Genomic DNA, 230,686 nt, shown 5'->3' on the forward strand with positions numbered 1-230,686 from the left:
GGTCGGTGAGCAGCCACCAGTGGTTGTACGAGTTCCCCACGCGCACCTCGTCGCCCGACTTCTTGCACAGGACGTAGTTGGTGCCCTTGAACAGCTTGCCCTGCACCGCGCAACGGGGGCTGGTGTCGCCGACGCAGTCGACCGCCGCGTAGCCGGGGGCGTCGGCGAAGGTGTCCACCCAGAACCGCTCCGGAGCGGGGGTGCCGCCGCAGGCGTTGGTGCTGGTGACTCGGGGGAACGGCCCGGAGGGGGAGAGCCGGTACTCGGTGCCCTGGAGCACCGGGTGCACCATCTCCTCCGTCTCGCCGTCGTTGTCGCCGTCGGTGTCGTACAGCTGCTCGTAGTGCAGGTGCGCCGAGGTGGTCCCGACCAGACCGAGCCTGCCGAGCGGCGCGCCCGAGGAAACCTGCTGCCCCAGACGCACGTCGATGCGGTCCATGTGCAGGTACACCGAGAACCAGCCGCCGCCGTGATTGATCTCCAGGCCTCCGGGTTCGAAGAACTCGGTGACCGTGCCGGCGGCCGAGGCGACGACCGAAGCGCCGAGGGTCTGCCCCCCGACGCGGTACATGTCGAGTTTCTTGTCGTCGGGAGCGTGGCCCTGGTAGGTCTGCAACTGCCAGGTCTCGCCGCAGGCGAAGGGCAGCCGGAAGTCGGGCCGGGCGCCTGCGGCCACCTGCGTGGGCGTGGCGGCCGCCGGGGCCGCCCCGGAAGCCGCCCCGGAAGCCGCCCACAACCCGAACACCGCGAGGACGGCCGCGACGACGAGGACGAACGGCCTGGGCAGCGGCGACCCGAAGGCGCGTCTGCTGCGGGAAGTGCGCATGGAATCCCTCCTTGCCCGCCCGGCTCGGTGCCGGGCGGTCGTTTCGTACGGTCGCGTCGCCCTTGAGGTGGATGCCGCTGCCGCAGCCGACTCCACCCGCGTTCAAAGGCAGTTAGATCCACTTGTCGTTCGGGCATCCCTCGGCCGTGACCGCCTGACCGGTCGTCCAACAGCTCGCCGGACAGCGCCCCCTCTCTCCTCGCGCCACTCGGTCCAGTTGTCGGGTTGGTCACTGCCGCGCAGTTCGCCCGACAGACCTGAATCTGGCGGGACTTCGGCCTCCGTCTGCACGATGAAGGTGCTCAGCACGCGCCCGAGGCTTCTGGCCGGGCATGGTCGACTCCGTTGCTGATGAGCCGATAAGACGGCGCATCAGGTCACTGCGGTCGAGGTCGGCCCCACCGGGGCGTGCGTCCCGGTGGGGCCGACGGCCGCCGTGTCAGCAGCGCCGCAGGCCGTACCTGCTCGGGTCGGCGTCGAACCAGCTGGGAGTGAACACCCAGTCGGCCGGCACATAGCCCTCCCGCCCGTCGCTGCTCCAGTCGGGCACGGTGCGGTACCAGGTCGTGTTGCCGCCGCCGTGCAGTCCGCCCGGCGACCAGCAGGTGAAGTAGCTGAACGTCGACTGCAGCAGACCGGTGATGGGACTTTCGTGGAACGGTTCCGCCCGGGTCGGCGCCGATCCACTGTTCCCGCACCACAGCCGACCGTCGTGAGCGCGCACGCCGCACTCGGCCGCCGCTGCTGCGGCTGGTGCCGCTGGTGCCGCTGGTGCCGACGTCGCGGCCTGAGCCGAGGGAGCGGCCAGGATTCCGGCCATCGCGGCGGCCACCGTGACGGATGCCGCGGTCGCCTTGACGTGTTTCACGATCATAATTTCTCCTTCGTCGTCTACGGGCGCCTTCCGGGGCAGGGCTGTGGCCGGACAGGTTCCGGCCGCGTTCGCGCGCCATGAGATCGCCGTCACCGGGTCCTCGCCACCGTGGCCGGGACCGGTGCCTGGAAGGTATCCGTGGCACCACAGGGAGCGGCATCCGGAAGATTCCGGAGTGACACACCGCCGGTGACAGGCCGTCAGCCTCGCCCCGGCGTGGCGGCGAGCTGTCGCCGCACCTCCACGGCGGGTGTCGGCGACGGCTGAAAAGTGGACCAGGGGCGGCGCTTGAAAGTTGACCCCCTCCAGGTGGCCTCGCCACCCCCGCGACCCGCGTCAGCAGGGGGGATGACGACCGTCATGCCAGTCCCCCTGCAGGCCTGGGCCGACCTCTCGATCTCCCAGTCGTGGGTGTCGAGGCCGGAGACCGCCTCCCTCGTTCCCTCCGACCGCCCGACGGCGTGCCCTAGGTCGGGGGGAGGTGCGTGGAGTGACCGTCATGAGCAGCTGCGCGCAGCGCGGCGATGACAGCCGTGGTCGTGGGATTCGCCATGTCGGTGTGGCGCGTCGCGGCGAACAGCAGGCGGTGGATCGGGTGATCCTCGATGAGCGAGGTGCGGATTCCCGCTGCCGTCGGGATGAAGCGACCAGCGCCATGGGCCTGTCCGCCGGATTCCCCCCCGGGGCGCGGCTTCTACTGCCGTGGCCGCTTCGGGGTGCTCGGTGAGGTGCCGGTCCCGGTGATCCAGGCGGTCCAAGGTTTCCTCGGCCCCGGCCTCATCTCCGCAGGCTGGTCGGCCGGGCGGGACGTGATGTCGGCAGAGGCTGCCACCGCCTGCTACGCCCGGGCCATCTGGCAGTGGGGGCACACTCACATCCCCGGCAGCGTCGACGTAGAGCGCTTCAACCGGCTGGCACAGCAGCTGATCGACGCTGCCGACGCGGACGCACTGCCTCTGTTCGCCGGCTGGCGTGCACAGCCGTACCCCGACGAAGACCCGGTCGGTGCGGCCATGCAGCGCATACATGTGCTGCGTGAGCACCGCGGCGCCTGCCACCTGGCCGCGGTGCGCCTGTGTGGGCTGACCGCCCAGGCGGCCATGGTCATCAACCTCGGCGTCGAGCAGGCGGCCCACTACGGGTGGGCACAACCAGACCCCGCGGCCGCAATTTTGCTCCCCCAGTGGCAGCGCGCCGAGCGACTCACCAACGAGCTTCAGGCACCGCTCTATGCCACCCTGACCACCCAGCAGCGCACCGAATTCGGTCAACTCGTCAGCGAGTTGACCACCCCTCCGCTGTCCCTGCAGGAGAACGACCTGGCTGACTACACGTACGTCGAGTGCTGAGGTGGCCGGTGCCGTCACCGGCGGGGTTTCCTCCGTCGGAGGACTGCGCCGCAGTCGCCAGGGCTTCCGCCAGCGGGGAGAGAAGCACACGCGGGCCCTGGCATCTGCGCCGTTCGGTGCGCGTGGTCCACGCGCACCGGGGGCGGCCACCGCGCAACGGCCCGCGCTATACGACGCCCTGGGCCGTCATCGCTTCCGCCACTCGCAGGAAGCCCGCGATGTTGGCGCCCAGGACGTAGTCGTCGGGGGTGCCTCCGTACCTCTCGGCGGTGGTGCGGCACTGGTCGTGGACACCCCGCATGACGGCTGCCAGACGGGTCTCGGTCTGCTCGAAGGTCCACACGTCGCGGGAGGCGTTCTGCTGCATCTCCAGCGCGGAGGTGGCCACGCCGCCCGCGTTGGCGGCCTTGCCGGGACCGAACAGGACGCCCGCCTCACGGAAGATCTCGATCGCCTCCGGGGTGCACGGCATGTTGGCGCCCTCGGCGACGGCCAGAACGCCGTTCTTCACCAGCACCCCCGCTTCCTGTCCGCCCAGTTCGTTCTGCGTGGCACACGGCAGCGCGATGTCGCAGGGCACCTCGAAGACCGATCCCCGGTCGGAGAACCGCGCCGCGGGCTTGGCCTCCGCGTAGGCCGACAGGCGCGCCCGCCGTACCTCCTTTACCGTCTTCAGCAGCTCCAGGTCGATGCCGTCCGCGTCGACCAGATAGCCGGAGGAGTCCGAACAGGCCACTACGGACCCGCCCAGCGCGTGCACCTTTTCGATCGCGTAGACCGCCACGTTCCCCGACCCGGAGACCACGGCCTTGCGGCCGTCGAGACCCTGTCCACGCGTGGCCAGCATCTCCTGCGCGAAGTACACCGCACCGTAGCCGGTGGCCTCGGTCCGAGCCTGGGAGCCGCCCCAGGTGACGCCCTTGCCGGTCAGGACTCCCGCCTCGAAGCGGTTGGTGATCCGCTTGTACTGGCCGAAGAGGTAGCCGATCTCGCGCCCGCCCACCCCGATGTCCCCGGCGGGGACGTCGGTGTGCTCGCCCAGGTGCCGGTACAGCTCGGTCATGAACGCCTGGCAGAAACGCATGACCTCGTGGTCGCTGCGACCCTTGGGATCAAAGTCCGAGCCGCCCTTGCCGCCGCCGATCGCCAGCCCGGTCAGCGCGTTCTTGAAAATCTGCTCGAAGCCCAGGAATTTCACGATGCCGAGGTTCACGCTCGGATGGAAGCGAAGGCCGCCCTTGTAGGGGCCGAGGGCGCTGCTGAACTCCACCCGGATGCCGCGGTTGACCTGTACCCGCCCGGCGTCGTCCACCCACGGCACCCGGAAGATCAGCTGTCGCTCGGGCTCGCACAGCCGCTCGGGGATCAACGCGTCGACGTACTCCGGATGCGCCTGCAAGGCCGGCGCCAGCGTGTGCAGCACCTCTCCCACCGCCTGGTGAAACTCGGTCTCACCGGCGTTGCGCCGGCAGACCTGTGCGTAGACGGCCTCGATGTGAGCACTGGGGTTCATGCGCGCCTGCTCTCCTGTGTTCCGCCAGGCACTCACCTTCGTCCAGCGTGCCTGGCCGCTGTCCTGTCAACGAATACGGACGACAGGAGTCTCTGTGTCAGCGAAGAAGGTCACCGATATGTGTTCCGGCGGCCGCGTTTCTCGCCGCGGTCTCAAGGAGACTGGGCTTGTCACGCAAATGACGATCACTCAGACGCTGGGCGGTTCAGCGTCAGCCGTGCCCGGTCCCTCGGCGTGAGGAGAGGGAAACCACCGTGGTGTGGATGAGGCAGCCCATGACTGCGCCGACCGCGTACCAGAGCAGGTCGATTGCATTGAAGGTGGAACCGAGCACGAGGCGGGCAACGGTGCTTCTCTGCGCGAGTTCTGCCGGCACCTGGCTGAGCTGCAGGAACTCGACTGCGCAACTGACGGCCAGCGCGCCTCCAGCGGCCTTCAGTCGCGTGACCCGCGGCGCCGCCAGAACGACAAGGGTGAGAAGCAGGAGGGTGTACAGCGCGTCTCCACCGTACTTGGCCACGTTCCCTGACACCCCCGCCCTGAGTCCCAGCCCCGCGACGATGGTCACCATCGCGGCGCCGAACGCCACCAGACGGGTCCGTACCTGGTCGGCGGCGCCGTGATGGGTTTCGGAGATGCGAGCCACAAGGTCATACTGCCTCAACGCCGGTGCTCGCGGTGGAGCCCACCGCAGCCGCGCAGGTCGTCGTCCGCTCCCTTGCCGGGAATCCTCCGACCTGCGCGGGCGTGGCGCTCAGCTCGCGCGCGGTGGTCATGGCGCGGTGGTGATGACAGTGGGCTCGTCGGTCACCTTCGGTATCCCGTCGAAGGAGAGGGACGCGTCGCCGCGGAGGTTCCGCCGATGAGTTTCCGGCGGTTGTGCCGTCTACCCATCGACGAAGGGAGCGCACCATGCGCAAGATCATCGTTTGCACGTTCCTGACGCTGGACGGCGTCATGCAGGCGCCGGGCGGCCCGGACGAGGACGCCGAGAGCGGCTTCGAGCACGGCGGCTGGCAGAAGCCGGTGACCGACGACGAGGTCGGCGCGGCCATCGCCGGTTGGTACGAGCACTCCGACGCGATGCTGCTCGGACGCAAGACGTACGACATCTTCGCGTCGTACTGGCCGACCGCCGATCCCGACAACCCGTTCACTCATCGGATGAACAGCATGCACAAGTACGTGGCGTCCCGGACCCTGACGTCCGTCGAGTGGCAGAACTCCACGCTGTTGGAGGGCGACATCGTCGATGCCGTACGCACGCTGAAGGCGTCCGACGGCGGCAACCTCAATGTCGTCGGCAGCGGCGACCTCGCCCAGACCCTCATGCGGCACGGCCTCGTCGACGAGTACCGGCTGACCATCCATCCGGTGATCATCGGCACCGGCAAGCGACTGTTCGCCGACGGAGCGATCCCCGCTGCGCTGGAGCCGGTCAGCGTCTCGACGACGAAGGGCGGCACCATCGTCGCCGTCTACCGGCCGAACGGTAAGCCCAGCTACGACAGCTACTAGGACCTGTCCGGGCGATCGCTGGTCCCATTACCGTGGTCGACGACGAGGCACCGACGGGGCTCGTCGGCTGCTCGCCCACGACGATCCCGCCCGGGCTCCGATCGTCGCGGTGCAGGGCTCCGCCTGGCACGCCAGGTTCGATGTCACCCACAATGCCTACGACCTGCGCGAGGCCGTCCGGGCCATCGAACAGGCCCTGGCCACCGGGAGCGGCCCGGCGACAGATCGGCTGCGATTGCGGTGGCTGGCCAACCTGGCCCAGGCATATCGGGATCTCCACGACAGGGCCGCGGGCGAGGTGCACCACGGCCGGGTGGCTGCCCTGGCCGAGCAATGGCGGTCCGGGCAGCCGGGCGAACCGGCCGAGCGGATCTACGCAGGATTCGCCCTCGGCTCCCTCACCCACGCCATGGGTGACCATGACATCGCGATAGAACTGCTCGACGCGGCAGTCGCCCTGCTGCCCACCACCACTCCCCGGGCCAACGGCTGGTACGACAACGAACCGCGGCTCCGCAACCACTTCGGCCTCACCGAGGAAGCCGTCGCGGCCCACCTCACCGGATCGGATCCCCGGGGCGCCGTCGAGATCGCCGAGGCCGGCCGGGGTGTACTGCTCTCGTCGGCGCTCGACACCAGGTCCGACCTGACCGACCTCGCCGCGGCTCAACCCGGCCTGGCCCGCGCGTTCGACCGAAGTCGGCGGCAGTTCGACGCCGTCGGCGCAGCGAGCCGGCCGGGAACGTGGGCCGGCCATCAGCGGCTGCTGGAACAGATCCGGACGACGGCGGGATTCGAGCGTTTCCTGCAACCGCCCCGCTTCACCGACCTGCGATCATCCGTGCCTGCTGGAGCCGCGGTCCTGGTCAACTCGGGGAAGCACCGCAGCGATGCCATCATCATCACCGGCGACGCCGAGCCGATCGTCGTCGCCCTGCCCGGCCTGCGCAACGACGGCATACTGTTTTGGGTCGCCTCACTCCTCGGCGTGGTCAGCGACCCGCCGTCGCTCGCCAGCACACTGCGCCAGCGCCGGGTCCTGAGCGACCTCCTCGCCTGGCTGTGGACCACCACGGCCGAACGGGTCTTCGACGCCCTCGGCCCGCCCGGCCCCGAAGCCCACCGGGTGTGGTGGGTGCCCACCGGCCTGCTAGGTCTCTTCCCCTGGCACGCCGCAGGCCTACCCGGCCAGCCGGGCAGCCTCGACCTCGCAGTCTCGTCGTACGCGCCGACCTTGCGGGTACTCGCCCACGCCCACAGCCGACCTGTCGCGAGCACCCGACGGCAGCTCACCGTCGCGCTGGAACACACACCGGGTCTGCCCCGGCTCCCGGGCACTGCGGCCGAGGCAGCGCACCTGCACGCCTCCCGGCCTGGCCCGCACATGCTCGTCGACTCCGCCGCCACCGTCGCTGCCGTACGCGCCGCGCTGCCTGCAACCACCTGGGCACACTTCGCCTGCCGTGCAGTATCCGATTTCAACGCGCCGACCGGCGGCGCAATCCACCTTGAAGACGGCGTGATCACCGTCACCGACATCAGCCGCCTCCGGCTCCAGAGCGCCGAACTCGCCTACCTCTCCGCCTGCTCGACAGCAGATCGAGGACTGGGTGCCAACGAATCGATCAATCTCGCCTCCGCGTTCCATCTGGCCGGCTTCCGGCACGTCATCGCCACCCTCTGGCCCCTCTACGACACCATCGCCGCCGGAGCTGCGCGCACCTTCTACCAGCATCTTCCCGACGGCACGACCGCCGATGACGCCGCCCTGGCCCTGCACCGCGTGATCCGCAAGCTGCGTGCCGAGCATCCCAACCGCCCCGACTTGTGGACTGGCCTCATGCACAGCGGGCCGTGACCTCGCTGAAGTCGCGCAGCGCGTTGAAGTACTTCCACAGGCACTCCCGCGGACCGCCGACGATGTGGTCGGCCCCATGGCCGATCAGAGAGCAGACCTCGCGCTCGTCGGCCGGCCGGGCGGCCAGGAGGGCAGGCATGGTCGATCTGGTCGAGCAGTTCGGAATCACGGGCCACTTGGGCGCGGGACAGAGCAGTTGAGGGCGGCGCGAAGGGACCGACTGCGTGCGGGTGCGTACTGAGGAAACTCAGGTCGCCGACGCGACCTGACGGGCATCCCGCTCCTGCTGCGCCTGGTCGGCCATTCCGTCCGGGCGGCCGAAGGGCGGGAGGGAGCAGCCGTACATCTAGTTCCGGCCGCGATCTATGCCACTGGCTGGTTTGTGGTGCATGGTGAGGTGCGGGTTCCGCCTCCCCCGGGGCAAGGATCCCTTTGCTGGGCCCTGCCGTCTGCTACGGATGGCAGGGCTCGCCGCGCCTCCCGGCTCCCCACGGGAGGCATGCGGCTGCCCCGGCGTGGATACGGAGAGCCTCCGCCCGGCCGCCACCGGGATCTGCGACCGGTTCGATCCGGCGATCTCGAGCCGTCGCGCGATCAGCAACACCGATTCGGCGCCGCGGATTTGAGTGAAAAGTACTCGCTGCCGTCTCCCGCTCCCCGGCCCGCACGCTCAGCCCAGCCCTGCTCGACCTCGACCTCGACCTCGACCTCGACTTCGACCTCGACCTCGACCTCGACCTCGACCTCGACCTCGACCTGCCGATCGCACGCGCCCCTCCCCGGGGTCGTCAAACAGCCGGCACCCGGGCCAGGTTCGGGAGCGCGATGGCGGTGGCCGCCCTGTGGGTGCAGCACCGTCATCCCCTCGACGGGAGGGGCACCGAAAAGCGCACCTTGCCCATATCGTCACTCAGACGATAATCTCGGATCATGAACAAGGCGCCGTCACAACTCACCGCTCAGGCCTGCGAGATGACCGACGAGGAACTGGCCCAGCAAGCAGCGCAAGTGGCCGCGGGCTGGGTATCCGCCGACACTCCCCTGTCCCAGGACCAGGGATGGCATCTGGTCGGTCTGCAATACGCCGGGTCCGCGCAGGGCGAGATGCACACCTGGGACGGCGTCCGAGCGTGGCAGCAGCAACTGGTCCAGGCGCTCAAGGCCGCCGACGGCTCCGCGGACAGTGCCGGCCGTATCGCCACGGCGAGGAGCGAAGCGGTCGCGCAGATGCGCGACAAGTTTCTCGCCGGCATTCGCTCGGCCGAACAGCTCAACAAGACCTGGATCAGCTCCACCGACCCCCGAGCCGCGCTGTGCGCCTTCATCAGCCGGTTCCAGTAGTCCGGCGGACGGCACAAGGATCCTGGCGACACCACCGAAGAGTTTCAACGAAGGAGTGTCCATGGGCTACGACTGGCTCGTCCGGGGAACCATCGAACTGCGCCCGCCAGTCCCGCTCGCACAGCTGACAGACCTGCTGGACCAGGCCGCCTTCCGGGGGAAGTGCCAGGTCGCGCCCCCAGGACTGGACGAACCGGAGTTGGCCGAACTGGTCACGCGAGCCCGCTGGGTGCTCGTTCCGGACGCCGCGGCGGGCACTGACAACGAAGGCAGGCCGCAGGCCATCGGGTATCTGCGTGTGAACGATCCCGGGATCGAGTCGCCCGAGGTCGACGCGCGGCTTGAGGGTCTGTCGGCAGTGATGGGCGCGGACCATGTCTTCGTCGGCCGGCTCGGCTACTGGGGTGACATGGGGGGCGAGGACGGCGAGATCGTGCCCCCTGCGAACGGCGAGTCGCCGTCGTGGATCCAGATCGGCGGCCGTTTCTGGTGACGACGCCCCGCAGGGGTGCGCAGCCCTGACGAACAGCCCGGCGCCCCGCCCATGCGCGCGTCACGTCGGCGAGCCCGGCCTCGACGGGCCCGAGACGACACACGGGCTCCCGGAATCTGCGAGCGGGCGGCGCGGCCCGCCGGGCAGCCGCGACTGTCACGGCTTCAGTAGGTCGGGGCCCTCTTTACGCACCATCAGGACGGCCGGCCTTTCGCCAGGCGGACGAGTGCAGGTCGCCCTCCGGGCATGGCCGAAAGACGTATGCCCGGCGGGTCTCAGGTGAGTGGCCAGTTGCGGAGGAGGGCGTCGGCCATCTCCTGGAGTTCGTCGCGGCAGACACCGCTCGCGGCCTGCACGGCGAGGCCGTAGGCGAAGGTGGTGAGGCAGCGGGCCAGTAGTCCCGGATCGGTCTGCGGAGGCAGGTCGCCGTCGTCGACGGCACGCTGGAACCGCTCCCGGACGCAGGAGTAGCCGGTGGTGCGCCAGGCGACCAGGAGGTCATGGACTTCCTGCCCGGAGTCGCTGGTCACCAAGGCGCTCTGGACGCCCAGGCATCCGTGGGGCTGGGCCGGGCGGGTGGTGGTTCGAACGGTGCCGGCCAGGATCGCGGTGGCGACGCCGAGGGCGGTCGGCTCCTCCAAGGCTCGGGCCAGGTATGCGCTCGGGCCTTCGGTGTAGCGCTCCAGGACCTTGCGGAACAGCTTCTCCTTGTTGCCGAAGGCCGCGTACATGCTGGTGGTGGAGATGCCCATCGCGTTCGTCAGGCCGGCCGTGCTGGCCCCCTCGTAGCCGTGCTTCCAGAAAACCAGCATGGCGCGCTCTAGAGCTTCGTCGGCGTCGAATCCTCGCGGCCGGCCGACAGGGCCGCTCTGTTTCGTCTCCACCTCCGCAGCCTACCTTTCCGCAGCGATCGCTGCAGAAGTGCTACCGTTCGACTTCCGCAGCGATCGCTGCAGAAATCGAAGGGGCTACTCACGTGGGATTACTTGAGGGAAAGACCGCTCTCGTCACCGGGGGCAGCGCCGGAATCGGCCTGGCCAGTGCCATCAGGCTGGCGGCCGAGGGCGCGCACGTGTTCATCACCGGCCGACGCAAGACCGAACTCGACGCGGCTGTCGAAGTGATCGGTCCAGCGGCCACCGCGGTGACCGGCGACATCTCGAACCTGGCCGACCTGGACCGGCTCTACGAGACGATCCGCAACCGGGGACGAGGTCTGGACGTACTGTTCGCGAATGCTTCCGTCGCCTCGCTCGTGCCGCTGGAGCAGGTCACCGAGGAGCACTTCGACACCCTTTTCGGCATCAACGTCCGGGGCACGCTGTTCACCGTTCAGAAGGCGCTGCCCCTGCTCAACGACGGCGCTTCGGTCATCCTGAACGGCTCTACCAACGTGGACGTCGGCGATGAGGCACTCGGCGTGTACGCGGCGACCAAGGCCGCCACCCGATCGTTCTCCCGGACCTGGGCCAACGAGCTGAAGGGACGCGGCATCCGCGTCAACACCATCACACCCGGCCCGACCGACACCCCTGCGCTGTCGGGGCTCACTCCCACCCCGGAGCAGTTCAAGCAGCACCTGGCGACGCGCGTGCCGCTGGGCCGGGTCGGGCGCCCGGAGGAGATCGCCGCCGCCGTGGCCTTCCTCGCCTCCGAGCAGAGCAGCTTCATCACCGGTTCGAGCCTGTACGTCGACGGCGGTCTCAACCAGATCTGAGAGGCGCAGCACGTACGACAACCAGCGGGATCATCGGCGCGGGCGAAGTCGGCAGCCAGATCGCCCGTGCGGCACTGGTCAACGGATACGAAGTCGTCATCGCCAACTCACGGGGCCCCGAGACCCTCGACGCCCTTGTCGCTGAACTCGGCCCGTCAGCGCGCGCCGCGCACGCTGCGGATGTCGGGGACCACCCTGAACGGTGAGCCGGCCAGCCGGGACGACCTCCTCGCCGTTCAACAGCACGACGTGGACGCGGTTCCGGATCTCCACTGGGAACCCAAGGAACTGCTCTTCGACGATGACCGTCTGGCCGCGCGCCTGGTCAACACGGGTACCCCGGTGAAGACATGGCTCGGCGTGGCTCCCACCGGCGCCTCGTTCGAGATCGTCGAGTACGCCATCTACCAGGTCCGCAACGGACGGTTCGTGCACATGACCGCCCTGCACGACGCCGGCGAAGTGCACCGGCAGCTGACCGGCTGACCGCCTGACCGGCTGACCTACGGGTTCAGCGTCTTCAACTTCTTCAACGTCAGCGAATCAAAGAACAGTCCGAACATCAGCAACGGCCCATTCCAGCCACACAACTCGTGAGGATACGCAATGCCCATCACACTGATCACCGGGGCCAACAAGGGCATCGGCTTCGAGACAGCCAGACAGCTTCTGGAGTTGGGACACATTGTCTACATCGGCGCGCGGGATCTCGAGCGAGGCGAGAAGGCAGCGGCGGAGCTCGGCGCCCGGTTCGTACAGCTCGACGTGACCGACGACTCATCGGTGAGCAACGCGCTGGCGACGATCGACTCGGCCGAGGGCCGGCTCGACGTCCTGGTGAACAACGCGGGCATCCTGGGGCACGGGGTCACCGACGGCCCCACGGCACTCCGGGCCTTCGACACCAACGCGGTGGGAATCGTGCGCGTCACGGAGGCGGCGCTTCCGCTGCTGCGCAAGTCCTCGAACCCCACCGTGGTCACGGTTTCCAGCAGTGCCGGGTCCTTCTGGGCCGTCACCAATCCGGACCGGCCGGAGTTCAACCTGCCGTTGGCGCTCTACTCCGCGTCGAAGTCCGCGGCCACCATGCTCACGGTCCAGTACGCCAAGTCCCAGCCTGACATCAAGTTCAACGCGGTCGAGCCCGGCACCACCGCGACCGACCTGACCGCGGCATTCGGAGTCGGAAGGACGCCTGAGGAGAGTGCCAGGGTCGTCGTGCGGCTCGCAACGCTCGACGCGGACGGTCCGACGGGAACGTTCCAGGACGAGAACGGGGAAGTTCCCTGGTAGTCGCATGGGAAACGGTCGGGGGCGGCCCAGGTGGGCTGCCCCCGACCGTTCCCCCAGCCCTGACGATCCTGAGTCCGCTCTTGGTGATGCACGCGGTCAAGCGTGGCCGCCGGGTTCATGGCGAGGCGCGGAGCACCGGTCGTGCAGGCCAGGCTCGACGAGGCGGCCTCGGCCTTCACAGACAGCAGAGCGTTGCGGTGAAGCGACGGTCTCTTCACGGTCGTCGGGTGCGCGCCGTGTGGGTGCGGAAACGGCCGGAAGGCGAACCGCCACCCGCGGCAGGAAGCAACCGACGAGGGGCCCCATGCACAGTGCGATCAGCACGGTGCCGACCCCGACCGTCCCACCCAGAAGCCAGCCGGCGCAGGCAACAGCGACTTCGATGCCGGTGCGAACAAGGGCGACGGGTAGGCGGGTGAGCCGAACGAGTCCGGTCATGATGCCGTCGCGTGGTCCCGACCCGAACTGCGCGCCGAGGTAGAGCGCGTCGAAGAATGCCAGAGCGACAAGGCCGAGCGCGAGATAGCCGATCTCGGCGAGTGGCCCCTGTGGGTTGGGGAGCACAGTCGCGGTGGCATCCGCGGCGAAGCCGACGATCGCGACGTTGAGGAGCGTGCCCAGCCCGGGCAGTTCTCGCAGCGGGATCCATGCGACAAGCACAACCAGCGAGATCAGGTTCGTCGCCCAACCGAACGAGATGTCGAGGGATCTGGCGGTGCCCTCTGTGAGCACGTTCCAGCTGGCCGCGCCAAGCCCGGACTGGACAAGCAGCATGACGGCGGCTCCGTATCCCGTCAGGCCGAGCAGGAGCTGTGGGATCCGACGTGCCTTTCGGGCCGCCCGGACCTGGGCGAATGCGTTCATGCGCGGGAGCACGGGTGGGTCGTGACGAGCCGGGACGGAGGTGTGTGCCGTGGAGGGACGAGGTGCCATAGGGCGAGTCTCCGGGCGATCTGGCACTCGATTCCATAGCCAGATTGGTTAGGCTGGTCGGGTGAAAATCAGCTCACACGCGGTGGCCCGGATGTTGGGGACCTGGCAGGAGGGGCCGGGGCCGGCGCATCAACGTCTCTCCGACAGGCTGCGTCTGCTCATCCTGGACGGCCGCCTCTCCCTCGGTGTTGCCCTGCCGAGCGAGCGTGACCTGGCTGTCGCGCTCGACACCAGCAGAACCACCGTCGGTACCGCGTTTCGCACGCTGGCCGAGCACGGATACCTCGCCACACAGCCGCGTACCAGGGCGACGGTACGGCTTCCTGACAGCACCACGTCCGAGCACCCGGTCGGCACGGACACGGAGACCCTCGACCTGTCCTTTGCCGCGCCGGCCGCTCCCGTAGAAATCCTCCACGCCGCATTCGCGAGCGCTCTCGAACAACTGCCACGACACTTCGAGCGGCACGGCTACGACCGGTACGGCACCGCGGAGCTGCGCGAAGCAGTCGCCCACTGGTATGCGCGGAGAGGACTGCCCACCCGGCCCGATCACGTACTGATCACCAACGGCGCACAGCACGCGCTCGCTCTTCTGACGCGCATACTCCTGTCGCCACGCGACAGAGTCCTCATCGACCATCCGACCTACCCGCACGCGATCACGACATTCACTCAAGCGCGTGCCCGACTTCTCCCCGTCGCCGTGACGTCTTCCGGCTGGGACACCGAGCAACTCCACGCAGCAGGGCAAATCGCGAACCTGGCGTACCTGATACCCGACTTTCACAACCCGACCGGGATGTGCATGCCCACTGACGTGCGCGAACGCCTCAGTCTCGCGTGTCCCACGGTCGTCGACGAGACCATGGCCGATCTGGCTCTGGACGTTCCGAGCCCCGAGCCCCTCGCGCTGCACATGTCGGCCGCCATCAGCATCGGCTCCGTGTCCAAGAGCGTCTGGGGCGGCCTACGCATAGGCTGGATCCGCGCTCTGCCCTCGCTCCTGGAACGCGTCGAAAAGGCCCGTCCCACGACAGATCTCGGCACCCCCGTCGTCGAACAGCTCGCCACAGCCGTCCTCCTGAACGAGCAACAGACCCAGCGGCCGGACACGCTCCAGCAACTCAGGTCGCAGCGTGACGCCCTGCGCCAAGCACTCACCGAGCACCTACCGAACGTCCACGCCCTGCCGGCGGCCGGCGGTGTGACGCTGTGGGCAACCTTCCCCGAGCCCGTCAGCTCACGGCTGGCAGCCATCGCGCCTGACCACGGAGTGACCATCGCGGCCGGGCCTCGATTCGGGATCGGGGGTGCGTTCGAGCGCAACATCCGACTGCCGTACACGCTTCCTTCGGGTCAACTGGTCCCGGCAATCCGCAGACTCGCACAGGCAGAACAGGCACTCGCACGAGGCGCCACCGGAAGGCACACCCCAGCACCCATCGCGTGAGCGTGGCGCGGGACGGAGGCGACGCGGGTCTGCCGGACCTGCGCGCGCCCGCCCAACCACTGCCCCGGACAAGGCAATCGGGCCCATCCCCTCACCGCGTCAGCCGCTGGAACCGGCCGTGAGCACGATCTTGCCCCGGATGTGCCCTCGGGCGGCGCGCTCGTGTGCTGCTCGGGCATCCGCGAGCGCGAACGTGCTGTCGATCGCGACGCGGACTCTGCCCGCGTCGAGCAGGCGCCCCAGTTCCGCAAGCTGTGCGCCGTTCGAGCGAACCTGTGCGCTCGAGACCGTGACGCCCAGCTTCGCGGTCTCGTCTTCGTCGAAATCCCCGGGGAGCACGGGGAACTGGGCGCCACCGCGCTTCAGCGTACGCAGGAATCGCTTGCTGTCGGGCCCGCCGACGGTGTCGAGAACGAGGTCGACGCCGTGCACGAGTTCCTCAGGACGACTCTTGGTGTAGTCGATGAACCGGTCGACGCCGAGCTCGCTCAGGAACGATTCATGCGCGCCCGATGCCACCGCTATGACGTGTGCGCCCTTCCACTTCGCCAGCTGTAGCGCGAAATGCCCCACTCCGCCCGCGGCACCGTTGATGAGCACCGTCGTGTCGGCGTCGAGCGCAGTCGGGCGATGCGGCGCCGCCTGGAACGGCGAGGGGTGACCGTGTCCGACCTCGATCAGGAACTGCCATGCCGTCAGCCCGGCCATGGGGGCCCCGGCGGCCTGCACGTGGTCGATGCCGGCCGGCTTGCGTGCGAGGTCCGCCGCAGGCGCGGCCACGTACTCGGCGTATGCGCTGCCGTCGAAGCTGGGAAATCGCAGAAGGCCGAAGACCTCATCACCTACGGCGAGGCCGTCTACGTCCGAGGCAATGGCCTCGACGACGCCCGACACGTCCGTCCCCGGAATCACCGGCAGTCTGACCGTCGATGCCGTCTCCCCAGGCATCCTGGTCAGCCCGCCGCGCAGGTACCAGTCCGGAGGATTGACGCCGACCGCGTGAACGCGAACGAGCACCTCACCCGGCCCCGGCTCGGGAATCGGCACCTCGTCGTAGCGCAGAACTTCCGGGCCTCCGTGCTCATGCAGCCGGACCGCCCTCATCGTGTGTATCGGCATCATTTTCTCCTGCCCGCGCAGCGGGATAGGCTTATCCGGATCAGCGCTCCACATAAGTGGACCACTGATCCGAATATATGGACCACTGATCCGGATAGTCAAGAGGGACAGATGCGGGCCGACGCCAGGAAGAACCGCGACCACGTGCTCGCAGTCGCGGGAACCGCCATCACCGAGCACGGCTCGGACGTCTCCATGCGCGACATCGCGCGCAGGGCCGACGTCGGACTCGCGACGCTGCTGCGTCACTTCCCGACGCGCGAGGCGCTGCTCGAAGCCTTGCTCCGCACGAGCTTCAACGGGCTGACGGCAAAGGCAGGCGAGCTCGAGACATCGAGCTCTCCCGAGGATGCTCTCGTTTCGTGGCTGCGCGACTGCGTCGCATGGACGACCGAGTACCAGGGAGTGACCGCGCTGATGACAGCAGCCATCGAGGACACCGACTCCGCGCTCCACGCTTCGTGCGTCACGTTGCGCGCGGCCGGTGCCCGGCTCCTTGCCCGTGCCCAGGCGTCGGGCGCGGCGCGGACCGACATTGACGGCACCGATCTGTTCGCGTTGGTGGCAGGGCTCGCATGGCTCAGCGATCAACCCTCCCTCGCCCCACGCGCCGACCACCTCTTCGACGTTGTCGCGAGCGCGATCCTGACGAATCCAGCGAGCACCGATCCCGGGACAACGCCGCCCCCGGGCCGTAACTGAAATCGAGCGAGTGAGGGGAATGAAGCAGGTCGGCATCGGCATCGGCTCAGTCACCCACTCGCCCTGCGGTCGCGGCTTCATCGACTGCTGGTGGTGTGCGCGGCGGCAGCCTTCCCGCGCTGCGGTTGATCGCTGGCGTGGGCGTGCGACTGCACCTGCTGTCCAACCGGTCGGCGTTGCGGTGCGCCCAGTGCAGCACCAGCCACGACTTGCCCACCCCGCCGACACCGGCAATGGCGGAGACGACCACCGTGCCCGCCGTGCCCGAACCCGCCCGCACCGAGGCATCCAGTCGGCCCAGCTCGTCCTCGCGGCCCACGAACGGCCTGGGCGGGGCGGGGCGGGGCGGGCAACTGACGCGGTACCGGAACCGCCGAGGGCTCCAACGTGCCCGCCGCCGCAGCCAGCAACTCATCGAGTTCGGCCGGCCGAAGATCCAGTGCCGCCGCCAGCTGACGCACTGACGCGAGCTGCGGACTACGGCGCCTACCGGTCTCCACGCCGCGGATCGTGCTCACCGAAACACCCGAAAGCTCCGCCAGAGCCTCCTGCGTCAGCCCCGCACGTCACCGCAACCGCCGTACCGCTCCCGCGAGATGATCCCCATAGGAACTTCCTCCCAGGACCACCCACCACACGGCGAGCGTGACCTGTTCGGCGCGAGCCGAAGGACGACCTGCGCCAGCGGCAGTCGACTGAAGATCCTTGTGGCCGTCCCGGACCGACGAGAACCTCCCAGCTCCCCCGTGGGCCGGCTTCTGGCTTCTGTCGGCCACTGGAACGCATGTCAGCCCCGTTGGAAGAACGCGAGTATCTTCTGGCTGGCGTCCGGCGACGCCAGGATTTCCTGGACGTGCGCGGACAGCCGACCGGCGGCACTGGTGCGCTCGAACATCTCGCGTTCGTATTCCTTGATGGCGGCCGGAAAGTCGTCCGGGTGCGCGGTCAGCGCGAGGCCGAGCAGCGCGCCGTCGAGCAGCGCCATGTTGGCGCCCTGCCCCACCGGCGGCATCAGGTGCGCGGCATCGCCGAGCAGCGTGACGTCCGGCATCGACGGCCAGGTCAGGCCGACCGGGAGGGTGGTGATCGACCGCGGCAGGACCGTGTCGTCGCAGGCGGCGATCAGTGCGGTGAACCGTGGGTCCCAGCCCGTGAACAGGTCGATCAGCCGCTCCCGAGCGGCGGCTGGGTCGTCGAAAGGGATCCCGCTGGTGGCGAACCAGTCCTCGGCGGTGTGGAAGCTGAGGCCGATGCATACGCGGCCGTTGCCGTTGCGCTGCGCCGACAGGGACTGTCCGTTGCCGAGCACCCAGTAGTTGCCGCGCCCGACCATCGCCGCGAGGTCGGGGTGGGTGCGGTCGATGTCGGGAATGCCGAGTTCAACGACGTTCTGGCCGGTGTGGGCCGGTCGGGCGTCGGTGAGCAGCGCGCGGACCCGGGAGTTCGCGCCGTCGGCGCCGACCAGCAGGTCGTACGTCGCACTGCTGCCGTCGGCGAAGTGCAGCACGCCACGGTCGACGGACTCCACCGTGTGCCCCCAGCGCACCGCGTGTTCGGGGAGGGAGTCCAGCAGCAGGTTGCGCAGATCGGCGCGGTCGACCTCGGGTCGCTCGAGCGGGGCGTCGTCGGGCGTATCCTCCTGCAGCAGCAGGGTTCCGTCCGGCTCGAGAAGGCGCAGGTCCTGGCCTTCACGACGGGCAATCGCGTGGAACCCGTCGATCAGACCGGCCTCGCGTAACGCCCGCTGCCCGGTCCCGGAGTGCAGATCGAGCATGCCGCCCTGACCGCGCGCGCGGCGCGACGATTCCCGTTCGTACACGACGGCGTCGATGCCGTTCACGTGCAACACACGGGCAAGGGCCAGGCCCCCCAAGCCTGCTCCGACGATGGCGATGGTGCTGGTGCTGGTGCTGGTCATGGTTGCCTCCTATTCACGGCATTGACTACTCGCGAGAGTGCGACCCGTGCGCCTGGGCCACTCCCGGCGGGGCGTCGAACGCGGTCCCTGACTCGCCGATCGCCCCGGCCGGAATTGTGGTCAGCCGGCCGGCCTGGGACGGCTCGGCGAGGCGCGCCTGCCGGCGCGTGCCGGCCGACGGCGACGACCTGACAGGCGTCGCTCTGCGCCTCGATGAGCCCGGCGAACGCGCCTGTGAACGACCTCCTGGTCGCCGGCGAGAACGGTGCCGGCGCGTCGTCGCTCACCACGCCCCCGTCCTCGCCTGTCCCACCGACAGGTCCCGGCCCGCTGTTCGGCCGGTTCACCGGCGGAGCCGGGGCGCGAGGACCGTGCGCACGACTTTGGCCACGTTGTTCGCGGCGGATCCGTCCTCTTCTCCGGGCTCCGGTTCCAGCACACGCCGGATCTGCAGCAACAGCTGGTTGGTCGACCGCCAGAGCGGGACGAACATGCCGGCCACCGGCCCGACGCCCTGGATCGGGCCGTTGGACAGCTCGGTGACCGTCTTGGCGATCGTGACCGTTGCCGGGTCCCGCAGGATCACGTGCACCTCGTCGCCGACCAGCCGGATTTCCATCTTGCGCGCGGCGGCCTCCTCCGGGTTCGCGTCGGTGGTCGTCTCGGGATCCAGTTCGTCGATCTTGGCGGCGACCGCGTCCGGGTCGACCCCGAGTTCGCGCAGCACCTTGGCCGCCATGCTGTTCTCCGCCCGCAGCATCGCCTCCAGCAGGTGATGGCTGCCGACCGGTGCGCCACCGGCCAGCGCGCTGGCGGCGGACACGGTGTCCTCGGTGGCTGCTGTGCCCGCTGGCCATGGGCCCGCCGCGACGTCCTGCGATCCCTCCGATGACGCCAGCACCGCGGCACGGATCTTGCTGATCGGATTGATCCGCTCGGCAAGTACCTTCGCGCCGACGCCCTCACCTTCCGTGACCAGGGCAAGCAGGATGTGTTCCGTACCGATGGAGGTGTGGTGCAGTTGCAGCGCCTCGCGCAGGGCGAGGTCCAGCGTCTTCTTCGCGCGCGGGGCGAACGGGATATGGCCGCTCAGCTGCTGCGTGCCGGGCTTGACCACCGCTGCGATATCGACCTGCGCCGTCTCCTTGTCGTACCCGAGCTGGTGCAGAACCTTCGCCGCCGTGCTGTCGGGCGCGTCGAGCAGCCCCAACAGGATGTGCTCCGTGCCGATGTAGTTGTGCTTGAGCAGCCTCGCCTCCTCCTGAGCCGTGACGACCACCTTGCGGGCTTCCACCGTGAACCTTTCAAATGACATGGTTTTATGGTCCCAACCCTGTCAATACACTGCTATTGATAGGGTCACCATGCTGAAGGGAGGGTGTGATGGAGACACCGTCGGACTGGGAGGGCCGGCTCGCGCGTTGGCAGAACGAGCTGGAACTGTTCGAGCAGCTGGACGAGAAACCCTGGGTCACACTGGCCAAGGCGGAAGCGGAGACCGGCGTCTCCCGCTCCGCCCTGCGGTCCTGGTATCGCAATGGCGAGATCCGGTCCCGGCTGGTGGACGGCCCGAACGGGCCGCAGCGTCTGGTCCAGTTGGACGCGGTGATCGAGCGCGCCGCCGCGTCACCGCGCATTCAGCGCAGGGCGGAGCGAGAAGTCAGTCTGGAAGCCCAGGTCACCCTGCTACGGCACCGGGTTGACCAACTTGAACTGCGGCTGGCCGCTCTGGAACGGAAGTGACCGGCGCGAGCAGCGCCAGGTCATCGGCCCGGACCGGTGCCATCGTCGCCGGACCCGCCCGCCTCATCGGCGACCAGGGCGTACGGCCGGTCCAGCGGCGCCCGTAGGGGAACGCGGCGGCAACGGGCTGGAGCGCTCGGCCGGGACCACCGCGGTCCCTGCCACGTGCACCATCACGTGTTTCCGCCGCGTCTGCTCCAGCAGGCGCTGACTGAGTCGCCGCAGGTGACTGTCCCCAAGTGCATTGCGTAAACGGTCGGTTCGGCGGCGAGGCCGGCCGGGCTGCCCGGGACGGGAAGGGCAGCGCGGACGCGGTCATCCCGGCGATATTCGGCTGAAGCGGTGTGTAGGCGTAGAGCACGGCGGCGTCGAAGCCCTGCGGAACTCGGCCCCATATCCTCGCAGCCGTCGCCTGAACCTGCCGAGTTCCGTCCATAGACCGTTTGGACTCAGCCACCGCTCTTTATGGACTCAGCCACCGCTCTTTCGACGGAACGACCGCTGACTCGCGGCCGGGCCGTGCGCGCCGTGGATCTTCGACGTGTCGGTGTTCGCGGCGAGGTCGGCGGCGTCCGCCTGCTTGCCCCGCTTGCGCTCCAAGGCCTCCCGGAACTTGCGCTTCAAGTCGTACTGACCGTCGTCATCGGGCGAGAGGGCACGGCTCTCGCCGTCAACCGGCTCCGAGCCCTCGGGCAATGCGGACTCTGCGGCCATGGTGACCTCCTGGGACTGGGCAGTGGAAAGCACAGCTTGTCATGGCGAGCACCGCTCGAGGCACCACCCCTGGAGCTCCCCGCCCCAGCTCTGTTCTCCGACAGGGCCGGAAAACCCGGGCGCGGCGGGCTGCCGTGCCATGTGATGATCCTGCCGGTGCGCCGGGGCTGTCGGCGCATCAGTCGCTTGACCACACCCTTGGGGGGTAGCAATGAGACTGTTCGCTGCTGGACGCCCGTTACGCCTGAGATCCGGCGCCGCCGTGGCGGTGGCGGTCGGCCTGTTGACTGCCGGCCTTGCCACGCCCGTGTTCGCTGACGACGACCCGCCGCAGACCGACCAGTTGTCGATCGACGAGCCGTACGAGCAGACACTGCCGCTCGGCATCGACGGCGGTCAGCCGCAGTCCCGCCCCCTCGGCGTCGGCATCTACCACGACAACGCGAACTTCACGGTGACCGACGGCAGGCTCACCGTCGACGTCTCCGAACTCACCGGGGTCGCCGAGGTGACCTGGCCTGACAACTGCACGCCGAGCGGCACGAGCGCGGTGTGCGACGTACCCGTGGTGCCCGTGATCGACGGCGATTACGAGAACCAGGTGCTCCTGACGGTGCGCGCGGCCGACGGCGCCGCAGTCGGCGCACAGGGCAGGATCACCTACGAGGCGACGGCCACCGGCGGCCCCGACGGCACGCTCACCGCGCCGCACGAGAGCTCCGAAACCACGCTCACCGTCGGCACCGGGCCCGACCTCACCATCGATCCCATCGCCGACATCGAGGGCGGTCAGCCCGGCGACGAGCGGACGATCCCGCTCAAGATCACCAACAACGGCAACGAGAGCGCGAACGGGTTCACCGTCCAGTTGTACGCCTCGTACGGCCTGACGGATCTGACCCGGTACGACGCCTGCACCTACACCGTGACGGACGGCAGCGACTACTCACCGTCGAGCATGGTGATCTGCACGTTCGACCAGGTGCTGGCGCCGGGCGACTCCTTCGAGCTGCCCGAGCCGCTGACGGTGCGACTCGCACCGCGCGCGCTGAACGAGCGGCTCGACATCGACGTCGAACCGGGCGGCGGCGCCCAGGACATCAACTCCGGGAACGACTACGTGGCCCTCCAGATCGGCGTGGAGAACACCGCGGACTTCTCCGTGACCGGTGACTCCATCTCCGGTGCGGCGGGCGAGACGGCCACGGCCGAGCTCACGTTCAAGAACAACGGGCCGGCCTGGTTCGCACACCTCGGCTCCGGCGACCCGGTCGCCAAGGTCCGGCTGATCGTGCCCGAGGGCACCAAGGTCACCGGCGTCCCGTCCGGCTGCTCCCCGCGCACCCTCGCCGGCGGCTACTACCCGAAGCAGACGGGCGCCCCGCGCTACGACTGCAACCTGCGGTACTGGGTGCTGGAGGACACGCAGCGCACGTTCGCGTTCTCCGTGCGCGTCGACACCGTGGTGCCCGGTGCGACCGGTGCCGTGAGCATCCACCCCTCGTTCGGCGAGTTCGGCCAGTCCCCCTTCGACTTCGACCCGGACCTCACGAACAACACGGCGGTCCTGACCGTCAACTGACCGGCCCGGCGGGTTCGGAGCAGCCCTTTGAACAGCTGCTCCGAACCCGCGCAGAGCATCCTTCAGGCCTTGCCGGCCGAGCGCGGTGTGAGCATCGTCCAGGCGACAACGCCCCGCGAAGTCTGTGAAGTCGTTCCGCAAATAGAGTCGGACGGCTTCAGCCGGATCTGCTGACGTCCTCTGGCTCCAGATGGCGCGCATCTTCCCGCTGTACCGTTTCGACTCACGCAACCGCCGGGACAGCTACCAAGCCGGAGGGCGGGGGTCGGCCCCGTGCCGCTCGCCTCCGCGTCATGGCTGCTCCGCGTTCGCGACTGCCGTACGGTCTGCAGGCTGCGGCCTCGACTGAGCGGGGAGGGGAAGGTGGCGGTCCGGTGTGTCGACGGTGTAGGCGTCGGCGTCGAAATGGCTCAGGCTGCGCACGAGTTGTCCGGTGGACCACGGCCAGGCGAAGGTGTTGTGCCCGGTGGAGGTGAAGTAGTAGCTGGTGCAGCCGCCCGTGTTGTAGACCGTGGTCGCGAGCGCCTCCTGGACGGCGTTGTTGTGCGCGGCCTGTGCGGCCGGCCTGACGTTCAGGGCGCGAGGCCCTCCCCGGTCGAGGTGGGCCAGGGCAGCGACCAGGTACGTCAGTTGCGCCTCAAGGATCGTGATCGCGGACGTGGAGCCGCCGAGCAGGTTGGGCCCCAGCAGCAGGAAGAGGTTGGGGAAGCCGCTCACGGTGGTGCCCAGGTACGCCTGCGGTTCGTCGCCCCATGCTTCGTCGAGTGTCCGACCGTTCATGCCGTACAGCGTCGTGGCCAGCGGCAGCTCGCCGACGCGGAAACCCGTGGCCTCGATGAGCACGTCGGTGTGGACGGTGGTGCCGTCGGCGCCGACGACCTCGTTGCCGCGTACGGCGCTCACGGCGGTCGGATGCAGACGCACGTGCGGCTGGGACAGGGCCGGGTAGAAGGTGCTCGACGTCAGCAGGCGCTTGCAGCCCAGCCGGTAGTCAGGCGTCAGGTGCCGCCGCAGCTGCCGGTCACGGACGGCGAGGCGCAGGTGTGCGCGGGCCCCCGCCTCGAGGAGCCGGGCGGCCTGCGGGTGACGGAAGGCATAGCCGAAGCCCTCCTGCAGGGCGTACTGACCGGCGCGCAGGACACCGCGAGCGCCGGGGACGCCGTCCACAAGCCGGTTGAAGGCGGCGGGTAACGGCAGATCGGGCTTGGGCAGCACCCACTGGGGTGTGCGCTGGATGAGGTTGACGGTCGCGGCCCGGGCTTCGATGGCCGGGACGATCTGGACGGCGGAGGCGCCGCCGCCCACGACGGTCACCCGTCGCCCGGTCAGGTCGACGCTGTGATCCCACCGGGCGCTGTGGAACACGGGACCGTCGAAGTCCTCGATGCCGGGCACCTCCAGGCGGCGCGGGACGTGCCACGGGCCGGTGGCCAGGACCAGTACCGCCGCGCTGTAGGGCCCGTCGCTGGTCTCCAGCAGCCAGCGGCCGGCCGCCCCGTCCCATCGTGCCCCCAGCACCTCGACGCCGCAGCGCAGCACGTCACCGAGCCGGTACCGCTCGGCCGTCGCCCGCAGATAGGCGAGGATCTCCCGCTGTCCGGCGAAGACCCTGCTCCAGGCGGCATCCGGCGTGAAGGAGTAGCTGTAGAGCGTTGAGGGCACATCGCAGGCGCAGCCCGGGTAGGTGTTCTCCCTCCAGGTGCCGCCGAGGTGTGTCCCTTTCTCCAGGACGAGGACGTCGTCACATCCTGCCTCGCGAAGCCGGACGGCGGCCCCGATCCCGGAGAACCCAGCTCCGACGACGACGGCCCGCACGTCCCTCACAATCCGCTCACTCTGCGCCGGAATCACAGCAACGCTCCAGCCGTGCGGCCTGCGCACAGGCCATCGCCCGCGCGGAGCCCCCGCGGGGCCGTCGGGCGGGCTGGCCCTCGCAGTCGGGCCCGTCGGGCAGCGGTCTGAGCGGCAGCGCGGGGCAGAGGAACCGTCGGGGCCGTACCCCGCTCGCATGGTGTGATCACGCACCGACAACGACCCTGACGCCCGCGGCGTCACCCCCCGCCGCCCGGGCTTGGGCGAGCATCGATGCGGCCGGCGATGTCAGGACCATGCGGTCACCTCTACGGGGCCATGCCGCACTGCCGCACTGCCGCACTGCCGCTCTGGCGCTCTGGCGCTCTGGCGCTCTGGCGCTCTGGCGCTCTACGGAGCCCTTGCTCGGGCGGCCGCGGTCGACTCGGGGAAGTTTCGACTGCGGCCGCCCGGACGCTGGAGCGAGGGGAGCACTCCACACTTACCAGCGCATCGTCCGGCTTCCCCGCGGTGCCGACCGCATACTGCTCCGTACGGGTGGCGCTCTCCGTCGCGAAGACCGATTTCGTGACGATGCTCTTCTCCATGGCCAAGGACTGCGGAAGAGCCGACAGACCGGCCGAGGAAACGTGCAGGACCAGGCATGGAAGCCGAGCTGAGATCGGGCCACTGCCGGACTTGGGCTGCAAGGAGTACAGGCCTGCCGGTCGGACGGACATGGGCTCGGCGACATGCGGAAGGGGCCCGGCAATGCCGGGCCCCTTCCTTTCGTAGCGGGGACAGGATTTGAACCTGCGACCTCTGGGTTATGAGCCCAGCGAGCTACCGAGCTGCTCCACCCCGCGTCGGTAATGCCACCCTACACGTGATCCACGGGTCGCTGCGTCGGGCGGCTCCCGGTAGCCATTGCCGGAGACTTTGGAGCAGTGGGCGAAAACGTCCGGTGCGCCGCCGTCCTGGGCGATAAACCCGGGGGCAATGGCCGCGGAGAGCTACGCCCCCGCCGGCGCGGGTGTGGCGATGGTCACGAGAGGGGGCCTGCCGCTCGGGCGGTTCCGGGGCGGCCAGCTGTTCTCAGCCCGCGTGGACGCCGCCTTCGGTGCGGGAGGCGCCCTCGGTCGCCGCCATGTCCTGCGTGCCGATGACGCGGAGCAGCTCGAGCTGAGCGGCGCCCTCGGTACCGGGCGGGGCCGTGAACCACAGGAGGCGCTGGCGGCCGTCCTCGCTGAACAGGCTGTGGCAGTCCAACTCGATGACGCCCAGCGTGGGGTGCACGATGCGCTTGTGATCGGTGCGGCGCAGGCCTACGTCGTGGGTGTCCCACAGGGCGGCGAACTCCGCGCTCCGCCGCCGCAGGGCGGCCGTCATTCCGACGACTGCGGTGTCGCGGCTCCGGCGGGCGGCGACTGCCTGCAGGTCGGCGACGAAGACCCGTGAGTGGTGCGGATGGTCCTCGGGCGGGTAGATCGCGCGGGCAGCCGGATCGGTGAACCAGCGGTACGCGAAGCCGGTGGCGGGGCCACGCGGTTCCGGCGCCCGGCCGAGCAGCGCCACGGCCAGCTCGTTCTGGACGAGGGTCTCGTGCAGGTCGGTGATGACCTGGGCCGGGGTGGTGGCCAGCCTGTCCAGCAACCCGAGCAGGGCGGGCTGGACGTACCGCGCGCTCGCGCCGTGCGCCGACGCGGGCAGCGGCCGGTCGGCGAGATGGAACAGGTGATCACGCTGGTCGCCGTCCAGCCGCAGCGCCCGGGCGAGGGCGGCCAGTGTCTGGGACGACGGCTGGGCGCCGCGTCCGCGCTCCAGCTCGGTGTAGTAGTCGGCCGACGGGCCCGCCAGTTGCGCAACCTCCTCGCGCCGCAGGCCGGGCACCCGGCGTCGGGGCCCGACGGGCAGCCCGACGTCGGCCGGCCGGATCCGATCACGCCGGGACCTGAGGAACGCCGCAAGCTCGGGAAGGTTCACGCGCTCATCGTCGCCTCTGCGACGGGGTCCGAGCCAGGGGCTGGTGACCCCTGGGTGGGCTCAGCCCTGGCCGGAGCTGGTGACTCGGGCACATGGTTGCCCCCTCAGGGTCCGCCTCCTGCTCATGGTGAGCAGCTCCGGCGCCCCCGTACGAAGAGAGAGCACCATGCCATTCGCGAACTTCAAGGTCCCCGCCGGCGCCCTCACCGCAGAGCAGAAGGAGCAGATCATCACGCGCACCACCGACCTGTACGCCGAGATCTTCGGCGACCGCGCCCGAGCCACCACCCTCGTACTGGTCGAAGAGGTCGCCGACGCCGGCTGGGGCATCGGCGGCGATGTCCTCACGCTTGCCAAAATCCAGCAGACGCCGCAGGAGTGACGGCCCGGCCGGTCGATGACGGCCCGGTCGTCGAAACGGTAACCCTTGGCCCCGGTGTGCGGCCCCGGCCCCGGCCGACAGCTCCTCGAACGGCTCCTGCCGGCGGGCCGGATCTACGCTGGCACCTGCGGCCAGTCCACCAATCAGATCAATCGCGCTCTACGGCTGGACTGTGAGGTCACGCTGATACCAAGTGCCCGGCTTGCCACCGAGGTCGGCCGGGCCGGCCGGGCCGACCGGGACGAAGCCGGCCTTGGTCAGCACCTTCTGGGACGCGACATTCTCGCGGGAGGTGCCCGCCCGCAGTGTGCGCAGCCCGTGTCGCGCCGCCGCCAGCCGGCACAGCTCCCGGACGGTCGCGGTCGCCACGCCGCGGCCGGCGACGTGCTGCGCAACCCGGTAGCCGAGCTCTGCGGTGCCGTCCTTCAAGTCGTACAGGTTGAACCGGCCCAGAACCGAGCCGTCCTCGCCGACGAGCACGTAGAAGGCGCAGATGCCCGCCTCCTGCTCAGCCAGCAAGGCGCTGTACCGGTCGGTGAACCGGTCGTAGAACTCGTCGCCGCGGTCGGAGACCGAGGCGGCGAAGTAGGCGCGGTTCGCCAGCTCGAAGGCCAGGACCGCCGGGGCGTGGCCGGCATGCAGCCGTTTCAACTCGGGCACCGCCCGACCCTACCCGGGTGGCGCGCTGAGGCCACCTGAGTTTCCGCCCAGCGCGGACAGACCCCAAGGTCACGGCATATGACGATCTACGACCGGAGTACCAGGTGTCACATATATGCCTGGATATCGAGCTGCACGTTCTCGAAGTTTCCTTCGGCCAGGTCCCGGGGGTGGATCAACCAGGATGCGGCGCAGTTGAGAGGGGTGTCCACGAACTCGTAGTCCGCGTGTGCCAGCAAGATGAACGCTTCGTCGTCGGTGACGGGCCAGGGGGCCGGGTCGTGATGTATCACGCTTGAGTACCCGCCCAGGGTGAGTTCGCCGTTCATGGTCTCGTCCAGGTAATCCTGCAGGTAAGGGTGGATGAGACGCACGGTTTCCTGGTCGGCGGTGTCATTGTTGGTATCGGGCATGAACCGGTCGAGCCGGCCTCGGAGGGGGTACGACTCGAACGTGTAGGACGCGTCCTCTTCACAGGGGACCCGTTCCGTCGTTGCCGTTCCGGCCGGGACGTACACCACCCGGCCTTCCTTCGTGGGCCCCGGGACGTAGCTCGGCTCGCTGTTGTTGGCGAAGAACAGCAGATGCCCGTCCTCCGGCAGCGGTATGTCCAGGTCGCCGACCGGAACCGCGGCACAGTCGACCGAAGCGATAAAGGCGGGGAAGCCGGACCATTCAACGTCCGGGGGAAGCTGGGGATGGCCTCCGTACTGTCCGACGACAGGAGCATCGGAGTCGTCCATCGACCGCAGCTCCAAGCGCGGACGGGCGAGCCGGAGCGCCCTGTCGAGGAGATGCTCGGGCACGTCTCGTTTGCGAGCCGCCACGCGATATTCGTCAAGCGCGTTCATGGGCCGACAGTCTGCCTCAGCGGTCTGACACAGCCCCCGCTTGCCTCTTCGGACTCTCCGGAGCAAAAGGGCAGTCCATTGATGCGCGTTCGTGGGCTAGTTGGAAGCCGGATCATTCGGCCTCCTGGGCTCGGAGCACGACACACAGCTGGTGGTGGACGACATCCAGATGGGCTGCGGGCGTACCGGACCGTTCTTCTCCTTCGAACCGGCCGGAATAGTCCCCGACATCGTCTGCCTGTCCAAGTCCATCAGCGGGTACGGGATGCCCATGGCCCTCACGCTGATGCGTCCCGAGTACGACGTGTGGAAGCCCGGCGAGCACAACGGCACCTTCCGTGGTTACAACCCGGCGTTCGTCACCGCCGCCCGGGCACGGGGGCGGTCTGGTGCTGGAGACGGCCGGGCCGGGCGACGAGGTGGCCATGGTCCTGCCGCCGCTCACCGTGACGGACGAGCAGTGGGAACGGGGCCTTGGGATGCTCGACGAGTCCGTCGCCTCGACAGTCGGCAGGCGGACTCTCGCGGCCTGACCGGACCCGGGCACCCACCTCTTGGACGAACGACCCTCGCGCGGCGAACCGGCCACGGGGCCAACGAAAGGGAGAACGGATGTCGGTCGACCTCGTCGGCTTCCTCGGCGTAGTACTGGTGGCGTACGTGGTCCCCGGCCCGGACTTCCTCGTGGTGGTGAGGTCGGCCACCGAGCATCCCGCCAAAGGGCGGGCCGCGGCGCTGGGCGCCCAGGCCGGACTGTGCGTGCACATGCTCGCCGCCGCGGTCGGACTGTCGCTGATCGCCGCCCGCTCACCGGCGGTCTACGACACCATCAAGCTGCTGGGCGCGGCCTACCTCGTCTACCTGGGAGTCCGGGCCGTGCTGGCCGCGCGACGGGCCGCCCGCGAGCGGGCCGCCGGGCGAGAGGCGGCCGGGGGCCTGGCGGACGGCGCCGACCCGCGAACTCCGGCGGAGGACGGACCGGTCCACGGCCGGTGGCGGTCCGGCTTCACCCAGGGCTTCCTCACCAATGTGCTGAACCCCAAGGCCGCGCTGTTCTTCCTCAGCATCCTGCCGCAGTTCGTCGACGGCGGCGGCTCGGCATCGCGGCAGATCTTCTTCCTGGGCACCCTGGACATCATCATCGGTGTCGCCTACTGGTTCGCCCTGGTCGCCGTAGCCGCGCGGCTACGGGCGTTCCTCGCCCGCCCGAAGGTCCGCCGCCGCTGGGAGCTGACGACCGGCTGGCTGTTCATCGCCATCGGCATCGGCGTCGCCGCGGCAGCCTGAAAGCACTGCTCCGGGATTCGGACGGGGCGGGTCTCAGGTGGCGGTGCCGGGGGCGGGGGCCTGGCCGACGCGGTAGATGCGGTTGCGCAGTTCCGTCTCCGCCCAGTCCAGGTCGGCTCGTAGGTCGAGCCAGACCTGGTCCTTGCGCGCGCCGGGCTGGTCGAGTCTGACGGCGACCCAGGAGAACGCGCCCTGGAGGATCTCCCGTCTGCCTCCGGGGCTGGTCACGGAGAGCGCGAAGGGCAGGGCGAGGCCGGCCCGGGTGACGATCATGTTGCTCTCGTCGTCCGGTTGGGGGCGGCCTCCGGTGAGGTAGCGCGGCACGTCGAGGACCTTGATCCACTCCAGGACCGCTCCAGGGACCTGTTCGTCCAGGATCCCCGCGATGGAGTCGCGCACGGCAACGGGCGGCTGTTCACCGAGCCAGCCCAGCCAGTGCTCGGAATCCGTGAGCTTGGCGAAGTCGTCCTTGGGCGGGCCGTAGTTCGGATTCTCCACGAACTCGCCGGTGAGCTTCCCGTCCTCGCCGACCCGCCAGACACCCTGGACGGCTTCCCCCGGGACGTATCCGTCGGGGTCGCCGATGAGGTCAGGGTCGATCACCGCGACCGACCCGCCCGGGTTCGCGGCCGCCTCCGCGACCAGCTCGGGCGGAGGCGACTGCAGGATGCGACGTCGCTCGGCCGATATGTCCCCCACGTGAGCACCCCTTCGACTGGTTCGTACGAGGCAGTCGGCACCGCCCCGCCTGAGGCATGTTTCCATGAGCGCCGCTGACCGAAGCAGCAGGGGCTGGATCGAAGGCGGCTCTCGCGGTCGGGGCCGGGCGCTGCCCTGGAGCCCGGCCGGGCAGCCGGTGCCGCCCTGCGGGCGTGGCCTGCTTGACCTGCCTGGCCGCCGCCTGCAAAGTCGGGATGCGGCACCGCAGCACCACCGCCTCACTCTGCCGACCGGTCCGCCCGTCCCCAGGTGGCAGGCGGCCCTGACACCCGGGAGCGGCTGATCCGATGGTCCTCGACCTGGTTGTGATCGGTACGGCCATCAGCCTGGGGCCTTTGCACAACAGCGCCTTCATCCTGCTGCTCTCGTCACGGCGTGGCGTTCGCCAGGGTCTGGCGTTCCTGTTGTCGTGGCTTGCCAACCTGGTGGTGGTGATCGCCTGTGTGGTGCTGCTGACCGGCGGTCAGCCACCGGCCCGTCACAGCGCGCCCTCGACTGCCGTGATCGCTGTGAAGCTCGCGATCGGCCTGGCACTGGTGCTGTACGGGGCATACCGGCACCGCCGACCGCCCCGCCCGCACGGCCCGCCACGCTGGACCGCCCGGATCGACAACGCCTCCCCGGTCACGGCAGCCGGCCTGGCATGGCTGTTGCAGCCCTGGGCACTGGTCGGCGCCGGCGCCGCGACCGCCGTCGACGCGAACCTCTCCACCGTCACCGACTGGCTCGCACTGACCGGCTACTGTCTGCTGGCCTCACTCAGCCTCATCGTCATGGAGTTGTACGTGGTCTGGGCGCCCGCGGTCGCGAACGCCCGGTTGAACGCCCTGCGGACCTGGCTGGAGCAGCACCAGGAGCAGCTGATCGTCACGCTCTCCCTGCTCCTCGGCCTGGGGCTGACGGCCCGAAGCATCGCCGAGCTCGTCGCCTGACACGCCCTCCACAGGCGTCCCGAGAGGGCCACCGAGGACGAGAAGCCAAAGCCGTGCCGTTCCACCCGGACCGTCGACCGGACAGGGCCACACGGGTCGGCTCCAGCAACCGGTGGGTCAGGTCTGGTTCTCGCCGCCGTCGACGTACAGGTTGGCTCCGAGGATGAAGCTGCTCTGCTCGGAAGCGAGGAAAGCCACCACCGCGGCGACCTCGTCCGGGCGTCCGATCCGGCCCAGTGGGACACCTGCGGCGAACTGCGACTTGGTCAGGGGCGTGTCTCCCGCGGCCACGGCGTCGAGTCCAGGAGTGTCGATCGTGCCCGGGGAGATCGCGTTGACCCGGATGCCGCGGTCCTTGAGCTCGTTGGCCCAGGTCCGGGCGAAGGACCGTATCGCCGCCTTCGAGGCCGCGTACGCGCCGAACGCCGCGACACCGTCATCGGCGCGCACCGAGGAGTTCAGGATCACCGACGCGCCGTCGTTGAGCAGCGGCAGCGCCTTCTGCACCGTGAACAACGTGCCCCGGACGTTGACGCCGAAGGTCTCCTCGAAGTGCTCCTCGGTGACCTGCTCCAGCGTCGCGAACGACGCGGTGCCGGCATTGGCGAACAGCACGTCCAGGCCCCGGCCCCCGGCGCGGACCGTGTCGTAGAGCCGGTCCAGGTCGGCCAGGTCGGAGATGTCACCCACCACCGCGGTGGCCCCCGCCGGGCCGATGGTCTCGACGGCCGCGTCCAGCACGGCCTTGCGCCGGCCGGTGATGAACACGTGCGCGCCCTCGGCCGCGAGTCGCTTCGCGGTCGCCAGGCCGATCCCGGTGCCGCCGCCGGTGACGACGGCGGTCTTGCCTTCAAGCTGTCCCATGCCGATGACCTCCACAAACCTTCAGTACCGATCGGTACTGAAATGGACCGTAGCACATCCGCACCGATCAGTACGGAAGAGGTACGATGGGCCGCATGGAGACGCGGCAGAAGGCATCGATCGGCCGGCCGAGAGGTTTCGACGCCGACGAGGCGCTCGAACAGGCCATGCGGGTCTTCTGGGAACAGGGCTACGAAGGCGCCGGCCTCACCGACCTGACCAACGCCATGGGCATCACCCGCACCAGCATGTACGCGGCCTTCGGCAATAAGGAGGCCCTGTTCCGCAAGGCCCTGGAGCGCTACACCGAAGGCCCCGCCTCGTACGGGGCGCGGGCCCTGGAAGAACCGACCGCCCGGCAGGTGGCCACCGCGTTCCTCAACGGCTCCGTCCGCGCCACCACCCGCCCCGACTGCCCCACCGGGTGCCTCGGCGTCCAAGGATCCCTCGCCGCCGGCGCCCCGGGAACCCATGCCCGCGACGCCCTCGTCACCTGGCGCAACGAGCACACCTCCCTGCTCCGCGACCGGTTCCGGCAAGCCGTCGACGACGGCGACGTCCTGCCCCCCGGCAGCGATCCCGAGCTACTCGCCCGCTACCTCATGACCGTGGCAAACGGCATCGCCGTCCAGGCCGCGAGCGGCACCAGCCGCGACCAACTCCAGCAGGTGGCCGACATGGCCCTGCAGAGCTGGCCACCTGCCTAGCGACCGCCGTGCGTCCCTCTACGCGACGACGAAAGAGCGTGAACGCGCCGAATTCCCTTGGGTGGGCCAGTTCCGGCTCCTCCGCCGCAGCCCGGTTCTCGTCCCCGGCGGCACCCGACGGGTGGGATGACGCGGTGCGCCGTTGAACCCGTGTTGTTGAGGTTCGAGCTTCTCGCGTTCTTGGCCGATCCGTTTGACGTGTCGTTCGACCGGTGGCATGCCAGGGCACCGCGAACCACGCGACGGGCGCTGCCGGCGGAGGGGTGCGGTCACTAACTCGCCCGGTAGTTCATGAACCAGTGGGTGTCGAAGTAGTGAGCCATCGTGAACGGGTGGTGCGGGTCGAGGAGGATGCGGCACACGAACTCCGCGACCGAGCAGTCGAAGGGCACGACCTTGCCGTCGAAGGTCTGGACGGCGACGTGCCAGCGGTCGGGGTCGCCGTCGTCCATCCGCCAGCAGTACAGGTCCTCGTGCTCGGTGCCCGCCCAGACGAGCAGACCGTCCTCCCTGAGGTCGGTCCAGGGCTCCTGGTTCAGCGCGAGGTATGCGTCGAAGGCGCCCTCACCGAACGTCTCCACCATGCGTTTGTAGTCGCCGGGCAGACGCGTGCCCAGGCGCGCCTCGGTCTGCCCCCAGTCGACGTCCGGCCGCTGAGGGGGCAGGGTCCAGCCGGTGATGCCGATGAGCCGCTCGACCCAGTCCTCGTCCCCGCCTCCGGGCATCACCACGAGTGCCTCCGCCCTTGGCGCCTTCGTCCGCCGTGGCGCGGTCGCCAGCACCGGCCGGACGACGCCTTCCGCGTCCCGCGCGGTCCCGGCGCCGATCCACTGATCCCCGTACGCCCATGCCCGTATCGTCACGCCTCGGCCTTCGAGAAGGTCGAGGAGAACCGCGCCGCAGGAATCGTCCACCGTCGGGTCCGTGAAGCCCTCCAGGACGAGGGTGCGTGGGGCCCCGTGACGGTCGGCCAGCGACTCCACGAGCGTATGCGGGTCGATGTCAGGAGGCAGGTACAGAGACCCGCTCGGGGCGGTGAGCCGGTTCAGCAGGTCGTTGAGCATCCATTGGGTGAGCAGCATGACGGACAGTGAAGCGCGCGGCACTGACAAGGGGCGCACCGGGCCTGGCCCACCGCAGCCTCACCGCAGCCTCGGGCCCGCTCCGGCTTCTCGCCGGCCCCACCCGCCGCCGGCCCGCAGCCGTGACGGACCGGTCCCACCCGCCCCACCCAGTCCCACGAGTCAGGAAGGCCGGCGGATTTCGTTGCCGGGCGACGTGTGGGCGAACCAGGTACGCGTCTCGTCCGCGGTCAGGACGCGGGTCAGTTCGGCCGAGCCGGGAAGATGCGGGAAGAACCGGTCGGCGTTCCAACTGCGCTGGTACATCGGTTCGTCGAGCACGAGCAGGCGGCGTCCCTCCACCACGGGGATGTCGTCGGGCAGCCCCTCGTTCCAGATCCGCTCTCCGTTCGGCGCGAGGAGTTCGAAGGCACCGGTCGCGATGGTCGGGGTGCGTCCCTGGGCGGGCTCGGGGTCCGTGGCCAGGCGGACGCTCTCCGCCGACGGGGCGGTGCCGGGTACGTGGCCGCCGCCGACGAGGACGTGGGCAAGCAGCGTGTGCAACTGGAAGTTGTCCCCGATGCCGCCGATGCGTACCTCGAAACCGGCCCCGGTGGGCCTGTGCAGCACGACAAGGTGCTCTTCCAGAACCGCCAGCGCGTAGGCCAGGCACTTGAGGTCGTGCCGCTCCAGGGCCGCCAGGTCACGGCAGGCGGGGAGGATCGCCGAGGCGTGCCTGCGGCGCACCTCGGCGCTGCGGCACAGCACGGCCAGCGCGGGCGGCTGCCACTCCTCGATCGAGCACCAGGCCAGCGCCAGCCGCGTGGCCTCGTACACCTCGCCGCCGAGGCGGGCCGTCAGTGCGTCGTCGATGATCTTCTCGTCCGGCTCCGGCAGTTCGTCCTCGGCCGCGCCGGTGGCGGTCCAACGGCGGGCGAACTCCAGGGCGTCGAGCAGGTCCTGCTGGACACCGCCGAGGATCGGCTCGGCGCAGGCCACCGGATCGGCCCCGCGCTCGACGCAGAAGCCGGCCGCCATCGCCAGCATCGGCCGCGGGCCGGTGGGCGGGAAGGCCGGGAGCAGCGCCGCCAACCGGGGCCCTGCCAGGCGGCATTCGGCGTCCGACGCCGACTGCACACCGTGCATCACGGCGGTGAAGGCAGGCCCGGTGCGGTCGCCGTCGCGAGCGGCCACCGCTCCCTCCAGCTCGGTCACGATGGCGGTGAAGCTCGTAGCCTCCCGCTTCCTCTTGAAGATCACCGGCACACCTTAGGCCCCAGGTCGGCGCGGCGTCACCGGACCAAGACCTCCACCGGCGGGAAGGGGTTGTCCCGGCCGTACGCCGGTCCCCTCCGGTCAGTGGTCCTCGACGGACCGGGCGGCTTGTCAGGCGACCGTCGTCGGGGTGTCTCGCAGGGTGACGCTGGCGTGGCTCTCCTGGAAGCTCTGGTCGGAGACGAGCGTCAGCCGCGCCGTGGACCGGAACTCCGGCAGGGTGGCGGAACCACAGGAGACCATCGTGGTCCTGAGCTTGGCGACGGTCAGGGCGAGCCCTTCGTCGAGGTCGCCCGCGTAGGGGACGTAGCCGTCCACGCCTTCCTCGAAGACCAGCCCCTGGCCGCCCTGACCGTAGCGCTGCCAGTTACGGGCCCGGTTCGAGCCCTCACCCCAGTACTCCTTCACGAAGCCGTCGCGGGTGGGCAGTTTCGCGCCGGCCGCTTGATCGAAGCGCGCGAAGTAGCGCCCCATCATGACGAAGTCGGCCCCCATCGCCAGCGCCAGCGCCACGTGGTAGTCGTGGACCAGACCGCCGTCGGAGCAGATCGGCACATACTCGCCGGTGCGCTCGCGGAAGGCGTCTCGGGCCCTCGCGACGTCCAGCACAGCGCTGGCCTGACCGCGGCCGATGCCCTTCTGGTCGCGAGTGATGCAGATGGAACCGCCGCCCACACCGACCTTGACGAAGTCCGCCCCCGCCTCGGCGAGGAAGGTGAACGCCTCACCGTCGACCACGTTGCCGCCGCCGACGGGGATCTCGGGATAGTGCTTCTTCACCCAGGTCAGGGCCTGTGCCTGCCAGTCGCTGTAGCCGTCGGACGAGTCGAAGCACAACGCGTCCGCGCCCGCCTCCACCAGGGCCGGGATGCGCTCCTGGTAGTCGTGCGTGTTGACGCCCGCGCCGACGCGCAGGCGCTTGGCGGCGTCCACGACCTGGTTCGGGAACCGCTTGTTGTCGGTGTAGTCGGACCGGAACACCAGGTACTGCAGGTTGCCCTCGCCGTCCAGCACGGGGAGGCAGTCCAGCCGTTCGTCCCACAGCCGGGCGTTGGCCTCGGAAAGCGTGGCGTCAGGCCCGGCGTGGGGCAAGTCGCCGATGGCGGTCATCCGCTCGCTGACCGGTTCGGCCAGGTCGTGGCGTTGCGGGTGGAAGTCGCGGGAGGTCACCAGGCCGAGCAGGCGTCCGGTCGCGGTCCCGTCGTGGGTGACCGCGGCGGTGCTGTGACCTGTGCGGCGCATGACGTCGACCAGGAGACCCAGGCTGTCGTCGGGCCGCACGTTCGTATCGCTGGTGACGAATCCGGCCTTGAAGTTCTTCACCTGACGGACCGCCGCGACCTGGTCCTGGATCGACTGGTTGTGGTGCAGGAAGCTCAGACCGCCGTTGCGAGCGAGCGCGATCGCGAGTTCCGGTGTGCTGACGGCCTGCATGATCGCGGACGTGAACGGGGCGTGCAGCTCGATCGCCGACCGCTCGCCCACGATGTGCCGCACGAGGGCCGTGCGCAGCTCGACCGTCGCGGGCGAGCAGTCCGTTCGGGTCCGGTTGGGCAGGAGCAGAAACTCGTTGAACGTCCGTGAGACCTCGGCGATGATTTGTGCCACTCGTTCCTCCTGACCCGTCGGCCGGGGCCCGGCTGCCCCGCCGTGAAGATCGCCCCCGCGTTCCAGGGCCCGGGCAGGCAGGGGTCGGCAAGGCAGCCGTGGAGGTGCCACGGACCGCGGCAGAGCCCTGACCGGCCCGTGGATCGAACGGGTGCGGTCGTGACCTGGCACCCTATCGATCGGCCGGCCTCGGCACGAATCGTGTCCGAGCCGCACAGGACACCGCTCCGCTTCGCCCGGGTGAGTGCCGCTGCGACCCGGCCGTGGCCACGGCGGTCGCAGCGCAGACGACGGTCGGGCTCACTGCCGGGGGTTTCCGTAGCCGTCAACCCTGACGATCGTCAGGGGCCGCTGTTGCCGTTCGGCTCGGGTTCCTGGCTGTCCCCGCTTCTACGTTCGGGCCCCATGGAACAGGAACCACAAGAGAAGATCACAGCTGGTCGGCTGCTCGGTGCCACGGGCGTCCTGGGTGTGGGGGCGGGAGCGGTCGTCTGGCTTTCCCCGGGTGGGCTGGGCGAAGCCGGTGCCGTCCAGGTCACCGGAGGAGCGTCGGCGTCCGCGTACCGGTCGGTGACCCGGACGGTGGCGGCTGCGCCGTCGTGGCTGGGCTCGCTGCTGGAAGTGGCCACCGAGGGCACTCTGGTGGTTCTCGCCGTGATGCTGGCCTGGACGTGGTGGACAGCAGTCCGCCGCAAAGACCTGCGAGGGGTCGTCGAGTCCGTGTTGACCGGTCTCGGCACCGTCGCGGCCTACGCGGTGAGCGAAGCGGTGAAGCTGGTGGTGGACGAGGAGCGGCCTTGCCGCGCGCTGCGCACGGGGGCCACCGACCTCGTCGCGGAGTGCCCCGGCGCGGGCGACTGGTCCTTCCCGAGCAACCACGCCACCCTCGCCGCCGGGATGGCCGTCGGCCTGGCCGTGCTGCGGCCGCGCCTTGCCGCAGTCACGCTGCCGCTGGCCGGGGCCACCGCGCTGCTGCGCGTGTCGACAGGGGTGCACTACCCGCACGATGTGCTCGCCGGCGCGATCCTCGGCGCCACGATGGTGGTGGCCGTGCTGCTCACGTTCGCGCCGCCGGCTCAGCGGCTGGTATCACGACCGGGAGGGCGGAGGAACGATCCCGGCCTCGTGGGCGACGACCGCGGCAGCGGCCCGGTTGTCCACGCCGAGCCTCGCCAGGATGGAACTCACATGGGCCTTCACCGTCCCTTCCACCACATGCAACCGCCGGGCGATCTGCCCGTTGGACAACCCCCCGCCGAGGAAGGCCAGTACCTCCCGTTCCCGGGTGGTGAGGGAGTCGACTCGGGCGCGGGCCACGGAGCGCCGACCGGCCAGAGCGCCCGCGCCGGTAGCGGCGAGGTGCGCGACGACGCGGGCCGCGACCTTCGGTGACAGGTAGGCGGCGCCGTCGGCCACCGCCCGGACCCCCGTGATCAGTTCCTCGGGTTCGCCCGACTTGATCAGGAAGCCGGCCGCGCCACCACCGAGTGCCCGCAGGATGTAGTCGTCCTCGCCGAACGTCGTCAGCATGACGACGCCCGTGCCGGGCGCGGTGCCGCGGATCTCCGCTGCCGCGTCGATACCGTTCATCCCCGGCATACGGATGTCCAGCACAGCCACCGTGGGGCGGTGACGCCGGACCAGTTCCACGGCCTCGCGCCCGTCACAGGCCTCGGCGACGACCTCGATACCCGGATCCGAGGCGAGAACGGCGCGTACTCCCGCCCGGATCATCGGCTCGTCGTCGGCGATCAGCACCCGGATCATCGGGTCTTCACGGGGTGAGCGTGTCGCGGGGCACCAGCGTTCACGGGGTGAGCGTGTCGCGGGACACCAGGATGCCGTCCCGGAAGCAGAGCCGGTACGCGTCGCCGGACCGGTCGTCGAACCGGTCGGCCGTTATCGCGTAGTACTCGCACGTTGTGCCTCCTGTCGGCTCGGGCGTCAGCGGTCGGTGGTTCGTCTGCCGGTCCGGCAGGAAACGCTCCACCTCGGAACGATCTTGCCCCACTCGCAGGCGGGCGAAGTCACCAGGTTCCAGGACCGCTCGGGACGCCGACAGCATCTCCCACCCCATGAGCGCTCCGCTCAGCGCCGCTCCGGTCACCAGGGGCACCATGACCGCAGCCACCAGGGCCCGGCCGACGCGGCGCCGAGCACGGCGATGTTCTGGCGGCAACTCGTCGCCTGCCCGGGAGGCCACGGGCGCGAGGAGCCGTGACGGCGGTGCCGAAGGCGCGTGCGGGATGCGTGCGGTGACCGCGAAGCCCCCGTCGCGCGGACCATGGTCGAACGAACCCCCGGCCAACCGCACGCGTTCTTCGAGACCGCTGAGGCCATGCCCCCCGCTCCGGGGCCGGGGCGGCAGGTTGAGCGCGGGCAGGGGCGGGCCGTTCTCCACGAGGACTTCCGACTCCGTTGCCACATGCCTCACTTGGACGGTCGCCGTCGCGCCGGGCGCGTGCTTGGCCACGTTGGTCAGCGCTTCCTGCACGACCCGATGAACCGCCCGCTCGACCACCGGTGGCAGGTCGTCGGCCTTGCCGTCGGCGCGGAACTCCACGGCGAGCCCGGCCACGGAGGCCTGCGCGATCAGGCCCGCAAGTCCGGCGCCGTCAGGGTCCGTCGGCGCCTCACCGAACTCCTCGCGCAGGACACCGATCACCTCGCCGAGGCGCTCCACCGCGGCCGCCGCCCTGGCCCTGATGTCACCCGCGGCCCTTCGATGATGCTCCGCAAGGTCCGGTGCGAGCTTCAGGGCGCCCGCCGACAGGGCGATCAGGCTGAGGTCATGGCCCAGTACGTCATGCATGTCCTGCGCGATGCGCGCCCGCTCGCGCAGCCTGGCCTGCTCGGCGACCAGCTCCTGCTCGCGTTGCAGTTGCCCGGCGCGCTCCCAACCGGCCTGGACGAGCTGCTGAGAGTGGCACCAGAACCGGCCCGCGAACCAGGGCACCATCGTGGCGACCACCACGACTGCCACGAACCGGCCGGCCAGCGGCAGCCAGGCAGGCACGACGGACAGTGCCACCACGCCGGCCGAGAGCAGCCCGACCAGAGCGAGCGCGGTCGGCGCCGTCCGTCCAGGCCGCCGTCCGGCCAGGAACGCGGCGACGACAGCCGGGACAACCCACCAGAGGTTCACCATGCTCAGCCCGGCGGCCGTCAGCGCGCCCGCTGTCAGAAGACCCCCTGGATCAAGAGCCCGCCGGCGATCGGCCGTCCCGGTCGCAGTCGCAGTCGTAGTCGCAGTCGGAGTTCCACTGTTGATCACCATGCTGTCCACGGAAGGGACGGTACGGACATCGGGAGCCGTCCGACACTGCCGAAAGTCCCGTCTGCGCCGGTGGCCGACGCCCGGAAGACCGCTTGTGCGAACGGCCTTCGGTCATCCCGTCGGCTTGCTGGACGACGGCCTGCTGGACGACGGCCTGCTATACGACGGCCTCAGGAGCCGAGCCCGGCCGGTCTACCTGCCCTCGACGTGGGATTCCTCCGGGTGGCTGCGTTGGGCCGGTGTCACGGTACGGGGTTCCCGGGCGTCGGCGCTCGGTTCCTCGTCGGCCGCCGGGCGCAGGCATTCGATGAGGTAGTCGCCGGTGTCGGGGTCGAGAGTCACGCCGTGGGTCTCGCTGCGGAATCCGGGGAAACGGCGGTCGAAGGATTCGAGGGCGGAGAGGTATCGCAGCAGCGGGCCGTCGGGTGCGCCGACGTTCTCGCCGGGCATCAGGACGGGAATGCCGGGCGGAGTGACGGTGATCATGGCGGCGGCCACCTGGCCCGGCGCCTCCGTCAACCGTACGCGGTGGGTGCCGCCACGGATCAGGCGCTGATAGCACAACTGTGGTGGAGCGACCGGTTCCGGCAACTGCTGGAAGGCAGCGTCCAGCAGCTCGACGAGACGGACAGAGCGCAGGTGGTCGTGCATGTCCTGGCACAGCTCGCGCAGGGTACGGCCGGCGTATCGCCTGGGATGCTCGGCGACCAGTGCGGGCAGGGCCCGGTCGAGGGAGGCGTCCTGGTCGTAGAGGGCCTTGAAGTCCATCAGGGCGTCGAGGAGAGTGCCCCACTTGCCCTTGGTGATGCCCATGGAGAACAGGACGAGCGTCGTATAGCTGTCCGTCTTCTCCACGACGATGTGACGGGTGGCCAGATACGCGGTGAGCACGCGTGCCGGGATGCCCCACTCGCCGGTCGTACCGGTCGCGTCGATGCCCGGGCAGGTCAGGGTGACCTTGATCGGGTCGAGCATGCAGTAGCCGTCGGCCAGCCCCGGGAAACCGTGCCAGGCGGCTCCGGGTTCGAGGTGCCAGCAGGCCGGCTCCGTGCGCAGCAATTCGGCCGGAGCCTCCTCGAACGGCACCCGGGTGCCGGTACTCGGGTCGGTGACCGTCTCGGGTTGCCATACGCCGAAGAACCATGGGGGTCGGTCGCCGGCCTCCTCGATACGGCGCCCGATGCGGACCATCTCCTGGCGGAACCGGACCGCCTCGGTCACGGCCTCGTCGATCAGCCAGCGGCCCTGCGGCCCGTCCATCATCGCCGTCGCGACGTCGAGCGAGGCGATCATCGGATAGAGCGGGGAGGTGGTGCCGTGCATCATCAGCGCCTCGTTGAACCGGTCGTGCCCGACGGGCGCCCGGGGGGCGGGCTTGACGTGGATCATGGCGCTCTGCGAGAGCGCGGCCAGCAGTTTGTGGGTGGACTGGGTGGCGAAAACCGTCGGCCGGTCCGGACCGGGAAAGGTGACCTCGTCCACCGACATGCCGTACCGGCCCGCGTAGAGCGGGTGGAAGCGGGCGTACGCGAACCATGCCTCGTCGAAGTGCAGCCGGGGCGTACTCGTGGCGAGCGCCTGCGCCGCCGCCGGGGCGTCGTAACACAGGCCGTCGTAGGTGGAGTTGGTGAAGACGGCGTACTGGGGGTGGGGCGAGACCGCGTCCCGGGTCAGCGGGTTCGCGGCGATCCGGGCCGCGACGGAGTCCGCCGCGAGTTCCGCCGGGGGCAGCGGCCCCGCCAGGCCGTAACCGTTGCGGGTGGGGATCAGGTAGACGGGACGGGCGCCGGAGACGACCAGCCCGTGCAGCACCGACTTGTGGCAGTTGCGGTCCACCAGCGCGATCTCGTCGCGGGTGACGCTGAAGTGGCCGACCACGCGGTTGCAGGTGGAATCGCCGTGCAGCACGAAGTACGTGAGGCCGGCGCCGAAGACCCGGGCGGCGTTGCGCTCCGCCTCGCCGATCGGGCCGGTGTGCTCGAAGAGCGAGCCGAGTTCCCCCACGGAGATCGACAGGTCACTGCGCAACAGGCGTTCCCCGAAGTAGTCGTGGAAGGCCCGGCCCGCGGGCGACTTCAGCAACGCGACACCGCCGGAGTGGGCCGGGGTGTGCCAGGAGTACTCGTGCGCGTCGTCGAAGCGGCGCAGCGCCCGGAAGAAGGGCGGCAGAACGGCGTCCTGGTAGGTGCGCGCGGCGGTGGTGATCCGGCCCGCGATGAACCCGGGCGTGTCCTCCAGCGGCCACACGTAGCCGACGACCGACTCCGACACCCACAGCGGCAGGTCCCGTACACCGTCGTCGGCCATGACCAGGAACACCGGAAGGTCCTGGAAGCGGCGCCCGATGGAGCGCAGCACGGCGGCGCCGCCGGGCTCGCCGTCCGCGCTCCCGCCGCCCGGTAGTTCCCAGGCGACGAGTGCCGCGGTAAGCCCCGCCTCCGTCCGCAGCACCGCCTCGGCGTCCGCGACGCCTGCCGCCCATCGGAGGTCGAATCCCCGCGACTCGATGGCCTCACCGATGCGCGCCAACTGCTCGGCGCCGGCGCCCTCGTCCCGTGGACGTTCCCGTACCGCGACCAAGATCCTGCTGTCCGCCATGAGACCCCTTCCGGCGGCCAGTGCCGCGTTCCGGGCCAGTTTCCGAGGGGACCGGGCGAGGCCGCAGCCGCACAGCCGTAAACCGCCCGCAGGACGGAACCGGTGGGCTCGGGCTTTACCCTCCGGCCGTGGATCGCTCCGGTGCGTGCGACTGAGGAGGATTGCCCGGCCAGTAAGCGCTATCTAAGCTGACGGGCGTGGATCAAGAAGGCGGCGTCGAGGACTCCTATTTCGACTACTGTCCCTGGGACTTCGTACCCAGGGCCTCTTCCGCGCAGCGAGCGGCTCAGGCCACGCACCAGGAGACGCTGGTCGAAGCCGGGGCGAGTCTTGGACCCCGATGTTTTGTCTCCTCGGCCGCCGCCGTGTTCGCTGATGTTCTGTGTCTGGGCGCCGATTCCTACATCGCGGGGTACGCCTATGTCACGGGTGAGGTGCGGGCCGGGCGGGACTGCTCGGTCAACCCGTACGCGACGGTGCGGGGGCGCGTGACGCTCGGGGACGGGGTGCGTGTCGGCGCGCACGCTTCCCTGCTCGGCTTCAACCACGGTTTCGCGCCGGACCGGCCCGTGCACCGGCAGCCGCTGACGAGCGAGGGTGTCGTCATCGGGGATGACGTGTGGATCGGCTCGCATGTCGTCGTCCTGGACGGGGTGACGATCGGCGACCACTGTGTGGTGGGGGCGGGGGCCGTCGTCACCAGGGATTTGGCGCCGTGGACGATCGCCGCCGGCAACCCGGCCCGGCCGCTGCGTGATCGCCGCGGGCACGGCGGACCGGGAGCCGTCCCGCCGGAGGCCGGCCTGGGCGATGCCGTGGCCGAGTTCGCCGAGCGGGCCCGGGCGCAGACCGCCGATGTCCTGGCCCGTTGCTGGAACGACAACACCGGCCGCTACAGCGACCGACCGGGCGTTTCACCGACGGTGCGGGCGCACTGTGACGCTGTGGAGATCGCCGATCTGCTGCTGGGCGCACCCCCCGGGCAGATGGCCGCGGCCGAGCACGCCGAGCGGCTGCGTGTGCTGCAGGATCCGGTGAGCGGGCTGGTGCCCGAGCTCGCTCCTGGAGGCGGGCCCGGAGCGCTCCCCGCACCGGCCCGCGACGGGTGGATCGAGGACGGCGCGGCCGAGTACCACGTGCTCTCGGTGGGCTGTGCGCTGGAGTTGCTGGGCTCCCGGTTCGCCCACCCGGTGCATGTCGTCGACCGCATGACGGCCGGTCAACTGGTGGCCCGGCTGGAGGCGTTGCCGTGGCGGACTCGGGCCTGGTCGGCGGGCGCGTGGGTGGACTGCTGGGCGACCGGCGCATATCGCAATCATGAGTCGCGGGGTGAGGCGTGCGGTGAACCGGGCGCGCTGGAGGCGCTGTTCGGCTGGCTGGGGACGCGGGTGGATCCGTGGACGGGAATGTGGGGTGCGGCACCGTCGCCGGCCGACGGCCGACTCCAACTGGTCAACGGCTACTACCGGCTGACCCGTGGCTCGTTCGCCCAGTTCGGGCTTCCTGTGCCGTACGCGGAGCGGGTGGTGGACACCGTGCTGGCTCATGCGCGCGATCCGCGCTGGTTCGCGGCGGGCCGTCAGAACGCGTGCAACGTCCTGGACGTGGCACATCCGCTGTGGCTCGCGGGACGCCAGAGCCGCCAACGAGACGACGAGGTGCGGGCGTGGGCCGAGGAGCAGTTGATGCAGGCGCTGGGGCATTGGCGTGACGGGGCGGGTTTCGGCTTCGGTCCGGCGGGAGAGGGCGGCTCGGGTCCCGGCCGGGAGCCGGGGCTGCAAGGCACCGAGATGTGGTTGGCCATCATCTGGCTGCTGGCCGATCTGGTGGGGTTGGCGGATCGGCTGGGATACCGGCCGCGGGGTGTGCACCGCCCCGAGCCGGCCCGCTCCCCCATGTTCACGACGCCCCACCACGGCCTGTCGTGAGGGTCAGTTCCCCGCGGGCGCTCTGTACGTGAGGGTCCGTTCCCCGCGTGCGCGCTGTAAGGGCGGCCCACGGTCCTCGCCTGAACGTCACGCCGGGCGACACCGGCCTCAGCACGTACCGCGCGACGCGCTCCGAAAGGGTCGGTTCCCACAGGCGCCGGCCAGCGGCGGCACCCGGGTCAGCACGTGACGTGGAACTCGTTTCCGCCGGCGTCGGGGAACTCGCCGGGTTCCCCGTCGCGTCGGGTGACCTCCGGGCGCAGCCTGTTCCGCCCCGTCTTCGGCGCCGCGGGAGGCCCCATGACCAGCGAGACCGTGCTGGTGGGCTCCCGGCGCAGCCGGACGCCCCAGTGGTGGGACTCGACCGCACGCCAGTCCGCCCGGGCCTCCCAGAAGGCCCGCTGGGCGTGGCGGTCCTCCTCGGCGACGTCGAGGCAGATCGCGACGAGGCCGGAGTCGGCGAGCACTCCGGGGTGACCGGGACGCAGCACGCAGAACTCGTTGCCCTCCGGATCGGCCAGCACGTCCCACGGGACGTCACCCTGTCCGATGTCGACCCGCGTCGCACCGAGGGCGAGCAGGCGCGCCACCTCGACCTCCCAGTCCGGCCCCCCGGCCAGGTCGAGGTGGAGTCGGTTCTTCTGCGCCGCTTTCGGCTGCGCGGTCGGCACGAACCGCAGCCGCAGGCCGCCGGTACGGCCCTGCGTCGCGTCCCGCCAGAAGCCGTCCATACGCCCGGCATCCAGCGCGTCGATCACGATCCCGGTCAGCATCCCGCTCCCCCAAGCCGTCGAAAACCCGTCGCGGCTCATCATGGTCGCCATCGCTCTCGGCGTCGGCGCCGGGGCCCCGGGTCGGAACCGCCGACCGGTCCCACCGGGTCACCGGCTGACCAGGGAGCTGTCGGTCGCTCGTCGGCCGCCCTGCCGGGGCACCGTGACGGTCTTCCGGTCTGCGACCGCGACGCGACGGCGCTCCCCGCAGGCGGGCCGACGTGCGGTCAGCCGGACGTGCAATGCGGGGCCGGTGTGCCCGCCGTGCCGTTCGCGGTGAAGCCGAACGAGGTGGTGGCGCCGGGGAGCAGGGAGCCGTTGAAGGCCGCGTTGCGCACGGTGGCCCGGTCCTGAGCGGTGGTCAGCAAACCGTTCCACAGGCTGGTGACGGTCGAGCCCGCCGGATCCCAGGCCACCGACCAGCCCGTCAGCGCGGCAGAGCCGGTGTTCTTGACCGTGACCTCCGCCTGGTAGCCGCCCTGCCAGGAGGAAACGGTACGGAACTGCGCGGTGCACGCGCCCTGCGTCGGGGTCGGTGTGGGCTCCGGGTCGGGGTCCGGATCCCTGGCGTCGTACGTCAGCCCGTACCCGTACGGGAAGAGCGCGGCCTTGCCGTCGCCCTCGTTGATGGGCTGCTGCGAGGCGCTCTTCATCCAGGTCACCGGCAGCTTGCCGGTGGGGGCGTAGTCGCCGAACAGGACGTCGGAGACTCCGGCGCCCTCGGTGCCGGGCAACCAGGAGGCGAGAAGCGCCTTCCAGTCGGGCAACTGGGCGGAGATGTCGAGCGGCCGGCCGGAGACCAGCACCACCACGACCGGCACCCCGCTCGCCTTCAGCCGGGCGAGGGTCTGCAGATCCTCCTGGTCCAGCCCCATGCCGTTCGGCCGGTCGCCCTTGCCTTCGGCGTACGGTGTCTCGCCGACGACGGCGACAGCGGCGCCGTAGCTCGCGTCGATGCCGTTGCCATAGCGGTCGTAGGTGACCCGGGACGCGTCGGTGGCGGCGGCGCGGATGCCCCGCAGGACGGTGGTGCCGTCGGTGACGGGGCCGCTGCCGCCCTGCCAGCCCACGGTCCAGCCCCCGCTCTGGTTGCCGATGTCGTCGGCGGACTTGCCGGCGACGAAGAGCTTCGCGGACTTGGCCAACGGCAGGATCCCGCCGTCGTTCTTCACCAGCACCTGGGACTCGCGTACCGCCTGCCGGGCCAGGTCCCGGTGCGCGACCGAGCCGACCGTGGCGGTGTACGACCGGTCCGTGAACGGCCTTTCGAAGAGGCCGAGTTGGAACTTCTTCGTCAGGACGCGGCGGTTGGCGTCGTCGATCCGGGACTGCGCGACGCGGCCCGCGGTGACCTCACCGCGCAGCAGGATGAGGAACTTCTTGTAGTCGTGCGGGACCATCACCATGTCGATGCCCGCGTTGACGGCCGTGCTGATCTCGGCGCCGGTGAAGCCGCTCTGCGCGTCCAGCTGGTCGACGGCTGCCCAGTCGGAGACGACGAACCCGGTGAATCCCAGCTCCCCCTTGAGGACATCGGTCACCAGGTGCCTGTTCGCATGGGACCTGACGCCGTTCCAGCTGCTGTACGACAGCATCACCGACCCCACGCCGCGGCGCACGGCCTCCTTGAACGGCGGCAGGTGGATCGCCCGCAGCTCGGCCTCGGACAGCTCGGTGTTGCCCTGGTCCACGCCGCCGGTGGTGCCGCCGTCGCCGAGGTAGTGCTTGGCGGTGGCGAGCACCGAGGCGGGGCCGGCCCCCAGGGTGTCGCCCTGGAGTCCGCTGACGAACGTCGTCATCGCGGAGGGCAGTTCCGCTGTCTCGCCGTACGACTCGTACGTACGGCCCCAGCGGTCGTTGCGGGCCACGCACAGGCAGGGGGCGAAGTCCCAGTCGATGCCGGTGCCGGACACCTCCTCGGCGACCGCGTGTCCGACGCGCTGGACGAGGGCCGGGTCACGGGTGGCGCCCAGTCCGATGTTGTGCGGGAAGAGGGTGGATCCGCGCACCGCGTTGTGGCCGTGCACGGCGTCGATCCCGTAGATCATCGGAATGCCGAGCGGGGTGGTCAGAGCGGTGCGCTGGATGCTGTCGTAGGTGTCTGCCCAGGTCTGCGCATTGTTGGGACTGACCGTGGAGTCGCCTCCGGACAGCACGGACCCGATGCGGTAGGTGGCGAGGTCGGACTGCGGGACGAGGGCGTCCTTCTCGATCTGCGTCATCTGGCCGAGCTTGTCGTCCAGCGTCATACGTGACATCAGGTCGGCGACGCGGTCGGCGACCGGTAGGGAGGCGTCCTGGTAGGGAAGGCCGGCGGCGGACGCGCGGGGTGCGGGTTCCGGGACGGCGGCGGCCGGTCCGACGAGGGTCAGGGCGGCGACGCACAGGGCCAGGGCGGCCGTCGCCGGACCGCGACAGTCGGTCAGCAGGCGCATGGTGGGGCCTTTCCGGTGGGGGCCGGGAGGGTGGGGGCGGCGCGGTGCGTGGGCCGGGGCCCGCCCGCTCCACGGCGAGGGCCGGTGGGCGGGCGGGTCCCGGAATGAGCGCGGGTGTCAGGCGGTGGTGCAGGAGGTGCCGTTGAGGCTGAAGCCCGAGGGCTTGGTGAAGGAGCCGCCGTAGGTGCCCTGGAAGCCGAAGGACACCTGGCCGCCGGGCGCGATCTGCGCGTTGTAGGCCAGGCTGCTCGCCGTGACCGCTCCGGACGACGGGGAGACGCCGGCGCTCCAACTGCTGGTGATCTGCTGTCCGGCGGGCAGGGTGAACCCGAGCTTCCAGCCGTTGACCGGGGAGGTGGCGGTGTTGGTGACGGTGACGTCGGCGGTGAAACCGCCCTGCCAGACGTTCGTCGTGTAGGCCACCTTGCAGGCGGTGGAGCCACCGGGCGTGCCGGGGTCACCGGAGCCGCCGCCGGTGTTGACCGTGGAGGAGAACGAGGTCACGGCGAGGCCGGCGCCGTTCTGCCAGGGCTCGAAGCCCGCCTGGACGCTGGTCAGGTACCAGTTGTTCTGGGCCAGTCCGCGGGAGACGGCCTGCCGGGCGAAGTCCATGACGTCGAAGTTCCAGCTGCTGATCGCCGACGGTGCGACGAAGGACAGCACGTCGTTGGAGCCGTTGTTGCCGGACCACACCTGCCACTGGCGCCCGGCCACGGTGGCCGTGCCGACCGCGGAGCCCACGGGCTGCACGGATCCGACCCTGTCGAACCAGATCATGATCTCGGTCCGGTTGACGCCGTCGGTGCGGGGCGTGGGGTCGAGCCAGATGTCGTAGGCGGCGTCGTACGCCGCGTTGCCGACGTAGCTGTAGGAGATAGCGGTGGGCGCGCTGGAGATGGTGCTGAGCTGGGCGGGAAGGTTGGTTCCGGGTGAGCAGTTGGTGTAGTGGCAGCCGTTGTAGACGGACGGGTAGGACTTCGGGGCGCCGTTCGTGGGGACCGAGCCGTCGGCCTGGGTGATCCGGAATCCCGAGTCGCTCACGCTGATGCACTGTGTCTCGCTGGTGCCCCAGCGGTTGTTCTGGACGACGTAGCGGCCCTGGATAGTGGTCGACCCGAACTGCTCACAGATGGTGGTGTCGGCCTGCGCCGCCGAAGCGGTGGTCAGCAGCGCGGCCAGCGAGACGAGCGAGGTGAGCAGGGCGCCGAACAGGCCACGCGCCCTGCGGGCATGGTGCGGTGACGGTCGCATGCGGATCCTCTCCGAAGGGAGTGGGGGAAGTAGGTGCGGGGAGCGCTCCCACGACTACGACAATGGGAGCGCTCCCATTCCCTCGGTTCGGCAGGGACTCTAGGGAGGCTCCATGTTCCTGACAAGCCTGTGGGCAGCAACCCGTCGAAAGTCTTCGAGGATGCCTGGCCGGAGTTTCCGAGGATGCCAGGTCGGAGGGGGCGTGCGGTCTGTCGTCACGCGCCTGTTGGGAGCGCTCCCGAGGTGCCCGCGGCCGGGAGCGTCCTCCTGGGCGGGTGCTTCCGGGTCGACCGGCCGTGGGCAGGACGACCGTCCGCCGTGGGCAGAATGCACGGCTCGCGGTGGTCAGGACGACCGGCCGGGGGCGGTCAGGACACGACCGAGTAGGGGCGATCAGGACGACTCGCGGACCACCAGTTCCGTGCGGAGGATGACGTGGCGCCAGGCGACGGCGGGCTCGTCCATCTCCTCCAGGAGCAGCCGGATCATGGCCCGACCGATCTCCTCCAGCGGCTGACGGACCGTGGTCAACCGCGGCTCGGTCTGCTCGGCCAGCGGAAAGTCGTCGAAACCGATCACGGCGACGTCCTCGGGCACTCGCCGTCCCGCCGCGCGCAGCGCCTGCAGAGCACCCACCGCCGTGGTGTCGGACGCGGCGAGGACCCCGTCGATCTCCGGATGCCGTTCGAGGAGTTCGGCCATGGCACGGCGCCCGCTCTCCTGGGTGAAGTCGCTCTCCGCGACCCAGGACCGCTCGCCCCCCTGGCCGGCCGTGGCCATGGCCTCCCGATAGCCGCGCAATCGGCACTGGGCGACGTACATGTCGAGCGGCCCGGTAATGGTGGCGATCTCTCTGCGGCCCCGTTTCAGCAGGTGGGCGACGGCGCTGCGGGCACCGCCGACGTTGTCCGCGTCGACGTAGCTGACGTGCTCGTCGCCCGAACGGCGTCCCAGCATCACCGTCGGCAACCGCGCCTCGGCGAGCATGTCCGGCAACGGGTCCCCGGCATGCACGGACACCAGCAGCGCCCCGTCGACCCGGCCGCCCCGCGCGTACTCCAGGAAACGCTGCCGCTCCGCATCCGAACGGACCAGGGTCAGCAGCAACTGCATCCCGGTGTCCGCCAGCGCATCCCCCAGCGAGCGGACGATCTCGGAGAAGAACGGCTCCGCGAACTGCCTCCAGTCCGGCTCCGTCAGGACCAGGGCCACGGCATCGGCCCGTCGCCCTGCCAGAGACCGCGCGGCGAGATTGGGCACGTACCCGAGCTCCTCGACAGCACGCTGCACGGCCCGGCGCGTCGACGCCTTCACACCGGCCGCGTTGTTGATGACGCGAGACACCGTGCCCCGCCCCACCCCCGCGCGGACGGCCACCTCCTCCAGCGTCGGCCCCCCAGGACGTCGCCTGCCCATGACCACCTCCCCCACGAGATCACCAAATCCTACGGCCCGACCCAACCCGGCACACAGACTTCCCCGGCGGCATGGCCGAACCACGGGCAACCGGACGCCGCGAGGCGTGGCGGACCACGGGAGAGGGGGATCCGTGTACGCCCCGCGCGGTGTCCTCGATGAAATCGCGGAGGTCAAGCACGGTGCGCGAGGCGAGGCACGGGTTCGCAACCCGGCTGGTCCGAGGCCTACGAACCCGTGTGCGGCCGCCGTCGGCGTCTTCCGAGCGCAACACCCAGCCGTGGCATGAGCGTTGCGAGGAGCGCCACGCGGTGCTGGGGAGGTGTTTCGGCCGGTGCCGACCGTGTCGGTGGCGGTGTCGGCGGCGGCGGTGGCCGTGGCCGGGACCAGCCGACCGGGCGGTGTAAGAAGCCGACCGAGTGGGCGCAGGTTTGGGTGGGGAGGGCCTGCCTGGTGATCCGGTGACGAGACGAGCGCCACCGGCCCGGAGGCCGCGGCCGAGGCAGGATCCGGACCACGAAGCGCGTGGAACGGGCGACCCGCCGGGGCGGCTACCTGCCAATCCGTCGGCAGGCAGCCGCCCCGGCGGGTCCACTCATCCGACTACGACAGGGGCGGGTAGGCGTTCTGCATCAGCTGCTGGAACTGGGCGGAGAACCAGTGCCCGGCCAGCGGCGAGTTCGACAGAGCACCGGTGGGGTTGTTGCCGTTACGGGCGTTGCCGCCGTAGGTGGGGTCGCACATCCGGTCGAAGCCCTTGCCCTCGTCGTTGGAGACGGCCGAGCTGGACCCGTCCGACTCCCCCGGGGGCTTCACCCACACGTAGGCGTCGATTCCGGCCGCCGGGGCCGCGGTGGGCCGTTCGCCGATTCCGGCTCCGCTCTGGTTGCACCAGTTGCCGGCGTGGATGCGCCGGTCGACGCGGCTGCCGTCGACATAGCCGTCGACGGAGGTCTGCGCACCCGGCCCGGCGGGCCGGGCCGAGCCGCCCCAGCCGTTGCGGGAGGTGTCGATCAGCATGCCGATGCCGGACCTGAAGCCGGCCGCGACCAGCTTGTCGCGCAGCGCCTGGGCGTAGGACTGCTCGTCCACGTACTGGTTCCAGTCCAGCCACTTGGACTGGCGCACCGTCTGCCCGTTGACGCTGTCGGTGACCTTGAGGTAAGGCTCCTTGACGGGGCTGTAGTTGGCGGTGTTGACGATGAAGCCGGCCACGTCGTCCACGCTCGCGCCGTTGGTGGTGGCCACTTTGGCGAACTCCTGCGCGGCCGGGCCGAGGTTGCTGTCCCAGCCGAGCCAGCCGTGGTGGGCGGCGTCGATGTAGTTGTAGACGTTCGGGACGGCACCGAGCTTGTCCAGGGCGTAGCCGACGCCCTTCTCGTAGTTGCCGTTGCCCTTCATGGTCACGCAGGCATCGGTGGTGGTGTTGGTGCCGCCGGCGTTGGTGACCAGGTTGGGCAGTGAGTCGGGCTCGATGACGGTGGCGATCCTGAGGCCCGCGTACTTCGCCTCGGAGAGGATCGAGGCGATCGGGTCGATGTACTGGGACTTGTACTTGTCGAGGTCGTTCGGGCCGAGTTCGCCGTTGGAGGCGAGGGCGGCGCAGTCGCGGCCGGGCAGGTCGTAGATGACCAGCTGGACGACGAGCTCGCCGGAGCCCTTCTGCTTCAGCGCCTCGTCCAGGTGGGCACGCAGTCCCATGCCGCCGCTCACGCCGTTGATGGCGGCGATGCGGTCGAGCCAGACGGCGGTGGGCTGGTTGGCGATGCGGCTGCCACCCGGTTCGGCGGCGGCCTTCGCCGACCACTCCGGGTTGACGTACGCCTTGGCGCCGACGTACGGGTTCTCGACCCGGCTGCCGTTGCCGCCGCCGTTGTCACCGCCACCGCCATCGCCGCCACCGCTGCCGCCGTCGACGTTGCAGGTGACGCCGTCGAGCGTGAACGTGGCGGGTAGGGCGTTGGTCCCGCTGTAGGAGGCGTTGAAGCCGAAGCTCACGGAACCGCCGTTCGCCAGCGCGCCGTTGTAGCTCTCGTTGGCGGCGGTGACAGCTGTGCCGCTCTGACTGATCTTCGCGCTCCAGCCGTTGGTGATCTGCTGGTTGCCGGCGTACGACCACTTCACCGACCAACTCGACTTCGCGGCGGCGTTGTTGGTGATGGTCGCGGTGGCGGTGAAGCCGGTGTCCCAGTGGCTCTGCACCTTGTAGTCGACGGTGCAGGGGGTGGCCGTCACCGCGGCACCCGCCGATTGGATGCCGAGTGCGGTTCCGGAGGCCCCGGCGACCAGCGCCAGGGCAGCGAGCAGCGAGCAGCGATGTTCGAGTGCGACTCATCTGTGGTGGTTTCCTTTGTTGCCGTGGGGTTTACGGGTTGACGGCGCGCGCGTGTGATCGCGCGGCCCGATGCCGTGCGTGGGCGTGTCCCGTCGTCCGCGGAGGTCAGCGCGCCGTTCGCAGGAGTGGCCGGGGGGGGACCGGTCGCCGGAGCAGCCGAGGGCGGATCGGTCGCCGGAGCAGCCGAGGGCGGACCGGTCCTGGTTGGCGACGGTCGGTGCGGGGTGGGCGGCAGGCCCGGGAGGCGGGCGATCAGGCACGGACGCTCGAGCCGGAACCGCGCCCGCCGTTCCCACCCTCGTCGGCGGCGGTCGCGGTGGCGCCGGGCTCGGAGCACCGGCTGTCCCAGCCCCGGGTGACCTCTTGGTCGCCCGGTAGGCCGAAGTACAGCTCCCACACGCCAAGTTGCACCTGGCTGTTGCGTTCCTCGGCCGCCACTGCGGGCACGGCCACCCCGCCGAAAAGGCGCGACGGCGCCGGCGACGGTGCGTGTGATGAACATGGGGGGTGTCGCATGAGCGACTCCTTACAGCTTGGCGCGCCGTGACAGGCGCGTCGACTGAATGGAACCGCTCCCACTGGTGGGCAGGAAGATAGCGGCAACTCGCCCCAATGCCCAGTCCCACGTCAGGAGTTGAACTCAACGACACCCACAAACCATTTCGGTCCTTCAAACACCTTGACCGCTCACAGGATCGCCCCCATTAATGGGAGCGCTCCCACTGGTTCAAGAACTGACTTCTCGCTCGAGAGCCGTCTCGCGGGCGGAGCCGCGCCCGTGTTCACGTAGCACCGCTTCTGGGCCCAGGCGGACATCGCCTTGGCCATGGGCTCGTACGCGGAGCTCCTCGTACAGTCCCCGCCTGCGCTCCGCGTGCGCGGTCCTGACACCTGACGTCGGGGCCGACCTGCCGGGCGGCCCCACCAGCACACGGGGCCGCCCGGTCCTCCCGTACGTTGCCCGACACCGACAAGCCGGCAAGGCGGCGAGGCGGCGCACCGAGATGCAACCCTTCAGTTGCACCTTGAGAGTCGATGTGCAACCCTGGAGTTGCATTAGACGGTGACGATGAAGGAGTCCCTCATGAGCGAGGACCGGATCGAACGCGAAACCCTGATCGCAGCACCCCTGGAGCGGGTCTGGTCGCTGGTGGCCCAGCCCGGTTTCTGGGTGGCCGACAAGGCGAGCCTGCCCGGCACCGTGGCCAGGGAGGGCGAGTCGATGGTGGCGAAGAACCCCGAGCACGGCGACTTCCCGGTGCGTGTGGAGAAGGTCGAGCCGCCGACCTACCTGTCGTATCGCTGGACCAGCGCCTTCCCCGGGGAGGAGCTGCGCGAGGACAACAGCACCCTCGTGGAGTTCACGTTGACCCAGGAGGGCGACCAGACCCGACTCCGCGTCGTCGAGAGCGGGTTCGCCGCGCTGGCGGGTTCCGAGGAGCTGCGCGGTCAGAACCTCAAGGACCACAGCGCGGGCTGGCCTCTGGAGCTCGACGCGCTCAAGGCACGTGCCGAACAGTCGGCCACGTGACGGAGGAACGTCCCGGAGCCGCCGAGGTCGTCGACAGCGTCCTCGGCGCGCTGGCCGACCCGACGCGACGCCAACTGCTCGACCTCCTCGCCGCACAGGGCGAGGCCACGGCCACGACCCTCGCCGAACGACTGCCCGTCTCGCGCCAGGCGGTGGTCAAACACCTCGCCGTCCTGGACGCCGCCGGACTGGTCTCCGGCGGCCGGGTCGGACGCGAGGTGCGCTACGCGGTGCGGCCCGCGGCACTGGACACGACGGCGCGGTGGATGGCCTCGCTCGCGGCCGACTGGGACCGGCGGTTGGCCGACATCAAACGCGTCGCCGAGGCGGCGGAACGCGATCCGGGTTCGGCACACCCCGACTGAACGGCTCGATGCTGCGACCGCCTCCTGCCCGATCTTCTCCATCTTCTCCATCTTCTCGATCTTCTCGATCTTCTCGATCTTCTCGATCTTCTCGATCTTCTCGATCTTCTCGATCTCGAAGTCGGTGGTGTCCTTGAAGGGGAGGCCGCTGCTGCCCATGTCTCGCTCCGTTCGACGAAGGCTCTCGGGGTTTGCCACGGCGAAGGGGATCCGGTCATGGGTGCCGCGAGCCCGGGCGTCACGGCGTTGCGCCCGCTTCGAGAGCCTGCCCCCGGTCTACGCTCGGCCCGTGGGGCAGCCTGAGCAGCGCGCCGAGGGCGCGGGACCGTTCACCACCCGGCTCACCTGGCGCCTTCCCGGCGGCGGCACCGCGGTGTGGGATTCACGGCTCGCGCGCCGGCGCGGACTGCTCGCCGTCCGTCCTCCGGGCGCGGCGTCCGCTCGGCACACCCGTGCGGACGCCGTGGGCATCGCCAGGCTGCGCAGACTCAACGCCGTCGCGGCGGTCGCCTTCGTTGTCGGCGGGGCACTCTTCGCGACCGGCGCCGCCTTCGCGCAGTTCGGCTCCGGCAACGCCACGCAGTGCGCCTCGATCTACTTCGCAGGCGGCCTCTTCTTCAACACCGGAGGCTACGTCTCACTGCTCCAGGTGATCAACGCACCTCGCCACGTCGTCGGCGGCGAAGGTCCGCTGGTCACCCACTCCTGGCGGTGGTGGAGCTACGAGCCGATGCGAGTGGACTGGCTGAGCGCCTTCGTCCTCTTCGCGGGCACGCTCGTCTTCGCGGTCGACCTGCTGGACTCCTTCCTCCAGGGCCTGAACGTCCACCAGGTCAACCGGCTGATCTGGGCGCCCGACGTGATCGGCTGCCTGCTCTTCCTGGTCTCCGGGCATCTGGGCTTCGTCGAGATCTGCCACGGACAGCCCTGCGTGCGCCCGCGCAGTCTCGGCTGGTGGATCGTCGCCGTGAACCAACTCGGGTCCGTCCTGTTCATGGTCTCGGCGCTCGCCGCCTACACCCGCCCCGCCACGGGCAGCCTGGTCAACGCCGACATCGCCAACGGGAGCACCCTCGCCGGCGCCCTGTGCTTCTCCGTCGCCGGGCTCCTGCAACTTCGCGAACACCCGTAGGGCTCCACCCAGCGCATCTGCCCTGCCCGGTCACGCCGAAGGGAGAGTGAGAGGCTCGCCCGGCGGTGGTCCGGGCGAGTCGGCAGAGGTGGCCTCACCCATTCCGGGAGGCGTCATGCACCATCCGACCGACCCGACGAACGACTGCCGCTCCGTGCAGGAGCCCGAAGTGCTGCGACGCACGCTGTCCATCCGGGTGCTCCTCAGCGCCGACGAGGCCGTTCAGCTCAGGGTCTGCTTCGTCCACGATCCCGCCGATCCGCTCGCCGTGCGCATGGACTTCCCCGGCTCACCCGACGACATCGTGCCCTGGACATTCTCGCGAGATCTGCTGTACGCCGGTCTGCGCGTGCCGTCCGGTGAGGGTGACGTCCGGGTCTGGCCGCCCTGCCCCTGCCACGGCCTGGGCAGCGTCCGGATCCTGTTGCGGAGCAGTTTCGCCGCGGCGGTGCTCTTCGTGCCGGCCGACGAGCTTCGTGACTGGCTGGACGAGACGTTCGCGTCGGTGCCTGCGGGGCAGGAATCCGCCCGCATGAGCTGGGAGGGGCCCCTGGAGCGTCTGCTGCATCCCGGGTGACCGCGGTGCGGTCGACAGCCGACACGGTGACCCGGGAACGTCGTGCATCCGTGGGCCCTCCGACCACGGAAACAGACGGTGACGCGACCCGTCAGCGCCACCGGTTCAGCGAGCGAAGAGAGGCAATCGTGGTCGAAGTCGAGCGTGTCCTGACCGTCCGCCATCCGTTGGGCGAGGTCGTGCGGTACCTCGCGGACTTCTCGCACGCCGAGATGTGGGACCCGGGCACTGTCACCTGTGAACGGCTGGGCGGCGGCACGGTGTCCGTGGGGACGGAGTGGCGGAACGTGTCGGAGTTCCGCGGGCGTCGCACGGAGCTGCGGTACCGGCTCGTCCGGTGGGAGCCGGACCGCCTCACCTTCGTGGGGCGGAACAAGACGGCCACCTCCACCGACGACATGCGCTTCGAGGAACACGCGGGAGTCACGCAGCTGACCTATCGGGCGCATGTCGACTTCCACGGCCTGGCTCGACTGGCCGGTCCCCTGCTGAAGCGCGAGTTCGAACGGCTCGGCGACCAAGTGTCCGAGCGTCTGCCGCGGGCGGTCGACCACGCTCTGGGCACTCCGCCCTCGCAAGGCGACCGGCAACTCTGAGCCACGTCCGCCACCCGGCCGGCGAGGGGCTGGAAGGGCGGCGATCTGCTCGCGAGTCCGCCGGGGCCGGCCGCCCGTCATGAGCTGGGCTGCCGCCTCCGCCGGACCTCGGCATCGCGGCCCACCCGAGTGGCGTTCGGCCCGCAGCCTTGCGGAACACGGTTCAGATGAGTTCGGGCTGCGGTTCCGATTGCCGGGCCGGTGCGGTCTTCGTTTCCCACAGCGCGGTGGTCCGTGCGTAGCCGTAGATCACCGAGGTCATCGCCAGCAGGAGAAGCGGTCCGGACACCCACGGATGCTCCGCCATCTGCAGCGGCAGGTAGCGGTATGAGACCAAGAGGGCAACGAAGACCGTGGTGCCGTAGGCGACCAGTTGGATTCCCGCTCGGTCCCAGCCGCGGTCGAGCGAGCGCAGACCTGCCTCGATCGTGAGCGCGAACACCACGCCGGCAATGAGATCCACTCCGTAGTGGTAGCCGAATCCCAGCGTTGCGGCGAGTGTGGCAACCAGCCAGAACGTGCCGGCGAAACGCAGGAATCGCGGGCCCTTCCGGGAATGGATGAAGATCGTGGTAGCCCACGCCGTGTGCAGGCTGGGCATGCAGTTGCGTGGGGTGATCTCGTCGAACGGCATGTGGCGCGGGTCGGCGATCGGCGACGGAGTCACCGGCCACAGGTCGGCCACCGCCCACTGCTCGCTGGGCGGCGTGTGCGCCCACAGGCTGACCGACGCCCAGTGCTCGGCGCCCGTGCCGTAGGCGAAGACCGGTCCGACGACCGGGAAGATCATGTAGATGGCCGGTCCGAGGAGGCCGATCATCAGAAAGGTGCGCACCAGATGGTGCCCCGGGAAGCGACGCTCGACCGCCACGTTGCGCAGTTGGTACAGCGCGACGACGACCGCGGCCACCGCGAGCTGGCCGTAGACGATGTCGAGGAAGTTGAAGCCGATCGAGCCGGTGGCGGTGATGATCCGGCCTGCCAGCCACGACGGTTCGCCCAGCGCGTGGTCGGCGGTCGCCACGTACTGGTCGAGCACCATGGGGCGGGTCTTCGAGGTGATGATCAGCCAGATGTCGCCGGTCTTCCGGCCGGCCACCAGCAGCAGGCCCAGCCCGACGCCCTTCAGCAGCAGGGCGCGTTCCTGGCCGGTGCGGCGCGTGACCGCGATGACCGCGCAGCCCAGCATCACCCACAGCGCGCCGTTGCCGAAGGGGTGGCCTTCGGGCACCTTGGCGTCGACCGCCCGCCGGACCAGGAAGAAGACGGCGTCGATGCCGATCGCGGCACCGGTCGCGATGAACCGTTGCCGCCAGGTGAGAACCACCATCATCAACGCCAGACTGGCGTACAGCAGGAAACCCGATTTGGGAGGGAATATCAGCTCCCCCACCTGGTTGCTGATCGGCCCCGGCAGGCCGCAACGACGCGCCGCGACTTCCAGCGCGATGAGGAATCCGAGGGCGACCACACCTACCGCGGCCCACAGTATCGCCCGGGGATGACGCCCCACGGAACGGGCAGTTCTACCTTTTATTCGCGAAAACGCCCGCAATGCTATGTATATCAATTACTTAACCAATTTGCTCGATTTTGACTGACCACGTTGCTCAGCACACCGAATGGCGCGCTTTCCTGGCGAAGGACGGGCATGGGGGGCGTTCATCGCGAGTTCGAACATGTTAACGGAGTGGTGCGGGTGGGTTACGGCGAAATGTGCATCGGCAAAGGTGGGCCACAGGAAGTGAGAGTGACGTGCCAGAGCTCTCCCCCCATCGCCCCCCCCATCGCCTACCGCCGCTTCGGCCGACGTGACGCCCTGTGCGGGACCTGTGGAGGGCGCTCCCGCGTTCAGTCGGTGGAGCGGGAGTGCACGCTGACGGCGTAGCCGCCGTCCGGGACGTACGGATCGCCGTCCCAGGTGGCGAAGCGCCGCCGCAGGGTCAGTCCGGCCTGCGTGCACCAGTGGTCGAACTCCGTCAGTGTCACTGTCGGTTCCGGCAGCGGCAGGTGTTCCGCGTCCAGTCCCATGCCGGTGACCAGCAGTCCGCCGACGCGCAGTACGGCGGCCAGCTGCCGGACCACGGCCGGTCCGGTACCGGGGGCCAGCAAGGGGATGACGTTTCCGGCGGCGAGCGCCAGGTCGAAGCCGGGTTCCAGACCGAGAGCGTCCAGGCGGGCCAGGTCACCGTGGAGCCATTCCAGGTCGGGGGCGGTGCGGCGCGCGACGGCGAGCATGGAGCGGTCGAGGTCCACGCCCGTGCAGAGGTGGCCCAGCGTGGCGAGCCGGATCGCGATCCGCCCGGTGCCGCAGCCGGCGTCGAGCACCCGCCCGGCGGGTTTCAGCAGCGCGTCGCAGAAGGTGGCCTCGCCGTGGATGTCGTGGCCCGATGCCGCGAGCCGCGCGAACCGCAGGGCGTACTCCTCGCCGGCCTGTCCGCCTGTCAGTTCCGCCCAGCGGTCGCGTTGGCTGCTCATGGTCTGCGTTCCACCCGGTGGTCAGGGGCGAGGACCGATGCCATCGCGCGTTCTTCCTATCGTAGGTACAGACCTCGCGACCGCTCAGGGATGCGGAGCGTCCGCCCGGCCGCCACGGGGATCCGTGGCCTGCTCGACGCCCGTGACCACCGGACTCCGTGACCGGCTCGACGTCGGTGACCACCGGACTCCGTGACCGGCTCGACGCCGGTGATCTCCAGCCCCCTGTCCAAGGCTGCCCGCCCGCCACGCAGCCTTGGTCAGGGCGAGTCGGCCTGGGACGGGGACGGGGCCGGCTCCGGGACCGCTTCCCCCGCGGGTCCTGGAACGCCTCCGGTGCCTCCGGTGGAGGTGCGTGCCTTCCGCCATGGCAGGAGGAGCGCGCTCGCCACACACAGCACACCGGCGATGAGCAGCGTGCCGCGGACGCCTGCCGCATCGGCGAGGAGGCCGCCGACGATCATGAAGACTGCCTGGCACGTCTTCGAGCTGACCGACCAGGAAACGCCGACACGGGACATGAACGCGTCCTGTGTGGCCTCCATGCGGTAGGTGGTGAAGGACGGGTTGAAGACGCCGGCGGCGAAGAGCAGGCCGAAGTCGACGGCCACGATGATGAACACCCCGAGGGCACCGGCAGGCGCCAGCGGCAGCAGGATCGTCCAGAGTGTGCGCGCGACACCGGACAGCAGCAGGATCCGGCGCTGCCCGAACCGCCGGGTCAGCGGCGGGGCCAGGCGTGAACCCAGCACTCCGCCCAGACACGGCAGCCCCAGAGCGAGGCCGTACTGCCACGGCGCGAGGCCGAGGTCACGCAGCATCAGGACGGCCATCAGCGGCGACGCCATCATGATGGAGCCGCCGAAGAGCAGGGAGTTGTAGAACAGCGGGCGCAGTCCCGGATGCCGCAGGAGGTACTGCCAGCCGGCGACGATGTCGTGGACCGGCCGAGCGGCGGCGCCGGGTGTCGGTGGCGCGGGTTCGGGCCGCCGGATGCGGCGGACACCGGCGGCGGAGCCGAGGAAGGACGCGGCGTCGACCGCCATCGTGGCGGTGGGGCCCAGGACACCGACCAGGAGCCCGCCGACCGGCGGCCCGGCGCTGACGCTGATCCAGTTGGTGGTCTCGAACAGGCTGTTGGCCCGGAGGCGGTGCTCGGGCAGGACCAGGGCCTTGAGGTGCGCGCCGCTCGCCGCGTCGAACGCGACGGACGCTGCCGTCTGGAGGATGCCCACGACACACAGCTGAGCGAAGGTGAGCACACCGAAAGCCGCCGCGACCGGCACGCTCACCAGCACCGCGCAGCGGGCCAGATCTGCGGTGATCATGACGGGCCGCTTGTACCGGTGCTCGATACGGACACCGAGCGGCAGGGCGATCACCGCACTGGCGACGGCGGACAGAGCGGTGAGCAGGGAGACCTGGAACGCCGAGGAATGCAGCACCAGAAGGGCGACCAGCGGTAGGGCCCCCATCGCGACGGCGCTGCCCGCAGCACTGACCCCGTAGGCGCCCCACAACCGCCGGAAGTCCTCCCCGAGTGGGATCTGCCTCCCCAATGAACCCTCCCCCGCGTGAAGGCACTCAGCGTAGTGGCCGGGGGGCCGTGGCCGGCCGACGGAGCCTCGGCACGCATCGCTCGGTACCGGGCCGGAGCGTCCGCTGCGTCAGACCGCGGGCGGCGGTGTCGCTGCCAGGGGGTCGAGCAGGGTGATGCGGGCCGTGATGCGTTTGCCGACCGGCCTCTGCTCGATGAAGAGGTCCTCGGTGACGGCCTTGACGATCTCCAGGCCGTGCTGGCCGATTCTGTCGGGATCGGCGGGCCGGGCCGCGGGAACAAGGGGGTCGCTGTCCCACACGACGACGTCAACGGCGCGGGTGGTGATGCGCAGTTCCATCAGGACGGGCCCGGGGGCGTATTTGCGGGCGTTGGTGACCAGCTCGCTGACCACCAGCTGGGTCAGGTCCTTGACCCGCGCGGATACGGGCAGGTCGTGGTCGACGCCGGCTTGATCGAGGAAGGCGGCGGCGTGGTGACGGGCGTCGGCGATACAGCCGTCGTCTCCGCCCAGTGCGTGGCCGACGCGCATCAGATGTTCATCCGGCGCCGTACAACCGTCACCATCGGCATGGGATCCCACTGGCCTCGCCCTCATTCCCCGTTTTACGCGCGCTACCCCCGATTCCGTCATACATGTCAGAGGCATGTTGTTCGGCACAGCCGCCCGAGTGTATTTGGCCCGGGCGGTGGGGCAGAATCGTCCGTGCACGCCGTGAATCGGGACAGGGCCAAGCACAGTCGAGGAGACGGTGACCGACATCGAACAAGCGGGCCGGCCAGGCAGGCTCTCCGTCGAGCATCGCATGGTGGACGGCGTCCGTGTCGTGACGGTTCAGGGCGAGATCGACCACGACGTCAAGAACGTCCTCGGTCATGCCCTGCTGATCGGGGACGGCGCGGCGACACCGTCGCGCATCGTGGTGGACCTCAGCGGCGTGACGTTCATGGACTCCAGCGGTATCAACGTCTTCGTCGCCGCCCACCAGGCGGTCAGTGCCACCGAGGGGTGGCTGCGTATCGCCGCCGCTCAGGAACCCGTGCTGCACGTCCTGCGACTGGTCGGCATTGACGCCCTCATTCCCTGTCACCCGACCATCGAGCAGGCCCTGAACGGCTAGAAGGCTCTTCGCCGTCCATGGCCGGCGAAGAGCCCGAGAGGCTGTCTTCCCAACCCCTCCGCTGCCGAGTCGCCCTCACATCCACGCTCACACCAGTTCCGTGACGATCCGGCGGCCGAGAGAGCAGTGAACAGGCCGCGGACGAGGCCGGGTTCACCAGCCTCCTGGTGACAGCCGCGGGCATGATGTCGTCCCCGGTGCTGATGGCTCTGCCCCCGCCGGCTCGTCTCGGACGGGAGCTTCCTCCCCTCCCCCCGGAGGTGCTCACGGTCGCGTCGAAGGCGGCCGTCCTCCGTTCAACATGCGGATTCCCAACGGGAGATGAGCGACAGATTCCCCCTGCTATGGTGCGCCGATGTCATCGATCAAGCAGTTCCAGGTCACCTTCGACTGCGCGGAACCCGAGCGCGTCGCTCGTTTCTGGTGCGAGGTGCTGGGGTACGTAGTTCCGCCGCCCCCTCAGGGGTTCGCGACTTGGGGCGATTTCGACCGCTCCCTGCCTCCGGAGGAGCAGGGTGCATGGTTCGCCTGCGTTGATCCTTCAGGTGTGGGGCCGCGACTGTACTTCCAGCGCGTTCCGGAGGGCAGGGTCGTCAAGAATCGGGTGCACCTCGACGTGCGGGTCGGCACCGGACTCGTGGGTGCGGAGCGCCTGGCCACCCTGGAGGCCGAATGCGCACGACTGGTCGCGCTCGGCGCGGTACGCGTGCAACTGCTGCTTGCCGATGACAAGAACGAGTCCTGCATCGCGATGCAGGACATCGAGGGCAACGAGTTCTGTCTCGACTGAGCGTCCTCCGGGACGGCGAGGCGGGAAGCCGTCGCGCTGGGGCCTCCCGCGAGGGAATCGCGATGTCCGACGCATCGCTGCCTGATCGCATCTCGGCCACCGCGCGCACCTGGGTGGCCTCGATGGTTTCCGCGCCGCCGATGCGTACCGTCCCTCGGCCTTCCCCGGACCGAGGGAGCCTTCTCCCACGGTGAGTGCGGCTCCGAGCAGGACGAGCCGACGTTCATCCGCTCCCACCGTTGGGCAGTTCCTGCTCGGCCCAGATGATCTTGCCGTCGGCGGTCTGGCGGGTGCCCCAGCCCTGGGTGAGCTGGGCGACCAGGAGCAGCCCGCGACCTCCCTCGTCGAAGGTGCGAGCCCGACGCAAGTGGGGGGCGTTGCTGCTGCCGTCGGAGACTTCGCAGACAAGGGTGCGGTCGTGGATCAGTCTGAGCTCGATGGGGGGCCGGGCGTGCCGGATGGCGTTGGTGACCAGTTCGCTGACGACCAGCTCGGTGACGAACGCGGCCTCGTCCAGGCCCCACTCGGACAGTTGGCGGGAGGCGTTCTTCCGCGCTTCGGCAACCATGGCGGGGTCGGGCGGTACCTGCCAGGTGGCCACGTGGGAGGCGTCGAGGGCGTGGGTGCGGGCGACGAGCAGCGCGACGTCGTCGGAAGGGTGGTCCGTGAGCATGGTCCGCAGCAGGGCGTCGCAGATCGCCTCCAGATCCCCGGTCGGCCGGCGCAGCACTTCGCTCAGCGTGTCGATGCCCTCGTCGATGTCGCGACCGCGGGCCTCGATGAGCCCGTTCGTGTAGAGGACGAGCAGGCTGCCCTCTGCCAACTCCAGCTCGGTCGACTCGAAGGGCAGGCCGCCGAGGCCCAGCGGAGGGCCCGCCGGAACGTCCAGGAACTCGACCCCGCCGCCCGGCGTCACCAGGGCAGGCACGGGGTGGCCCGCGCGGGCGACGGTGCAGTGCCGGGAGACGGGATCGTAGACGGCGTACAGACAGGTGGCGCCGATGTCACCGGCGGTCGCGGCCGCGCTGTCGGCCCCGGCGGCGAGACGGTTGACCAGGTCGTCGAGGTGGGTCAGCAGCTCGTCGGGGGGCAGGTCGACGTCGGCGAGGGTGCGTACGGCGGTGCGGAGCCGTCCCATGGTGGCCGAAGCCTGGATGCCGTGGCCGACGACGTCTCCGACGACCAGTGCCACCCGGGCGCCGGACAGCGGAATGACGTCGAACCAGTCTCCGCCGACTCCGGCCCGGCTGCCGGCGGGCAGATAGCGGGAGGCGACGTCCAGGGCTGCCTGCTCGGGGAGTTCCTGGGGCAGCAGACTGCTCTGCAGCGTGAGGGAGATGGAACGCTCGCGGGTGTAGCGGCGGGCGTTGTCGATACAGACGGCGGCGCGGGCGGTGATCTCCTCCCCCAGCAGCAGATCGTCCTGTTCGAAGAGCTTGGGCTGCAGGTGTCGGGAGAACGTGGCCACACCCAGGGTGAGCCCACGGGCCCGCATCGGCACCGCGAGCACCGAGCGGAATCCGAATCTCCGCATGCGTTCGGCGCGCTGCGGGGTGTGCCGCGCCACCGCGTCCAAGGCTTCGGGTGTCACGTGCTCGATGAGCGGCCGGCCTGCGGCCAGGCACTCGGCGGCGGTCGACCCGGCCGGATACGCGGCAACTGCCCCGAGCCGCACCACGGCTTCGGGACAGCCGTCCAGGACCGACTGGCAGGCCACCCGGCGCAGCATGACCGGACCGTGCGGCGGCCCCTGCGGGGGATCCTCACCGCCCTCGATCGCCGGCAGGAGATCGACGGTGACGAAGTCCGCGAACCACGGGACGGCGACGTCGGCCAGTTCCTGAGCCGTACGCGCCAGGTCCAGGGTGCTGCCGATGCGCACGCTGGCATCGTTCAGCAGGACCAACCGCCGCCGCGCCAAGTGCTGTTCCGTCACGTCGTGTGCCGTGAGCAGGACCCCCTCCATCCGCCCCTCGGCGTCCCGCACGGGGGCGAAGGACATCGACCACACGCTCTGGCGCTCCTGGCCGACGAGGTGCAGCGCGGCCGCGATCTCCTGCCGCCGACCGGTCTCCAGTACCCGCCTCATACCCGCTTCGGTCCGTTCGCTCTCCGGATCGCGGACGAGCTCCGTCACCCGCAGCCCGCGCATCGCCTCCTCGGACAGGCCCATCACACGCTCCATGTCCGCGTTCGCCCGGCGCAGCCGCAGTCCGGTGTCGTACAGGGCCATGGTGCAGGGGGCCTGGGTGAAACTCCGGCGGACGAACGCGTCGTCCTCGGGCAGCGGCGCCGGGCGGTTCACCGGTGACACCAGGAGCCACCCGTCGCCGTCGCTCTCCCGGCGGTGAGCCAGCAGACCGACCGTGAGCGGACGGCCGTCACGGTGCAGCAGCGTCACCGTCCCGCTCCATCTGCGCAGGTCCGTGGCGGATCGTGGCAGCTCGGTGGGAGCCGGGTCCGGGAGGAGCGCGGCCACGCTCCGGCCGGTGACCTCGGCGGCCCGGTAGCCGAGCAGTCGTCGTGCGCCCTCGCTCCAGGCAGTGACGATGCCGTGCCCGTCCACGGTGGCACTCGCCGTGGACGCCTCGTCGACGATCTCCTGCGACGAAGCGCCGCGGCCCTCGTCCCCGGCGGACGCGGTTCCGGTCATGACTTCATCTCGCCTCCCGTACGCCTGGGGGCCGGCCGCCCGGAATCGATCCGGGCCCAGGTGCGCCACACCTGCATTTATCACGACACTAGACAACAACAGTGACAGATGCCCGTGAATCGGTCTTCGCGGCAGGACGGCAACACCGACCCCGGACGGAGGGCGGCATCCATGGCTGTCATCGGCGAGGAGGCGTGGCCGGCTCCGGCCGGGTGGGCCGGGAAGATCTACAGCGGGGGCTGGCGCGACTCCGAGGGCGGTACACAACGGGTGATCGAACCGGCCACGGGGCGAACCCTGGCCGAAGTAGGCGTGGCATGCCCCGCGGACGTCGCACGGGCCGGTGCGAGGGCAGCGTACGCGGCCGGGGACTGGGCCGCGGCGACTCCTTCCCGGCGGATCGAGATCCTGCTGCGCGTGTCCGCCGCCCTGCGGGGGCACAGTGCGACGGTCCGCGACTGGATCGTCCGCGAATCGGCCGGCGTCCCGGCCAAGGGTGACTACGAGATCGCCGCCGCCCTCGCCCAGCTGACGCACGCCGTCGCACTCGCGTCCCTGCCCCAGGGCGAGGTCCTGGCACCGCAGGTCTCCGGCGGCGGGAGTCTGGCGTGGCGGGTGCCGCTGGGGGTCGTCGGCGTGATCACCCCCTGGAATGCTCCCCTGCTCTTCGCGATGCGCGCGCTGGCGCCCGCCCTCGCGCTGGGCAATGCCGTACTGCTCAAGCCCGACCCGCACACGCCCGTGTCCGGGGGCATTCTCGTCGCACAACTATTCGAGGAGGCCGGGCTGCCGGACGGGGTGCTGCACGTCCTTCCCGGCGGTGCCGAGGCGGGGCAGGCGGTCGCGGCCGATCCCCACCTCGCCATGGTCTCCTTCACCGGCTCCACCGAGGCCGGCCGTGCGGTGGCCCGCGTGGCGGGCGAAGGACTGAAGCGGGTCTCCCTCGAACTCGGCGGAAAGAACTCGATCATCGTGCTCGAGGACGCGGACGTCGAGGCTGCCGCCACGGCCGGAGCCGCCAGCTCGTTCGGCTACCAGGGTCAGGCCTGCGTCGCCGCCGGCCGCCACCTCGTCCACGCCGACCTGGCCGAGGCCTACACCGCCGCACTGGTCGGGCACGCGAAGGCCATGCGCGTCGGCGACCCCCGCACGGAGGGCGTCACGATCGGTCCCGTCATCAGCGAACGGCAGGCCGCACGGATCGAGCGCATCGTCGACGAGAGCCTGGCCGCCGGGGCACGGCTGCTCACCGGCGGCCGACGTGATGGGCTCTTCTACCCGCCCACCGTCCTGGACCGCGTGAAACGCACCGCGCCGGCCTTCACCGAGGAGATCTTCGGGCCCGTGGCCCCGGTCGTCCCCTTCCACAGCGAGGCAGAAGCGATCGAACTCGCCAATGACACCGCCTACGGCCTGACGGCCGCCGTGCACTCCCACTCCGTACCCCGAGCGACCGCCGTCGCCGAGCAACTGCGCACCGGCATGGCCCACATCAACGACGTCACCGCCAAGGACGCCGCGAACGCTCCCTTCGGGGGCATGGGCATCTCCGGAAACGGATCCCGCATCGGCGGCACCGCCAGCCTCGAACTGTTCACCCAGTGGCGCTGGATGACCATGCCCGGACGGACCTGATGCACTCCTCGACGGAAGCCGCGCCCGGGGGCCTGGCCGGCAACCGGAACGCGCGGTGGCGCAAAGCATTCGTAGGTGGTCACCGATCGATGGATCAAGTCCCAAAGCTTGAACACAAATTACACACACCCTCTCTTCAACCCGGCCCGGATGGTCTAGATTGACCGTGCTTCAGCGGTTCGGACATGAGGCGACCCGTAATCATCTATAGGTCCGGCGCTACGTAGAGCCAGCAGTCGCGTCCCCCGGCGCCCGACGTCGGGGTGATCGATTCGTAGAGCCCGAGAGGGCCTTGGGTGCGGGGAGCACCCGAGGTTTCGACAGGTTTGCGCGCACCTCGCCAGTCCGGCAGGACACTCAAGTCCACTGCCGCCAGGGCCGGTTGTTCACGTACTTCTGAAACAGCCGGGACGTCATGCCCGGAGGCGGGGGCCGTTCGGAGGGGAGGAACAGCGCGGGAGGCGGGGGCTTCCCGGGGGGAGCAACAGTGCGGGGGGCGGGGGCCTCCCGAGGGGAGGAACAGTACGGGGGGCGGGGGCCTCCCGGGGGGAGGAACAGTGTTAGGCGAACACGTCGAACCACTGGGGACCTTGGGGGGTTCTGTGCGGCAAGGGGGATTAGTCAGCCCGTTTCCGTCGACGGACGGGCGTCTGCCGAACGGCATGATCAGACAGCCCGCGACCGACTGGGAGCAGCGCTACCGCCGTTCCGTGATCACCAGCGACACCGTGGCCACCGCCTTCGTGGTGGCGGCGATCGGCAACTTCTTCGGGGCCCGGGACGCGGCCAACTGGCACGAGAAATGGGGGATCCTGGCATTCGGCACCGAGCTGCTGGTGCTGGGGGCGCTCGCGGTGAGCCGGTCGTGGGCGCCGGCCGTGCTCGGCCAGGGCGCCGAGGAATTCCGCCGGCTCGGCCGCTCGCTGTTCACGGCGACCGTCGTACTGGCCCTCGGCGGGATCGCTCTCACCTCGCGCAACATCAAGCTCTGGATCTTCGTCGCGATCCCCGCGATCGCGCTCGTGACCATGACCGCGCGGTATCTGCTGCGCCTCTGGCTGCACAAACAGCGCAAGGAAGGCCAGTGCCTGCGCCCGGTGCTCGCCGCCGGCAGCCCGGCCACCGTGCGCGACCTGATCACCCGAACCCGCAAGTTCCCGCACCTCGGCTGGCGGGTGGACGGGGTGTGCACGACGGACGGTCTCGGGCTCGACGGTGACGAACTGGACGGAGTGCCGGTCGTCGGCCGGCTGGCGGACGTCGCGGGCCACGTCCAGCGTGACGGCTACCGTGTCGTCGCGGTCACCCCGGACCCGCACTGGTCACCGGACCGGCTGCAGCGGCTGGCCTGGAACCTCGAAGGCAGCGACGCCGAGATGGTCGTGGCCCCGGTGCTCATGGAGGTGGCCGGCCCGCGGCTGCACATCGACGCGGTGCTCGGGATCCCGCTGCTGCGGGTCAGCATGCCGACCTTCACCGGGGGCCGCCGGGCGGTGAAAGGAGTCGTCGACCGGGTAGGCGCAACGATTCTGCTGATGCTGTTCGCACCGCTGATGGTGTTCGTCGGGCTGCTCGTGCTGCTGGACAGCCGGGGCGGGGCGCTCTACCGCCAGCGCAGGGTCGGCAAGGACGGCCGCGAGTTCACCATTCTCAAGTTCCGCACCATGGTCGTCGGGGCCGACGGGGCGCGTGCCGAGCTGGCCGGCCTCAACGAGGGCGCCGGCCTGCTGTTCAAGCTCCGCCGGGATCCGCGGGTGACCCGGGTGGGAGCAGTGCTGCGCCGGTACTCGATCGACGAGCTCCCACAGCTCTTCAACGTGCTCACCGGATCCATGTCGCTCGTCGGTCCGCGGCCACCGTTGCCGGAGGAGTCCGCCGCGTACGGCCCGGACATCCGGCGGCGGCTGCTGGTCAAGCCCGGACTCACCGGCCTGTGGCAGATCAGCGGACGCAGCGACCTGTCGTGGGAGGAGGCGGTCCGGCTGGACCTGCGGTACGTGGAGGACTGGTCGCTCGCCCTGGACACAGTGATCTTGTGGAAGACGCTGCGTGCGGTGCTCTACGGGCAGGGGGCCTACTGATGCGCGGGAGTCGGCAACTCGACGGTCCCGCCGGCGCGCGGACCGCAGGCCGCAAGGGCCTGCCTGGGGGGAGGAACAGGACATGAAGGTCAGCGTTTTCGGGCTCGGCTACGTGGGCTGCGTGTCGGCCGCGTGCCTGGCCAGCATGGGTCACGAGGTCATCGGCGTGGACGTGAACCAGGTGAAGGTCGACCTGGTCAACGACGGCAAGGCCCCGGTGGTCGAGGAACGGATCGGCGAACTCATCGCCGACGTCGTACGGACCGGGGCATTACGCGCCACCGACGACGTCCGCGAGGCGATCATGGACAGCGAGATATCGCTGGTCTGTGTGGGCACACCTTCGGAGCCCAACGGCAGCCTGTGCACCACGTACTTGGAGCGGGTCACCGAGCAGATCGGCGCCGCGCTGGCCGAACGGGGTGGGCGGCACACCGTCGTGTTCCGCAGCACCATGCTCCCGGGCACCTGCCTGAACCTGCTGGTCCCGATCCTGGAGAAGTACGTCGGCGGCACGGCCGGGGTGGACATCGGGGTCGCGGTCAACCCGGAGTTCCTGCGCGAGGGTACGAGCGTGCGGGACTTCTTCGACCCGCCCAAGACCGTCATCGGCGAGCTCGACCCGGCAAGCGGCGACGCGGTGCTGGCGCTGTACGACGGCTTGCCCGGCGAGGTGTTCCGGGTGCCGGTGCCGACAGCCGAGGCGATCAAGTACGCGGACAACGCGTTCCACGGCCTCAAGATCGGCTTCGCGAACGAACTGGGCGCGGTGTACCGGGCGCTCGGGGTGGACTCGCACCAGGTGATGGACGTGTTCCTGGCCGACCGCAAACTGAACATCAGCCCCGCCTACCTGCGGCCCGGCTTCGCCTTCGGTGGCTCCTGCCTGCCCAAGGACCTGCGCAGCCTGGTCCACGCGGCGCAGCGGGCCGACGTCTCGGTGCCCATCCTCTCCCATGTGCTGCCCTCCAACTCCGACCATCTGCAGCGCGCGGTGGAGCTGGTCGAGCGCACCGGCAAGCGCCGGGCGGGCCTGTTCGGGCTGTCCTTCAAACCCGGCACCGACGACCTCCGTGAGAGCCCGCTCGTCGAGCTGGCGGAGAGACTCTTCGGCAAGGGGTACGACCTGAAGATCTACGACGCCAACGTGAGCCTCTCCCGGCTGCTCGGCGCGAACCGCGAGTACATCGAGACCCGGCTGCCGCACCTCGCGCAGCTGCTCGCGGATTCCGTCGAGGAGGTGCTCGAGCACGCCGAGGTGTGCCTGGTCGGGACCAGGGATCCGGCGGTACTGGCGGCGCTGCCCCATGGCGACGGCACGGTGATCGTCGACCTCATCCACCTTCCCGACGCCGATGCGCGCCGGGCCGAACCGGGGTACGTGGGCCTTGCTTGGTGACAGATCGTTCGGTGACAGAGCCGACGACGAACGGCCGGACCGGCGCGCGCTGATCCTGGTGGAGAACCTGTCGGTGCCGTTCGACCGGCGAGTGTGGCAGGAGTGCACGACGCTGCGCGACGCGGGCTGGAAGGTGCACGTCATCTGTCCGCAGGGAAGCAAGCGGGACACGGAGCCGGAGGTGGAGATCGACGGGGTGCGGATCCATCGCTACCCGTTGCGCGCGGCCACCGGAGGACCGGCCGGCTACCTGCGGGAGTACGGATCGGCGTTGTGGCACACGGTCCGGCTGGCCCGCAAGGTCGGCCCGGTCGACGTGGTCCACGCCTGCAATCCGCCCGACCTGCTGTTCCTGCCGGCGCTGTGGCTGAAGCGGCGCGGCGCGCGGTTCGTCTTCGACCAGCACGACCTGGTCCCCGAGCTGTACCTCTCCCGGTTCGACCGCGGCGAGGATCTGCTCTACCGCGCCGTGTGCGCGCTGGAACGACGGACCTACCGGGCCGCGGACATCGTGCTCGCCACGAACGAGAGCTACCGGGACGTCGCGGTGAGCCGTGGCGGCAAGCGGCCGGCGGACGTGTTCGTGGTGCGCAGCGCCCCGCAGATCGACCGGTTCCAACCGGTGCCGCCGGAGCCCGAGTTGAAGCGTGGCAAGCCTCATCTGCTGTGCTATCTGGGCGTCATGGGCCCGCAGGACGGCGTCGACTACGCGCTGCGGGCCCTTGCGAAGCTGCGCGACGAGGTCGGACGGACGGACTGGCATGCGGTGTTCGTCGGTGCGGGCGACGCCTTCGACGCGATGGTGGAGCTGTCCGGGCAGCTCGGGCTCTCCGAACAGGTGCAGTTCACCGGGCGCATTCCGGACGCCGACCTGGTGCGCTACCTGTCCACCGCGGACGTGTGCCTCTCCCCCGACCCGCGCAATCCGCTCAACGACGTGTCGACCATGAACAAGGTCCTGGAGTACATGGCGATGGGCCGACCGATCGTCTCGTTCGACCTCCGGGAGGCGCGAGTCTCCGCCGGTGACGCCGCCGTATACGCGCCCGCGAACGACGAGGCCGAGTTCGCCAAGCTCATCACGCTGCTGCTGGACGATCCGGAGACGCGGGACCGGATGGGCAAGATCGGCCAGGAGCGGATCAGCGGGCCGCTGTCCTGGCGGAACTCGCAGCGATCGCTGCTGGCCGCCTACGCCGCCGCCTGCCGTGACCACGCCCCGCTGTCGGCGGGCGAACCGCACCGGGCATGGAAGAGGCCGCGCCGTTGAGCGATGACACCATACGCCTGGTCACGATCGGGCGGATCATCCGTCGGCGCCGACGGCTTCTCACCATCCTCGTCGTGGTGGGCGCGCTCGTCGGCTACGGCACCTCTTTGCTGTTCCCGCCGCGATACACGACGTCGGCGTCGGTGCTGCTGCCGGGGGCGTGGGAGGAGCGCGAGCTGGTGACCCAGGCGCAGATCGCGACCAGTTCGGTCGTGATCGACCGCGTGGCCGCCACGCTCGACTGGACCGGGGTCAGCGGCAGCGAACTGCGGGACCGGGTGAGCGCCAAGGCCGCCGACGGGAACATCATCGAGATCTCGGGCACCGCCGACACCCCCGAGCGCGCACAGCGACTCTCCGACCAGGTGGCCCAGCAGTTCGTCACCTTCGCCGCGCAGATCGCGGGCGACAGCACCGACCCCGAAGCGGCGGCGCCCGAGGCACTGCGGCAGATGGTGGTGCAGACCAGCCGCCGCATCACCGAGCTGGCCGACGAGGCCGGTCCGGGGCAGACCGTGGAGAGCGTGCAGACGCGCACCGAGCTCTCGAAGCTGCGCACCGCGCTGCAGGAAGCCATCAACAAGCTGGACCAGACCGATCCGGCCGCCACCCAGGCCAACATGGTCGTCATGGGCCCGGCCGCCCGGCCGGCCGGCGAGGCACCGCCGACGAGGATCCAGCTCGTCGTCGCCGGGGCGCTGCTGTTCTTCCTGCTCGCGGTCATCGGTCATCTCACCGCCGCACGGATGAGCCGCCGGCTGCGCACCGAACCGGAGATCGCCGCGGCGCTGGGCTCGGCGCTGCTGGGTACCGTCGACGTACCCGGTGAACGGCCCGCGCACCGGCCGGAGAGCCATGGCTCGCGGGCCCGGATCCGCCGGCTGCTGGGCGCCGACGTCCGGTGGGACGTACCCGCCCCGCAGACGTCCGGCGACGAGGCCAGCAGGCAGCTCCGCTACCGGCGGGTGTGCGCCCGCGTCCGGGACCAACTGCCCGCCCCCAGAAGGCTGCTGGTGGTCGTCCCGGACGGCGACGAGATCGCCCGCCGGGCCGCCGGGCAGCTCGTCGCCGAGGCCGAGAGCGATCCGCTGCTGCGGGTGGTGGAGGTCTCGGTGTCCCAGCCGATGGTGCCGGACCGCGACAACGAGTCCGGTGCCCTGGTCGTGCTCAGCGCGGGCAGCTGGACCGCGGGGGAGCTCGCCGGCATCGCCGATGCGTGTGCGGACGCCAAGCACGAGGTCGTCGGAATCATCCTCGCCGGCACGGTCTGGGCGCGTCCGACGCGCTCTGCCGGCCATCCCCGCCATGCCTCCACGCCGGCGCTCGCGGCCGGCGACAACGCGACAGGAGGTTCACAGTGACGACGCATACGACTTCGGAGTCGTCGGCCGCCGCTCCGCTGCTGGACCTGCAGGCGCTGGTGGTGTCGGTGCGCAGGCGGCGCCGCTTCTGGTGCTCCCTGGCGCTGCTGGGGCTGCTCGTCGGCGTGGCGGTGGCGGTCCTGATGCCGCCGCCGCCGACCGCGGTGACCAAGGTGCTGGTCGCGCATCAGGAGGACCAGCCGAACGACCCCGGAACGCTGATCCGCACCGACGTCGCGCTGCTGCAGACCACGCGGATCGCCGATATGGCCCTGCGGTCCCTCGAGTCCCCGGAGAAACCTGAGGACTTCATGCAGGACTACGGGGGTATCGGCTTGACCAACAACCTGCTGCAGATCAATGTGACAGGTGACAGCGACGCGGAAGCGGTGGCCCGCGCCGAGGCGCTGGCCGACGCGTTCGTCTCGGACCATGTGAGGCGGATCCAGCAGGCCGCGAACGCCGAGGCCAAGGCCCTGCTCGACCAGCGTGACCGGATACGGGACGAACTCGCCCAGGTCAACAAGGAGATCGGCGAGGCATCACCGGACAGCGGGCCGAAGGCGGCCGCGAACCTGGAGTCGCTCTTCGCTCGCCGGGCCGAACTCACCTCGCGGATCTCCGATTTCGACCAGCGCGCCGCGGAGGCACGCATCGGCACCCCCCAGCTCATCGACGGCACACAGATCGTGGACGCCCCTCGCGCGGTGCGGCACTCCCTGCCCAGGAGCGCTGCCACCAACGGCGCGGTCGGGCTCGTCCTCGGACTCGCCCTCGGGCTCGCGGTGGCCGCGGTCCGCACCGTGGTGGCGGACCGCCCCGTGCTGCGCCGGGACATCGCGGCGAACCTCGGCGCCTCGGTCATCGCGGAACTGCCCTACCGGTCGGCCAAGTTGTGGCAGCGCCGACGGATCCGGGCGGCACGCGAACGGCTCACCACGTCCCTGGCCCGCACCGTGCGCGGCTCCGCGGAACCGGTGTCACTGCTGGAACTGGGCTGTGCGCGCGGTACGAGCGCGCTCGCCCTGGACCTCGCCGGGGCACTGGCGGCGGAGGGCCCCGTGGTCGTCGTCGACGGCCTGCCCGGCCTGCGGCTCGCAGGCCGGCGCTCGAAGCCGGGAGACCCGACCGTGGTCAGCGGCGAGCGGGCCGCGACCCTCTCGCCTCAGGAGCGCCGGCTCGGCGTCGGCTCGGTGGCGCCCGGCACGGCGTGGACCGACCTCCAGTACCTCGGCACCCGGACCGTGCTCGTCGTGCGTGCCGGGCACGGCAGCACCGCATGGCTCCACACCGTGGCGCGGCAACTCGCCGACCAGCGCATTCCGGTGATCGGTGTGGTGCTGATCGACCCCGATCCGCGCGACCGGACCGACGGCACGCTGTGGGACGGGCCGCACACCGCGCTGCGCGGCCAGAACGAACTGCCGGCCCGACAGAACGGTGGAGGTACCTCCCAAGCCGTTCAGGCAGTGGGGGAAGGCCCGCGGCGGACCGAACGACAACCGATGTGGGCGGCACGCGTCCCGGACAGCGACCAGGAGGCGCGCTAGACATGTGCGGCATCGCAGGAACGTACCGATGGCCGGACGGGAAGATCGTGACCGACCGGCTCACCGAAACCCTCGCCCACCGCGGCCCGGACGGGGCGGGCCGGTACGGCCACCCCGTCGGTGACGGCGAAGTGCACCTAGGGCACCGCCGACTGGCCATCGTCGACCTGTCCGAGACCGGCGCCCAGCCGATGGTCTCGGGCGGCCTCGTCCTGACGTACAACGGCGAGCTGTACAACGCGCCCGAACTGCGGGCCGAGCTGGCAGCCGCCGGGGTGCGCTTCCGCGGTACCTCCGACACCGAGGTGCTGCTGGAGGCCTGGCGGCGCTGGGGCACGGACTGCCTGCCCCGGCTGCGCGGCATGTTCGCGTTCGGGATCTTCGACGAGCGAACCGGTGAGCTGGTGCTCGCCCGCGACCAGCTCGGCATCAAGCCGCTGTTCCTGCTCCGGCGCGGCGAGGGGCTGATGTTCGCCTCCGAGCTGAAGGCGCTCGCCGCCGCGACCGGCGGGTCGCTGGAGGTGGACCGTGCGGCGCTGGTGGCCTCGCTGTTGTACTACTGGGTGCCGGACTCGCGGTGCGCGTTCCGCGAAGCGGAGAAGCTGCCGCCGGGGAGCTGGCTCCGGTGCCGGCCTGACGGCCGGGTGGAGCGCGGCCGGTTCTGGCACCTGAAGGACGTCGCCGCCGAGGGGCAGGAGCGGGCCCGCAGCGGCGAACAGCCGGATCTGGCTGCCGTCGTCGAGGAGTCGACGCGCCGCCACCTGCTCTCCGACGTGCCCGTGGCGACCTTCCTCTCCGGCGGGCTGGACTCCAGCTATCTGACCGCTCTCGCGGCCCGCGACCGACCCGGGATCTCCGCTTACACGATCGGGTTCCGTGCCGAGGACGCCAGGTTCGAGGCGATGCCGGACGACCTGCGGTATGCCCGGCAGGTGGCCGAGCGGTTCGGTGTCGACCTGCACGAGATCGAGATCGCTCCGAACGTGCTCGACCTGCTGCCGCAGATGACGTACGCCCTGGACGAACCGATCGGCGACCCCGCCGCGATCAACACGTTCCTCATCTGCTCGGCCGCCCGGGAGGCCGGGGTCAAGGTGATGCTCTCGGGGATGGGGGCCGACGAGCTGTTCGCCGGATACCGCAAGCACCTGGCCAACCTGCTCGCGCTGCGCTACCAGCGCGTCCCGCGGCCTCTGCGGCGCGGCCTGTCCCGGGCCGTGGACCGGCTGCCGGTCGCCACGGCCCGCCGGGGGTACCGGTCGGTGCGCTTCGCGAAGCGGTTCCTCTCCTTCGCCGATCTGCCGGAGGAGACCGCGTTCCGGCGCAGCTACACCATGTACGACCAGGACGAGCTGCTCGCCCTGGTCGATCCCGACCTGGCCGGGACGGTCGACGACGTGCTGACCGAGCATGCGGACATCTACCAGGACAACGAGCTCGACGACTTCGTCAACCGCATGTGCCTGGGCGACGCCCGGATGTTCCTGCCGGGTCTGAACCTCGCCTACACCGACCGGTCGAGCATGGCCGCCTCGACCGAGGTGCGGGTGCCGTACGTGGACGTGGAGGTGGTCAAGGCGGCCTTCGCCTTCCCCGGCGATCGCAAGATCGCCGGACGGCAGGGCAAGGCCGTCCTCAAGGAGGCGGCCGCCTCGGTCCTGCCCCGGGAGATCGTGTACCGGCCCAAGGGCCTGTTCAGTGCCCCGCTGCGCGCCTGGATGAGCCGGGATCTGGCGCCGCTGGTGCGCGAGGTGGTGAACGACGGTGTGCTCGTCTCCTCCGGGCTCCTGCGCCGCGACGCGCTGGCGCGCATGGTCGCCGAGGACGCCGCCGGGCAGCGGGACTTCTCCAAGCATCTGTGGCATGTGCTGACCCTCGAGTACTGGTATCGCGACGCGACCTCACGGGCCGGCCAGAACTCTCACTGACGGCGTAGAGACAGTAGAGACAGAGGACTTCGGGTGAAACAGGTTGTTCAGAACTACAAAAGCGGCGAGCTTGCGGTGCTCGACGTGCCGGTGCCGGGATGCAAGCCGGGCGGGGTGCTGGTCCGCAGCGCCTACTCGCTGATATCCACCGGGACCGAGCTCATGAAGGTGTCCGAGGCCGGCATGTCAATGCTCGGCAAGGCCCGCTCCCGGCCGGACCAGGTCGCCAAGGTCGTGCAGAGCGTGGCCACCAACGGGGTGCCCGCCACCTACCGCAAGGTGATGGGCAAGCTGGACTCCTACACGCCGCTGGGCTACTCGCTGTGCGGGGTGGTCGAGCAGGTCGGCAGCGGGATCGACGATGTGAAGGTCGGCGACCTCGTGGCCTGCGCCGGCAACGAGCACGCGTTGCACGCCGAGCTGAACTGGGTGCCGAAGAACCTCTACGCCCCGGTGCCGGACGGCCTCGCGCCGCGGCACGCGGCCTTCGGCACCGTGGGGTCGATCGCGATGCAGGGCGTTCGCCGCGGCGAGCCACAACTCGGCGAGGTGGCGCTGGTCATCGGTCTCGGGCTGATCGGGCAGCTGGTGGTGCAGTTGCTGGCCGCCTCGGGAGTCCGCGTCGTCGGGGTCGACCCCGACCCGGTGCGCTGCGAACTCGCCGAGCGCCTGGGGGCCGCGGCCTGCGGGGATCCCGCGTCCGCGGCCGTGGAGGCCGCCGTCGCCGAACTCACCGGCGGGCACGGCGTGGATCAGGTGTACCTGGCCGCCGGCGGCGGCAGCAACCAGCCCGTCGAGCTGGCCGCCCGGCTCTGCCGGGACCGCGGCCGGGTCGTCGACATCGGCAAGTGCCGCCTGGACCTGCCGTGGAACGCGTACTACGAGAAGGAACTCGACGTCCGGTTCTCGCGCAGTTACGGCCCCGGGCGCTACGACCCGGAGTACGAGCTCGAGGGGCGGGACTACCCGATCGGCTACGTGCGCTGGACCGAGCGCCGCAACCTGGCGTGCTTCCTCGATCTCGTGGCCCGCGGCAGCGTCGACGTGGAGCCCCTGGTCTCCCACATCGCCGACTTCGACGACGCCGTCGAGACGTACCAGCGCCTGAAGGACGGCGATCTGAAGGCCGTGGCGGTGCTGTTCCGGTACCCCGAGCAGAAGGAGGAGGCGGGCGAAGCGGAGGCCCCCGCGGTGACGGTGCCCGCGGTGCCGCGCAGCGGCAGAGCGTCCGCCCCGGCCCGAGCCGCCAAGGCGCCGGTGCGGCTGGCGTTCGTCGGCGCGGGGAACTACGCGACGTCGATGCTGCTGCCGCACCTGGCACAGCGTGAGGGCGTCGCGTTGTCGACCGTCGTCACCACGACGGCGCTGTCCGCGGCCAACGCGCAGCGGAAGTTCGGCTTCGCCGAGGCGACCACCGATCTCGACGCCGTGCTCGGCGACAAGTCCATCGACGCGGTGTTCGTGGTCACCCGGCACAGCTCGCACGCCGAACTGACCCGAAGGGCACTGCTGGCCGGCAAGGCGGTGTTCGTCGAGAAGCCCCTGGCCCTCACCGAGGACGAGCTGGCCGGTGTGCTCGCGGCGGTGGAGGAGTCCGGCAACGACCGGCTGCAGGTGGGGTTCAACCGCCGGTTCGCGCCGCTGTTGCAGGAGGCCGGCAAGCGGTTCGGCACCCGGACCGGCCCGGCGAGCCTTCGCTACCTGGTCAATGCGGGCCGGCTGCAGCACGGCAGCTGGTACCTCCAACAGGGCACCGAGGGCTCGCGGTTCGCCGGTGAGGGCGGACACTTCATCGACACGGCGAGCTGGCTGCTCCAGGCCGACCCGGTCTCGGTGTACGCGGTCGCCGCCGCCGGCAACGAGGACCTGCAGGTCGTGCTGCGCTACCCGGACGGGTCCACCGCCACCATCAGCTACGTCACCACCGGCTCCCCCGGCTTCCCCAAGGAGACGCTGGACCTGGTCGCGGACGGCAAGGTGCTGCGGCTCGACGACTTCGTCCGTGCCGCCGTCTACGACAGCAGCCGCAAGCGGTGGGTCAGCTCGCGACTGCCGAAGGCCCGGGACAAGGGCCAGAACGCCGAGCTGGCCGCGTTCGTCAAGGCCGTGCGGACCGGCGGGCCGATGCCGGTCCCGCTGGAGTCGCTGGTCGCCACCACGGCGGCCACCCTCGCCGTGCAGGCCGGCCTGGCCGGCGGCGCGCCGGTGACGTTGGCGAGAGCGCGATGACCGTGAACTCGGGGAGTCCGGGCTGGTACCTGCGGCGGCTGTCCCGGATGGGGCCGCGGGAGGTCGGCGGCCGGGCGGGCGACGCGGTGCGCAGGCGCCGGTGGCGGTCGGCGCGGCCGGACAGCCCGCGCGTGACCGGCGCCCGGTTCACCGCGGTACTGCCCGCGGGGACGATCGCCGCGGTGCCACCGGACGCCGCGAAACGTCTCGTCGCCGAGGCGGACCGGCTGATGGCCGGTCACGCCGAGTACTTCGGGGTGGACCGCGACGACCTGGCCGACCCGGACTGGTGGTACGACCCGAAGACCGGGCGCCGGGCCCCATGGGGCTACGCCTTCGACGTGCCGTACCGGAACGAGGACGCGGTCGGGGACATCAAGCAGATCTGGGAGCTGTCCCGGCATCAGTACCTCACGGTGCTCGCCGCCGCCTACGCGGTCACCGGCAACGAGCGGTACGCCGAGCGGGTGGCCGAGCACCTGCGGTCGTGGTGGGCGGGCAACGCGCCGCTGCGCGGGGTGCACTGGACCAGCGGCATCGAGCTGGGGATCCGGCTGCTGTCCTGGGTGTGGATCCGCCGGCTGCTCGACGGCTGGCCGGGCGCGGCCGCGCTGTTCGAGGACAACCCGGTGGCGCTGAACCAGATCTGGCACCACCAGCGCTGGCTGGCCGCCTTCCCCAGCCGGGGGTCTTCGGCGAACAACCACGTCATCGCAGAGGCCGCCGGGCAGTTCGCCGCGGCCTGCGCGTTCGGGTGGTTCCCCTCCTCGACGCGTTGGCGAGCCGACGCGCTGCGGTCGCTGGAGGTGCAGCTGCGCAACAACACCTTCGACTCCGGCCTCAACCGCGAGCTGGCCACCGAGTACCACGGACTGGTGCTGGAGCTCGGCCTGGCCGCGGTGGCCGAGGCGGATGCCGCCGGTGTGCCGGTGCCCGCGCCGATCCGGCGGGTACTGCTGCGGATGACCGACGCGCTCGCGGCCGTCGTGGACAACCGGCTACGGCCGCCGCGCCAGGGGGACGCGGACGACGGGCACGGTCTGGTCGTGGACGGCGAGGGCACCGACCGCTGGGCCTCGCTGCTGGCCACCGGGGACGCCGTGTTCGGTCGGCTCGCCTGGTGGCCGGCGGTGACCGGCACCGATGTGCGCACCCCGCTGCTGGCCGCGCTCATCCGGCCGTACGCGGAGAACGGAACCGCTCCGGCCGTGTCCCGCCCGGAAAGCAGGCCGGCTCATTTCGCCGACGCGGGCATGACCATCCTGCGTGGTCCGGGGGAGATCTGGTGCCGCTGCGACGGTGGTCCGCACGGATTCCTGTCCATCGCCGCGCATGCCCACGCGGACGCGCTGTCCGTGGAGGTCCGGCACGACGGGGTCGACGTGCTCGCCGACCCGGGGACGTACTGCTACCACGGGCAGCCCGAGTGGCGGCAGTACTTCCGCTCGACCCTCGGCCACAACACCCTGCAACTGGACGGCGGTGACCAGTCCGTCTCCGGCGGCCCGTTCCTGTGGACGCGGCATGCCCGCAGCCGCGTCCTGACCGTGGACACTTCCGACGCCTCCGTCACCTCCGACACCTCCGACGCCTCCGACGGGGGGACGGCCCGCTGGTGCGCCGAGCACGACGGTTACCAGCCCTCCGTGCACCGCCGCCGGGTGGAACTGACCGCCGTGAGCCAGGAGTTGAGGGTGGTCGACGAGGTGCGGGGCGGCCCGCGCCGCGCCGTCCGGCTGGCGTTCCACCTCGGCCCGGCGATCGCCGCGGACCTCGTGGGGAACCGGGCCCAGCTCACCTGGACCCGGGACGGCGAGGACCGCTCCGCGACGCTCGACCTGCCCGGGCAGCTGAGCTGGCGGGCGCATCGCGGCGAGAGCGGCCCGCCGCTGGGCTGGTACTCCCCCGGCTTCGGGCGCAAGGAACCCACCACCACGCTGGTCGGCACCGGCTTCGCCGACGGCGCGGCGGGGTTCACCACCGTGCTCAGGTTCCGCGGCTAGGGGGGCGCGTGGGGATCAAGAGGCGGCACTGGGCGTTGGCGGCGGCACCGCTGGCGCTGGCCCTGCTGGCGGCGACCGGCTGTGAGAGCACGTCGGGCGCGCGGCCGAAGCCGACCTCAGCGCCGGCCACGTCCGTGGCCCGGGTGTGTGCCGAGCCCGCGGCCGGGCCGACGAAGGCGCCGGCGGGCGCGGTCACGGTCGACCCCGCGGTGGCCGGTGACCTGGCCGCGAAGACCAAGAGCAGCCCCCCGAACACCACGTTCTGGCTGCGACCGGGCACGCACAGGCTCGAGCCGGACCGCTACGCCCAGGTCATCCCCAAGAAGGGGGACAGCTACCTCGGCGCGCCGGGCGCGGTGCTCGACGGCCGCAAGACCAACCAGTACGCGTTCGGCGGCACCGCTCCCGACGTCACCATCCGCTACCTGACCGTGCAGGGTTTCGTCGCGCCGCACGACGAGGGCGTGGTGAACCACGACTCGGCCGACGGGTGGGTGATCGAGCACGCGACGATCCAGAACAACTCCGGCGCCGGGCTGATGGCCGGTGCCCGCCAGCGGGTCGGCGCCAGCTGCCTGCGCGGCAACGGTCAGTACGGCATGAACGCGTACAAGGCCTCCGGACGTATCAGCGGCCTGGTGGTCGAGGGCAACGAGATCGTGGGCAACAACAGGGACGACTGGGAGCGGCGGCGGCCGGGCTGCGGCTGTACCGGAGGCGTCAAGTTCTGGGCCGTCGACGGCGCCGACATACGCGGCAACTGGGTGCACGACAACCGCGGAGCCGGGTTGTGGGCGGACACCAACAACAACGACTTCCTCGTCGAGGACAACGTGATCGAGGCCAACGACGGTGCCGCGCTGATCTACGAGACCAGCTACAACGCGGTCATCCGGAAGAACACGATCCGGCGGAACAACTGGGTCGAGGGCCGCAGGTACGCCGACCGGGGCGACAACTTCCCGTTCGCGACGATCTACCTGTCGGAGTCCGGCGGCGAACCACGGATCCGAGCCCGCACGGACAAGATCGAGATCTACCGGAACGTGCTGGAGAACAACTGGTCCGGGATCACCCTGTGGGAAAACGCCGACCGGTTCTGCAACAGCCCGGCCAACACCTCATCCGGTGACTGCACGTTGCTGGTGAAGAGCACCGACCGCTGCGCACAGCCGGCGATCGCCACCGCACCGCTCTACGCCGACTGCCGGTGGAAGACCCAGCGGGTGGACATCCACGGCAACCGCTTCGTCCTGGACAAGTCCGTCGTGGACTGCACGGTGAAGTGCGACCGCATGGCGGTGCTGGCCAACTACGGCACCTATCCGGACTGGTCGCCGTACCAGGGCGAGCGGGTGGCCGAGGCGATCACCCGCGAGCAGCACAACCGCTGGCACGACAACGTCTACCTCGGGCCATGGAAGTTCGTCGCCCACGACCCGAGCCGGATACTCGACTCGGTGCAGTGGCAGGGCACGCCGTACCAGCAGGACGTGGGCAGCACCTTCCGCGCGCGGGACGGTGGTTGAGATGAGCCCGGACCATACGGACCATACGGACCACACGTCGAAGATCGTCGGGACGGTCTGGGGGCTGCTGATCCTCAACACGCTCGGCTCCGCCGGGGCGAAGACCATCGTCCCGCTGCCCCGCTCGCTCATCCAGATGGTCACCATGGGCGCGCTCGTCGCCGCGTTCACGCTGGCGCTCGCGGTCAATCTCCGGCTGCGCATCCGAGCCAGTGCCTTCGGGTTCCTGCTCACCCTGCTGCTGGTACCGAGCGTGATCTCCAGCGCGGACCTCGAGTCCGGGTTCGGCGCGCTGTTCCGCTGCGCCCGGCTGGCCCTCTTCGTCGGCACGCTGTGGCTGCTCAGCCGTTGGTGGGACGGCGGCCTGACGTTCGTCCGGCACCACATCAGGATGTACTTCGTGGTCCTCGGGTCGGTGGCCGCCGGTGCGATCATCTCGCCGGGCGCCGCCATGCCCGAGCTCTACGGCGGGCGGCTGGTGGGCGCGCTGTGGCCGCTCACCCCGCCGCAGATCGGACAGTACGCCGCGGTGATCATCGGGCTCAGCGTGCTGCTCGTTCTGGGCCGCCGGACCGACAGGACCAGCGCGGCCGTGGTCATCGTGCCGGCACTCGTCCTGCTCGCGCTGACCCACACCCGGACGGCCACGCTCGGCCTGCTCATCGGCTTGGCGTTGGCGATCGCCTCGCTCGTCCTGACCAGCGCCGCCGCCCGCCGGTTCTTCGCCTGGGCGGTGCTGTGCGCCACCGTGGCCGCGGTGGGGTTCGGCTCCGCGCTGCAGGCGTGGTTCCTGCGCGGGCAGAGCCAGGAGAACTTCACGAGCCTCACCGGCCGGGCCAAGGTCTGGCACGCCCTGCTGGCGGCACCCCGCTCGACCTCGGAGTACCTGTTCGGCGCGGGCCTGGGCGACAAGTCGTTCGGCGGGCTGCCGATCGACAACAGCTGGCTGGCCGTCTACCACGAGCAGGGCATGACCGGCGTCGCCCTGGTGGCGGCGATCATCATCGTGCTGGGCGGCGTCGCGTTGCTGCAGCCACCGTCGCTGTCGAGGGCCTGCGCGATCTTCCTGATCAGCTACTGCGCTATCGCGTCGTACACCGAAGCCGGGCTGGGCGACGCCTCGCCGTATCTGCTGCATCTGGCCGTGGCCGCCTCGCTGCTGGCGGCGCCTGCCGCGGCCACTCCCCTCACGACGCCCGAAGTCCCCGGACGACGCATCCCGCAAGGGGCCCGAAGATCGGAGGTGACCTGAGCATGCACGTCCTCGTGGTGCACAACCGTTACGCCTCGGCGCAGCCGAGCGGGGAGAACAAGGTCGTCGACCAGGAGGTGGCGCTGCTGCGCGGGGCCGGCCACCGGGTCGAGATGTTCGAGCGGCGCAGCGACGACATCGCCGCCCGGTCCCTGCTGGGCAAGGCTGCGATACCGCTCCTCGTGCCGTGGAACCCGGCGGTCCGCGCGGAGCTCGCCGCCCGGCTTCGCACCGAACGGCCGGACGTGGTGCACGTCCACAACGTCTTTCCGCTCCTGTCGCCGGCGGTGCTGGCCGCCTGCGCCGACGCGGGCGTGCCCGCCGTCGCCACGCTGCACAACTACACCCAGGTCTGCCCGCCCGGCACGCTGCAGCGGGACGGCCGGCCGTGCACCGAGTGCGTCGGGTCCTCGCCGCTGCCCGCCGTCCGGCACGGCTGCTACCGCGGCTCCCGGCTGGCGACGGTCCCGCTCGCGGTCAGCCTGTCGGTCAACCGGCGACGGTGGTGGTCCGGTGTGGAGCGGTTCTTCTGCATCTCCGCGGCACAACGCGACGTCCTGGTGCGGTCCGGTCTGCCCGCCGAACGGCTGGCGGTGAAGCACAACTTCGTACCCGACCCGGACGCCCGCCGGACGGACACCGGCGAGCATCTGCTCTATCTCGGCCGGCTCGCGGAGGCCAAGGGCGTGCGGCTGCTCATGGCCGCGTGGGACGAGATCGCCGCCGGCGGCGGTGTGGGCGTGCCGCTCGTGATCGCCGGCACGGGGCCACTGGAGACAGAGGTGGCCGCCTGGGCGGCGGACCGGGACGACGTGCGGTACGTGGGCCTCTATGACACGGCGGAGTGCCAGAAGGCCATCGCGCGCTCGGTGGCCGTGGTGGCGCCCTCCACGTGGCTGGAGGCGTTCGGCCTGGTGGTCGTGGAGGCGATGGCGGCGGGGGTACCGGTCGTCGCCGCCGGTCACGGCGCCTTCGTCGAACTCGTCGAGGACGGGGTGACCGGGCTGTTGCACCGGCCGGGCGAGTCCGCGTCGCTCGCGTCCTGCATACGCCGGATCGCGGCCGGACAGGACCGCAACCGGGAGATGGGCCGGGCTGCCCGGCGCCGTTACGAGCAGGGGTTCAGCCCGGCCGTCGGCCTCGAGCGCCTGGTGGAGGGGTACCGCTCCGCGATCGCGGGTCGGTCCGGCGGCGGGGACAGCCCGCCGCCGTCAGGGGAAAAGATCACTGGCTCGCGGTGGGATCACCCGCGCGAGCGGGATGGGGGCAGTAGATGACACGATGCCGACTCTGCGGCTCGGCGGCGCTGGAGAGCGTCGTCGATCTCGGGGCGACTCCGCCGTGCGAGAGCTTTCTCGCCGCGGACCAACTGGACCGGCCGGAGCCGGCGTACCCGCTGCACCTGCGGGTCTGCACCGACTGCTGGCTCGCGCAGATACCTCCGCTGATCACGCCGGAGGAGACCTTCACGCAGTACGCGTACTTCTCCTCCTACTCGACCTCCTGGGTGGAGCACGCGCGCACGTTCGTCACCGACACCGTGCGGCGGCTGGGTCTGGGCACCGACGCCTTCGTGGTCGAGGTCGCGAGCAACGACGGGTACCTGCTGAGGCATGTGGTGGACCGCGGGATCCGCTGCCTCGGCATCGAGCCCTCGGTGAACGTCGGGGCGGCGGCGCGGGACGCGGGTGTGCCCACGCGCACGGACTTCCTGGACCCGGCCACCGGCGCCGACGTCCGCGCCGAGCACGGCCCGGCGGACCTGGTCGTGGCCAACAACGTGTACGCGCACATCCCCGACGTCGTCGGGTTCACCCAGGGGCTGCGCGCCCTGGTCGCCGACGACGGCTGGGTCTCCATCGAGGTGCAGCACCTGCTGACCCTGATCGAGGAGAACCAGTACGACACGATCTACCACGAGCACTTCCAGTACTACACGGTCGCGTCCGCGGCCCGGGCGCTGGCGAGTGGCGGACTCACGCTCGTGGACGTCGAGTTGCTGCCCACGCACGGCGGCTCCATCCGGCTGTGGGCCCGGCCGGCCGAGGTGGCCGGCGAGCCGACCGGGCGGGTGGCCGACGTGCTGGCCCGGGAGAAGGCCGCCGGGCTGAAGGAGCTGTCCGGGTACACCGAGTTCTCCGCCCGGGTGGCCAAGGTGCGCCGGGATCTGCTGCGGTTCCTCATCGAGGCGGTCGAGCGCGGCGAGACGGTCGTCGGCTACGGCGCCCCGGGCAAGGGCAACACCCTGCTCAACCACTGCGGCATCCGGCCCGACCTGCTCCCGTACACGGTCGACCGCAACCCCTACAAGCACGGCAGGTTCACCCCGGGCACCCGCATCCCGATCCTGTCGCCCGAGCAGATCGCCGCCGACCAGCCGGACTACGTCCTCGTCCTGCCGTGGAACCTGCGGGCCGAGCTGGTCGAGCAGCTGTCCTTCGTGCACGACTGGGGCGGCCGACTGGTCTTTCCCATACCGGAACTGAGCATTGTCGAGGTCAAGGCATGAAGGTCGTTCTGTTCTGCGGCGGCTACGGGATGCGGATGCGCAACGGTGCCTCCGACGACGTGCCCAAGCCGATGGCGATGGTCGGCCCGCGACCGCTGATCTGGCATGTCATGCGCTACTACGCGCACTTCGGGCACACGGAGTTCATCCTGTGCCTCGGGTACGGGGCTCACCACATCAAGAACTTCTTCCTCAACTACGAGGAGACGACGTCCAACGACTTCGTGCTGCGCAAGGGGCAGACCGAGTTGCTGTCCACCGACATCGCCTCCTGGACGATCACGTTCGCGCAGACCGGCATCGAGTCACCGATCGGGGAGCGGCTGCGCCGGGTGCGGCACCACCTGGACGGCGACGAGATGTTCCTCGCCAACTACGCCGACGTGCTCACCGATGCCCCGCTGCCGGAGATGATCGACCGGTTCGCCCGGCGCGACGCCGGTGCGTCGATGATGGTGGTGCCGCCGCAGTCCTCGTTCCACTGCGTGGACCTGGGCGAGGACGGCCTGGTGGGGGGCATCACCGCGGTGAGCGAACTGCCGCTGTGGGAGAACGGCGGCTACTTCGTGCTCCGCCAGGAGATCTTCGACCACATCCCGGAGGACGGGGACCTGGTCGCCGACGGATGCGGCCAACTGGCCAAGCGCGGGCGGCTGGTGGCGCACCAGCACCGCGGCTTCTGGAAGCCGACCGACACCGTGAAGGAGCGGGCCGCGCTCGACGACGCCTACGCCCGGGGCGACCGCCCGTGGGCCGTGTGGGAACGGGACGGCGCGGCGGCGAGCGCGACCGGCGGCCGTGGCGGCTCCGGAGCGAGGGCGTGATCCGGCTCGGGGCCGGGCGCCTGGACCGGATCGTCGCGGTGGGCGCGCACTGCGACGACATCGCCATCGGGGCCGGCGGCACGCTGCTGACGCTGTGCCTCGCGCACCCGGGTGTCCGGGTCGACGCGTTGGTGCTCTCCGGCGGTGGCGGTGAGCGCGAGCAGGAGGAGCAGGCCGCGCTCACCGCCTTCTGCCCGGGCGCCGACCTGCGGCTGACCGTGCACAAGCTGCCGGACGGCCGGCTGCCCGCGCACTGGGAGGAGGCCAAGGCGGCGGTCGAGGAACTGCGCGGGCAGACCGAGCCGGATCTCGTCCTGGCCCCGCGCACCGATGACGCGCACCAGGATCACCGCGGTCTGGCGCAGCTGATACCCACCGCGTTCCGTGACCACCTCGTGCTCGGCTACGAGATCGTCAAGTGGGACGGCGATCTCGGCCGTCCGACGGCATACCAGCCGCTGTCGCCGGAGATCGCCGAACAGAAGGTGCGGCTGCTGCAGGAGCACTACCCCTCGCAGCGGCACCGGCCCTGGTACGACCGGGAGGCCTTCCTCGGTCTGGCCCGGATCCGCGGTATCGAATGCCACGCGCGCTACGCCGAGGCGTTCGCCGTCCACAAACTCACTCTCGACCTGGGGGAATGAACCTTGCGCGTACTGCTGACCGGACATCAGGGCTACCTGGGCACCGTGATGGCCCCGGTCCTCGCGGCCGCCGGGCACGAGGTCGTCGGTCTTGACGCCGGCCTGTTCGCCGACTGTGTCCTCGGCCCGCCGCCCGCGGACCCGCAGGGGCATCGGGTGGACCTGCGCGACGTCACGGCCGAGCACGTGGCCGGGGTGGACGCCGTGATCCACCTGGCCGCGCTGTCCAACGACCCGCTGGGATCGCTGGCGCCGGACCTCACCTACGACATCAACCATCACGCCTCCGTACGGCTGGCCCGGCTGGCCCGCGAGGCCGGCGTGCGGCGCTTCCTCTACGCGTCGACCTGCTCCGTCTACGGCGCCGCCGGCGGCGGCGGCTTGGTGACGGAGGACGCTCCGCTGCGCCCGGTGACGCCGTACGCGGAGTCCAAGGTGCGGGTGGAGGACGACCTGCACGCGCTGTCCGACGGCGACTTCAGCCCGGTGTTCATGCGCAACGCCACCGCCTTCGGCTACTCGCCCCGGCTGCGAGCCGACATCGTCCTCAACAACCTGGTGGGCCACGCGCTGCTGTCCGGCGAGGTCCTGGTGCTCTCCGACGGCACCCCCTGGCGCCCGCTGGTGCACGCCGCCGACATCGCGCGTGCCTTCACGGCCGCGCTGAGCGCGCCGCGCGAGGCGGTGCACGACCGGGCGTTCAACATCGGCAGCGAGATCAACAACGTCACGGTCGCGGAGATCGCCGACCAGGTCGCCGAGGCGGTGTCCGGCGCGAAGGTGGTGATCACCGGGGAGAACGGTGCCGATCCGCGCTCGTACCGGGTGGACTTCTCCCGGTTCCGCGCCGCGGTGCCCGGCTTCGACTGCGAGTGGACGGTGAAGCAGGGCGCGCTCGAACTCGCCGACGCCTACCGCGAGCACGGGCTGACCCGGGGGGACTTCGAGCAACGCTTCACCCGGCTGGCCGTGCTGCGCGCGGCGTCCGACGCCGGCGCCGTCGACGACACCCTGCGGTGGCGCCGATGACCGCGGCCGGCGAGCAGATGTACGCGCTGGTGGAGCGGCTGTACCCGCTGTGCCGGAGCATCACGGGCGACGGTGTGCGCGCCACCCTGGAGATCGTCGACGAGTACGTCCCGCTGCAGGTGCACGAGGTGCCGACCGGGACTCAGGTGCTCGACTGGACGGTGCCGCAGGAGTGGAACATCCGCGACGCCTACGTCGCCGACACCGCAGGCCACCGGGTCGTCGACTTCGCCGCGTCCAGCCTGCACGTGCTGGGCTACAGCGTGCCGGTGTCGGCGACCATGCCGCTGGCCGAGCTGCGTGGACATCTGCACACCCTGCCGGACCACCCGGGTTGGGTGCCGTACCGCACCAGCTACTACAAGCCGGAATGGGGGTTCTGCCTGGCCCAGGAGACCTTGGACGCGATGCCGGACGGCGACTACGAGGTGCGCATCGACTCCACCCTCGCGGACGGCTACCTCACGTACGCCGAGCACGTGGTCCCCGGCCAGGTCCCCGACGAGGTGATCGTCTCCAGCCACGTCTGCCACCCGTCGCTGGCCAACGACAACCTGGCGGGCATCGCGGTGGCGGCTTTCCTGGCCCGGGCGCTGGCCGAGCAGACGCCGTACTACACCTACCGGTTCATCTTCGCGCCCGGCACCATCGGGGCGATCACCTGGCTCGCCCGCAACGCGGAGCGGGTGGAGCGGGTCAAGCACGGTCTGGTGCTGGCCTGCGCCGGCGACCCGGGCCGGCTGACGTACAAGCAGAGCAGGCGCGGCGACGCGGAGATCGACCGGGTGATGCGACACGTACTGCCCGCCTCCGAACGCCCGCACCACATCACCGAGTTCACTCCGTACGGCTACGACGAGCGGCAGTACTGCTCCCCCGGGTTCGATCTCGGCGTGGGCTCGCTCAGCCGGACCCCGTACGCCGGCTACCCCGAGTACCACACCTCGGCGGACAACCTGGACCTCGTCTCCCCGGAGGCGATGGCGGACACGCTCGCGCTCTGCCGCGAGGCATTCGCCGTCCTCGACCGCAACCGGCGGTACGTCAATCTCAGCCCCTACGGCGAGCCGCAGTTGGGCCGGCGCGGGCTGTACGACGCGCTCGGCGGCCGCAGCGACACCCAGCAGGCCCAGCTGGCCATGCTCTGGGTGCTCAACCTCTCCGACGGCGAGCACAGTCTGCTGGACGTCGCCGAGCGGTCCGGGCTGCCGTTCGGCGCCGTCGCCGCCGCGGCCGACGCCCTGCACGGCGCCGGGCTGATCAAGGCATGACGCCGATGACCACCGAGGGGGAGAAACCGACGGCCCCGGCCGGATCCGCCAGGCGGGCCCTCGTCGGTCGGCTGTCCTGGGGACTGGCCGACCAGGCGGCCTCCAGCGTGAGCAACTTCGCCGTGGGCATCTACGTGGCCCGCTCGCTGGGCGTGACCGCGTTCGGTGTGTTCAGCCTCGCCTGGGTGACCTATGGCGTGGTGCTCAACGTCTCCCGCGGGCTGGCCACCGACCCGCTCGTGGTCCGCTTCAGCGGCGTGCCGAAGGCCTCGTGGCGCGGGGCGGTGGCCCGGTCGACGGGTACCGCACTCGGCGTCGGTACGGCCATCGGCGCGGTGTGTCTGGTGGCCGGGCTCGGCCTCGGCGGCCGCCTGGGGCCCGCGTTCGCCGCCCTGGGTGTCATGTTGCCGGGGCTGCTGCTCCAGGACGCCTGGCGGTACTCGTTCTTCGCCGCCGGCGCCGGGCGGAAGGCGTTCGTCAACGACGTCGTGTGGGGTGTCGCGCTCGTCCCGGCGCTGGTGGTGGCGGCCCGTGTGGGCAGCGTGGCCGCTTTCGTGCTCGCCTGGGGCGCGTCCGCCACGGTGGCGGCGGGGTACGGCTACGTCCAGTCCGGGATCCGGCCCCGGACGACCGAGGCGCGCGGGTGGCTGCGTGAGCAGCGCGATCTCGGCTACCGGTACCTGGTCGAGAACGTCAGCCTCAGTGGCGCGAGCCAGCTGCGGGCGTACGGGCTCGGCGCGATCGCCGGGGTCGGCGCGGTGGGTGCGGTGCGGGGCGCCGAGCTCCTGCTCGGCCCGTTCCTTGCGGTGCTCATGGGGCTTTCGCTGGTCACCGTCCCGGAGGCGGCACGGGTGCTGCGGCAGGCCCCACGACGACTGGGCCGATTCTGCCTCCTCCTTGGCGGGGGGCAGGCCGCCGGCGCGCTGGTCTGGGGCGGGGCGCTGCTGCTGATGCCCGGCCGGCTCGGCGAGCTGGTGCTCGGCGGGGTCTGGCACTCGGCCTCGGAGCTCATCGTGCCGATCACCCTCGGCGTCGCGGGCGCGGGCCTCGGCACCGGCGCGGCGGCCGGGCTGCGCGCGCTCGGCGCGGCCCGGCGCAGCCTGCGCAGCCAGCTGTTCGCCTCCGCCTGCTATGTCGGCGGCGGGCTCGGCGGGGCGGCCGCCGCCGGCACGGTCGGCTCGGCCTGGGGCGTCGCCGCCGCGACCGTCAGCAGCTCTGCCGTGTGGTGGCTGCACCTGCGATCCGCCCTGCGCGAGCGCCACCACGATCCCCTTCCCGAAGTGAGGACCTCATGACCGCGCAACCCAGGCTGAGCATCGGCCTGCCCGTGTACAACGGCGAGGAGTACCTGGCCGAGTCGCTCGACGCCCTGCTCGGGCAGACCTACGAGGACTTCGAGCTGGTCATCTCCGACAACGCCTCGACCGACGGGACGCAGGAGATCTGCCGCAAGTACGCCGCGCGGGACTCGCGCATCCGGTACCTCCGGCTGCCCCGGAACATCGGCGCCACGCCGAACCACAACCATGTGCTGGCCGAGTCCCGCGGCGAACTGTTCAAGTGGGCGTCGCACGACGACCTGTACGGCCGGGACCTGCTGTCGCACTGCGTTCAGGCGCTGGACGAGCGGCCGGACATGATCCTTGCGCACACCGGCCAGGCGGTCATCGACGGCGACGGCCGGGTGACGGTCCCCTACGAGTACGGGCTCGCCACCGACTCGCCGCACCCGCCGGAGCGCTTTCGCAGTCTGCTGTTCGAGCCGGGCGGCGACGACTTCTACGGGGTGATGCGGACCGACATGCTGCGCCGGGTGAAACCGATGGACAGCTACCACCACGCGGACCGCACATACGTCGCCGAGATCACCCTGCACGGTCCCTTCCACCAGGTGCCGGAGCTGCTGTACTTCCGCCGCGACCACCCCACCCGCGCCGAGCGGGCGAACCCTTCCAAGCGCTCCCGGTGCGTCAATCTGGACCCGCGCCGGGCGGGCCCGCTGCACCCGACGCCCCGGCTGCTCGCCGAGTACGTCTGGGGCTTCGCCTCGGCGATCCGGCGGGCGCCGTTGTCCCCGGCCGACCGGCGCGCGTGCTACCGCCACCTGGCCGCTTGGATGACCAGCCGGGTCCGGCCGGGCGCCGGTGAGCGGATCGAGGACCGCGCCCCGGTCGATCCGGCGCTGCTCACGGTCTCCGTCGACGCGCTCGTCGCCGGCCGTGAGGGGAGGCTGACGTGACGGCCGCGGACGGGGCCCCGGTGCGCGTGGGGGTGTTCGGCCTGCTCGGCTCCGGCAACCTCGGCAACGACGGATCGCTCGAAGCCGTGCTCGGGTACCTCCGCACCGCGCACCCGGAGGCGGTCGTGGACGCGCTGTGCGGCGGACCCGAGGCCGTGACGAACCGGTTCGGGATCCCCGCGACGCGGCTGCACTGGTACCGCGGGGAGTACCGCACGGCGTCGCGTGCGGGCGCGATCGCGGCGAAGGGCCTGGGCAAATTCGTCGACGTCTTCCGCACCGCTGCCTGGGTACGTCGGCACGACGTGGTGATCGTGCCGGGCATGGGCGTCCTGGAGGCGACACTGCCACTGCGGCCCTGGGGCTTCCCGTACTCGCTGTTCCTGCTCTGCGCGAGTGGCCGGCTGCTGGGCACGCGGGTGGCGCTGGTCGGCGTCGGCGCCGCGACGATCGGCGACCGGCCGACCCGTGCTCTGGTGCGCTGGTCGGCGCGGCTGGCCGCATACCGGTCGTACCGGGACACGCAGTCCCGCGACGCGATGCGGGCGATGGGCGTGGACACCGCGCGCGACGAGGTACACCCGGACCTCGCGTTCGCCCTGCCGACGCCGCAGACGAGCGCGCCCGCGGACCCGTCGGCCCCGCCGGGCCCCGTCTGCGTCGGCGTCATGGACTTCCACGGCGGCAACGACGACCGTGCCCGGGCCGAGGAGATATACCGGCGCTACCTCGACGGGACGGTCCGGTTCGTCCGCGCGCTGGTCGAGGAGGGCAGGGCTGTCCGGCTGCTCACCGGTGACGAGTGCGACGCGTCGGTGGTCGCCGCGATCCTCGACGCGGTGGACTCCTCGCTGGTCACCGCTGCCGAGCCGTCCTCACTGGCCGACCTGATGAAGGAAATGGCGGCTGCCGACAGCGTGGTGGCGATCCGTTACCACAACCTGATCTGCGCGCTGAAGACCGGTACGCCGGTCCTCGCTCTCTGCTACGCGGCGAAGAGCGACTCGCTCATGGCGGAGATGGGCCTCGGCGCGTACTGCCACCCGGCGCGCGAGGTCGACGCCGACCGGCTGATCGAGCAGTTCCGTGCGCTGGAGAAGCGTTCGGCCGAGCTGCGGCAGACCCTCGACGCGCGGAACCTGGCTGTCTCCCGGCAACTCGACCGCCAGTTCGACTCCTTGACCGCGGCCCTGTTCCCTGCGGCCGACCACTCCCCCACCTTACGGAAGGCGCCATGAAGGCGACCGAAGTCCCGGAGATCACCGGCGCGTACCTCTTCGAGCCGACGCCGTACGCCGACGAACGCGGCTTCTTCTGCCGCACCTTCGACGCCGACGTCGTCCGCTCGGTGGGCCTCGACCCGGACGCCTTCGTCCAGGACAGCCTGTCCCGCTCGGTCCGGGGCGTGCTGCGCGGTCTGCACCTGCGCTCCGGCGCCGGCGAGGCCAAGCTGGTGCGCTGCTCGTACGGGAGGATCTTCGACGTCGTCGTGGACCTGCGGCCGGACTCACCGACGTACCGCAACCGGGCCTGGTTCGAGCTGTCCGGCGATACGCAGGTGACCCTGTACATCCCGGCGGGGTGCGCGCACGGCTTCCAGGCGCTGACCGAGACCACCGACACGTCGTACCGGATCGACCGCCCGCACGATCCGGCCGAGGACGTGACGATCGCCTTCGACGACCCGGAGCTCGCCATCCCCTGGCCGCTGCCGGTCACATCGATGTCCCAACGGGACCGGGAGGCGCCGAGCCTCGCCGAGGTCCTGAAGCACAGCGAAACGTAAAGAAAGATGAGGTCGGCGTGGACACCCAACACACCGCAGAACTCCTCCTGCCCCGGTCGCGGACGGCGAACGAGCGGCTGCACGCCCTGATCCCGGGGGGCGCGCACACCTACGCCAAGGGCGACGACCAGTACCCCGAGGACCTGGCCCCGGTCATCAGCCACGGCCGCGGCGCCCATGTGTGGGACATCGACGGCAACCGCTACATCGAGTACGGCTCCGGCCTGCGGTCGGTCAGTCTCGGCCACGCCCACCCACGCGTCATCGAGGCGGTGCGACGCGAACTCGACCGCGGCAGCAACTTCGTCCGGCCGTCCATCGTGGAGGTCGAAGCCGCGGAGCGCTTCCTGGCCACGGTGCCGACCGCCGAGATGGTGAAGTTCGCGAAGAACGGCTCCGACGCCACCACCGCCGCGGTGCGCCTCGCCCGCGCCGCCACCGGGCGCCCGCGGGTGGCCCTCTGCGCCGACCATCCGTTCTTCTCCGTCGACGACTGGTTCATCGGCACCACCCCGATGTCCGCCGGTATTCCGGCGGCGACCAACGAGCTCACCGTGGCGTTCCCTTACGGGGACCTGGCCGCCACGGAGGAACTACTCACCCGGTACCGGGACGAGGTCGCCTGTCTGATCCTCGAACCGGCCACCCACACCGAGCCGCCGCCCGGGTACCTCGCCGGACTGCGCGAGCTGGCCGACCGGCACGGCTGCGTACTGATCTTCGATGAGATGATCACCGGCTTCCGCTGGTCCGAGGCGGGCGCCCAGGGTCTGTACGGCGTCGTCCCCGACCTCTCCACGTTCGGCAAGGCGCTGGGCAACGGATTCGCCGTCTCCGCGCTGGCCGGGCGCCGCGATCTGATGGAGCTGGGCGGGCTGCGGCACTCCGGCGACCGGGTGTTCCTGCTGTCCACCACGCACGGTGCCGAAACGCACTCCCTGGCGGCCGCGATGGCCGTGCAGAGCACCTACGTCGAGGAAGGTGTCACCGCGCGGCTGCACTCCCTCGGCGAGCGGTTGGCCGCCGGTGTCCGCGAAGCCGCGGCCGGCATGGGCGTCGGCGACCACCTCGTCGTCCGGGGCCGGCCGAGCAACCTGGTCTTCGCCACCCTCGACGAGCACGGGCAGCCGTCGCAGCAGTACCGCACCCTGTTCCTGCGCCGGCTCCTCGCGGGCGGGGTGCTGGCCCCGTCGTTCGTGGTGAGCAGCGCGCTCGACGACGCCGACATCGACCACACCGTGGACGTGGTCGCCCAGGCATGTGCGGTGTACCGGAAGGCGTTGGACGCCGCCGACCCCACCCCCTGGCTGGCCGGACGCCCGGTGAAACCCGTGTTCCGCCGCTTGGTGTGACGTGATGTGACATGGCTTGACGTGATGTGACGTGACGTCAGCGACGCGCCCGCCGACCGGCGTCGGCCATCCCCTCGACCGGCCGGTCGGCAGGCCTGTCGCTCAGCCGGTCGGCCGTCCGGTCGACCAGCCACGCGGTCGCCGGTACCACCGCCAGCGCGGTGCACCAGCCACCGAGGACGTCGGTCGGGTAGTGCGCGCCCAGGGCGACCTGCGCCCAGCCCATGGCAGCGCCGGCGACCAGCGCCGCGGCGAGCACGAGCACCGTGCCGGCCGTCCTGCCGAGGCCGAGCCGGCCGGTCGTGAGCAGCGCCACCACGAGGGCGAGCGCGGTGAGGAAGGCGGTGTGCCCGCTGGGGTAGGACAGGTTGCCGTCGCCGTGGATGGTGCGTCCCACCAGGGACTTGAGCAGCGTCGCCGTCACCACGGCCAGGCCGACGCCGGCAATGACGAGCACCGCTGCGCGAGGTCGCCGAAGCAGCAGGCAGCCCGTCACGGCGGCCACGACCAGCATCACCGCTCCGGCGGGTTCTCCCAAGAAGTCCGTGGCCAGAGCGACGTGACGCCACGGCGGCCGCACGCTGTCCGCCGTCGGCCGGATGATCCACCTGTCCACCCTGCCGGGCTCGCTGTGGCCGGCGTACAGGACCCCGAGCGCGACGACCACCAGCGCGGCGAAAGCCCCGACCAGCCCGAGCCACCCGCGCAGCGCTGGAGGCAGCACCGGGGGCGCCGCACGGCCGGTCACCCGGCCACCGCGTCCGGTCGACCCGCGGCGGCTTCCTGATTCCCCTGATCCAGGCCCTCGTCGCGGCCACCACCGCCCGAGCCGACGCGCGCGTGCACCACCCGCCGCACGCCGTCGCCGTCCATCCGGCAGATGCGATGCACCGCGCCCTCCCGTCGGGGCGGACCCCGTGTCACCCGCCGCTACCGCGACGCCCCGTCCCCGAGCACTGCCCGCCGCCGCCCGCCCACTCGGCCGGATCGTCAGATGTACGGGCCGCGCACAGCCGGACCGAGCTCGTCGGTCTGTCCGTCGCCTGGTCAAGGGCATCGGATTCCGTCTCTGCTTGTCACCCTAACCAACAATGTGGTCGCGACGGCCCGACATGAACATCTATGTCACGCCCATGACACCACCTGGAAGAGAAGGTCGGTTCGAAATTTCGTTGGCCATTCGGAAACTGAAGGCTTCACGGATACTAGGGAGGCGGTCGGACATGTCAACCCCATCGTCGAACCACCTCCACGATCTGGCCATACGGACGTGCGGAAGGTGGCGCATCTGCACCATCCGGGCAATTGGCCTGCGGTGACACCACATCAGAAGCTTCGAATGTTTCGAGGCTTCTGACGATTCATGCGCGAGGTATTGACGGGATTCCCCGGCCTCCTATCATCCAGAATGCTCGACAAGCCGATCCTTGTTCGAGATCTCGTATACAGAGCAGCCGCTCGCGCGCACCAGCAGGGCACCTCCGGGCAACTCCCACCCCCCCCAACGGCTGGGCCACAGAAGGAGAACGCCACCCCGTGCAGATGTCATGGACTCATCACATCCTGTCCCGTCGCCGCGCACTGACGACCGCCACCGGCCTGGCCGCCGGTGCCCTGCTTCCTCCCGCAGCGGCCCACGGAGCCGACTCCCCCCGGCGGCCGGCCCTCGCGACCGCGGCGGCCTTCACGAACCCGGTGATCTGGCAGGACTTCGCGGACATCGACGTCATCCGCGTCGGCGACACCTTCTACGCCTCGGCCTCGACCATGCACTACTCGCCGGGCGCGCCCGTCCTGCGGTCGTACGACCTGGTCAACTGGGAGATCGCCGGTCACTCAGTGCCCGTGCTCGACTTCGGCGCCAAGTACGACCTGAACGGTGCCCGCGGCTACGTACGGGGCATCTGGGCTTCGTCACTGGCCTACCGGCCGAGCAACAGGACGTTCTACTGGCTCGGCCAGATCGACTTCGCCAGGACGTACGTCTACACGGCGACCGCCGCCGAGGGGCCGTGGAGCCGGCTCACGACGATCAGCACGCCCTACTACGACGCGGGGCTGCTCGTCGACAGTGACGACACCCTGTACGTGGCGTACGGGAACACCACGATCAGCGTGGCCCAACTCTCGCCCGACGGCCGCAACCAGGTCCGCACGCAGCAGGTGTTCACCGCTCCGTCGAGCGTCGGCACCCTCGAGGGCTCCCGCTTCTACAAGATCAACGGGCAGTACTACATCTTCCTGACCCGCCCCGCCAACGGCCAGTACATCCTCAAATCGTCGAGCGGCCCCTTCGGTCCCTACACGATGCGGCAGGTCCTCCTCGACCTGCCCGGGCCGATCGCCGGCGGTGGAGTCCCCCACCAGGGCGGGCTGGTGCAGACGCAGGGCGGCGCCTGGTACTACCTGGCCTTCGTCGACGCCTACCCCGGTGGCCGGATGCCCGCCCTGGCGCCGGTCACCTGGACCGCGGACGGCTGGCCGGTCGTGCAACTCGTCAACGGCGCATGGGGTACCTCGTATCCCGGCCCGACCGTGCCACCTCCGCCCCGCCAGGTCACCCCCATGACCGGCGTCGACACCTTCGACGGCACGGTCCTCAAGCCGAGATGGGAGTGGAACCACAACCCGGACAACACCAGATGGTCGGTGAACAACGGCCTGACCCTGCGGACCGCGACCGTCACCGACGACCTCTACGGGGCCCGCAACACCCTCACGCACCGCATCCAGGGCCCCACCTCCACCGCCACGGTCCAGCTCGACCACACCGAGATGCGCAACGGCGACCGGGCCGGACTCGCGCTGCTGCGTGACTCCTCCGCATGGATCGGCGTCAAGCGCGACGGCGCCGGGACCCGGGTGTCCATGGTCAACGGGCTGACCATGGACACCAACTGGAACACCACCGGCACCGGCACCGAGGCCGCGAGCGCGGCCGTCTCGGGCAGTCGCGTCTGGCTGCGCGCGAGCGCGGACATCCGTCCCGGCACCGGCCGCCTCGGCACCTTCTCCTACAGCACCGACGGCACCACCTTCACCCGCCTCGGACCGGCCTTCTCCCTCGGCAACGACTGGCGGTTCTTCATGGGCTACCGATTCGCCCTCTTCCACCACGCAACCCAGGCACTCGGCGGCGCGGTCCGCTTCACACGGTTCGAGCTGACCACGCCCTGACGAGGTCCACCGATCGCACCACGCAACCCCCCACGCACCCCACGAGGAGAACCATGAATCCACTGAAACGGCTCGGCTGTCGCCGAGCCTCGGTCCTGGGCCTGCTGGCCGCGACCGTCCTGGCGACACCCGGGACCGCGACCGGCGCGCCCGACGCGCCCGAAACCGTTCGGGCCTCCACCCTGGGCGCCCAGGCGGCCCAGTCCGGACGGTACTTCGGAACCGCCGTGGCCGCGGGCCGGCTCGGCGACGGAACGTACACCGGCATCCTGGACCGTGAGTTCAACTCGGTCACACCCGAGAACGAGATGAAGTGGGACACGATCGAGCCGTCCCGCGGCTCGTTCAACTTCGGCCCTGGGGACCAGATCGTCAACCGCGCGACGTCCCACGGTCAGCGCATGCGTGGCCACACGCTGGTGTGGCACTCCCAACTGCCCGGCTGGGTCAGCTCGATCAGGGACGCGGGCACCCTGCGCGGCGTGATGAACAACCACATCACCACCGTGATGAACCACTACAAGGGCCGGATCCACTCCTGGGACGTGGTCAACGAGGCCTTCGCCGACGGCTCCAGCGGCCAGCTCCGCAGCTCGGTCTTCCGGGACGTGCTGGGCGACGGCTTCCTGGAGCAGGCGTTCCGCACGGCCCGGACGGCCGACCCGGCGGCCAAGCTCTGCTACAACGACTACAACATCGAGGACTGGAACGCCGCCAAGACCCAGGGCGTCTACCGCATGGTGCGCGACTTCAAGGCACGCGGCGTGCCCATCGACTGCGTCGGCCTCCAGGCCCACTTCGGCGCCGGCGGTCCTCCCGGCAGCTTCCAGACGACGCTGTCGAGCTTCGCCGCCCTCGGCGTCGACGTCCAGATCACCGAACTGGACATCGCGCAGGCGTCAACGACCGCGTACGCGAACACGGTCAGGGCCTGCATGAACGTCGCGCGCTGCACCGGCATCACGGTCTGGGGCATCCGCGACAGCGACTCCTGGCGCAGCAGCGAGAACCCGCTGCTGTTCGACCGCAGCGGCAACAAGAAGCCGGCGTACAACGCGGCGCTGACCACGCTGGGCGGCACGCCCGCCTCCACGCGCAGCACCCCCGCCGCCACGCGCAGCACCCCCGCCGCGCGCGCCCTGCCCAGCAGTTACTCGTGGAGCTCCAGCAACCAGCTGATCGCGCCGAAGTCCGACTCGACCCACAACATCGCCGGTATCAAGGACCCGACGGTCGTCTACTACAACGGCAAGTACCACGTGTTCGCCAGTACCGCGAGCTCCTCCGGCTACAACCTGGTCTACCTGAACTTCAGCGACTGGTCGCAGGCCGGCTCGGCCACCCACCACTACCTCGACCGCACCGCCATCGGCGCCGGTTACCGCGCCGCGCCGCAAGTGTTCTACAACGCGCCGCAGCGCCTGTGGTACCTCGTCTACCAGACCGGCAACGCCTCGTATTCCACCAACCCCGACATCAGCAACCCCAACGGGTGGAGCGCCCCGCGCAACTTCTACTCGTCGATGCCGGAGATCATCCGGCAGAACATCGGCAACGGCTACTGGGTCGACATGTGGGTGATCTGCGACAGCGCCAACTGCTACCTGTTCTCCTCCGACGACAACGGACACCTGTACCGCTCGCAGACGACCGTCGGCCAGTTCCCGAACGGCTTCACGAACACGGTCATCGCACTGCAGGACTCGAGGAACGCGTTGTTCGAAGCGAGCAACGTGTACAAGGTGCAAGGCAGCAACCAATATCTGCTCCTCGTCGAGGCGATCGGTTCCGACGGGCGGCGCTACTTCCGTTCCTGGACCGCCGCCGGTCTCGCCGGCTCCTGGACGCAGCTCGCCGCGTCCGAGAGCAATCCCTTCGCCCGGGCGAACAACGTCGGCTTCCCCGCGGGTGCCTGGACCCGGGACATCAGCCACGGCGAGATGATCCGCGCGGGCTATGACCAGACACTCACCATTCCGGCCTGTCGGCTCCAGTACCTCTACCAGGGCCTGAATCCCAGCGCGGGCGGCGACTACAACCTCCTCCCGTGGCGGCTCGGCCTCCTGACCCAGACCAACTCGACCTGCTGACCGACTCACCCGTGGGGAGCGCTTCCGAGGAGGCGCTCCCCACCGCCGACCATCGGACACACCCCCGTCAGAGAACCGAGGTACCGTCGTGCGCCGCAGACTGCTCGCCCTGGTAGCAGCGCTCTCCTCGCTGCCGCTCACGCTCACCGCCGCCCCGTCCGCCCAGGCGGCGGACCCGACGACCATGACCAACGGGTTCTACGTCGACCCCGACTCCAGCGCGAAGCGGTGGGCCACCGCCAACCCCGGCGACGGCCGGGCATCCGCGATCAACGCCTCCATCGCCAACACCCCGACGGCCCGTTGGTTCGGCTCCTGGAGCGGCACCATCGGCACCGCCACCGGCGCGTACGTGGGCGCCGCGGACGCCCGGGACAGGCTGCCCGTCCTTGTCGCCTACAACATCTACAACCGCGACTACTGCGGCGGGCACTCCGCGGGCGGAGCCTCCTCGCCGTCCGCCTACACGAACTGGATCGCCCAGTTCGCGGGCGGGATCGGGAACCGCCCGGCCGTCGTCGTCCTCGAACCGGACTCCCTCGGGGACTACGGCTGCATGAACCAGGCCCAGATCGACGAACGCGAGGCCATGCTCACCGGCGCGCTCGCCGAGTTCAACCGCCAGGCTCCCCACACCTGGGTCTACCTCGACTCCGGCAACCCGGCCTGGGAGAGCGCGGCGACCATGGCCCGGCGCCTGCACGAAGCCGGCCTCCGACAGGCCCACGGCTTCTCGCTCAACGTCTCCAACTACCTGACCACGGCCGAGAACACCGCGTACGGCAACGCCGTCAACAGTGAACTCAACGCCCGGTACGGCTACACCAAGCCGTTCGTCGTGGACACCAGCCGTAACGGCAACGGCTCGAACGGCCAGTGGTGCAACCCTTCAGGCCGCCGTATCGGCACTCCCACCCGCCTGGGGGGAGGCGCCGAGATGATCCTGTGGATCAAGGTCCCGGGTGAGTCCGACGGCAACTGCGGAGTCGGAAGCGGATCCTCGGCCGGACAGTTCCTCCCCGAGGTCGCCTACAAGATGATCTACGGCTACTGACCCGGACCGCTCGGGCGCGGTTCCGGTCAGGCCGCTCCGTCCTTCTGTGCGGGACGGACGTCGATGGAGTGGAGCCAGGATGATCCTGGCTCCACTCCGTGGTGCGGGCGTGTCACTGGAACTGTGCGAAGAACCTCCAGATCTCTGCTTTGGTCCAGGTGGCGACGCCGCTTTCGCCGGGGGAACCGTCGACCGGACCGGGTATGTGGCCTCCGTCGAACGCGGCCCATTGGACGGGGTATCCGGCACGGCAGCCCGAGTAGGTGGTGGTGATGTGCGTTCGGCTGCCCGACGCGGGCTCGCGCGGGCTCTGAGGGGTGCAGCCGTTGTTGCTGACGAATCTGTCGCGCAGGGATCGTCCTTGCGCGATGTTGAGGACGGAGTCGCTGACGCCGTGGATTCCGAAGTAGGCGATGGGCTGGGTGCCGCCGCCGCACCCGCTGATCTCAGCGCCGGAAATGACCGCGACGGCCCTGAAGACGTTCGCCCGGCTGCAGGCGAGTGCGTAGCTCATTCCGCCGCCCCAGCTGAATCCCGTGGCGAAACGCTGTGCCGGGTTGACACAGAGGCCGCCCTCGATTCGCCGGATCATGTCGTCGACGAAGGTGACGTCCTCACCGCCCGAATTGGCCCAGCCGTTACCGAGGCCCTGGGGGGCGACGAGGATCGCGCCGTTGTTCGACTGTTCCTGTTGGCCGTAGTAGGACCAGGCGCTGCCGCTCGTGCCGCCCGAGGCGACGTCGCCGGCGGTTCCGCCCCGCCAGTGGAACGCGAAGACGAGCCGGTAGGGGTGGCTGTTGTCGTAGTTGGCGGGAACCCTGAGGATGAAGCTGCGGCTCTTGCCGCCGCTCTGCATCGTGTGCGTACCGCTCGCCAGAGTCGGGGCGCTGCCGCATCCGCCACCGCCACCCCCACCGGACGACAGCTTGATCATCTGCCATTGCTGGTTGGCGCCGCCCCAGTCGGTGTACTGGACGACGTTGCCGCCGTCGGCGGTGGAGGCGCCCTGCACCTCCACCGCCTTGCCGCTGGTGCGGTTGATCAGCCGGACGTGGCCCGCGTCGGAGTCGGCCACGCGGAACTGCTGGTTGGCCCCGTTGTGGTCGGCCCACTGCTGGATCGAGGCACCGTCCGCGGTCGAGGCGCCGGCCACGTCGAGAACCTTGTCCGAATGCCGGGCCTTGAGGCGGTAGAAACCGTCGCCGGAGTCCACGAACTGCCACTGCTGGTTGGCTCCGTCGCTGCGCGTCCACTGGGCGACGCGCGCGCCGTCGGCGGTGGAGGCGCCGGAGACGTCCAGCGCCTTGCCGCTGTTGCGATTGACCAGGACATACCAGGCGTGGGTGTCCACCGTCGCCGCCTCGGCGGGCGCCGGATTCACCGCGGTGAGCATGCCGATCGCGAGGGTGGCCGCCACCACGGCGGCGACCCGGGACCACCAGCGATGCCTTCGTGGAGGGGCGGGGGAAGCCGAACCGTGGGTCTTCATCGATTCACCCTTTCGTTCGCGGCAGGTCCCATCAGGTGCGGGTCCAGCGTTGGTTGCTGCCGTTCGAGCAGGAGTAGAGCTGGATCAGGGTGCCGTTGGCGGTACCGCCTGCGACGGCGTCGAGGCAGAGGCCGGACTGGACGCCGACGATGGATCCGTCGGAGTTGAGGCGCCACTTCTGGTTGTCGGCGCCCCAGCAGCCGTAGATCTGGACTTTGGTGCCGTTGCCGGTGCCGGCGGCGTCCAGGCACTTGTTGCCGTAGACCCTCAGCTCGCCGGCGGCGGTGTACGTCCACTGCTGGTTGGTGGCGTTGTGGCAGTCCCACAGGTGGAGCTGGGTGCCGTCGGTGGTGCTTCCGCTGGGCACGTCCAGGCAGCGGCCCGACCCGACGCCCTTGATCGTTCCTGAACCCGAAGGAGGCGTAGAGGAACCGCCGTTGAGTGCGTTGAGGACAGCGGTGTAGGCGGGCTTCTTGCTGCCGTCGCCGTTGAACAGCAGCGGCGTCTGCTCCGATCGCCAGGAGTCGGTGTCGCGCACACCCCAGACGGTGATGCCGAGGCAGCGCGGGACGGCCAGGCAGTCGTTGGTCACGTTGGCGTAGGTCGTGGCCGGGGCACCCTGGATGTCGAGTTCGGTGATGGCCACGTCGACGCCGAGGGCTGCGAAGCTCTGCAGGGTGGTGCGGAAGTTGCTGTTGTAGGGGCTGCCACTGTTGAAGTGGGACTGGAAACCGACGCAGTCGATCGGCACGCCGCGCTGCTTGAAGTCTCGGACCATGGCGTACATGGCCTGGGTCTTGGCCCAGGTCCAGTCCTCGACGTTGTAGTCGTTGTAGCAGAGCTTGGCGGCCGGGTCGGCGGCACGCGCGGTGCGGAAGGCGACCTCGATCCAGTCGTTGCCGGTGCGTTGCAGGTTGGAGTCTCGCCGCGCTCCCGAACTGCCGTCGGCGAAGGCCTCGTTCACGACGTCCCACTGGGCGATCTTGCCCTTGTAGTGCGCCATCACGCCGTTGATGTGGTCGATCATCGCCTGGCGCAACGTGCTACCGCTGAGGCTCTGCATCCACCCGGGCTGCTGGGAGTGCCAGGCCAGGGTGTGGCCGCGCACCTGCTTGCCGTTCTGCGCCGCCCAGTTGTAGACGCGGTCACCGGCGGTGAAGTTGAACTGGCCCCGCTGCGGTTCGGTGGCGTCGATCTTCATCTCGTTCTCGGCCGTCACCGAGTTGAACTCACGGCCCGCGATCGTCGTGTACGCCGAGTCGCCCAGCCTGCCCGAGGCGATGGCGGTGCCGAAGTAGCGGCCGCTCTGCGCAGCCGCGGCACCGAGCGTGTTCTCGGCGGCGTGTGCGGTCGGGGGCGCGACCAGTGCGGCGACCGTACCGAGGGCGCCGACGACCAGCGCCAACAGCAGGCAGCGGATCTTCCGGCGGATATCGGGGCCGGGAAGGGCATACGAGCCCATGACTGTGCCTCCAAGGTAGAGATCACGGAAGGACCGAAGCGCAGGGGAATGCGTCGACCGCTCCCACTCGACGGACGGACGGGGCGGGCCGAAACCCGGCAGCGCAGATGGCTCTGGGGCGGAGCGGTTCGGCATATCGAACTGCGGCCGGTTTCTCAGACAGGGATGATTGAGGTGTTGACGATGGATCGTCAATACTCCTCGCAGAAGAAGTTTCGGTTCCTGGTCCGAAACTTCCGGAACCCGGCGAGCCGGAAGCCGAAACCTCGGCGCCACCGTCGGGGATTCCCGTAGGGACGGGCCGGGAAGAGTGTGCGGACGCTGCTCACCCGGCATCTCCCCTCCCCGCGGACGCCTTGGAGCAGCGAGCTGTATCCGCGAACTCCGGAGTGGTTCGGGTCGACGCAACAGCTCGGCAAGCCCGAAGGGATGCGCTGTTTGTGGACAGATCGGCGCCAGGCCTTGACCAGAGGGCCCCGCATTCCTAGCTTGTGGCGTCGAAGCATCCGGGAATTCTTCGAAACATTCGAGATTATCCCTGTCCCCCGGCACGCCCGCTCCGCGGTTCATCGGGGTCACCTCACCCCCACCCCCCGAAGGAGGCCTCTGATGTGGTTTCGCCACCCGTCCCCGGTCCGTCTGAGACGCTTACTCGCCGTCCTTGCGCCCCTGCTGCTCGTGGCGACCTTCCTCGGCGCCCAGCCCGCCGGCGCGGCGACCGTGGACCCCAACGCCTCGTATGTGCTGGTCAACCGCAACAGCGGCAAGGCCCTGGACGTCTACAACATGGCGACCAACGACGGCGCCCGCATCACCCAGTGGACCAGGAACGATCAGCTCCAGCAGCAGTGGCAGTTCGTCGATTCCGGGGGCGGCTACTACCGCATCAAGTCCCGTCACTCGGGCAAGGTGCTGGACGTCTACAACTGGTCCACCGCGAACGGCGGCCCGATCGTCCAGTGGGCCGACCTGAACGCCACCAACCAGCAGTGGCGGCTGGCCGACAGCTCGGACGGCTACGTGAGGTTCATCTCGCGCCACAGCAACAAGGCCCTCGAGATACAAGGCGCCTCCACCGCCGACAACGCGAACACCGTCCAGTACGACGACTGGGGCGGCACCAACCAGCAGTGGCAGCTCGTCAAGGTGGGCAGCGACGCCCCCGGCCCGTGCGATCTTCCGTCGACATACCGCTGGGCATCGACGGGCGCGCTGGCGCAGCCCAAGGCGGGGTGGGTCTCGCTCAAGGACTTCACCGTCGTCCCCTACAACGGCAGGCAACTCGTCTATGCGACGACGCACGACACGGGGACGAGTTGGGGTTCGATGAACTTCGGCCTGTTCACCAATTGGTCGGAGATGGCCTCGGCCGGCCAGAACACGATGTCGGCTTCCACCGTCGCGCCCACGCTCTTCTACTTCGCGCCGAAGAACATCTGGGTGCTCGCCTACCAGTGGGGTGGCACCGCCTTCTCCTACCGGACGTCGAGCGACCCCACCAACCCGAATGGCTGGTCGTCCCAGCAGGTGCTCTTCTCCGGCAGCATCCCCGGCTCCGGAACAGGACCGATCGACCAGACACTCATCGGTGACGGGACGAACATGTACCTGTTCTTCGCCGGCGACAACGGCAATATCTACCGGGCCGGCATGCCGATCGGGAATTTCCCGGGCAGCTTCGGCACGACCTCGACAGTGATCATGAGCGATACGACGAACAACCTGTTCGAAGCCCCCCAGGTCTACAAACTGGAGGGCCAGAACCGCTACCTCATGATCGTCGAAGCGATCGGCTCGCAGGGCCGCTACTTCCGCTCGTTCACGGCCACCAGTCTGAACGGCTCATGGACACCCCAGGCCGCGACCGAGAGCAATCCCTTCGCCGGCAAGGCCAACAGTGGCGCCACCTGGACCAACGACATCAGCCATGGCGAACTGATCCGCACCAGCCCCGATCAGACCATGACCGTCGATCCCTGCAATCTGCAGTTGCTCTACCAGGGGCGCAGCCCCAGCTCCGGCGGCGACTACGGCCTCCTGCCCTACCGTCCGGGTCTGCTGACACTGCAGCGCTGACGACACGAGTCCCTCTCCGGTACGGAGCCGGCGTGGCGGGCTCGGCGGAAGGCCGAGCCCGCCCGCGTCACGCGACAACATCAGCGCTCGTACGGCGACGGAACGCGGGGTCGGGCAACGCTCACCGGCCCGAGGGCCATCCCGCGACGCAGGTGCCGCCGCCGGTGGCTCCTGCGTGCGCCTCCGAGATCCGCTGGTGGGCGAAGCGACCCCCGGTGTTATTCAATGAGGTGTGCGGTCAGGGATCTCGGGGCCCCGTCGCACGGGTCCGAGTACGGCCCCGGCGCTGTGCCGGGGATTGCCGAGAGAGCCGCATGGACTCCACGCCGTCGCCCCCGTCCTCATCGCCGTTCGACCTGGTCAGCAGCGCCCTGGGGCGCTACGGTTCGCGCGGCGGAGCGGCAGCGGCCGCCGGCCCCGACAGCGCGCAGGGCGAGCGCGGCACCGGCCGACGCACGGCCGACAGCCCGGCAGCCGACCGTCACGATCAGATTCTCGGCGTGGTGAACCTGGACAGGGAGCTGAGAATCACCCGCGCCAATCTGGACGCCGCCGTATTCGCGGGTCTGGACGCCGTGGCCGGGAGCCCTTTCGCCGACCTCCTGCCTCCCGGGGACGTACCGACGGTCACCCGGCGATTGCGGCAGGTCCTGGAGGTCGGTGAGGCACATGTCGCCCGGATCCAGCGCCTGCGGCGCGCCGACGGGTCGGAGCTGGTGGTCTCGCTGAGCATCCTGCCCGCCGCGGCACCCCAGGAGGGCCTGACCGTCTCCCTGATCGCCATGGCCAGGAGGCTGCACCTGTACGCCGCCGAGACCGCTATCGGCACCTCGCTGGACATCGGCGAGACCGCGCAGTCGCTGGCGGAGTCCCTGCTGGCCTGGGGAGACGTGGCCGCCGTCGACCTCGACTTCGCCGTGTGGACGGGCGAGGGCGTCACCGAGCAGGCGCAGGGGCGCATCCGGCTGCGGCGGGCAGCCCTGGTGCCGGACCGGGCGTGGCCCGAGGGCTACGTGACTCCGGGCGGCGATCTGCCGAGCGACGCGAGTCGCCTGCTGGCGCAGGCGGTGCTGCGGGACGATGCCCCGCAGGCCATCGTCATACCCGACCGGAAGTCGGTCGAGCGGCTGCTCGGCAGTCCGCGGGTGATCCGTGCTCTGGTGCCCGGTGACCGGTCGGCGAGTGTGGCGTGCATGCCACTGGTCCTGGACAGCGCGCCGCCCGTCGTCCTGGGCGTCGCGGAGGTCTGGCGACGGGCGGACCACCCCTTCCGCGACGGCGAGTTGTTCGACCTCCAGGAACTGGTTGCCAGGACCGCCCATCACGTCGACCTGGCCCGTCAGCACCAGCGCGAGCACACGCAGGTGCTGGCGTTGCAGCGCCGGCTGCTGCCCCGGACCGGCGGCCACACCATGGAGATCGCCAGCATCTACCAGCCCGCCACCCCCGACAGCGCGGGCGTCGGCGGCGACTGGGTGAACAGCTTTCCGCTGCCGGACGGCCGTACCGCGCTGGTGGTCGGTGACGTCGTCGGGCACGGCCTCGGAGCCGCGGCGACCATGGGTCAGCTCAGCATGGAGGCCCGCGCGCTGCTGTCCGCCGGGCTGGCACCGGACGAGGTGCTCGAACACCTGGACGAAACCGTGACGCTGCTGGACGACGCGGAGTCCGGGCTGACGGCCGGCTACAGCGCCCTCGGCTCCACCTGCTGCATCGCCCTCTACGACCCGGTCAGCCACCACGTGACGCTCGCCAGTGCCGGCCATCTCCCGCCGGTCCTGGTGCTTCCCGACGGACACGCGGGCCCGCTCGCGGTCCGCCCTCACCCCGGCCTGGGCGCCGAGTTCGCACTGCGGGAGCCGTTCGACGTGCACACGTTCGCCGCGCCCCCGGGTTCTCTGCTCGCCCTCTACACCGACGGCCTGGTGGAGGATCCGGCACTGTCGATCGACGAGGGCATCGGCCGGCTGGCGGACACCGTGGCCACGGTGCACCCCTGGGACACCCTCCAGCAGGCCGCACGGCACGTCGTCTCCACACTGGCGCCGGTGCGCCAGCGCGACGATGTGACCCTGCTGCTCGCGCGCATGATCGGCTACCGCAAGGGGGACACCGCGACCTGGCGGCTGCCCGCCCGCGCAGACGCCCCCGCCCGTGCCCGCGCGCACGTCTCCGCGCTGCTGCGGCAATGGGACAGCAGGAGCGACACCCGGGACGACGTGACGCTGCTGGTCAGCGAGCTGGTCACGAACGCGGTGCGCTTTGCCGCAGGTCCCATCACGGTGCGACTGATCAGGGCGGGCCGCGGCCTGCTGTGCGAGGTGGGCGACACCGGCAACGGCAGGCCTCGTCTGGGCCGCGGCGAACTCCTCGGCGACGCCGGGCGCGGCCTGCACATCGTGCACCGGCTCACCACCCGGTGGGGGGTGCGGTGGACGGACACCGGCAAGGTGGTCTGGGCGGAGGTCGCGAGGTGACACGGCCGCGGGTGCGGGGCGCGGCCCAGGTACGCGAGCGCGGCACGGGCTCGCTCTACACGCTCTACAGCCATTCGCCTTCCAGGGCGGTGGCGGTGAGGCCCGGTGCCGCCGCGTACAGGACGGCTCGACTGCCCGACTTCTGCCCGGCGTCGTGCGCCCGCCGCAGGATGTCGAACACGGCGGCGCCTCCGCGGTTGCCGCTGGTGTAGCTGTCCCGGCTGTAGTCCAGCAGTCCCGACGGCCAGGTGTCGGGCATCGTCTGCTCCATGTACTCCAGCACCCGGGTCCCGCCGGGGTGCGCGAGCAGCACGTCGGGGTGCCAGGAGTCGGGGTCGTCCTGGTAGCGGACGCTCAGCCACTCCCACATCGCGGTGACCGTCTCCTGTACGGCGCGCGGCCCGCGCCGGTCCATCACGAAGTGGGTGCCGTCCGCCCGCGTGTCCAGACGGTGCAGGTCCTGGGTGCCGGGCAGGGTGTGGTGCCAGGCGGCGTCCAGCCGCAGCACCGACTGGCTCCTCGGACGGCCCGTGACCACCGCGGCGACCGCGGTGTCCGCGAACAGCAACCGGACGATCAGCGACTCGATGGTGTCGTCCGCGGGCTGGTAGGTCGTGCTCAGCGCCTCCGCGATCACGACCAGGACCACCCGGTCGGGGTCCGCGGCCACGAGATCCGCCGCCAGGGCCAGGGAGCGGGTCCCCGCGACACAGGCCCACTGCGTGGCCGGCAGCAGCATCACGTCGTCGCGGAGATCGAGCTTGTTGGCCAGGGCGATGTCCAGACCCGGCAGTGCCGGGGTGGTGGAGTGACTGGTGATCAGGCAGTCGATGTCCGAGGCGTCCAGCCCGGCTATCTGCAGGGCACCGCGCGCCGCACGCTCCCCGTAGGACTGCACGGCCTCCCAGGCCGGCGCGGTGCGCTCCTGGACGGTCTGCGGCGCGGGTATCGCTTCGAGGGCGGCGATCACGCGGTCCACGTCCTGCCGGCCGAACCCGTCGCGTGTCAGCGCCTCTTGGGCGGGCCCGGTGCCGACGTCCCGCAGGCCGCTGCCGTTGCCGGGCGCGACGGCGGTCTCCAGCGGCAGCATCCACCCGCGGGTCTCGATGCCCGTGCTGGCCGCGATGCCGTCGATCCGCGGCGCCCACGCCGCGTGCGGATGCCGATCGCGCACCTCCGCCACGATCTGGCTGGTCTCCACGGCGTGCTCGCCGTGTATCACGGCAGGGGGACAGAGGTAAGCGGCCATGATGAGCACCTTTCCAAGGGAACGAGGAGAACGTCACGAGGGCTGCGCCATGGGCCACTTTGGAACTTCGCGCCCATGCCGATCGGCTCCCTTCCGGGAGTCGCTGTCGCCATCGAGCATGGACGCCAAATGGACATTTCCGCTGTGATGCAGACAACTTGGGCGACCTCTGATGGCGTGATACGGCACACACCGCTCAAACAGGAGCCCTCGGATCGGTTCCACTCGTCTCGCCTGAGCCACCGTCAGCCAGGAAAGCCGGAGGCCGGTCGGACTTCGGATGTCGTCACGCGGCGCCCGATACCTACACCCTCGAGCGCCGTCCGGCCGGCGCGAAGGTGCTCGACTGGTCGCGCGCCCAGGTGGCGGTCATGAGGCCGGACCCGCATGCCGGGCGATGCAAGGAGTGATCCGCGACCTGATGCCAGACGGACGAGGCGTCGCGCTCGATTTCAGCGTCGACCGGCGCCTGCACGGTCCGGCGACGGGCTGTGAGAGGTTCAGTGCTCCGGCAGTCTGAAGCCCTTCCGCCATGGCACGGCCGGCTCAACCATCGGACCGTCAACTTCCGCTTCAGGGCCACGACTTGCCGGATTGTGTAAACCGGGCCGGGGTACGCGGACAGGCGAATCCGCACGGGAGGAGCCGGCAACCGTGGAACGCGTCAACGCCTTTCTGGGCAAACACCTGTGGCTGCAGTTCGTACTGTCGATCCTCTGCGCCAGCGTCCTGGTCATGCTCCTGTACCCGGGGCGCTCGGCGCTCTCGGTCGTGCTGCGCACCGCCTTCGTCTCCATCGGTGGCATCGTCGTCGTGCTCGTCGTGCGTCGCCGGGAGAGGCGGGCGGCCGGCGGTGGCACGAACAGCCTCGTCTCGCTGGACGGGAAACTACGCAAGGGTGAGGTGCCCGTCGACCCGACCGAGCGCGAGGCGATGCGCGCTCTGGTCGCGCAACGCCTGCACCGCACGCGTCACCGCGGGGCGGCCCTGGTGTTCCTCGCGGTCCTCTGCTGCACCGTGACGGCCCTCGTGGCCCTCACCTCGGGACCCCGGCAGACGATCGGCTTCGCCCTGCTCACCGTGGTCTTCCTCGCCTGGAGTGTCGGCAACGGCAACCTCCAGCATCGACGTCTGCGCGCCATGCAGGCGTCCCTCGACGGCGGGGACGTCCCGGCTCACGCTCACCACACCGCACACCGCCAAGGAGGCGACGCATGACACCGCGGGAGGCGCCCGGCCAGTCCGGACTCGGCGATCTGGAGCCCGGCACCAGGCAACGTGCTCAGCTGCGGACCCGCATCTCCGGCATCGCGTGGACGGCTCTCTGTGTCGTCCTGGCTCTCTGGGCGATCTGGAGCTCCGTCGGCGCCGTACGGGACGAGGCGGCGTGGGCGCATGGCATCGCGGCCTGGATCCTCCTGGCCGTCGCGCTGACGCTGCGCGTCATCTCCGTCCGCCGCCGAACCCGCCTGTGAGCGGGCGCTGCTCAGACCCTTGCGAGCAGCGTTCCCGGCCGGTGCGGCCGTCGGTCACCCGTCGTCTGCTGTCGGACACCCGATGCGAGGTATGCAAGGAACGTCGAAAACCCATGCTTCGCACCGCCTGCACGGCGCAGTCCCCCGACACCACCTGACACCGGCTGACACCGGCTGACAGGCGTCGGCGACCGCTGTCAGCGTGCTGGCCGCGGACTGTCAGCAGGATCCGCCATCGTCATGGTCATCGAGAACGACGAGGACCTGACGAGGAGTTGTTGAACATGGCGTACGCGATCCGGGCCGAGGGACTGGTCAAGAAGTACGGCGATTTCACCGCCCTGGACGGCGTCGACCTGGAGGTCCCGGCCGGCAAGGTCGTCGGTGTCCTGGGTCCCAACGGCGCAGGCAAGACCACCACCGTGCGCATCCTGGCCACGCTGATGCGCCCCGACGGCGGACACGCCACCGTCGGCGGGCACGACATCGTCAAGGATCCGGTCAAGGTCCGGCAACTGATCGGGCTGACCGGTCAGTACGCCTCCGTGGACGAGAGCCTGTCCGGCGCCGAGAACCTGGTGCTCATCGGGCGGCTGCTCGGCCTGTCCCGGCGCGATGCGAAGGCGAGGGCCGCCACGCTCCTGGAGGACTTCTCGCTCGCCGAGGCGGCCCGCAAGCCGATCGCCACCTTCTCCGGCGGCATGCGACGGCGTCTGGACCTGGCCGCCTCCCTGGTCGGCCGGCCCCAGGTGCTCTACCTGGACGAACCCACCACCGGTCTGGACCCGCACGCACGGCAGGAAGTCTGGGATGTGGTACGGCAGTTGGTCGCCGATGGTTCCACGGTGCTGCTCACCACCCAGTACCTGGAGGAGGCCGACCAGCTCGCCGACTCCATCACCGTGTTCGACAAGGGCCGCAAGGTCGCCGAAGGCCGCCCCGGTGAGCTGAAGCGGCGCGTGGGCGGCCAGATCCTCCAGGTCCGGCCCACGGTGACCGCCGATGTGCCGCAGGTCGCCGCGATGCTCGCCGAGCTGAGCGGACATGCCCCCGCCCGGAACTCCGGCGTACTCACCGTGCCGGCCGACGACCCGATGATCGTCGCCGCGGTCGCGCGTCGCCTGGACGGCCTCGGCATCACCGCCGACGAACTCGGCCTGCGGCTGCCCAGTTTGGACGAGGTCTTCCTCGCCCTGACCGGACACGCACCCGCCGTCACCGGCGACCGGCCCGTCGCCGTCTGAGCCCCGGCTCCCCCAGCCCCCCCCCCGGCTCCCCACCTCCCCTGGTTACGCGCAGACTTTCCCGAGAGGACCCCGCCATGAGCACCCAGCCCCTCATCGCCCACGCCGAGCTCCCCGGCCGTATCGGCCTCGCGCAGACCGCCCGGCACAGCCTCGCCCTCGCCGGTCGCGGCGTCACCAAGTTCATGAAGTCGCCGATCCAGCTGGTCGATGTGATCCTCACCCCGATCATCAGCCTGCTGATGTTCATCTATCTCTTCGGGGAGGCCATGTCCGGCGGCGACACCGACCGCTACCTGCAGCTCGTCACCCCCGGCGTCATGGTCATGGCCGTCTTCCAGGCCAGCGTCGGCATCGGCGCCTCGCTCTGCGCGGACGCCAGTACCGGGATCTTCGACCGGTTCCGCAGCATGCCGATCGCCCGCTCCAGCCCGCTGATCGGCGCCGTCCTCGCCGACATCGTCCGCTACGTCGTCTGCCTGGGCACGCTGGTGGCCCTCGCCCTGGTCATGGGCTACCGCGTCGAGACCGGCCCGGTCGCCTCGCTCGCCGCGCTCGCCCTGCTCGTCGGCTTCGCCCTCAGCTTCTCCTGGATCTCGGTGTACCTCGGGATGCTGATCAAGAACCCCGCCTCCGTACAGGGCCTCATGACCATCCTGATCCTGCCGCTCACCTTCGCCAGCAACGTCTTCGTCCCCAGGGACGACATGGCCGGCTGGCTCCAGGCCTGGTCCGACGTCAACCCCGTCTCCCTGGTGGCCGACACGGTCCGCGGTCTGCTCAACGGCGGCCCGGTCGCCGGTTCCCTGGCCGGCACCTTCGCCTGGATGGCCGGCGTGATCGCCGTCTTCTTCCCGCTGGCCATGCGCGCCTACCGCAGGAACGCCGGATGATCCTCCGGTGACCGACCCGGCCGGGCGGGGTCCGCACCCACGGGGGTGGAGCGGACCCCGCCCGGCTGTCCGCATGACAACCGCGCGCGCCTCGTCAGATCCGCGGCACCGCCCGCAGGGTCTCTGCCTCCAGCCACCGCAGCGCGTCCTCACGGGAGTACGCGGCCCCGTCCTCGTACGCCTTCTCGAAGCCGTCCTCGCCCAGCGTCGCCACGATGCGGTCGATCAGCTCGCGCCACTCCGGCTCGCCCCGGTCGAAGGCGCCGCGCATCACCTGGCTCATGCCGAGCGACTTGGCGCCCTCTTCCGGAGCGCCCTCCAATGCCCGCAGTCCGCCGAGCAGTTCGGCCACCCAGGCGAGCGCCGCGCCCGCTCCCTGGCCGAACAGGGCGCCGGCCGCCTCGGGCAGCAGGGCCCTGGCCCGCACCGCGTCCCCCTCGGCGAGACGGTTCTCGACACGGGTGCTGACGATCAGGTCGCGGGCCAGTTCCCTGAGGGAGGGGCGCCGGGCGCTCAGCGCCTCGAGCCGGTCGAGGGTCGCGTCGGACTGCGCCAGGTCACCGGCCCTTCGGTACACATTGGCCAGACCCACGAGGATGTTGGCCTCCAGGCGCAGCTGTCCGTGCTCGCGGGCCTGCCGGTGGGCGGCGCGCAGATCGCGGAAGGCGCCCGCCAGGTCGCCGCTGCGGCGCCGTTCGCGGGCGAGCCTGGCCTTGCTGAGGTAGAGGTAGTCCTCGGTGCCGAGTTCGGAGCTGAGTGCCACGGTTCGTTCGAAGGTGGCGATGGCCTGGGGGTACTCGCCGCGCAGGGAGTGGTCGCGGCCGATCGGGAGCAGGCTCATCACGAGCCCCCAGCGGTCGCCCACCTCCTCGAAGCCGCGCAGGGCCTCGATCCGGGACTCGGCGCCGGTGACCAGATCACCCTGTTCGGTGAGGGCGAAGTCCCGCGCCAGGTGGGCGCTGGCGCGCACCCAGGGATCGGGCGAGTCGAGAGCGCCGCGGTCCACGGCTCCGTCCGGCCCCGGCCCGTCGGCGGGGAAGGACACCTGGGACATCCGCAGGAGCAGTGCGGCCGGGTGGAACTCACGTGCCGTCGCCGACTCACCCTCGACGGCCGGACTTTGGCCGACCCCTACCCGTACGGAATCTTTTGCCCGTACGGAACCCCGTGCCGCTGTGGCATCCGGCCCGGCGACCTCCGCCCGATACGTGTCGAGCAGGGTGCCCATCCCCCTGATCCCCCAGTACCAGAACATCGCCTCGGCGAAGCGTGCGGCCAGGCTCGCGTCCCGAGCGTCGACGACCAGGCGCAGCGCGAGGACGAGGTTGTCGTGTTCGGCGTCGAAGACCCCGATCGCACGCAGCTGTTCGCCGGTACGGAGGCGGGGTTCGTGTTCTTCCGCGAGGGCCAGGAAGTACGTGGCATAGCGCTTGGTGAGGGCGTCCCCGGACTCGGCGTCGGCGAGCTGCCTCGCGGCGTACGCGCGTACCGTCTCGAGCATGCGGTAGCGCGGCTCGCCCGCCCCGTCGTCAGCATGGTCGACGAGCGATTTCTCGACCAGGGCGTCCAGGACGTACGGGATGTCGGCGGCCGGAAGCGACGGGTCCGCGCACACGGCTTCGAGCGCCGAGACGGTCGCGCCGCCCGGGAACGCCGACAGTCTGCGGGCGAGGATCCGCTCGGGTTCGTCGAGCAGGTCCCAGCTCCATTCGACGAGCGCGAGCAGGGTGCGCTGGCGGGGCAGGGCGGTGCGGCTGCCCGAGGCGAGGAGACGGAAGCGGTCGTCGAGGCGACGTGCGATCTGCTCGACGCTCATCGAGCGGAGTTTCGCCGCGGCCAGCTCGAGGGCCAGCGGCATGCCGTCGAGCCGTCGGCAGACCTCGACCACGGCGTCGAGGGTCAGGTCGTCGAGCGTGAAGTCCGGCCGGACTCCGGCGGCCCGCTCGACGAAGAGGCGGACGGCGGGCGACTGCGCGGCCTCGGCGGGCTCCGGCGATCCTGTCGGTACGTCGAGAGGGCCGAGGTGGCACAGGGACTCGCCGGTGATGGCGAGGGCCTCGCGGCTGGTGGCGAGGATCCGCAACTCCGGCAGTTGGTCGAGGAGTTCGGCGGCGAGTTCCGCGGCCGCCTCGACGAGGTGCTCGCAGTTGTCGAGCAGGAGCAGGGCGTCGCCACTGCCGAAGAGGCCGGCCATGCGCTCGACCGGGGTGGCCCGCTGCCCCTGGCCGGCGTCGTAGAGGCGGCCGTCGGTCGAGCTGAGGGCGGCCAGTACCGCATCGGCCAGCTGGTCCGGTGCGCTCACCCCGGCGAGCGGCACGAACCAGACCCGGCCGCGCGCGTGAGCGCGGTCCCGGGTGGCCGCTTCGAAGGAGAGGCGGGTCTTGCCCGCGCCACCGGGGCCGACGATGGTCACGAGCCGACCGTGGGCCAACTGCCGGCCGAGGCCGCTCAGTTCCGCGTCACGGCCGACGAAGCTGGTCAGCCTGGCCGGGAGGCGACTCGCGGCGGCCTCGGCCCGCTCGGCGGGCGTCTCCAACTCGCCTCGCAGCAGGGCCAGATGGATCTCCCGCAGCTCCGCCGAGGGGACCACGCCGAGTTCGTCGTCGAGCCGCTCACGTATCGCCTCGTACACCGCGAGGGCATCGGACTGCCGTCCGGCCGCGGACAGCGCGCGCATCCGCAGCCCGGCGACCCGTTCGCTCAACGGCCGCTCGGCACCGGCCGCTTCGAGGTCCGCGAGTACCTCTCCGTACCGTCCGAGTTGTAGCTCGGCATCGCAGCGGTCCTCGGCCGCCGCGGTCCGCAGATCGTCGAGCCGGGTCGCGACGGGCCCGGCGAACGGAGCGTCCAGCACATCGGCGAGCGCCGCGCCCTGCCACAGCCCGAGCGCCGTTCCGAGCAGCGAGGCCGCCTCGTCGGCCCGCCCGGCCGCGAGTTCCCGCCTGCCCCGAGCGGTCAGATCCTCGAAACGGTGAACGTCCACGTCCTCGGCCCGCACCGCGAGCCGGTAGCCGCCGGACGCGGACTCCACCGACGCGGCCCCGCGCAGCGCCCTGCGCAGCCGGGACACCAGCGCCTGTAGCGCGTTGGCCGCGTCGGCGGGCGGCTCCTCTCCCCACAGGCCGTCGACGAGGGAGTCGACGGACACCGCCCGGCCCTCTTCGAGGGCGAGTCTGGCGAGAAGCATCCGCAGCCGGACGCCACCCACCCCGACCGGCGTCACATCGTCGGCGTACACCTGAATCGGTCCCAGCAGCACTACGCGCACCACGGCGGTCTCCCCCTCCGGACCGACCCGCTCCTGCCGTGTCGATCATCCCTCCAACGCCGGGTCAGCATCACCCAACCGACGCCCCCAGTAAAGCGAGGGCGCAAACGCGGAGCCGGCGACGCTCGTCCTCGCCGTCATCCGTGGTCTCCTCATGGACCTCGACGCCACAGCCGTCACCACCCGCACCGACCGGGCCTTCCACGACTTCCTCGCCGCGGTCGAGCACTTGCCCGGCGTCGACCCCTCGACCGCCTACCGATCGCCCGACGTCAAAGACTCGCAGGGTGAGCGATAGATTGCCCGCCATGACCGGACTCGGAACCGTCACCTGGCCACCCGCACCGATCAGGACCGAACGGCTCGTGCTCCGGGAGTCCGAGGCCCGGGACCGTACGGCGTTCGTCGAGCTGTTCGCCTCGCCCGACGTGGGCGTCTATCTGGGCGGCCCTCGGCCACGTGACGAGTTGGAGCGCTCGGTGCCCGGGACGCCCGGGAGGCGCCCCGGCCTTTTCGTGATCGAGCTCGACGGCGAGATGATCGGCACCGTCGAGCTCAACCGGCGCGACGCGGAGCATCGCAGTCCCGTCCGTCCGGATGCCGGGGAGGCCGAGCTCGGCTACCTGTTCCTGCCGAAGGCCTGGGGACGCGGGTACGCCGCCGAGGCATGCGCGGCGGCGCTCGGCTGGTTCGCCGACGCGCTTCCCGGCGAGCCGGTGGTGCTCTGCACCCAGACCGCCAACGACCGCTCGCTGCGCCTCGCCGCGAAGCTGGGCTTCACCGAGGTGCGACGGTTCGAGGAGTGGGGCGCCGAGCAGTGGTTCGGCGTGTGGTCCCCGGTCGCACAACCCGGTTGAGCACCCTGCCGCTCCCGTGCCCGTCCAGGACGGCCAGAGTGACGGTCCCGGACGCCGGTACTCTCGGCGCCCGCCGGGTTCAGACGCCCGTCGGGTTCAGGCGACGACGCGGGGGCGCCCGGCGGGCGTGGGAGGCACGCCGAGGCGTTCGAGCAGCAGTCCCTCACGGGTGGACCAGGGGCAGATCTCGACGTTCTTGACCCCGCAGGCTTCCATGAGGGCCTGTGCGATCAGGGCTCCGGCCAGGGACTGTTCGGCGCGGTGCCGGGAGATGCCCGGCAGCTCGGCACGACGGGACGGTCCCGCGGCGGCCAGCAGGGAGACCGAGGTGCGCAGTTGAGGCAACGCCAGCCTCCGTCGGGCTCGCGGTGTCTTGCTCCGGGCGGCGGCGAGCCGGGCGAGCTGTTCGAAGGTCTTGGAGCAGGCCAGCACTCGCCCGCCCGGCTCGGCCTGCGGCAGGCCGGGGACACCTTCCAGGGACCGGCGGAGGTGCTGCCGGATCTCGGCCAGGCGACGCGGGGACGGCGCGGCGCCGCCGGGAAGCCAGTCCCGGGTGATCCTGCGGGCGCCCAGCGGCAGCGAGTGGACGACGCCCGGCTGCTCTCCGGTGCCGGAGGCGATCTCCACGGTGCCGCCCCCGATGTCCAGGACCAGCAGCTGTCCGGCCGTCGGGCCTGCCCAGCGGCGGGCGGCCACGTAGGCCAGCCGCGCCTCCTCCTCGCCGGCCAGCACGCGCAGCCGGGTGCCCGTGGTCCGTGCCACACGCGCGATGATCTCGTCGCAGTTGGGGGCGTCCCGGATGACGGAGGTCGCGAACGCGAACACGTCCTGTCCGCGCAGCCGTGGGTCGGCGTCGACAGCCTCGGCCACGGCCCGCTCGACGCTCTTCACCCCGGCCTTGTCCAGCCGCCCCTTGCGGTCGAGGGTCTCGTGCAGGCTCAGGCGCACCTTGCGGGAGAACACCGGCTCCAGCTCCGCACCCGGACGCCCCCGCACCACCGTCAGCAGAGCACTGTGGCACCCGACGTCGAGCACACTCGCCTGCCGCATCCCATCGCCTCCTTCTGGCCCCGCGCCCGGCCGGACCGGCCTTCTCCGATCCTCCGACAGCCCCTTCGCCGGCGCGACGGGAATTCCGGCCCACCGCGTAAGCATATCGTCACCACCCGTACACCCTCTGCCCCAGGCTTTCGGCGCCGCCCGAGCCCGGTCCCCAAGCGACGGGCGCCGCCACTTCACCGCGCCCGTGCGACGGCCTCGGCGTGCTTATTGGTTTGCCGCCGGCCGATCCGGCCGGATAAGAAGCTTGCATGCTCACAGGCGACAAGGTCGGGCTCAGGGCCCGGCACGAGGACGACATCCCGATCCTTCGGACCGAGCTCTACGACGACGTGGTCAACTCCGCGCGGGCCGAAGGCGGGCCGTGGCGGCCGATCACGCCCGGCTCGAAGGATCCCCGGCTCGTGGTGGACGACACGGAGCAGGGAATCGTCCGGTTCTCCGTGGTGGAGCTGGAGGGCGGCACGCTGGTCGGAAGCGCGACGCTGTGGGGCATCGACACCCACAACCGGACCGCCCACATCGGCCTCGGACTGCTGCCGTCCGCCCGCGGCAAGGGCTACGGCACCGATGTGGTCGCGGTGCTGTGCCACTACGGTTTCGTCGTGCGGAGCCTGCAGCGGCTGCAGATCGAGACGCTGTCGGACAACGCCGCGATGCTGCGCTCGGCCGAGCGCAACGGCTTCGTCCGCGAGGGCGTGCTGCGCTCCTCGGCCTGGGTGCTGGGCGAGTTCCTGGACGAGGTGCTGCTCGGGCTCCTCGTCCAGGAATGGAAGCAGGACTCGAAGGTCTAGATCGCCGTCCGACCGTCAAGTACGGGGTGGGCAGCTACGCGACCGCGCGGCAAGCAGGCGGGAGCGGTGTCACTTGTCGGCGGCGAGCCTGCCGCCGACGCCGAAGCTGTCGGTGGGGGTCTCCTCGATGAAGACCATCACCGTCTCGGCCGGGATCCGGTAGGTCTCGACGAATGCGTCGGTGATCTTCTTGATCAGCTCCCGCTTGAGCTCGACGTCGCGGGGGCCCTGCTGGATGGTCACTGCGGGCATGGCTGCCTCCTGGCTTTCTCGGCGCCGTACAGCTGGTGCCGTGGCGTGCGACCAGTTCACCGCCCGGGCTCTTGATGATCAAGGCGCACTTGACTCCTACACTCATCACGGATCGAGATGAGCGAAAGGGGCGGGGCATGGAGCTGCGGCAGGTCAGGTACTTCCTGGCGGTCGCCGAGGAACTGCACTTCGGACGTGCCGCGGGGCGGTTGCGCATCGTCCAGTCGGCTGTCAGTCAGCAAGTCCGCAGACTGGAACGCGAACTCGGCCTGGAACTGTTCGACAGAACCACCCGCAACGTCACGCTGACCGCCGCAGGGCAGGCCTTCCTGCCACGCGCCAGGGCCCTTGCGGCGGCCGAGGAAGCGGCGCTGGAGACGATGGCCGTGTTCCGCGCCGACCAGCTCACGACGTTGCGCGTCGGTACCAACACCGGCCTCGGCGCACGGCTGGAGCGGCTGTTGGCGGACATGGCACACCATGCGCCGGAGATCACCGTGGAACTGCACAGCGTCCCGCCGGCGCCTCGGCTGCAACGGGTACGGGACGGCGAACTGGACGCCGCCTTCGTCCGCGGGGTCGGCCGGAGCCCGGGACTCGACCTGATCCCGGTATGGCGCGACGAGTTGGTCGCGGCATTGCCCGCGTCGCATCCGCTGGCCGCACGCGACCACGTCGAGCTCGCCGACCTGGCCGCCATGCCGCTGCGCATCGCGCCTCGGCACGCCAACCCGCACCTGGTCGACCTGATCACCGGCGCCTGCCGGGCCGCGGGCTTCGAGCCCGTCATCGGCCCCGCCTTCACCACTGACCAGGACACCCTCGCGGTCATCGGCAGCGGCAAGCCCAGCTGGACCGTCTTCTACTCCGCGAAGGCCGCGATCCTGCCCACCGCCCGCACCGCCTTCCGCCCGTTCGCCTCGCCCGCCCCCGCGCTGCAGACCTACCTCGCGGTCCGCCCGACCACGTCCGCACGGCGACTGGCGCCTCTTCTGGAGGCCTGCCGCTCCCAGGAATCCTGAAGCGTCCTCGCCGAAGCGTTCGGCTCGGGACGGCTCCCGTCCCGGCTCGGGGGGTCACGGGACGGGAGCGCGTCACCTGGTTCTTCCTCGCGTCACGGCCGTACGGATGCACGGGTGTGGAAGTGGTGCCCGCGAGTGCGTCAGGCGGTCGAGGGGGTGAGCCGTACGGGGAGTTCGAAGAGGTCGTTCTGGGTCAGCACCGGCTTGTTGCGCAGGGCCGACGGGGCCACCGCCAGGTCCAGCCCGGGGAAGCGGGCGTACAGCGCGGGCAGCGCCACGCCCGCCTCCAGACGGGACAGGGCGGCGCCGGGGCAGACGTGCGGGCCGTGGCCGAAGGATATGTGGCGGGTGCGGGTCTCGCGGGTGATGTCGAAGTCACCGGCCGAGGGGCCGTGCGCCTCTTCGTCGCGGCCTATCGCGCCGTAGGAGACGATGAGCGCGTCGCCCGCCGGGATGACCCGGTCGCCGACCGGCACGTCCTCGGTCGCGAACCGGATCAGCACGTGCGACGTCGGCGTCGACCAGCGGAGGGTCTCCTCGATCACCGCGGACCAGTCCACCGCGCCCGACAGGACCAGTGCCCGCTGGTCGGGGTGGGCGGAGAGGTTGGCGACGGCGCTGACGATCAGGGAGATGGTGGTCTCGTGACCCGCGGCGACCATGAGCTGGAGGGTGGAGACGATCTCCTCGTCGGTGAGCCGGTCACCGTCCTCCGAGGCCAGGACGAGCGCGCTGGTCAGGTCGTCACCGGGCTCGGCACGCTTGGCGGCGACGGTCTCGGCCATGATCCCGCCCAGTTCGACGAGGGTGGCGACGACCTCCGCGGGCGGGGTCTGGGTGGAGAAGAACTTCTCGAACAGCACCTTCAGCCGCGGCAGCCGGCTCTCCTCGATGCCCATGAGGTCGGCGACGACGTACGTCGGCAGCGGGTAGGCGAACTCCGCCTTGAGGTCGACGACTTCGGCGTCGGTGGGCAGCCGGTCCAGCAGTCGTCCGGTGAGTTCCGTGATCCGCTCCCGCATCGCCTCCACCCGGCGCGGGGTGAGGGCCTGGGCGACGAGACCGCGCATCCTGCGGTGGTCGGCGCCGTCCACGGTCAGCATGGAGCGGCCGGGGTTGGCCAGGCCGATCAGGGGCCAGTCGGGCGGGATCTCGCCGCGCTGCCAGGCACCCCACACGTTGATGTCCTTGACCAGCCGGGGGTCCGTCAGCAGCGCCTTGGCCTCGGCGTGCCGGGTGACCGCCCACACCGGGACCCCGCCGGGCAGTTCGACCGCGGCCAGCGGTCCCGCCGCCCGCAGCTTGGCGCTCTCCCCGTCCAGGTCGGTGACGAACGGATCCAGGGGAATCCGCAGCTCTTCGGTTCCGGACGTCATGATCAGTTGCCTCCCAGGGCAGGGGTGGGTGTGAACCGCACGGGCAGTTCCGTCAGCCCGCGCAGCCAGGGCGAGGGGCGGCGGGTCAAGGACTCGGCCGGAACGTCGAGATCGATGTCGGGCAGCCGGTCCAGGACGACCTCGATCCCCGTCCGGGCGATGACCTCGGCGACCTCCTGGGCCGGGAACGGGCAGCGGTGCTCGCCGTGGCCGAAGGAGAAGTGGGCGTTGTTGCCGCCGGTGAGTTCGTTTCCGACGGGACGCACCTGGGGGTCGGAGTTGGCTGCCTGGAGGCCGAGGAGGAGCAGGTCTCCGGCCCGGATGTGCTGGCCGCCGAGGTGGGTGTCCCGCGACGCCCAGCGGCCGGCGACGTTCTGGGTGGGCGTGTCCTCCCAGAGCACCTCGTTCATCGCCTCCGCGACGCTGTTGCGGCCACCGAAGAGCGAGGCGGCGAAACGGCCGTCGGTGAGCATCAGCCGCAGCGAGTTGCCGATCCAGTCGGCGGTGGGCTGGTGTCCGGCCGCCATCATCACCATCAGGTCCTGGGCGATCTCCTCGTCGGTGAAGCCACCGGGGTCGGCCAGCATGCGCGAGACGACGTCGTCGGCCGGCGCGGCCCGGCGCGCGGCGAGCAACTCGCCCATGGACGAGGCCAGATGGCTCTGTCCGGCGAGAGCGCGCTCCCGGCCGTCGATCATGTCGTTCAGCGCGGTGACCAGACCCGGGCCGTCCTCGTCGGAGAAGCCGTACAGCCGCGCCAGCACGCGTACGGGCAGCAGCATGGCGTACTGGCCGACGAGGTCGGCCGTTCCCTCGGCGCACAGGGCGTCGATCAGCTCGTCGGCGAACCGCTCGGCATGGCGGCGCAGCCGGGTCGGGTCGCTCGCCTCCAGCGCGTTGCTGATCATGGCGGCCCGCTCGCGGTGCCGCTCACCGACCGTGTAGAGGATCGACGGCTGCTTGCGGCCGATCATCGGCAGCAGGGGCCAGTCGCCGGGGATCGTGTCCCACTGGTTCCACAACTCCGAGTCGCGGCTGAACAGGACGGGGTCGCCCGTGACCTGGTGCAGTTCGCGGTAGCCGAGGACGAGCCAGGCCGGGACTCCGCCGTCCAGCAGGACGGGCGTGACGGCGCCGTGCTGCGCGCGCATCTCCCGGTACAGCCGGGCGGGTTCGGTCTGGAAACGCGTACCGCTGAGCGGAACGGCGTCGATGCTCACACGAACTCCCGTGGTGAAGCGGCGGCGTGGGCCCTCTGCCCGGCGTACCGGCTCTGGATGTGCTGGACGAGCGTGATGAGGACCTGCTTGCTGGACTCCCGGGTACGGGCGTCGCAGTCGATCACGGGCACCTGCGGATCGAGGTCCAGGGCCTCGCGGACGTCGCTGTGCGCGTGGCGGGCGCCGCCGAAGTCGTTGCAGGCCACGATGAACGGCGTGCCGTGGCGCTCCAGACGGTCGATGGCGTACCAGGAGTCGTCGATGCGCCGGGTGTCGACCAGGACGACCGCGCCGAGGGTGCCGGAGAACAGCCGGTCCCACAGGAACCAGAAGCGTTCCTGGCCGGGCGCGCCGAAGAGGTACAGCACGTTGCGCTCGTCGAGGGTGATCCGGCCGAAGTCGAAGGCCACGGTGGTCGCGGTCTTCCCGCGGACCTCGCTGATGTCGTCGACCGCCTCGCCGGCCCGCGTCATCGTCTCCTCGGTGTTGAGGGGACGGATCTCGCTGACCGAACGGACCATGGTCGTCTTTCCGACGCCGAAGCCGCCCACGACGACGATCTTCAGACCGTTGTCGGCGGTGGCACCCAGGGGGGTGCGCACGTCAGAGGTTGCGGAGTCCAACGAGCACCTGCTCCAAGACGTCGGGATCGGGAAGGGCGGAGTTGCGGGGGTGGCGGGCGCTGACCCGGCCGGCGGCGAGCAGGTCGGACAGCAGGATCTTGGTGATGCTCACGGGAAGCCCCAGTTCGGCGGCGACCTCCACCACGGCGGTGGGCGCCTGCGTCAGCCTGAGGACCGCGGCGTGCTCGGACTGCATGCCGACGGTGGGGTCGCTCTCGGCCACCACCAGCGTCACCAGGTCGAAGGGACTGTCGGGCCCCGAGCGGCTGCGTCCCCCGGTGAGGGTGTAGAGCCGGTCGGGGGCGTCGTCCCTGCCCGGGCGCTTCACGCCGTGCGAGGCGGGGCCGTCAGGTGCTCGCCGAGCTGTTCCACCAGCTCGCTCATGTTGTGCCCGACGAGTCCGGGTTCGGCCTCCTCGGTGGTGACCACGGCGAGGTGCGCGCCTTCACCGGCCTCGACGATGAACAGCGTTCCGCCGTAGAACTCGGTCATCGAGGAACGCACGCCTCCGCTGCCGTCGCCGAACTCGACCGAGGCGCCGTGCGAGAGCGACTGGATGCCGGCGGCGATGGCGGCGAGCTGGTCGGCCTGGTCGACCGTCAGTTCCGGGGTACGGCACAGCTTCAGCCCGTCGCGGGAGAGCACGAGGGCGTGCCGGGCCCCCGGGGTGCGCTCGAGAAGTCCTTCTATGAGCCAGGTGAGCTTCTCGTCGGCGGTCGTCGTGCCGGTCATGAGGTGGTGTCGCCTTCCGGGTGCGAGGGGGTGGGACTGCCGGGCGCCGTCTCGGTCTGCGGGGACGGCGTGGTGTGCGAGTCGTCGGGGGCGGGCGGCAGCGGGTGCCCGCCCGTGCGCTCCGCCGGGCCGGCGGCACGCACCGCCTGGCGGAAGGCGCCGAAGCGGTTGGCGCGGACGCGGATGTCCTCGGGCGGGTCCGTGCGGCGCTCGGCGCTCCGGGCGGCGGCGCGTGCGCTCTCGGCGGCGGCCAGGGTGCGGCCGCGCCGGCGCTTGGGCAGTCCGTCGCCGGTTTGCGGGGCGTCGGTGCCGGTCTCCTGCGGCGGGACCTGCTCCGGGGCCGTGGCGGCTTCGGCGGGAGCGGGCGCGCCGAGATCCGGCTGCGGGGCACGCGTCGGGGTGCTGCGCGCGGGCGGATCCGCCGGGCGTCGCACGGGGGACGGCGCCGCGGTGAGGATGTCCTGGGGGATGAGCATGAGCACACCGGTGCCGCCCCGCGCGGAGGGCCGGAAGGACACCTTCATGCCGTGCTTGCGCGAGAGGCGTCCCACCACGGCGAGGCCGAGCCGGGTGCCGGTGAGTCCCCCGAGTCCGCCCGCGTCGCCGGAGACGGCCTGTTCCGCGCGGCGCAGCTGGACGTCGCTCATGACGAGCCCGCTGTCCTCCACCGAGACGATGGCGCCGGCCGGCACCTCCTCGACGTAGACGTGCACCTCGGCGTTGGGAGGCGAGAAGTTGGCGGCGTTGTCCAGCACTTCGGCGAGCGCGTGCATCACGCCCTCGGCCGCGTGTCCGGCCACCGCGGTGTCACTGACGGAGTGCAGGCGGATGCGCTGGTAGCCGCTGATCCGGCCCATGGCGCCGCGCAGAACGGACTCCATGGAGATGGGGCGCGCCCAACGGCGTCCCGAACGCGCGCCGGTGAGGACAGCGACGGAGTCGGCGAGACGGCCGGCCTGGGCGGTGCGGTGGTCCAGGTGCAGCAGGTCGGCGAGAACGTCCTCGTCGCTGTGCCGTTCCTCCATGGCGCGCAGGTCGGCCAGGGTGCCGGTGGCCAGTGCCTGCATCCTCGCCGCGGCGTTGGCGGTCGAGGCGATCGCGGTGTCGCGGTCGCCGAGGGCGCGGTCGAGTTGCCCGGAGAGCCTGCGCACCTCGGCCGCGAGCCGGGCCCGTTCGGCCTCGGCCTCCTGGGCGCGCACGGCGCGTTCCCTGGTGAACTCCTCGGCGAGCCGGGCTCGTTCGTGTGCGGTGGCGTCGGTGTGCCGTTGGTGTTCGCGGCGCCATCGTTCCGCCTGGAGGTCGCGCTCCTGGGCGACCCGCTCGGCCTCGGCGGTCGCCGTCCGCAGCGCGACACGTACGGAGCGCGCGGCGCGTCGCGCGTGTACGGCGACGGTGACGGCCCCGCACAGCACAACCGCGGCGATGGCGCCGCCGCAGCCCACGAGCGCCTGTGCCGACTCGGGTACGGACGTGACGACCCATACGACGGCAAGGGCGGACAGGGCAGCGGTCAACAGGGGTAGGGGCAGCAGCGAACGGATGGTGGATCGGTCGCCGGAAGGGGCGGGCGGGGTCATCGCTCAGGTCCTCGGGTGGCCGCTCGGGAACGCGACCCTTGTTTGTCCTAAGGGGCAGATAGTGCACAGAAGTCTGTAGTCGGTGATCAACCGGGCGTCACTATACGAGAGTTTCGATCACCCCGAACAGTGTTCGACCAGCACAGTTCGCAAACTCGCCATCAAGTGGTGCCGGATGTCGGCGCGGGGCGACCCGACTCGACGGCTTCCTCCCCCGGCTGACCAGAGATTCTTTGTGCGGGCTGTGCGAGTTGTGCGGCCGGGGGCCGAACCGGAACACACGCCGACGGCGTTGACGACAGGGCGCGTGCCCCGTTGCCCCCCCCCGCCTCCGGGAGGGACACGGTCCGCTCCGCTCCGCTCCGGTCCCGTACGCGAGGTGTACGCGCCGTGCGAACACTTACGGCACTCGGGCCTGTTGGCGCAGGTCCGGCAGGAGAGCGGTCACAGGAAGCGGAGTTGGCCCTCGGCTCGGACGTCCGTGGGCTCGGGTGTCCGCGGCCCGGACGTCCGCGGCTGGGTGTTCCCCCGCGCGGCGCGTGCCCGACCCGCGTGTCCCCCGTCGCCGAGTGGGCATACGCAGCCGAGGCCGTCGGCATCGGCCGGAGTGGCGAGCCGGTCGCCCTGCCGCCAGGCTGACGGTGACGGCAGAGGTACCGGCACGCGGGACGGACGGACAGACGCACAAAGGGACTGGTTCCACATGCAGATCGATCTGACGGGACGCACCGCCCTGGTGACGGGCTCGACGCAGGGTATCGGCGCGGCGATCGCCGCCGGGCTCGCGCGCTCCGGCGCCCGCGTAGGGGTGAACGGCCGAGACGAGCAGCGGGTCGCGGAGGGCGTGGCGCGGCTGGCGGCGGAGGTCCCTGGGGGCTCCTTTGTGCCCGTGGCCGCCGACGTGGCGAACGAGGAGGGCGCACAGCGTGTCCTGGAGGCGCTGCCGGAGGTGGACATCCTCGTCAACAACCTCGGCATCTTCGGCTCCGCCGACCCCCTGAAGATCAGCGACGAGGAGTGGCGGCGCTATTTCGAGGTGAACGTGCTGGCCGCCGTACGGCTGACCCGGCTGTACCTTCCGGGCATGACGGAGCGCGGCTGGGGCCGGATCCAGTACATCGCCAGCGACTCGGCGGTCGTCATCCCGGTCGAGATGATCCACTACGGCATGTCCAAGACCGCGCTCCTCGCCGTCGGCCGCGGCTTCGCGAAACAGGCGGCGGGCACGGGGGTGACGGTCAACTCGGTCATCGCCGGTCCCACCCACACCGGCGGGATCGAGGACTTCGTCTACGAGCTCGTCGACCGCGACCTGCCCTGGGACGAGGCCCAGCGCGCATTCATGCGGAAGCACCGGCCGCAGTCCCTCCTGCAACGGCTGATCGAGCCCGAGGAGATCGCCCACATGGTCGTCTACCTCAGCTCCGACCAGGCTTCGGCCACGACGGGCGGGGCCCTGCGGGTCGACGGCGGATACGTCGACTCGATCCTGCCCTGACGACGCGGGTCCGGCGGTCGGCGCACGTCGCCGCGAAAGGACAGTGCGGCTCTCCGACGACCGGCCTCGGTCGTCGTGCGTGACTCAGCCCGGGGTGCCGCTCCGACGGAGACGAAGAGGCCGAGCCGGCCGCAGCTTGAGCGCCGAGGTGGCCGACTGACGTGCTCGGTGGCCGGCCTCCAGCGGCCGCCGGTCAGTGGTCTCGCTTCGCCTCCACGGCCGTCACATCCACAGCACGCCGTCGTCCTCGTGCTCGCGCACGCGGAACGCGATCATCCGGCACAGCAGGCCGCCCGGCACGGGCTCGCCGTACGGGAGCTTGACCGAGCCCTTGCCGGTGGAGAAGTCGGCGAGGTCCGTGTCGAACGCCTCGCGGGTGCTGGGGGTGAACACGACGTTCGCGTGCTTCGCATGGCCGCTGACCATGAACAGGATCGTCCCGGACGGGTGGACCCACGCGGGATGGCCCCACTTGATCGCCTCGCTCGCCGCGGGGACCGTCTCGAGAGCCAGCGCCCGTACCTGTTCAAGCACCTCGCGGCCCTGCCCAGCGAAGCCCTCGATGTACTCATCGATCGTCCGCGGCTTTCCCATGGCGTCAGTGTGGCACTGCCCACCCTGCGCCACCCCTCAGTCGTTCGCTGCCGGGCCGGTCCGGACGACGGCCTGGTCGCCGTGGGGGCCGAAGAGGTGCAGGATTTCGACCGCTTCGGCGTCGGCGGGGCCGAACCAGTGGGGTTCGCCGGTATCGAACTCGGCCACCTCGCCCGGACGGAGAGTGATCTCGCGCTCCCCCAGGATGAGGCGGAGCCGGCCGGCGAGCACGTAGAGCCATTCGTAGCCGGAGTGGGTGACCAGCCGCGGTTCGCGGTGCGAGAGCACCTGCTTGAAGACCTGGACCCGGCCCGGGTACTGCGTCAGCGGCACGAGGACGCTTCCGCGTTCCCTGCTTCGAGGCTTCAGATGGACCCGCGGATCACCGGTGGCCGGAGCCGTCACCAGCTGGTCCAGCGCTACGCGGTGGGCGCGGGCGAGCGGGATGAGGAGATCGAGCGTCGGGCGCCGTCGGCCCGACTCCAGGCGCGACAGCGTGCTCACGGAGATTGCGGTGTCCTTCGACAGGGTTTCGAGGGTGATGCCGCGGTCGCGCCGCAGGGCGCGCAGCCGGGGCCCGATGCTGTCGAGGAGTTCCGCGAGGTCGGCGTCCATGGGGCCATTTTGCAGTCTTCGCAAAATTCCTGGGCCCGGCCCCTCCCCCGGTCCGAGCCTGGGCGGCAGCCGATCCCGTAGAAGGGGGACCTCCCGTGCTCACGACATCCCTGGCCGCTCCGCCCTCCCCGCCCTCCCCGCTCAGCGCGCGCAGGCGCTGGACGGTACTGGCCGTCTGCGCGCTCAGCATGTTCCTGGTGGGTGTGGACACCACCATCGTCAACGTGGGCCTGCCCGAGATCGGGCACGGCCTCGACGTGGGCACCCGCGGTCTGGAGTGGGTCGTCAACGCCTACACCGTGGTCCTGGCCGGCCTCTTCATCGTCTCCGGCGCGCTCGCGGACCGCTTCGGACGCCGCCGCGTCTTCCAGTGCGGACTGCTCGTCTTCGGCCTGGCCTCCCTCGCCTGCGCCCTCGCCCCGTCCCTCGGTGTGCTGGTGGCCGCCCGGGCCGTTCAGGGGGTCGGGGCCTCCATGCTGAGCCCGGTGGCCCTGGCGATCGTGGTGAACGCGATGCCCGACCCGCGGGAACGAGCCCGGGCGATCGGCGTGTGGGCGTCGGTCTTCGGGCTCAGCATGGCGGCGGGCCCGGTCACCGGCGGGGGGCTCATCGCCGCGTTCGGCTGGCGTTCGGTGTTCTGGATCAACGCGCCGGTGGTCGTCGCCGCCCTCGTCCTGGTGGCCGTGTTCGTGCCGGAGTCCCGCGCGGAGCGCGCCCGGCGCCTCGACCTGCCCGGCCAGGTGCTCCTCACCGTGGTGCTCGGCCTCTTTGTCGGCGTCCTCATAGAAGGGCCCGGCATCGGCTGGGCCTCGCCCGTGGCGCTCACCGGCTACGCGCTGATCGCGGCGGCGTCGGCAGGGTTCGTCCTGGTCGAGCTGCGCCGTCATGAACCCTTGATGGACCTCGGTCTCTTCCGCCGGCCGCCGTTCGCCACTGCGGTGCTCGGCGCCATGGCGGTGTTCGTCGCGCTGAACGTGAGCCTGCTGCTCAACACCCTCTACCTCCAGCAAGCCCGAGGCTGGACACCGCTCGCGAGCGGCGCCGCGACCCTGCCCATGGCACTCGGGGCCACCCTGTGCGCGCCCTGGTCCGGAGTCCTGGTCGGGCGCCTCGGACCGCGGCGTCCGCTGATCCTCGCGGGCACTTTCCTCACGGCCGGCGGTCTGTGCCTGACCAATCTGGACCAGCACACGAGCGTGCCACTGATCCTCCTCGCCCATCTGCTGATCGGCGTCGGGTTCGGCTTCGCCAACGCCCCTCTCACCAACACCGCGGTCAGCGGTCTGCCGCTCTCCCGGGCCGGCGTGGCAGGGGCGATCACCTCCACCGCGCGCCAGGTCGGCGCGGCGGTCGGTATCGCCCTCGCCGGGGGCCTGGTCGCGGGCGCCGGCCCCACCGGCCTCGCCGCCGCGTCCCATCCAGGATGGCTGCTCGTGGCGGCCTGCGGACTGTTCCTCTTCGTCGTGGCCCGCGCCTCGCAGCCCGCCACCGTCCGCACCCGCCGGCCCGGGCAGGAACGACCGCTGCGTGTACGCGCCGGTCGCGGACAGGGGCACCGGCGCGGCCCGCACGACATGAGCCGCTGACCCCTCGCCGGGGCGGGTGCGACGGTCGTACATAGGGTGGCAGCATGTACATGCGGGGGCGCAGGCTCAGATTCACAGCGGTGTCGGCGATGGTCGTACTGGCCCTGACGGGGTTCTCGTCGGGCCGTGGTGACGGGAGCGCCAGCCACGACAGCGGCGGCGGGGCCGGTTGCAGCAGTTCCAGCCAGGATCAGGACGGTTCGTCGACGTCGGACAGCGGTGGCTCGCGCAGCAGCGCCCCGTCCAGCGGCTCGTCCGGCAGTGACGGGTACGACTCCGGGACGAGTACCGGTGACAGCGGGACGAGTACCGGTGACAGCGGCGCCGGTGCCCGGCCGACCGAACGTCCCACCCCCACGGCGTCCTCCTCCGGCGATACCTCCCGGCCTCTGAAGGACGGCACTGCCGTGCTCATCCACTGCGCGAGCATGGACGACCCCTACGCGACCGTCGAGGTCAGGAACCCGAACGGACGCGAGGGCCTCTTCACCATGAAGATCGACTTCAAGGACGCGCACGGCTTCACCATGGTCGATGCTTCCCATCAGGTGTGGGTGTCCGCGAAGGACAGAGCAACCGTCCGGGTCGCCGTTGCCGGCACGGGGCGCGTGGACAAGATCGATCACTGTGAGGTCGATCCACGGGCCACTGCCGACCGGTGACGGCCCGCGGACTTCACCGCGTCCGACAACCGCCCGGGCACCGCACGACCTCAGGTGTTGTACGGCTACGACGCCTTCAAGGTCAGGCGCCGGCGAGGGAGAGCTTCACCGCGAACCCGAGGAACAGCACGCCGGCCGCCGAGGTGGCCCCCGCCGTCAGCCGCTTGCGGCGGCGGAAGGCGCCGGCCAGCCGGGTGCCGCCGAAGATCAGGGCGCTGAGGTACAGCACACTGGCGAGCTGGGCCAACACGCCGAGGACGACGAAGGAGAGCGCCGGGTAGGCGTATCCCGGGTCGACGAACTGCACGAAGAAGGCGACGAAGAACAGGATCGCCTTGGGGTTGAACAGGCTGACCACCAGCGCCCGCCGGAACGGCCGTTCGACGGAGACCGCGGCAGCCTCGTCCTCGGCGAGCACCCGCTCACGGCGCGTCCGCCACATCCCCCAGGCGGCCCGCAGCATCCCGACGGCCAGCCAGGTCAGATAGCCGGCGCCCGCGTACCTCACGATCCCGAAGAGCACAGCATTGGCCTGGAGCAGCGAGGCCACCCCGGCCGCGGAGAGAGTCATCAGTACGGTGTCCCCGCACCACACGCCGGCCGAGGCCGTGTACCCGGCCCGCACCCCGCGCCGCGCGGCGACGGACAGGACGTACAGAGAGTTGGGCCCTGGAAGGAGGACTATCAGGACGAGTCCTGCCAGGTAGGTGGGAAGGTCGATGACTCCGAACATGTGCAGCAGTGTCGCACGCGGATACGACACCCGGCAGAGGTGCCCACCTCTCAAAAACAACCGGCAACACCCCAGGTCAACGCCCACCCCGCGCATCCGGACGCCTTCACCAAAGCGGCCTCTCCTCACCGTCGCAATCGACCTCGGCCCGTGAGGTCACAGGGGTGGCGCATCCCCTGCACGGCCGACGCCCGCGCGACGTTGAGCTGAACGGCCAGGTGTACTCGGGCGGTAAGTAGTACGACACCGCCACCGAGTACTTCGCCGTCGGGACCAATGGCAAGTCGGTCGACGTCGCCCGGCGGGCGCAATGGGGGCGGACGCCGCGCCGACGGCCTGGAAGTCGAACTCAACAACATCGACTACTTCGACGTGTCCTTCCAGGAGTTGTCCGACCGAGCATGTCGCCCGCCACGGTGACGGCGGCGTGCTTCGACGCTTCCGGCGCGGCAGCGACCTGGTCGCCGTGATGTGACCTGTACGGGTGTCTCAGACCCAGGGTGTCTCACGCTGCGCACCTCCGTGGACGAGACGCGCTCGCCGACGATGGTCCGGGGAGCCGAAGCGGGAATGGGACCGCGGCCGTCGGAGCGGCGCGGATAGCCTGCGCGAATGAAGCGCATTCAGCGGGCCGCCGGCGCGGTCGTCGGCTCAGCGGTGGGCGACGCTCTGGGCGGTCCCTTCGAGTTCGGTCCCCGGGGAGCCTTCTCCGCGCGCTTTCCCAGGCCTGGTGCCGGTGGCGAGATGTGCGGAGGCGGTGGCTGGGACCCCGGCGAGGCCACCGACGACACGCAGATGGCCGTCCTGGTCGCGGAGTCGCTGCTGGAGCGGGGCGGACTGGATCTGCCGGACATCTTCGCCCGCTTCCAGCGGTGGGCAGCATCGGAACCGAAGGACATCGGCTTGCAGACCGAAGACGTCCTGACCAACGGCATGCCCTGGGACCTCGCCGCCGCGATCCATTTCCAGGTCAACCAACGAGCAGCGGGAAACGGCTCCTTGATGCGGGCATCGACCTCCGCGGTCCACTTCGCGGCCGCCGGCCAAGAAGCCACCATGGACGCGGCCCGCCGCATCGCCGCCCTCACCCACGGTGACCGCGCGGCCTGGGAAGGCACCGCGATCCTCCACGAACTCATCCGCGTCACGTTCGAGGACAACGACCCCCTCATCGCGCTCCCGGACATCCTGGCTCTCGTCCACCCCGACCACCGCGGCCGTTACGCGGCAGTCCTCGCGCCCGACTGGCACCCCGAGCAGGCGACCGAGTTCAACGGTGCCGTCTGGCCCTGCCTCGGCTCCGCCGTGTGGGCCCTGCGCACCACCACCGGCTTCGAAGAGGCGATACGCGCGGCGATCGACCTCGGCGGTGACACGGACACCGTCGCCGCGGTGACCGGCGGCCTCGCGGGGGCGTACTACGGGCTGGAGGCAATCCCCGCCCACTGGACCCAGCCGCTCCATGTCCCCCTGCCGGGATTCAACGGACGGGTCCTGCACCTGGCCGATCTGCTCCACCTCGCACACCGCCTCGGAGGCTGAACCGGGTCCTGCTCGTCGCTCGACCGTCGGACGAACGCCTGCCCGGTCGCCTGCGCCGATCCGCTCCGTGGTGCTCTTCCGCCGTCTTCCGGTCGTCACTCGGAGGCCGACCCTCCTCGCAGGCCGACCCTCGCGACCCTGGCGTCGGAGCACCACGGCTGATGCTGCCTCAAGCCTTCCGATGGTCAGTCGCTGCTGACCGTTCGAGCCTCTCTACGGGCGTTTCATCACTCGGGCGAAGATCAGCCGGCGGGCTTGCCGAACCAGCGGGAGAGGTGGTCGTCCAGGTCCTGCTGATCGTCGCCGATCCAGGCGACGTGGCCGTCGGGGCGTAGCAGGACGCACGGAGCATCCAGTACCGCAGTGGGATCCGCAAGGTGATCGACCCGGTCTGACCAGCCGCCGACGGTCAAGTGCTCGGTGCGATCCAGCAGCAGTCCGCGGCCGCGACGCAGCAGGCCGTAGAGGTTGCCCTGTTTCACGTCGATGTCGCGCAGGCGGCGACCGAGCAGGTCGGGGCCTTCACCGAAGTCGTAGCGGATGCCGATCGCGGTGATCTTCTCGATGAGGTAGCGGTTCACCTCGTCGAAGTCCATCAGTTCGGTGAGCAGCCTGCGCACGGCCTGCGGGCCCGGTTCGGTGGAGTGCAGTTCCATCTGGGCGCGGGTGTTGTCCAGCACCTCCGCGGCGACCGGATGGCGTTCGGCCTGGTAGGTGTCCAGCAGTGTTGTCGGTGCCCAGCCACGAATCTGTGCGGCCAGTTTCCAACCGAGGTTGAATGCGTCCTGAATGCCCAGGTTGAGGCCCTGTCCGCCGGTGGGGGGATGGATGTGGGCCGCGTCGCCGGCCAGCAGCACCCGCCCGACCCGATAGCGTTCGGCCAGCCGGGTGGCATCCCCGAAGCGGGACAACCAGCGCGGGGAGTGCACGCCGAAATCGGTTCCGGCGATGGCGCGCAGCTGTTGTCCGAAATCCTCGAGGGTGGGCGGTTCCGCGCGATCGCTGACTCCCGCGGCGGGGACGACGACGCTGTAGGTCCCTTCACCGAAGGGCCTGAGCCAGAATCGCTTATTGGTCCTGCCGATCTCGGTCACCTTGGCGGCGACCTCCTCCTGCGGCACACCCACTTCCATCTCGCCCATCAGCGTCTCGGTCCGCGAGGGTTCACCGGGGAAGCCGACGAGTTGTTTGCGCACCGTACTGCGCCCGCCGTCACAGCCGACGAGATAGCGCGAACGCAGTTGTTCGCCGTCGGCCAGCACGACGGTCACGCCCTCCTCGTCCTGCTCGAAACCGGCCACCGCACGACCGCGCCGGACCTGCGCACCCAGCTGGGTCGCATGTTCTTCGAGCAGGTGAACGATGACCGGCTGCGGGATGCCGAGCAGATAGGCGTGCGCGGAATCCAGGCCCTGGGGCGCCGGTTTGTCGATGGCGGCGAAGAATCCGCCGGCCGGACGCTGTCTTCCGTGTTCGCGCATGCGGTCCAGCAGTCCGCGCATCGCCATCAGCTCGAGACTGCGAATGTGCAGACCGACGATGCGGACGAACGACACGGGCTCGGTTTCCTTCTCCAGAACGAGCACCCGCACATCGTGCAGCCGTAGTTCGGCGGCCAGCATCGCGCCGGTCGGCCCGCACCCGGCAATGATCACGTCGAACATGAGGGGCGCGCGATCGGCGCCCGAGGACGGCGACCGGAGAACGCCGGGGACATCGCCCACGGTGAAGTCGCGCTCGATCGTGCCGTTCGACGACGGCTCGGCGGTGAACTGCGGAGAGTCCATAGGTGTTGCCTTTCGGGAGTGCCTTGTTGTCGAGGCGCTCCCGGCGACACCTGCGTCAGTCGCCGGCCGTGACGGGAAGGGGGAGCACCCACGTCGATACAGCGTTCATGGGTCTCACCTCCTTGGGCGGTGTCGCGGTCAACTGCAAGTTACAAGCCCGAGCATCACCCAGTCCACTGCTTTCCCGGCCACGTGATCACGACTCCGAACGGACCTGTGCGGTTGCGGGGCGGATGGGCGCGGGGCATGGGGCGTGGGACGTGGGGGCTGTCACTGGAGGGAGTCGCTGCGAGCCGGTTCCTGCCGCCGCTGGTGCTGCTCGGACTGCTCGTTCCAAAGGGCGGCGAGCTCACCGAGCGCGCTGTTGAGGCGGCCGAGTTCCCACAGCAGGTAGCTGCTCGCTCCGGCGAACGGGATCCACTCGGCCCAATGGAAAATGAGAACAACCGGCATGTACAGCAGGCCGGCCAGGACCAGGAATTTGACCAGGATCTCAGCCGCGTACGTCTGCGTGCGTTCGACGCTGACATCCCCTCCGCGGCCATGGATCCATTGCAGGCGCGATCTCATGACTCCCCCTCGGACTCCGGGTGAATATCATGCCGTCCGCCGCTCTGTCAGTGCCAGTGTGCGAGGAAGTCCGCTCCGGGCACGGCCGTCCGCAACCGGGATCACCGTTGTCGATGGGGGTTCGCCTCTGCCCCGTGGACACCGAGGGCTGTCCCGCCCGCGTCGTCAGGTGTTCCGGACCGCACGGCTCGTCGTTCAGTCGGGTGTCTCGGCCGAATCCGCCGAATCCGAATCAGCGGACTCCGAATCAGTCGACTCCGACTCCGACTCCGAGCCGGCCGACTCGGAGTCGGAGTCGGAGTCGGCCGGCTCGGAGTCGTTGTTCCGGGCGGACCGCTCGATGTCGTCGTTGGTCGCGGCCCAGCTGGCCAGCAGGTTCAGGGCGTCCTGCGAGGGTGACGCGGGCTCGGCGGTGTAGGTGAGGAGGAACTGGCTGGGGCCGTCGCCGAGCGGGAAGGTCTCGAAGGGCAGGTCGAGGTCGCCGACCACCGGGTGATGGAGGAGCTTCACGCCGGTGGTGTGCATGCGGACGTTGTGAGCCGCCCAGCGGCGCCGGAATTCCTCGCTGCGGGTGGACAGCTCCCCGATCAGGTCCGAGATCCGCCGGTCGTAGAGGTCGCGTCCCGCCTCGGCGCGCAGCATGGCGACCGTGTCATTGGCTACCTCGTCCCAGTGGCGGAAGAACTCGGTCGCGCGCGGGCTGAGGAACACGAACCGGGCATTGTTCGGCGGCCGTGCCGGGTCGGCATAGACCGGGGAGAACAGGGCGCGCCCGAGGTGGTTGGCGGCCAGGATGTCCCCGCGTCCGCCGAGGACGAAAGCGGGGGTGCCGGCCATCGAGTCGAGGACGCGCTGCACTGCGGGCCGGACGCGCTGCTGGGCCGGCCGGCGGCGCGTCGGACGGGCCGGGCCGGCGCCTCGCAGGAGATCGAGCAGGTGGATCCGCTCGGCCTCGTCGAGCCGGAGTGCCTGCGCGATGCCTTCGATGACGCTCTCGGAGACGCCGGTGGCGTTGCCGCGCTCCAGCCGTGTGTAGTACTCGCTGGAAATGCCCGCGAGGAGGGCGACCTCCTCACGGCGCAGCCCGGTGACCCGCCGGCGCTCTCCGCCGTACACGGGCAGGCCGGCCTGCTCGGGGGTGACCCTGGCCCGTCGCGTGCCGAGGAATTCCCGGATCTCCGCGCGGAAATCGTCACGGATGTCGCGGTTGGTGCCTTGTGGGTCGTTTCTGCCTGCCATGCGCTTCACTCTACGAGCGCTTCGGCCGGGTTGGGGGTCCCTGTCAGTGACCCCCTCATCAGGGACTCCCACGCTCGCGTGACAGCGGGTTCTGTTGGTGGTGCACCGCCCCGGCGGTGTGAACGACCCGGGCAGGGCGGCGCTTGCGCCGCCGGTCTCCGGCTCCCGCGGTGGCGCTGTCGGTGCCGCACGCATCCCTTCGCACACACCAGGTGCCTGATCACGGCGTCTGAAAGGAATTCCCCCATGAGCAAGGTCATTCTCGTCACCGGTGCCGGACGCGGCCTGGGAACGGACATCGCCCGCGAGGCCCTCGCCGCAGGTCACCAGGTCGTCGCCACCGGCCGCCGCCCCGAGGAGGTCGAGAAGGCGCTGGGCGGACCGCAGGACAACCTGCTGGTCACCAAGCTGGACGTCACCAGCCTGGCGGAGGCCGAAGCCGCCGCGCGGGCAGCCGTCGACCGTTTCGGCCGGATCGACGTCCTGATCAACAACGCCGGGAACCTCTTCACCGGCTACTTCGAGGAAGTCTCGTCCGCGCAGATGCGCAGGCAGTTCGAGACCAACCTCTTCGGCCCGATGAACGTCACCCGTGCCGTCCTGCCGATCATGCGCAAGCAGCGCGACGGCCACGTCATCACCATCACCTCGACCGCCGGTCTGGTCGGCATGGAATTCACCTCCGCCTATGCCGCCTCCAAGTTCGCGGAGGAGGGCTGGATGGAGTCCCTGCGCTACGACGTGGAGCCGTACAACATCCGCACCACCGTTGTGGAGCCCGGCTACTTCCGCACCGAACTCCTCGTGGACGGTTCCACCACCTGGCCCGAGCTGTCCATCGACGACTACGCGCCGCGCACCGCCCCGCGGATCGAGGGCATGAAAGGCATGAACGGCCGACAGCCCGGCGACCCGGCCAAGCTCGCCCGCGCCCTGCTGGCCATCGCCGACCAGGAGACGCCGCTGCTGCGCTTCGTCGCCGGTGCGGACGCCATCGAGGCCGCCGAGGCCAAGGCGCGGGAGCTCCTCGCCCAGGCCGAGGCATCCCGCGACCTGGGCGGCGCCCTGGCCTACGACGACGCCCACGCCTGAGCAACACGACCCGCAACCCCACAACCCGCCGAAGCACGGTCCGGCAGCCGGTGGCGCACCGAACTGCTCGTCGGCGCTCGCACACCATGACCATCGACCGGTCCTGACGGCCGTCACGAAGGAGTACCTGATGAAGCACGTATCACTGGGTGGGCTTGATGTCTCCCGCATCGGTCTGGGAGCCATGACCATGGCCGGCACCTACACCACGGGCGGGGGGCTCGATGACGCAGAGTCGATCCGCACCATCCACCGTGCGCTGGACCTCGGGGTCACCCACATCGACACCGCCGAGATCTACGGCCCCTTCCACAGCGAGGAGCTCGTCGGCAGGGCCATCAAGGGCCGCCGCGACGACGTCGTCGTGGCGACGAAGTTCGGTCTCGTCTCCCACGCCGGCGACGGCCCCGGCGTCATCGACAGCAGCGCCGGCAATGTGAAGGCCGCGGTCGAAGGCTCGCTCCTGCGGCTGGGCACCGACCACATCGACCTCTACTACCAGCACCGCGTCGATCCGAACACACCCATCGAAGAGACGGTCGGCGCGCTGGCCGAGCTGGTCGCCGAGGGCAAGGTACGCCACATCGGACTCTCCGAGGCCGGCCCCGAGACGATCCGCCGGGCCCACGCCGTGCACCCGGTGGCCGCCCTGCAGACCGAATACTCGCTGTGGACCCGCGATGTCGAGGCAGAGATCCTCCCGCTGCTGCGCGAGCTCGGTATCGGATTCGTGCCCTACTCCCCGCTCGGGCACGGACTGCTGACCGGGCAGATCCGCACCGTCGAGGACTTCGCCGACGACGACTGGCGCAAGACCAACCCGCGGTTCACCGGCGAGAACTTCCGGCGCAACCTGCGCATCGTCGACGAGGTGCAGGCCATCGGCGCCGAGATCGGAGCCACTCCGGCACAGACCGCGTTGGCGTGGCTGCTGACCCGCGGTGACGACATCGCCCCCATTCCCGGCACCCGGCGGGTCTCGCGCGTCGAAGAGAACACCGCCGCCGACGCCATCGAACTCACCACCACGCAGCTCGACCGCCTGAACAGCCTCACGCCGGCCGCGGGCGAGCGCCACGACGAGGCGAACATGGCCAGCATCGACCACTGATCCGACGCCCCGGCGCTGTCCTGACCCGTCACGCCCGTCACGCCCTTCACATCCGTAGGGCCGGACCCGCCCGCATCCCTGCACCCACTTCACCGATCACTGCAAAGGTTCCTCATCATGTCCAAGGTTCTCCTGGTCGTAGGCCACCCCGACCTGTCCCGGTCGAAGGCCAACGCGGCTCTCGTGGACGCCGTCCGCGATCTGGCTCACGTCACCGTGCACGACCTCTACGCCACCTACCCCGACTTCCAGATCAACGCCGAAGCCGAGCAGGCGCTGCTGGCCGAGCACGATGTGATCGTCTTCCAGCATCCGGTGTTCTGGTACAACACCACTCCTCTGTTCAAGCAGTGGCAGGACAAGGTCTTCACCCTGGGCTGGGCCTTCACCATGGACGGCTCCGCCTCGAAGCTGGCCGGCAAGAAGGCCGTCGTCGCCGTCACGGCCGGCGTCCCCGCCGAGCACTACACCCCCGAAGGCGCCAACAAGGCCACCCTGGAGACCCTCCTCGGCAACTGGCACGCGACCCTGCGGCTGTGCCAGTTCGACATCCAGCCGATGGTCAAGCTGTACGGCACGGCTTTCGGACTCTCCGAGAAGGACCTGACCACCGCCGCCAAGCAGTACAACGAACTGCTCTCCTCCTTCGCCGCCTGACCGCGCTTCCGGGGCCCCTGCCGGCAGGGGTGAGGGGCCCCGGAGAGGTTGACGGCAGACGGGAGGTGGGGTCAGCGGGCGAGGGAGACGGCGAAGGGCTTGAAGCCGTGTCGGCGCAGGATGTGGGGCACGACCAGGATCATGGCTTCGGTGGCGCGCGCCGTGGTGATGTCCCCGAGGTCCTCGATCCACGCGGGCTGCCAGCCCAGGTCGCCGAGGAGGCCGGTGACGGTCTTCTTGGCGCGTTCGTCGTCGCCCGAGACATAGGCGGTCGGCGGGGTGGCCAGGATGTCCGGGGCGGTCATGACCATGAACAGCATGGTGTTGAGAGTCTTGACCACATGGGTGTCGGGGAGGGCGGCCTGGAGTTGTTCGGCGAGGCTGCTGCCGGGGTAGCACAGGTCGCCGGGCAGTCCGCCGGCGTCGCGCGTGGCGTTGGAGACGTCGACGAGGATCTTTCCGGCGAGTTCGCCGCGCAGGTCGGTCAGGCGGTCCAGGGCGCTGTCGCCGGGCGTCGCGTTGATCACGATGTCGGCGGTGCGGGCCGCGGTGCGCTGGTCGGAGCAGGAGATGCCGGGGTGGAGGTCTTCGGTGGGCGCCGCTGACTGCGCCTTCGGGTTCCGGCGGCCGAGGATGACGTCGTGTCCGGCCGAGGCGAGCGTGTCGGCGAGGTTGGCGCCGACGCGACCGGCGCCCAGGATGCCGATGCGGGTCATGAGGTGATGCTCCTTGCGGTGTCGGGCGGGAGGGACGGGGCGGGTCGCTTCGCGGTCGGACGATCGGCGACAGGACCTCGCGGGCGGCGGCGTGGATGCCGGGGCAGCGGCCAGGAAGTCCCGGCCGGCCGTGCTCCAGGGCTCGCCCGCCAGGTCGGTGACGGTGCCTCCGGCCTCGGAGACCAGCAGGGCACCGGCGACCAGCCCGGAGCGGACGTCGGAGAACTGCCAGAACACGTCCATGTGTCCGGCGGCGACCTGGATGAGCTGCATCGTGGCGGGAACGGACACGCGCACCACGAGTGCGTCGGTGAGCATGGCGGTGACCGACTCGCCGATCCGCCGGAAGGTGTGCTTGTCCTCGCCGGGCCTGGCCTGACCGGTGCCGACGAGCGCGGCGCCCAGGTCGGTCTTGGCGGACACCTTCAGGGGCCGGCCGTCGAGGCGGGCACCGCCACCGGCGACGGCGGTGTAGGTTTCGCCGGTCAGCGGCAGATGGACGACGGTGAGTACCGGCCGGTTGTCGCTGACCAGGGTGGCGGTGACGGCCCAGTCCGGCATGGCGTGGACGTGGTTGATGTTTCCCTCGGCGGGATCGACGACCCACCTTTCCCCGGGCGGGAGCGCGCCGCCGGCCAGCTCGTCCTCGGCCCACTGCGATCCGGGCCGGGCCCGCAGCAACGGTTCCCGCAGCAGGTCCAGCACGGCGTCGTCGTTGGCGTGGATCTCGTCGACGACCTCGTCCAGGCTGACGCCACGGGCGTGCGGGGTGTAGCGGTCGCGCAGCGTGAGGCCGGCGGCCTTCACGGCGGCGGTCACATCGGACATGAGTGTCGTGCCGGCGTCGAAAGGCATGACTGTGCTCATGGCGGGCTCCTGGGATTCGATCGGCTGCGGGGCGACTTGTCTCGCACCAAGCGGGTGTTCACCGTGCGCCGGCACGACGCCCTGGTCGCCGCCTGCGGCACGGCCCTGATCATCGCCGTCCACCAGCAGGCCCCCGGCGTCCAACTGCGACTGCCTGCCGAGTCCGGACGGACACCCCCGAGCTACGAAGGGGTGCGGTGGACCTCGAATCCAGCTCCGGTCGGCCGACGCTTCCGGACATCCGCCACCGTCTCGTCGGCCGCGATCAACTCGTTGTCGCCGTCCGGCCCGGCCACCCGCTCACCGAAGGCCCGCTCAGCCTCGAACGCTGCGTGGCCGCCGAACACCTCAAGAAGTTGAGGGGGCGGGGGCAACCCTGCCCCCGCCTCATGAGTCACACACGCGCCACCTGATTCTCATTGGTCCGGAAAGGGCCCCACCTTCTGTGATGACTCGTACCCGGCTGACCGCGCTCGCCGCGACGGCCGCCCTCGCCGCCACCGGCGATCTGATGATCGCCGCCCCGGCCTCCGCGGCCGTCACCTGCGCCTCTCCCGTCTGGAAAGCGCAGTACTTCGGCAACTCCACCTTCAGCGGCACGCCGAAGCTGACCGCCTGCGACTCCGCCGTCAACGAGAACTACGGGTACGGCGACCCGACCGGTGTCACGCTGCCCAAGGACAACTTCTCCGTCCGCTGGTCCCTCACCCGGGACTTCGGCTCCGGCGGCCCCTTCCGGCTCTCCGCCGCCACGCAGGACGGCATGCGGGTCTACGTCGACGGCGTGCAGAAGATCAACCTGTGGAAGAACGTCTCCACCACCGCGCGCAAGACCGTCGACCTGACCGTCCCGGCCGGCAAGCACACGCTGCGCGTGGACTACGTCGCCTGGACCGGCCTCGCCCACGCCACGTTCACGTACGCCCCGCGCACGGAGGCCGCCGTCGACACGGTCAAGCCGCTCGCCCCCACCGGTCTGACCGCCGCGTACAACCGGGACACCGCGAAGACCACCCTGCGCTGGGCCGCGAACAAGGAGATGGACCTCGCCGGTTACCGCGTCTACCGCCGGCTGGGCACCACCCAGTGGGTGAGGGCCGGCGGCTCGTCGCTGCTCGCCTCCCCGTCCTTCGTGGACGCGACGCCCGCGACGGGCCAGACCTTCCTGTACGAGGTCCGCGCCGTCGACAGGGCGGGCCGCGAGTCCGTCGGCAGCCTCGACGCCACCGCGGTGACCGTGGACCGCACGGGCCCGGCGGCGCCGACCGGTCTCACGGTCATCGGCGACGCGTGGTGGGCCACCCTGGCCTGGCAGGGAGCCGCCGACGCCGCGACGTACGAGGTGTACGCCGCCTCCGCGGCCACCGGCCCGTTCGAGCTGCTGGGCACGACGACCACGACGTCGTACCGCACCGACGCTCCCGTGAACACCGCCCGCTTCTACCGGGTCCGCGCTCTCGACGCGCTCGGCAACCCGTCGGGGTACGCCGCCGTCACCGGCGACGGCGTCGACCGTACGCCGCCGAAGTCCCCGACCTCCCTCGGCTCCGTCGTCCGCGTCGGCTACACCGACGTGTACTGGAAGCAGCCCGACGGCTTCTACGAGGACTTCGACAACGGCGGCACCTACCGCGTCTACCGCTCGCCCGGCAAGACCCTCGACCCGGCCGCGCTCACCCGCGTGACCTGCGCCGAGGAGAGCGACGAGACCAGCACCGGCGGCCTCTGCCACGACCTGGACATGCCCGCGGGCGCGTACGTGACGTACGCGGTCGCGGCGGTGGACCCGGCCGGCAACGAGTCGGCGCTGTCCGCCCCGCTCGTCGTCCGCACCGGCGACCGCGTCGCACCCGGGCCGGTCACCGGCGTGACGGCCACCCCGCGCGCCGACGGCATCCTCATGAGCTGGGCGGCCTCGACCGAGGACGACGTCGAGCGCTACGCGGTCTGGACCGGCGTCCGACAGGCCGACGGCACGGTCAAGTGGCTCACCACTGCCTCCTGCCGGGAGGGCACGAGCGACCCGCTCGCGGTCCTCTGCGGCGACCTGCCGGACGGCGAGACGTACGTGTACGCGGTCGTCGCCAGGGACCTCTGGGGCAACGCGCTGCCCCCGAGCGACCCGAAGGTCACGGTCGTCGAGGCCACCGAGCTGGATGTCCGGCCGTCCGTGACGGTCACCCGGGACTGGGACCTCGGCAGCCTGGGCCACGGCACCGTGATCGGCGGACCCGACGAGGACGGGCCGTCCATCAGCTGGCGGTGCGACAAGACGGCCGAGTGCGACACCGTCGCGGGCTATCGGGTCAGCAGGTGGAACGCGGCCACGCAGGCGTACGAGCCGCTGCACGCCGGGCTCCTGCCGGCGCAGACCCGCGCCTACACGGACACCGCGGCCGCCCGGGGGACCACGCACTTCTACACGCTGGAAGCGGTGCGCGCCGACGGCGGTGTCGCGGGCACGTACGTGTGGAACTGCGTCTTCCAGGACCGCGTCTAGCAGCCGGTCGGGCATCGTGGGGGGCCCTGCTGTTCCCCTGATCGTCGCGGTCTGCCTCGCTGGGGTCGGAGGCGTCAGGCTGAGTGGAGGTTTTCCTTTCCACACCGGCCGGACGCCACCTACCGGCACGGACGCCACCTTCTTCGGCACGCTGCCTCTCGGCGGCTTCGTCCGGCCTTCGGCCGTGCCCGTGCGAACGGCGTGTGGACGGGACTCCAGGTCGGCACGCGCTCGTCACCAAGGCGCGGCCGACCGCCCCGAGAACCCGGAACGAAGGAGCCTGGACCATGAGCAGCGAGAACAGGGCCGCCAAGGAGATCGTCGTCGTCATCGGCCCCGGCAGCATCGGTCTGGCCATCGCCCGCCGGGTCGGCAGCGGCCGCACGCTACTGCTGGCCGGCCATGACGAGAAGGCCTCGCAGGCCGCCGCCGAACAACTGCGCGGCGAGGGCTACGAGGTGGCCGTCCAGGCCACCGACATCTCCGATCCGGCCCAGGTCGAGGCGCTGGCCGCCACGGCCGCCGGGATGGGTGCGGTCACCCAGGTGATCCAGGCCGCCGGTGTCTCCCCCACCCAGGCGACCGTCGAGCGGCTGCTGCACGTCGATCTGCTCGGCACGGCGTACGTCCTCGACGCGTTCGCCCGCGTGATCGCGCCCGGCGGGGCCGGCATCGTGGTCGCCAGCATGGCCGGGCACCGCGAGAGCCCCTACACACGCGAGATCGAGCACGCGCTCGCGACCACCGAGACCTCGCGGCTGCTCGCGCTGCCGTTCCTGCAACCCGACGCGATCGGGTCGTCCGTCCACGCCTACGCCCTGTCCAAGCGGGCCAACTCGCTGCGCGTGCAGACCGCAGCCGCCGTGTGGGGCAGGCGCGGAGCCCGCGTCAACGCCGTCAGCCCCGGCGTGATCATCACCCCGCTGGCTCTCGACGAGCTCTCCGGCCCGCGTCGCGAGTGGTTCGAGACGGTGCGCGAGGTCTCTGCCGCCAAGCGCTTCGGCACCTCCGAGGAGGTCGCCGCGGCCGCCGCCTTCCTGCTCGGCCGCGAGGCCGGCTTCATCACCGGAGCCGATCTCCTGATGGACGGCGGCGTGACGGCGGCACTGCGCGCCGGCGAGCTGACCACTCCGTGACGAGACGAGAGCCAGGGCCCTCGGGCGGGGAAAATCAGGACAGCGGGGAGGCGGGATCGTCCTGTGCAGCCGCCGACCGGTCGTCGGGTGCCGGTGTCCGCAGCGCGGGCTGCTCCCGCCCGAGCAGGTCGAGCAGCACCATCGCGTCGTGATCCGGGGTGCCGGGCTCGGCGTAGTACGTCACCATGCGGTGGCCGGGGGTGCCCTCCAGTTCCATGGACTGGTAGCCGAGGGTCAGGTCGCCGACCTCGGGGTGGTGGAAGGTCTTGCGGCCGTAGGAGTGGCCCTTGACGTCGTAGCGCTCCCACAGGCGCGCGAACTCCGGGCTCTTCATGAGGAGTTCACCGGCGAGCCGGGTGAGGTCCGGGGCGTCGGGGTCGATGCCGGCCAGGGCGCGCAGCCGGGCCACGCAGCCGCGGACCTGGGTGTTCCAGTCGTGGAACAGCTCACGCGAAGCGGGGTCGAGGAAGAGGTAGCGAGCGATGTTGCGCTCCCTGGCCGGCCAGTCCTGGATGCCGGGGAGGAGCCGCATTCCGCCGGGGTTGGCGGCGAGCAGGTCGTTGGTGCGGCTGACGACGTGCGCGGGGTGCGGGCACAGACTCTCCAGCAGCAGTTTCACGCCGGGCCGGACCGTACGGCTGGGCGCGGCCGGGGCCCCGTCCGCGCAAGCCTCGGTCGCACTGCGCGCGGCGCGGGCGGCCAGGCTGCGCAGGTGCTCGTGCTCGTCGTCCTCCAGCAGGAGGGCGCGGGCGAGGGAATCGACCACGGACGCGCTGGGCCTGGTCTCCTTGCCGCGCTCCAGGCGGACGTAGTAGTCGATGCTGATCCCGGCCAGGGTGGCCAGTTCCTCGCGGCGCAGCCCGGGCGTACGACGCAGGCCGGAACCGGGCGTCAGACCGACCTCCTGCGGGGTCACCCGGGCCCGGCGGGCGCGCAGGAAGCGCCCCAGCTCGGTGCCCCCGCCGTTGTGCTGCTCGCTGTTCATGCCTTCCAGTCTGCGGGTCCTCGCCACCTCTGCGGCTGTGCGTGGGGGGCCCTGTCACACCCCGGAATGCCGCTCCCCGGCACAGCCCGGCCTGCCACAGGGCGGGCAGGGCGGGGAGAGTCGATGTCATCGGAGATCTCCCACTCGACGGCCTCACGCCGGCCGGCCCGGAACCAGGCGTCGACGCGGACCACCGATACGCATTCCGATCAACACAGCTGGGAGAAGTCTCATGCGAGCAACGCTGATGTACGGCGCCGGAGACGTGCGCGTCGAAAGCGTCCCCGATCCGAAGATCCAGCACCCCACCGACGCCGTCGTGCGTGTCGTGCGCTCCTGTGTCTGCGGCAGCGACCTGTGGCCGTACGCGTCGATGCCCGCCTCCGAGGAGGGCAGGCGCATGGGCCACGAGTTCCTCGGTGTGGTCGAGGACGTCGGCTCGGAGGTGGCCGGGCTGAAGTCCGGTGACCTGGTGGTCGCCCCCTTCGTCTGGGCGGACAACACCTGCGACTTCTGCAGCGAGGGGCTGCACACCTCCTGTCGGCACGGCGGCCAGTGGGGCCCGAACGGTGTGGACGGCGGGCAGGGCGAGGCCGTCCGTGTGCCGCAGGCGCAGGGCACGCTGGTGAAGCTGCCGGTCGCCGAGGACTCGGCTCTGCTGCCGTCCCTGCTGACCCTCTCCGACGTGTACTGCACCGGCCACCACGGCGTCGTGACCTCCCGGGTCGCGCCCGGAAAGTCGGTGACGGTGATCGGCGACGGCGCGGTCGGGCTGTGCGCGGTGCTGGCCGCCAGGCGGCTCGGCGCCGAGCGGATCATCCTCATGGGCCGGCACACGGACCGCACCGACCTCGGCCGCTACTTCGGCGCCACCGACGTCGTGGCCGAGCGCGGTGAGGAAGGCATCGAGCGCGTACGGGAGTTGACCGGTGGCGACGGTACGCACGCGGTGGTGGAGGCGGTCGGTGCCACGCAGGCGATGGACACGGCGCTGAGCATCGTCCGCCACGGTGGTGTGATCAGCAGGCTCGGAGTCGCGCAGTACACCGAGATCCCGCTCGGCTTCGAGTCGATGATGGGCAACATCACGGTCACCGGCGGCGCCGCTCCGGCGCGTGCCTACATCGAGGAACTGCTGCCCGACATCCTCGACGGCACGGTCGAGCCGGGCCGGGTCTTCGATCACACCGTCGGCTTCGACGGCGTGCCCGACGGCTACCGCGCCATGGCCGACCGGACGGCTCTGAAGGTCCTGATCCGGCCCTGACCGACCGGCGTCCGGCGCACCGAGCGGCGACGACCGCCGCCGTCAATTCCCCTTCTCCTCCGCGGGGTTCAGGTCCGGTTCGGTGGCGGCCAGGTCGAGGAGGACCATCTTGTCGTGGTCGGGGGTGCCGGGGTCGGCGTAGTGGGCGACCAGCCGGTGGCCGGGGAAGCCCTCCAACTGCATGGACTGGTAGGAGAGCGTGAGTTCGCCGACGTCAGGAAGGTGGAAGGTCTTGCTGCCGTGGGTGTGTGCCCGTACGTCGTAACGGTCCCAGAGCTGTACGAACTCCGGGCTCTCGGTCAGTAGTTCCTCGACGAGCCCGACGAGGTCCGGGGCGTCCGGATCGGTGCCGGCCAGGGCGCGCAGACGCCCCACGCACGCGCGGATCTGCTCGTCCCAGTGCTCGAAGACCGTGCGGGCGCCGGGGTTGAGGAACACCCAGCGCGCGACGTTGCGCTTCTCGACCGGCCACTGCTCCATGCCCACGAACAGCCGCAGCCCGCCCGGGTTCCAGGCGAGCAGGTCCATCGTGCGACTCACCACGACCGCGGGGTTGGGCCGCAGGCTCTCCAACAGCAACCTGATCCCGGGTCCTACCGACGAGGTGGGCGGCGTCGGGGGTTCGGAGGCGGCGGGACGGGCGGCGCACACGGCAAGGTCCCGCAAGTGCTCGTGCGCGTGATCGTCCAGCAGGAGGACACGGGCGAGGGCGTCGACGACGGACGGGCTGGGGTGGGCTTCCTTGCCGCGTTCCAGGCGCGTGTAGTAGTCGATGCTCACGCCGGCGAGGGTGGCCAGCTCCTCACGGCGCAGCCCGGGCGTGCGCCGCAGGCCGGGGCCGGCCTTGAGACCGGCCTGCTCGGGTGTCACCCGGGTGCGGTGGGCACGCAGGAAGCGCCCCAGTTCGGTGCCGTCGCTGCCGTTGCGCTGCTCACGTGCCATGGGGCCAGTGTGGCAGGCCGGGCAGGACGGATCCATGCGCCGGCCTGGGGGGCTCTGGCACACCCCCGAACAGCGCTCCCCGGCACAGCCCGGCCTGCCACGCGGCGCGTCCGCCGCGCAGGCTGGATGGCGGTTGAAGCACGCATTCCGTACGAGAACCCGTTTCCTCATCAGGAGATCCACCTGTGTCCAGTTCTGTCGCATCGGACAGGCCGTCGTCGTCGGCCGATACCGCCGCCGGGCGGCCCGGCACCTCGAACGGTGCCCGTTGGGCGCTGGCGGCCGCGCTGCTCGGCTTCTTCGTGATGACGCTCGACGCCCTGATCGTCAACGTCGCGCTGCCCGAGATCGGGCGCGGCTTCGGCGGCGGCATGACGGGGCTGCAGTGGGTGGTGGACGGCTACACGCTGATGTTCGCCGCGCTGCTGCTGTCCGCGGGGTCCGTGACCGACCGGATCGGCGCGCGGCAGGCGTTCGGGGCGGGGCTCGTGGTGTTCACCGTCGCCTCGGCGGCCTGCGGCTTCGCACCGAACCTGGGTGTGCTGGTCGTGGCGCGGCTGGTGCAGGGCGCGGGCGCCGCGGTGATCGTGCCGGCCTCGCTGGCCCTGATCCGCGAGGCGTTCCCCGACCCGGCCCGGCGTGCCCGGGCGATCTCGGTGTGGGCGATGGGCGGCTCGGTCGGCGCCGCTGCCGGGCCGGTCCTGGGCGGTGTGCTGAGTGAACTCAGCTGGCGGATGATCTTCTTCGTGAATCTGCCGGTGGGTGTGCTGGCGCTGGTCCTGCTCGCCAGGACCGCCCGCTCGCCCCGCCGGGGCGACGCCCCGTTCGACTGGACCGGGCAGATCGCGGCGGTGGCGGCGATGGGCGGCCTGACGTACGCGGCCATCGAGGCGGGCGCCGTCGGCGTGGGCGCGCCGCGTGTGCTGCTCGCCCTGGCGGTGGCCGTGGTCGCGGCGGTGGTCTTCCTGGCGGCCCAGGCCCGCGGCCGCAACCCGATGGTGCCGCTGGAGCTTCTGCGCGCCCGGACGATGGCGCTCTCGGCGACCATCGGCTTCGCCCTCAACGTCGGCTTCTACGGGATGATCTTCCTGCTCGGCCTGTACCTCCAGCAGGAACAGGGCCTGTCGCCGATGGCCACCGGGCTGGCGTTCCTGCCGATGACGCTGCTGACCGCGGTCGTCAGCCCGACCGCCGCCCGGCTCGCCGCGAGGTTCGGCCCGCGGATGCCGATCGTCACCGGCCAGCTCCTGATGGCCGCCGGCCTGGTGGCGCTCTGCGTTCCGCCGGCGTCGGCGCCCGCCTGGCTGCCGGTCCTGCTGATGATCCCGGTCGGAACCGGCGGTGGCCTCGCCGTGCCGGCGGTGACTTCCCTGCTTCTCGACCGGGTCCCGGCACAGCGCGCCGGCACCGCGAGCGGCGTGCTGAACGCCTCCCGCCAGCTCGGTGGCGCCCTGTCCGTGGCCGTCTTCGGCGCCCTGGTCTCCCGCCACCAGCACTTCCTGCACGGGCTGCGCACCAGCCTCCTGACCGCCGCGCTGCTCGTGATCCTGACCGCGGTGGCATCCGTACTCGTCAAGGAGAAGACCTCATGACCTCGTCGTCGGCGACACCGGCGACACCGGCCTGGACGAGCCAGGAGCTCGACCGCATCGAACGCGCGGAGGAACTGGAGATCGCGTCCCTGCGACGCGGCGGCGAGCTGGGCAGCCGGCGAACGATCTGGGTGGTCCGGGTCGGCGACGGCATCTACGTCCGTTCCGTGAACGGACCCGGCTCCGACTGGTACCGCGGTACCCGGGCCCGCCGGGAAGGCCGTATCCGGGCCGGTGGGGTCGACAAGGACGTCACGTTCATCGACGCCGACGGCGGGATCGACGACGCCGTGGATGCCGCCTACCGCGCCAAGTACGGCCGCTACTCCACCAACACCATCCAGCGCATCACGAGCTCCACCGCGGGTTCGACCACCTTGCGGCTCCTGCCGCGCTGACCGCCGCGGGAGAAGGACGATGTTCACTGTCAACGCCCACGCCGGCACATCGCGCGGCGGGCCCCTCGCCCCGGCCGCGGTCGATCGCCGCGCTCCCGGTCTGCACGAGATCGCGCTGCTCGCCGTCCGACTTCTGACCGCGCCGGGAGCCACACCGTGATCGGCCTCGAACTCGTCGTGGTCCTCGGCGTGGCGGTGCTCCTGGGCAACGCCGTCGGTGACCGCTACCGGATCGCCCCGCCCGTCGTGCTGCTGGTCCTCGGCGCACTGCTCGGCTTCGTGCCCGCGCTGCGCGAGGTGGAGCTGCCGCCGGAGGCGGTACTGCTCATCTTCCTGCCGGTGCTGCTGTACTGGGAGAGCCTGACCACCTCCCTGCGGGAGATCCGGCGGGATCTGCGCGGCATCATCCTGATGAGCACCGTGCTGGTCATCGGCACCGCCGGAGCCGTGGCGGCCGTCGCACACGAGCTGGGCCTTGCCTGGGGACCGGCCTGGGTGCTGGGCGCGGCCGTGGCCCCCACCGACGCGACCGCCGTCGGCGTCCTCGCCAAGGCACTCCCCCGCCGCAACGTCACCCTGCTGCGCGCCGAGAGCCTCATCAACGACGGCACCGCGCTGGTGCTCTTCGGGCTGGCCGTCGGCATCACGGTCGGCGAGGAGCACTTCACCGTCCCGCACGTCACCGCGCTGTTCGCCGTCTCCTATGTCGGCGGGGCCGCTGCCGGAGCGTCGACCGCATGGCTGGTGATCAGGGCGCGGCGGGTCTTCGACGACCCGCTGCTGGGCAACGTGGCCATGATCCTCACCCCGTTCACCGCCTATCTCCTCGCCGAACTGATCCACGCCTCCGGCGTCCTCGCGGCCGTCGTCGCCGGGCTGATCATGAGCCAGGCCGGACCGCGCATGGCCGCGGCCGCGATGCGCCGCCAGGCGGAGGAGGCCTGGTCGCTGGCGACGTTCGTGCTCAACGGCGCCCTGTTCGTCCTCGTCGGCCTGCAGGCCCAGGCCGCCGTGCGCGAACTGCACGGCAGCGACCTCACCAACGCCCTCATCGCCGTCGCGGCCGTCTCCGCCGTGGTCGTCGCCGCGCGCTTCGCCTTCAACTTCACGGTCCCGTATCTGATCCGGCTGCTGGACCGCCGTCCGCAGCAGCGCCTGCGCCGGATGAACTACCGCGCCCGGGTGGTCACGTCGATCGCCGGCTTCCGGGGCGCGGTGTCGCTGGCCGTGGCCCTGTCGGTGCCGACGACGCTCGACTCCGGCGCGCCCTTCCCCGACCGCGACACGATCGTCTTCGTCACCTCGGGTGTCATCGTCACCACCCTGGTCGTGCAGGGGCTGCTGCTGCCGGCGGTGGTGCGCTGGGCCCGGCTGCCCCACGACACGTCGGTGGAGGAGGAGCGCCTCCTCGCCGAGACGACCGCGACCGTGGAGGCCCTCAAGGCCCTCCCCACGCTCGTCGCGGACCTGGACACGGACCCGGACGTCGCCGAACGGATGCGCCAGGAGTACGAGACCCACCTGCTCGTCGTGCGTGCCGACGGCGGCGAGACCGATGCCCCCGACCAGGTGGCCGTCCTGCGCCACCACCACCACTACACCGCGCTGCGGCTGGCCCTCCTCGCCCACAAACGCGCCACGTTGGTCCGCCTGCGCGACGAGCACGAGATCGACGACACCGTGCTGCGCCACGTCCAGCGCCGGCTCGACATCGAAGAGGTACGGCTGTCCCGACGCCAAGCCGCCGAATGACCCCCACCAGGACAGGAGCCACCATGCCCGCATCCCCCGACGCGAACGCCCGCGAAGAGGTCCTCGCCGCCTACCGCGCCCATCTCCGGGCGATGACCGACGGCGACACCGACGCCCTGGACGACCTGCTCGACGACGGCTTCACCCTCACCCACATCACCGGGTATCAACAGCCCAAGGCCGAGTGGCTGTCCCAGATGCGGGCCGGGCGGTTCGTCTACCACGGCGTGATCGAGAAGAGCGTCACCGTCGACGTGGAGGGCGACACGGCCCGCCTCGTCGGCCGCGTCGTCACCGAGGCGACGGTCTACGGCACCCACGCCGACTGGCCGCTGCGATTCACCATGGACTACGCCCGCGACGGCGAAACGTGGACCGCGCTGCGTTCGGTGGCGACGACCTGGTGACAGGTCAGGACGGCTTGCCCGTCCCCGCGGCGGCCGCCAGGCCCGGCTGGAGGCGGCGGGCGGCGTCCAGGTGGTCGGCGGTCCAGATCATGCGGACGGCGGTGTCCGTGGCCTGCCCGTGCTCGTCGCTCAGTTCGCGGCGGAGGGATTCGACCAACTCCGCCTCGGCCACGGGATTGCGCGGCAGCGGATCCCGGACGGGGGTGTCCTGGCCCAGGACGGCGGCCAGGTCCCGGTACCAGCCGGAGACACGGCCCACGGCGCCCAGGAGGACGAGGCGGGCACCGGTCCGGTCCGGTGCGGGCCGCGGCACGCCGGCACGCTGCCACAGTCCGAGCACCGCGTCCGCCGCCAGGCGCAACCCCACGATGCCGGTGACCAGAGTGGTCATCTCCGCCAGAGGCACCGGTTTCGGGCCGCGTTCGGCCAGGTAGCTGCGGAAGGCGTCGTCGAGCCTTCGCGCGGCTGCCGCGGCTTCGAGGCGTTCCTGCAGAGCGGCATCGGCGGAGACGGGCTCGGCGCCGCAGCGACCGACGGCGTACTCCACCGCGCCCGCCAGGTACCCGGCACTCTCCCGGTAGGCCTCGGCCAGCGCGCGGTCGACCGCCGCCGTCGCGCCACGCGGCCAGAAGAAGAGCCCCACCAGCAGGCTCACCGCACAGCCGATCGCGATGTCCTGGATCCGCAGGAGCACGATGTGCCAGTCGGGGTCCTGGCCGATGTTGAACAGGATGACCAGCGTGATGGTGAAGGACGCCTGACCCGCGGCGAAGGAGATGGCGGCGGGGGCGATGCCGGCGAGGAGCACCGCGAGGGGCAGCAGGAACCAGAGAACCGTGCCGTGGTCGCCGATGAGTTGCAGGAGCACGGTGCCGATGATCGAACCCGCGACGGTGCCGCCCAGGGCGCGCACCGCGTTCTGCCCGGTGTTGAGGGCGTTGGAGCGCAGCACCGACAAGGTTCCCAGGAGCACCCAGAACGAGTGCTGGACGCCCGTCACGTTCGCGAGGGCGACCGCGATCCCGAGACCGACCGCTCCGCGCAGGCTGTTGTGCAGCCACACGGACTGCGGTTGAAGGTGCGCGGCTGCCCGCTCACGCGCCGCAGCCAACGGCGCGGCGCCCGCACCGGGCTCGCCTCCGAGCAGACGTTCGAGCCAGCTCCGGCGTTCGGCCGCCGCGGCCAGGTCCACGTTGTCGGCGATCTGAAGGGTCGCGAACCCCAGCTCCTGCGCCCGGAACGACAGGTCCAGGGCACCGATGACCGGGTGGGCCCGCGACGGCGTGCCGGCTCCGCCCCGGTGCACAGGCAGCCGGGCGGTGGCGTTGCGCTCCATGGCGGCCATGGCGGTCCGCAGCTTCTCCGAGGCGGAGTGCAGCCCGTCCGGGGAACCGTCGGGGGCATCGAGCAGGGCCGCCACCTCGTCGAGCAGGGCCGCGGCGGCGCGCCGCACGAACCGGGCGTCGGCGTCGCATTCCGGGTGGCCGTCAAGAGACGGTGCGCTGTCGGCCAGGATGCCGCTGAGCCAGGTCAGCTCGTCGACGAGCCGGACGGTGGCGCGCGAGCTCGTGGACAGGCCGGTGGGGCGGTACGGGGTGGCGTCGAACACGGTGCGCAGGTCGGCTGCCGCGGCGCAGGCCTCGTCGGCCGTGGCACGGCACTGTCCGGTGCTCGGCGCGCCCGGACCGCCTGCCAGGAGGGACGCGTCGGTGCGCAGTTGCTCGGCAGCGGCACGGCAGACCTGGGCGGCGGGCGCGCTGAGCGGGTCCGCGGCGGGGCGGGGCCACAACAAGGCGATCGCGAGCATCGAGGCGGCCGCCGCGAGGCCCGCACCCGCGAGCCGGTCGGGCAGCTCGGAGAACGGGGCGGGTGAGGTCACCGGGAGGATGAAGGCCAGCAGCAGCGCGGTGGAGGCGCCCGCGAGGACGGAGCTGACCACGCCGGAGAACAGCACCAGGAAGCCGATGGCGACCATGACGGCGACGGCGAGCCAGGTCTCGTCGGCCACGGCCGTCCCCAGGCAGATGAGGGCGGCCCAGGCCACCGCCAGACCGAGGTGTGCCCGCAGCCGCTGCACCATCGGCCCGGTGAAGTCCACGAACAGCAGCATCGAGAACGACCCGAACGCGGCGAAGGTGGCCATCGTGGGCGAGCCGATGACCTGGCTGCACAGGGCGAACAGGGCAGGCATCACGATGGCTGTCCGCCCGGCCCGCCGGGTGGCCGCCAGCTCGGGATCGTGGTCACGCAGCCACCTGGGGACCGACCCGAGCCGGAGTCGGCTGAATGTCTGCACGGGACCGTGTACCTCCTGTAGACCTGGCGTCCGGCGTGACGTCTCTTCCAGCGTGACGTGTCTCTTCCCGCTCCACGACACACGAACGTCGGTGCCGTGTTCGCCCAGCATGGCGGGCCTCGCCACCGCTGGGCCGTTCCGCTACCGCGGCACCGCCCTGCGCCTGCGCTCCTTGGCCAGTTCCCTCAGATACGCCTGCGCGTCCACCTGGATGGTGTGCCGGGTCGAGGCGACGTAACGCCGGGCCGTCCGGGCGCGGTACGTGCGGATCTCGTCGAGCATCTCCTCCCGTCCGGGCAGCGCGCACCGGCCCTCCAGGAGGTCGGCGACCCAGTGCGACTGGGCCTCCGCGAGCGGCATGATCGCACCGAGCGGCTGGACCAGACCGATGAAGTACAGCCCGGGTCGATCAGGCGCGGCAACCCGGTGGTAGAGGCCCGGATCGTTGTCCCCGGACTCGATCAGCTCGTCCTCGAGGAAGGGGAACGCGATGTCGTAGCCCGTGCAGTAGATGATCGTGTCGATCTCCTCGACGCTTCCGTCGTCGAAGAACACATGGTCGGCGTCGGCCTTTCGCGGCGCGGGTTTCACGGTGATGTCGCCGTGGCTGAGCCGGGACAGCAGGTCGTCGGAGATCGTCGGATGGGCGGCCAGAACGCGGTGGGCGGGGGTGGGCAGCCCGTAGTCCGCCAGTCGGCCACGACTCAGTCGCAGCAGGAGCTGCAGCCCGCGGTCCTGAACGGCGAGGGGCGCCTTGGCCAGCCATGAGTGGGTCAGATGGTCGGTGGGCGTGCCGAACAGGTGCTTGGGCAGAATGTGCGCGCCCCGGCGCATGGCGAGGAACGTCCGCCGGGAGACACGCGAGGTCTCCACGGCGATGTCGCAGGCCGAGTTGCCGATACCCAGTACGAGGACCCGCCGGTCGGCGAACGGCTCGGGTACGCGGTAGTCGTGCGAGTGGATCTGGGTGCCTTCGAAATCGGTGGCCCCCACGATGCCGGGTCGCGGCCAACGCGGCTTCCAGTGATGGCCGTTGGCGACGAGTACGGCATCGTACGCAGCGGTCTGGTGGTCGTTCGTGCCGCGGGGGCGTGAGGTCACCGCCCACTTGTCCCCGGCCGGGGCGACCTCGACCACCTCGGTGCGGAACCTGATCGACGGGCGCAGCCCGAAGTGGTCCACGAACGCGTCGAAGTAGCGCGCTATGTGGGCGTGGCCCGGATAGACCGGATACTCGTCCGACATGGGAAAACTGGCGTATTCCATGATCTGGCGGGACGTGTTGATGTGGAGCGAGCGATACGCCGACGACCGCCCGTTGTCGTTCAGGTAGCGCCAGTTGCCGCCCACGTCGGATCCCAGCTCGAAACAGTCGTAGGCGATGCTCCGTTCGGCGAGAACCTGGCAGGCGGTGATCCCGGACGAACCGGCCCCGATCACACACACCTTCTGCATGCCGACCTCCTTGTGACCAGCCGGTCATATCACTGGCCGACCACAGGCTGGACGGCCCGGCACTCCCTGTCAATGGGTGCGCGAGACCCCTCAACAGCCTTGCCTGTCAGACTCGTTGACATCCGGTGACCGGGGCCTCCACCATGACCGGGCGGTCACATGACCGCCCGGTCACACGGAGGAGTGCCCATGCCCACGCCCACCTGGACCCGGCTCTCGCCGGCCCGCCGCGAGCGTGTACTGGTCGCGGCCATGGACGAGTTCGGCACCCACGGCTACTCCACGGGCAGCCTGAACGTCATCGCCCGCGAGGCCGGGGTCGCCAAGGGATCGCTCTTCCAGTACTTCTCGGGCAAGCTCGATCTCTTCACCTACGTCGCCGAACAGACCTCGCTCCGGATCTACGCGCACATGCGGCCGTGGCTCGACGGCTACGACGGGACCACGGACTTCTCGGCCCATCTCGTCGACGCGCTGGAGGCCTGGCTCGACTACTTCGCCGGGCAGCCGCTCGAGCGCGGGGTGACCGCGGCCACCAACATGGAGATGAACCCCGCTGTACGGGACGCGGTCCGGGTGCCCGTGAACGCCATATACCTGGCCGGTCTCCGCCCCCTCCTGGAACGGGCCGTCGCCGCCGGCAGCCTGCGCAAGGACGCCGACCTGGACGCGCTGCTGTCGCTCCTGCTCGTGCTCCTTCCCCACCTCGCGCTGCTCCCGCACGTCCCCGGACTCGACAGCCCCCTTCCGCTCACCGCGGTCCACCCCCAGGTGCGGCGCGAGAACCTCGAACGTCTCGTCACCCCGCTGCTGGCCGACTTCAGAGTGCGAGACGACGCGTGAACGCCTTCGACTACGACGTCCTCGTCGTCGGGTCGGGGTTCGGCGGCAGCGTCAGCGCGCTGCGCCTCACCGAGAAGAACTACCGGGTCGGCGTCCTGGAAGCCGGCCGGCGCTTCGCCGACACCGACTTCCCGCGGACGTCCTGGCACGTGCGGAACTACCTGTTCGCGCCCCGCCTCGGCTGCACGGGCATCCTGCGTACGTCCCTGCTCGGCGACATCCTCGTGCTGAGCGGCGCCGGTGTCGGCGGCGGATCCCTCGGCTATGCCAACACGCTCTACGAACCACCGGCCGCCTTCTACGAGGGCTCGCACTGGGCGTCCCTCACCGACTGGCGCCGTGAACTGGCCCCCTTCTTCGCACAGGCCCGTCGCATGCTCGGCGTCACACCCAACCCGGTGTTCACCGAAGCCGACCTGCTGCTGAAGGACACCGCACGCGAACTCGGCTGCGACGACACCTTTCGCCCCACTCCGGTCGCAGTCCACTTCGGTCCGACCGATGCCACCCCCGGCGCGGCGGTGCCCGACCCGTACTTCGGCGGCGCCGGACCCGCGCGCAACACCTGCGTCAACTGCGGTGCCTGCATGACCGGTTGTCGGCACAACGCGAAGAACACCCTGCCCAAGAACTATCTCGGCCTGGCCGAACGGGCCGGCGCGCGAATCATGGAGCGCCGCACCGTCACGGGTGTCACTCGCGCCGGTGACGGCTGGGCCGTCACCTCGGTCCGCACCGGGGCTGTCCCGCGCAGGCGGCGGCAGACGCTCACGGCACGCCACGTGATCTTCGCGGCCGGCGCGCTGGGCACCCAGCGTCTGCTGCACACCCTCAAGGACGACGGCTCACTCGCCGACATCTCCCCCCGGCTCGGACGGCTGACCCGGACCAACTCGGAGGCCATCCTCGGAGTCCGCGCCCGAGCACGCGACGCGGACTACTCCCAGGGCGTGGCCATCACCTCCTCCGTCCGGCTGGACGACACCACCCATGTGGAGCCGGTCCGCTACGGCCGCGGCAGCAACCTGCTCGGGCTGCTCGGCGCGATGCTCGTCGACCCGGTGCCGGGGCGGTCCCGCCTCCTCGTGGGACTCGCCGTCATGGCACGCAACGCCCGCCGTCTCCCCGCCCTCCACAACCCTCGCCGCTGGTCCCAGCAGTCCGTGGTCCTGCTGGTCATGCAGTCGGTCGACAACTCGGTGACCACCTACCTGCGGCGCACCCGAACCGGCCGGCGCCGCCTCAGCAGCCGGCCCGGCGAGGGCGCACCCAACCCGACCTGGATCCCCGCGGGACACCGAGCCGCACGCACGGCCGCCGACCGGATCGGCGGTCAGGCCTGCGGCACCTGGGCAGACCTCTTCGACATCCCCACCACCGGTCACCTGATCGGCGGATGCACCGTCGGCGACAGCGCCGGCACCGGCGTCATCGACCCCTATCACCGTCTCCACGGCTATCCAGGACTGCATGTCATCGACGGCTCCACGATCTCCGCCAACCTCGGCGTCAACCCTTCGCTGACCATCACCGCCTTCGCCGAGCGGGCGACCGCCCTGTGGCCCAACAAGTCAGAGTCCGACCCCCGCCCGGGGCCCGGCCTCCCGTACCGTCTGGTCACACCCGTCCCACCGCGCCGGCCGGCCGTCCCGGCCACCGCCCCAGGTGCCTGGCGCCTCCACCCTCCCCACGGAACGGACGCGGAATGACTGACTACCCGGATGAGCCCTGGCACCTGGCAGGTCAGATGTACCTGTCTCTCTGGCGGGTGCCGCGCGCGGAACTTCCCCCCGTCACGCCCGGCACCCGCCACCTCACCGTCGGCGGCCGCGGCCTGGTCGGCGCGGCCTGGGTCGTCTACGAGAACGACAGCGTCCTGCGCTACAACGAACTGCTACGGGCGGTCCTGGTGCGGGACGGAGCGCGGCCCCGCGTGTGCATCACCGACATCTGGGTCGACAGCGAGACCTCCCTGGCCGGCGGTCGCGCGCTGTGGGGCATCCCCAAGGAGATGGCGATCTTCGAGGTCCAGCGGACGGACGGCATGTCGTGCGCCGCCAAGACCGGCCGGGGCACGCTCGCGGCCGGCCGGTACACCGAGCGGGGAGGTCTGCCCGGCCGCTGGCCGCTGGCCTTCAGGCTGGCGCAGACGCTGGAGGGCCGGATCAAGACCAGCCGGGTCCGCAGCAGCGCCGCCCTGCGCCTGGCGCGTGCCGAGTGGACGGCACCGGCCGACAGCCGACTCGGCGCGCTCGGCCGCCGTGCACCCATGGTCAGCCTCGCGCTGCGCGACTTCACCCTGCGCTTCGGCGGCTGAGCGTTCCCGCGAACGGTGGCGGCGGTCGAGTTCCGCCGCGGTCACCGGCTCCAGAGCTCGGCCCCGTTCAGCTGGGTGAACTCCTCCCGATCCACCGCTCGGGCTTCACGGGCGTGCCCGCGGCGGCGAGGATCTCCGACCCATGGCCGGAGAACGCCCGGACAGCACGGAGACGTACCACCGGACATCACTGTTTCCTCCCCACAGAAAAGGTGATCTCGTGTTCCGTATACTCCTGCGGTCCATGACCGCGCTGCTGCTGACCGCAGCAGCCGCCTTCACCCTCGCACCGGCCGCGCAGGCGTCGGACGCGGCGGCCTCGGTGCGCGCGGCTGACCCCTCCACCACGGGGTCGTTCCCCGTCGCCTACACCGATCTCACGGTCTCGGCCTCGGGCCGCTCGTACAGCGCACGTGTCTGGTACCCCGGCACGACGGCCGGGGCGAACGCGCCGGTCGCCTCCGGAGCCCACCCCGGCCTCGCCTTCGGGCACGGCTTCTTCCAGGCGATCACCCAGTACGAGAGCCTGCTCAAGCACTACGCCTCCTGGGGAATCATCACCGTCGCACCCAAATCCCAGGGCGGCCTGTTCCCCAGCCATTCGGCGTTCGCCGACGACCTGAACGCGGCACTCACCTGGCTCACCACCCAGAACAGCACCACCGGCTCACGGTTCGCCGGCGCGGTCAGCACCAGCAGACTCGCCGTCTCGGGGCACTCGATGGGCGGGGGCGCGGCACTGGTCGCCGCGAGCCGGAACCCGGCCGTGAGGTCCGTCTCCACTCTCGCGGCGGCGGAGACCAACCCCTCCGCCGTCGGCGCCTCCAGCGTGCTGGGCATGCCCGTCCAGTACGTCGGCGGTAGCGCCGACAGCATCGCCGGTGTCGCCGGCAACCAGCAGAGGATGTACGACGCCAAGCCGGCCGCCACCCAACTACGTGTCATCACCGGTGGGTTCCACTGCGGCTTCGAGGACAGCTCGGGCATCGGCTGCGACAGCGGAACCGTCACCCGGGCCGCCCAGCTCAAACTGACCTACGGCGTCACGACCGCCTGGCTCCTCCACACACTCGGCCTCGACTCCTCCCTGTACGACCAGGTGTGGGGCTCCGCGGCCCAGAGCCTGGCCGGTGTCGTGTACACCGCCAAGCCCTGAGCACGTCGTCGTGCGGGCGGCCACCGGAAGGCGTCATGGCCGCCCGCACGGCGACGAACCACGTGCCGGTGTCCCGCCCCGGCAACGTGATCATGGTGCGGCCGGGCCCAACCAAGGGTGATCACAGAGTGGCGGATCCAGTTGTCGCCCATATCGTCCCGATAAGATCGGAATTGTGATCAGGCCAGTGCAGCTCAGGCGCCGCCACCGTCCCTACGGCGGCCAGCGGCGGGCCGTAATGCTGTCACCGGTGCTCGTCACCGTCGTCATCGCCGCCCTGGCCTTCTCCACTCCGAGAGAGATCGCCTTCAGCCGCCTCCTGCCCGCGGCACCCGCCCTCGCAGCCGCGCTGTGGCCCGTGCTCCCGACCATCCTGCTGGGGGCGTTCTGCCTCCTGATCATGATCGGCATCAGCTTCGTCCACTCCGATCTCGGAACGCCGTACACGGTTGCCGCGATCGCCGCGGTCACCTTGGCGGCCGCCTATGCGAGCCACCTCCGGCTCCAGCGCGAGGAGACGCTCTTCCAGGTCCGGCTCGTCGCCGACGCGGCCCAGAAGGTGCTGCTGCGCCCCCTGCCGCCCCTCATCCAGGGCATCGAGATCGAGTCGCTGTACCGGGCGGCCCAGGAGCAGGCCCGGATCGGTGGCGACTTCTACGAGGTGGCCGACACGCCGTACGGCGTCCGCCTGCTCATCGGCGACGTACGCGGCAAGGGCCTGTCGGCGGTGGGGGCGGCCGCGGCAGTGATCAACTGTTTCCGGGAGAACGCGTACGACCAGCCCGACCTGAAGGGACTGGTCCGTCGCCTGCAGATCACCATGACCCGCTACAGCGCCGCGATCCCCGCCGACGATCAGCAGGAGCACTTCGCCACCGCCCTGATCACCGAGATCCCCTACGGCAGCGGGCACGTCAAGGTGCTCAACTGCGGGCATCCCCCACCGGTGTTCGTGCAGCACGGCGAAATCCACGTGCTCGAGCCCACCCGCCCCTCCACACCCCTCAATCTCGCGGCGCTCCTCGGAGACCACTACCACGTGGACACCGTCGCCTTCGTCCCCGGCGATCAGATGCTGCTCTACACCGACGGCGTGACGGAAACCCGCGACCGCAGCGGTACGTTCTTCCCGCTGCCGGACTGGATGAGCCGGCATCGCGCGGCCTCGCCCCATGAGCTGCTGACCGAGCTGCACAAGGACTTGCTCCGCTACGCCGGCGGAAGGCTCGACGACGACATCGCGGCCCTCGCCGTGCGCTGCCGGCACATCGCGGCTCAGGAGCACCAGGGTCCGTCTCCCCACGGATCCTCCCCGGAGCGGGAATGACGCGAGACCGACCGCCGCCCCGCACGAAGGGCGGCCCAGTCTCATCCGGTGACGACGCCGCGAAGGCCGGCCGGCCACGGCCGTCGCAGGTCGGCCGCCTTATTCGATCGCATGAACACATATCGCCGGGCACAATCGGCGGATGCCGATCAACGCGGAGCAACTGCTCTCCGCCCTCGCACCGCTGCCGTTCCCCGCACGCCTGGCCCTGACGGCGCGGACCGCACGCAGGCTCGCGGACGACGGGACGCTCGCCCCGCTGCTGACCGAGCTGGACGGGCGCGGGCCCTACGAGCGGCGGCTCGCGGCGTTGGCGGCGCTCGTCGGACGGGACGCGGGGTTCCTCGCGGAGCGGCTGGCCGACCCGGACCCGGTCGTCGCCGGGTATGCGCGGCGCGCCGCACGTGACCTGCCCGTACCGGACCGGGCGGTGGAGGCGGCGTACGACGACGCGCCGGCCGTGCTGCGGCAGCGGCTGGCCCGGCTGCTCGCCGCGGGAGGCCGCACCACGCTCGCCGAACGGCTGGTGGCGCGGCTGCGCGCGGAATGGGGCGACGTCGAGGCCGCGCGGCTGCTGCCGGCCTGCTCTCCCTCTTTCGTGGCGCGGGAGTTGCCGGGGCTGGCACACGCCGTCGACGGCTGGACGCGGCTCGCGGTCCGGCATCCCGACCCCGTGCTGGACCACGCCGAGCAGACCCTGGCCGACCGGGCGGGCGGCCAGCAGCGGGACGATTGGTGGCGTCTGCACGCCACCACGGTCGCGGCGCTCGCGCCGCTGCGCCCCGAGCGGGTGATGGGCCTGCTGGAACGGCACGGTCCCGGCAGTCTGCCGCCCGCGCTGAACAACGGACTCGGCCCCCTCGTCACCGCCGACCCCGAACGCGTGATCCGCTGGATCACCTCCCCCGACCGCTCGGAACAGCGCCATGAGCCGATACCGCCGCCCGGAGTGCTGCACAGGCTCGTGCGGGCCGAACCCGCGTCGCTGACCGCCCTGGGCCGTCACTGGCTGAACCGCGGTGCCCACTTCACGGCACTGGTGAAGGCCATCGCGCCCGGCCTGCGCCCCGCGTTCGTGGACGCGGTCGCCGTCGCAGGGACGCAGGGAGACCCGGCGCTGAGCGTCCTCGGCCTGCTGCCGCGCGAGCGCCGTTGGGCGGAAGTCCGGCGTGCGGCGGCCGAGTTCGACGGCACCGACTACTGGTGGGACGACCTGGACATCCTCGCCCACGGCTCGATCGACGAGGCACGTCCCGCGCTGCTCGCGGCGATCGGACGGTCCGACGCCGACGACCGGGCCGCCGCCTGGCCGCTGTTCGTGGCCTGCGCCGCCCGGGACGGCAGCCGGGAGGCGATCACCGAGCTGCTGACCACGGCGGGCCGCCGTCTGCGCAACGAGCGGGACCCGGTACGCGCCGCGGCGCTCGGCGCGCTCGCCGAGACGCACCCGCGGCTCCTCGACGCCGACGACGTCCCCCTGCTGGACGTGATCGCCGCCGGCGTACTCGAGGCACGGGACAGTTCCGCCGGGACCCTGACGGCACTGCGCACCCTCGCCGTACGTCTGCTCGTCGAGCACGCCACGGACGAGGGGTCGGATCTGCGGCACTGGGCGCTGCGCACCCTGGAGCGCATCACGAGCCGGGTCGGCGTACCCGACTTCGGCCCGCTGCACCGCGTCCTGCGGCGGGGCCAGGAGCACCAGGTGTTCGAGGCCCTGCGCCCCTGGCTCGACGCCGGGGCCGCACGGGCCGACTTCCGGCTGCTGCTGGGCCTGGCCGCCGCACTGGGACCACGCGCCAGGCGACTGCCCGAGCTCCAGGAGAGGCTGGTCACGGCCCTGGAACGCGGCGACGACGACACCTTCCGGGTGGCGGCCGAACTGTGGCTGGCCGCGCCGGCGACCCGCGGCGAACGGGTCGCCAGGATCGTCGCGCTCGAACCGTCGTCGGTCGTCCTCCCGCCCGTACGGCGGGTACTGAGCCGGCGGCGCACGGATCTGCTGGACTCCCTGCTCGACCCGTCTGCGCCCTACGGCCGCTTCCTGGTGGACGGGGCCCGGCGCCCGCTGCCGGACCTCGGCGACAGCGACCGCTGGCTGCCCCGCCAGCAGCGGACGGCGGTGCTGCTGGCCGGAGAAGCGGTCGCGGACGATTCTCTTCCGCTCGACGAGCGGGCCGCCCTCATCCGGGCCGCTGCCCCGGTGCCCGAGTTCGGGCGGGCGCTGGCACTCGCGCACAAGGACGACCCGGAGGTCGTCGTCGCCGAGGCCGCGCTCGGTGCCCTGCCCTGGACCGACCGGCCCCACGACACCCTGCCGGCGCTCCTGGAACAGGCGGGCAGCGACCGGGCCCGGGTGGCCGTGTACGCGGCGTCCCGGGCCGCCCGCTTCACCGCTCCCTCCGAACTCGCCGTCGCCCTGGGCGCGTTGCTCTCCGGGGAGCGGCCCGCGAAGGTGACCTCCCGCAAGGAGGCCGTACGGCTCGCCGCGTGCTTCCTGCCGCCCCGGCGGGCGGTGTCCCTGCTGGCGAGCACCTTCCAGGCTCCCGATCGCCACCCCGACGTGCGGGCCGCCGTCGTCCGCGCACTGCCGCCGCTGCTCGGCGAGCCGGAGGCCTGGCACCTGCTCGACGACGTCGCGCGCGACGACACCCGGCCCGTGCACGAAGCCCTCCTGGCCGTCACCCCCTGGGAGTTGGCCGAGACGCACCGCCGCGCCTACGCCGCGGTGGTCGTCGCGGCGTACGACACATCCCTCGCGCTCACGGAGGGTTTCGGGGGCGGCTATGCCGTGCTGCGCGCCATGGGGGTGTGGTGCCGCTACTCGACCGAACTGGCCGTCCGTATCACTCGTACCGTCTGCGACCTCGGCGAGCGTACGCACTGGCAGTTCGCGGGGTGGGTGACGCGCGATCTGGCCGTGTCCGAGCTGCCGCACCCCGTGGGCGGGGCCGCGCCGGGCAGCATGTTCCACGGCGCGGTGGCCGAATTGCTGGCCGCGATGCACACCGATGAGGGCGGCTGTGACGCGTTGGAGGGCCGGGACCTGCCGGCGCTGCAGCGGCTCCGGAACCTGACGTCGTTCGGCTACGTCGACGGAGTGCGACCCGAGCTGCTCGAAGCGGTCGCGGAACAGCTGGTGTCGGAACCTCTACTGGCCGCCGAACGTGCCCACCTGCTGGGCCAGTTGGTCGATCGTACGGTGGAGCCGTCCGCGCTGCTCGAACGACTGCAAGACCTCGCGGACGCGCTCGAGGGCGCCGGGACGACCGTCGCGGTCCACACGTCCGACCGGTTGCGGTCGTCCTCGGCGTATCGCGCGGTTCCGCAGCGCGCCGAGGCCCTGCTGACCGCGGCCGACCGGTTCGCCCGCGACGGCGGCACCGCGACGGGCCTGCTGGCGGTCGGCCTCGCGAAGGGAACGGGCGGCCCGCTCGACTGGCCCGAGGAGTGGCGGTCGCTGCTGCGCCTGCTGCGCGGACACGAGAACGCCGACGTACGCCACGAGGCGTACAGAACCATGACGCAAAACGAATGACCGCTGTCGAGTCTCGATCGGGCTCACGTCCTGTACGCGGCCCCTACGCCACCGCGTACAGGACCGGTGCCGATCTCCACCGGCACCGCCTGGCCCACGTGTGGAACAACGGCCCCGGCGCTGAAGCCCTCGACGCGCCGCCGTGCGCCACGGCCGTCACGGTCGTCACCGGGGAGTCGGGCCGTCGGATCAGCCCCGGGCCACCGCGATGGCCCCCGCGAGCCTCTCCCCCGCCTCGTAGATCATGTAGGGGACGCTGCCATCGGTTCCGAAGGAAGGTGCCGCGGCACGCCCGTTCTCCGGAGCCGCGCTGCGCGAGTTGTAGAAGACGCCGAGGTGGGAGCGCTTGCCGAAGTCGTCGCCGACCTCGGTGATCATGATGTCGCCGCCGCTGGACTTGTCCTTGTTGTAGACGACGTACGTGCTGTTGTTCCGGTGGAGCAGGTGCGGACCGCCGACGTTGACCGCGCCGACGTCGCCGTGCCGGATCAACGGCTGCTGGTCGTAGGTCCAGTTGCGCCCGTCCGCGGACCAACCCCAGTGGATGTCACGGTGGTTGGTGGTGTTGTTCAGCATGAACAGCATCACGTAGCGGGCGCCCCGCGAGGGCAGGTCGTGGCGGAAGACCCGGGCGTACGACGTCTCCGTGGTGCCCGCCGGGAGCATGGACGTCGACAGCACGACCTTGTCGTACGTGAAGTGGATCCCGTCGGCCGAACGGGCGAGCCGGGTCGTGGTGTTCTCGCCGTGGAAGTACAGCCAGAACTCCTTGGCGTCCTGGTTCCACAGCACATGCGGTGACGAGACATGGCTGACGGAGTAGTGCCCCGACCACTTGTTGGAGACGATCGGGTTCGCCGGGTACTCCGTGAACGGCCCCGCCAGTGAGTCGCCGTAGGCCAGGCAGATTCCACCGGGCGCGTCGTGCGGCGCGTAGTACAGGTAGTAACGGCCGAGCGGGGAGGCCAGCTTGTCGTAGACGCCCCGGATGCAGGGGAAGATGATCTCGCCTGTGGGGTTGTACTTGAGCTGAGATGCCGTCAGAAGCGTCCGGACGTAGGTGTAGTCGGGGAATCCGCCGGGCGCCGCGGCCGCGGGCTGCGCGCCCAGGGCCGTCCCGACGGCGAGAGCGGCTCCGGTGGCGGCGGTGGTGCGCAGGAAGAGACGCCGGTCGAGGTGGTGCTCGTGCATGGTGGGCTCCGATGACAGAAGGATGGCGGCTCACGCAGGCCGGCGGGCCCCCGGGCCCGCAGATCCGGGCGGGTCCGTCGACTCAGAGGTCGGCTCAGCGGTCGATTCAGTGGTCGGTTCTGAGGTCGGTTCTGAGGTCGGTTCAGAGACGGGTGGCGGCGGTGACGCACAGGCCGCCGAGGGCGACCGCCCAGACGTACGGCAGCGTGCGCACCATCACTTGTTGGGGAGTGACGCCCGCGTACTGGGCGCTCCACACGGTCTGGGTGCTGGTGGGGTCGGCGACACCGAAGACCTGGTTGTACGAGGTGGCCATGCCGAGGACCGCGGCCGCGGGGTAGATGCCGGTGGCGATGAGGACCCCGGCGATGCCCGCGCCGAGCCCGAACACGTTGAGGGGGCCGCGGTAGAGGCACAGCGGGACGAGAAGCGTGAAGACGAGGACGAACAGCACGGGGTTCTGCGGGCTGACGGCCTTGACGAGCGGTTCGAGTGCCTCCACGGCGCCGGGCAGTTTCACGGCCGCGAGCAGGACACCGATGGCGATGAACAGGGCGATCGGCGGGGCCGCCACCTCGAAGCCGCCGTACAGGGTGCGCAGCAGCCGCTTGTTCATCTCGCCGGGCCGGGTCGTGGTGGCCAGCGCGTACAGGACGCCCGCCAACAGCGAGGGGATGATGGCGAGTTCGAAGCCCAGGGCGAGAACGAGCGGGACGGCGGGGGCGAGCAGCGCGTACCAGGGCGCGTCACCGAGGTCCGCGCGGCGTGAACGGGGCCTCGCGTCGACGGACTTGAGCGACCAGGCGTGCTCGGTGCCACGTCGGCGGGTCTCGACGAGGACGAAGGCGAGGGCGGCGGCCAGGGCGAACGGGAAGAGCTTCACCATGAATCCGCGCACGGTCGGGATCGGCAGTTCCAGCGCGGTGGAGAAGAACTGCCACACCGGCAGCTCGAAGGGGATGCCCACGGCGATGCCCATCAACACCGTGCCCGCGGCGGTCACCTTGGGCACACCGACGGCGATCATGGCGGGGATGCCGATGATGCCGGCGAGCATGGCGGCGGGCGCCGAGCCGGTCACGGTTCCGACGAGCGCGGACACGGCGAGGACGCCGAGGGCCACCACGGTCGGGCGGTCTCCGCCGAACTCGACGATCTTGCGAACGAGCGTGCCCGCGATACCGGTCTCGTCGAGGAGCTTGCCCAGCCAGGAGCCCAGAATGATCGCGATCATGGTGGCGGCCAGGGTCGGCGCGCCTTCCTGGAGAACGGTGTCCAGCACACTGTTCTTGCCGGTGAGCGGTGCCCCGGCGAGGAAGGCGATGACGACGGCGAGCAGCACCAGCGCGAAGGCGGTGGGCAGTCTGCGGGTGAGCATCAGGCCGACACCGGCGGCCATGACGAGGAGGATGACGACACCCATGGGTCAGTTCTCTCTTCCGGGCCGGGTGAGCGCCGCGCGCAGCGCGGCGGTGAGGAGCAGCGGGCTGCGGCCGAGCCCACAGACGGTTCTGGCGTAGGAGTGGGCGGCGACCTCTTCGGCACCGGCGACATGACCGGCCACGCGGAGGCGTCCGAGACGCAGCACGGTGTGGCCGAGTGCCTGCCTGAGCGCGCCCCTCGCCGGGCCGTGGTGGAGGTGGGCGTGCACGGCCTCATGGGCGAGCGCGGCCGCGCGCACCGAGCCCGGCGGGTACCAGGCACGCCAGCCGCGGGCGTCGACCAGCTCCTCGGCGAGTGCGAGCGTGTCGGTGTAGAGCTCGACCGTCGGGGGCCGTGAGGTGTAACGGGCGAGCAGCATCCGCTCCAGGCCGTCGTACCGCTCGATCACACGCGCGGTGGACCGGACGGGCGCGAGCCGGGATCCGAACTCGTCAGCTGTGCGGGCCCATTGGCGCAACAGCTCGGGGTCGCGGCCCTCATGGGTGGGTGTGGCGGCCAGCAGCCGGGCGGCCCACTCGACGTCGTCGACGGACGCGGGATCCCTCAACTCCGCGACTTTTGAGGCCGGTTCGGATGTGGTCATGACCGCACCTCCAGGACCGCGACCACCGGCTCGTCGGCCGCGCGGGTCCGCAACTCGCTGCGGGCCAGGGCGAGCAGGGGCTGCGGATCGAGGACTCCGGACAGGTCGGCGATGCGGGAGCCGAGCAGCAGCCGCAGGGCAGGAGCGCGTACCCCGCCGTCGCCGTACGAGGTGGACTCGCCCACCAGCCGGGCGAGTACCTCCGGGGCGCCGGCCACGGTGGTGGTCTCCACGCGGGCGTCGGCGGCGTGGTGGCGTACGACGCCGTCCATGTCGACGATCCGTACGGGCCGACGGGTCGGCCGGAGGCGGCGGTGCGTGTGCGTGCCGTAGACGGTGTGGGCGGCGGTGCCCGCCAGGACGTGGACCGCCGCGGGGTCGGTCTTCAGGCTGGCCGCCGCGGCACGGAGTCGCTCGGTGTCGTCGGCGCGGTGGGACCGGTCCTGGGTGCGCAGTTCGGTGGCGCCGGTCGCGACCGCCCGCACGGTGTTGGTCTGCGGGTCGACGGTGACTTCGACCTCGACGCCTTCGGCGGCGGCGCCCTGGGCGACGACCGCCCGCTCCGCCTCGGCGCGGACGGCGAGAATCTGCTCCTGCGAGGCGCCGGGCACGATCCGCTCGACCTGTTCCCGTACGAGCGCGAGGGCGACGCCGATGGGGCTGATGACCTCGTTGTGGCGGGCGATCCGGCCCTCCATGCCGCTGGTGTGGGCGAGGTGCGGGGTGACGGACGCGGCACCGCCGCCTCCGCCGACGAGGACAGCGGTGTCCTTGTCGAGGCGGTAGTCGCGGACCATGGCGTCCACCACCGCCTTCACCTGGGCGATGCCCGCGTCGAGGATCCGCGTCGCCGCGGTCGCGATGTCGGTGCCGAGGACGGCGGCCAGCGGGGCGATCGCGGCGCGCGCGGTCTCCGGGTCGCAGTGGGCGAAGTCGTTCTCGGGGACGCGGCCGAGGGCGTTGGCGGCACAGGTCATGGTGATGGCGAACCGCCCGCCCGCCGCGTCGATCACGACGTAGTCGGCGGGATCGCCGTCCATGGGCCGGACGGTGTCCACCTCGGCGTCGCGCAACTGGTCGAGGGAGGCGAAGCAGGCGTAGGGCAGTCCCGCGATGTGGGCGCTGCGCGGTCCCACGCCGGTCACCCGGCCGTTGCCGATCCGCACCATGGAGCCGCCGCCGACACCGACCGTGCGCACGTCGAGCGCGTTCAGGTACGAGGTCCTGCCGAGGATGGTGGCGTGCCGGACGGCGACCTTGCCGCGGCGTACGACGCTGATGTCCGTCGACGTGCCTCCGGTCTCCAGGAACGCGCCCTCGCTGACCCGCTCCTGCATCAGAGCGCCCGCGACTCCGGCGGCCGGTCCCGACAGCACCGTCAGGAGCGGTCGGCGGCGCATCTCGTCGAGTGCCATCACGCCGCCGTCGCAGCGCATCACCATCAGGGGCGCGGTCACGCCCGCCTTCGTGATGGAGGCGTCGACGAGGTCGGCGGTGGCCAGCATGCGGGGCAGGATCGCCGCGTTGACCACGGCGGTGCGGGTCCGCTTGTGCAGCCCGTACAGCGAGGTGATCTCGTGCGCGGCGGTCATCGGCAGTCCGTACGGCCTCGCCGCGTCCAGGACGGCCTGCTCGCCCTCGGGGCGGTCGACGCTGAACGGCTGGCTGGCGACGAGGACTTGAGCGCCTTCGTCCTTGAGCTGCTCGACGGCACGGCGGACGGCTGACGTGTCGTGGGGGTCGTCCACATGCGCGTAGGCCAGCGGCAGCCTTTTGCCGGCGGCGAGTTCGAGCTTGCCGAACGAGGCGAGGCGGCGGGTGAACACCGCCGAGGGGCCGGTCCCGATGCCGATCAGTCCGACGGTCGCCACGTCGCCCTCCAGGAGGGCGTTGGTGGCCTGGGTCGTGCCGTGCGCCAGGAAGGCGACGTCGGCCGGGGCACAGCCGGTCTGTTCCAGGAGCCGGTCGAGCGCCTCGACGATGCCGTGCGCGACGCCGTCCTCGTGGTGGTGGCTGGTGGGGACCTTGACCTGGCCCAGGAGTTCGAGGGTCGTGGCGTCCACGGCCACGGCGTCGGTGAAGGTTCCGCCCACGTCGATGCCGACGCGGATGCGGGGTGTGTTCATGTCCGGGCACCTCCTTGTGCTGGATCGGTTGGCGGTGCTGGATCGATTCGCGGTGCCTGATCGATCCGCGACGCTGCATCTCTTCGCGCGGGCCGTCGCCGGGCGGGGCGGCCGGAGCCGCTGCCGCGCCGGTAACTCCCCTCCGTGCGGCGGCCGTTCAGTAGCCGCGCACGTCCGGCCAGTGGCGTTGCACTCCGTCGCGGTCGAGGAGCCGCGCGAACTCCTCGAACCGCTTGTCCTCTGCCTGGACCTGGTGCGGCTCGACGGCCTCGGCCACGCAGTGGGCGGCCAGTGCACCGGCCACCTCGCCGACGTTCCACTCCACCGGGTGGAGCCGGTAGCAGCCGTTGGTGATGTGGGTCGTGCCGATGTTCTTGCCCGCGGGCAGCAGGTTGCGGACCCGCCGCGGCACCAGCGCCCCGAGGGGAATCTCGAAGGGCACCGAGCCGATGTCGATGTAGTTGTCGCCGCCGGTCGAGGGATGCAGGTCGATGCGGTAGCCGCCGACACCGACGGAGTCCCGGTGCCGGGTGCCGCCGTACGGGCCGACCAGGTCGATCGCCACGTCGTGCTCGGTGACCGTGGTGACGGCCTTGATACGGCGGGACTCACGGACGTACGCCGCCTTGGCCAGTCCGTCCGCCGTGCCGGTCACGTCCGGGCGGATCCGCAGACCCGGGAAGCCGGTGCCCCCGTCCGGGCGAGGCGCATCGGTCTGCAGCCAGTACAGCAGTGACAGCGACAACTGCCGTGCCTCGCGCAGCGCTTCGGCCTCCTGGCCGCCGATGTACGGCTTGAGCCAGTAGTCGTTGAGCGGCCAGTTGACGAGCGTGATATCGGAATCGAAGGCGCCCGGCACGTGCAGCTTGCGGGCGAGGACACGGCGAAAGCCCCAGAGTTCCTTGTCACCGGCGTCGGCGCTCTGGTCGGCGGAGACACCGAGCGGGTCGAGATCGGGATTCGGTACGAAGGTCCGCGGCACCGGCTCCAGCGTGCGGGGGTCGGGCGCCTCGAAGCCGAGCAGCGGGCCGGGCCAGAACGGGGGCCGGTAGGTGCGCCAGAACTCGAAGTCCTCCGGGCGGTCGATCGTGTGGTCCTCGCCCTCGTGGTGCGAGAGCGCGAAGCAGACCGTGATGCCCTGCTGGTTGTGGGGCTGAGCCTCGTCCGGGGCGTGCGGCTCGTCGAACTCGGCGCGCGCCTCGGCCCCGTTCGCGTGCTCGACGTCCGCGAGGTGGAGGAGTTCGCCGGTCTCGGTGGCGTCCAGGACGTAACGCGCGGTGAGGGTGCGCGGTGTCCCGTCGCGCAGGTCCTTCACGGTCACCGACCGTACGACATCGTTGTCGGACTCGGCGGAGATCGGCCGGTGCCCGGTGAGCACCGTCAGCCGGCCCGCTGCCCGGTGGGGCGCGAGCATGCCCTCCAGGACGGCGAGGGCGACCCTCGGCTCGTGGCAGAGCTTGCTGACGCGCCCCGCTCCCGGGTTGAGGTCGGTGAGCGCCAGGGCCTCGGCCCGCAGCGGGTACCAGTGGCGGTAGTACCTCCGGATCTCCTCGCGCAGCCGCCGGTACGAGGCGGTCGTCCCGAACCGCTCCACCCACGGGTGCTCGTCGGGTGGCACGGCCTGGCTGGTGAGCTGGCCGCCGATCCAGTCCGTCTCCTCGGTGAGCACGACGCTGCGTCCTGCCCGGCAGGCGGCGAGTGCGGCGGCCACGCCACCGAGACCGCCGCCCACGACGAGGATGTCTGCTACGGGTATCACGCTTCTCCTTGCTGCTGGATCAGGTCACAGGGTGAGGCGGTACGGGCCGTGCTCAGGAACGCTCAGGGACACTCACTACGGGCATGCGGCGGTCCGGTCGTCGGACCCGGGCGGAAGACACAGCTGACGAGCGGCTCGCGCGCCTCCTCCCCCGCGACGAGCGCGGCCAGCAGCCGCACGGCCGCGGCGCCCAACTGCGGCCGGGGAATGTCGAATCCGGTCGGTACGGGCTCGCTCGTCAGATCGGCGGGCGGGCTGCCGAGCAGGGCGAGGGACACCTCCGCGGGGCAGTCGAGGCCGGCCTCGCGCACGGCGGAGAGCAGACCTCGCCAGGCCGCCCCGGTGTCGGTCTCCTCCGCGACGAAGGCCGTCACCCCTTCGTCGGCCCAGGCACGCAGCCGTTCGGGGGTGAGGTCCCGCTGCGGATCCGCGGACCGGAAGACGGTCGCGGGCCCGGAGGGCAGGCCCGCTGTCTCCAACCCCTCCAGGAAGCCGCGCTGGCGGTCCGCCGAGGCGGGCGCGTCGTCGTCCTCGCGGACGAGGACGATCCGCCGATGCCCCAACCCGGCCAGATGGCCCACGACATCACGTGTGGCCTCGACATAGTCCGCGCCCACCCATGCCACGCCCTCCAACTCCTCGCGGCGGCCCAGGTGCACGACCGGGAAGCCGTCCTCGACGAGCCGCTTGAGTTCCGTCCGGGGGGTGTGCCGGCCGATGAAGAGACAGCCGTCGGCGAGCCGGACCCGACTCAGGGCGTCGGGCCCCGCGGCTCCCGCGCCGCCGGTGCTCGATCCGGTGAACAGCACCAGGTCGTAGCCGAGCGCTGCCGCCTCGCGCTCCACGCCGACCAGGAAGGGGTAGTACGAGTGCTGCACATCGGTGGGGAACGTGGCGGTGAAGCTGAAAACACCGAGCAGGTTGTTGCGGGCCGCGGCCAGCCGCCGGGCGGCCGGGTCGGGCACGTAGCCGAGGCTGCGGGCCGCCTCCAGGACCCGACGGCGGGTCTCCTCGGAGATGATGCGTCCCTTGCCGTCGGGCTTCGGGGAGAGCACCAGGGACACGGTCGCCTGGGACACTCCCGCGAGCCGGGCCACCTCGGCCTGCCGTGGCCGTGCCGTACGTCCGGCCGGCGCGGGCGCCCTTCCGGGTCGCTTCCTGGGTTCCACAGTGGCCACTCTCCCGTTAATGCGTATTACCTAATGCGCATTACGGAGACTGCACCTCCTCGACGGACGGGTCAAGGCTTGGGACAGAAGTGCCGAGGAGCAGGGCGACATCGGTCGGGTCGGCGCCCACGGCAGTCGACGGATGTTCCCCGCGGATCCGTGTGGCTGCATGTGACTCCGTGTGGCGCCCCGTAGCGCCCTGTGGCCCTGTGGCTCCCGTGGCGGCTCGCCGCACGGTTTGGCGCGGGTCCTGCACGACCCATCCGTCCCGAACTACCGACTGGAGAGATGGCCCTTCAACGCCGCGTATGCTCGCTCGACCTCGCATGAACCACGGCGGCTCTCACCTCGCGCGGGGACCTACGCGGCATCCGCCTGCTCTGACGTCATGGGCCGATGCTAGCGGCCGACCCGTTCGATCGACGCCCGGCCTTGCCCACTGAGGGGTGTGGCCACTCGAGCCGTGCCGGCCTGCCGGGCCTACTGTCGTCGGGCGCCGAGCTGACGCACTCGTCGTGTTCTGCTCGGCGCCGGCGCACTCTTCGCCGCCACCGTGGGCTCACCTCGGGCCGCACCGGTCCCAGAGCGGCCAGTACAGACCCCCATCCCCTCGTGTAGCGTAGCGATCTTCGGTCGGCGGAAGCCGTACGGAGTCCTCGAAGGCCGGGCACATCATGCATCCCGCCGCACGCCTCGCACCCTGCCGCCTCAGCGCAGCCCTGGAGAACCTCTCCGTCACCTTCCACGGCATGACCGCACATCCGGACGAGCACAACTGTGAATGCCACTGGGGCAGTTCGGAGGAGCTCTCGCTGCTGAAGACGCCGGATGTGGAACTGGAGCCGGACCTCCTGCGCCGGGCCTGGCAGGCCACCGACTGGTCGGATCACGCCGCCGTGCTGCGCCGCATCCTGCCGCAGTTCGCCAGGGCCCTGGTCGCCGGTCGCGCGGATCCCCTGTTCGGGCTGGAAGAGGCCGGAGACTCCTTCGCCCGCGGCCACTGGCAGCAATGGCCCGACGAACAGGCCGCTGCGGTACGCGAGTTCCTGCATGCATGGTGGGTGCAGAGCCTCACCGACGCGGATGCGGCCGTCCCGGCACACCAGGTCTTCGTGATGTGTGCCGATGCGTCCGGAACGCTCGGCCCCTGGCTTGCCGACTGGGAAAGGCAGACCGGACGCCTCAGCGACCTACGTCTCGCCGATGCGGCCGCGGAGTGGGAGTACGAGCTCCTGGGAGAGAATCTGCCGTGGCGCGTCGGCTGGTACGAGCACGACGAGGACGAACTGCGCGCCGACCTGGTCGCCTGGCTCCTCGGCCACGCTGCGACGCGACTCCGCGAGTCGGGCGCATCGGCGGACCTGCAGCACCGGATACGACTGCTCGGACTCACCGGCGAGGACCGCTGGTCGGATCCGCACTGGCCTGGCCACCGCTACTGACGGCCGACAGGTAGGGAGACTCCCGTGGCCGCGTGCCCCGCTCCTTGCACCTGGCACGGCTCCGGCACGCGGCGAGCAAACGGCACGGAACCGGCCGGTTCCGGACAGGTCGATGCCGGTGCCCGAGTGGCTCAGGCCCGCGACTCCTGCTCGTACTCCGTGATGTCTGCTTCGCCCAGCAGGGTCCGAGCCTGCGTCACTATTCGGTTCCCACGCTTCAAGGAGGTGGGTGGGAATCGGCTCGCTGTCCTCGGCCCAGTCCTCCATCACTGCGGATCGTAGGCACTCGAACACCAGGCGGGCAGGGCTGAGGCCGCTTGCCGTTGCTGACTCCGTCGGCGGCATCGGCTTGGGCAACTGGTACATGTCAGCCGTGGATGTCACGGGCCAGGACAGGGTGCAGCGGCGGTGGGGTCCACTCCAGTCCGTTCTTGGAGAGCGTCGCCAGGATCCATGCCTGACCGGCCGGGCCTGCCACAGTCCAGGTATAGGCCATGGGGCGTTTCTGCTCACGCCAGAACTTCCACCGGGGTTCTCGGCTCGCGCCCATGGCAATGTTGTGAACAAGGTCGGCAAGCCAGGCGATGCATGCGACGTAGTCATCATCGGGCCAGCCGGCCAGAGCCTTGTGCCGCCGGGCCATGGCTCGAATCTCGATCACAGCGGAGTAGGTCAGCAAGGATATTGCTGCGTGGTCGTCGACGCGTCGACCGTTGGTCATGAAGCCCTCCAGTTTGCTGATGCCGCGCACCCTGGCGTGAGGCCGAAGGAGTGGCTTGGAACAGGAGTCATTCCTCGTCGCGCCTCTCCAGAACCAGGCCTACGGACCCCTCTTTGAGTCCGTTGCAGGACGGCTTCGCCGTCTTCCGGGTCCGTCCCGCCGGTCTCGTCATTGTCGTACTGGGGTGCACTGGCCAGCATGGCTCGTCCACCCATGCCGCACTGGGACGGAGAAGCCATCGGTCGATGGACGACCGATCGACGGAAAGGCGTCCCGCATGGGGGCGCCTTTCTGTCATCGTTGACTAAGGGCACAATGTGACGGTTGAGCCTGCTGGTTCGCGCAGGGCCATGGGGCATCCAGGGGGGATCGTGCCATTCTTCATACCCATCATTCTCATCGGTGTCGGTGTGGCGACCGGCGGTAGTGGGGTCGCCCTCGGCGGCAAAGGCGCCCACGACCTCAAGCGTTCGAAGGACCGGCTCAAGGAAGCGGGCCAGGACTACGAGCGACGCCTCGCCCAGGCCGAGGAGGCACTGGCAGCGACGAACACCGTCCTCGATGCACTGGGGGAGCAGCAGAGGCAGGCGCTCGTCGATGTCGTCGTACGGATGGGTGACTTTCTGCGTCGCCACGAGCGACAGGTGCGCGAGAGCGAGCGGCTGCTGGTCGAGGGCATCGACGTCACCATGACCAGGATGCCCGGGCTTCGCGGCCTCGATGTCGACGCCGTGGCATGGATCGGCGGGGCTCTCGGATCCGCGGCGGCGGGCGCGGGCGCGGGCGCTGGGATCACGGCGGCGGCGAGCAGCTTCGGAGCCGCGAGCACCGGAGCGGCGATCTCGGGGTTGACGGGCGCCGCGGCTGAGAGTGCGACTCTCGCCTTCCTAGGCGGTGGGTCGCTTGTGTCGGGTGGCGGCGGGATGGCGCTGGGAGCTACGGCGCTCAACTTTGTCACCATCGGTCCCGCGCTGCTCGTCGCCGGATTGGTCGTCAAGGGCCGAGGCGCGAAGGCGACGACCCGGGCGAGGGAGTTCGAGGCGGAGATCGCCGTGGCCATCGCTGAACTTGACGAGACGGACGCTCACTTGAAGGGTGTCGACGCTCGCGCCGCGGAGCTGCGCGAGCTTCTCACGGACCTCACCTTCCGAGCGCTTGCGGCGCTGGATCGCCTGGAGTCGGAGCCGTTCGATCCGCCGAGGCACGCCGCGCGCTTCCAGCGGGCCATGACACTGGTCATGGCGGTCCGCGACGTGGCGGCGACTCCGATCGTGGACGCCGAAGGCGAGTTGGACGAGCGCAGCGCGAACCTCACCATCAGGTACCGACCATTGACCGCGGAGGCTCAAGATGCCTGACCAGCCCAAGGTGCATGTAGGAAGGGTCGTCAACGCGGCCAAGGGTTCAGTTCGGGCGATGGACGGCTTCGCTGCGCTGAACCAGATTGTTGAAGCCGCCCGCGAGTGCATCCACATCCACGAGGTCGAGAGCACCAAGAGAGCCCGGATAGAGGCCTACGAAGCCACGGAGGTGGCTCGGATCCGGGCCGCTGAAGCCGTCCTCAAGGACTACTTCGCGCAGGCATTCGCGGAACGACGCAACATCTATGAGGAGATGTTCGCCCGACTGGACAGGGCACTCGACGAGGGCAACGGCGACGTGCTGCAGGCCGTCGTGCGTGGCATCGTCGACATCGCCAAGAGCTCGCCGCTCGCGGACATCGGAGACCTCTCACAGGTCCGGGCGGCACTGGACGACCCAGATCAAGTATGGGAGCTCTGACCTCGACACGTCCCGGAGGGGCACCGCCGCCCGGACGCGAGCTGGTCCGGCGGCGGCGCAGCGCGGAGGGGCGACCTGCGCAACTGACAGGTCACGGCCCAGGGACATGATCGGTCCGGGGCGTTCGCCTGGGGCTCCCGGACTCCCGTGACTGCGCGTGTGGTCGCTCAGCGAGGTGTGGCGTCCGGGCGGCCGGCTCGCACGTGGTCCAGGTAGTCGCCTCCGGCTACGCCTTGGTCGCACCAGCGGGCCGGAGGGAGAAGACCGGCGTACATGACCCGGCCAGGTTTCCGTGCCGACGGCGCAGCTCGCTGTACGGCCCGGAATCTGTGGGGCAGACTGCCGGGCATGGGGGATGTGCTCAGCGGTGGCCCGGACCGACCGCCCTGGAGACCGCCGCGTCGGCTGATCGCAGCATCCTCGGCCATGGCCCTGTTCGCGGCCCTCGTGGTGGGCATCGTGACCATGGGCGGGTCGGACGAGCAGGCCCCCGCAACGCCCTTGGACTCGTCGTCGGCATCGCCTTCCGGAAGTGCCTTTCCTGACGGCCCGGACACGAACGTCAGGGCGGGGCAGACCCCTGGCATGGTGATCACAGGGCTGCCACTGCCTCAGGGGGCCACGCTGGTCAAGCGTGACCGCACGGCGAACGCAGGACCGTCGACGGTGGTGCTACGACGCTCGGACGGGTCTCTGGGACGGCACGGCGCGGTGGTCACTTTCCCTGTACCGGCGCCGGCAAAGGGGCGCCCGGTCCAGGTCGGCAGCGTCTCGGGAAGGAGTCTCGAGCGCGAGATCACCTGGCCGGCCGGGGGCTCGTACGCACGGATCCGAGGGGATCTGCCGCAGTCCGAACTGATCGCTGTCGCTGCGGCCACTCGCGTCGTCTCGGGCCGCCCCGTCGTCGAATCGCCGCCCGGCCTGTCGGTGTCGGCCACCGGCAGCTCACGGCCGCTCCATGTACACGAGGCCCGATACGGCTCAGCCGAGACCGGGGAGGCCGACGAGCTGTCAGGAGGCCTGACCTTCACCGGCGTCGCCCGGTGCGGCGGCCTCGAAGACCAGTTGTACGGCAGCCGTGTCCGGACGGCAGGGACCGTGCACGGCAAGCCCGCCGTCATCACGTCCGCGTTGGGTGGCAATGGCGCGCTGGCCTGGGAGCCGGTGCCCGGTGTTGTGGCGTACATCGGTTACAGCGGGGCACAACTCGACGAAGGTGCCGTCGCCGCCCTGCACCGCCTGGCCGCGCGGACACGTCTGCTGAGTCCCGGGCAATGGCAGGCCACAAGCCCCACGACGAGCGATCAGATCAACGACTTCGACCCGTTCGACTGATGTCCTCGCACCGATGCTTCCAGGGCCCTGGCTCGCTCGTCCACATGGCCGCGCGGCCCGTGCGACCAGTGACCGTCCGGGGCTGCCGAAGGCCTCAGGTCCTGTCTGCGACCTCGACGACGTCGTCGGCACCAGACGCTTCGTCCCGGGCCATGCCGAGGAAGCGCCGGATCGCTTCGACCGGCATGTCGAGCCCCTCGGACGCGGACTGCTCGTCGCCGAACACCTGCACCGCCTCGGTGACGGCCAGGGCCAGTTCGACCTCTGCCTTGCGGACCTTGGTCTCGGCCTTGTCCACGGTGTCCACCACCGCCAGCTGACGGCGCTGCTTCTCCTGAAGTCTCTGCTTACGGGAGAGGTTCTTGTCAAAGCTCTGCACAGACATGACCAAGATCATAAACAGTCGCGCACGTGCCCACGAAATCGGCAACTCTCCTTGCGTCCGGGTGACTACGGTGCCGACAACGGAGGTTGACGGACAGTCAGACATCGGTCGCACCGATCACCACCCGCAGGCACCGCCGACCCGCTCCGAGGCGGACTGGTGACCACCCCGGCTGGTCCTACCCGTCCAGCCGGGGCTTCCCGAAGGGAGGTCTCAGGGACCTGGTCTAGCCGGCCGGGACGGTGTCCTCGAACGTGGTTCCGGCGGTGCGGTAGGCGTTGACCTTGGCGGTGACCTGAGCGGGTGTCAGGACCTGGTCCTTGACGTGGAGAACGAAGTCGACCTGCTGGTCGTAGGCGCGGGCGGTCGTGGCGGTCTGGCCGGCCAGGTCGATCAGCCACTGGTTGAAGTTGATCGACATGGGGCGCTCGGGCAGGTAGGCGGCGTCATGGACGCCGAAAAGCCGGCCGTCGACGTAGTAGGTGATGGTGCTGTCGTCGATGGTCAGGACGAGGTCGTGCCAGCCGGCGTAGCTCTGGCGGGACTCGGTGTGCTGGTTGACGGCCTGCCACGGGTCCGGGTTGTAGGTCTCCCAGGACGTCGTGTAGAGGATGTTCGAGGGCTCTCCCCAGCCGCCGTTGGGCAGGTACTCGAAGTCGTACTCCGCGTAGTCGTCGGCCATCGGGGCGGTGAGGTCGTTGATGGTGAAGAAGGTCTGGACGAGGTGGTCGCCGTCGGGCCCGGAGAGCGGGGCGTCGGAGAACTTCACCCGGGCCGCGTACGTGCCCTTCTTGAACTTCGTCGCCTTGGTGAGGACTTCGGTCTGCCTGGTGCTGTCCGGCGTCCCCGCGGTCGACGTCCGGAGGTTCATCACGGAGTTGCCGGCGGAGTCGGCGAAGGTGACGTTCTCCGGTGCCCAGGTGGCGCCGGGCACTCCGGGGCCGCCCGAGTTCGAGCGCACGTTCCAGCCGTGCGCGGCGATCCTCGGGTCGCTGGAGGTGGTGTAGTCGAAGTCGCCGAACAGGCTCTGCCCGCCGGTGGGCGGATCGGTGGGTGGGTCGGTCGGCGGGTCGGTCGGGTCGTTGCCCTCGGGGGCGGTGCCCCACACCGTGGCGCCGGACAGCTGGGCGGTGACCTTCGACCAGTCCGCGTAGGCGGTCTGCGCGGGACCGAACGAGTAGTCGTCGCTCTGCCTGAGGGACTGCCAGTCCGCGCGGTGGAAGCGCAGTTGCATGTCCCCGGTGTCGGCGCCGGGCGCGAGGGTGCCCGCGCCCGGGGTGAAGCCGATCTCCAGATAGCGGTCGGCGGTCGCCGTGGGGTGGGCCGGTGCGCCGAAGGTGCCGGTGATGTTGCCGCAGCCCTTCACGGCCCAGGAACAGGCGAAGCGGTAGCCCGCGCCGGCGCTGTCGGCCTTGAAGTAGTAGCGGACCTTCACGGTGCTGAGCTGGACGGCGCCGTCACCGGTGTTCCTGACCTTGAGCCAGGGTTCGGCCTGGTCCGCCGTCGCGCCCGTGGCACTGGTGCGGTACTGGACGGCCACGTCGGCGGCCGCGGCGCTCGCGGTGACGGGCAGCGCGGCGAGGCCTGCCGCGCCCAGGGCGACGGCCACGGCTGATGAGGCTGCGGCCACGCGCAGCCGGCTCGGACGGTTTCTCGACTTCATGGTGATTCCTTTCCGGGGCTGGGTGCTGTGCTCGGTGCTGGGGCAGGACGGTTCGCGCGCGGTTCACGCAGGGCGGTGTTCGCACGCGGCTCACGCAGGGCCCGGCGTTCGCACGCGGCTCACGCACGGCGGCTCACGCACGGCGGCTCATGCACGGCGGCTCATGCACGGCGGCTGACCTCCAGTGCGTCGAGCCGGGCGTTGTGCAGGTCCAGGCGGGACCGGAAGTCGCCCCACTCGGTGGGGCCGCTCCAGCCGCGGTCCGCCAGGGCGCACAGGCGCGGATAGCTGAGGTATTCGAGGCGCTCCGGGGTGGCGGCGAACTCGGTCCACATCTGCGCCTGCGTGCCCAGCACCCGCGCGGCGACATCCGGGGCCGCGCCTTCGGGCACCGGGTCGTGGCCGTGGACGTCCCGCAGACCGACGACGGCTCCCGGTTGCCCGGGTGGCTCCTGCGGGCCGGCGCTCTGCGGATAGTCGAGATAGGTGGCCCGGTAGTGGGCGTTGATCACGTCATGGCCGCGGCGGGCGGCGGCGAGGGCGTGCGCGGGGTCGCGCCAGGCCATCACGGTGAACCCGGCGGGCAGTTCGGTGCCGTTCTCGGCCCAGCCGACCGGGCGCCGCCCGTTGCGGACGAGGAAGTCCCCGATCCGGCCGAGGAACCAGCGGTGCAGGTCGGCGGGCCCGCTCAGGCCTTCGGCCGCGATGCGCGCCCGGGCCAGGGGGCTGCGTTCCCACTCCGTGAGGGGGCATTCGTCGCCGCCGATGTGGAGGTACGGCGACGGGAAGAGTTCCATGGCCTCTTCCAGCACGGTGCGGCAGAAGTCGAGGACCTCGTCGTGCACGCCGAGGACGGTGTCGCACACCCCCCACCGCGTCCACACCTCCAGGGCCCGGCCGGGGTCGTTGCCCAACCGCGGACAGGCGGCCAGGGCGGCGCGGACGTGGCCGGGCATCTCTATCTCCGGCATGACCGTCACGCCACGCGCAGAGGCGTACTCCACCAGCCCCGCCAGCTCGGCCCGGGTGTAGGCGCCGCTGTGTGCGATGCCGTCGAAGTCGTCGCCGGTCGTCCCGGTCATGGACTGGGTGCGGTGGCCGCCGATCTCGGTCAGTTCGGGGTAGGCCGTGACCGGCATCCGCCATCCCTGGTCGTCGGTCAGGTGCAGATGGAACACGTTGATCTTGTGGAGGGCGAGGAGGTCGACGTAGCGCCGCAGGTACTCCACCGGCTGGAAGTGGCGTGCCACGTCGAGCATGGCCCCGCGCCAGGAATGGCGGGGGACGTCGGTGATCTCGGCGCAGGGCAGGGTCCACCGCACTCCGCGCTGCGGCGTCCGCGCCAGGGCCTGCACGGGCAGGAGCTGCCGGATCGTCTGCACCCCGCGCAGCAGGCCGGTGAGCCGTGCGGCGCGCAGCAGCACGGAGTGTGGACCGACCGTGAGGCCATAGCCCTCATGGCCGAGACCCGTGAGGTCCGGGTCGAGGGTGAGGACGACCTCCGCGTCGTCTGCGGGGCGCAGCGGCAGGTCCGAAGCGGGGGCGAGGAGGGTGCGCAGCAGTCGCGCGGCGCCCTCGGCCCCTTCGCCGACGCGCAGACAGGTGTCGGCCGTGAACGTGAACTGTCCCGATCTCCCCCGGGCCTTGGTCGGCCGGGGCAGAAGCGTGGCGTCCAGAGGGGGTGCGGGCACAGTTGTCTCCCGGGGGTCACGCGTGCGGGGAGGGCCGGACGGTCAGCCCTTGACGGCTCCGGCCGCGAAGCCGGCGGTCACATGACGTTGGAGCAGCAGGAACACGGCCAGGGCCGGCAGGGCGAACAGGGTGGAGGCGGCCATGGTGGCGCCCCAGTCCGTGCCGAAGACGTTCTGGAACGAGGAGAGCCAGACGGGCAGTGTGCGGCTGTCCTGGTGCTTGATGATCAGGAAGTTGGCGTAGGTGAACTCGTTCCAGGCCGTGATGTAGCCGAACAGCGAGGTGGCCATCAGGCCGGGGGCGAGCAGCGGGAAGGCGATGTGCCGGAAGGCGCCGACCCGGGTGCAGCCGTCGACCTGCGCCGCTTCCTCCAGTTCGGCGGGGATGGCGGCGATGAATCCGCGCAGCACCACGATCGTGAACGGCAGCGTCATCATGAAGTAGATCAGCGTGAGTGTGGGCAGCCGGTCGAGCATGCCGGTGTCGCGGGAGATGATGTACACCGGGATGATCAGTGCCTCCCACGGTGCCATCTGCGCGATGAACACCATGAGCATGAACTGGCGCCGGCCGCGCCATCGCATCCGGGCCACCGCGAAGGCGGCGCCGAGCGCCACCGCCAGGGCGAGCAGGACGGCGCCCACGGTGACCAGGATGCTGTTGCGCCAGAACAGGGCGAACCCGTCGGCGTCGACGGCGGTGCGGAAGTGGTCCAGGGTCCAGGTCTGGGGCAGGAGTTGCGGGCTGTCGGACTGGATGTCCCGGTTGGGCTTGAACGCGGTGGCGACCATCCAGTAGACGGGGAAGAGGCAGACGACGATCGTCGTCCCCGCGGCGACGTGCAGCGGAAGGCGTCGAAGTCGGGGGCGCGGCGAACTCACAGGGCTTCGCCCTCCTGACGGAACAGCTGACGGAAGTAGAGGACGAGCACCGCGGCCATCATCAGCACGGTGACCATCGAGGCCGCCGAGCCGAGGTCGTAGCGCTGGCTCGACAGGGCGGTCTGGACGGCGTACACCGGCAGGATGGTGGTGGCGTCGCCAGGCCCGCCGTTCGTCATCACCCAGATCTGCACGAACGCCTTGAACGTCCAGATGACCTCCAGCGAGAGGACGAGCATGAAGATCGGCCGGATCATCGGGAAGGTGATGGAGCGGAAGATGCGTCCGGCCGGGGCGCCGTCGATGCGAGCCGACTCGTACAGCTCCGACGGCACCGTGGCCAGCGCCGAGTAGAGGGTGATGGCCGCGAACGGCACGGACTGCCAGACGATGAGCAGGACGAGGATCGTGAACGCGGCCGGGCCGTGCGCGAACCAGGGATAGCGGTCGAAGGAGTCGAAGCCCAGTCCGGTCAGCGTGTGGTTGACGATGCCGAACTCCGAGTGGAACAGCCACTGGAAGACGGTGGTGGCGGCGATGACCGGCATGGCCCAGGCGAGCACGAGCGCGCTGAGCACCGCGGTGCGGCCCAGGCGGCCCAGCCGTTCGATCACCAGGGCGACCACGGTGGCGAGCAGCATGATGAGCACGACGTCGACGGCCATGAACAGGAAGGTGCGGCGCACGACCTGCCAGAAGTGTCCGTCCGTCAGCAGCGTCTCGTAGTTGCGGAGCCCGACGAACCGTGCGTCGCCCCGGATGAGCTGGCGCAGCCTGAAGTCCTGGAGCGAGATCAGCACCGTGCGGGCGAGGGGATACACCAGCAGGTACAGCATTCCCAGCACGGTCGGGGCTACCAGCAGGTACGGCCATGCGCGGCCGGGCCGGAGCCGGCGTCCGTGGCCCGGGCCCGGCGGGGCCGACCGCTCTGACCCCCGCCGTGGCTGCCGTCGTGACGGGCGGCCGAGCGGGAGGCGTATCGCTGCGCGTTCGCGGATGATCGACACGACGTCGTCTCCTTCCGGTTCTGGGCGCGGGGTACGGGGAACGAGGTTCGGGGAGCGGGGAGCAGGCAGCGGGGAGCGGCTCAGGAACCCGACCGCATGGCCTCGGTGATCGACTCGGATGCCTTGGCGGCCTCGGCACGGGCGTCGGCGCCGGTGAGCACCGCGGTCATGTAGTCCTTGATGGGGTTCTTCGCCTCCACGGCGGCCCACGCGGGGGTGTTCGGCGTCGCCCGCCCGACGGCCGCACCCGCCGCCATGGCCGCCGTGCCCGGATCGGAGGCGACCGCGTCGGCCAGGGTCGTCTTGTTGGGTACGTAGCTCATGGCGACGGCGAGTTTGCGCTGCCAGGCGTCACCGGTCAGTTCCTTGATGAACGTGAACGCGGCGTCCTGTTTGCCGGAGGCCGCCGGGACGACCAGGTCGGAGCCGCCGATGAACACCGACCCGGGCCGCTCCGCCGTCTTTCCGGGGATGGGGAAGAAGCCGAGCCTGCCCTTGAGTTCGGGGTTGCTCTCGATGACCACGTTGGCTCCGCCGGGCGTGGAGATGATCTGCGCGACCTGCCCCTTGGCCATGACCTCCGCCTGCGGCGGCTCCGCCTCGTCGGAGTCCCGCGGTCCCTTGCCCAGGGCCTGGAGCTTCTTGTAGAAGTCCATGCCGCGCAGGGCCTCGGGGGTGTCGAGGGTCCCCTCCCAGGAGTCACCGGACCGTTTGGCGAGGTCTCCGCCTTCGTCCCAGATGAACCCGGCCAGCGCGTACCAGGTCTGCCCAGGCAGATAGATCCCCTGGGTGCCGCCCTTGTTGAGCTTCTCGGTGGCGGCGATCCACTGGTCGCGGGTCTTGATGGCGGCCGGATCGACGCCGGCCTTCCGGAACAGGTCGGTGCGGTAGATCACGACGCGGTTGGCCGCGTAGTACGGGATGCCGTACTGCTTGCCCTCGTACGCGCCGGGCTCGGCCAGCCCGCGCAGCCAGTCCCCACCGCCGAGTTCGTCGACCTTGTCGCTGAGATCGAGCAGCCCGCCGCTCTGCGCGAACTGGGCCACCTGGGTGTTGCCCGTCTCGATGACGTCGGGGGCGTCGTTGCTGGCGAGCGCGGCGGTGACCTTCTCGCCGATCCCGTCCCACTCCTGGATCTGCACCTTGACCTCGATGTCCGGGTGCGCGGCCCGGAAGCCTTGGACGAACTCCTTCTGGAACCGGGCCGAGACGCTGTCGCGCATCAGCCAGACGTCGATCGTCGTCGTGCCCCTGTCCGAGCCACCGGACGCATCGGAGCTGCTACAGGCGCTCAGGCCTCCAGCGATCACCAGTGTGCAAACACCTGCAAGCATGCGGAGCTTCACAGTTCACCCCTGGGAGAAAAGCGCCGGGCAACCTGACCAGTTGACCAACTGGTCAGGTGACCTCTCGTTGGTCGATGAAGGTGGCATAGACCAATCGAAGCGTCAACCCCCCTCGTTCTCCCGGGGTTTGTCCGCACTGCGTGAGGAATCACCGGCCCAGAGGGGCCCGCACTGGCTAGACTGCATCTGACCAGTGGTTGCCTAGTGGTCAACAATGGGGAGCTGGTCAAGTGACATCGCCGGCACCGCAAGGCACCGCTTGGCATCGCAGCACCGCTTGGCATCGCAGGGCACCACAGGGCAACGCAAGGCATCACACGCAGTCGGGCAGGAGCGGCACATGAGCGCTGGCGGGTCAGGGGCGGTTCTCAAACGGGAACGCGTCCGCGACTACATCCTCGAACTCATCGAGTCGCTGAGCCCCGGCGACGCCATCGCCTCCGAGCGGTCCCTGTGCACCGACCTGGGCGTCTCACGGCCGACCCTGCGAGCGGCCGTGGACGAACTCGTCGCCGCGGGGCTCCTCGTGCGCCAGCACGGGCGCGGCATGTTCGTCGCGCCCGAGAAGATCACCCAGGAACTCGTCTCCGACCAGCGGACCATGGCCCTCCCACGGGCTTCCGGCGCCTGGTCGAGCCGCCTGCTGGAGTTCACCACCATCGCCGCCGGCGCCCGCGTCGGGCGCAAGCTGCATCTGTCGCCGGCCGCCGACGTCGTCTACGCGGCCAGGCTCCGCCTCGTCGACGGCGTCCCCATGGCCATCGAGCACCTGCACATCCGCGCCGACCTGGTACCCGCTCTCACCGCTCGGGAACTGGAGGCCGGCGACCTGTACGACCATCTCCGCGACGGGCACGGCATCCAGGTCAGCGAGGCCGTGCAGACCATCGAGCCCACCGTCGTCAGCCAGGCGGAGGCCAAGCTCCTCGGGGTACCCCATCTGTCTCCCGCGCTCCTGTTCGAGCGCCTCACCAGCGACACCGGCGGCCGGCCCGTCGAGTACGTCCACTCCGTCTACCGGGGCGATCGCTACCGCATCGTCTCCCGCCTCACCCTGGGTCCCGCGGCCACCCGCGAGTCCACCGCGTCGGCGGGACACCTCCCGGGCATCCCGCCGGGCGCCTTCGCCCATCAGGACTCCGTCGCCCTGACCACCCAGGGCGACATCCAGCCCGCCCGCTGACCCTCACCCCCTCGATCCGGCGAACGGCCACCCGGCCTCAAGCGGTCCGGCGCGAGCGGCCCCAGCGACGGCGCCGCGTCCACCACCGTCGGCCGGACCGGCTGTCCGCGATGCGGTCGCGGAGGTACGTGTGCGGCAGCTCGGCCGTCCGGGAGGCGAGTTCCTCCAACGCCGACAGATAGGAGCCGTCGCTGCCTCTCAGTTCGCGTTCCCGTTCCACGTAGGGCCGGGCCGCCTGCCAGACGCCGACGATCCGGTGCCGCAGGAGCGGCAGGAACACTTCCTCGTCGACGATCCTGAAGACGGTCAGGTTGGCGAGGGTCTGGTAGTAGTACACGACGTTGCAGAAGGCTTCTTTGGCGTCGTGCGGAAGCCCACGCACCCCGCCGTTCGGGGCGTGCTCCTGCTGGAGTCGGGCGCACACGTAATCGTGCTGGTCGTGGAATGCGGCCGACCGGAACTCGGCGAGCAGATTGATCATGGGCTCAATGTTGTTCGCATGGCGGCTGACGCGGGTCTGCCGCATGCCGAGCCAGGTGGGAATGGCGATGGCGGTCACCGCGATGACCACCGGAAGGACGTTGACCAGAAAAGCTTTGAGCATCCGGTCAACGCTAGGCAGGAGCCGCCGCCGACAGGCCGGATGGACACGTTCGGAGTGTTTTCGTCGGTTTCTGCCCGCCTTCGCCGCCACAAGAGATCATCTCGAGTCCGGACGCGTTCGGTATGACTCGGTTGCTGTCGAACACATGACATCGACGTCGGTTGACCGGATGGGCCGGATGCCGCCGGACGGGCCGATCCTGCCCGCTTTCGGCAGGCGTATCGCCGACCCAGGGCGGGGCGTCCTGCGACTGTCGACGCCTTCGGCCACGGGCCGCGCACGGATGGTGGACGGCGTGTAGCCGCGGTTGTCGCACCCACGGTGACGGAAAGATCGAGAAAGGAAAAACGCCCCATTTGTGCGCTTAGTCCATGATCGCCCTATGCTGTTGTCCGGGAGAGCTCGAGCAGTCGACGTGCCGGCTCAGTGCCGGCGGGAAGCGGGCTTCCATGGCTGAGCGATTCAAAAGGTTGGGGTTGGTCGGCGAAATGTCGGCCGAGTTCGTCGGTACCATGATTCTCATTCTCTTCGGCTGTGGCGTGGTGGCCCAGGTGGTCGCCGGTGGAGCGCTCACGACGCCGGCGGGAGGACTCGGAAACCACGACAGCATCGCCTGGGCCTGGGGCCTCGGCGTCACCCTGGGTGTCTACGTCGCGGCGCGACTGAGCGGCGCCCATCTCAATCCGGCGGTGACCGTCGCCCTGGCCACGTTCAAGGGCTTCCCGTGGAGCAAGGTGGCGCCCTACGCGCTGGCCCAGACCGCCGGAGCCTTCGTGGCGGCCCTCATCGTGCGGTGGAACTACACCGAGGCACTGGCGAAGGCCGACCCCGGGCACACCATCAAGACACAGGGCGTGTTCTCCACGCTCCCCGCCAACGGCAATCCGAACCTGCCGGTCCACGAGTGGGGCGCGTTCCGTGACCAGATCATCGGCACCGCCATCCTGCTCCTGCTGATCCTGGCGGTCACGGACCTGCTGAACACGCCGCCGGGCGCCAATCTGGCCCCGTTCATCGTCGGTCTGATCGTCGTGGCCATCGGTATGGCGTGGGGCACCAACGCGGGATACGCGATCAACCCGGCACGTGACTTCGGGCCCCGATTGGCGAGCTTCTTCACGGGCTACGGCACAGCATGGCGAGATCAGTACGGGAATCTCTACTTCTGGGTGCCGATCGTCGGTCCCCTGATCGGCGGCCTGCTCGGTGCGGGCCTCTACAAGGCCTTCATCGGTCGGTTCCTGCCGACGGCGGAGCCCGAGCCTCCCGGCCGAGTTCCGTCCCCCGAGGAATGACACCCACAGCAGAGGCGGCAACCCATGGCTGACTTCGTGGGCGCGGTGGACCAAGGCACCACCAGCACCCGATTCATGATCTTCGACCACTCCGGCAACGAGGTGGCGAAGCACCAGCTGGAGCACGCCCAGATCCTTCCGCGCTCGGGGTGGGTCGAGCACGACCCGGTGGAGATCTGGGAGCGCACCAACTCGGTGATGCAGAACGCGCTACGACACGGCAACCTCTCCCCCGAGGATCTCGCCGCGATCGGCATCACCAACCAGCGGGAGACCACCGTGGTGTGGGACCCGCGCAACGGACGTCCCTACTACAACGCCATCGTCTGGCAGGACACCCGCACCGACTCCATCGCGGCGGCCCTGGAACGCTCGGGCCAGGGCGACGTCATCCGCCGCAAGGCGGGGCTGCCGCCGGCGACCTACTTCTCCGGCGGCAAGATCCAGTGGATTCTGGAGAACGTCGACGGTGTCCGCCAGGCGGCGGAGCAGGGCCACGCCCTCTTCGGCAACACGGACGCCTGGGTGCTGTGGAACCTGACCGGCGGCCCCGACGGCGGGGTCCACGCCACCGACGTGACCAACGCCAGCCGCACCATGCTGATGGACCTGGAGACCCTCGACTGGGACGACGAGCTGCTGGGCTTCTTCGACATCCCCCGGCAGATGCTGCCCACCATCAACCCGTCCTCCCACCGCGAGGCGTTCGGCGTGACCCGCTCCTCCCGGCCGCTGCGCGCCGCCATCCCCATCACCGGGGTGCTCGGCGACCAACAGGCGGCCACGGTGGGGCAGGTCTGCTACGCGCCGGGCGAGGCCAAGAACACCTACGGCACGGGCAACTTCCTGGTCCTCAACACCGGTACGGAGCTGGTCCGTTCGCAGCACGGTCTGCTGACCACCGTGGCGTACCAGTTCGGCGACAGCCCGGCGATCTACGCCCTGGAGGGCTCCATCGCCGTCACCGGGTCGGCGGTGCAGTGGCTGCGCGACCAGATGAAGATCATCAACGATGCGGCGGAGAGCGAGACGCTGGCGCGCACCGTCGAGGACAACGGCGGGATGTACTTCGTTCCCGCCTTCTCGGGCCTGTTCGCTCCGTACTGGCGCTCCGACGCCCGCGGCGCGATCGTCGGTCTGGCCCGCTACAACGACAACGGCCACCTGGCCCGGGCGACCCTGGAGTCCATCTGCTACCAGAGCCGCGACGTGGTCGAGGCCATGGAGCAGGACTCCGGAGTCCACCTCGACGTGCTCAAGGTCGACGGCGGCGTCACGGCCAACGATCTGTGCATGCAGATCCAGGCCGACGTCCTCGGCGTACCGGTCAGCCGTCCGGTCGTCGCCGAGACCACCGCGCTCGGCGCCGCCTATGCGGCGGGTCTGGCCACCGGCTTCTGGCGAGACACCGACGAGCTGCGCACCCACTGGCAGGAGTCCAAGCGCTGGGAGCCCCAGTGGTCCGACGACCAGCGCGCGGAAGGGTACGCGGGCTGGAAGAAGGCGGTGGAACGCACACTCGACTGGGCCAAGGTCGAGTAGCCCGGTGAAGACGGTGGGAGGGGCGGGCCCCAGGGTCCGTCCCTTCCACCGTCTTCACCGTCTTCTGCCTGGTCAGGCCTCGGCGTACTCCCAGCCGCCGCAGCTGTAAGGGGTGCCGCTGGACGTGTCCTGGAGGCAGGCGCGGATCTGCAAGGTGGTGCCCTCCGAGAGTTGTAGCGCCACTGGGCCGGGACGCCAGGGGAGTCACTCTTCAGGGCCACGAAGACGTTGCCGGCGGCCTGGCCTGGCCGTCGGTGGCTCTCAGCCCTTGCTCCACTTCTGGTTGTCGGCTCCGGTGCAGTCCCATATCTGAAGCCCGGTGCCGTCGGCGGTCTTGGCGTCCGTGACGTCCACGCACTTGTCGGCCGGCCGGCTGACGAGGTCGTGGGCGTCGTTGAGCCGGAACTGCTGGGCGGGATCGCCGTTGCAGTCCGCGAGCTGGACCTTCGCGCCGTTGCCCGTCGATCCCCAGGCGACGTCCATGCACCTGCCCAGCGCACGTACGGTGCCGTCCGACGCGAAGGTCCAGCTCATCCGGGCGGCCGAGGCGCAGTCGAGGATGTCCAGAGGCACGCCGTCCTTGGACTCTCCGCCGCTCACGTCGATGCACTTGCCCGAGGCGTGGCTCCGGATCGACACCCCCGAGACGGTGGTGGAACCGCCGGTTCCGGTCGACGCGTGGCCGGACGAGGACGTTCCGGCGGTCGTCGGCCCGGTGGTGTCCGTCGACTTCGACGAGGAGGAGGGAGCGGACGGGGCCGACGGGGACCCTGGGGAACCGACGCTCGTCAGATGCGACTTGGCGTCCGACGACGGGGACGCCGAGCCGAAGGCGCCCGGGGCATCACCGGTTGCGTGGTCGCCGAGGTCGCCGTCCGCGGTGGCGCCGGATGCGGAGCCTCGCCTGCCATCGCCATCGCCGACGGCACTGACCAGGAAGGGCACGGCGACGAGGATCGCGCCCGCGGCCGCTGCCCCCGCCAGCACGCCCTTGTTGAGGCGGCGCCGACCGGTCCGGGCAGTGGTGTCGGAAACGGTGGCCGCGGTATGCGCAACGAGAAGATCGCCGCTCGCGGACCCGAGGGCGGACCGGGGCCCGGGCCGGGTTCGCAAGCCGAGACCGATCCCGGGACCGCGGGCCGAATCCGCTCCCGGATCGGACTGCTCCACCGGGTCGGGCTCCACGACCCGCACGGCGGCCATCCGCGCCTCCGTCATCGCACTGCGCCGGGGTACCCCGGCGCGTCCGGAGAACATGCTCCGCCCGGGCAGGGGCGAGCGCGGCTCGGCGGCTTGCGCCTCAGCGGAATCGCCGGCTTCGGCGAAGGCCCCGGGCTCTGTGGCGGTCCCGAGGTGCGCCGAGGCCTGTTCGTCCTGAGCGGCGTCGGCGACATCGGCCGTGCGCTCGCCGGGGTCTGCCGTCATGGCGTCCTTCCGATGGTGGAGTCGATGGATTCGTCTGCGGTCGGCACGGCCTCCGAGACCGGCCGACGGACAGACAGGGGCGGACGGGCGGACGGGCCGAGCCGCCAGGGTTGAGCATGGGCACCGGCGGCGCCCGACCGGCTGCGGGACGGCCCCCACCCGGTCGAACGCACATGACAGCCGGTCAGCCAGGCGTGCGGTCAGGCAGGCATGCGGTCAGGCGTCGCGTCGCTGGCGTACCGATGCCGCGACGGCCCTGAACTCGTCCCACTGCACCCGAGGCCGGCGCAGACCACGCTGTTCCAGATAGCGGCGGGTGGTGCGGTGCGTCCGGCGCAGGAGCCGCACCGCGTCGATCGGACGTCCCGAACCCATCGGCTCCACCACCTTGGTGGGAATCAGCAGCCGGCCGTCGCCGCTCGCCCGCAGCTCGCCGCGGACGAGCGCGTTGTCCATGTGGTTGAGCCGGTCGTCGTGCCGGTGCACCAGCAGGGACGCGGGGCCCGGCACGGCGGCGCAGTCGGACGGTACGTCCACCACGAAGCCGTCGTCCGTCGGTACCGGCCGCGTCCGGGCCAGCACGGGCACCCCGAAGGCGTCGCGGGCCGCCAGGACCGCGCTCGGAAAGCCGGCGAGCCGGTCGGCTCCCGGCAGCGGGTTCCGCCCGCGCGGGCTGGGCTGCTCGGGCAGGGAAAGCGGCGGGAGCGGTGGCCGTACGATCACCTGCTCGGGAGTCACGGTGATCAGCAGGCGCAGGTAGTACCAGTCCATCAGCCGCCGCATCGGAGCGGTCACGTACGCGCGGCTGTGCGGCTGCCGCTCGAAGAGCATCCGCCAGTAGTCCTCGGCACCCTGAGGCCCCGTCATGATGTCGTCGGGACAGTCGGCGCGTCCGGCGACGAAGATCTGCGGAGCGTGTTCGAGGCCGCTGCCGGTGGGATCGGAGAAGAGCAGGGCGACGCGTCCGTCCCGGCGTACGTTCAGGGCCTTCTGCGCGAACGCCAGGGACGTGGTCAGCAGGAGTGTCCCGTCCTCGCGGCGGCGCACGGCCGTGGGCCAGGCCAGCGGCGTGCCGTCCCGGCCGAGCGTGACGAACTCGCAGGTGCGGTAGGCGTCGAGGACGTCGTGCGGGACGCAGTCGAGTACGGTCACCGTCCTGCTCCCCCGTCCAGCGGGGCGCGCAGGGCGCGGCGGGCAGTGGCGTACTGGCGCCGGCCGACGGCCCTCCACAGCAGGCGGCCGATCAGCGGGGTCCTGCCGAGGAAGTAGGCGCGCTCCGCCGGCGTGGCCTCCTCGAGGAGCGCGCCGAGGGCGAGCAGGAGCTTGTCCTTGGGGATCCGCTCCAGTCCGCGCCGGCCGACCAGGTCCCATTCGGCGACCGTCAGGTGCTCGGCGATCAGCGGAAGGACCAGCCGCTCCTCGTCGTCGAGGTGTTCGAGCAGCGCGGTGCGGTGCTCGTCCAGAGCAAGCGCCAATTCCTCACCGGCGATGTGGTCGGCCGCTCGTTCCCATACGGGTATCCAGTCGGTGACGGCCACAAGGCTCTTGTCGATTCGCTGGTGCTGCTCCTCCATGCGGACGACGAGTCGGTCGTCCGGGGCGCGCTCACGCAGCAGCGGCCAGACGAACTCGTCCTCGAGCGAGTGGTGGCTGTGCAGACCTTCGAGGTAGTCGCGCAGGTGTCGCGCGACCTTCCTCGCGCGTGCTGTCCCGCCGTCGGGCACGGCGCGCACCAGCCGAGGAAGAAGCGCCGACTCGCGGCGGAAGATCCGGTGGACCACGATCATCTCGTGGGTGTAGGGGCGTGCTGCTGTGGAAGGTTCGTCAATGGTGCTGTCGGGGGACACGCTTGCTGGCTCCAGCGATCAGTTGTCGGCAACAGGCTCCCAGCGTCCGCCTCCTCCTTGGCGTCTGCTTGGAGCGCCACTTGGGGCCGGTGAGCGTCGCGTTTATCGTCTGTTGACGGGCCGGACCGGCCACTCGGGTAGATTCGCGCGCCGTGCTACGCATTCGAGTCCTGGGTTCGCTGGGTGCCGATGTCGGGGGTAGGCCGGTCGAACTGGGTACTCCGCGGCAGCGGGCCGTCCTGTCGCTGCTGATAGCTGCCCGTGGCAGCGTCGTGCCGGTCGACCGGATGGCGGAGGAACTGTGGCGGGGAGCGCCGCCGCCGAAGGCCACGGTGTCCCTGCACGCCTACGTGTCGAACCTGCGCCGATCCCTCGAGCCGGGGCGGCCCGCGCGCGCCCCGGCGACCGTGCTGGTCACCGCTCCCCCGGGATACGCGCTGCGGCTGCCCCAACACGCCGTGGACGCCTGGCGTTTCGAGGACCGGGTGAACCGTGCGCGTCGCGCGTCGGCCGAGGAGGCCCGGGGGCTGCTCGCCGAGGCGCTCGGGTGGTGGCGGGGGCCTGCCTTCGCGGAGCACGCGGACGAGGGGTGGGCTGCGTCGGAGGTGGCCTTCCTGACCGAGTTGCGTACCGAGGCCCGCGAACTCGCCGTAGCAGCCGATCTTCGTACGGGACGGGCCGCCGAGGCGGCTCTGGCGGCCGAACTCCTGGTCGGGGAGAGCCCGTTGCGGGAGGAGGGGTGGCGGCTGCTCGTCCTCGCCCACTGGGCCTGCGGCCGGCAGGCCGACGCGCTCTCCTCGCTGCGCCGGGCCGCGGCGGCGCTGCGTGAGGAACTCGGCTGCGACCCCGGTCCGATGCTGGCGGAGCTGGAGCACGCCGTGCTCGCCCAGCGGCTCGACGTGCTGCGCGCGTCCGTGTCCGGTCCCCTTCTCGCTCTTCCCGCGCCCGTGCTCGCCCCTGAGCCGACCCTGACCGAGTCGACTGTGACCGAGCCGGCCACGACCGAGCCGGGCATCGCCGTCGCCGGAACGCCACGGCCCGGGCAGCACCTGTTCGTCGGCAGGAGCGGTGAACTGCGCGCCGTGGACGCCGCCGCGCGAGCCGCTCGGCGCCATGGCGGCGTGGTGCTGGTCACCGGCGAGGCCGGGGCGGGCAAGTCCGCCCTGCTCGGCCGACTCGAAGGCCGTCTGCGGTCCGATGGCTGGCGGGTGGTGGTCGGGCACTGCCCGGAGTACGAGGGTGCGCCGCCCGCCTGGGCGTGGGTGGAGGCGCTCGGCACGCTCGCCCGCGAACTGCCGCCGGCGCGGCCCGAGGAACTGGCGGCTCTGCTGCGCAAGCCGGAGAGTGTGGCCGCCACGAGCCCGGACGAGGCGACCGCCGGACGCTTCCGGTTGCACCGCGCGCTCTCCGCCTGGCTGCGTGCCGCGGCCGTCGAGGCGCCGCTGGCCGTCGTCCTGGAGGATCTGCACCGGGCCGACAGCGAGACGCTCGCCCTGCTCGAAGCGGCGGCCGCGGTCACCGACGTGCCCCTGCTCACCGTCGCCAGCTACCGTCCGGCGGAGGTGGGTGAGCACCTGGTCAAGACGCTCGCCCGGCTCGCCCCCGGCGCGCCGCACCGGATCGCGCTCCGCGGCCTGCCGCCGCGGGACGTCGCCACCATGGTCGACACCGTCTGCGGCGCGTCCGTGGACGCGGCGACGGTGACGGCGCTCGCCGAACGTACCGGCGGCAATCCGTTCTACGTCCTGGAGAGCGCACGTCTGCTGGCGAGCGAGGGCGCGCTGGTCGCGATCTCCGAAGTCCCCCAGGGCGTCCGCGACGTCCTGCGCAGACGCCTGGCCCTGCTGCCCGCCGCGGCCCGGTCCGCGGTGCAACTGACCGCCGCGGTGGGGCTGGAGGCGGATGTGTCCCTTCTGGTCGACGCGGCCGACACGGCCGAGGACGAGATACTGGAGGGGCTCGACGCCGCCCTGGCCGCGGATCTGCTGACCGCGCCGGGCCCCGGCCGCGTCCGGTTCGTGCACGCGCTGGTCCGCGACACCGTGTACACCGACCTGTCCGGCGTACGGCGTTCACGGCTGCACGCACGCATCGCCCGGGTGCTGCGCCGCCATCGCCCCGACGACTTCGCCGCCCTGGCGCACCACTTCACGCATGCGGGCAACCCCGCGGACGCGCCCCTGGCCGTCCGCTACGCGCTGCGGGCGGCCGAGGTCGCCGAGCGGCGCTACGCCCACGACATCGCCGTGGGGCTGATCCAGCAGGCGATCGAGGTGCACACCACCGCCTCGGGTGGCCTGGACGCGCAACCCGACCGCGCCGTCGGCCTGTTGGTGCGGCTGCTCGGCGCTCAGGTCCGGGCAGGGTCGACGGACGCGGCCCGGCGCACCCGGCAGCGGGCGGTCGAACTGGCCGAGCAGGCGGACCGGGGCGACCTGGTCGCGGCGGTCTTCGGGGCCTGGATCGAACCCTCTCCGTGGCACAGCAGGCTGGGAGGCTCCTACGACCCCGCGCTGCTGGCCCGTCTCGAGGAGCTGGCGTCCGATCCGGGCCTGGACGATCCCGCCCGCGCGGGTGTGCTCCAGGCTCTCGTCGACGCGGTGGCCGCCGAGGATCCGCCGCGGGCGTTGGAGGCGGCCCGCACGCAACTGCGGCTGGCCCACGCGAACGGCGAACCACGGCTGCTGGCCGCCGCGTTGATGACCTCCGCCAAGCTGCTCCCGCACGAGGCACCGGGTGACGCACGGCCGCCTCTGGTCGCCGAACTGCGCGAGCTCGCCAGTACGCACGACCTCCCCGCCTACCGCTGGGTCTGCCAGAACCTCGACGCGATGACCGCCGCCACCCTCAACGACCCGGCCGCGGTGCACCGGCACAACGCGCAGGGCCTGGTGCTCGCGCACCGGTACCGGATGGTGTGGGCGCAGGGCATCAACGCCGCCACCTCGGCCATGCTGGCGGGTGTCGCGGGCCGCTTCGAGGAGGCGGAGTCCTGGTACGCCGAGGCCGACGTCCTGTTGCAGCGCGTGGGGGCACACCATGCCCAGGGCCTGCGCACGCTGGGACTGACCACCATCCGGCTCGCCCAAAACCGTACGGCCGAGATCGAGCCGGTGATGCGCGCCGTGTACGACTCCGTCGGTGCCCCGGTCGGGGTGGCACTCGCTCTCGTCCTGGCCCGCCTCGGCAGGCTCGACGAGGCGCGGGCCGTGAACTTTCCCGCGGAACCCGTCACCGATCACCTCTACGGCATGGAACTCGACTTCCGCTCCCAGCTCGCCGTCCTCCAGCACGACCAGGACAGCGCCGCCGCGCTGGTCGAGCACCTGTTGCCGCTCCGGCACCAGCTGGCCGGCGCGGCCGGCGCGGTCTACGCGACCCGTCCTCTCGCCCACGCCCTCGCCGACCTGTACCGGTTCCTCGACGAGGAAGGAGCCGCGGCCGAGAACTACGCGCTGGCCGAACGCACCGCCCTCGCGTGGGGCTCACCCCATCTCGCCGGGAGCGCCCGCCGAGCGGTCGCGGAGCTGTCCGCGGCACGCGCACGGCGGCGGACCCTCACGACGTAGGTCGCTCCCGGCCGTGCCGCGCCGGCCGCGGAGCGAACAGACCTTGATCGGAATCAGCGATGCATCCGGATCCGCCGACCGGGCGGAATAGATTTGTCGGAGTCCCAGGGCGGACAGCGCGTTTTAGTGGCAACAAGGATCGGCAGGGGAAGCCGGCACGACTTCGGTGCGGGTCGTGTGCGGCTTGCGAAGCGATCACAGACGAGAAGCGGGTATCAGGTGGCGTACGCGGACAGAGGTGTGAATGATCCGAGCAGAGCCGACTGGACCGAGGCCTTCGCCGCGGATCCGGACATCGGCGGCGACCTCGCCACCGTCGACTGGGCGTCCACCTCCCTCGGGCCGCCGGCCGACTGGTCCCAGAGCCTGCTGACGGCGGTACGCATCCTGCTGTCGTCGCGCTTTTCCATGTGGATGGCCTGGGGGCCGGATCTCACGTTCCTCTGCAACGCCGCCTATCGCCGCAACACACTGGGGCGCAAGTACCCGTGGGCCCTGGGGCGCCCGGCCCGCGAGGTCTGGTCGGAGATCTGGTCCGACGTCGGCCCCCGTATCGACCACGTCCTCGCCTCGGGCGAGGCGACCTGGGACGAGGCGCTGCTGCTGTTCCTGGAACGGTCCGGATACCGGGAGGAGACCTACCACACGTTCTCCTACAGCCCGCTGCGAGACGACGCCGGCGCCGTGGTGGGCATGCTGTGTGTCGTCAGCGAGGAGACCCAACGCGTCGTGGGCGCACGCCGGATGGCGACCCTGCGCGATCTGGGCTCCGATCCCAGCGTCGTCCGTACGGAGGCGGAGACGCTCGCCTTCCTCGGCCGTCAGCTCGAACGCAACCTCGCGGACCTGCCGTTCACCCTCACGTACCTCCTGCACGAGGACGGCGCACACCTGGCCTGTACGACGGGGTGGCCGGCGGGCGGTCCGGCAGCTCCGGAACTGCTGTCGCCGAAGGACTCCGGCCCATGGCCGGTGGCGGCCCTCGCGGACGGCGCGTCCGTGTGCGTGCGGCTGGACGCCGACCTCTTCGGCGGCCTGCCTGCCGGCGCCTGGACACAGCCGCCCGAACAGGCCCTGGTCGTACCGCTGGTGCAACCGGGCGGCGCGCCCTACGGCTTCCTCGTCGCCGCGCTGAACAGATACCGTGCCCTCGACGAGGAGCACCGGGGGTTCGTCGAACTCGTCGCCGGATACCTCGCCGCGGGCATCGCCTCCGCCCGCAGTTACCGTGCGCAGCAGCGGCGCGCGGAGGAGCTGGCCGAACTCGACCGTGCCAAGACCACGTTCTTCTCCAACATCAGCCACGAGTTCCGCACCCCCCTCGCGCTGATCTCCGGGCCGGTCGAGGAGTTGCAGCGGCACCTCGCGGGCGCCGACGTGGAGGTGCGGCAGGAACTGGACGCGATCCACCGCAACGCGCTGCGCCTGGGGAAACTGGTCAACACCCTCCTGGACTTCTCCCGCATCGAGGCCGGCCGTGTCCAGGCCTGCTACGAACCGGTGGATCTGGCCGCGCTGACCGCCGAACTCACCAGCGTCTTCCGGTCCGCCGTGGACCGGGCCGGCCTCGACCTCGTCGTCGACTGCCCCCCGCTGGACCGGCCGGTCCACGTCGACCGGGACATGTGGGAGAAGGTGATGCTGAACCTGCTGAGCAACGCGCTCAAGTTCACCTTCGACGGGTCCGTCGGCGTCACGGTCCGTGAGGAGGACGACGGGGCGGTGGTGACGGTCTCCGACACCGGCGTCGGCATCGCGGCGCACGAGATGCCGCACCTGTTCGAACGCTTCCACCGCATCAGCGGCGTCCGTGCCCGCTCCCACGAGGGCAGCGGCATCGGCCTGGCCCTCGTCCGGGAACTGGTCCTGCTGCACGGCGGCACCATCACGGCGGACAGCACCCCGGACCGGGGTACGTGTTTCACCGTCCGGCTGCCGTTCGGGTCCGCGCACCTGCCCGCGGACTCCGTCCACGAGTCGTCCCGGACCCGCCCCGCGTCGGCCGCCGCCGTCCCCTACGTGCAGGAGGCCCTGCGCTGGCTCCCGGCCGGCAGCGGCACGGCCGTGCGGGACAAGGCCACGCACGACACCTCGTCCCCGTCCGCCGCCTCCGGACCGGCCGTGCGCGCACGCGTCCTGGTCGCCGACGACAACGCCGACATGCGCGAGTACCTGGTCCGCATCCTCACCGACGCCGGCTACCGGGCCGACGCGGTGAGCGACGGTCTTGCGGCCCTGACCGCCGCCCGCGCCGAGGCTCCGGACCTGATAGTCAGCGATGTGATGATGCCGCTGATGGACGGCCTCGCCCTGGTCGGCGCCCTGCGATCGGACACCCGGACCGCCTCGGTCCCCGTTCTGCTGCTCTCCGCCCGGGCAGGCCAGGAGGCCTCCATCGAGGGACTGTCGGCGGGCGCGGACGACTACCTCGTCAAACCCTTCGCCGCGGCCGAACTGCTGGCCCGGGTGCGCGCCAACGTGGAACTGGCACGGCTGCGCACCCACCACGTACGGTGGCGTGCCGCCCTGGTGGACTCGCTCCAGGAAGCCCTGCTCGTCATGGACGACACCGGCACCGTCCTCGAGGTGAACGCCGCGTTCGCCACCATGCTCGGCCACGGCCCCGACGGGTTGCCGTACGCACCGGAGCACCCCTGGTGGCCGGATGCCACGACCGACCCGGCGGCCCACCGGACGGTGGCCGACGCCTTCGCCCACCTGCTCACCCATGGCCACGGCAACCACACCCTTCCCCTCACCCATCGGGACGGGCACCGGCTGTATGTCAGAGCCGCCTTCAACGACGCCCGCGATCCCGACAGCGGACGTCGGATGATCGTGGGAACATTCCGCGACGTCACGGCCGAACGGCATGCCGTCCAGCGCGAGAGCGCCCTCGCCTCCCTCAGCACCCGCCTCGCCGAGACCGCCGGCCTCCACCAGGCGCTCACGGCGGCTCTGGACCGACTCCGGGAGCTGTGGCACGCCGAACACGTCCTGTCGGCGGTCCTCACCGCGGACGGCCACCCGCACCTCACCGCCACCCGCCCGCTGACCTGGCAGGAGATCCCGGCCGAGCGCCGGCGGGCCATCAGCGACCTGCAGAACCACCCGCTGCTCACCCCGGTCGTCGGCGAGAGCGGGGCCGGGATCCTGCTCGAACACCCCGAGGGCCCGATGGCCCTGTGGATCGAGCTGGAGCCGGCGCGTCGCTTCGGCCGCGAGGACGAACTGCTGCTGGCGCTGCTCGGCGGCCATCTGGCCCAGGCACTCACCCGCGCCCACCAGATCGATCAGCAGCGTGAGACCGCGCTCGCCCTGCAGCGCGCGATCCTCGGCCCCTCCCTGCTGCCCGAGGGCTTCGCGGCGCGGTACGAGCCGGCCACCCCACCGCTGGAGATCGGCGGCGACTGGTACGACGTCATCGCGCTGCCGGGCGACCGGATCGGCATCGTGGTCGGCGACTGCGTCGGACGCGGCCTGCAGGCGGCCACCGTGATGGGCCAGCTGCGCAGTGCCTGCCGTGCCCTGTTCCTCCAGGATCTCGGGCCCGCCAGCACGCTCATGGCTCTCGACCACTTCGCCAAGGGCATCCCCGGCGCCATGTGCACGACCGTCTTCTGCGGCGTTCTCGACCCGCGGACGGGAAGCCTGACCTATTCGAGCGCCGGCCACCCGCCGAGTGTCCTCGCCCTCCCGGACGGCGGCACCGACCTGCTCGAAGGCGGACACGCGCTCCCTCTCGGCATCCGCCCCTCCCACGAACGCCCCGAGCACGTCCGTCCGCTCCCCGCCCGCTCCTCGCTCCTGGTCTACACCGACGGTCTCGTCGAGCGCCGGCGTCAGTCACTGGACGTGGGTATCGCCCGGGCCGGCGAGGTGCTGCGGGACGGCCGCGACCTCGCAGCCCGTGAGCTGGCCGACCTTCTCATGTCCGAGCTGGCCCCCGCCGGCGGCTATGACGACGACGTGGCCCTCCTGCTCTACCGACATCCGGGCCCGCTGCGGTTCTCCTTTCCGGCGGAGTCCGGCCAGCTGGCCGTCGCGCGTCATGCCCTGCGCGAGTGGCTCACCCGGTGCGACCTGCCCCGGCGCACCGCACAGGACGTGCTGATCGCCGCCGGTGAGGCCTGTGCCAACGCCGTGGAACACGGCCACCGGGCCTCCCCCGACGGGACCGTCCGCCTGCACGCCGACGCTTCCTCCGACAGCGTCCGGGTGATCGTGGCGGACAGCGGAGTCTGGAAGCCCGGCGATCCGGCCGGCTCACCCCACCGGGGCCGGGGGATCGGCATCATGAAGGCTCTGTCGAACCATGTGACCATCGTTCCCGGCCCGCTGGGCACCACCGTCGAGATGCACACGAGGATCCTGTGATGCCCACCCAGCTGACTCTCACGCACGGCGGACACTGCGACGGCGGCACCCTGCTGACGGTCGCGGGCGAGATCGACATGAGCAACAGCGGCACCCTCGCCGACGCGATCGACGGCGTGACGGGGCCGGTCGTCGTCGACCTGACGGAGGTGGAATACCTCGACAGCGCGGGTCTCAACGTCCTGTTCGCCCACGCCGACCGCATCGAGCTCATCGCCGGCCCGCTGCTCGAACGGGTCCTGTCGGTGTCCGGCCTCACCCGTCTCGTCACGGTCCGGCTCCCGCGGTCGGACGGCCCCGCCACCGCGTGAGGGCGGCGGCGGGGCCGGACGGCCGACGTGAGCGGCACCGGGCTTCAGCTGTCAGCCGATGCCCGCCAGCCGCAGCAGCAACGGCTTGACCTCCGTCGCGGCGAGAGGGCCGGCCACCTCACCGGGGCGTGAACACAGCAGGACGGGCCCCTCCTCGGCACGCTGCGGCAGTCTGCCGTGGCTGCCGCGCACCGGGGAGGGATCCAGCGGAACCACCGCCATGCGGTAGCGCATGCCGAGCTTCTTGCGGGCCAGCGCACCCGCCGCCTTGACCTTCACGTACGGGTCCAGGGGATCCATGAACAGCTCGGCCGGGTCGTAGCCGGGCTTGCGGTGGATCTCCACCAGCTGCGCGAAGTCGGGCGCGCGGGCGTCGTCGAGCCAGTAGTAGTACGTGAACCAGGCGTCCGGCTCCGCCACGGCGACGAGTTCGCCGGAGCGCGGGTGGTCGAGACCGTGCTCCTTCTTGCCCTCGTCCCCGAGGAGTTCACCGACCCCGGGCAGTTCCTCCAGCACCTCCCGCACGCGGGGCAGGTCCTCGGGACGGCGCACGTAGACGTGGGCGAGCTGGTGATCGGCGACCGCGAAGGCACGGGACACCATCGGGTCGAGGTACTCCATGCCGTCCTGGGTGTGCACTTCGAGCAGACCCGCGCGGCGCAGGGCACGGTTGATGTCGACGGGCCTGCTCACCTCGCTGATCCCGTACTCGGACAGCACGACGACCGTACGGCCCTCCTCCGCCGCCTCCTCCAGCAGCGGGGCCAGTTCGGTGTCGAGGTCGGCGGCGGCCTTCAGCGAGCGCGGGTCGCGGGGGCCGAAACGCTGGAGGTCGTAGTCCAGGTGGGGCACGTAGCACAGGGTCAGGTCGGGACGGCGGGTGCGGTTGAGGTGGCGGGCCGCGCCGATGATCCAGGCGCTGGACGGCAGGCCGGCGCCCGGTCCCCAGAAGTGGAAGAGGGGGAAGGTGCCGAGTTTCTCGGTGAGTTCGTCGTGCAGGTCCGCGGGGCGGGTGTAGCAGTCGGGTTCCTTGCGGCCGTCGGCGTAGTAGATCGGACGGGGGGTGACGGTGTAGTCGGTGTCGGCGCCCATGGCGTACCACCAGCAGATGTTGGCGACCGTGTAACCGGGGTACGCCCGCCGGGCGGCGTCCCACAGCTTGTCGCCGGCCACGAGACCGTTGTGCTGACGCCACAGCAGGACGTCGCCGAGCTCGCGGAAGTACCAGCCGTTGCCGACGATGCCGTGCTCCGCGGGGAGCGTGCCGGTGAGGAAGGTGGACTGCGCGGCACAGGTGACAGCCGGCAGCACCGTGCCCAGCTCGGCCTGCGAACCGCGGCCGGCCAGCGCCTTGAGGTGGGGCATGTGGTCCAGGAGCGCGGGGGTCAGGCCCACCACATCCAGGACGAGCAGGGGGGTGGGTCCGGTGGTCACTGCTGCTCCTTGAGTCCGAGGTCGGCCAGCAGATCGGCCGCGAGGCGGAGTTCGGCGGCGATGCCGTCGGCGAGGGCGGCGTCGGTGGTGGGGCGGGACCGGGCGGGCAGGGCCTGCCAGGTGTAGGTCTCGACCTCGAGGTGACGGGTGCGCGGGTGCGGGCCGCCGAGCAGGACGCTCAGGGTGTCGCGCAGCACGTCCAGGGTGGAGGTCAGCGGTGGGGCGGGGGGTGCGTGCAGCGGGACGTGGAAGTGGGCGCGCCAGGGCACGGTGTCCGGCAGCGCGCCCTCGGTCAGCGCCTGGCCGAGGTCGTCGGTGCCGTGCACGGTCCCGAAGACGTGGGCCCGGGTCTGGTGCAGGAAGCGCGGTTCGTCGAAGGCCGCGAGTGCCGTGCGCACGGCCGGGTCGCGGGGATCGGCGGCGTGCAGGGCCGCGGACAGCTGGGTCTTGAACACCGTGATGCCGGCCCGGTCCAGCGCGGCGAGCGCGCCGGCGGGCTCCTCGAAGCCGGTGGCGAGGTGACAGGTGTCCAGGCACAGGCCGATGCGGTGGGCGGGCAGCGCGCCGAGCGGGGCGAGCGCGTCGGCGGTGGACTCCACCACGCAGCCCGGTTCCGGTTCCAGGGCGATACGGATCTGGCGTCCGGTGGCTTCGTGCAGGTCGTCCAGGCGGCCGGCGAGTTCGTTCAGCGCGCTGTGGGCGCGGTGTGCGGCGCTTTCGTCGTAGGCGGTGCGCCAGGCCAGCGGGAGGGTGGAGATGGTGCCCTCGGTGACATCGTCGGGCAGCAGGGCGGCCAGCAGCCGGGCCAGGTCGGTGGTGTACGCGAGCCGCTCCGGATCGCTCCAGTCGGGCCGGTAGACGCGGTACTTGACCTCTTCCGCGCCGAAGCCCTCGTAGGGGAAACCGTTGAGGGTGACCACTTCCAGGCCGCGCCGGTCGAGTTCGGTGCGCAGCCTGCCCGGTGCGGCCGGGTCCGCGGTGAGGGCGCGGACCGCGTCGCGGGCCAACCACAGTCCTATGCCCAGGCGTTCGACACCCAGCCGACGGCGGACCGGTTCGCAGTGGGCGCCGAGCTGGGCGATGACCCCGTCGAGGGTTTCGGCGGGGTGGACGTTGGTGCAGTAGGCGAGGTGGACGGTCGAGCCGTCGGGGTGGCTGAAGCGCACGGTTCACTCTCCGCCGCGGAGCAGGGAGTTGCCTTCGTGCAGGGCCGCGGTTTCGGCGGGCTCGAGGACGAGACGGCCGCTGAGCCCGTAGAACGCGACGGGGTTGCGCCACAGCACCTGGTCGACGTCGTCCTCGCCGAAGCCCGCGGCGAGCATCGCGTCGGCGACCATACGGGTCTTCAGCGGGTCGCTGTTGCCCCAGTCCGCGGCGGAGTTGACCAGCACCCGGTCGAGTCCGTACTCGTCGAGGACGGCGACCATGCGGTGCTCGTCCATCTTGGTGTCCGGGTAGACGGAGAAGCCCAGCCAGGCGCCGGAGTCCTTGGCCTCCTTCACGGTCGTCTCGTTGAGGTGGTCGAGCAGCACGTGCTCGGTGGGCAGCCGGGACTCGGCCACGGCGTCCAGGGTGCGGCGCAGTCCGGCGAGCTTGTCGCGGTGCGGGGTGTGCACCAGGGCGGGCAGGCCGTGTTCTGCGGCGAGTTCGAGCTGGGCGGCAAGGGCGGTGTCCTCGGCCGCCGTCATCGAGTCGTAGCCGATCTCACCGACCGCCACGACGCCGTCCTTGACGAGGTAGCGCGGCAGCTCCTCCAGGACGGGGAGGCAGCGCGGGTCGTTGGCCTCCTTGGGGTTGAGCGCGATGGTGCAGTGGTGCGCGATACCGTACTGGGCGGCGCGGAAGGGCTCGAAGCCCAGCAGCGAGTCGAAGTAGTCGAGGAAGCTCTCCGGTGAGGTGCGCGGCTGGCCGAGCCAGAAGGAGGGTTCGACCACGGCACGCACCCCGGCATCGTGCATCGCCCGGTAGTCGTCGGTGGTGCGCGAGGTCATGTGGATGTGTGGGTCGAAGATGCGCATCAGGCTTCCTTGGCGGCGAGGGCGAGGGCGAGGGCGTGGTGCAGGTCGTCGGGTACGGGCCGGGCGGCGGCGGTGCGCTCCGCGGCGAAGTCGGCGAGCATGCGGGCGAGTTCGCCGTCACCGCGGGCGCGGTCGGCGAGCCCGGCCACGGCGGCCAGCGGTACCTGGGTGAACAGGCACTTCAATACGGCGTGCCGCCAGGCGTGGGCGGGCAGGTGGGCGGCGGCATAGGGGCCGACGGCCGCCGCCACGAGCCGGGTGTCGTTGGCGCGCAACGCGTCCTCGACCAGCGCCACACCCTGACCGGGCGTGAGGGGCAGGTGCGGCAGGGCGAGCAGGACGGCACGGCGTTCGGCGCCGCTGCCGTGGTCGTAGAGGCGGGCCACGGCGGCCGCGCCCGGGCGGGCGGTGCGCAGCAGCAGCACCCGGGCCGCCTCCGCCGCCTCCGGGCCGGCACACACCCGGCCGGCCGCGGCGAACCGCAGCTCCCACGCGGGCACACCCCGGCGCGACGTGGCGTCCCGGGCGGGAGGCACGGCGTTTCCGGCGGGGGGCTCGGGGGCCGGGACGTCGAGGGACGCGGTATCCCTTGCGGGAGGCTCGGCAAGGTCCTGGCCGGGGGGCGCGGCGGCGCGTGCGTCGGCGAGCGCGGCACCGAGCCAGGCGGCGGCCTCGGAGCCGAGGCGGGTGGACAGTTCCTCTCGGATGACCGACATACGGGTTTCCTTACGCGGACGGCGGCGGGGAGACGGTGAGGAGCTCGGCGGGCGTCGGTCCGGTGGGGGTCGGGCCGGCGGCGGGGGGCTGGTTCTCGAATGCGGTGAGCCGGGTGCGGAGGAACGCCATGGAGGAGCGCGCGAGTTCGGGGCCTGCGTGGGAGTGGCGGGGCAGTTCGACCACGGTCAGCCCCTGGTATCCGGTGGCGTCCAGCGCGGCCAGGACGGGCGGGAAGTCGATCTCGCCCTCCCCGAAGGGCAGGTGTTCGTGGACGCCGCGACGCATGTCCTCGATCTGCACGTGCCGCAGCCAGGGTCCCGCCGCGGTGACACAGTCCGCCGGCGGCAGCGGCTCCAGGCACTGGCAGTGGCCGATGTCGAGCGTGAGACCGAGCAGCGGATGGTCGTCGAGCTGCTCGCGCAGCCGGTGGAAACCGGCGAGTGTCTCCAGCAGGTGACCGGGCTCCGGCTCGATGGCCAGCGGAACTCCCGCCTGCTCCGCGGCGTCCAGGACCGGGGTCAGGGAAGCGCCGAGCAGTTCCCAGGCGGCGTCCTCGTCCGTGCCCGCGGGACGGACACCGCTGAAGCAGTGCACCGCGTGAGCGCCGAGGTCCGCGGCGACCCGCACGGCGGTGACCAGCAGCGCGCTCCGTGCCGCCCGCCCCTCGGGCTCCGCGTCCAGCAGGGTGGGACCGTGCTTGCGGCGCGGGTCGAGGACGTAGCGGGCGCCGGTCTCGACCGTGACGGACAGGCCGAGCGCGCCGAGCCGTTCGGCGACCCGCGCGACGCGCCCGGCCAGGCCGGGGCCCACCGGATCGAGGTGCATGTGGTCCAGCGTCAGCCCGACGCCGTCGTAACCGAGTTCGGCCAGGACACTCAGGGCGTCATCGAGCCGCAGATCGCTCAGGCCGTTCGTGCCGTAGCCCAGACGGACACTCATGTCGGGCTCACCTTCCGGGCCAGCCGACGTGCCACAGGCACGAGCCCGGCAAGCAGCGCGGCGGAGACGGGCGCGCCGGAGCGTGCCGCGAGAGCCGCCTGGAGCGGGATCAGCGCACGGATACCGCCGCCGACGGCCCGCTGGGTCAGCGGGGGCGACGGATTGAGCACGGCATGGACCAAGGGCCGTCCAGCCGTGACCACATAGCCACCGGCCAGCACTGCCCTGCCGAGCCCGCCCGGCGTGTCCGGTGCACCAGGCACACCGGACACGCCGAGCGCACCGGCGCGCCCGAACCGGCGCCACCGGGCGGCCGCGGGCTGCCCCTCGGTGCCGACCAGGGCGCCGAGGACGGCCGTCACACCGAGCGCGGCGAGCGGCCCGCCGCGCGCACCGCCCTGTGTCTCGGCCCGCGAGACGGTGGTGAGCGCATAGGTGTGCGCGCTGAGTACGGCAGCGGGCAGCAGTGCTCGGCGCACCGCCCCGGCGGTACCGCCCGCCCAAGGACCCGCCCCAGCCCCAGCCCCAGCCCCAGCCCCTGCGCCTGCGCCTGCGGAGAGACGCGCGAGGATGCCGGCCCCGGTGCCCGCCGGGACAGCCACCGTGGCACCCGTGGAGGAGCCTGCGGGGAGGTGCCCGGCTGACGGGCGCTGCCGGGCCGTGCGCGGGCCGGCGGTGGCCACGGCGCCCATGAGCAGGTCCAGACCGCGGGCCGCGGCCATCGCCGCCGGGCCCGCCGCGGTGTGCTTCAGCCGCAGGTCGTAGGCCCACACGGTGCCCGCGATAGCGGTCGCGCACCATGCGGCGGGCCGGCCCGCGGCGAAACCCAGACCCAGGCCCGCGCCCGTCAGCACGGCGGCCGCCGCCAGCGCCTGCCCGGGAGCGATACGGCCCGAGGGAACAGGCCGGTGAGGACGCTCGGCAGCGTCCTCCTCCCGGTCGGCCCAGTCGTTGAGCGCCATCCCCGCCTCGTACAGGCACAGCGAGGCACCGGCGGCCAGAGCGGTGGCGGCGCCCGGACGCCGACCGCTCGCCGCAGCTCCCGCCAGCACGTCCCCGGGAACGGTGAACAGAGCCGAGACGCGCAGCAGTTCGGCCCAGTCACGGAGCTCACTCATCGGCCGCCCGCCAGCCGTGCGGCGAACGCGACCAGGGCGTCGTACTGCTCGGCCAGCGCCGCGGAGCCGCCGTCGGGATCCTTGAAGTAGAAACCCAGCTCCGCGAGACCCCCGGCTATCCCCACCTCGTGCGCGCGGGCGGTCAGCCGGGCCAGATCGAGCACGAGCGGTGCGGCCAGCGCCGAGTCGCAGCCCTGCCAGATCGTCTGGAGCACCATCCGCGAGCCGAGGAACCCCTCGAAGGCGACATGGTCCCAGGCCGTCTTCCACTCGCCCAGGGCGGGCACCTCGTCGATGTGCACCTCGCCCTCGGGCAGCGCGCCCAGGTTGTCCTCGAGGACCCGGTTCTTGCCGGTGTTCTTCGCCGCGGCCGCCGCCGGATCGGCCAGCACGGCACCGTCGCCGCCGCCCAGCAGATTCGTCCCCGACCAGGCCCGCACGCCCAGAGCACGCTGGCGGAACATCGGCGCCAGCACCGCCCTCAACAGGGTCTGCCCGGTCTTGCCGTCCCGGCCCGCCCACGGCACGCCCGCCCGCCCGCGCAACTCCTCCAGCGCCGGATGACCCACTCCCGCCGAGGGGGTGAAATTCACGTACGCACACCCAGCCCGCAACGCCGCCGCGGCATACAGCGAGCTCGCCGGCAGCCGCCCGTCCGCCACCGGGACCGGCTCGGTGGAAGCGACGTTGACCACCACCGTCCGCGCCAGCCCCCGGCGCCGGGTGAAACCCTCGATGTCCGCGGCGAACGCCGCTGTCAGCTCCTCGTCACTGCGGTCGTCACCCGCCGACGGTCCTCCCGGCCGGATCTCCTCGTCGGCCGCGGCGAGTTCACCACGCACCGCACGCACCAGCCCGTACGGCAGCACGCCCTGCTCCCCCAGCACCTCGGCACGCTTCACCAACGGCCACTCCACCGTGTCATGCCCGCCGAACACCAGAGACGACAACGCGGGCAGCCCCGCAGCGGTCAACTCCTCGGTCTCCGTGACCAACCCTGTCGCCGGGTACAACCCCGCCACCAGCCCGGCACACCCCGCGACCACCGTCGTGGCAACCGACCCACGCGCCCCGACCAACCAGACACCCGTACCCCCCACCCCAGCGCCGACAGCAGCGGCACCAGCAGAGGGCGACTCGGCGAACTCAGACACGACAACCTCCCGAAACTACGTCAGCGATGACAAACGAGAACCACCCGGGACACAGGCCACGCAGCACTCTCGGCACGCCGCCACGCAAAGGGGGCGACCGAGAGCTGAAGAATGGGTTCGCGAGCGGGTGGCCGGAATACGTGGCATTTCCCGGCATGCTAGTCCGCGTGCCTTACGGAATGCAGGGATCGGCCCGCTCACCCCGGGCCTTCGTGGACCGACTCTCCAGGAGAATTCAAGTCCGCCCGGCAGTCTGCCGACGGACGGGCGACGCCTGAACCCATGGCGGCCTGACGCGACGGCAGCAGCCCGGAGGGCAGGTGATTTCCCGCCTCGAACAGCCCGGACGGGTAGCCGCCCCGCCCGCAACCGGGCTGCGGCAGCCCCGTGACGAGGAGCGTCCGGACGGCCGGACTCCCCCGTTCCGCCGCCATGGCCGGAAAAGGGGCGACAGCGTCAGCCCGCCACCCGACCCGCGTCCGCACACATCACCGGCTCGCAGATGCCGCGCCGGGCGTCCGGCGGGTCCCCTTTCGCGGCCCGTACTGGAATACCGCTGGAGAACCACTCGGCACCGCCTCGCGCTCCCCTCCACAAATCCTTCAGGCCCCTTGCGGCCGACCTTCGAAGACTCCGCGACAACCCCCACCGAAGACACTGCCGAAAGCCACACCACCGCTTCGAACCGACCGTCACGCAACACGCAAACGGTGCGGAGAAACAATGGACATAAGAGTTCCGGTTGCACTCAACGCCGAAATCAACGGGAAAGTACATCGTCCCCACCGCAGGCAATCCCCGCCGGATCCTCGCCCTCCGGCCCGGCCAGGTCGTCCCCGTCCCCACCTACGTGGAAGAACTCATCGACGCCCACCGCTATGAACGACTCGCCGCCCAGGGCCACGAAGCCTTCGAGAACGGCCACGACAGCGACGCCGCCCGCCTCCTCGACCCGGCCCTCGGTCACGGCGTGGACCGCAGCTGCGGGTGCTGCGTCGTGATCCCCGAAGGCTGGAGCAGCGGCGGAGGTTCGGGGCCGGGATCCTCGGTGACGACGACGCCCGCGGCCGCGTGGTCGAATCCGGCGGGCCAGCGCGTGTGCTCGCTGGCCAGCGCGCCGGTGAGACGGGCCTGGTGCAGGTCGGCCGTGCTCAGGTCGGAGCCGCGCAGGTCGGCCAGGCGCAGGTCGGCGTGGCGGAAGACAGCGCCCCCCGCATCGGCCTTGCGCACGTTCGCCTCGCGCAGGTCCGCCTCGGTGAAGTCCGCGTCACGCAGGTCCGTCTGGACGAGCCGTGCGCCCCGCAGGTCGGCCAGCACACAGCGGGCCCGGCGCAGGATCGCCGTCTTGAGGTCGGCATGCCGCAGGTTGACCGCGACGAGGGACGCCTGGGTCAGGTTGGCGTGGTAAAGACCCGCCGCCTCCATACAGGATCGGTCGAGGTTGACCTCGTGCAGCCACAGCCCGTCGCAGTCGGCCCGGCGCAGGTCCGTGACCCCCAGATTGACCCAGGACTGCTCCCGGGGTTGCAGCAGCAGCACGCCGAGCCCGGTCAGCGCCACCTGGGCGTCGGGGGCTCGGACCTCCAGCGGCACGACGTCGTTGATGGGTACGTCCGTCGCCGGAGCTTCCGGCCCGGCGGGCGGCCAGGGCAGGTGTGTACGCAGGTAGGCGGCCTGGATGGAGATGACGGCCTCGCGGTCGCGGGCGGAGTGCTCCGCGATCCGCCACAACGCGTGGAGTCCGCCGATGCGCGTCTCCAGCTTGTCACTGCCGAGTTGATCGACGGCCGTGCTGAACCGGTCGGTGACATAGCCCTCCTGGGTGGCGCGCAAGCCGTCCTGACTGACGCGCAGTTGCCGCCAGGTGGCGTACGCGCCGAACAGCACGACCACGCCGCCGACGGCCTGGAGGAGGGTCGTACGGACGTCGTTCACCGCTTTCAGCCGGTCCTGCGCGGCGACGCTCGCCCCGGCGAGATCGTGGTCGACCACCACGCCGGGCAGGAGGACGAGCACCGCTCCCAGAACGGCCAGCCCCGCCGCCCCGGCCAGCACGGCCGCGGTCACCCGATGCCTGACCAGCCTGGCGGGCCACGATCTGCGCCCACGGTCCGGCTCCCCCGTCTCCATGGGCATGGGAGCGTAGGCGCAGCCCATAAAACGATCAAGAGGCCCGAGCGGGCGTAGCGGATTCGGTGCTCGCCCTGCGGGGTGAACGGTGGCTTCGTTCCGTATGCGTGAAGGGCATCGGATTCTCCGGCGCGCGGTCGATACGATCACGGGATGACTGCCGACGCGCGTATCGAGCAAGCCGAACTCCTCTACGAACGTGCCGTGTTCGGCGGCGACAGCGGTGCACTGGCGTCCGCGGACCTCAGCCTCGACGGGGTCGAGGCGGATCTCGCGCTGGCTCGCGGCCGGGTGATCCACGCCCGTTTCCTGGAGGAGCGGGTCGAGGACCTGCGGGAGCTCGAACTCTTCGAGCGGGCGGCGGAACTGTACGGGCGGCTCGGTGACATGCGGGGCGAGGGCGAGGCGCTGTTCTGGGTGGGCACCTTCCACCAAGTGGTCCGCGACGACACCGACACCGCCGTGCCCGCCTTCGAACGAGCCCTCGACCTCGCCACCCGGGCAGGCGACCGGCTGACGACGTCCTACGCGTTGCGGCACCTCGGCTTCGCCGACCACATGGCCGGCCGCCTGGACGAGGCTCGCGCGCACTTCGAGGAGTCCACCCGTCTGCGCCGGGAGCTGGGTTTCCTGCCGGGAGTGGCGGCGAACCTGATCGGGCTGGCCCATCTGGCCGCCCAGCAGGACCGGCGCGACGACGCGGCGGCGCTGCTCGATGAAGCGACGGAGTTGGCCGGGAGCACCGAATCGCACGGCGTGCTGCGCTGGGTGGCGGGAGCTCGCGAGGAGCTCAGCCTGCCGCGAGGTGCCCGCTGACGGTGCGTACGCAATGAGGCTTCGCATGACTGGCTCGGCCCCTCCGGAACGGCGTACACCCACCAGGGGCGTCCAGACCTGACACAGCAAGTCGCCGAATCGACAATCGAGTTGACGGTGATCCGCTGAAATCACGGTACGAAGGGTGTTGACCGACTCGTTCGGGCGTCTATCATCCCTGCTTGCCGAAGAGTCGACCAATGTTCGATATCACGAACAACATGATCACCTGTGCGGGTGAGCCGTCCGCACCGGAACCGGAGTCCGCGTCAGCTCCAGGCGCGCCGCACAGCGGTGCGCCTCTACCCCGACCACGACACCGACCGAGCCGCTACGTCGAGCCCAGCAGGGAGCGCTGATCCGGCATGTCCTGGCTCCCTCGCTTACGCAGCGGTGAGCATCGGGCGGTTCGAACCGGCAACACCGGTCCGTACGCACCCCGCCCCCGGGTTCTCGTGCCGCGTCGCGCATCGGTGACCCCCATCCCCGCTCCTCAGATCAAGGAACAGGTGGAACGATGTCCTCCTCACTCAGCAGACGGCGCCTCCTGCAAGCGGCCGGAGTCACGCTCGCCGCCTCCGCGGCCGGCCCTCTCGTCGGCGCCTCTCCCGCGCGGGCGGCCGTCCCTCCCGCCCGTGCCGACATCGGGGTCTCCGCGTACTCCTTCGACTTCGGCCAGGTGCGGCTGACCGCGAGCCGGTGGCTCGACAACCAGAACCGCACAGCCGCCTACCTGCGGTTCGTGGACGTGGACCGGCTGTTGTACACCTTCCGCGCCAACCACAAGCTCTCCACGGCCGGCGCCGCCGCCAACGGCGGCTGGGACGCGCCCGACTTCCCCTTCCGCAGCCATGTCCAGGGACACTTCCTCACCGCCTGGGCGCAGTTGTACGCCGTCACCGGGGACTCGGTCGCCCGCAGCAAGGCGGTCTCCATGGTGGCGGAGCTGGCCAAGTGCCAGGCCAACAACAGCGCCGCCGGATTCACCACCGGCTACCTCTCCGGCTATCCCGAGTCCGACTTCACCGCCCTCGAACAGGGCACCCTGAGCAACGGAAACGTGCCGTACTACACGATCCACAAGACGCTCGCCGGGCTGCTGGACGTGTGGCGTCTGATCGGCAGCACGCAGGCCCGGGACGTCCTGCTGGCTCTGGCGGGCTGGGTCGACACGCGCACCGGCCGGCTCACCGGGGCGCAGATGCAGGCGATGCTGGGCGTGGAGTTCGGCGGCATGAACGACGTGCTGTGCGACCTCTACCAGCAGACGGGCGACGCCCGGTGGCTCACCGCCGCCCAACGCTTCGACCACGCCGCCGTGTTCGACCCGCTGGCCGCCAACCTGGACCGGTTGAACGGGCTGCACGCCAACACCCAGGTCCCCAAGTGGATCGGCGCCCTGCGCGAGTACAAGGCCACCGGCACCACCCGGTACCGGGACATCGCCACCAACGCGTGGAACATCGCCGTCGGCACCCACACCTACGCCATCGGCGGCAACAGCCAGGCGGAGCACTTCCGGGCGCCGAACGCGATCGCCGCGTACCTCAAACAGGACACCTGCGAGAGCTGCAACACGTACAACATGCTCAAGCTCACCCGCGACCTGTACGCGGTGACCCCGGACCGGGCCGCGCTGTTCGACTTCTACGAGCAGGCCTGGCTGAACCACATGATCGGCCAGCAGAACCCGGCGGACGCCCACGGCCACGTCACCTATTTCACCCCGCTCAACCCGGGCGGCCGGCGCGGGGTGGGCCCGGCCTGGGGCGGCGGCACCTGGAGCACCGACTACGGCACCTTCTGGTGCTGCCAGGGCACCGGCCTGGAGATGCACACCCGGCTGATGGACTCCATCTACTTCCGCAACGACACCACGCTCACCGTGAACCTGTTCGTGCCGTCGGTGCTCACCTGGTCCCAGCGCGGCATCACCGTCACCCAGACCACCTCGTACCCCACCGGCGACACGACCACGTTGACCGTCACCGGCAGCGCCGCCGGAACGTGGGCGATGCGCATCCGCATTCCCGGCTGGACCACCGCCGCCACGGTCAGCGTCAACGGCGTGGCGCAGAACATCGCCACCACCCCCGGCACCTACGCCACCCTGACCCGCGCCTGGGCGTCCGGCGACACCGTCATCGTCCGCCTGCCCATGCGGGTCGTCCTGCGGCCCGCCCCCGACAACGCGAACACCGCAGCGGTCACCTACGGGCCGGTCGTGCTGGCCGGCGACTACGGCGACAGCGCGCTCAGCACGCTCCCGCTGCTCAACACCGCCAGCGTCGCGCGCACCAGCAGCACGTCGCTCGCCTTCACCGCGACCGCGGGCGGCTCCGCCGTCGACCTGGGCCCGTTCCACGACGCGCACGGCTTCAACTACACCGTGTACTGGAACACCGGCGGCACCGCCGCCGTACACCTCGTCAACGCGGCGAGCAATTTGGTGCTGGGCGTCCAGGACATGTCCACCGCCGACGGCGGCCTCGCCCTCCAGTGGACCGACAGCGGCACCGCCGACCACGACTGGGAGATGATCACCGACGGGACGGCGGTCCGCTTCCGGAACGTCAACAGCGGCAAGGTCCTCGGTGTGCTGAACATGTCCACCGCGGACAACGCGAGCGTGCTCCAGTGGACGGACAACGGCACCGCGGACCATCAGTGGACGCTGCTCGACCAGGGCGACGGCACCTACAAGATCCGCAACGTGCACAGCGGCAAACTGCTCGCCATCGCGGGCAACTCCACCGCCGTCGGAGCCTTCGCGGTCCAGGCCCCCGACGACGGCACCGCCGACAACCGGTGGCGCATCGTGAGCGCCTGACCGACGGCCGCAGGTTCCATGTGGCTGTCCGGCGCCGGCCCGGACAGCCACGGACCATCGGTCACGGTGGGCACCGATCCTCCTGCCGATTCCGCTGCCCTGATGGCCCGATGGTTCTGATACCGACCCGCAAGGCCGGACGCACGGGAGTCGCTCCGGCCCTGCCCCTGGTGGGCCGACCGGCCGACCCGTGGCTTCAGGTCGAATGTGCGACCCAGGCCCGAGCGGAAGACCGCCCCACCTGTGCCGTCTCTCACCCCCAAGGACGCCCTCCATGAAGGTCCACCACCTCAACTGCGGCACCATGCGTCCGCCCGGCGGCCGGCTCGTCTGCCACGTCCTGCTGATCGAGACCGCGAACGGCCTGGCGCTCGTCGACTCCGGCTACGGCCTCGGTGACATCGCCGACCCGAAGCGGCGCGTCGGGCCACCGCGGCACCTCGTGCGGCCGCTGTTCGACCCCGACGAGACGGCCGTCCGGCAGGTCGAGAGACTCGGGTTCCGCCGGGACGACGTCCGCCATGTCGTGGTCACCCACTGCGACGTCGACCACATCGGCGGCCTCTCCGACTTCCCCGACGCCCAGGTCCACCTGACGGCGGACGAGGCGCGCGGAGCCGTCCACGCCCCCTCCTGGCGTGAGCGGATCCGCTTCCAGCGGTCGCAGTGGGCGCACGGCCCGAACCTCGTGGAGCACCGCCCCGACGGCGACACGTGGCGCGGGTTCGCCGCGGCCCGGGAACTCGACATGATCGCTCCCGGCATCGTCCTGATCGCTCTGCCGGGCCACACCCGCGGCCACGCCGCCGTGGCGGTCGACGCCGGCACGCGCTGGCTCCTGCACGCCGGTGACGCCTTCTACCACCGCGGCACCCTGGACGGCCGGTCCCCGATCCCGGCGTCCCTGCGCAGGATGGAGGCCTTCATCGCGTACGACGGGAAGAAGGTCCGCGACAACCATGCCCGGCTGGCCGAGCTGTACCAGCGGGGCGCCCCCGACCTCACGATCGTCAACGCCCACGACCCCGTCCTGTACGAGAAGGCGCGGGCAGGCGCGTAGCGAGGAGAGGGCGGCACGAGCCGGCGTCGTCCGTGCCCGGCCGACGGCGTCCCGGTCACCGGGTCGGCAGCACCTCGCGTACTCCGTCTCGGACGTCCTGTCCCTCCACCGCGCGGCCGACGACGTCGAACGGCCGGGGAGGCAGCGTGACCCCATCCGGCTGGTGCCCCGCCCCCCGACAGACTGTCTGCGCTCCCCCGGGCCACGGTACGGCGAGACTTGGGACGACTCGCCGTACCTCCTCATCCCGGCCGGCAGCCCACGGCGGCCGGCCCAGCGGAACCCACCCGCCAGGTCCCAGACACGACGGAGAACCATGACCGCCGACGACACGCCCCCCGACACCGGCCCGCACGTACGCGCCACCACGCTCCTGCGCCGCCCCAAGCTGTGGCTGGTGCCCACGATCCTCACCGGACTGCTCGCCCTGCTGCTGTCGCTGCTGTACATGGGCGGCATCGTCAGCCCGCAGCGCGATCTGCACGACCTGCCGATCGCACTCGTCAACAGCGACACCGGCCGGCCGCCGAAGGGGCAGAAGCAGAACCTCGGCACCCAGGTGGCCGCGGCCATCGTCTCGGACACCTCCAGCGAGACGGCCGACTGGCGGCGGCTGACCCGGGCCCAGGCCCAGGACGAGCTGAACTCGGGCAAGGTCTACGGCGCGCTGGTCATCCCCGCGGACTTCACCGACTCCGTCGCCGCCCTCACCGGCGCGAACGCGACCGCGCGGCCCACGATGACCGTGCTGACCAACCCGGCCAAGGGCAGCCTCGGTTCCTCCCTCGCCAGCAGGATCACGACTACGGCGGCCCAGCAGGCCTCCCGGACCATCGGCAAACAGCTGACCGCCGCCGCCTCGGGAGCGGATTCCACCACCGAACTGCTGCTCGCCGACCCGGTGAGCGTCGTCACCCAGGTCGGCCACCCCCTGGGCGACAACAGCGGCCTCGGTCTGAGCGCCTTCTACTACACCCTGCTGCTCGTGCTGGCCGGCTTCATGGGCGGCAACGTCATCAGCAACGGTGTGGACACCGCCCTCGGTTACGCGGACAACGAGATCGGCCCCTGGCACACCCGGCTGCCCACGGTGCCGATCAGCCGCACCCAGACGCTGCTGCTGAAGATGGCCATGACGGCCGGCATCACGGTCCTCAGCGTCTCCCTCGTCCTGCTCGCCTGCGTCAGCGTCCTCGGCATGGACGCCACCCACATCCCCCTGTTGTGGATCTACTCCTACTGCGCGGCCCTCGCGGTCGGCCTCGGCGTCCAGGCCATCAACGCGGCCTTCGGCGGGATCGGCCAGCTGGTGTCCATGTTCGTGTTCATCGTGCTCGGCCTGCCCTCGTCCGGCGCCACGGTTCCGCTCCAGGCCGTCCCCGAGTTCTACCGCTTCCTGTCCCACTTCGAGCCCATGCGCCAGCTCAGCGACGGCGTCCGCGCCATCCTCTACTTCGACGCGCGCGGCGACGCCGGACTCGCCCGCGCCTGGACCATGATCGGGATCGGCGCGGCCGTCGGTCTCCTCTTCGGCTTCGCGATGACCGCGTACTACGACCGCAAGGGCCACAAACGCTTTGCCCCGCAGCCCACTTGAGCGACGAGCCCAGGTGCTCGGGAGCCGCTCCGGGCGGCCGGAACCCATGCTGAACCCCGCACATGCTGAACCCCGCACAGGGTGGACAGGAGACCCAGATGGCCGAGACGGCGTTGGCCGAGGTGATGGCCGAGCTGGCCGGGCTCGAGGACCCGAAGACCCGCGCGGTGAACGAGAAGCACGGTGACGATCACGGTGTGAACCTCGGCAAGCTGCGCGCGCTCGCGAAGCGGCTGAGGACGCAGCAGGAACTCGCGGGCCGGCTGTGGCAGACGGACGACACCGCGGCAAGGCTGCTGGCGATCCTGATCTGCCGCCCGAAGGCCTTCGGGCGTGACGAGTTGGACGCCATGCTGCGCGAGGCGCGCACGCCCAAGGTGCACGACTGGCTCGTGAACTACGTGGTGAAGAAGAGCCCGCACGCCGAGGAGTTGCGCGTGGACTGGTCCGCCGATCCGGACCCGGTGGTCGCGAGCGCCGGCTGGGCGCTGACCACCGAACGCGTGGCGAAGAAGCCCGAGGGCCTCGACCTCGCAGGGCTGCTCGACGTCATCGAGGCGGAGCTGAAGGACGCCCCGGACCGCCTTCAGTGGGCGATGAACCACTGCCTGGCTCAGATCGGGATCGAGCACGCCGAGCTCCGCGAACGCGCCGTCGGCATCGGTGAGCGTCTGGAGGTGCTCAAGGACTACCCGACGCCGCCGGGCTGCACCTCCCCGTTCGCGCCCGTCTGGATCAACGAGATGGTGCGCCGGCAGCACAGGGGACAGGAAGCCGCGGTCTCCCGCGCCGAACCGCGACCGAGCCCGTAGGGCCCCCGGCACCACAGCCCCCACAGCCCCCCCCCCCCCCCCAGCCCCGAACAGTCGCCGGTCGCGCCCGCTCCGGGGCGGGCACGTCCGCGCAAGCTTCGCCCGTCGTTCACCGGCCGTCCGACTCCACGCAGGAGTCGTGTTCGGGCTGCTCAGGGACCGTCATGGCGCCTTGCTCATGACAACTTCGGGATGGAACTTCGTGACTGCATCGATCGCCCGCCGTCGGCGCCGTGGTCTTACCCGTTTCCTCGTCGCGGGACCGCTGCTGACCGTCGGCGCCCTGACCGGCGTCCCGGCCGCCCACGCAGCGGCCGCCGACGACATCCGCATCAACGAGGTCGTGACCACCGGAGACGTCAACGACTCGATCGAGCTGTACAACAAGGGCACCGCCACGATCGACGTCTCGGGCTGGATCCTCAAGGACGACGACAACAGCTCCAAGTACAAGATCGCCTCCGGAACCACGCTGGCACCGGGGGCGTACCGGGCGTTCGACGTCCACGGCAAGTTCGGTCTGGGCTCCGACGACGAGGCCCGCCTGTACCTCGCCGACGGCACCACCCTGGTCGACGGCTTCGCCTGGAGCGGGCACTCCGACCCCTCCTGGTCGCGCTGCCCCGACGGGACCGGCGCGTTCGGGGAAGCGGCCCTGACCCTCGGAGCACCCAACGACTGCGGTACCGGCGGCGGGGGTACGACCCCGGTGGCGTGGCCCGGCAGCGGCACCGTGGCGACGGCGGACGCCTCCGACGTGTTCGGCGAGGACCTCAGTGGTCTCTACCAGGAGGGCAGCGTGCTGTGGGGCGCGCAGAACAGCGGCAAGCTGTGGCGTCTGGTCCGTGACGGTTCCGGCGGCTGGACCCCGGACACGAGCGGCGGCTGGTCCTCAGGCAAGACCCTGCGCTTCCCCGGCGGTTCGGGAAGCCCCGACAGCGAGGGCGTCACCTTCACCGGCTCCGGTTCCGCCGGCGGGGCGTTCGTCGCGAGCGAGCGAAACGGCGACGCCTCCGGCACCAGCCGCCTGTCGGTGCTGAAGTACGACGTCACGGCCGGCGGCTCCACCCTGACCTCGAGCAGGGAATGGAACCTCACCTCCGACCTGCCCTCGACCGGCTCCAACCTCGGCTTCGAAGGAATCACCTGGATTCCCGACACCTACCTGAGCGGCGCCGGCTTCAAGGACGCCACGACCGGCTCGGCCTACGACCCGGCCCGCTACGGCGCCCACAGCGGCGGCGTGTTCTTCGTCGGCGTCGAGGGCACCGGCATGATCCACGGCTACGTCCTCGCCGACTCCGGCACCTACACCCGCGTCGCCTCCCTCAGCAGCGGCATGTCCGGGGTGATGGAGCTCCAGTGGGAGCCGCAGGCCGCTCGTCTGTGGGCCGTCTGCGACGACACCTGCGACGGCCGGCACCGCACCCTGAAGGTCGACGCCTCCGGCACGTTCACCACCAGCGCCGTCTACGACCGCCCCAGCGGCATGCCCGACTACAACAACGAGGGCTTCGCGCCGGCCGGCTCCGACGAGTGTGTCGCCGGCTCCAAGCCCGTCTACTGGTCCGACGACTCCAACGACGGCGGACACGCGCTGCGCAAGGGCACCATCACCTGCTGAAGCCCCCATTCGTGCGACCCCGGCCGGTGTGGCCCCCGCCCACGGACCGGGCCGCACGCCGACGTCCGGTCCGTGCAGTCTCCGTGCGGCCCTGCCGGGCCGGATTGTCAGTGGTGTACGGCAGAGTGGTGAACAGTCCAGGATGCGTGTCCGATCCCGTGGGGAGTCGTCGATGGCCGTTCGCCGTGTCATGCCCGTCATTCGGTCGGAGGCGGCACAGGAGAGCCGGGAGTTCTACGGCCTGCTGGGCTTCGAGGAAGTCATGAACCTGGGCTGGATCATGACGCTCGCCTCGCCGTCCACTCCGGCGGCGCAGGTCAGCATCATGAGCGGCGACAAGAGCGCCCCGGTCACCCCCGACATGAGTGTCGAAGTCGACGACGTCGACGCGGCCTACGCGCTGATGCGGGACAGCGGCGCGGAGATCGTTCACCCCCTGCAGGACGAGGAGTGGGGAGTACGGCGGTTCTTCGTGCGCGACCCCAACGGCCGCGTGGTCAACGTGCTGCGCCACCTCTGAGGCCTCCCGCGCCCCGCGCGCGCACGACGGGTCCGGCACGCACGTCGGTCGACTCGTTCTCGGCCTGATCAGGTACCGAAAATTTTCTGCGGAAAGTCGGACGCGGCGGCACCTCGCGCGCGTTTTCCCCCTCTGTTCAGCTAGCCGGACTCACCGTGACCCGTGAGCACCCGGCCACACAGCAGCCCAGGGGGAAGGACACCATGACAACTCCACACCGCATACCGAGACGCTTCGGGCGACTCGGCGTCCTCGGAGCCGCGTTGACGGCACTCGTGGTCGCCGGGACGGGGACGGCGACTCGGGCGACGGCCGGACCGGAGACATCCAAGACCCCGCCCGTGCCGTCGCTCACCTGGAGCGACTGCCAGGGCGGATTCGAGTGCGCGAACGCCGACGTGCCGCTCGACTACCGCGAGCCGCAGGGCAGGACCATCACCCTCGCGGTGGTCCGGAAGAAGGCCGCGGACAGCACGAAGCGCAAGGGCACGCTCTTCATGCAGCCGGGCGGGCCCGGCAACTCCGGCGTGGACTTCGTGCGCAACAACTACGCGGACCTGCCGGCCGCCCTCCGCGACTCGTTCGACGTCTTCGGCTACGACGTGCGTGGTGTCGGGCGCAGTTCGGCGCTGACCTGCTTCGACGACGCGCGGTACACCCAGGCGGTCACGCAGGCGAAGGGCGTCCCCGGGCCGGACGCCTACGGGCCGGCGCTGCAGGAGGCCGCCGAGTTCGACCAGGCCTGTGAGGACAACGCGGGCGAGCTGCTGCCGTACATCGGCACCGAGTACGTCGCCCGGGACATCGACCTGCTGCGTCAGGCGCTCGGCGAGCAGCAACTCACGTACTACGGGCGGTCGTTCGGGTCGTACATCGGGACCGTCTACGCGGCCATGTTCCCGAAGCGGGTGCGGGCACTGACGCTCGACGGCGCCTACGACCCGGACCACTACGCGAACCGCCCGTACGCCTACGACCGGCCGCAGTACCTGGCGCTGGACGGCGCGATGGGCCGCTTCCTCGACTGGTGCGCCGCCGATCAGGCGACCTGCGGGTTCGGCGACGGCGACCCGCGCGGGGCGTTCGAGAAGCTGAAGGCCGACCTGGACGCCGATCCCGTACCGACCGCGAACGGCGGCCGGGCCAACGGCTACACGCTGGTCTACCGGCTGATGTTCAACATCAACGAGGGCAAGGTCATCTGGCCCTCGTTCGGTGAGGCGCTGCGCAAGGCCCAACTGCGGGACAACACTTCCTTCTTGCTGCGGCCGCCGTCCCCGGCGAGCTTCGACTTCCTCGGCCCGAACGTGGCCGTCGAGTGCGTCGACCGGGACTACCCGCGCGATCTGCGTCGACTGAAGCGGAACGTCACGGCGAACGCGAAGGCCGCACCGCTGCTCGGCCCCGCGATGGCGTACGGTCCGCCGACGTACGACCACCAGCACGCCACCGCCTGCGTCCAGTGGACCGGCGAGCGGGTCAGCCGCTACGACGGCTCCTACCGGGCCAAGGGCTCGGCACCGATCCTGGTCCTCGGCACCACCGGCGACCCGGACACCCCCTACCAGGACGCGGTGGCGCTGTCGCGACAGCTCGACAACGCCTCGCTGCTGACGTTCGAGGCGGAGGGGCACACCGCGTTCGGGCGGAGCGCCTGCGCGACGGACGCGGTCATCGCCTACCTGGTCGACCTGAAGGTCCCGGCCAAGGGCAAGACCTGCGCGGACGAGACCCAGCCGCCTTCCTCGACACCGAAGGTGGCCCCGCCCGGCACCACCCTGAATGAGCTCCGCAACGGCGTCGACGAGCGCGTCGAACGCGTCGGCGCCGTGCGCTGACGGTTCCGACACCGACCCCGAGGCGCCGGCCCTTCACGGCCGGCGCCTCGGCATCGAGCTACCGGGGCGGAACGCCGTGCAGCCGCGACCCCGCCGCACCGGCCCGTCGCTCGCGGTGCGGTCAATCACCCACGAGGACACCGGGGTTGAGGACGCCCTGTGGGTCGAGGGCCTGCTTCACCGCGTGCAGGGCCAGGGCGAAGGGGTCCGGGCGCTGCAGGTCGTAGTGGGGGCGGTGGTCGCGGCCGACCGCGTGGTGGTGGGTGATGGTGGCGCGGTGGCGATGGAGGACGTCGCTCGCGACGGCCTTGAGGTCGTCCCAGACCGCGACCTCGTCGCCGGGACGTCCACCGGCGATCACGGTGAAGTAGGGCGCGGCGCCGTCGGGATAGACGTGCGTGAGGCGGCAGTTGACCATCGCGGGGTGCCCGGTGGCCCTGAGTGCGGCGGCACCGACCTCCTGCCGGACCGCGTCGATCAGAGCGGGCAGCCGGTCCCATGTGGTGGCTGTCTCGAAGGTCTCGGCGACGGCTCCCATGCGGGCGAGCCCGTCCCGCAGATACGGCATGCGCAGGAAGGCCGAGCGCCACGCGCCGACGGCCGAATCCTCGGACGCACGCGAGCCGGCGGGGTCGGGGTCGGGGCGCCCGCCGTGGGCGCGGGCCAGGTCCAGTGCCTGGCCGAGGCGCTCGTCCACGGGCGCCGTCGGGGACTCGAAGCCGAGGACGAGCACGGCACGGCCGTCCCGCGCGGCGCCGGACAGAGCGGCCTCGCCGGGATCCAGGAGACGGCAGTTGGCGGGCGCGAGGTCGGACTGCGCGAGCGCGCGGACCGCGGGCAGCGCGGCGTGGAGGTCGGCGAAGGACACCGAGGCCGAGGCCTTGTACCGGGGACGTTCCTGCAAGCGCATCCATGCCTCGGTGATGACGCCCAGGGAGCCTTCGGAGCCGAGGAAGAGGCGGTCGGGCGAGGGGCCGGCTCCGGAGGCGGGCAGCCTCCAGGACGCACTGGTGCCGGCGGGCGTGACCACGCTCAGGGACTGGGCGAAGTCGTCGATGTGGGTGTGCACGGTGGCGTAGTGGCCGCCCGCGCGGGTCGCCAGCCATCCGCCCAGGGTGGAGAACTCGAAGCTCTGCGGAAAATGACGCAGCGTCAGGTCGTGCGGGCGGAGCCGGGCTTCGAGTGCGGGGCCGAGGATTCCGGCCTGGATGCGGGCGGCGCGGCTGACGGTGTCGATCTCCAGGATCCGGTCCATGGCCGTCAGGTCCAGGGACAGCACGGCACGGTGGGCCTGCCCCCGGTATTCCACGCCGCCGACGACCGACGAGCCGCCGCCGTAGGGGATGACGGCGACTTCGCGCTCGGCGGCCCACTCCAGGAGGTCGGCCACGTGCCGGTCACAGGTCGGGTGGGCGACGAGGTCGGGGATCCGGCCCGGTCGGCCGCGCAGGGCGCGCGCGACGTCGCGGTAGGCCTTGCCCATGGCGTGGGCGGCACGGGGTCGGGGGTCGTAGGTCACGAGGGGCGCGAGGCTACGGGGCGCCTGGACGGCAGGACTGCCGATGTGCAGATCGGCCACCTCGGGCACGGGCAGCGGCCGCGCCAGAGTGCCGGGGACCAGGGCTCCCAGGGCGCCGCACTCGGCGTCGTCCGGGTGGGCGTCGGCCCAGCCCCAGCCCCACCAGGATCGGTCGCGGGTGCTGCGCGGTGCGGTGGTGCCGGACATGGGCAGGCTCCCTCGTAGAACTTACCAATCGGTAAATTACCCTATGGTAAATTCGATCCGTGACAACCCCTTCTGCACGAGCAGGCACCAAAGGCGTCCCGCGGGCCCGGCGCGAGCAGCAGATCCTCGCCGCCGCGACCGAGGAGTTCGGGCGCAACGGTTACGAAGGCACCTCCCTCGCCGCCGTCGCGGCCCGCGTCGGTGTCACCAAGACGCTGCTGCACCAGTACTTCGGCGCCAAGCACGACCTGTACCTCGCCTGCCTCGTCCCGGCCGCCGACCGGATCCTGTCGGCCATCCGGGCCGCCATGCACGACACGGCCATGCACGACACGGCCGGCGAGGGCTCGGCAGGCGAGGAGGAGGCGAGGGAGAGCCCTTCCGAGGAGGCCGACCCGGCGCGGGCGGTCGCACCGTCCACACCGCTGCGGGTCATGCACGGCGTCTTCACCGCTCTCGACGGACGACGGGAGGCGTGGTTCGTCCTCTATGACACCTCGGTCCCCGCGGACAGCGAGGCGGCCCGCCGTGCGCGGCGATACCGTGCCGCCATCGACGAGTGCGCGGCCATGGGCACCGCCGATGTACTCCTGGCAGCCGAATCCTTCGACGCCCTGGACGCCGACGCTCTCAGCCATGCCTGGCGGGGCCTTGCCACCGCCCTGATCCGCTGGTGGATCAACCATCCCGACGAGTCGGCGGACGCCATGACGGAGCGCTGCGCCCGCCTGTTCACCGCCGCACGTGGCGTGCTCGGCCCTTAGCCCCGGGCCGGCCCCGTGCCCCGTCGGGCCGGGCAGCGGCGACCGTGGCGTCCTGCGTTTGTGCACCCCGGGCGATCCGGGGCAGTAGCTCCGGTGTGCGCCGGAGGATCGATGCTGCTCAGAATTCACTCAGGACACAGCGGGGCGAGCAGGGTGCCGGTACGACGGCGCAGGGGGTACCGGGGGCACAACGGGGCGCCTGCACCGCATGACCAGGTGTTCTCGGACGCGGCCCGGCGAGAGGAGGCTCTGTGACGGCGTCGGCGAAGAACGGAAGTCCGTTCGCTCAGGAGAGCGGTTCCGAACAGGACCCGAACCGGTGGCGGGCTCTCTGGGTCACCCTGGTGGCCGGATTCATGAGCCTGCTGGACGTGACGATCGTGGCGGTGGCCCTGCCCACCGTCCAGCGCGAGCTGCACGCTTCCGCCGCCCAGGTGCAATGGGTGGTCTCCGGGTATGCCCTCACCTTCGCCCTCGCCCTGGTCACCGCGGGCCGCCTCGGTGACGCCCTCGACCGCCGCCGCATCTTCCTGCTGGCCCTGAGCAGCTTCGTGGTCTTCAGCGCTGCCTGCGGCGCCGCCCCCGACATCACCTGGCTGGTGGTGGCCCGCCTCGCCCAGGGGCTGGCGGCCGGCTTCATGGCTCCGCAGAACTCCGCGCTCATCCAGCAGATGTTCCGGGGCGCCGAGCGCGGACGGGCCTTCGGATTCTTCGGCGCCACCGTCGGCATCTCCTCCGCCGTCGGCCCGCTCACCGGCGGCGCCATCCTCGCGCTGGCCTCCGGCTCCGAGGGCTGGCGCTGGATCTTCTACGTCAACGTCCCCATCGGCATTCTCGCCGTCCTGCTCGGCCGCCGGCTACTGCCCCGCACCCAGCCGTCCGGCCGGGGACACGTGGACGTGCCCGGCGTGCTGCTCCTCGGTCTCGGCGTCCTCGCGCTCATGTATCCGCTGGTCCAGGCGGACTCCGGCGGGCTGGGCCGCCTGTGGTGGCTGTTCCTCCTCGGCGCCGCACTGCTCGGCGTCTTTGTGCGGTGGCAGCGCCGTCTCGTCGCCCGGGACGCCCAGCCACTGCTCGATCCTCGCCTGTTCACCACCGTGCGCGGCTACGCCGTCGGCGCCGGGGTCGGCACCCTGTACTTCATCGGCTTCAGCGGGGTCTGGCTGGTCTTCGCCCTCTTCTACCAGGGCGGGCTCGGCTTCTCGCCGCTGCGGTCCGGCCTCGCAGTGACACCCTTCGCCATCGGATCGGCGAGCGCGGCCGTCGTCGCCGGCAGACTCGTGGACCGGTTCGGCCGCCTGCTCACCGTGTGCGGCCTCACGGGCGTGATCACCGGCCTGGGCGGTGCCGCGCTGCTGCTCCGCTTCGCACCCCTCGGCATCGCCCCCTGGGCAGCCGCACCGCTGCTCTTCCTCGGCGGCATCGGCGGCGGCTTCGTGGTCTCACCGAACATCACCATGACCCTGCGGGAGGTGCCGGTGCGGATGGCGGGCGCGGCGGGCGGCGCCCTCCAGACCGGTCAACGCCTCGGCGCCGCGGTGGGCACCGCGGCCCTGCCCGGCCTGTACTACCTGGCACTCGGTGAGGGAGACGACTACCGCGCCGCCCTCACCGTCGCGCTGGTCGCCGCCCTGGCGGGGATGGGAGCGTCGCTGGCCCTCGCGACCGTCGACTGGCGGCGCGACCGGCAGACGCGGCGGCCGCACGAGACGTGCCCGGACGAGGTCGCCCATGACCCCCTGCACTCCCGCCAGTCCTGATCCACCCGGGCCGCGCCGTCGGGCGCGGGGAGGGGACGGCGGGCCCGGCGACGGCGGGCCCGGTCGGGACAGGGGAGCCGGGCGCGCCACGCGACTCCAGGGCGCCCATGTCGGCGGCGCTCCCCCGCCGATCCTGCCTCAAGGGTCGAAGTGGGTGGCGATGCCGAACCTCCTGCGCAGGAGCCCCATGTCGTGCAGGTCGCGTCCGGTCGGCTCGTAGCCCTGGTGGAAGTAGACCTGTTGATCGGCGGAGAGGCACGGGACCGTGCTCGTGCCGATGGTGCCGGTCACGAAGCAGGAGGCCGGGTAGGGGAACGGCCGGTCGGGGTCGAAGGACGCCTGGATGGCGGAGCCGTCGGCGGCGAACACCAGCGGGTGGAGGTCGATCTCCCGTCCGGCGGCATCCGTGACGACGAACCGCACGGGCCGCCGGTCCAGGGTCTCGGTGAATCCGGCCGCCGCCAGGGCGGCCACCACGTCGGGCTCCTGGTCAAGGCGGTGCATCAGGTCCAGGTCCCGGTGGCCGCGGGTCTGCTCCCCCACCAGGGCGTCGATGCCCCAGCCGCCCCCGATCCAGGCGTCGGCGCCCGCGCGCCGCAGCAGCGCCAGCACGGACAGCACGTCCTCGGCGGTCATCATCGCGGCAGCGGCTCCTCTCCCCCGCGACTCTTCTCCCCCGCGGCGCCGGGCCGACGGCGGGAAGACCCCGACCCCGACCCCGACACGGTGAGGGTGTGCGGGTCGCTCATGCGCGCAGCCAGATCGCGGTGTCGCCCGGCAGTCGGCCCTCGGCGTCCAGGGGTCCGCTGGCGAGCAGGATGTGATCATGCTCGGGAAGAGTGGCCGGGGCTGCGGCCAGGTTGACCACGCAGACCAGGCCGGGCGCCCGGCGGAACGCGAGGACCCCGGCGGGGGCGGCCAGCCACTCCAGCGGGCCGTCGCCGAGGCCCGCCTCGGTACGGCGCAGCCGCAGCGCCGAGCGGTAGAGGACCAGCATCGAGCCGGGGTCGGCGGCCTGGAGGTCGGCCGCGTACGCCGACCAGCCCGCGGGTTGCGGCAGCCAGGGCTCGGCGCGCGAACCGAAGCCCGCGTACGGGGCGTCGGCGGTCCACGGCAGCGGGACCCGGCAGCCGTCGCGGCCCGGGTCGGCGCCGGCGGAGCGGAAGTGCATCGGGTCCTGGATGCGCTCGCGTGGGATGTCCGCCTCGGGCAGGCCGAGTTCCTCGCCCTGGTAGAGGTAGACGGAGCCGGGCAGGGCGAGGGTGAGGAGGGCGGCGGCGCGGGCCCGGCGGGTGCCGAGCGCCAGGTCGGTCGGAGTGCCGTACTCCTTGGTCGCGAAGTCGAATCCGGTGTCCGCACGGCCGTAGCGGGTGACCGTGCGGGTCACGTCGTGGTTGCACAGCACCCAGGTGGCGGGCGCGCCGACCGGGGCGTGCTCGGCCAGGGTGTCGTCGATGGCCGCGCGCAGCCGGTCCGCGTCCCAGGGGCAGGCCAGGAAGTTGAAGTTGAAGGCGGTGTGCAGCTCGTCGGGGCGCAGGTAGCGGGCGAAGCGCTCGGCGTCCGGCAGCCAGACCTCGCCGACGAAGACACCGTCGTGGGCGTCGGCGACGCTCCGCCAGGAGCGGTAGATCTCGTGCAGTTCGTCGCGGTCGATGTACGGGTGGGGGTCGCGGCCCTCGACGAAGTCCGGCAGGTCGGGGTCCTTGGCGGGCAGGGCGGCCGAGTCGATGCGGACGCCGGCCACGCCCCGCTCGAACCAGAAGCGCAGGACGTCCTCGTGCTCCTCGCGGACCGCCGGGTGGGCCCAGTTGAGGTCGGGCTGCTGGGGGGTGAACAGGTGCAGGTACCACTCGCCGTCCTCGACCCGGGTCCAGGTCCGGCCTGCGAACTGCGACGGCCAGTCGTTGGGCGGCAGTTCGCCCTGCTCACCGCGTCCGGGGCGGAAGTGGAACAGCTTGCGCTCGGGGCTGCCGGGTCCGGCGGCGAGCGCGGCCCGGAACCAGGGGTGCTGGTCGGAGACGTGGTTGGGGACGATGTCGACGATGGTGCGGATGCCGAGGGCCCGGGCCTCTCCGATCAGCTTCTCGGCCTCGTCGAGGGTGCCGAAGGCGGGGTCGATGGTGCGGTAGTCGGCGACGTCGTAGCCGCCGTCGGCGAGCGGGGAGAGGTACCAGGGGGTGAACCAGATGGCGTCGACGCCCAGTTCGGCGAGATAGGGCAGTCTCGCCCGTACGCCCGCCAGGTCCCCGGTGCCGTCGCCGTCTCCGTCGGCGAAACTGCGGGGATACACCTGGTAGATGGCAGCGCCACGCCACCAGTCGTCCGAGGGGGCGAGGGTCCTGTCGGGGTGCGGGGCTGCCACGTGACGGTCCTTTCGGGGCAGGGGTGGTTCTCAGCCGCCGCCCCGGACAGCGGGGCGTCGAATACGGGGCGGCGGCGGAGGGTCGGAAGGGGTGCCGACGGGCCGGGCGGGCGCGGCACCCACGGCCGGCGGGAGGAGCGGGGGAACGCCGGTGCCGGGCAGTCAGGTCGGATTCAGCCCTTGAGGCCGCCCGCGGTCAGTCCGCTCATGATGTTGCGCTGGAAGAGAAGGAACAGCAGCAGGGTCGGCAGGGACGCGATGGTGAGGGCGGCGATCAGGACATTCTCGGGCACGCTGGTGGCGAGCGAGTAGATGCCGACGGCGAGGGTCTGGCCGGTGGGGTCGGGCAGCACCAGCATCGGCCAGAGGAA

General features: G+C 70.9%; 193 protein-coding genes, 1 tRNA gene and 8 pseudogenes (2 of these 202 only partly in view). 107 read left to right on the forward strand and 95 right to left on the reverse strand.

Translation table 11 applies throughout. From position 1 onward, the window contains the following. Together OG933_RS02190 and OG933_RS02195 are read right to left on the reverse strand one after the other, a co-directional pair. A protein-coding gene (locus tag OG933_RS02190; RefSeq protein ID WP_405624997.1) for a M23 family metallopeptidase crosses the window boundary here: on the reverse strand, nucleotides 1-826 show its 5' portion. It extends 116 nt beyond the left edge of the window; 826 of the gene's 942 nt are visible here — the first part of the coding sequence; the start codon lies at nucleotides 824-826; its stop codon lies beyond the left edge, outside the window. Between the two features lie 439 nt (nucleotides 827-1,265). Beyond that, nucleotides 1,266-1,700, reverse strand: coding sequence for a hypothetical protein (locus OG933_RS02195; RefSeq protein ID WP_405624999.1), 435 nt, complete (start codon nucleotides 1,698-1,700; stop codon nucleotides 1,266-1,268). Between the two features lie 638 nt (nucleotides 1,701-2,338). On the opposite strand from OG933_RS02195, the gene OG933_RS02200 reads away from it, so the two are divergent. Continuing rightward, nucleotides 2,339-3,049, forward strand: coding sequence for a helix-turn-helix domain-containing protein (locus tag OG933_RS02200; RefSeq protein ID WP_405633206.1), 711 nt, complete (start codon nucleotides 2,339-2,341; stop codon nucleotides 3,047-3,049). 166 nt (nucleotides 3,050-3,215) lie between these two features. Here OG933_RS02200 and gdhA read toward each other — a convergent pair whose 3' ends face one another. Then, nucleotides 3,216-4,562 carry an NADP-specific glutamate dehydrogenase gene (gene gdhA / locus OG933_RS02205; protein WP_405625001.1) on the reverse strand — a complete coding sequence of 449 codons (1,347 nt, stop codon included), beginning with the start codon at nucleotides 4,560-4,562 and terminating at the stop codon, nucleotides 3,216-3,218. A gap of 211 nt (nucleotides 4,563-4,773) precedes the next feature. Further along, nucleotides 4,774-5,133 (reverse strand): DUF2809 domain-containing protein, encoded by a 360-nt coding sequence (locus OG933_RS02210; protein WP_405633208.1) that lies wholly within the window; start codon nucleotides 5,131-5,133, stop codon nucleotides 4,774-4,776. A 341-nt stretch (nucleotides 5,134-5,474) separates the two neighbouring features. Here OG933_RS02210 and OG933_RS02215 point away from each other — a divergent pair, with 341 nt between their 5' ends. Further along, on the forward strand, nucleotides 5,475-6,080 hold the full coding sequence (locus OG933_RS02215; RefSeq protein WP_405625003.1) for a dihydrofolate reductase family protein: 606 nt from the start codon (nucleotides 5,475-5,477) through the stop codon (nucleotides 6,078-6,080). 109 nt (nucleotides 6,081-6,189) lie between these two features. Then, nucleotides 6,190-7,938: a CHAT domain-containing protein gene (locus tag OG933_RS02220; RefSeq protein WP_405625005.1), complete on the forward strand. Its 1,749-nt coding sequence runs from the start codon at nucleotides 6,190-6,192 to the stop codon at nucleotides 7,936-7,938. Here OG933_RS02220 and OG933_RS02225 read toward each other — a convergent pair. Both OG933_RS02225 and OG933_RS02230 read right to left on the reverse strand, forming a co-directional pair. Continuing rightward, entirely contained in the window at nucleotides 7,919-8,077 is a 159-nt protein-coding gene (locus tag OG933_RS02225) for a hypothetical protein (protein ID WP_405625007.1), read from the reverse strand. The genes OG933_RS02220 and OG933_RS02225 overlap by 20 nt on opposite strands. Before the next feature lie 455 nt (nucleotides 8,078-8,532). Beyond that, a complete protein-coding gene (locus OG933_RS02230; protein WP_405625009.1) occupies nucleotides 8,533-8,799 on the reverse strand; it encodes a hypothetical protein in 267 nt (88 codons plus the stop codon). 69 nt (nucleotides 8,800-8,868) lie between these two features. On the opposite strand from OG933_RS02230, the gene OG933_RS02235 reads away from it, so the two are divergent. Together OG933_RS02235 and OG933_RS02240 are read left to right on the forward strand one after the other, a co-directional pair. Then, a complete protein-coding gene (locus OG933_RS02235) occupies nucleotides 8,869-9,279 on the forward strand; it encodes a hypothetical protein (RefSeq protein ID WP_362530896.1) in 411 nt (136 codons plus the stop codon). Between the two features lie 61 nt (nucleotides 9,280-9,340). Beyond that, entirely contained in the window at nucleotides 9,341-9,772 is a 432-nt protein-coding gene (locus OG933_RS02240; protein ID WP_405625011.1) for a hypothetical protein, read from the forward strand. Between the two features lie 275 nt (nucleotides 9,773-10,047). Here OG933_RS02240 and OG933_RS02245 read toward each other — a convergent pair whose 3' ends face one another. Then, nucleotides 10,048-10,656: a TetR/AcrR family transcriptional regulator gene (locus OG933_RS02245; protein WP_405625013.1), complete on the reverse strand. Its 609-nt coding sequence runs from the start codon at nucleotides 10,654-10,656 to the stop codon at nucleotides 10,048-10,050. A gap of 92 nt (nucleotides 10,657-10,748) precedes the next feature. Here OG933_RS02245 and OG933_RS02250 point away from each other — a divergent pair, with 92 nt between their 5' ends. The 4 genes from OG933_RS02250 (at nucleotide 10,749) to OG933_RS02265 (ending at nucleotide 12,782) form a co-directional block, all read left to right on the forward strand. Next, nucleotides 10,749-11,489 (forward strand): SDR family NAD(P)-dependent oxidoreductase, encoded by a 741-nt coding sequence (locus OG933_RS02250; RefSeq protein WP_405625015.1) that lies wholly within the window; start codon nucleotides 10,749-10,751, stop codon nucleotides 11,487-11,489. 59 nt (nucleotides 11,490-11,548) lie between these two features. Continuing rightward, on the forward strand, nucleotides 11,549-11,695 hold the full coding sequence (locus OG933_RS02255) for an NAD(P)-binding domain-containing protein (RefSeq protein WP_405633211.1): 147 nt from the start codon (nucleotides 11,549-11,551) through the stop codon (nucleotides 11,693-11,695). Beyond that, nucleotides 11,625-11,975, forward strand: coding sequence for an ester cyclase (locus OG933_RS02260; protein ID WP_405625017.1), 351 nt, complete (start codon nucleotides 11,625-11,627; stop codon nucleotides 11,973-11,975). Before OG933_RS02255 ends, OG933_RS02260 begins: the two co-directional genes overlap by 71 nt. A gap of 120 nt (nucleotides 11,976-12,095) precedes the next feature. Next, the gene (locus OG933_RS02265) at nucleotides 12,096-12,782 is read left to right on the forward strand and encodes an SDR family NAD(P)-dependent oxidoreductase (RefSeq protein WP_405625019.1); all 687 of its coding nucleotides are present in this window, start codon (nucleotides 12,096-12,098) and stop codon (nucleotides 12,780-12,782) included. Between the two features lie 96 nt (nucleotides 12,783-12,878). Here OG933_RS02265 and OG933_RS02270 read toward each other — a convergent pair whose 3' ends face one another. Then, nucleotides 12,879-13,646: a YitT family protein gene (locus OG933_RS02270; protein ID WP_405625021.1), complete on the reverse strand. Its 768-nt coding sequence runs from the start codon at nucleotides 13,644-13,646 to the stop codon at nucleotides 12,879-12,881. A 130-nt stretch (nucleotides 13,647-13,776) separates the two neighbouring features. On the opposite strand from OG933_RS02270, the gene OG933_RS02275 reads away from it, so the two are divergent. Continuing rightward, a complete protein-coding gene (locus tag OG933_RS02275; protein WP_405625023.1) occupies nucleotides 13,777-15,168 on the forward strand; it encodes a PLP-dependent aminotransferase family protein in 1,392 nt (463 codons plus the stop codon). Between the two features lie 99 nt (nucleotides 15,169-15,267). Here the strand turns inward: OG933_RS02275 and OG933_RS02280 are convergent, their stop codons facing one another. Then, nucleotides 15,268-16,287, reverse strand: a complete 1,020-nt coding sequence (locus OG933_RS02280; RefSeq protein WP_405633214.1) for an NADP-dependent oxidoreductase — start codon at nucleotides 16,285-16,287, stop codon at nucleotides 15,268-15,270. Between the two features lie 111 nt (nucleotides 16,288-16,398). On the opposite strand from OG933_RS02280, the gene OG933_RS02285 reads away from it, so the two are divergent. Then, complete coding sequence (locus OG933_RS02285) at nucleotides 16,399-16,989, forward strand: TetR/AcrR family transcriptional regulator (protein WP_362530872.1); 591 nt, start codon at nucleotides 16,399-16,401, stop codon at nucleotides 16,987-16,989. Nucleotides 16,990-17,126: 137 nt separating this feature from the next. After that, nucleotides 17,127-17,453 carry a hypothetical protein gene (locus OG933_RS02290; RefSeq protein ID WP_405633713.1) on the forward strand — a complete coding sequence of 109 codons (327 nt, stop codon included), beginning with the start codon at nucleotides 17,127-17,129 and terminating at the stop codon, nucleotides 17,451-17,453. A gap of 3 nt (nucleotides 17,454-17,456) precedes the next feature. Here the strand turns inward: OG933_RS02290 and OG933_RS02295 are convergent. The 3 genes and pseudogenes from OG933_RS02295 to OG933_RS02305 form a co-directional block, all read right to left on the reverse strand. Further along, nucleotides 17,457-17,507 (reverse strand): annotated as a pseudogene (locus OG933_RS02295) (hypothetical protein); the annotation flags it as partial. A gap of 269 nt (nucleotides 17,508-17,776) precedes the next feature. Further along, entirely contained in the window at nucleotides 17,777-18,907 is a 1,131-nt protein-coding gene (locus OG933_RS02300) for an FAD-dependent oxidoreductase (protein ID WP_405625025.1), read from the reverse strand. Nucleotides 18,908-19,250: 343 nt separating this feature from the next. Further along, on the reverse strand, nucleotides 19,251-20,222 hold the full coding sequence (locus OG933_RS02305; protein WP_405625027.1) for a Clp protease N-terminal domain-containing protein: 972 nt from the start codon (nucleotides 20,220-20,222) through the stop codon (nucleotides 19,251-19,253). A 68-nt stretch (nucleotides 20,223-20,290) separates the two neighbouring features. Here OG933_RS02305 and OG933_RS02310 point away from each other — a divergent pair, with 68 nt between their 5' ends. Next, nucleotides 20,291-20,650: an excisionase gene (locus OG933_RS02310; protein ID WP_405625029.1), complete on the forward strand. Its 360-nt coding sequence runs from the start codon at nucleotides 20,291-20,293 to the stop codon at nucleotides 20,648-20,650. Between the two features lie 471 nt (nucleotides 20,651-21,121). On the opposite strand, the gene OG933_RS02315 is transcribed toward OG933_RS02310, so the two are convergent. Continuing rightward, entirely contained in the window at nucleotides 21,122-21,364 is a 243-nt protein-coding gene (locus OG933_RS02315; RefSeq protein ID WP_267022188.1) for a DUF5302 domain-containing protein, read from the reverse strand. Between the two features lie 307 nt (nucleotides 21,365-21,671). Between OG933_RS02315 and OG933_RS02320 the strand changes: the two genes are divergently transcribed. Continuing rightward, entirely contained in the window at nucleotides 21,672-22,946 is a 1,275-nt protein-coding gene (locus tag OG933_RS02320; RefSeq protein WP_405625031.1) for a CARDB domain-containing protein, read from the forward strand. Nucleotides 22,947-23,237: 291 nt separating this feature from the next. Here OG933_RS02320 and OG933_RS02325 read toward each other — a convergent pair whose 3' ends face one another. The 4 genes and pseudogenes from OG933_RS02325 to OG933_RS02340 form a co-directional block, all read right to left on the reverse strand. Continuing rightward, nucleotides 23,238-24,770 carry a flavin-containing monooxygenase gene (locus OG933_RS02325; RefSeq protein ID WP_405625033.1) on the reverse strand — a complete coding sequence of 511 codons (1,533 nt, stop codon included), beginning with the start codon at nucleotides 24,768-24,770 and terminating at the stop codon, nucleotides 23,238-23,240. Nucleotides 24,771-25,529: 759 nt separating this feature from the next. Then, a tRNA-Met gene (locus tag OG933_RS02330) sits at nucleotides 25,530-25,603 on the reverse strand. A gap of 48 nt (nucleotides 25,604-25,651) precedes the next feature. Then, a pseudogene (locus OG933_RS02335) lies at nucleotides 25,652-25,738 on the reverse strand (cold shock domain-containing protein); the annotation flags it as partial. A gap of 94 nt (nucleotides 25,739-25,832) precedes the next feature. Continuing rightward, complete coding sequence (locus OG933_RS02340) at nucleotides 25,833-26,720, reverse strand: helix-turn-helix transcriptional regulator (protein ID WP_405625035.1); 888 nt, start codon at nucleotides 26,718-26,720, stop codon at nucleotides 25,833-25,835. Nucleotides 26,721-26,886: 166 nt separating this feature from the next. On the opposite strand from OG933_RS02340, the gene OG933_RS02345 reads away from it, so the two are divergent. After that, nucleotides 26,887-27,102, forward strand: a complete 216-nt coding sequence (locus OG933_RS02345; RefSeq protein ID WP_362530846.1) for a 4-oxalocrotonate tautomerase family protein — start codon at nucleotides 26,887-26,889, stop codon at nucleotides 27,100-27,102. A 159-nt stretch (nucleotides 27,103-27,261) separates the two neighbouring features. Here the strand turns inward: OG933_RS02345 and OG933_RS02350 are convergent, their stop codons facing one another. Together OG933_RS02350 and OG933_RS02355 are read right to left on the reverse strand one after the other, a co-directional pair. Continuing rightward, the gene (locus OG933_RS02350) at nucleotides 27,262-27,762 is read right to left on the reverse strand and encodes a GNAT family N-acetyltransferase (protein WP_405625037.1); all 501 of its coding nucleotides are present in this window, start codon (nucleotides 27,760-27,762) and stop codon (nucleotides 27,262-27,264) included. Between the two features lie 107 nt (nucleotides 27,763-27,869). Then, on the reverse strand, nucleotides 27,870-28,613 hold the full coding sequence (locus OG933_RS02355) for a DUF1963 domain-containing protein (protein ID WP_405625039.1): 744 nt from the start codon (nucleotides 28,611-28,613) through the stop codon (nucleotides 27,870-27,872). 139 nt (nucleotides 28,614-28,752) lie between these two features. Between OG933_RS02355 and OG933_RS02360 the strand changes: the two are divergent. Both OG933_RS02360 and OG933_RS02365 read left to right on the forward strand, forming a co-directional pair. After that, nucleotides 28,753-29,146, forward strand: a pseudogene (locus tag OG933_RS02360) (aminotransferase class III-fold pyridoxal phosphate-dependent enzyme); the annotation flags it as partial. Between the two features lie 79 nt (nucleotides 29,147-29,225). Continuing rightward, on the forward strand, nucleotides 29,226-29,900 hold the full coding sequence (locus OG933_RS02365) for a LysE family translocator (RefSeq protein ID WP_405625041.1): 675 nt from the start codon (nucleotides 29,226-29,228) through the stop codon (nucleotides 29,898-29,900). A 33-nt stretch (nucleotides 29,901-29,933) separates the two neighbouring features. On the opposite strand, the gene OG933_RS02370 is transcribed toward OG933_RS02365, so the two are convergent. Next, complete coding sequence (locus OG933_RS02370) at nucleotides 29,934-30,599, reverse strand: hypothetical protein (RefSeq protein ID WP_405625043.1); 666 nt, start codon at nucleotides 30,597-30,599, stop codon at nucleotides 29,934-29,936. 308 nt (nucleotides 30,600-30,907) lie between these two features. Here OG933_RS02370 and OG933_RS02375 point away from each other — a divergent pair, with 308 nt between their 5' ends. Continuing rightward, nucleotides 30,908-31,552 (forward strand): GAP family protein, encoded by a 645-nt coding sequence (locus tag OG933_RS02375; RefSeq protein ID WP_405625045.1) that lies wholly within the window; start codon nucleotides 30,908-30,910, stop codon nucleotides 31,550-31,552. Nucleotides 31,553-31,669: 117 nt separating this feature from the next. On the opposite strand, the gene OG933_RS02380 is transcribed toward OG933_RS02375, so the two are convergent. Beyond that, nucleotides 31,670-32,416: an SDR family NAD(P)-dependent oxidoreductase gene (locus tag OG933_RS02380; RefSeq protein WP_405625047.1), complete on the reverse strand. Its 747-nt coding sequence runs from the start codon at nucleotides 32,414-32,416 to the stop codon at nucleotides 31,670-31,672. 95 nt (nucleotides 32,417-32,511) lie between these two features. On the opposite strand from OG933_RS02380, the gene OG933_RS02385 reads away from it, so the two are divergent. After that, nucleotides 32,512-33,123 carry a TetR/AcrR family transcriptional regulator gene (locus OG933_RS02385; RefSeq protein ID WP_405625049.1) on the forward strand — a complete coding sequence of 204 codons (612 nt, stop codon included), beginning with the start codon at nucleotides 32,512-32,514 and terminating at the stop codon, nucleotides 33,121-33,123. A 272-nt stretch (nucleotides 33,124-33,395) separates the two neighbouring features. Here the strand turns inward: OG933_RS02385 and OG933_RS02390 are convergent, their stop codons facing one another. From OG933_RS02390 to OG933_RS02400, 3 genes are all read right to left on the reverse strand, one after another. After that, complete coding sequence (locus OG933_RS02390) at nucleotides 33,396-34,205, reverse strand: hypothetical protein (protein ID WP_405625051.1); 810 nt, start codon at nucleotides 34,203-34,205, stop codon at nucleotides 33,396-33,398. A 162-nt stretch (nucleotides 34,206-34,367) separates the two neighbouring features. Beyond that, nucleotides 34,368-35,444 carry a hypothetical protein gene (locus OG933_RS02395; RefSeq protein ID WP_405625053.1) on the reverse strand — a complete coding sequence of 359 codons (1,077 nt, stop codon included), beginning with the start codon at nucleotides 35,442-35,444 and terminating at the stop codon, nucleotides 34,368-34,370. Nucleotides 35,445-35,570: 126 nt separating this feature from the next. Then, nucleotides 35,571-37,067, reverse strand: a complete 1,497-nt coding sequence (locus tag OG933_RS02400) for an IMP dehydrogenase (RefSeq protein WP_405625055.1) — start codon at nucleotides 37,065-37,067, stop codon at nucleotides 35,571-35,573. A gap of 405 nt (nucleotides 37,068-37,472) precedes the next feature. On the opposite strand from OG933_RS02400, the pseudogene OG933_RS02405 reads away from it, so the two are divergent. Continuing rightward, nucleotides 37,473-38,117 (forward strand): annotated as a pseudogene (locus OG933_RS02405) (phosphatase PAP2 family protein); the annotation flags it as partial. Nucleotides 38,118-38,156: 39 nt separating this feature from the next. Here OG933_RS02405 and OG933_RS02410 read toward each other — a convergent pair. The 3 genes from OG933_RS02410 to OG933_RS02420 all read right to left on the reverse strand — a co-directional run bounded on the left by OG933_RS02410 (nucleotide 38,157) and on the right by OG933_RS02420 (nucleotide 42,942). Further along, nucleotides 38,157-38,834: a response regulator gene (locus OG933_RS02410; protein ID WP_405625056.1), complete on the reverse strand. Its 678-nt coding sequence runs from the start codon at nucleotides 38,832-38,834 to the stop codon at nucleotides 38,157-38,159. A gap of 40 nt (nucleotides 38,835-38,874) precedes the next feature. Beyond that, nucleotides 38,875-40,215, reverse strand: coding sequence for a sensor histidine kinase (locus OG933_RS02415; protein WP_405625057.1), 1,341 nt, complete (start codon nucleotides 40,213-40,215; stop codon nucleotides 38,875-38,877). 321 nt (nucleotides 40,216-40,536) lie between these two features. Beyond that, nucleotides 40,537-42,942: an Orn/Lys/Arg decarboxylase N-terminal domain-containing protein gene (locus OG933_RS02420; RefSeq protein ID WP_405625058.1), complete on the reverse strand. Its 2,406-nt coding sequence runs from the start codon at nucleotides 42,940-42,942 to the stop codon at nucleotides 40,537-40,539. A gap of 197 nt (nucleotides 42,943-43,139) precedes the next feature. Between OG933_RS02420 and OG933_RS02425 the strand changes: the two genes are divergently transcribed. Further along, nucleotides 43,140-44,870, forward strand: a complete 1,731-nt coding sequence (locus OG933_RS02425; protein ID WP_405625059.1) for an acyltransferase — start codon at nucleotides 43,140-43,142, stop codon at nucleotides 44,868-44,870. A gap of 179 nt (nucleotides 44,871-45,049) precedes the next feature. On the opposite strand, the gene OG933_RS02430 is transcribed toward OG933_RS02425, so the two are convergent. The 6 genes from OG933_RS02430 to OG933_RS02455 all read right to left on the reverse strand — a co-directional run bounded on the left by OG933_RS02430 (nucleotide 45,050) and on the right by OG933_RS02455 (nucleotide 53,527). After that, on the reverse strand, nucleotides 45,050-45,643 hold the full coding sequence (locus tag OG933_RS02430) for a VOC family protein (protein WP_405625060.1): 594 nt from the start codon (nucleotides 45,641-45,643) through the stop codon (nucleotides 45,050-45,052). A 227-nt stretch (nucleotides 45,644-45,870) separates the two neighbouring features. Further along, nucleotides 45,871-48,078, reverse strand: coding sequence for a glycoside hydrolase family 3 N-terminal domain-containing protein (locus OG933_RS02435; RefSeq protein WP_405625061.1), 2,208 nt, complete (start codon nucleotides 48,076-48,078; stop codon nucleotides 45,871-45,873). A 117-nt stretch (nucleotides 48,079-48,195) separates the two neighbouring features. Beyond that, nucleotides 48,196-49,329: a GH12 family glycosyl hydrolase domain-containing protein gene (locus OG933_RS02440; protein ID WP_405625062.1), complete on the reverse strand. Its 1,134-nt coding sequence runs from the start codon at nucleotides 49,327-49,329 to the stop codon at nucleotides 48,196-48,198. A gap of 393 nt (nucleotides 49,330-49,722) precedes the next feature. Next, complete coding sequence (locus tag OG933_RS02445) at nucleotides 49,723-50,745, reverse strand: LacI family DNA-binding transcriptional regulator (RefSeq protein WP_405625063.1); 1,023 nt, start codon at nucleotides 50,743-50,745, stop codon at nucleotides 49,723-49,725. A gap of 603 nt (nucleotides 50,746-51,348) precedes the next feature. Beyond that, nucleotides 51,349-53,052, reverse strand: coding sequence for a glycoside hydrolase family 6 protein (locus OG933_RS02450; protein WP_405633216.1), 1,704 nt, complete (start codon nucleotides 53,050-53,052; stop codon nucleotides 51,349-51,351). A 280-nt stretch (nucleotides 53,053-53,332) separates the two neighbouring features. After that, entirely contained in the window at nucleotides 53,333-53,527 is a 195-nt protein-coding gene (locus OG933_RS02455; protein ID WP_405625064.1) for a hypothetical protein, read from the reverse strand. A gap of 298 nt (nucleotides 53,528-53,825) precedes the next feature. Between OG933_RS02455 and OG933_RS02460 the strand changes: the two are divergent. The 6 genes and pseudogenes from OG933_RS02460 to OG933_RS02485 all read left to right on the forward strand — a co-directional run. Next, a pseudogene (locus tag OG933_RS02460) lies at nucleotides 53,826-53,975 on the forward strand (glycoside hydrolase family 48 protein); the annotation flags it as partial. A 189-nt stretch (nucleotides 53,976-54,164) separates the two neighbouring features. After that, nucleotides 54,165-54,611 (forward strand): SRPBCC domain-containing protein, encoded by a 447-nt coding sequence (locus OG933_RS02465; protein WP_405625065.1) that lies wholly within the window; start codon nucleotides 54,165-54,167, stop codon nucleotides 54,609-54,611. Continuing rightward, the gene (locus OG933_RS02470; protein WP_362530784.1) at nucleotides 54,608-54,976 is read left to right on the forward strand and encodes a metalloregulator ArsR/SmtB family transcription factor; all 369 of its coding nucleotides are present in this window, start codon (nucleotides 54,608-54,610) and stop codon (nucleotides 54,974-54,976) included. Before OG933_RS02465 ends, OG933_RS02470 begins: the two co-directional genes overlap by 4 nt. Nucleotides 54,977-55,265: 289 nt before the next feature. Further along, nucleotides 55,266-56,108 carry a hypothetical protein gene (locus tag OG933_RS02475; protein ID WP_405625066.1) on the forward strand — a complete coding sequence of 281 codons (843 nt, stop codon included), beginning with the start codon at nucleotides 55,266-55,268 and terminating at the stop codon, nucleotides 56,106-56,108. Between the two features lie 115 nt (nucleotides 56,109-56,223). Then, complete coding sequence (locus OG933_RS02480; protein WP_362530779.1) at nucleotides 56,224-56,685, forward strand: SsgA family sporulation/cell division regulator; 462 nt, start codon at nucleotides 56,224-56,226, stop codon at nucleotides 56,683-56,685. A 128-nt stretch (nucleotides 56,686-56,813) separates the two neighbouring features. Continuing rightward, the gene (locus OG933_RS02485) at nucleotides 56,814-57,281 is read left to right on the forward strand and encodes an SRPBCC family protein (RefSeq protein WP_405625067.1); all 468 of its coding nucleotides are present in this window, start codon (nucleotides 56,814-56,816) and stop codon (nucleotides 57,279-57,281) included. A 163-nt stretch (nucleotides 57,282-57,444) separates the two neighbouring features. Here OG933_RS02485 and OG933_RS02490 read toward each other — a convergent pair whose 3' ends face one another. The 4 genes from OG933_RS02490 to OG933_RS02505 all read right to left on the reverse strand — a co-directional run bounded on the left by OG933_RS02490 (nucleotide 57,445) and on the right by OG933_RS02505 (nucleotide 61,849). Beyond that, entirely contained in the window at nucleotides 57,445-58,794 is a 1,350-nt protein-coding gene (locus OG933_RS02490; RefSeq protein ID WP_405625068.1) for a phosphatase PAP2 family protein, read from the reverse strand. A 338-nt stretch (nucleotides 58,795-59,132) separates the two neighbouring features. Next, nucleotides 59,133-59,759, reverse strand: coding sequence for a class I SAM-dependent methyltransferase (locus tag OG933_RS02495; protein WP_405625069.1), 627 nt, complete (start codon nucleotides 59,757-59,759; stop codon nucleotides 59,133-59,135). Between the two features lie 260 nt (nucleotides 59,760-60,019). Next, the gene (locus tag OG933_RS02500; protein ID WP_405625071.1) at nucleotides 60,020-61,318 is read right to left on the reverse strand and encodes an MFS transporter; all 1,299 of its coding nucleotides are present in this window, start codon (nucleotides 61,316-61,318) and stop codon (nucleotides 60,020-60,022) included. Nucleotides 61,319-61,426: 108 nt separating this feature from the next. Continuing rightward, nucleotides 61,427-61,849 carry an ATP-binding protein gene (locus tag OG933_RS02505; RefSeq protein WP_405625073.1) on the reverse strand — a complete coding sequence of 141 codons (423 nt, stop codon included), beginning with the start codon at nucleotides 61,847-61,849 and terminating at the stop codon, nucleotides 61,427-61,429. 220 nt (nucleotides 61,850-62,069) lie between these two features. Between OG933_RS02505 and OG933_RS02510 the strand changes: the two genes are divergently transcribed. Then, nucleotides 62,070-62,438, forward strand: coding sequence for an STAS domain-containing protein (locus tag OG933_RS02510; protein WP_362530761.1), 369 nt, complete (start codon nucleotides 62,070-62,072; stop codon nucleotides 62,436-62,438). A 355-nt stretch (nucleotides 62,439-62,793) separates the two neighbouring features. Continuing rightward, nucleotides 62,794-63,228 (forward strand): VOC family protein, encoded by a 435-nt coding sequence (locus OG933_RS02515; RefSeq protein WP_362274959.1) that lies wholly within the window; start codon nucleotides 62,794-62,796, stop codon nucleotides 63,226-63,228. A 223-nt stretch (nucleotides 63,229-63,451) separates the two neighbouring features. Here the strand turns inward: OG933_RS02515 and OG933_RS02520 are convergent, their stop codons facing one another. Next, a complete protein-coding gene (locus OG933_RS02520; RefSeq protein WP_405625074.1) occupies nucleotides 63,452-65,881 on the reverse strand; it encodes a SpoIIE family protein phosphatase in 2,430 nt (809 codons plus the stop codon). Nucleotides 65,882-66,052: 171 nt separating this feature from the next. Between OG933_RS02520 and OG933_RS02525 the strand changes: the two genes are divergently transcribed. From OG933_RS02525 to OG933_RS02630, 22 genes are all read left to right on the forward strand, one after another. Next, a complete protein-coding gene (locus OG933_RS02525) occupies nucleotides 66,053-67,516 on the forward strand; it encodes an aldehyde dehydrogenase family protein (RefSeq protein WP_405625075.1) in 1,464 nt (487 codons plus the stop codon). A gap of 602 nt (nucleotides 67,517-68,118) precedes the next feature. After that, entirely contained in the window at nucleotides 68,119-69,597 is a 1,479-nt protein-coding gene (locus OG933_RS02530) for a sugar transferase (RefSeq protein ID WP_405625076.1), read from the forward strand. An 82-nt stretch (nucleotides 69,598-69,679) separates the two neighbouring features. Next, on the forward strand, nucleotides 69,680-70,996 hold the full coding sequence (locus OG933_RS02535) for a nucleotide sugar dehydrogenase (RefSeq protein ID WP_362530751.1): 1,317 nt from the start codon (nucleotides 69,680-69,682) through the stop codon (nucleotides 70,994-70,996). Further along, on the forward strand, nucleotides 70,986-72,266 hold the full coding sequence (locus OG933_RS02540; protein WP_405625077.1) for a glycosyltransferase family 4 protein: 1,281 nt from the start codon (nucleotides 70,986-70,988) through the stop codon (nucleotides 72,264-72,266). The genes OG933_RS02535 and OG933_RS02540 overlap by 11 nt, the downstream gene beginning before the upstream one ends. Continuing rightward, complete coding sequence (locus OG933_RS02545; RefSeq protein ID WP_405625078.1) at nucleotides 72,263-73,627, forward strand: Wzz/FepE/Etk N-terminal domain-containing protein; 1,365 nt, start codon at nucleotides 72,263-72,265, stop codon at nucleotides 73,625-73,627. Before OG933_RS02540 ends, OG933_RS02545 begins: the two co-directional genes overlap by 4 nt. Then, nucleotides 73,624-75,177, forward strand: a complete 1,554-nt coding sequence (locus tag OG933_RS02550) for a Wzz/FepE/Etk N-terminal domain-containing protein (RefSeq protein ID WP_405625080.1) — start codon at nucleotides 73,624-73,626, stop codon at nucleotides 75,175-75,177. The genes OG933_RS02545 and OG933_RS02550 overlap by 4 nt, the downstream gene beginning before the upstream one ends. A gap of 2 nt (nucleotides 75,178-75,179) precedes the next feature. Continuing rightward, on the forward strand, nucleotides 75,180-77,105 hold the full coding sequence (asnB, locus tag OG933_RS02555) for an asparagine synthase (glutamine-hydrolyzing) (RefSeq protein ID WP_405625081.1): 1,926 nt from the start codon (nucleotides 75,180-75,182) through the stop codon (nucleotides 77,103-77,105). 33 nt (nucleotides 77,106-77,138) lie between these two features. Further along, nucleotides 77,139-79,334 (forward strand): bi-domain-containing oxidoreductase, encoded by a 2,196-nt coding sequence (locus OG933_RS02560; protein WP_405625082.1) that lies wholly within the window; start codon nucleotides 77,139-77,141, stop codon nucleotides 79,332-79,334. Then, nucleotides 79,331-81,337, forward strand: a complete 2,007-nt coding sequence (locus OG933_RS02565) for an alginate lyase family protein (protein WP_405625083.1) — start codon at nucleotides 79,331-79,333, stop codon at nucleotides 81,335-81,337. Before OG933_RS02560 ends, OG933_RS02565 begins: the two co-directional genes overlap by 4 nt. A gap of 8 nt (nucleotides 81,338-81,345) precedes the next feature. After that, nucleotides 81,346-82,866: a right-handed parallel beta-helix repeat-containing protein gene (locus tag OG933_RS02570; protein ID WP_405625084.1), complete on the forward strand. Its 1,521-nt coding sequence runs from the start codon at nucleotides 81,346-81,348 to the stop codon at nucleotides 82,864-82,866. A 1-nt stretch (nucleotide 82,867) separates the two neighbouring features. Continuing rightward, nucleotides 82,868-84,118 carry an O-antigen ligase domain-containing protein gene (locus tag OG933_RS02575; RefSeq protein WP_405625085.1) on the forward strand — a complete coding sequence of 417 codons (1,251 nt, stop codon included), beginning with the start codon at nucleotides 82,868-82,870 and terminating at the stop codon, nucleotides 84,116-84,118. Between the two features lie 2 nt (nucleotides 84,119-84,120). Then, complete coding sequence (locus OG933_RS02580) at nucleotides 84,121-85,395, forward strand: glycosyltransferase (protein ID WP_405625086.1); 1,275 nt, start codon at nucleotides 84,121-84,123, stop codon at nucleotides 85,393-85,395. After that, a complete protein-coding gene (locus tag OG933_RS02585; protein WP_405625087.1) occupies nucleotides 85,392-86,627 on the forward strand; it encodes a class I SAM-dependent methyltransferase in 1,236 nt (411 codons plus the stop codon). Before OG933_RS02580 ends, OG933_RS02585 begins: the two co-directional genes overlap by 4 nt. Next, nucleotides 86,624-87,451, forward strand: a complete 828-nt coding sequence (locus OG933_RS02590; protein WP_362530719.1) for a glucose-1-phosphate cytidylyltransferase — start codon at nucleotides 86,624-86,626, stop codon at nucleotides 87,449-87,451. Before OG933_RS02585 ends, OG933_RS02590 begins: the two co-directional genes overlap by 4 nt. Then, nucleotides 87,448-88,095 (forward strand): PIG-L deacetylase family protein, encoded by a 648-nt coding sequence (locus tag OG933_RS02595; protein WP_267022094.1) that lies wholly within the window; start codon nucleotides 87,448-87,450, stop codon nucleotides 88,093-88,095. The genes OG933_RS02590 and OG933_RS02595 overlap by 4 nt, the downstream gene beginning before the upstream one ends. Before the next feature lie 3 nt (nucleotides 88,096-88,098). Continuing rightward, entirely contained in the window at nucleotides 88,099-89,124 is a 1,026-nt protein-coding gene (locus OG933_RS02600; RefSeq protein ID WP_405625089.1) for an NAD-dependent epimerase/dehydratase family protein, read from the forward strand. After that, nucleotides 89,112-90,395, forward strand: a complete 1,284-nt coding sequence (locus OG933_RS02605) for a DUF4910 domain-containing protein (RefSeq protein ID WP_405625090.1) — start codon at nucleotides 89,112-89,114, stop codon at nucleotides 90,393-90,395. The genes OG933_RS02600 and OG933_RS02605 overlap by 13 nt, the downstream gene beginning before the upstream one ends. Continuing rightward, nucleotides 90,392-91,690 (forward strand): hypothetical protein, encoded by a 1,299-nt coding sequence (locus OG933_RS02610; protein ID WP_405625091.1) that lies wholly within the window; start codon nucleotides 90,392-90,394, stop codon nucleotides 91,688-91,690. Before OG933_RS02605 ends, OG933_RS02610 begins: the two co-directional genes overlap by 4 nt. Continuing rightward, on the forward strand, nucleotides 91,687-92,634 hold the full coding sequence (locus tag OG933_RS02615; RefSeq protein WP_405625092.1) for a glycosyltransferase family 2 protein: 948 nt from the start codon (nucleotides 91,687-91,689) through the stop codon (nucleotides 92,632-92,634). Before OG933_RS02610 ends, OG933_RS02615 begins: the two co-directional genes overlap by 4 nt. Further along, entirely contained in the window at nucleotides 92,631-93,872 is a 1,242-nt protein-coding gene (locus OG933_RS02620) for a polysaccharide pyruvyl transferase family protein (protein ID WP_405625094.1), read from the forward strand. The genes OG933_RS02615 and OG933_RS02620 overlap by 4 nt, the downstream gene beginning before the upstream one ends. Continuing rightward, on the forward strand, nucleotides 93,869-94,420 hold the full coding sequence (locus OG933_RS02625; RefSeq protein WP_362530702.1) for a dTDP-4-dehydrorhamnose 3,5-epimerase: 552 nt from the start codon (nucleotides 93,869-93,871) through the stop codon (nucleotides 94,418-94,420). Before OG933_RS02620 ends, OG933_RS02625 begins: the two co-directional genes overlap by 4 nt. Before the next feature lie 17 nt (nucleotides 94,421-94,437). Further along, on the forward strand, nucleotides 94,438-95,772 hold the full coding sequence (locus OG933_RS02630; RefSeq protein ID WP_362530698.1) for a glutamate-1-semialdehyde 2,1-aminomutase: 1,335 nt from the start codon (nucleotides 94,438-94,440) through the stop codon (nucleotides 95,770-95,772). Between the two features lie 37 nt (nucleotides 95,773-95,809). Here OG933_RS02630 and OG933_RS02635 read toward each other — a convergent pair whose 3' ends face one another. Further along, on the reverse strand, nucleotides 95,810-96,520 hold the full coding sequence (locus OG933_RS02635) for a phosphatase PAP2 family protein (RefSeq protein ID WP_405625095.1): 711 nt from the start codon (nucleotides 96,518-96,520) through the stop codon (nucleotides 95,810-95,812). Further along, a complete protein-coding gene (locus OG933_RS02640; RefSeq protein WP_362530692.1) occupies nucleotides 96,517-96,663 on the reverse strand; it encodes a hypothetical protein in 147 nt (48 codons plus the stop codon). Before OG933_RS02640 ends, OG933_RS02635 begins: the two co-directional genes overlap by 4 nt. 651 nt (nucleotides 96,664-97,314) lie before the next feature. Here OG933_RS02640 and OG933_RS02645 point away from each other — a divergent pair. The 3 genes from OG933_RS02645 to OG933_RS02655 all read left to right on the forward strand — a co-directional run bounded on the left by OG933_RS02645 (nucleotide 97,315) and on the right by OG933_RS02655 (nucleotide 102,093). Next, nucleotides 97,315-98,949 (forward strand): glycoside hydrolase 43 family protein, encoded by a 1,635-nt coding sequence (locus OG933_RS02645; RefSeq protein ID WP_405625096.1) that lies wholly within the window; start codon nucleotides 97,315-97,317, stop codon nucleotides 98,947-98,949. A gap of 53 nt (nucleotides 98,950-99,002) precedes the next feature. After that, complete coding sequence (locus OG933_RS02650; protein ID WP_405625097.1) at nucleotides 99,003-101,039, forward strand: non-reducing end alpha-L-arabinofuranosidase family hydrolase; 2,037 nt, start codon at nucleotides 99,003-99,005, stop codon at nucleotides 101,037-101,039. 88 nt (nucleotides 101,040-101,127) lie between these two features. After that, complete coding sequence (locus OG933_RS02655; RefSeq protein WP_405625098.1) at nucleotides 101,128-102,093, forward strand: glycoside hydrolase family 6 protein; 966 nt, start codon at nucleotides 101,128-101,130, stop codon at nucleotides 102,091-102,093. Nucleotides 102,094-102,205: 112 nt separating this feature from the next. On the opposite strand, the gene OG933_RS02660 is transcribed toward OG933_RS02655, so the two are convergent. Together OG933_RS02660 and OG933_RS02665 are read right to left on the reverse strand one after the other, a co-directional pair. Then, a complete protein-coding gene (locus OG933_RS02660; RefSeq protein ID WP_405625099.1) occupies nucleotides 102,206-103,582 on the reverse strand; it encodes an RICIN domain-containing protein in 1,377 nt (458 codons plus the stop codon). A 31-nt stretch (nucleotides 103,583-103,613) separates the two neighbouring features. Beyond that, nucleotides 103,614-105,044, reverse strand: a complete 1,431-nt coding sequence (locus OG933_RS02665; protein WP_405625100.1) for an endo-1,4-beta-xylanase — start codon at nucleotides 105,042-105,044, stop codon at nucleotides 103,614-103,616. Between the two features lie 609 nt (nucleotides 105,045-105,653). On the opposite strand from OG933_RS02665, the gene OG933_RS02670 reads away from it, so the two are divergent. After that, nucleotides 105,654-107,120, forward strand: coding sequence for a non-reducing end alpha-L-arabinofuranosidase family hydrolase (locus OG933_RS02670; RefSeq protein ID WP_405625101.1), 1,467 nt, complete (start codon nucleotides 105,654-105,656; stop codon nucleotides 107,118-107,120). A 314-nt stretch (nucleotides 107,121-107,434) separates the two neighbouring features. Continuing rightward, nucleotides 107,435-109,597, forward strand: a complete 2,163-nt coding sequence (locus OG933_RS02675) for a SpoIIE family protein phosphatase (protein ID WP_405625102.1) — start codon at nucleotides 107,435-107,437, stop codon at nucleotides 109,595-109,597. Between the two features lie 64 nt (nucleotides 109,598-109,661). Here OG933_RS02675 and OG933_RS02680 read toward each other — a convergent pair whose 3' ends face one another. Then, a complete protein-coding gene (locus OG933_RS02680) occupies nucleotides 109,662-110,846 on the reverse strand; it encodes a type III polyketide synthase (RefSeq protein ID WP_405625103.1) in 1,185 nt (394 codons plus the stop codon). 299 nt (nucleotides 110,847-111,145) lie between these two features. Between OG933_RS02680 and OG933_RS02685 the strand changes: the two are divergent. The 5 genes and pseudogenes from OG933_RS02685 to OG933_RS02705 form a co-directional block, all read left to right on the forward strand. Beyond that, a pseudogene (locus tag OG933_RS02685) lies at nucleotides 111,146-111,342 on the forward strand (FAD-dependent oxidoreductase); the annotation flags it as partial. Nucleotides 111,343-111,500: 158 nt separating this feature from the next. Beyond that, the gene (locus OG933_RS02690) at nucleotides 111,501-112,064 is read left to right on the forward strand and encodes a hypothetical protein (RefSeq protein WP_405625104.1); all 564 of its coding nucleotides are present in this window, start codon (nucleotides 111,501-111,503) and stop codon (nucleotides 112,062-112,064) included. Continuing rightward, nucleotides 112,061-112,321: a hypothetical protein gene (locus tag OG933_RS02695; RefSeq protein ID WP_362530668.1), complete on the forward strand. Its 261-nt coding sequence runs from the start codon at nucleotides 112,061-112,063 to the stop codon at nucleotides 112,319-112,321. Before OG933_RS02690 ends, OG933_RS02695 begins: the two co-directional genes overlap by 4 nt. A gap of 284 nt (nucleotides 112,322-112,605) precedes the next feature. After that, entirely contained in the window at nucleotides 112,606-113,565 is a 960-nt protein-coding gene (locus tag OG933_RS02700) for an ATP-binding cassette domain-containing protein (RefSeq protein WP_362530664.1), read from the forward strand. A 77-nt stretch (nucleotides 113,566-113,642) separates the two neighbouring features. Then, nucleotides 113,643-114,458 (forward strand): ABC transporter permease, encoded by an 816-nt coding sequence (locus OG933_RS02705; protein ID WP_362530661.1) that lies wholly within the window; start codon nucleotides 113,643-113,645, stop codon nucleotides 114,456-114,458. Between the two features lie 94 nt (nucleotides 114,459-114,552). On the opposite strand, the gene OG933_RS02710 is transcribed toward OG933_RS02705, so the two are convergent. After that, a complete protein-coding gene (locus OG933_RS02710; RefSeq protein ID WP_405625105.1) occupies nucleotides 114,553-117,729 on the reverse strand; it encodes a BTAD domain-containing putative transcriptional regulator in 3,177 nt (1,058 codons plus the stop codon). A 151-nt stretch (nucleotides 117,730-117,880) separates the two neighbouring features. Here OG933_RS02710 and OG933_RS02715 point away from each other — a divergent pair, with 151 nt between their 5' ends. Together OG933_RS02715 and OG933_RS02720 are read left to right on the forward strand one after the other, a co-directional pair. After that, nucleotides 117,881-118,024 carry a hypothetical protein gene (locus tag OG933_RS02715; RefSeq protein ID WP_405625106.1) on the forward strand — a complete coding sequence of 48 codons (144 nt, stop codon included), beginning with the start codon at nucleotides 117,881-117,883 and terminating at the stop codon, nucleotides 118,022-118,024. Between the two features lie 10 nt (nucleotides 118,025-118,034). Continuing rightward, complete coding sequence (locus tag OG933_RS02720) at nucleotides 118,035-118,583, forward strand: GNAT family N-acetyltransferase (protein ID WP_405625107.1); 549 nt, start codon at nucleotides 118,035-118,037, stop codon at nucleotides 118,581-118,583. 96 nt (nucleotides 118,584-118,679) lie between these two features. On the opposite strand, the gene OG933_RS02725 is transcribed toward OG933_RS02720, so the two are convergent. Further along, complete coding sequence (locus OG933_RS02725) at nucleotides 118,680-119,633, reverse strand: hypothetical protein (RefSeq protein WP_362532663.1); 954 nt, start codon at nucleotides 119,631-119,633, stop codon at nucleotides 118,680-118,682. A 260-nt stretch (nucleotides 119,634-119,893) separates the two neighbouring features. Here OG933_RS02725 and OG933_RS02730 point away from each other — a divergent pair, with 260 nt between their 5' ends. Beyond that, nucleotides 119,894-120,436, forward strand: a complete 543-nt coding sequence (locus OG933_RS02730; protein ID WP_362532660.1) for a GNAT family protein — start codon at nucleotides 119,894-119,896, stop codon at nucleotides 120,434-120,436. A 69-nt stretch (nucleotides 120,437-120,505) separates the two neighbouring features. On the opposite strand, the gene dmpI is transcribed toward OG933_RS02730, so the two are convergent. Beyond that, on the reverse strand, nucleotides 120,506-120,688 hold the full coding sequence (gene dmpI / locus OG933_RS02735; protein ID WP_362532657.1) for a 4-oxalocrotonate tautomerase DmpI: 183 nt from the start codon (nucleotides 120,686-120,688) through the stop codon (nucleotides 120,506-120,508). A gap of 137 nt (nucleotides 120,689-120,825) precedes the next feature. Between dmpI and OG933_RS02740 the strand changes: the two genes are divergently transcribed. Further along, nucleotides 120,826-121,710: a LysR family transcriptional regulator gene (locus OG933_RS02740; RefSeq protein WP_362532655.1), complete on the forward strand. Its 885-nt coding sequence runs from the start codon at nucleotides 120,826-120,828 to the stop codon at nucleotides 121,708-121,710. Nucleotides 121,711-121,850: 140 nt separating this feature from the next. Here the strand turns inward: OG933_RS02740 and OG933_RS02745 are convergent, their stop codons facing one another. From OG933_RS02745 to OG933_RS02770, 6 genes are read right to left on the reverse strand one after another with little or no spacing between them, the layout of a single operon-like run. Continuing rightward, nucleotides 121,851-123,086 (reverse strand): cytochrome P450, encoded by a 1,236-nt coding sequence (locus tag OG933_RS02745; RefSeq protein WP_405625109.1) that lies wholly within the window; start codon nucleotides 123,084-123,086, stop codon nucleotides 121,851-121,853. A 2-nt stretch (nucleotides 123,087-123,088) separates the two neighbouring features. Further along, the gene (locus tag OG933_RS02750; RefSeq protein ID WP_362532649.1) at nucleotides 123,089-124,306 is read right to left on the reverse strand and encodes a cytochrome P450; all 1,218 of its coding nucleotides are present in this window, start codon (nucleotides 124,304-124,306) and stop codon (nucleotides 123,089-123,091) included. Further along, entirely contained in the window at nucleotides 124,303-124,929 is a 627-nt protein-coding gene (locus tag OG933_RS02755) for an ATP/GTP-binding protein (protein WP_372481667.1), read from the reverse strand. The genes OG933_RS02750 and OG933_RS02755 overlap by 4 nt, the downstream gene beginning before the upstream one ends. Beyond that, nucleotides 124,910-125,257 carry a DUF742 domain-containing protein gene (locus tag OG933_RS02760; RefSeq protein WP_314225445.1) on the reverse strand — a complete coding sequence of 116 codons (348 nt, stop codon included), beginning with the start codon at nucleotides 125,255-125,257 and terminating at the stop codon, nucleotides 124,910-124,912. Before OG933_RS02760 ends, OG933_RS02755 begins: the two co-directional genes overlap by 20 nt. After that, entirely contained in the window at nucleotides 125,254-125,661 is a 408-nt protein-coding gene (locus OG933_RS02765; protein ID WP_020126464.1) for a roadblock/LC7 domain-containing protein, read from the reverse strand. Before OG933_RS02765 ends, OG933_RS02760 begins: the two co-directional genes overlap by 4 nt. Next, nucleotides 125,658-127,238 carry an ATP-binding protein gene (locus tag OG933_RS02770; protein WP_405625113.1) on the reverse strand — a complete coding sequence of 527 codons (1,581 nt, stop codon included), beginning with the start codon at nucleotides 127,236-127,238 and terminating at the stop codon, nucleotides 125,658-125,660. The genes OG933_RS02765 and OG933_RS02770 overlap by 4 nt, the downstream gene beginning before the upstream one ends. Before the next feature lie 703 nt (nucleotides 127,239-127,941). Here OG933_RS02770 and OG933_RS02775 point away from each other — a divergent pair. After that, the gene (locus OG933_RS02775; RefSeq protein ID WP_362532641.1) at nucleotides 127,942-128,736 is read left to right on the forward strand and encodes an SDR family oxidoreductase; all 795 of its coding nucleotides are present in this window, start codon (nucleotides 127,942-127,944) and stop codon (nucleotides 128,734-128,736) included. A gap of 222 nt (nucleotides 128,737-128,958) precedes the next feature. Here the strand turns inward: OG933_RS02775 and OG933_RS02780 are convergent, their stop codons facing one another. Together OG933_RS02780 and OG933_RS02785 are read right to left on the reverse strand one after the other, a co-directional pair. Beyond that, nucleotides 128,959-129,330 carry an iron chaperone gene (locus tag OG933_RS02780; protein ID WP_405625116.1) on the reverse strand — a complete coding sequence of 124 codons (372 nt, stop codon included), beginning with the start codon at nucleotides 129,328-129,330 and terminating at the stop codon, nucleotides 128,959-128,961. Nucleotides 129,331-129,366: 36 nt separating this feature from the next. After that, complete coding sequence (locus OG933_RS02785) at nucleotides 129,367-129,945, reverse strand: helix-turn-helix domain-containing protein (RefSeq protein WP_362532635.1); 579 nt, start codon at nucleotides 129,943-129,945, stop codon at nucleotides 129,367-129,369. 95 nt (nucleotides 129,946-130,040) lie between these two features. Here OG933_RS02785 and OG933_RS02790 point away from each other — a divergent pair, with 95 nt between their 5' ends. Continuing rightward, nucleotides 130,041-131,531, forward strand: coding sequence for an MFS transporter (locus OG933_RS02790; RefSeq protein WP_405625118.1), 1,491 nt, complete (start codon nucleotides 130,041-130,043; stop codon nucleotides 131,529-131,531). Nucleotides 131,532-131,721: 190 nt separating this feature from the next. Here the strand turns inward: OG933_RS02790 and OG933_RS02795 are convergent, their stop codons facing one another. Beyond that, on the reverse strand, nucleotides 131,722-131,889 hold the full coding sequence (locus tag OG933_RS02795; RefSeq protein WP_405625121.1) for a hypothetical protein: 168 nt from the start codon (nucleotides 131,887-131,889) through the stop codon (nucleotides 131,722-131,724). A 49-nt stretch (nucleotides 131,890-131,938) separates the two neighbouring features. Here OG933_RS02795 and OG933_RS02800 point away from each other — a divergent pair, with 49 nt between their 5' ends. Continuing rightward, nucleotides 131,939-132,193, forward strand: a complete 255-nt coding sequence (locus tag OG933_RS02800) for a hypothetical protein (RefSeq protein WP_405625123.1) — start codon at nucleotides 131,939-131,941, stop codon at nucleotides 132,191-132,193. An 82-nt stretch (nucleotides 132,194-132,275) separates the two neighbouring features. Here OG933_RS02800 and leuE read toward each other — a convergent pair whose 3' ends face one another. Beyond that, nucleotides 132,276-132,926, reverse strand: a complete 651-nt coding sequence (leuE, locus tag OG933_RS02805; RefSeq protein WP_405625125.1) for a leucine efflux protein LeuE — start codon at nucleotides 132,924-132,926, stop codon at nucleotides 132,276-132,278. A 612-nt stretch (nucleotides 132,927-133,538) separates the two neighbouring features. On the opposite strand from leuE, the gene OG933_RS02810 reads away from it, so the two are divergent. Then, nucleotides 133,539-134,468 (forward strand): ADP-ribosylglycohydrolase family protein, encoded by a 930-nt coding sequence (locus OG933_RS02810; RefSeq protein WP_405625127.1) that lies wholly within the window; start codon nucleotides 133,539-133,541, stop codon nucleotides 134,466-134,468. Between the two features lie 242 nt (nucleotides 134,469-134,710). Here OG933_RS02810 and rox read toward each other — a convergent pair whose 3' ends face one another. The 3 genes from rox to OG933_RS02825 all read right to left on the reverse strand — a co-directional run bounded on the left by rox (nucleotide 134,711) and on the right by OG933_RS02825 (nucleotide 138,064). After that, on the reverse strand, nucleotides 134,711-136,255 hold the full coding sequence (gene rox, locus OG933_RS02815) for a rifampin monooxygenase (protein ID WP_405625128.1): 1,545 nt from the start codon (nucleotides 136,253-136,255) through the stop codon (nucleotides 134,711-134,713). 270 nt (nucleotides 136,256-136,525) lie between these two features. Further along, nucleotides 136,526-136,825: a hypothetical protein gene (locus OG933_RS02820; RefSeq protein ID WP_362532618.1), complete on the reverse strand. Its 300-nt coding sequence runs from the start codon at nucleotides 136,823-136,825 to the stop codon at nucleotides 136,526-136,528. Nucleotides 136,826-137,020: 195 nt separating this feature from the next. Next, nucleotides 137,021-138,064, reverse strand: coding sequence for a helix-turn-helix domain-containing protein (locus OG933_RS02825; protein WP_405625129.1), 1,044 nt, complete (start codon nucleotides 138,062-138,064; stop codon nucleotides 137,021-137,023). Between the two features lie 246 nt (nucleotides 138,065-138,310). On the opposite strand from OG933_RS02825, the gene OG933_RS02830 reads away from it, so the two are divergent. From OG933_RS02830 to OG933_RS02840, 3 genes are all read left to right on the forward strand, one after another. Next, nucleotides 138,311-139,156, forward strand: coding sequence for an SDR family oxidoreductase (locus OG933_RS02830; protein ID WP_362532612.1), 846 nt, complete (start codon nucleotides 138,311-138,313; stop codon nucleotides 139,154-139,156). 130 nt (nucleotides 139,157-139,286) lie between these two features. Continuing rightward, nucleotides 139,287-140,267 (forward strand): aldo/keto reductase, encoded by a 981-nt coding sequence (locus tag OG933_RS02835; protein ID WP_362532609.1) that lies wholly within the window; start codon nucleotides 139,287-139,289, stop codon nucleotides 140,265-140,267. Between the two features lie 117 nt (nucleotides 140,268-140,384). Then, nucleotides 140,385-140,924 carry an NAD(P)H-dependent oxidoreductase gene (locus OG933_RS02840; protein ID WP_362532605.1) on the forward strand — a complete coding sequence of 180 codons (540 nt, stop codon included), beginning with the start codon at nucleotides 140,385-140,387 and terminating at the stop codon, nucleotides 140,922-140,924. Nucleotides 140,925-140,995: 71 nt separating this feature from the next. Here OG933_RS02840 and OG933_RS02845 read toward each other — a convergent pair whose 3' ends face one another. Further along, a complete protein-coding gene (locus OG933_RS02845) occupies nucleotides 140,996-141,640 on the reverse strand; it encodes an NADPH-dependent F420 reductase (protein WP_405625131.1) in 645 nt (214 codons plus the stop codon). A gap of 61 nt (nucleotides 141,641-141,701) precedes the next feature. Further along, a pseudogene (locus tag OG933_RS02850) lies at nucleotides 141,702-142,507 on the reverse strand (inositol monophosphatase family protein); the annotation flags it as partial. 197 nt (nucleotides 142,508-142,704) lie between these two features. Here OG933_RS02850 and OG933_RS02855 point away from each other — a divergent pair. The 3 genes from OG933_RS02855 to OG933_RS02865 all read left to right on the forward strand — a co-directional run bounded on the left by OG933_RS02855 (nucleotide 142,705) and on the right by OG933_RS02865 (nucleotide 146,143). Next, nucleotides 142,705-142,920, forward strand: coding sequence for a hypothetical protein (locus tag OG933_RS02855; RefSeq protein WP_405625132.1), 216 nt, complete (start codon nucleotides 142,705-142,707; stop codon nucleotides 142,918-142,920). Nucleotides 142,921-142,955: 35 nt separating this feature from the next. Beyond that, nucleotides 142,956-145,007, forward strand: coding sequence for a PA14 domain-containing protein (locus tag OG933_RS02860; protein ID WP_405625133.1), 2,052 nt, complete (start codon nucleotides 142,956-142,958; stop codon nucleotides 145,005-145,007). 287 nt (nucleotides 145,008-145,294) lie between these two features. After that, nucleotides 145,295-146,143, forward strand: coding sequence for an SDR family oxidoreductase (locus OG933_RS02865; RefSeq protein WP_405625134.1), 849 nt, complete (start codon nucleotides 145,295-145,297; stop codon nucleotides 146,141-146,143). A gap of 34 nt (nucleotides 146,144-146,177) precedes the next feature. Here the strand turns inward: OG933_RS02865 and OG933_RS02870 are convergent, their stop codons facing one another. Further along, nucleotides 146,178-147,128: a helix-turn-helix transcriptional regulator gene (locus OG933_RS02870; protein ID WP_362532596.1), complete on the reverse strand. Its 951-nt coding sequence runs from the start codon at nucleotides 147,126-147,128 to the stop codon at nucleotides 146,178-146,180. Nucleotides 147,129-147,360: 232 nt separating this feature from the next. Between OG933_RS02870 and OG933_RS02875 the strand changes: the two genes are divergently transcribed. Continuing rightward, nucleotides 147,361-148,395 carry a zinc-binding dehydrogenase gene (locus OG933_RS02875; protein WP_405625135.1) on the forward strand — a complete coding sequence of 345 codons (1,035 nt, stop codon included), beginning with the start codon at nucleotides 147,361-147,363 and terminating at the stop codon, nucleotides 148,393-148,395. A gap of 42 nt (nucleotides 148,396-148,437) precedes the next feature. On the opposite strand, the gene OG933_RS02880 is transcribed toward OG933_RS02875, so the two are convergent. Next, entirely contained in the window at nucleotides 148,438-149,337 is a 900-nt protein-coding gene (locus OG933_RS02880) for a helix-turn-helix transcriptional regulator (protein ID WP_362532591.1), read from the reverse strand. A 185-nt stretch (nucleotides 149,338-149,522) separates the two neighbouring features. On the opposite strand from OG933_RS02880, the gene OG933_RS02885 reads away from it, so the two are divergent. The 5 genes from OG933_RS02885 to OG933_RS02905 are packed head-to-tail and all read left to right on the forward strand — an operon-like array spanning nucleotide 149,523 to nucleotide 153,486. Beyond that, nucleotides 149,523-150,929 carry an MFS transporter gene (locus tag OG933_RS02885; RefSeq protein ID WP_405625136.1) on the forward strand — a complete coding sequence of 469 codons (1,407 nt, stop codon included), beginning with the start codon at nucleotides 149,523-149,525 and terminating at the stop codon, nucleotides 150,927-150,929. Beyond that, a complete protein-coding gene (locus OG933_RS02890; RefSeq protein WP_405625137.1) occupies nucleotides 150,926-151,327 on the forward strand; it encodes a DUF2255 family protein in 402 nt (133 codons plus the stop codon). Before OG933_RS02885 ends, OG933_RS02890 begins: the two co-directional genes overlap by 4 nt. Before the next feature lie 19 nt (nucleotides 151,328-151,346). Beyond that, the gene (locus tag OG933_RS02895) at nucleotides 151,347-151,487 is read left to right on the forward strand and encodes a hypothetical protein (protein ID WP_405625139.1); all 141 of its coding nucleotides are present in this window, start codon (nucleotides 151,347-151,349) and stop codon (nucleotides 151,485-151,487) included. Further along, nucleotides 151,484-153,079, forward strand: coding sequence for a Na+/H+ antiporter (locus OG933_RS02900; protein WP_405625140.1), 1,596 nt, complete (start codon nucleotides 151,484-151,486; stop codon nucleotides 153,077-153,079). The genes OG933_RS02895 and OG933_RS02900 overlap by 4 nt, the downstream gene beginning before the upstream one ends. Nucleotides 153,080-153,102: 23 nt before the next feature. After that, on the forward strand, nucleotides 153,103-153,486 hold the full coding sequence (locus OG933_RS02905; protein ID WP_362532580.1) for a nuclear transport factor 2 family protein: 384 nt from the start codon (nucleotides 153,103-153,105) through the stop codon (nucleotides 153,484-153,486). Nucleotides 153,487-153,490: 4 nt separating this feature from the next. Here the strand turns inward: OG933_RS02905 and OG933_RS02910 are convergent, their stop codons facing one another. Beyond that, nucleotides 153,491-155,782 carry an FUSC family protein gene (locus OG933_RS02910; protein WP_405625143.1) on the reverse strand — a complete coding sequence of 764 codons (2,292 nt, stop codon included), beginning with the start codon at nucleotides 155,780-155,782 and terminating at the stop codon, nucleotides 153,491-153,493. 141 nt (nucleotides 155,783-155,923) lie between these two features. Further along, the gene (locus OG933_RS02915) at nucleotides 155,924-157,237 is read right to left on the reverse strand and encodes an NAD(P)-binding domain-containing protein (protein WP_405625144.1); all 1,314 of its coding nucleotides are present in this window, start codon (nucleotides 157,235-157,237) and stop codon (nucleotides 155,924-155,926) included. Nucleotides 157,238-157,426: 189 nt separating this feature from the next. Here OG933_RS02915 and OG933_RS02920 point away from each other — a divergent pair, with 189 nt between their 5' ends. From OG933_RS02920 to OG933_RS02945, 6 genes are all read left to right on the forward strand, one after another. Continuing rightward, entirely contained in the window at nucleotides 157,427-158,080 is a 654-nt protein-coding gene (locus OG933_RS02920; RefSeq protein ID WP_405625145.1) for a TetR/AcrR family transcriptional regulator, read from the forward strand. Next, nucleotides 158,077-159,789, forward strand: a complete 1,713-nt coding sequence (locus OG933_RS02925) for an FAD-dependent oxidoreductase (RefSeq protein WP_405625146.1) — start codon at nucleotides 158,077-158,079, stop codon at nucleotides 159,787-159,789. The genes OG933_RS02920 and OG933_RS02925 overlap by 4 nt, the downstream gene beginning before the upstream one ends. Continuing rightward, a complete protein-coding gene (locus OG933_RS02930) occupies nucleotides 159,786-160,397 on the forward strand; it encodes an acetoacetate decarboxylase family protein (RefSeq protein ID WP_405625147.1) in 612 nt (203 codons plus the stop codon). The genes OG933_RS02925 and OG933_RS02930 overlap by 4 nt, the downstream gene beginning before the upstream one ends. A 220-nt stretch (nucleotides 160,398-160,617) precedes the next feature. Next, nucleotides 160,618-161,553, forward strand: coding sequence for an alpha/beta hydrolase family protein (locus tag OG933_RS02935; RefSeq protein WP_405625148.1), 936 nt, complete (start codon nucleotides 160,618-160,620; stop codon nucleotides 161,551-161,553). A 238-nt stretch (nucleotides 161,554-161,791) separates the two neighbouring features. Continuing rightward, a complete protein-coding gene (locus OG933_RS02940; RefSeq protein ID WP_362532680.1) occupies nucleotides 161,792-162,880 on the forward strand; it encodes a PP2C family protein-serine/threonine phosphatase in 1,089 nt (362 codons plus the stop codon). 142 nt (nucleotides 162,881-163,022) lie between these two features. Then, on the forward strand, nucleotides 163,023-166,418 hold the full coding sequence (locus OG933_RS02945) for a hypothetical protein (RefSeq protein WP_405625150.1): 3,396 nt from the start codon (nucleotides 163,023-163,025) through the stop codon (nucleotides 166,416-166,418). Nucleotides 166,419-166,607: 189 nt separating this feature from the next. Here the strand turns inward: OG933_RS02945 and OG933_RS02950 are convergent, their stop codons facing one another. The 6 genes from OG933_RS02950 to OG933_RS02975 all read right to left on the reverse strand — a co-directional run bounded on the left by OG933_RS02950 (nucleotide 166,608) and on the right by OG933_RS02975 (nucleotide 174,617). Continuing rightward, nucleotides 166,608-167,609, reverse strand: a complete 1,002-nt coding sequence (locus OG933_RS02950) for a hypothetical protein (RefSeq protein WP_362532557.1) — start codon at nucleotides 167,607-167,609, stop codon at nucleotides 166,608-166,610. 142 nt (nucleotides 167,610-167,751) lie between these two features. After that, nucleotides 167,752-169,032: a TRAP transporter large permease subunit gene (locus tag OG933_RS02955; protein ID WP_405625151.1), complete on the reverse strand. Its 1,281-nt coding sequence runs from the start codon at nucleotides 169,030-169,032 to the stop codon at nucleotides 167,752-167,754. A gap of 3 nt (nucleotides 169,033-169,035) precedes the next feature. Next, on the reverse strand, nucleotides 169,036-169,635 hold the full coding sequence (locus OG933_RS02960; RefSeq protein ID WP_405625154.1) for a hypothetical protein: 600 nt from the start codon (nucleotides 169,633-169,635) through the stop codon (nucleotides 169,036-169,038). Next, entirely contained in the window at nucleotides 169,632-171,761 is a 2,130-nt protein-coding gene (locus OG933_RS02965) for a hydantoinase/oxoprolinase family protein (RefSeq protein WP_405625155.1), read from the reverse strand. Before OG933_RS02965 ends, OG933_RS02960 begins: the two co-directional genes overlap by 4 nt. 157 nt (nucleotides 171,762-171,918) lie before the next feature. Next, entirely contained in the window at nucleotides 171,919-173,520 is a 1,602-nt protein-coding gene (locus tag OG933_RS02970) for an FAD-dependent oxidoreductase (protein WP_405625158.1), read from the reverse strand. A gap of 62 nt (nucleotides 173,521-173,582) precedes the next feature. Next, a complete protein-coding gene (locus OG933_RS02975) occupies nucleotides 173,583-174,617 on the reverse strand; it encodes a LacI family DNA-binding transcriptional regulator (protein WP_405633218.1) in 1,035 nt (344 codons plus the stop codon). A 746-nt stretch (nucleotides 174,618-175,363) separates the two neighbouring features. Between OG933_RS02975 and OG933_RS02980 the strand changes: the two genes are divergently transcribed. Further along, nucleotides 175,364-176,131, forward strand: coding sequence for a hypothetical protein (locus OG933_RS02980; RefSeq protein WP_405625160.1), 768 nt, complete (start codon nucleotides 175,364-175,366; stop codon nucleotides 176,129-176,131). A gap of 367 nt (nucleotides 176,132-176,498) precedes the next feature. On the opposite strand, the gene OG933_RS02985 is transcribed toward OG933_RS02980, so the two are convergent. Beyond that, nucleotides 176,499-176,852 carry a hypothetical protein gene (locus tag OG933_RS02985; RefSeq protein WP_405625161.1) on the reverse strand — a complete coding sequence of 118 codons (354 nt, stop codon included), beginning with the start codon at nucleotides 176,850-176,852 and terminating at the stop codon, nucleotides 176,499-176,501. A 371-nt stretch (nucleotides 176,853-177,223) separates the two neighbouring features. On the opposite strand from OG933_RS02985, the gene OG933_RS02990 reads away from it, so the two are divergent. The 3 genes from OG933_RS02990 to OG933_RS03000 all read left to right on the forward strand — a co-directional run bounded on the left by OG933_RS02990 (nucleotide 177,224) and on the right by OG933_RS03000 (nucleotide 179,969). Further along, entirely contained in the window at nucleotides 177,224-178,210 is a 987-nt protein-coding gene (locus tag OG933_RS02990; RefSeq protein ID WP_405625162.1) for a hypothetical protein, read from the forward strand. Beyond that, nucleotides 178,203-178,634 carry a hypothetical protein gene (locus OG933_RS02995; protein WP_405625164.1) on the forward strand — a complete coding sequence of 144 codons (432 nt, stop codon included), beginning with the start codon at nucleotides 178,203-178,205 and terminating at the stop codon, nucleotides 178,632-178,634. Before OG933_RS02990 ends, OG933_RS02995 begins: the two co-directional genes overlap by 8 nt. Before the next feature lie 426 nt (nucleotides 178,635-179,060). After that, nucleotides 179,061-179,969: a hypothetical protein gene (locus tag OG933_RS03000; RefSeq protein ID WP_405625165.1), complete on the forward strand. Its 909-nt coding sequence runs from the start codon at nucleotides 179,061-179,063 to the stop codon at nucleotides 179,967-179,969. Between the two features lie 94 nt (nucleotides 179,970-180,063). Here the strand turns inward: OG933_RS03000 and OG933_RS03005 are convergent, their stop codons facing one another. The 6 genes from OG933_RS03005 to OG933_RS03030 form a co-directional block, all read right to left on the reverse strand. Next, complete coding sequence (locus tag OG933_RS03005) at nucleotides 180,064-180,354, reverse strand: hypothetical protein (RefSeq protein WP_362532529.1); 291 nt, start codon at nucleotides 180,352-180,354, stop codon at nucleotides 180,064-180,066. Nucleotides 180,355-180,580: 226 nt separating this feature from the next. Then, complete coding sequence (locus OG933_RS03010) at nucleotides 180,581-182,017, reverse strand: cellulose binding domain-containing protein (protein ID WP_405625168.1); 1,437 nt, start codon at nucleotides 182,015-182,017, stop codon at nucleotides 180,581-180,583. A gap of 161 nt (nucleotides 182,018-182,178) precedes the next feature. Continuing rightward, nucleotides 182,179-183,708 carry a beta-N-acetylhexosaminidase gene (locus OG933_RS03015; RefSeq protein ID WP_405625170.1) on the reverse strand — a complete coding sequence of 510 codons (1,530 nt, stop codon included), beginning with the start codon at nucleotides 183,706-183,708 and terminating at the stop codon, nucleotides 182,179-182,181. Between the two features lie 42 nt (nucleotides 183,709-183,750). After that, entirely contained in the window at nucleotides 183,751-184,590 is an 840-nt protein-coding gene (locus OG933_RS03020; protein WP_362532520.1) for a carbohydrate ABC transporter permease, read from the reverse strand. After that, nucleotides 184,587-185,597: a carbohydrate ABC transporter permease gene (locus tag OG933_RS03025; protein ID WP_405625173.1), complete on the reverse strand. Its 1,011-nt coding sequence runs from the start codon at nucleotides 185,595-185,597 to the stop codon at nucleotides 184,587-184,589. Before OG933_RS03025 ends, OG933_RS03020 begins: the two co-directional genes overlap by 4 nt. An 80-nt stretch (nucleotides 185,598-185,677) precedes the next feature. After that, on the reverse strand, nucleotides 185,678-186,943 hold the full coding sequence (locus OG933_RS03030) for an extracellular solute-binding protein (protein WP_405625176.1): 1,266 nt from the start codon (nucleotides 186,941-186,943) through the stop codon (nucleotides 185,678-185,680). Nucleotides 186,944-187,283: 340 nt separating this feature from the next. Here OG933_RS03030 and OG933_RS03035 point away from each other — a divergent pair, with 340 nt between their 5' ends. Then, on the forward strand, nucleotides 187,284-188,126 hold the full coding sequence (locus OG933_RS03035; RefSeq protein ID WP_362532511.1) for a GntR family transcriptional regulator: 843 nt from the start codon (nucleotides 187,284-187,286) through the stop codon (nucleotides 188,124-188,126). 37 nt (nucleotides 188,127-188,163) lie between these two features. Here OG933_RS03035 and OG933_RS03040 read toward each other — a convergent pair whose 3' ends face one another. Beyond that, nucleotides 188,164-188,730, reverse strand: a complete 567-nt coding sequence (locus OG933_RS03040; RefSeq protein ID WP_362532508.1) for a hypothetical protein — start codon at nucleotides 188,728-188,730, stop codon at nucleotides 188,164-188,166. A 449-nt stretch (nucleotides 188,731-189,179) separates the two neighbouring features. On the opposite strand from OG933_RS03040, the gene OG933_RS03045 reads away from it, so the two are divergent. Continuing rightward, the gene (locus tag OG933_RS03045) at nucleotides 189,180-190,025 is read left to right on the forward strand and encodes an MIP/aquaporin family protein (RefSeq protein ID WP_362532505.1); all 846 of its coding nucleotides are present in this window, start codon (nucleotides 189,180-189,182) and stop codon (nucleotides 190,023-190,025) included. Between the two features lie 24 nt (nucleotides 190,026-190,049). Beyond that, on the forward strand, nucleotides 190,050-191,567 hold the full coding sequence (gene glpK, locus OG933_RS03050) for a glycerol kinase GlpK (RefSeq protein WP_362269142.1): 1,518 nt from the start codon (nucleotides 190,050-190,052) through the stop codon (nucleotides 191,565-191,567). Nucleotides 191,568-191,828: 261 nt separating this feature from the next. On the opposite strand, the gene OG933_RS03055 is transcribed toward glpK, so the two are convergent. The 3 genes from OG933_RS03055 to OG933_RS03065 all read right to left on the reverse strand — a co-directional run bounded on the left by OG933_RS03055 (nucleotide 191,829) and on the right by OG933_RS03065 (nucleotide 194,839). Then, nucleotides 191,829-192,992, reverse strand: coding sequence for a ricin-type beta-trefoil lectin domain protein (locus OG933_RS03055; protein ID WP_405625181.1), 1,164 nt, complete (start codon nucleotides 192,990-192,992; stop codon nucleotides 191,829-191,831). Nucleotides 192,993-193,208: 216 nt separating this feature from the next. Beyond that, a complete protein-coding gene (locus tag OG933_RS03060) occupies nucleotides 193,209-194,144 on the reverse strand; it encodes a pyridoxamine 5'-phosphate oxidase family protein (protein WP_405625183.1) in 936 nt (311 codons plus the stop codon). Continuing rightward, nucleotides 194,141-194,839 (reverse strand): hemerythrin domain-containing protein, encoded by a 699-nt coding sequence (locus OG933_RS03065; RefSeq protein WP_405625184.1) that lies wholly within the window; start codon nucleotides 194,837-194,839, stop codon nucleotides 194,141-194,143. Before OG933_RS03065 ends, OG933_RS03060 begins: the two co-directional genes overlap by 4 nt. A 152-nt stretch (nucleotides 194,840-194,991) precedes the next feature. On the opposite strand from OG933_RS03065, the gene OG933_RS03070 reads away from it, so the two are divergent. The 3 genes from OG933_RS03070 (at nucleotide 194,992) to OG933_RS03080 (ending at nucleotide 203,096) form a co-directional block, all read left to right on the forward strand. Continuing rightward, on the forward strand, nucleotides 194,992-198,408 hold the full coding sequence (locus tag OG933_RS03070) for a BTAD domain-containing putative transcriptional regulator (RefSeq protein WP_405625187.1): 3,417 nt from the start codon (nucleotides 194,992-194,994) through the stop codon (nucleotides 198,406-198,408). 408 nt (nucleotides 198,409-198,816) lie between these two features. Then, nucleotides 198,817-202,785, forward strand: coding sequence for a SpoIIE family protein phosphatase (locus OG933_RS03075; RefSeq protein WP_405633219.1), 3,969 nt, complete (start codon nucleotides 198,817-198,819; stop codon nucleotides 202,783-202,785). Continuing rightward, nucleotides 202,785-203,096 (forward strand): STAS domain-containing protein, encoded by a 312-nt coding sequence (locus OG933_RS03080; RefSeq protein WP_405625188.1) that lies wholly within the window; start codon nucleotides 202,785-202,787, stop codon nucleotides 203,094-203,096. The genes OG933_RS03075 and OG933_RS03080 overlap by 1 nt, the downstream gene beginning before the upstream one ends. Before the next feature lie 51 nt (nucleotides 203,097-203,147). On the opposite strand, the gene OG933_RS03085 is transcribed toward OG933_RS03080, so the two are convergent. From OG933_RS03085 to OG933_RS03125, 9 genes and pseudogenes are all read right to left on the reverse strand, one after another. Beyond that, nucleotides 203,148-204,530, reverse strand: a complete 1,383-nt coding sequence (locus OG933_RS03085) for a nucleotide pyrophosphatase/phosphodiesterase family protein (RefSeq protein ID WP_405625190.1) — start codon at nucleotides 204,528-204,530, stop codon at nucleotides 203,148-203,150. After that, nucleotides 204,527-205,696 (reverse strand): metabolite traffic protein EboE, encoded by a 1,170-nt coding sequence (gene eboE / locus OG933_RS03090; protein WP_362532925.1) that lies wholly within the window; start codon nucleotides 205,694-205,696, stop codon nucleotides 204,527-204,529. The genes OG933_RS03085 and eboE overlap by 4 nt, the downstream gene beginning before the upstream one ends. A gap of 3 nt (nucleotides 205,697-205,699) precedes the next feature. Continuing rightward, the gene (locus OG933_RS03095) at nucleotides 205,700-206,548 is read right to left on the reverse strand and encodes a TatD family hydrolase (protein WP_362532928.1); all 849 of its coding nucleotides are present in this window, start codon (nucleotides 206,546-206,548) and stop codon (nucleotides 205,700-205,702) included. After that, nucleotides 206,548-207,264, reverse strand: a complete 717-nt coding sequence (locus OG933_RS03100) for an EboA domain-containing protein (protein WP_362532931.1) — start codon at nucleotides 207,262-207,264, stop codon at nucleotides 206,548-206,550. The genes OG933_RS03095 and OG933_RS03100 overlap by 1 nt, the downstream gene beginning before the upstream one ends. A gap of 10 nt (nucleotides 207,265-207,274) precedes the next feature. Beyond that, entirely contained in the window at nucleotides 207,275-208,204 is a 930-nt protein-coding gene (locus tag OG933_RS03105) for a sugar phosphate isomerase/epimerase family protein (RefSeq protein WP_405625192.1), read from the reverse strand. Beyond that, nucleotides 208,201-209,310 (reverse strand): annotated as a pseudogene (locus tag OG933_RS03110) (SCO3242 family prenyltransferase); the annotation flags it as partial. The gene OG933_RS03105 and the pseudogene OG933_RS03110, both read right to left, overlap by 4 nt. Nucleotides 209,311-209,318: 8 nt before the next feature. Further along, nucleotides 209,319-210,422, reverse strand: coding sequence for an inositol-3-phosphate synthase (locus OG933_RS03115; protein WP_405633221.1), 1,104 nt, complete (start codon nucleotides 210,420-210,422; stop codon nucleotides 209,319-209,321). An 814-nt stretch (nucleotides 210,423-211,236) separates the two neighbouring features. Continuing rightward, nucleotides 211,237-211,443, reverse strand: a complete 207-nt coding sequence (locus tag OG933_RS03120) for a hypothetical protein (protein WP_362532940.1) — start codon at nucleotides 211,441-211,443, stop codon at nucleotides 211,237-211,239. Next, nucleotides 211,440-212,543, reverse strand: coding sequence for a pentapeptide repeat-containing protein (locus tag OG933_RS03125; protein WP_362533087.1), 1,104 nt, complete (start codon nucleotides 212,541-212,543; stop codon nucleotides 211,440-211,442). Before OG933_RS03125 ends, OG933_RS03120 begins: the two co-directional genes overlap by 4 nt. Before the next feature lie 216 nt (nucleotides 212,544-212,759). Here OG933_RS03125 and OG933_RS03130 point away from each other — a divergent pair, with 216 nt between their 5' ends. From OG933_RS03130 to OG933_RS03165, 8 genes are all read left to right on the forward strand, one after another. Beyond that, complete coding sequence (locus tag OG933_RS03130) at nucleotides 212,760-213,422, forward strand: tetratricopeptide repeat protein (RefSeq protein WP_362532943.1); 663 nt, start codon at nucleotides 212,760-212,762, stop codon at nucleotides 213,420-213,422. Between the two features lie 517 nt (nucleotides 213,423-213,939). Further along, nucleotides 213,940-216,252, forward strand: a complete 2,313-nt coding sequence (locus OG933_RS03135) for a beta-L-arabinofuranosidase domain-containing protein (RefSeq protein WP_405625196.1) — start codon at nucleotides 213,940-213,942, stop codon at nucleotides 216,250-216,252. 274 nt (nucleotides 216,253-216,526) lie between these two features. Next, nucleotides 216,527-217,312, forward strand: coding sequence for an MBL fold metallo-hydrolase (locus OG933_RS03140; RefSeq protein ID WP_362532947.1), 786 nt, complete (start codon nucleotides 216,527-216,529; stop codon nucleotides 217,310-217,312). Between the two features lie 316 nt (nucleotides 217,313-217,628). Then, nucleotides 217,629-218,909 carry a DUF3533 domain-containing protein gene (locus tag OG933_RS03145; protein WP_362532948.1) on the forward strand — a complete coding sequence of 427 codons (1,281 nt, stop codon included), beginning with the start codon at nucleotides 217,629-217,631 and terminating at the stop codon, nucleotides 218,907-218,909. 98 nt (nucleotides 218,910-219,007) lie between these two features. Continuing rightward, nucleotides 219,008-219,721: a DNA alkylation repair protein gene (locus OG933_RS03150; protein WP_362533090.1), complete on the forward strand. Its 714-nt coding sequence runs from the start codon at nucleotides 219,008-219,010 to the stop codon at nucleotides 219,719-219,721. 202 nt (nucleotides 219,722-219,923) lie between these two features. Continuing rightward, nucleotides 219,924-221,345: a lamin tail domain-containing protein gene (locus OG933_RS03155; RefSeq protein WP_405625199.1), complete on the forward strand. Its 1,422-nt coding sequence runs from the start codon at nucleotides 219,924-219,926 to the stop codon at nucleotides 221,343-221,345. A 172-nt stretch (nucleotides 221,346-221,517) separates the two neighbouring features. After that, the gene (locus OG933_RS03160; protein WP_362532953.1) at nucleotides 221,518-221,865 is read left to right on the forward strand and encodes a VOC family protein; all 348 of its coding nucleotides are present in this window, start codon (nucleotides 221,518-221,520) and stop codon (nucleotides 221,863-221,865) included. A 203-nt stretch (nucleotides 221,866-222,068) separates the two neighbouring features. Further along, nucleotides 222,069-223,703 (forward strand): alpha/beta hydrolase, encoded by a 1,635-nt coding sequence (locus OG933_RS03165; RefSeq protein ID WP_362532957.1) that lies wholly within the window; start codon nucleotides 222,069-222,071, stop codon nucleotides 223,701-223,703. Nucleotides 223,704-223,824: 121 nt separating this feature from the next. On the opposite strand, the gene OG933_RS03170 is transcribed toward OG933_RS03165, so the two are convergent. Next, nucleotides 223,825-225,429, reverse strand: coding sequence for an FAD-binding oxidoreductase (locus OG933_RS03170; protein ID WP_405625203.1), 1,605 nt, complete (start codon nucleotides 225,427-225,429; stop codon nucleotides 223,825-223,827). A gap of 59 nt (nucleotides 225,430-225,488) precedes the next feature. On the opposite strand from OG933_RS03170, the gene OG933_RS03175 reads away from it, so the two are divergent. Together OG933_RS03175 and OG933_RS03180 are read left to right on the forward strand one after the other, a co-directional pair. Further along, a complete protein-coding gene (locus OG933_RS03175; RefSeq protein WP_405625206.1) occupies nucleotides 225,489-226,193 on the forward strand; it encodes a TetR/AcrR family transcriptional regulator in 705 nt (234 codons plus the stop codon). A 251-nt stretch (nucleotides 226,194-226,444) separates the two neighbouring features. Further along, nucleotides 226,445-227,953 carry an MFS transporter gene (locus OG933_RS03180; RefSeq protein WP_362532967.1) on the forward strand — a complete coding sequence of 503 codons (1,509 nt, stop codon included), beginning with the start codon at nucleotides 226,445-226,447 and terminating at the stop codon, nucleotides 227,951-227,953. 138 nt (nucleotides 227,954-228,091) lie between these two features. Here the strand turns inward: OG933_RS03180 and OG933_RS03185 are convergent, their stop codons facing one another. From OG933_RS03185 to OG933_RS03195, 3 genes are all read right to left on the reverse strand, one after another. Further along, nucleotides 228,092-228,592, reverse strand: coding sequence for a nucleotidyltransferase domain-containing protein (locus OG933_RS03185; protein WP_405625209.1), 501 nt, complete (start codon nucleotides 228,590-228,592; stop codon nucleotides 228,092-228,094). A gap of 106 nt (nucleotides 228,593-228,698) precedes the next feature. Beyond that, nucleotides 228,699-230,315, reverse strand: coding sequence for a glycoside hydrolase family 13 protein (locus OG933_RS03190; RefSeq protein WP_405625211.1), 1,617 nt, complete (start codon nucleotides 230,313-230,315; stop codon nucleotides 228,699-228,701). Between the two features lie 173 nt (nucleotides 230,316-230,488). Next, on the reverse strand, nucleotides 230,489-230,686 hold the end of the coding sequence (locus tag OG933_RS03195; RefSeq protein WP_362532976.1) for a carbohydrate ABC transporter permease. 678 nt of this gene lie beyond the right edge of the window; the window shows 198 of its 876 coding nt (coding positions 679-876); its start codon lies beyond the right edge, outside the window; its stop codon occupies nucleotides 230,489-230,491.

It is taken from the genome of Streptomyces sp. NBC_00016 (assembly GCF_045040885.1).
GTDB lineage: Bacteria > Actinomycetota > Actinomycetes > Streptomycetales > Streptomycetaceae > Streptomyces > Streptomyces coriariae.

Excerpts from the sequence above, each read along its gene's own strand:
- OG933_RS02195 (WP_405624999.1), bottom strand. The coding sequence starts at position 1,700 with ATGATCGTGAAACACGTCAAGGCGACCGCGGCATCCGTCACGGTGGCC.
- OG933_RS02200 (WP_405633206.1), top strand. The coding sequence starts at position 2,339 with ATGAAGCGACCAGCGCCATGGGCCTGTCCGCCGGATTCCCCCCCGGGG.
- gdhA (WP_405625001.1), bottom strand. The coding sequence starts at position 4,562 with ATGAACCCCAGTGCTCACATCGAGGCCGTCTACGCACAGGTCTGCCGG.
- OG933_RS02210 (WP_405633208.1), bottom strand. The coding sequence starts at position 5,133 with ATGGTGACCATCGTCGCGGGGCTGGGACTCAGGGCGGGGGTGTCAGGG.
- OG933_RS02215 (WP_405625003.1), top strand. The coding sequence starts at position 5,475 with ATGCGCAAGATCATCGTTTGCACGTTCCTGACGCTGGACGGCGTCATG.
- OG933_RS02225 (WP_405625007.1), bottom strand. The coding sequence starts at position 8,077 with ATGCCTGCCCTCCTGGCCGCCCGGCCGGCCGACGAGCGCGAGGTCTGC.
- OG933_RS02230 (WP_405625009.1), bottom strand. The coding sequence starts at position 8,799 with ATGACGGTGCTGCACCCACAGGGCGGCCACCGCCATCGCGCTCCCGAA.
- OG933_RS02235 (WP_362530896.1), top strand. The coding sequence starts at position 8,869 with ATGAACAAGGCGCCGTCACAACTCACCGCTCAGGCCTGCGAGATGACC.
- OG933_RS02240 (WP_405625011.1), top strand. The coding sequence starts at position 9,341 with ATGGGCTACGACTGGCTCGTCCGGGGAACCATCGAACTGCGCCCGCCA.
- OG933_RS02265 (WP_405625019.1), top strand. The coding sequence starts at position 12,096 with ATGCCCATCACACTGATCACCGGGGCCAACAAGGGCATCGGCTTCGAG.
- OG933_RS02270 (WP_405625021.1), bottom strand. The coding sequence starts at position 13,646 with ATGAACGCATTCGCCCAGGTCCGGGCGGCCCGAAAGGCACGTCGGATC.
- OG933_RS02280 (WP_405633214.1), bottom strand. The coding sequence starts at position 16,287 with ATGCCGATACACACGATGAGGGCGGTCCGGCTGCATGAGCACGGAGGC.
- OG933_RS02285 (WP_362530872.1), top strand. The coding sequence starts at position 16,399 with ATGCGGGCCGACGCCAGGAAGAACCGCGACCACGTGCTCGCAGTCGCG.
- OG933_RS02300 (WP_405625025.1), bottom strand. The coding sequence starts at position 18,907 with ATGACCAGCACCAGCACCAGCACCATCGCCATCGTCGGAGCAGGCTTG.
- OG933_RS02305 (WP_405625027.1), bottom strand. The coding sequence starts at position 20,222 with ATGTCATTTGAAAGGTTCACGGTGGAAGCCCGCAAGGTGGTCGTCACG.
- OG933_RS02310 (WP_405625029.1), top strand. The coding sequence starts at position 20,291 with ATGGAGACACCGTCGGACTGGGAGGGCCGGCTCGCGCGTTGGCAGAAC.
- OG933_RS02315 (WP_267022188.1), bottom strand. The coding sequence starts at position 21,364 with ATGGCCGCAGAGTCCGCATTGCCCGAGGGCTCGGAGCCGGTTGACGGC.
- OG933_RS02345 (WP_362530846.1), top strand. The coding sequence starts at position 26,887 with ATGCCATTCGCGAACTTCAAGGTCCCCGCCGGCGCCCTCACCGCAGAG.
- OG933_RS02355 (WP_405625039.1), bottom strand. The coding sequence starts at position 28,613 with ATGAACGCGCTTGACGAATATCGCGTGGCGGCTCGCAAACGAGACGTG.
- OG933_RS02365 (WP_405625041.1), top strand. The coding sequence starts at position 29,226 with ATGTCGGTCGACCTCGTCGGCTTCCTCGGCGTAGTACTGGTGGCGTAC.
- OG933_RS02375 (WP_405625045.1), top strand. The coding sequence starts at position 30,908 with ATGGTCCTCGACCTGGTTGTGATCGGTACGGCCATCAGCCTGGGGCCT.
- OG933_RS02380 (WP_405625047.1), bottom strand. The coding sequence starts at position 32,416 with ATGGGACAGCTTGAAGGCAAGACCGCCGTCGTCACCGGCGGCGGCACC.
- OG933_RS02385 (WP_405625049.1), top strand. The coding sequence starts at position 32,512 with ATGGAGACGCGGCAGAAGGCATCGATCGGCCGGCCGAGAGGTTTCGAC.
- OG933_RS02390 (WP_405625051.1), bottom strand. The coding sequence starts at position 34,205 with ATGCTGCTCACCCAATGGATGCTCAACGACCTGCTGAACCGGCTCACC.
- OG933_RS02410 (WP_405625056.1), bottom strand. The coding sequence starts at position 38,834 with ATGATCCGGGTGCTGATCGCCGACGACGAGCCGATGATCCGGGCGGGA.
- OG933_RS02415 (WP_405625057.1), bottom strand. The coding sequence starts at position 40,215 with ATGGTGAACCTCTGGTGGGTTGTCCCGGCTGTCGTCGCCGCGTTCCTG.
- OG933_RS02420 (WP_405625058.1), bottom strand. The coding sequence starts at position 42,942 with ATGGCGGACAGCAGGATCTTGGTCGCGGTACGGGAACGTCCACGGGAC.
- OG933_RS02430 (WP_405625060.1), bottom strand. The coding sequence starts at position 45,643 with ATGCTGACCGGGATCGTGATCGACGCGCTGGATGCCGGGCGTATGGAC.
- OG933_RS02435 (WP_405625061.1), bottom strand. The coding sequence starts at position 48,078 with ATGCGCCTGCTGACCGACTGTCGCGGTCCGGCGACGGCCGCCCTGGCC.
- OG933_RS02440 (WP_405625062.1), bottom strand. The coding sequence starts at position 49,329 with ATGCGACCGTCACCGCACCATGCCCGCAGGGCGCGTGGCCTGTTCGGC.
- OG933_RS02445 (WP_405625063.1), bottom strand. The coding sequence starts at position 50,745 with ATGGGCAGGCGACGTCCTGGGGGGCCGACGCTGGAGGAGGTGGCCGTC.
- OG933_RS02465 (WP_405625065.1), top strand. The coding sequence starts at position 54,165 with ATGAGCGAGGACCGGATCGAACGCGAAACCCTGATCGCAGCACCCCTG.
- OG933_RS02480 (WP_362530779.1), top strand. The coding sequence starts at position 56,224 with ATGCACCATCCGACCGACCCGACGAACGACTGCCGCTCCGTGCAGGAG.
- OG933_RS02495 (WP_405625069.1), bottom strand. The coding sequence starts at position 59,759 with ATGAGCAGCCAACGCGACCGCTGGGCGGAACTGACAGGCGGACAGGCC.
- OG933_RS02505 (WP_405625073.1), bottom strand. The coding sequence starts at position 61,849 with ATGCGCGTCGGCCACGCACTGGGCGGAGACGACGGCTGTATCGCCGAC.
- OG933_RS02515 (WP_362274959.1), top strand. The coding sequence starts at position 62,794 with ATGTCATCGATCAAGCAGTTCCAGGTCACCTTCGACTGCGCGGAACCC.
- OG933_RS02520 (WP_405625074.1), bottom strand. The coding sequence starts at position 65,881 with ATGACCGGAACCGCGTCCGCCGGGGACGAGGGCCGCGGCGCTTCGTCG.
- OG933_RS02525 (WP_405625075.1), top strand. The coding sequence starts at position 66,053 with ATGGCTGTCATCGGCGAGGAGGCGTGGCCGGCTCCGGCCGGGTGGGCC.
- OG933_RS02535 (WP_362530751.1), top strand. The coding sequence starts at position 69,680 with ATGAAGGTCAGCGTTTTCGGGCTCGGCTACGTGGGCTGCGTGTCGGCC.
- asnB (WP_405625081.1), top strand. The coding sequence starts at position 75,180 with ATGTGCGGCATCGCAGGAACGTACCGATGGCCGGACGGGAAGATCGTG.
- OG933_RS02565 (WP_405625083.1), top strand. The coding sequence starts at position 79,331 with ATGACCGTGAACTCGGGGAGTCCGGGCTGGTACCTGCGGCGGCTGTCC.
- OG933_RS02575 (WP_405625085.1), top strand. The coding sequence starts at position 82,868 with ATGAGCCCGGACCATACGGACCATACGGACCACACGTCGAAGATCGTC.
- OG933_RS02580 (WP_405625086.1), top strand. The coding sequence starts at position 84,121 with ATGCACGTCCTCGTGGTGCACAACCGTTACGCCTCGGCGCAGCCGAGC.
- OG933_RS02585 (WP_405625087.1), top strand. The coding sequence starts at position 85,392 with ATGACACGATGCCGACTCTGCGGCTCGGCGGCGCTGGAGAGCGTCGTC.
- OG933_RS02590 (WP_362530719.1), top strand. The coding sequence starts at position 86,624 with ATGAAGGTCGTTCTGTTCTGCGGCGGCTACGGGATGCGGATGCGCAAC.
- OG933_RS02610 (WP_405625091.1), top strand. The coding sequence starts at position 90,392 with ATGACGCCGATGACCACCGAGGGGGAGAAACCGACGGCCCCGGCCGGA.
- OG933_RS02615 (WP_405625092.1), top strand. The coding sequence starts at position 91,687 with ATGACCGCGCAACCCAGGCTGAGCATCGGCCTGCCCGTGTACAACGGC.
- OG933_RS02625 (WP_362530702.1), top strand. The coding sequence starts at position 93,869 with ATGAAGGCGACCGAAGTCCCGGAGATCACCGGCGCGTACCTCTTCGAG.
- OG933_RS02645 (WP_405625096.1), top strand. The coding sequence starts at position 97,315 with ATGTCATGGACTCATCACATCCTGTCCCGTCGCCGCGCACTGACGACC.
- OG933_RS02650 (WP_405625097.1), top strand. The coding sequence starts at position 99,003 with ATGAATCCACTGAAACGGCTCGGCTGTCGCCGAGCCTCGGTCCTGGGC.
- OG933_RS02660 (WP_405625099.1), bottom strand. The coding sequence starts at position 103,582 with ATGAAGACCCACGGTTCGGCTTCCCCCGCCCCTCCACGAAGGCATCGC.
- OG933_RS02665 (WP_405625100.1), bottom strand. The coding sequence starts at position 105,044 with ATGGGCTCGTATGCCCTTCCCGGCCCCGATATCCGCCGGAAGATCCGC.
- OG933_RS02670 (WP_405625101.1), top strand. The coding sequence starts at position 105,654 with ATGTGGTTTCGCCACCCGTCCCCGGTCCGTCTGAGACGCTTACTCGCC.
- OG933_RS02675 (WP_405625102.1), top strand. The coding sequence starts at position 107,435 with ATGGACTCCACGCCGTCGCCCCCGTCCTCATCGCCGTTCGACCTGGTC.
- OG933_RS02680 (WP_405625103.1), bottom strand. The coding sequence starts at position 110,846 with ATGGCCGCTTACCTCTGTCCCCCTGCCGTGATACACGGCGAGCACGCC.
- OG933_RS02695 (WP_362530668.1), top strand. The coding sequence starts at position 112,061 with ATGACACCGCGGGAGGCGCCCGGCCAGTCCGGACTCGGCGATCTGGAG.
- OG933_RS02700 (WP_362530664.1), top strand. The coding sequence starts at position 112,606 with ATGGCGTACGCGATCCGGGCCGAGGGACTGGTCAAGAAGTACGGCGAT.
- OG933_RS02705 (WP_362530661.1), top strand. The coding sequence starts at position 113,643 with ATGAGCACCCAGCCCCTCATCGCCCACGCCGAGCTCCCCGGCCGTATC.
- OG933_RS02715 (WP_405625106.1), top strand. The coding sequence starts at position 117,881 with ATGGACCTCGACGCCACAGCCGTCACCACCCGCACCGACCGGGCCTTC.
- OG933_RS02720 (WP_405625107.1), top strand. The coding sequence starts at position 118,035 with ATGACCGGACTCGGAACCGTCACCTGGCCACCCGCACCGATCAGGACC.
- OG933_RS02725 (WP_362532663.1), bottom strand. The coding sequence starts at position 119,633 with ATGCGGCAGGCGAGTGTGCTCGACGTCGGGTGCCACAGTGCTCTGCTG.
- OG933_RS02730 (WP_362532660.1), top strand. The coding sequence starts at position 119,894 with ATGCTCACAGGCGACAAGGTCGGGCTCAGGGCCCGGCACGAGGACGAC.
- dmpI (WP_362532657.1), bottom strand. The coding sequence starts at position 120,688 with ATGCCCGCAGTGACCATCCAGCAGGGCCCCCGCGACGTCGAGCTCAAG.
- OG933_RS02740 (WP_362532655.1), top strand. The coding sequence starts at position 120,826 with ATGGAGCTGCGGCAGGTCAGGTACTTCCTGGCGGTCGCCGAGGAACTG.
- OG933_RS02745 (WP_405625109.1), bottom strand. The coding sequence starts at position 123,086 with ATGACGTCCGGAACCGAAGAGCTGCGGATTCCCCTGGATCCGTTCGTC.
- OG933_RS02765 (WP_020126464.1), bottom strand. The coding sequence starts at position 125,661 with ATGACCGGCACGACGACCGCCGACGAGAAGCTCACCTGGCTCATAGAA.
- OG933_RS02770 (WP_405625113.1), bottom strand. The coding sequence starts at position 127,238 with ATGACCCCGCCCGCCCCTTCCGGCGACCGATCCACCATCCGTTCGCTG.
- OG933_RS02775 (WP_362532641.1), top strand. The coding sequence starts at position 127,942 with ATGCAGATCGATCTGACGGGACGCACCGCCCTGGTGACGGGCTCGACG.
- OG933_RS02780 (WP_405625116.1), bottom strand. The coding sequence starts at position 129,330 with ATGGGAAAGCCGCGGACGATCGATGAGTACATCGAGGGCTTCGCTGGG.
- OG933_RS02785 (WP_362532635.1), bottom strand. The coding sequence starts at position 129,945 with ATGGACGCCGACCTCGCGGAACTCCTCGACAGCATCGGGCCCCGGCTG.
- leuE (WP_405625125.1), bottom strand. The coding sequence starts at position 132,926 with ATGTTCGGAGTCATCGACCTTCCCACCTACCTGGCAGGACTCGTCCTG.
- OG933_RS02810 (WP_405625127.1), top strand. The coding sequence starts at position 133,539 with ATGAAGCGCATTCAGCGGGCCGCCGGCGCGGTCGTCGGCTCAGCGGTG.
- rox (WP_405625128.1), bottom strand. The coding sequence starts at position 136,255 with ATGGACTCTCCGCAGTTCACCGCCGAGCCGTCGTCGAACGGCACGATC.
- OG933_RS02820 (WP_362532618.1), bottom strand. The coding sequence starts at position 136,825 with ATGAGATCGCGCCTGCAATGGATCCATGGCCGCGGAGGGGATGTCAGC.
- OG933_RS02825 (WP_405625129.1), bottom strand. The coding sequence starts at position 138,064 with ATGGCAGGCAGAAACGACCCACAAGGCACCAACCGCGACATCCGTGAC.
- OG933_RS02830 (WP_362532612.1), top strand. The coding sequence starts at position 138,311 with ATGAGCAAGGTCATTCTCGTCACCGGTGCCGGACGCGGCCTGGGAACG.
- OG933_RS02835 (WP_362532609.1), top strand. The coding sequence starts at position 139,287 with ATGAAGCACGTATCACTGGGTGGGCTTGATGTCTCCCGCATCGGTCTG.
- OG933_RS02840 (WP_362532605.1), top strand. The coding sequence starts at position 140,385 with ATGTCCAAGGTTCTCCTGGTCGTAGGCCACCCCGACCTGTCCCGGTCG.
- OG933_RS02845 (WP_405625131.1), bottom strand. The coding sequence starts at position 141,640 with ATGACCCGCATCGGCATCCTGGGCGCCGGTCGCGTCGGCGCCAACCTC.
- OG933_RS02860 (WP_405625133.1), top strand. The coding sequence starts at position 142,956 with ATGACTCGTACCCGGCTGACCGCGCTCGCCGCGACGGCCGCCCTCGCC.
- OG933_RS02865 (WP_405625134.1), top strand. The coding sequence starts at position 145,295 with ATGAGCAGCGAGAACAGGGCCGCCAAGGAGATCGTCGTCGTCATCGGC.
- OG933_RS02870 (WP_362532596.1), bottom strand. The coding sequence starts at position 147,128 with ATGAACAGCGAGCAGCACAACGGCGGGGGCACCGAGCTGGGGCGCTTC.
- OG933_RS02875 (WP_405625135.1), top strand. The coding sequence starts at position 147,361 with ATGCGAGCAACGCTGATGTACGGCGCCGGAGACGTGCGCGTCGAAAGC.
- OG933_RS02880 (WP_362532591.1), bottom strand. The coding sequence starts at position 149,337 with ATGGCACGTGAGCAGCGCAACGGCAGCGACGGCACCGAACTGGGGCGC.
- OG933_RS02890 (WP_405625137.1), top strand. The coding sequence starts at position 150,926 with ATGACCTCGTCGTCGGCGACACCGGCGACACCGGCCTGGACGAGCCAG.
- OG933_RS02895 (WP_405625139.1), top strand. The coding sequence starts at position 151,347 with ATGTTCACTGTCAACGCCCACGCCGGCACATCGCGCGGCGGGCCCCTC.
- OG933_RS02905 (WP_362532580.1), top strand. The coding sequence starts at position 153,103 with ATGCCCGCATCCCCCGACGCGAACGCCCGCGAAGAGGTCCTCGCCGCC.
- OG933_RS02915 (WP_405625144.1), bottom strand. The coding sequence starts at position 157,237 with ATGCAGAAGGTGTGTGTGATCGGGGCCGGTTCGTCCGGGATCACCGCC.
- OG933_RS02920 (WP_405625145.1), top strand. The coding sequence starts at position 157,427 with ATGCCCACGCCCACCTGGACCCGGCTCTCGCCGGCCCGCCGCGAGCGT.
- OG933_RS02930 (WP_405625147.1), top strand. The coding sequence starts at position 159,786 with ATGACTGACTACCCGGATGAGCCCTGGCACCTGGCAGGTCAGATGTAC.
- OG933_RS02940 (WP_362532680.1), top strand. The coding sequence starts at position 161,792 with ATGCTGTCACCGGTGCTCGTCACCGTCGTCATCGCCGCCCTGGCCTTC.
- OG933_RS02945 (WP_405625150.1), top strand. The coding sequence starts at position 163,023 with ATGCCGATCAACGCGGAGCAACTGCTCTCCGCCCTCGCACCGCTGCCG.
- OG933_RS02950 (WP_362532557.1), bottom strand. The coding sequence starts at position 167,609 with ATGCACGAGCACCACCTCGACCGGCGTCTCTTCCTGCGCACCACCGCC.
- OG933_RS02955 (WP_405625151.1), bottom strand. The coding sequence starts at position 169,032 with ATGGGTGTCGTCATCCTCCTCGTCATGGCCGCCGGTGTCGGCCTGATG.
- OG933_RS02960 (WP_405625154.1), bottom strand. The coding sequence starts at position 169,635 with ATGACCACATCCGAACCGGCCTCAAAAGTCGCGGAGTTGAGGGATCCC.
- OG933_RS02965 (WP_405625155.1), bottom strand. The coding sequence starts at position 171,761 with ATGAACACACCCCGCATCCGCGTCGGCATCGACGTGGGCGGAACCTTC.
- OG933_RS02980 (WP_405625160.1), top strand. The coding sequence starts at position 175,364 with ATGCATCCCGCCGCACGCCTCGCACCCTGCCGCCTCAGCGCAGCCCTG.
- OG933_RS02985 (WP_405625161.1), bottom strand. The coding sequence starts at position 176,852 with ATGACCAACGGTCGACGCGTCGACGACCACGCAGCAATATCCTTGCTG.
- OG933_RS02995 (WP_405625164.1), top strand. The coding sequence starts at position 178,203 with ATGCCTGACCAGCCCAAGGTGCATGTAGGAAGGGTCGTCAACGCGGCC.
- OG933_RS03000 (WP_405625165.1), top strand. The coding sequence starts at position 179,061 with ATGGCCCTGTTCGCGGCCCTCGTGGTGGGCATCGTGACCATGGGCGGG.
- OG933_RS03005 (WP_362532529.1), bottom strand. The coding sequence starts at position 180,354 with ATGTCTGTGCAGAGCTTTGACAAGAACCTCTCCCGTAAGCAGAGACTT.
- OG933_RS03010 (WP_405625168.1), bottom strand. The coding sequence starts at position 182,017 with ATGAAGTCGAGAAACCGTCCGAGCCGGCTGCGCGTGGCCGCAGCCTCA.
- OG933_RS03035 (WP_362532511.1), top strand. The coding sequence starts at position 187,284 with ATGAGCGCTGGCGGGTCAGGGGCGGTTCTCAAACGGGAACGCGTCCGC.
- OG933_RS03040 (WP_362532508.1), bottom strand. The coding sequence starts at position 188,730 with ATGCTCAAAGCTTTTCTGGTCAACGTCCTTCCGGTGGTCATCGCGGTG.
- OG933_RS03045 (WP_362532505.1), top strand. The coding sequence starts at position 189,180 with ATGGCTGAGCGATTCAAAAGGTTGGGGTTGGTCGGCGAAATGTCGGCC.
- glpK (WP_362269142.1), top strand. The coding sequence starts at position 190,050 with ATGGCTGACTTCGTGGGCGCGGTGGACCAAGGCACCACCAGCACCCGA.
- OG933_RS03055 (WP_405625181.1), bottom strand. The coding sequence starts at position 192,992 with ATGACGGCAGACCCCGGCGAGCGCACGGCCGATGTCGCCGACGCCGCT.
- OG933_RS03075 (WP_405633219.1), top strand. The coding sequence starts at position 198,817 with ATGTGGATGGCCTGGGGGCCGGATCTCACGTTCCTCTGCAACGCCGCC.
- OG933_RS03080 (WP_405625188.1), top strand. The coding sequence starts at position 202,785 with ATGCCCACCCAGCTGACTCTCACGCACGGCGGACACTGCGACGGCGGC.
- OG933_RS03095 (WP_362532928.1), bottom strand. The coding sequence starts at position 206,548 with ATGCGCATCTTCGACCCACACATCCACATGACCTCGCGCACCACCGAC.
- OG933_RS03100 (WP_362532931.1), bottom strand. The coding sequence starts at position 207,264 with ATGTCGGTCATCCGAGAGGAACTGTCCACCCGCCTCGGCTCCGAGGCC.
- OG933_RS03105 (WP_405625192.1), bottom strand. The coding sequence starts at position 208,204 with ATGAGTGTCCGTCTGGGCTACGGCACGAACGGCCTGAGCGATCTGCGG.
- OG933_RS03130 (WP_362532943.1), top strand. The coding sequence starts at position 212,760 with ATGACTGCCGACGCGCGTATCGAGCAAGCCGAACTCCTCTACGAACGT.
- OG933_RS03135 (WP_405625196.1), top strand. The coding sequence starts at position 213,940 with ATGTCCTCCTCACTCAGCAGACGGCGCCTCCTGCAAGCGGCCGGAGTC.
- OG933_RS03140 (WP_362532947.1), top strand. The coding sequence starts at position 216,527 with ATGAAGGTCCACCACCTCAACTGCGGCACCATGCGTCCGCCCGGCGGC.
- OG933_RS03145 (WP_362532948.1), top strand. The coding sequence starts at position 217,629 with ATGACCGCCGACGACACGCCCCCCGACACCGGCCCGCACGTACGCGCC.
- OG933_RS03150 (WP_362533090.1), top strand. The coding sequence starts at position 219,008 with ATGGCCGAGACGGCGTTGGCCGAGGTGATGGCCGAGCTGGCCGGGCTC.
- OG933_RS03160 (WP_362532953.1), top strand. The coding sequence starts at position 221,518 with ATGGCCGTTCGCCGTGTCATGCCCGTCATTCGGTCGGAGGCGGCACAG.
- OG933_RS03165 (WP_362532957.1), top strand. The coding sequence starts at position 222,069 with ATGACAACTCCACACCGCATACCGAGACGCTTCGGGCGACTCGGCGTC.
- OG933_RS03170 (WP_405625203.1), bottom strand. The coding sequence starts at position 225,429 with ATGTCCGGCACCACCGCACCGCGCAGCACCCGCGACCGATCCTGGTGG.
- OG933_RS03185 (WP_405625209.1), bottom strand. The coding sequence starts at position 228,592 with ATGATGACCGCCGAGGACGTGCTGTCCGTGCTGGCGCTGCTGCGGCGC.